Origin of the sequence: Streptomyces sp. NPDC005803, from assembly GCF_040630435.1 — a bacterium.
Classification (GTDB): Bacteria; Actinomycetota; Actinomycetes; order Streptomycetales; family Streptomycetaceae; genus Streptomyces.
In genome coordinates, this window is the sequence record NZ_JBEXXO010000009.1 from 57,672 (window position 1) to 219,707 (window position 162,036).

Annotated in this window: 138 protein-coding genes, 6 pseudogenes and 1 riboswitch (1 of these 145 cut by a window edge); of the genes and pseudogenes, 55 read left to right on the forward strand and 89 right to left on the reverse strand. The window is 71.0% G+C overall.

Annotated elements, in window-relative coordinates:
• The 4 genes in view from ABZ454_RS14905 to ABZ454_RS14920 are tightly spaced (at most 49 nt apart) and all read left to right on the forward strand, a layout consistent with a single transcriptional unit that may run on beyond the window.
• On the forward strand, window positions 1–886 hold the 3' portion of the coding sequence (locus ABZ454_RS14905; protein ID WP_359538136.1) for a glycosyltransferase family 2 protein. The gene continues 62 nt to the left of window position 1, outside the view; the window shows 886 of its 948 coding nt (coding positions 63–948); its start codon lies beyond the left edge, outside the window; it ends in the stop codon at window positions 884–886.
• Complete coding sequence (locus ABZ454_RS14910; RefSeq protein WP_359538138.1) at window positions 883–2,115, forward strand: polysaccharide pyruvyl transferase family protein; 1,233 nt, start codon at window positions 883–885, stop codon at window positions 2,113–2,115. The genes ABZ454_RS14905 and ABZ454_RS14910 overlap by 4 nt, the downstream gene beginning before the upstream one ends.
• Window positions 2,112–2,663 carry a dTDP-4-dehydrorhamnose 3,5-epimerase gene (gene rfbC / locus ABZ454_RS14915; protein ID WP_359538140.1) on the forward strand — a complete coding sequence of 184 codons (552 nt, stop codon included), beginning with the start codon at window positions 2,112–2,114 and terminating at the stop codon, window positions 2,661–2,663. The genes ABZ454_RS14910 and rfbC overlap by 4 nt, the downstream gene beginning before the upstream one ends.
• 49 nt (window positions 2,664–2,712) lie before the next feature.
• Window positions 2,713–4,047, forward strand: a complete 1,335-nt coding sequence (locus ABZ454_RS14920) for a glutamate-1-semialdehyde 2,1-aminomutase (RefSeq protein ID WP_359538142.1) — start codon at window positions 2,713–2,715, stop codon at window positions 4,045–4,047.
• Between the two features lie 7 nt (window positions 4,048–4,054).
• Here ABZ454_RS14920 and ABZ454_RS14925 read toward each other — a convergent pair whose 3' ends face one another.
• Window positions 4,055–4,735 (reverse strand): phosphatase PAP2 family protein, encoded by a 681-nt coding sequence (locus ABZ454_RS14925; protein WP_359538143.1) that lies wholly within the window; start codon window positions 4,733–4,735, stop codon window positions 4,055–4,057.
• A 574-nt stretch (window positions 4,736–5,309) separates the two neighbouring features.
• Between ABZ454_RS14925 and ABZ454_RS14930 the strand changes: the two genes are divergently transcribed.
• From ABZ454_RS14930 to ABZ454_RS14940, 3 genes are read left to right on the forward strand one after another with little or no spacing between them, the layout of a single operon-like run.
• A complete protein-coding gene (locus tag ABZ454_RS14930; protein ID WP_359538145.1) occupies window positions 5,310–9,059 on the forward strand; it encodes an AAA domain-containing protein in 3,750 nt (1,249 codons plus the stop codon).
• Window positions 9,056–12,397, forward strand: a complete 3,342-nt coding sequence (locus ABZ454_RS14935) for a hypothetical protein (RefSeq protein WP_359538147.1) — start codon at window positions 9,056–9,058, stop codon at window positions 12,395–12,397. The genes ABZ454_RS14930 and ABZ454_RS14935 overlap by 4 nt, the downstream gene beginning before the upstream one ends.
• Window positions 12,394–14,943, forward strand: coding sequence for an ATP-binding protein (locus ABZ454_RS14940; RefSeq protein WP_359538149.1), 2,550 nt, complete (start codon window positions 12,394–12,396; stop codon window positions 14,941–14,943). The genes ABZ454_RS14935 and ABZ454_RS14940 overlap by 4 nt, the downstream gene beginning before the upstream one ends.
• 17 nt (window positions 14,944–14,960) lie before the next feature.
• Here the strand turns inward: ABZ454_RS14940 and ABZ454_RS14945 are convergent, their stop codons facing one another.
• Window positions 14,961–16,178, reverse strand: a complete 1,218-nt coding sequence (locus tag ABZ454_RS14945) for a response regulator (RefSeq protein ID WP_359538150.1) — start codon at window positions 16,176–16,178, stop codon at window positions 14,961–14,963.
• A 184-nt stretch (window positions 16,179–16,362) separates the two neighbouring features.
• Between ABZ454_RS14945 and ABZ454_RS14950 the strand changes: the two genes are divergently transcribed.
• Together ABZ454_RS14950 and ABZ454_RS14955 are read left to right on the forward strand one after the other, a co-directional pair.
• Window positions 16,363–17,709 (forward strand): S1 RNA-binding domain-containing protein, encoded by a 1,347-nt coding sequence (locus tag ABZ454_RS14950; protein ID WP_359538152.1) that lies wholly within the window; start codon window positions 16,363–16,365, stop codon window positions 17,707–17,709.
• Window positions 17,710–17,798: 89 nt separating this feature from the next.
• Complete coding sequence (locus ABZ454_RS14955; RefSeq protein ID WP_359538154.1) at window positions 17,799–18,254, forward strand: hypothetical protein; 456 nt, start codon at window positions 17,799–17,801, stop codon at window positions 18,252–18,254.
• A gap of 194 nt (window positions 18,255–18,448) precedes the next feature.
• Here ABZ454_RS14955 and ABZ454_RS14960 read toward each other — a convergent pair whose 3' ends face one another.
• Window positions 18,449–19,912: a PLP-dependent aminotransferase family protein gene (locus ABZ454_RS14960; RefSeq protein ID WP_359538155.1), complete on the reverse strand. Its 1,464-nt coding sequence runs from the start codon at window positions 19,910–19,912 to the stop codon at window positions 18,449–18,451.
• A 47-nt stretch (window positions 19,913–19,959) separates the two neighbouring features.
• On the opposite strand from ABZ454_RS14960, the gene ABZ454_RS14965 reads away from it, so the two are divergent.
• Both ABZ454_RS14965 and ABZ454_RS14970 read left to right on the forward strand, forming a co-directional pair.
• The gene (locus tag ABZ454_RS14965) at window positions 19,960–20,460 is read left to right on the forward strand and encodes a carboxymuconolactone decarboxylase family protein (protein ID WP_356318379.1); all 501 of its coding nucleotides are present in this window, start codon (window positions 19,960–19,962) and stop codon (window positions 20,458–20,460) included.
• Entirely contained in the window at window positions 20,460–21,920 is a 1,461-nt protein-coding gene (locus ABZ454_RS14970; RefSeq protein WP_359538158.1) for an MFS transporter, read from the forward strand. Before ABZ454_RS14965 ends, ABZ454_RS14970 begins: the two co-directional genes overlap by 1 nt.
• A gap of 83 nt (window positions 21,921–22,003) precedes the next feature.
• Here ABZ454_RS14970 and ABZ454_RS14975 read toward each other — a convergent pair whose 3' ends face one another.
• From ABZ454_RS14975 to ABZ454_RS14995, 5 genes are all read right to left on the reverse strand, one after another.
• Window positions 22,004–22,384, reverse strand: coding sequence for an STAS domain-containing protein (locus ABZ454_RS14975; RefSeq protein ID WP_359538160.1), 381 nt, complete (start codon window positions 22,382–22,384; stop codon window positions 22,004–22,006).
• Window positions 22,381–23,667 carry a SpoIIE family protein phosphatase gene (locus ABZ454_RS14980; RefSeq protein WP_359538361.1) on the reverse strand — a complete coding sequence of 429 codons (1,287 nt, stop codon included), beginning with the start codon at window positions 23,665–23,667 and terminating at the stop codon, window positions 22,381–22,383. The genes ABZ454_RS14975 and ABZ454_RS14980 overlap by 4 nt, the downstream gene beginning before the upstream one ends.
• Window positions 23,667–24,410 (reverse strand): alpha/beta hydrolase, encoded by a 744-nt coding sequence (locus tag ABZ454_RS14985; protein ID WP_359538363.1) that lies wholly within the window; start codon window positions 24,408–24,410, stop codon window positions 23,667–23,669. Before ABZ454_RS14985 ends, ABZ454_RS14980 begins: the two co-directional genes overlap by 1 nt.
• A gap of 434 nt (window positions 24,411–24,844) precedes the next feature.
• A complete protein-coding gene (locus ABZ454_RS14990; protein ID WP_356318370.1) occupies window positions 24,845–25,048 on the reverse strand; it encodes a cold-shock protein in 204 nt (67 codons plus the stop codon).
• A gap of 430 nt (window positions 25,049–25,478) precedes the next feature.
• Complete coding sequence (locus ABZ454_RS14995; protein ID WP_359538161.1) at window positions 25,479–25,817, reverse strand: MerR family transcriptional regulator; 339 nt, start codon at window positions 25,815–25,817, stop codon at window positions 25,479–25,481.
• A gap of 857 nt (window positions 25,818–26,674) precedes the next feature.
• Between ABZ454_RS14995 and ABZ454_RS15000 the strand changes: the two genes are divergently transcribed.
• Window positions 26,675–28,003, forward strand: coding sequence for an APC family permease (locus ABZ454_RS15000; RefSeq protein ID WP_356318366.1), 1,329 nt, complete (start codon window positions 26,675–26,677; stop codon window positions 28,001–28,003).
• 123 nt (window positions 28,004–28,126) lie between these two features.
• Window positions 28,127–29,017 (forward strand): SDR family oxidoreductase, encoded by an 891-nt coding sequence (locus ABZ454_RS15005; RefSeq protein WP_359538163.1) that lies wholly within the window; start codon window positions 28,127–28,129, stop codon window positions 29,015–29,017.
• Between the two features lie 69 nt (window positions 29,018–29,086).
• On the opposite strand, the gene ABZ454_RS15010 is transcribed toward ABZ454_RS15005, so the two are convergent.
• Together ABZ454_RS15010 and ABZ454_RS15015 are read right to left on the reverse strand one after the other, a co-directional pair.
• Window positions 29,087–29,617 carry a metallophosphoesterase gene (locus ABZ454_RS15010; RefSeq protein ID WP_356318361.1) on the reverse strand — a complete coding sequence of 177 codons (531 nt, stop codon included), beginning with the start codon at window positions 29,615–29,617 and terminating at the stop codon, window positions 29,087–29,089.
• 309 nt (window positions 29,618–29,926) lie between these two features.
• Window positions 29,927–31,351: a non-reducing end alpha-L-arabinofuranosidase family hydrolase gene (locus ABZ454_RS15015; RefSeq protein WP_356318359.1), complete on the reverse strand. Its 1,425-nt coding sequence runs from the start codon at window positions 31,349–31,351 to the stop codon at window positions 29,927–29,929.
• A 1,020-nt stretch (window positions 31,352–32,371) separates the two neighbouring features.
• Here ABZ454_RS15015 and ABZ454_RS15020 point away from each other — a divergent pair.
• Window positions 32,372–33,385, forward strand: a complete 1,014-nt coding sequence (locus ABZ454_RS15020) for a glycosyl hydrolase (protein ID WP_359538364.1) — start codon at window positions 32,372–32,374, stop codon at window positions 33,383–33,385.
• A gap of 111 nt (window positions 33,386–33,496) precedes the next feature.
• Here the strand turns inward: ABZ454_RS15020 and ABZ454_RS15025 are convergent, their stop codons facing one another.
• The 7 genes from ABZ454_RS15025 to ABZ454_RS15055 form a co-directional block, all read right to left on the reverse strand.
• Window positions 33,497–34,174: an alpha/beta fold hydrolase gene (locus tag ABZ454_RS15025; RefSeq protein ID WP_359538164.1), complete on the reverse strand. Its 678-nt coding sequence runs from the start codon at window positions 34,172–34,174 to the stop codon at window positions 33,497–33,499.
• 239 nt (window positions 34,175–34,413) lie between these two features.
• The gene (locus ABZ454_RS15030) at window positions 34,414–35,472 is read right to left on the reverse strand and encodes a LacI family DNA-binding transcriptional regulator (RefSeq protein ID WP_359538166.1); all 1,059 of its coding nucleotides are present in this window, start codon (window positions 35,470–35,472) and stop codon (window positions 34,414–34,416) included.
• Window positions 35,465–37,939: a glycoside hydrolase family 2 protein gene (locus ABZ454_RS15035; RefSeq protein ID WP_359538168.1), complete on the reverse strand. Its 2,475-nt coding sequence runs from the start codon at window positions 37,937–37,939 to the stop codon at window positions 35,465–35,467. Before ABZ454_RS15035 ends, ABZ454_RS15030 begins: the two co-directional genes overlap by 8 nt.
• 44 nt (window positions 37,940–37,983) lie before the next feature.
• Window positions 37,984–38,850, reverse strand: a complete 867-nt coding sequence (locus tag ABZ454_RS15040; protein WP_359538366.1) for a carbohydrate ABC transporter permease — start codon at window positions 38,848–38,850, stop codon at window positions 37,984–37,986.
• 8 nt (window positions 38,851–38,858) lie between these two features.
• On the reverse strand, window positions 38,859–39,824 hold the full coding sequence (locus tag ABZ454_RS15045) for a sugar ABC transporter permease (protein ID WP_359538169.1): 966 nt from the start codon (window positions 39,822–39,824) through the stop codon (window positions 38,859–38,861).
• A 135-nt stretch (window positions 39,825–39,959) separates the two neighbouring features.
• Complete coding sequence (locus ABZ454_RS15050; RefSeq protein ID WP_359538170.1) at window positions 39,960–41,273, reverse strand: ABC transporter substrate-binding protein; 1,314 nt, start codon at window positions 41,271–41,273, stop codon at window positions 39,960–39,962.
• Window positions 41,274–42,153: 880 nt separating this feature from the next.
• Window positions 42,154–43,134, reverse strand: a complete 981-nt coding sequence (locus ABZ454_RS15055; protein WP_359538171.1) for a helix-turn-helix domain-containing protein — start codon at window positions 43,132–43,134, stop codon at window positions 42,154–42,156.
• A gap of 124 nt (window positions 43,135–43,258) precedes the next feature.
• Between ABZ454_RS15055 and ABZ454_RS15060 the strand changes: the two genes are divergently transcribed.
• Window positions 43,259–44,221: an NADP-dependent oxidoreductase gene (locus ABZ454_RS15060; RefSeq protein WP_359538173.1), complete on the forward strand. Its 963-nt coding sequence runs from the start codon at window positions 43,259–43,261 to the stop codon at window positions 44,219–44,221.
• Window positions 44,222–44,417: 196 nt separating this feature from the next.
• On the opposite strand, the gene ABZ454_RS15065 is transcribed toward ABZ454_RS15060, so the two are convergent.
• Window positions 44,418–45,539, reverse strand: coding sequence for a Gfo/Idh/MocA family oxidoreductase (locus ABZ454_RS15065; protein WP_359538175.1), 1,122 nt, complete (start codon window positions 45,537–45,539; stop codon window positions 44,418–44,420).
• A gap of 331 nt (window positions 45,540–45,870) precedes the next feature.
• Window positions 45,871–46,902 carry an aldo/keto reductase gene (locus ABZ454_RS15070; RefSeq protein ID WP_359538177.1) on the reverse strand — a complete coding sequence of 344 codons (1,032 nt, stop codon included), beginning with the start codon at window positions 46,900–46,902 and terminating at the stop codon, window positions 45,871–45,873.
• Between the two features lie 104 nt (window positions 46,903–47,006).
• Between ABZ454_RS15070 and ABZ454_RS15075 the strand changes: the two genes are divergently transcribed.
• Window positions 47,007–47,465, forward strand: coding sequence for a MarR family winged helix-turn-helix transcriptional regulator (locus ABZ454_RS15075; RefSeq protein ID WP_359538179.1), 459 nt, complete (start codon window positions 47,007–47,009; stop codon window positions 47,463–47,465).
• Window positions 47,466–47,679: 214 nt separating this feature from the next.
• Here ABZ454_RS15075 and ABZ454_RS15080 read toward each other — a convergent pair whose 3' ends face one another.
• Window positions 47,680–48,072 (reverse strand): Fic family protein, encoded by a 393-nt coding sequence (locus ABZ454_RS15080; RefSeq protein WP_359538181.1) that lies wholly within the window; start codon window positions 48,070–48,072, stop codon window positions 47,680–47,682.
• Window positions 48,069–48,251 carry a hypothetical protein gene (locus ABZ454_RS15085; RefSeq protein ID WP_359538369.1) on the reverse strand — a complete coding sequence of 61 codons (183 nt, stop codon included), beginning with the start codon at window positions 48,249–48,251 and terminating at the stop codon, window positions 48,069–48,071. Before ABZ454_RS15085 ends, ABZ454_RS15080 begins: the two co-directional genes overlap by 4 nt.
• Window position 48,252: 1 nt before the next feature.
• Between ABZ454_RS15085 and ABZ454_RS15090 the strand changes: the two are divergent.
• A pseudogene (locus tag ABZ454_RS15090) lies at window positions 48,253–48,410 on the forward strand (transposase family protein); the annotation flags it as partial.
• A gap of 107 nt (window positions 48,411–48,517) precedes the next feature.
• On the opposite strand, the gene ABZ454_RS15095 reads toward ABZ454_RS15090, so the two are convergent.
• The 5 genes from ABZ454_RS15095 to ABZ454_RS15115 form a co-directional block, all read right to left on the reverse strand.
• Window positions 48,518–48,715, reverse strand: coding sequence for a transposase (locus ABZ454_RS15095; RefSeq protein WP_359538182.1), 198 nt, complete (start codon window positions 48,713–48,715; stop codon window positions 48,518–48,520).
• A gap of 102 nt (window positions 48,716–48,817) precedes the next feature.
• Entirely contained in the window at window positions 48,818–49,360 is a 543-nt protein-coding gene (locus ABZ454_RS15100) for a gluconokinase (RefSeq protein WP_359538184.1), read from the reverse strand.
• A 25-nt stretch (window positions 49,361–49,385) separates the two neighbouring features.
• Window positions 49,386–50,819 carry a glucose-6-phosphate dehydrogenase gene (locus ABZ454_RS15105; protein ID WP_359538186.1) on the reverse strand — a complete coding sequence of 478 codons (1,434 nt, stop codon included), beginning with the start codon at window positions 50,817–50,819 and terminating at the stop codon, window positions 49,386–49,388.
• The gene (locus ABZ454_RS15110; protein ID WP_359538188.1) at window positions 50,816–52,645 is read right to left on the reverse strand and encodes a glycoside hydrolase family 15 protein; all 1,830 of its coding nucleotides are present in this window, start codon (window positions 52,643–52,645) and stop codon (window positions 50,816–50,818) included. Before ABZ454_RS15110 ends, ABZ454_RS15105 begins: the two co-directional genes overlap by 4 nt.
• Window positions 52,646–52,695: 50 nt before the next feature.
• A complete protein-coding gene (locus ABZ454_RS15115; protein ID WP_359538190.1) occupies window positions 52,696–53,745 on the reverse strand; it encodes an NAD(P)-dependent alcohol dehydrogenase in 1,050 nt (349 codons plus the stop codon).
• Window positions 53,746–54,177: 432 nt separating this feature from the next.
• Here ABZ454_RS15115 and ABZ454_RS15120 point away from each other — a divergent pair, with 432 nt between their 5' ends.
• Entirely contained in the window at window positions 54,178–55,227 is a 1,050-nt protein-coding gene (locus ABZ454_RS15120) for a lactonase family protein (protein WP_359538192.1), read from the forward strand.
• A 46-nt stretch (window positions 55,228–55,273) separates the two neighbouring features.
• On the opposite strand, the gene ABZ454_RS15125 is transcribed toward ABZ454_RS15120, so the two are convergent.
• Window positions 55,274–56,083, reverse strand: a complete 810-nt coding sequence (locus tag ABZ454_RS15125; protein WP_359538193.1) for a universal stress protein — start codon at window positions 56,081–56,083, stop codon at window positions 55,274–55,276.
• 607 nt (window positions 56,084–56,690) lie between these two features.
• Here ABZ454_RS15125 and ABZ454_RS15130 point away from each other — a divergent pair.
• The 3 genes and pseudogenes from ABZ454_RS15130 to ABZ454_RS15140 all read left to right on the forward strand — a co-directional run.
• Window positions 56,691–56,813: a hypothetical protein gene (locus tag ABZ454_RS15130; protein WP_359538195.1), complete on the forward strand. Its 123-nt coding sequence runs from the start codon at window positions 56,691–56,693 to the stop codon at window positions 56,811–56,813.
• Window positions 56,814–56,888: 75 nt separating this feature from the next.
• Window positions 56,889–57,158: a hypothetical protein gene (locus ABZ454_RS15135; protein WP_359538197.1), complete on the forward strand. Its 270-nt coding sequence runs from the start codon at window positions 56,889–56,891 to the stop codon at window positions 57,156–57,158.
• Window positions 57,159–57,188: 30 nt separating this feature from the next.
• Window positions 57,189–57,695 (forward strand): annotated as a pseudogene (locus tag ABZ454_RS15140) (transposase); the annotation flags it as partial.
• Between the two features lie 689 nt (window positions 57,696–58,384).
• Here ABZ454_RS15140 and ABZ454_RS15145 read toward each other — a convergent pair.
• Entirely contained in the window at window positions 58,385–58,882 is a 498-nt protein-coding gene (locus ABZ454_RS15145) for a PaaI family thioesterase (protein WP_359538371.1), read from the reverse strand.
• A pseudogene (locus ABZ454_RS15150) lies at window positions 58,871–59,152 on the reverse strand (SDR family NAD(P)-dependent oxidoreductase); the annotation flags it as partial. The pseudogene ABZ454_RS15150 and the gene ABZ454_RS15145, both read right to left, overlap by 12 nt.
• Here ABZ454_RS15150 and ABZ454_RS15155 point away from each other — a divergent pair.
• On the forward strand, window positions 59,085–59,663 hold the full coding sequence (locus ABZ454_RS15155; RefSeq protein WP_359538381.1) for a hypothetical protein: 579 nt from the start codon (window positions 59,085–59,087) through the stop codon (window positions 59,661–59,663). The pseudogene ABZ454_RS15150 and the gene ABZ454_RS15155 overlap by 68 nt on opposite strands.
• A 160-nt stretch (window positions 59,664–59,823) precedes the next feature.
• Here ABZ454_RS15155 and ABZ454_RS15160 read toward each other — a convergent pair whose 3' ends face one another.
• From ABZ454_RS15160 to ABZ454_RS15170, 3 genes and pseudogenes are all read right to left on the reverse strand, one after another.
• The gene (locus ABZ454_RS15160; RefSeq protein ID WP_359538199.1) at window positions 59,824–60,588 is read right to left on the reverse strand and encodes an MFS transporter; all 765 of its coding nucleotides are present in this window, start codon (window positions 60,586–60,588) and stop codon (window positions 59,824–59,826) included.
• A gap of 43 nt (window positions 60,589–60,631) precedes the next feature.
• Window positions 60,632–61,096: pseudogene (locus tag ABZ454_RS15165) on the reverse strand (MFS transporter); the annotation flags it as partial.
• Between the two features lie 11 nt (window positions 61,097–61,107).
• Window positions 61,108–61,518, reverse strand: a complete 411-nt coding sequence (locus ABZ454_RS15170; protein ID WP_359538201.1) for a MerR family transcriptional regulator — start codon at window positions 61,516–61,518, stop codon at window positions 61,108–61,110.
• 298 nt (window positions 61,519–61,816) lie between these two features.
• Here ABZ454_RS15170 and ABZ454_RS15175 point away from each other — a divergent pair, with 298 nt between their 5' ends.
• Both ABZ454_RS15175 and ABZ454_RS15180 read left to right on the forward strand, forming a co-directional pair.
• Complete coding sequence (locus ABZ454_RS15175) at window positions 61,817–62,128, forward strand: helix-turn-helix transcriptional regulator (RefSeq protein WP_359538203.1); 312 nt, start codon at window positions 61,817–61,819, stop codon at window positions 62,126–62,128.
• A gap of 263 nt (window positions 62,129–62,391) precedes the next feature.
• Complete coding sequence (locus ABZ454_RS15180; RefSeq protein ID WP_359538205.1) at window positions 62,392–62,718, forward strand: TfoX/Sxy family protein; 327 nt, start codon at window positions 62,392–62,394, stop codon at window positions 62,716–62,718.
• Window positions 62,719–62,826: 108 nt separating this feature from the next.
• Here the strand turns inward: ABZ454_RS15180 and ABZ454_RS15185 are convergent, their stop codons facing one another.
• Complete coding sequence (locus tag ABZ454_RS15185; protein WP_359538373.1) at window positions 62,827–63,501, reverse strand: substrate-binding domain-containing protein; 675 nt, start codon at window positions 63,499–63,501, stop codon at window positions 62,827–62,829.
• Between ABZ454_RS15185 and ABZ454_RS15190 the strand changes: the two genes are divergently transcribed.
• Window positions 63,496–65,028, forward strand: coding sequence for a hypothetical protein (locus tag ABZ454_RS15190; RefSeq protein ID WP_359538382.1), 1,533 nt, complete (start codon window positions 63,496–63,498; stop codon window positions 65,026–65,028). The genes ABZ454_RS15185 and ABZ454_RS15190 overlap by 6 nt on opposite strands.
• Before the next feature lie 157 nt (window positions 65,029–65,185).
• Here ABZ454_RS15190 and trxB read toward each other — a convergent pair whose 3' ends face one another.
• Complete coding sequence (gene trxB, locus ABZ454_RS15195) at window positions 65,186–66,160, reverse strand: thioredoxin-disulfide reductase (RefSeq protein WP_359538206.1); 975 nt, start codon at window positions 66,158–66,160, stop codon at window positions 65,186–65,188.
• The gene (locus tag ABZ454_RS15200; RefSeq protein WP_359538374.1) at window positions 66,157–66,579 is read right to left on the reverse strand and encodes an arsenate reductase ArsC; all 423 of its coding nucleotides are present in this window, start codon (window positions 66,577–66,579) and stop codon (window positions 66,157–66,159) included. The genes trxB and ABZ454_RS15200 overlap by 4 nt, the downstream gene beginning before the upstream one ends.
• 95 nt (window positions 66,580–66,674) lie before the next feature.
• Between ABZ454_RS15200 and ABZ454_RS15205 the strand changes: the two genes are divergently transcribed.
• From ABZ454_RS15205 to ABZ454_RS15215, 3 genes are read left to right on the forward strand one after another with little or no spacing between them, the layout of a single operon-like run.
• On the forward strand, window positions 66,675–66,983 hold the full coding sequence (locus ABZ454_RS15205) for a metalloregulator ArsR/SmtB family transcription factor (RefSeq protein WP_359538208.1): 309 nt from the start codon (window positions 66,675–66,677) through the stop codon (window positions 66,981–66,983).
• Window positions 66,980–68,095, forward strand: a complete 1,116-nt coding sequence (gene arsB / locus ABZ454_RS15210; RefSeq protein ID WP_359538210.1) for an ACR3 family arsenite efflux transporter — start codon at window positions 66,980–66,982, stop codon at window positions 68,093–68,095. The genes ABZ454_RS15205 and arsB overlap by 4 nt, the downstream gene beginning before the upstream one ends.
• Window positions 68,092–69,150: an ArsO family NAD(P)H-dependent flavin-containing monooxygenase gene (locus tag ABZ454_RS15215; protein ID WP_359538212.1), complete on the forward strand. Its 1,059-nt coding sequence runs from the start codon at window positions 68,092–68,094 to the stop codon at window positions 69,148–69,150. The genes arsB and ABZ454_RS15215 overlap by 4 nt, the downstream gene beginning before the upstream one ends.
• Before the next feature lie 85 nt (window positions 69,151–69,235).
• Here ABZ454_RS15215 and ABZ454_RS15220 read toward each other — a convergent pair whose 3' ends face one another.
• The 3 genes and pseudogenes from ABZ454_RS15220 to ABZ454_RS15230 all read right to left on the reverse strand — a co-directional run.
• Complete coding sequence (locus tag ABZ454_RS15220) at window positions 69,236–69,610, reverse strand: metalloregulator ArsR/SmtB family transcription factor (RefSeq protein ID WP_359538214.1); 375 nt, start codon at window positions 69,608–69,610, stop codon at window positions 69,236–69,238.
• 42 nt (window positions 69,611–69,652) lie between these two features.
• Window positions 69,653–70,381: an NAD(P)-binding domain-containing protein gene (locus tag ABZ454_RS15225; protein ID WP_359538215.1), complete on the reverse strand. Its 729-nt coding sequence runs from the start codon at window positions 70,379–70,381 to the stop codon at window positions 69,653–69,655.
• Between the two features lie 13 nt (window positions 70,382–70,394).
• Window positions 70,395–70,910, reverse strand: a pseudogene (locus ABZ454_RS15230) (FAD-dependent oxidoreductase); the annotation flags it as partial.
• On the opposite strand from ABZ454_RS15230, the gene ABZ454_RS15235 reads away from it, so the two are divergent.
• The 8 genes and pseudogenes from ABZ454_RS15235 (at window position 70,816) to ABZ454_RS15270 (ending at window position 78,967) form a co-directional block, all read left to right on the forward strand.
• The gene (locus tag ABZ454_RS15235) at window positions 70,816–72,219 is read left to right on the forward strand and encodes an NAD(P)-binding domain-containing protein (protein ID WP_359538216.1); all 1,404 of its coding nucleotides are present in this window, start codon (window positions 70,816–70,818) and stop codon (window positions 72,217–72,219) included. The pseudogene ABZ454_RS15230 and the gene ABZ454_RS15235 overlap by 95 nt on opposite strands.
• Window positions 72,216–73,523, forward strand: a complete 1,308-nt coding sequence (locus ABZ454_RS15240; protein ID WP_359538217.1) for an MFS transporter — start codon at window positions 72,216–72,218, stop codon at window positions 73,521–73,523. The genes ABZ454_RS15235 and ABZ454_RS15240 overlap by 4 nt, the downstream gene beginning before the upstream one ends.
• Before the next feature lie 106 nt (window positions 73,524–73,629).
• On the forward strand, window positions 73,630–73,965 hold the full coding sequence (locus ABZ454_RS15245) for a metalloregulator ArsR/SmtB family transcription factor (RefSeq protein WP_359538218.1): 336 nt from the start codon (window positions 73,630–73,632) through the stop codon (window positions 73,963–73,965).
• Window positions 73,966–73,967: 2 nt separating this feature from the next.
• Window positions 73,968–74,696, forward strand: a complete 729-nt coding sequence (locus ABZ454_RS15250) for a cation transporter (RefSeq protein WP_359538219.1) — start codon at window positions 73,968–73,970, stop codon at window positions 74,694–74,696.
• 79 nt (window positions 74,697–74,775) lie between these two features.
• On the forward strand, window positions 74,776–75,567 hold the full coding sequence (locus ABZ454_RS15255) for a sulfite exporter TauE/SafE family protein (RefSeq protein ID WP_359538221.1): 792 nt from the start codon (window positions 74,776–74,778) through the stop codon (window positions 75,565–75,567).
• A gap of 198 nt (window positions 75,568–75,765) precedes the next feature.
• Window positions 75,766–75,960 (forward strand): annotated as a pseudogene (locus ABZ454_RS15260) (hypothetical protein); the annotation flags it as partial.
• A 120-nt stretch (window positions 75,961–76,080) separates the two neighbouring features.
• Window positions 76,081–77,340, forward strand: a complete 1,260-nt coding sequence (locus tag ABZ454_RS15265) for a hypothetical protein (RefSeq protein ID WP_359538223.1) — start codon at window positions 76,081–76,083, stop codon at window positions 77,338–77,340.
• A gap of 220 nt (window positions 77,341–77,560) precedes the next feature.
• Window positions 77,561–78,967 (forward strand): hypothetical protein, encoded by a 1,407-nt coding sequence (locus tag ABZ454_RS15270; protein WP_359538224.1) that lies wholly within the window; start codon window positions 77,561–77,563, stop codon window positions 78,965–78,967.
• Window positions 78,968–79,192: 225 nt separating this feature from the next.
• Here the strand turns inward: ABZ454_RS15270 and ABZ454_RS15275 are convergent, their stop codons facing one another.
• Window positions 79,193–80,566 carry a TRAM domain-containing protein gene (locus ABZ454_RS15275; RefSeq protein ID WP_359538225.1) on the reverse strand — a complete coding sequence of 458 codons (1,374 nt, stop codon included), beginning with the start codon at window positions 80,564–80,566 and terminating at the stop codon, window positions 79,193–79,195.
• 160 nt (window positions 80,567–80,726) lie between these two features.
• Window positions 80,727–82,775 carry an APC family permease gene (locus ABZ454_RS15280; RefSeq protein ID WP_356318320.1) on the reverse strand — a complete coding sequence of 683 codons (2,049 nt, stop codon included), beginning with the start codon at window positions 82,773–82,775 and terminating at the stop codon, window positions 80,727–80,729.
• A gap of 352 nt (window positions 82,776–83,127) precedes the next feature.
• Between ABZ454_RS15280 and ABZ454_RS15285 the strand changes: the two genes are divergently transcribed.
• Complete coding sequence (locus ABZ454_RS15285; RefSeq protein WP_018105404.1) at window positions 83,128–83,796, forward strand: TrkA family potassium uptake protein; 669 nt, start codon at window positions 83,128–83,130, stop codon at window positions 83,794–83,796.
• Window positions 83,796–84,473 (forward strand): TrkA family potassium uptake protein, encoded by a 678-nt coding sequence (locus ABZ454_RS15290; RefSeq protein WP_356318318.1) that lies wholly within the window; start codon window positions 83,796–83,798, stop codon window positions 84,471–84,473. The genes ABZ454_RS15285 and ABZ454_RS15290 overlap by 1 nt, the downstream gene beginning before the upstream one ends.
• 68 nt (window positions 84,474–84,541) lie before the next feature.
• Here the strand turns inward: ABZ454_RS15290 and ABZ454_RS15295 are convergent, their stop codons facing one another.
• The 12 genes from ABZ454_RS15295 to ABZ454_RS15350 all read right to left on the reverse strand — a co-directional run bounded on the left by ABZ454_RS15295 (window position 84,542) and on the right by ABZ454_RS15350 (window position 96,879).
• A complete protein-coding gene (locus tag ABZ454_RS15295) occupies window positions 84,542–85,297 on the reverse strand; it encodes a DUF3159 domain-containing protein (protein ID WP_356318316.1) in 756 nt (251 codons plus the stop codon).
• A 3-nt stretch (window positions 85,298–85,300) separates the two neighbouring features.
• Window positions 85,301–85,717, reverse strand: a complete 417-nt coding sequence (locus tag ABZ454_RS15300) for an OB-fold nucleic acid binding domain-containing protein (RefSeq protein WP_356318314.1) — start codon at window positions 85,715–85,717, stop codon at window positions 85,301–85,303.
• Between the two features lie 86 nt (window positions 85,718–85,803).
• On the reverse strand, window positions 85,804–86,496 hold the full coding sequence (locus ABZ454_RS15305) for a response regulator (RefSeq protein ID WP_359538227.1): 693 nt from the start codon (window positions 86,494–86,496) through the stop codon (window positions 85,804–85,806).
• 70 nt (window positions 86,497–86,566) lie between these two features.
• The gene (locus ABZ454_RS15310) at window positions 86,567–89,110 is read right to left on the reverse strand and encodes a sensor histidine kinase KdpD (protein ID WP_356318310.1); all 2,544 of its coding nucleotides are present in this window, start codon (window positions 89,108–89,110) and stop codon (window positions 86,567–86,569) included.
• Between the two features lie 171 nt (window positions 89,111–89,281).
• The gene (locus ABZ454_RS15315; RefSeq protein ID WP_359538228.1) at window positions 89,282–90,016 is read right to left on the reverse strand and encodes an ABC transporter ATP-binding protein; all 735 of its coding nucleotides are present in this window, start codon (window positions 90,014–90,016) and stop codon (window positions 89,282–89,284) included.
• A 108-nt stretch (window positions 90,017–90,124) separates the two neighbouring features.
• A complete protein-coding gene (locus ABZ454_RS15320; RefSeq protein ID WP_359538229.1) occupies window positions 90,125–90,802 on the reverse strand; it encodes a potassium-transporting ATPase subunit C in 678 nt (225 codons plus the stop codon).
• Window positions 90,803–90,808: 6 nt separating this feature from the next.
• A complete protein-coding gene (gene kdpB, locus ABZ454_RS15325; RefSeq protein WP_359538230.1) occupies window positions 90,809–92,935 on the reverse strand; it encodes a potassium-transporting ATPase subunit KdpB in 2,127 nt (708 codons plus the stop codon).
• The gene (gene kdpA, locus ABZ454_RS15330; protein WP_359538232.1) at window positions 92,932–94,596 is read right to left on the reverse strand and encodes a potassium-transporting ATPase subunit KdpA; all 1,665 of its coding nucleotides are present in this window, start codon (window positions 94,594–94,596) and stop codon (window positions 92,932–92,934) included. Before kdpA ends, kdpB begins: the two co-directional genes overlap by 4 nt.
• 7 nt (window positions 94,597–94,603) lie before the next feature.
• A complete protein-coding gene (kdpF, locus tag ABZ454_RS15335) occupies window positions 94,604–94,693 on the reverse strand; it encodes a K(+)-transporting ATPase subunit F (RefSeq protein WP_356318299.1) in 90 nt (29 codons plus the stop codon).
• Window positions 94,694–94,995: 302 nt separating this feature from the next.
• Window positions 94,996–95,760: a DUF3710 domain-containing protein gene (locus ABZ454_RS15340; protein ID WP_356318297.1), complete on the reverse strand. Its 765-nt coding sequence runs from the start codon at window positions 95,758–95,760 to the stop codon at window positions 94,996–94,998.
• 1 nt (window position 95,761) lies between these two features.
• Window positions 95,762–96,295, reverse strand: coding sequence for a dUTP diphosphatase (gene dut / locus ABZ454_RS15345; protein WP_356318295.1), 534 nt, complete (start codon window positions 96,293–96,295; stop codon window positions 95,762–95,764).
• Window positions 96,295–96,879, reverse strand: coding sequence for a PaaI family thioesterase (locus ABZ454_RS15350; RefSeq protein ID WP_359538236.1), 585 nt, complete (start codon window positions 96,877–96,879; stop codon window positions 96,295–96,297). The genes dut and ABZ454_RS15350 overlap by 1 nt, the downstream gene beginning before the upstream one ends.
• Before the next feature lie 58 nt (window positions 96,880–96,937).
• On the opposite strand from ABZ454_RS15350, the gene ABZ454_RS15355 reads away from it, so the two are divergent.
• Window positions 96,938–97,399: a DUF3093 domain-containing protein gene (locus tag ABZ454_RS15355; protein WP_356318291.1), complete on the forward strand. Its 462-nt coding sequence runs from the start codon at window positions 96,938–96,940 to the stop codon at window positions 97,397–97,399.
• Between the two features lie 282 nt (window positions 97,400–97,681).
• On the opposite strand, the gene ABZ454_RS15360 is transcribed toward ABZ454_RS15355, so the two are convergent.
• The 4 genes from ABZ454_RS15360 to ABZ454_RS15375 all read right to left on the reverse strand — a co-directional run bounded on the left by ABZ454_RS15360 (window position 97,682) and on the right by ABZ454_RS15375 (window position 101,263).
• Window positions 97,682–98,659: a hypothetical protein gene (locus tag ABZ454_RS15360; RefSeq protein ID WP_359538238.1), complete on the reverse strand. Its 978-nt coding sequence runs from the start codon at window positions 98,657–98,659 to the stop codon at window positions 97,682–97,684.
• A 13-nt stretch (window positions 98,660–98,672) separates the two neighbouring features.
• The gene (locus ABZ454_RS15365; protein ID WP_003965732.1) at window positions 98,673–98,969 is read right to left on the reverse strand and encodes a DUF4193 domain-containing protein; all 297 of its coding nucleotides are present in this window, start codon (window positions 98,967–98,969) and stop codon (window positions 98,673–98,675) included.
• Between the two features lie 405 nt (window positions 98,970–99,374).
• Window positions 99,375–100,604: an ATP-binding protein gene (locus tag ABZ454_RS15370; protein WP_356318287.1), complete on the reverse strand. Its 1,230-nt coding sequence runs from the start codon at window positions 100,602–100,604 to the stop codon at window positions 99,375–99,377.
• Between the two features lie 5 nt (window positions 100,605–100,609).
• Window positions 100,610–101,263 carry a response regulator transcription factor gene (locus tag ABZ454_RS15375; protein ID WP_018551468.1) on the reverse strand — a complete coding sequence of 218 codons (654 nt, stop codon included), beginning with the start codon at window positions 101,261–101,263 and terminating at the stop codon, window positions 100,610–100,612.
• A gap of 453 nt (window positions 101,264–101,716) precedes the next feature.
• Between ABZ454_RS15375 and ABZ454_RS15380 the strand changes: the two genes are divergently transcribed.
• Window positions 101,717–101,890 (forward strand): hypothetical protein, encoded by a 174-nt coding sequence (locus ABZ454_RS15380; RefSeq protein ID WP_168713644.1) that lies wholly within the window; start codon window positions 101,717–101,719, stop codon window positions 101,888–101,890.
• A gap of 117 nt (window positions 101,891–102,007) precedes the next feature.
• Here ABZ454_RS15380 and ABZ454_RS15385 read toward each other — a convergent pair whose 3' ends face one another.
• Together ABZ454_RS15385 and ABZ454_RS15390 are read right to left on the reverse strand one after the other, a co-directional pair.
• Window positions 102,008–102,832, reverse strand: coding sequence for an inositol monophosphatase family protein (locus ABZ454_RS15385; RefSeq protein ID WP_359538240.1), 825 nt, complete (start codon window positions 102,830–102,832; stop codon window positions 102,008–102,010).
• 48 nt (window positions 102,833–102,880) lie between these two features.
• Window positions 102,881–104,008, reverse strand: coding sequence for a ferrochelatase (locus ABZ454_RS15390; RefSeq protein WP_359538241.1), 1,128 nt, complete (start codon window positions 104,006–104,008; stop codon window positions 102,881–102,883).
• Between the two features lie 203 nt (window positions 104,009–104,211).
• Between ABZ454_RS15390 and ABZ454_RS15395 the strand changes: the two genes are divergently transcribed.
• Window positions 104,212–105,459: an MFS transporter gene (locus tag ABZ454_RS15395; RefSeq protein WP_359538243.1), complete on the forward strand. Its 1,248-nt coding sequence runs from the start codon at window positions 104,212–104,214 to the stop codon at window positions 105,457–105,459.
• A complete protein-coding gene (locus tag ABZ454_RS15400) occupies window positions 105,416–106,738 on the forward strand; it encodes a D-arabinono-1,4-lactone oxidase (protein ID WP_356318277.1) in 1,323 nt (440 codons plus the stop codon). Before ABZ454_RS15395 ends, ABZ454_RS15400 begins: the two co-directional genes overlap by 44 nt.
• Before the next feature lie 87 nt (window positions 106,739–106,825).
• Here the strand turns inward: ABZ454_RS15400 and ABZ454_RS15405 are convergent, their stop codons facing one another.
• On the reverse strand, window positions 106,826–107,926 hold the full coding sequence (locus ABZ454_RS15405; RefSeq protein ID WP_359538244.1) for a hypothetical protein: 1,101 nt from the start codon (window positions 107,924–107,926) through the stop codon (window positions 106,826–106,828).
• 497 nt (window positions 107,927–108,423) lie between these two features.
• Here ABZ454_RS15405 and sepH point away from each other — a divergent pair, with 497 nt between their 5' ends.
• Complete coding sequence (gene sepH, locus ABZ454_RS15410) at window positions 108,424–109,488, forward strand: septation protein SepH (protein WP_356318272.1); 1,065 nt, start codon at window positions 108,424–108,426, stop codon at window positions 109,486–109,488.
• 108 nt (window positions 109,489–109,596) lie between these two features.
• Here sepH and ABZ454_RS15415 read toward each other — a convergent pair whose 3' ends face one another.
• Window positions 109,597–110,427 (reverse strand): sulfurtransferase, encoded by an 831-nt coding sequence (locus ABZ454_RS15415; protein ID WP_359538246.1) that lies wholly within the window; start codon window positions 110,425–110,427, stop codon window positions 109,597–109,599.
• Between the two features lie 232 nt (window positions 110,428–110,659).
• On the opposite strand from ABZ454_RS15415, the gene ABZ454_RS15420 reads away from it, so the two are divergent.
• Window positions 110,660–111,436, forward strand: coding sequence for a VOC family protein (locus ABZ454_RS15420; RefSeq protein WP_359538247.1), 777 nt, complete (start codon window positions 110,660–110,662; stop codon window positions 111,434–111,436).
• Window positions 111,437–111,518: 82 nt separating this feature from the next.
• Here the strand turns inward: ABZ454_RS15420 and ABZ454_RS15425 are convergent, their stop codons facing one another.
• From ABZ454_RS15425 to ABZ454_RS15440, 4 genes are all read right to left on the reverse strand, one after another.
• On the reverse strand, window positions 111,519–112,169 hold the full coding sequence (locus ABZ454_RS15425; protein ID WP_359538248.1) for a thymidine kinase: 651 nt from the start codon (window positions 112,167–112,169) through the stop codon (window positions 111,519–111,521).
• Window positions 112,170–112,236: 67 nt separating this feature from the next.
• Entirely contained in the window at window positions 112,237–113,424 is a 1,188-nt protein-coding gene (locus ABZ454_RS15430; RefSeq protein WP_359538250.1) for a nucleotide pyrophosphatase/phosphodiesterase family protein, read from the reverse strand.
• Window positions 113,424–114,017 carry a DUF5998 family protein gene (locus tag ABZ454_RS15435; protein ID WP_359538252.1) on the reverse strand — a complete coding sequence of 198 codons (594 nt, stop codon included), beginning with the start codon at window positions 114,015–114,017 and terminating at the stop codon, window positions 113,424–113,426. The genes ABZ454_RS15430 and ABZ454_RS15435 overlap by 1 nt, the downstream gene beginning before the upstream one ends.
• 82 nt (window positions 114,018–114,099) lie before the next feature.
• Complete coding sequence (locus tag ABZ454_RS15440) at window positions 114,100–117,024, reverse strand: GNAT family N-acetyltransferase (RefSeq protein ID WP_359538254.1); 2,925 nt, start codon at window positions 117,022–117,024, stop codon at window positions 114,100–114,102.
• Window positions 117,025–117,197: 173 nt separating this feature from the next.
• Here ABZ454_RS15440 and ABZ454_RS15445 point away from each other — a divergent pair, with 173 nt between their 5' ends.
• Window positions 117,198–117,479, forward strand: a complete 282-nt coding sequence (locus tag ABZ454_RS15445) for an HPr family phosphocarrier protein (RefSeq protein ID WP_356318256.1) — start codon at window positions 117,198–117,200, stop codon at window positions 117,477–117,479.
• Window positions 117,480–117,698: 219 nt separating this feature from the next.
• Here ABZ454_RS15445 and ABZ454_RS15450 read toward each other — a convergent pair whose 3' ends face one another.
• The 4 genes from ABZ454_RS15450 to ABZ454_RS15465 all read right to left on the reverse strand — a co-directional run bounded on the left by ABZ454_RS15450 (window position 117,699) and on the right by ABZ454_RS15465 (window position 122,602).
• A complete protein-coding gene (locus ABZ454_RS15450; RefSeq protein ID WP_356318254.1) occupies window positions 117,699–118,406 on the reverse strand; it encodes a GntR family transcriptional regulator in 708 nt (235 codons plus the stop codon).
• Between the two features lie 220 nt (window positions 118,407–118,626).
• Complete coding sequence (locus ABZ454_RS15455) at window positions 118,627–119,430, reverse strand: M23 family metallopeptidase (RefSeq protein ID WP_359538257.1); 804 nt, start codon at window positions 119,428–119,430, stop codon at window positions 118,627–118,629.
• Window positions 119,431–119,443: 13 nt separating this feature from the next.
• Window positions 119,444–119,611: riboswitch (cyclic di-AMP (ydaO/yuaA leader) on the reverse strand.
• A gap of 211 nt (window positions 119,612–119,822) precedes the next feature.
• Entirely contained in the window at window positions 119,823–121,205 is a 1,383-nt protein-coding gene (locus tag ABZ454_RS15460; protein WP_356318399.1) for a pitrilysin family protein, read from the reverse strand.
• 26 nt (window positions 121,206–121,231) lie between these two features.
• Window positions 121,232–122,602: a pitrilysin family protein gene (locus tag ABZ454_RS15465; RefSeq protein ID WP_356318250.1), complete on the reverse strand. Its 1,371-nt coding sequence runs from the start codon at window positions 122,600–122,602 to the stop codon at window positions 121,232–121,234.
• Between the two features lie 247 nt (window positions 122,603–122,849).
• Here ABZ454_RS15465 and ABZ454_RS15470 point away from each other — a divergent pair, with 247 nt between their 5' ends.
• On the forward strand, window positions 122,850–125,300 hold the full coding sequence (locus ABZ454_RS15470) for a DNA topoisomerase IV subunit A (RefSeq protein ID WP_359538259.1): 2,451 nt from the start codon (window positions 122,850–122,852) through the stop codon (window positions 125,298–125,300).
• Window positions 125,301–125,325: 25 nt separating this feature from the next.
• Here the strand turns inward: ABZ454_RS15470 and ABZ454_RS15475 are convergent, their stop codons facing one another.
• Both ABZ454_RS15475 and ABZ454_RS15480 read right to left on the reverse strand, forming a co-directional pair.
• Complete coding sequence (locus tag ABZ454_RS15475; RefSeq protein ID WP_359538260.1) at window positions 125,326–126,417, reverse strand: GTP-binding protein; 1,092 nt, start codon at window positions 126,415–126,417, stop codon at window positions 125,326–125,328.
• Window positions 126,418–126,436: 19 nt separating this feature from the next.
• Window positions 126,437–127,597 (reverse strand): citrate synthase, encoded by a 1,161-nt coding sequence (locus tag ABZ454_RS15480; RefSeq protein ID WP_359538261.1) that lies wholly within the window; start codon window positions 127,595–127,597, stop codon window positions 126,437–126,439.
• A 106-nt stretch (window positions 127,598–127,703) separates the two neighbouring features.
• Here ABZ454_RS15480 and ABZ454_RS15485 point away from each other — a divergent pair, with 106 nt between their 5' ends.
• Window positions 127,704–128,990: a citrate synthase gene (locus ABZ454_RS15485; RefSeq protein ID WP_359538263.1), complete on the forward strand. Its 1,287-nt coding sequence runs from the start codon at window positions 127,704–127,706 to the stop codon at window positions 128,988–128,990.
• A 29-nt stretch (window positions 128,991–129,019) separates the two neighbouring features.
• On the opposite strand, the gene ABZ454_RS15490 is transcribed toward ABZ454_RS15485, so the two are convergent.
• Window positions 129,020–130,039: a LacI family DNA-binding transcriptional regulator gene (locus ABZ454_RS15490; RefSeq protein WP_356318240.1), complete on the reverse strand. Its 1,020-nt coding sequence runs from the start codon at window positions 130,037–130,039 to the stop codon at window positions 129,020–129,022.
• Window positions 130,040–130,136: 97 nt separating this feature from the next.
• Between ABZ454_RS15490 and ABZ454_RS15495 the strand changes: the two genes are divergently transcribed.
• Window positions 130,137–131,783 carry a sensor histidine kinase gene (locus ABZ454_RS15495; RefSeq protein ID WP_356318238.1) on the forward strand — a complete coding sequence of 549 codons (1,647 nt, stop codon included), beginning with the start codon at window positions 130,137–130,139 and terminating at the stop codon, window positions 131,781–131,783.
• Window positions 131,780–132,460, forward strand: a complete 681-nt coding sequence (locus tag ABZ454_RS15500; protein ID WP_359538265.1) for a response regulator — start codon at window positions 131,780–131,782, stop codon at window positions 132,458–132,460. The genes ABZ454_RS15495 and ABZ454_RS15500 overlap by 4 nt, the downstream gene beginning before the upstream one ends.
• Before the next feature lie 16 nt (window positions 132,461–132,476).
• Here the strand turns inward: ABZ454_RS15500 and ABZ454_RS15505 are convergent, their stop codons facing one another.
• Complete coding sequence (locus ABZ454_RS15505) at window positions 132,477–132,860, reverse strand: helix-turn-helix domain-containing protein (protein WP_356318234.1); 384 nt, start codon at window positions 132,858–132,860, stop codon at window positions 132,477–132,479.
• 105 nt (window positions 132,861–132,965) lie between these two features.
• Between ABZ454_RS15505 and ABZ454_RS15510 the strand changes: the two genes are divergently transcribed.
• Window positions 132,966–133,328, forward strand: coding sequence for a DoxX family protein (locus ABZ454_RS15510; protein WP_356318232.1), 363 nt, complete (start codon window positions 132,966–132,968; stop codon window positions 133,326–133,328).
• 61 nt (window positions 133,329–133,389) lie between these two features.
• Here the strand turns inward: ABZ454_RS15510 and ABZ454_RS15515 are convergent, their stop codons facing one another.
• The 6 genes from ABZ454_RS15515 to ABZ454_RS15540 form a co-directional block, all read right to left on the reverse strand.
• Window positions 133,390–134,982: a cation acetate symporter gene (locus tag ABZ454_RS15515; protein WP_359538268.1), complete on the reverse strand. Its 1,593-nt coding sequence runs from the start codon at window positions 134,980–134,982 to the stop codon at window positions 133,390–133,392.
• Complete coding sequence (locus ABZ454_RS15520) at window positions 134,979–135,422, reverse strand: DUF485 domain-containing protein (RefSeq protein ID WP_356318397.1); 444 nt, start codon at window positions 135,420–135,422, stop codon at window positions 134,979–134,981. The genes ABZ454_RS15515 and ABZ454_RS15520 overlap by 4 nt, the downstream gene beginning before the upstream one ends.
• 131 nt (window positions 135,423–135,553) lie before the next feature.
• Complete coding sequence (locus tag ABZ454_RS15525; RefSeq protein WP_359538270.1) at window positions 135,554–136,231, reverse strand: response regulator transcription factor; 678 nt, start codon at window positions 136,229–136,231, stop codon at window positions 135,554–135,556.
• On the reverse strand, window positions 136,228–137,391 hold the full coding sequence (locus ABZ454_RS15530) for a histidine kinase (protein WP_359538272.1): 1,164 nt from the start codon (window positions 137,389–137,391) through the stop codon (window positions 136,228–136,230). The genes ABZ454_RS15525 and ABZ454_RS15530 overlap by 4 nt, the downstream gene beginning before the upstream one ends.
• Complete coding sequence (locus tag ABZ454_RS15535; protein WP_359538274.1) at window positions 137,388–137,906, reverse strand: DUF1453 domain-containing protein; 519 nt, start codon at window positions 137,904–137,906, stop codon at window positions 137,388–137,390. The genes ABZ454_RS15530 and ABZ454_RS15535 overlap by 4 nt, the downstream gene beginning before the upstream one ends.
• A gap of 173 nt (window positions 137,907–138,079) precedes the next feature.
• Entirely contained in the window at window positions 138,080–140,200 is a 2,121-nt protein-coding gene (locus ABZ454_RS15540) for a DNA topoisomerase IV subunit B (RefSeq protein WP_359538275.1), read from the reverse strand.
• A 433-nt stretch (window positions 140,201–140,633) separates the two neighbouring features.
• Between ABZ454_RS15540 and ABZ454_RS15545 the strand changes: the two genes are divergently transcribed.
• Window positions 140,634–140,864 (forward strand): hypothetical protein, encoded by a 231-nt coding sequence (locus ABZ454_RS15545; RefSeq protein ID WP_018105354.1) that lies wholly within the window; start codon window positions 140,634–140,636, stop codon window positions 140,862–140,864.
• Between the two features lie 100 nt (window positions 140,865–140,964).
• Here ABZ454_RS15545 and ABZ454_RS15550 read toward each other — a convergent pair whose 3' ends face one another.
• The 6 genes from ABZ454_RS15550 to ABZ454_RS15575 form a co-directional block, all read right to left on the reverse strand.
• Window positions 140,965–141,795 carry a serine protease gene (locus ABZ454_RS15550; protein WP_359538277.1) on the reverse strand — a complete coding sequence of 277 codons (831 nt, stop codon included), beginning with the start codon at window positions 141,793–141,795 and terminating at the stop codon, window positions 140,965–140,967.
• A 169-nt stretch (window positions 141,796–141,964) separates the two neighbouring features.
• Window positions 141,965–143,515, reverse strand: coding sequence for an RNA polymerase sigma factor (locus tag ABZ454_RS15555; protein WP_356318215.1), 1,551 nt, complete (start codon window positions 143,513–143,515; stop codon window positions 141,965–141,967).
• 322 nt (window positions 143,516–143,837) lie between these two features.
• Complete coding sequence (locus ABZ454_RS15560; protein ID WP_359538375.1) at window positions 143,838–144,704, reverse strand: FadR/GntR family transcriptional regulator; 867 nt, start codon at window positions 144,702–144,704, stop codon at window positions 143,838–143,840.
• Between the two features lie 181 nt (window positions 144,705–144,885).
• A complete protein-coding gene (locus ABZ454_RS15565; RefSeq protein WP_359538279.1) occupies window positions 144,886–146,805 on the reverse strand; it encodes an ATP-binding cassette domain-containing protein in 1,920 nt (639 codons plus the stop codon).
• 585 nt (window positions 146,806–147,390) lie between these two features.
• Window positions 147,391–148,155 carry an NUDIX domain-containing protein gene (locus ABZ454_RS15570; RefSeq protein WP_356318211.1) on the reverse strand — a complete coding sequence of 255 codons (765 nt, stop codon included), beginning with the start codon at window positions 148,153–148,155 and terminating at the stop codon, window positions 147,391–147,393.
• Between the two features lie 114 nt (window positions 148,156–148,269).
• Window positions 148,270–149,571, reverse strand: a complete 1,302-nt coding sequence (locus ABZ454_RS15575; RefSeq protein WP_359538281.1) for a DUF4192 domain-containing protein — start codon at window positions 149,569–149,571, stop codon at window positions 148,270–148,272.
• A 198-nt stretch (window positions 149,572–149,769) separates the two neighbouring features.
• On the opposite strand from ABZ454_RS15575, the gene ABZ454_RS15580 reads away from it, so the two are divergent.
• Both ABZ454_RS15580 and ABZ454_RS15585 read left to right on the forward strand, forming a co-directional pair.
• Entirely contained in the window at window positions 149,770–150,531 is a 762-nt protein-coding gene (locus ABZ454_RS15580; protein ID WP_356318207.1) for a ZIP family zinc transporter, read from the forward strand.
• Between the two features lie 315 nt (window positions 150,532–150,846).
• Entirely contained in the window at window positions 150,847–152,004 is a 1,158-nt protein-coding gene (locus ABZ454_RS15585) for an aromatic acid exporter family protein (RefSeq protein ID WP_356318205.1), read from the forward strand.
• A 286-nt stretch (window positions 152,005–152,290) separates the two neighbouring features.
• Here ABZ454_RS15585 and ABZ454_RS15590 read toward each other — a convergent pair whose 3' ends face one another.
• A complete protein-coding gene (locus ABZ454_RS15590; RefSeq protein WP_356318203.1) occupies window positions 152,291–154,450 on the reverse strand; it encodes a RecQ family ATP-dependent DNA helicase in 2,160 nt (719 codons plus the stop codon).
• A 655-nt stretch (window positions 154,451–155,105) separates the two neighbouring features.
• On the opposite strand from ABZ454_RS15590, the gene ABZ454_RS15595 reads away from it, so the two are divergent.
• Window positions 155,106–155,735, forward strand: a complete 630-nt coding sequence (locus ABZ454_RS15595) for a hypothetical protein (protein WP_356318202.1) — start codon at window positions 155,106–155,108, stop codon at window positions 155,733–155,735.
• A 237-nt stretch (window positions 155,736–155,972) separates the two neighbouring features.
• Here ABZ454_RS15595 and ABZ454_RS15600 read toward each other — a convergent pair whose 3' ends face one another.
• The 3 genes from ABZ454_RS15600 to ABZ454_RS15610 all read right to left on the reverse strand — a co-directional run bounded on the left by ABZ454_RS15600 (window position 155,973) and on the right by ABZ454_RS15610 (window position 158,219).
• Entirely contained in the window at window positions 155,973–156,593 is a 621-nt protein-coding gene (locus tag ABZ454_RS15600; RefSeq protein ID WP_359538284.1) for a hypothetical protein, read from the reverse strand.
• Window positions 156,594–156,653: 60 nt separating this feature from the next.
• A complete protein-coding gene (locus ABZ454_RS15605) occupies window positions 156,654–157,364 on the reverse strand; it encodes a ribonuclease HII (RefSeq protein WP_359538286.1) in 711 nt (236 codons plus the stop codon).
• A 228-nt stretch (window positions 157,365–157,592) separates the two neighbouring features.
• Window positions 157,593–158,219, reverse strand: a complete 627-nt coding sequence (locus ABZ454_RS15610; protein WP_356324574.1) for a TetR/AcrR family transcriptional regulator — start codon at window positions 158,217–158,219, stop codon at window positions 157,593–157,595.
• A gap of 253 nt (window positions 158,220–158,472) precedes the next feature.
• Here ABZ454_RS15610 and ABZ454_RS15615 point away from each other — a divergent pair, with 253 nt between their 5' ends.
• On the forward strand, window positions 158,473–160,026 hold the full coding sequence (locus tag ABZ454_RS15615) for an MFS transporter (protein WP_356324576.1): 1,554 nt from the start codon (window positions 158,473–158,475) through the stop codon (window positions 160,024–160,026).
• 199 nt (window positions 160,027–160,225) lie between these two features.
• On the opposite strand, the gene ABZ454_RS15620 is transcribed toward ABZ454_RS15615, so the two are convergent.
• Complete coding sequence (locus ABZ454_RS15620) at window positions 160,226–161,704, reverse strand: DUF4153 domain-containing protein (protein WP_359538376.1); 1,479 nt, start codon at window positions 161,702–161,704, stop codon at window positions 160,226–160,228.
• Window positions 161,705–162,036: the final 332 nt, after the last annotated feature.

The window sequence follows — 162,036 nt, forward strand, 5'->3', positions numbered from 1 at the left end:
CGAGGCGCTCGACGCCCTGCTCGGCCAGACCTACGAGGACTTCGAGCTGGTCATCTCCGACAACGCCTCGACCGACGGGACCCAGGACATCTGCCGCCGGTACGCCGCGCGGGACGCGCGCATCCGCTACATCCGGCTGCCCCGGAACATCGGCGCCGCGCCCAACCACAACTACGTGTTCACCGAGTGCCGGGGCGAGCTGTTCAAGTGGGCCTCGCACGACGACCTGTACGCCCGGGACCTGCTGCGGCGCTGCGTGTCGGCGCTCGACGAGCGGCCGGACGTGATCCTCGCGCACAGCGGCCAGGCGGTCATCGACGGCGACGGCCGGGTGAAGGTCCCGTACGCGTACGGGCTCTCCACCGACTCGCCGCACGCGCCGGAGCGCTTTCGCAGTCTGCTGTTCGAGCCCGGTGGCGACGACTTCTACGGGGTGATGCGGGCCGACGTGCTGCGCCGGGTGAAGCCGCACGACAGCTACCACCACGCGGACCGCACCTTCGTCGCCGAGATCACCCTGCACGGCCCGTTCCACCAGGTGCCGGAGCTGCTGTACTTCCGCCGTGACCACCCCACCCGCGCCGAGCGGGCGAATCCGTCCAAGCGCTCCCGGTGCGTCAATCTGGACCCGCGCCGGGCGGGCCCGCTGCACCCGACGCCCCGGCTGCTCGCGGAGTACGTCTGGGGCTTCGTCGCCGCGGTCCGGCGGGCGCCGCTGTCCCCGGCCGACCGGCGCGCGTGCTACCGCCACCTGGCCGGGTGGATGACCAGCCGGGCCCGCCCGGGCGCCGGTGAGCGGGTCGAGGACCGCGCCCCGGTCGGCCCGGGCGGGTCCACCGTCTCCGTCGACGCCCTCGTCGCCGGCCGTGAGGGGAGGCAGGCATGACGTCCTCGTACGGGACCCCGGTGCGCGTCGGGGTGTTCGGCCTGCTCGGCGCGGGCAACGTCGGCAACGACGGGTCGCTCGAAGCCGTGCTCGGGTACCTGCGCGCCGAGCACCCGAAGGCGGTCGTGGACGCGCTGTGCGGCGGACCCGAGGTCGTCCGGACCCGGTACGGGATCCCCGCGACCCGGCTGAACTGGTACCGCGGGGAGTACCGGACCGCGTCCCGGGCGGGCGCGATCGCGGGCAAGGGCCTGGGCAAGCTCGTCGACGTCGTCCGCACCGCCGCCTGGGTGCGCCGGCACGACGTGGTGATCGTGCCGGGCACGGGCGTTTTGGAGACCACGCTGCCCCTGCGGCCGTGGGGCTTCCCGTACTCGCTGTTCCTGCTCTGCGCGATGGGCCGGGTGTTCGGCGCCCGCGTCGCGCTCGTCAGCGTCGGCGCCGCCGCGATCGGCAACCGGCCGACCCGGGTCCTGACGCGCTGGTCGACGCGGCTGGCCGCGTACCGGTCGTACCGGGACGACCAGTCCCGCGACGCGATGCGGGCGATGGGCGTGGACACCGCCCGCGACGAGGTCTACACGGACCTCGTGTTCGCCCTGCCGGCGCCGCCGGCGAGCGCGCCGTCGGGCTCGCCTGGCCTGGTCTGCGTCGGCGTCATGGATTTCCACGGCAGCAACGACGAGCGGGCCAGGGCCGAGGAGATCCACCGGCGCTACCTCGACGGGACGACCCGTTTCGTCCGCGCGCTGGTCGAGGACGGCAGGCCCGTCCGGCTCCTCACCGGCGACGAGCTCGACCGGCCGGTGGTCGACGCCGTCCTCGAAGCGGTGGACTCGCCGCTGGTAACCGCCGCCGAGACGGCCTCCCTGGCCGACCTGATGAAGGAGATGGCGGCTGCCGACACGGTCGTGGCGACCCGCTACCACAACCTGGTCTGCGCGCTGAAGGCCGGCACGCCGACGCTCGCACTCAGCTACTCGGCGAAGAGCGACGTCCTCATGGCGGAGATGGGTCTCGACGCGTACTGCCACGCGGCCCGCGAGGTCGACGCCGACCGGCTGCTGGAGCAGTTCCGGTCGCTGGAGCGGCGGTCGCAGGAGCTGAGGCGGACCCTCTCCGAGCGGAACCTGGTCATCACGCGCCGCGTCCAGCAGCAGTTCGCCGCCTTGACCGAGGCGCTGTTCCCCACGCCCGACCACGCCCCCACCCGGCAGGAGACTCCATGAAAGCGACCGAAGTCCCGGAGATCGCCGGCGCGTACCTGTTCGAGCCGACACCGTACGCCGACGAGCGCGGCTTCTTCTGCCGCACCTTCGACGCCGACGTGGTCCGCTCGGTGGGCCTCGACCCGGACGCCTTCGTCCAGGACAGCCTGTCCCGCTCGGTCCGGGGCGTGCTGCGCGGCCTGCACCTGCGTTCCGGCGCCGGCGAGGCCAAGCTGGTGCGGTGTTCGTACGGGCAGATCTTCGACGTCGTCGTGGACCTGCGGGCGGACTCGCCGACGTACCTCGAACGCGCCTTCTTCGAGCTGTCCGACGAGACGCAGGCGACCCTCTACATCCCGGCGGGGTGCGCGCACGGCTTCCAGGCGCTGTCCGAGACCGCCGACACCTCGTACCGCATCGACCGCCCGCACGATCCGGCCGAGGACGTGACGATCGCCTTCGACGACCCGGAACTCGCCATCCCGTGGCCGCTCCCGGTCACCTCGGCCTCCGCCCGGGACCACAAGGCCCCGAGTCTCGCCGAGGTCCTGCGACAGAGGAAGGGCTGAGGCCGGCGTGGACACGAAAGAGCCCGGAGCGTACGCAGGTGAGCCCGGCGTGGACACCGCAGAGCCCGAAGAGTACGTCCTGCCCCGGTCGCGGCTGGCGAACGAGCGGCTGCACGCCCTGATCCCCGGGGGTGCGCACACCTACGCCAAGGGTGACGACCAGTACCCCGAGAACCTGGCCCCGGTCATCAGCCACGGCCGCGGGGCCCACGTGTGGGACGTCGACGGCAACCGTTACGTCGAGTACGGCTCCGGCCTGCGCTCGGTCAGCCTCGGCCACGCCCATCCCCGTGTGATCGAGGCGGTGCGGCGGGAGCTCGGCCGCGGCAGCAACTTCGTCCGGCCGTCCATCGTCGAGGTCGAAGCGGCGGAACGCTTCCTGGCCACGGTGCCGACCGCCGAGATGGTGAAGTTCGCCAAGAACGGCTCCGACGCGACCACCGCCGCGGTGCGCCTGGCCCGCGCCGCCACCGGGCGGGCGCGGGTGGCCGTCTGCGCCGACCATCCGTTCTTCTCCGTCGACGACTGGTTCATCGGCACCACGCCGATGTCCGCCGGCATCCCGGCGGCGGCCACCGAGCTCACCGTGGCGTTCCCGTACGGAGACCTGGCCGCCACGGAGGAGCTGCTCACCCGGTACGCGGACGAGGTCGCCTGCCTGATCCTGGAACCCGCCACCCACACCGAGCCGCCGCCCGGCTACCTCGCCGGCCTGCGCGAGCTGGCCGACCGGCACGGCTGCGTTCTGATCTTCGATGAGATGATCACCGGTTTCCGCTGGTCCGAGGCGGGCGCCCAGGGCCTGTACGGAGTCGTGCCCGACCTCTCCACGTTCGGCAAGGCGCTGGGCAACGGGTTCGCCGTCGCCGCGCTGGCCGGGCGCCGCGCTCTGATGGAGCGGGGCGGGCTGCGTCATCCCGGCGACCGGGTGTTCCTGCTGTCCACCACGCACGGTGCGGAGACGCACTCCCTGGCAGCCGCGATGGCCGTGCTCACCACCTACGTCGAAGAGGGCGTCACCGCACGGCTGCACACCCTCGGCGAGCGGCTGGCCGCCGGTGTCCGCGCGGCCGCGGCCGACGCGGGCGTCGGTGACCACATCGTCGTCCGGGGCCGGGCCAGCAACCTGGTCTACGCCACCCTCGACGAGAACCGGCAGCCGTCGCAGCCGTACCGCACCCTGTTCCTGCACCAACTCCTCGCGGGCGGGGTGCTGGCCCCGTCGTTCGTGGTGAGCAGTGCGCTCGGCGACGCCGACATCGATCACACCGTCGACGTGGTGGCCCAGGCGTGTGCGGTGTACCGGAAGGCGCTGGACGCCGCCGACCCCACCCCTTGGCTGACCGGACGCCCGGTGAGACCCGTGTTCCGCCGTCGCGCCTGACGCAGGGTCAGACACGTTGCCGGCGGCCGGGGTCGGCCGTGCGGCCGGGCAGCCGGCCGGCCGTCCGGTCGACCAGCCACGCGGTCGTCGGCACCACCGCCAGCGCGGTGCACCAGCCGCCCAGGACATCGGTCGGGTAGTGCGCGCCCAGGAGGACCTGCGCCCAGCCCATGGCGGCGCCGGCCACCAGCGACGCGCCGAGCACGAGCGCCGTACCCGCCGCTCTGCCGAGGCCGAGGCGGCCGGTCGCGAGCAGCGCCGCCACGAGCGCGAGCCCGGTGGCGAAGGCGGTGTGCCCGCTGGGGTAGGACAGGTTCCCGTCGTGGATGGTGCGTCCCACCACGTGCTTGAGCAGCGTCGTCGTCCCCACGGGGACGCCGACGCCGGCGACGACGAGCACCGCCGCGCGAGGACGCCGAAGCAGCAGGCAGGCCGTCACGGCGGCCACGACCAGCGTCGCCGCTCCCGCGGGCTCCCCCAGGAAGTCCGTGGCGAGGGCGGCGTACCGCCATGGCTGCCCGGCACCGTCCACCGCCGCCCCGATCCGCGCGTCCACCACGCCGGGCTCGCTGTCGTGGGCGTGGAGCACCCCGAGCACGGCGACGACGAGCGCGGCGAGCGCGGCGATCAGAGCGAGCCGTACACGCAGCGACGGGGGCAGCACCTCGGGCGCCGGCCGGCCGGTCACAGGGCCCCCGCGTCCGCTCGGCGTACCCCGGCTCCCGCCGGCGGGCCAGAGACGGCCTCCTCGCGTCCGCCGCCGCCCGGGCCGGTGCGCGTACGCACCGCCCACCGCCCACGAGCGCAGTCCATCCGGCGGATACGACGCACCTCCCCCATCCCCCACACCCATCCGTCGGAGCGGACGCCGTGTCACCTGGCGCTCCCGCGATCCGGCGACGCCGTGAACCGGCCGCTGGTCACGGCCGGGCCGGAAGTGCCGGCCGTACGGGCCGCGCGCTGCCGCAGCCATCGGCGCGTACGGGCCCCAACTCGTCTGCCGGCAGCCGCCCTTGCCCGCCACCCTAACCAACAACGCGCCGCGCCACACCGCCGTCGGAAGTCCGCGCGCCCACGAGGGAGGAAGCCCTGCCGCGCTCCTGAGCCCGCGGACGGCGACCGGTTCCGTCGTCAGCACCGCATCGGACGAGCAGCGCGCCGTCCGGAAGCATGACGGGATGGCGACATCCCTCACCGACACCGCCCATTTGCCCCATACTTGCGGCAACGCGTGTGCTGCCGGCGCAAGGGGGGCGAGGGCTGTGGCGTTCGGGGCGGAGCAAGTCGTCGGACTGATCGAGTACTTCTGCTGCGACGCGGCGACCGCCCGCTGCGGACCGTACGAGGCCATGGTCCCGGACGAGCCGATCGGCCTCCGGGAACTCTTGCCGGGGCATCTGTACCAGACACGGGAGCTGTTCGACGCGGAGGCGAACCGGCAGGTCGACGTCTCGGTCTACCTCGGGCTGACGAAGCTGGGCGGCCTGCTGTGGGACCAGCAGGTGCGGGCGCTGACCCGGCTGTCGGGGCTGGAACACCCCTGTCTGCCGGTGCTGCTGGGCGGCGGCTACCTGGACGCCGTCACGGCGAACGACGCGGAGCTGAGGACGGAGTCGGGCGAGGGGGTCGAGGCGGCGTTCATCGCGACGGTGGGGGCGGACAACCAGCTCTCCCCGGCGGACGGCGAGAACCTGCGCGCGAATCCGACGGGGGCGCTGAGGCAGTTCGAGCTGCTGGCGGACGCGCTGGCGATCGTGCACGACCTGGGCCTGACGCACCGCAGGCTCTCCCCCGCCGCGCTGGACGTGGTCGTCGGGTCCGACGGCGAGTACCGGCTGCGGCTGGCCCGGTTCGAGCTGAGCTCCTTCGTGGCGGGGCTGCTGAGCGGCGCGTCCGCGGACTCCTCGGCGGCCGCGCAGCTGCGGGAGCTGGTGCTGGCTGAGGGGCCGGAGCCGCTGCCGTACCTGGCGCCGGAGCGGCTGGCGTACCTGCTGCCCCGGCCGGGCGAGCCGGACCAGGTCGTGGAGAGCGCCAAGGGTGACGTGTACGGGCTGGCGGCGGTCGCCTGGGAGTGGTTCGTCGAGCCGCTGCCGCGGGAGCTGGTACCGGGGCGCGTGCCCCGTGAGGCGGCGGAGGTGGTGGCCGAGCGGGACCGGCTGGAGCGCCTGGGCGAGCATCTGCGGGACCGGCTGCGGCAGGTCCGGCTGCCGGCCGCGCTGCGTGACCTGCTGCGGCGGATGCTGGACCCGCAGCCGCGGAACCGGCCCACCGCGGACGAGGTCGCGGGCTACCTCAACGAGCACCATGAGGCGAACATGACCGAGTTCGGCGGCGCGGTGAGCAGCCTGCCGCATCTGCTGGCCTTCATGCCGGAGCGGGGCGAGGAGACCCTGGGCAAGTGGGGGTGGCTGGAGCACCCGGCGGACAGTGAGGCAGGCGTCCGGGAGACGGCCGAGCTGCTCCGTACCGACCTGCGCCGCGGCGAGGTGCTCTGGTCCCCGGACGGCGCCGATCCGTTCGTCAACGGCGGGATGACGGAGAGCAAACGGGAGGCCACCGTGGTCCTGGCGGGTGCCCGTGCCCTGTGGTTCTGCCAGCTGCTCCGGCCGCAGCAGGGTCTGAGCCTGGGGGCTCCGATGCCCGAGGTGCTGGTCGTGAAGTACGTGGCGCGGCGGGACGCGTACGGGGTGCAGAACAAGCTGGAGGATCTGCGGGCGTCCTCGCTGAAGCGGCCCATGCCGGAGATGAAGGCGCTGAGTTACCGCACCCCGGCGGCGCGGCTCAACGCGATGCGCCGCAACCGGCCGAGCTGGGAGCAGTTCACCGAAGCGCTCCGCCCGGCCGTCGCGAAGTCCACGGCACAGCTGGACTACGAGCGCGCCATCAACTGGCTGCTGGAGTTCCAGGGCGTCGAACTGCGCGCCCGCCGCTACCCGTACGAGACGGTGGCGCTCGCACCGGGCGACGGCACGCTGGTGCGCTGGGACCAGAAGCGGGACCAGGAGCGGGTCCACAGTCACGCCCTGCTCACCAAGTACGCGGGCAACCCCGAACTGCGGCCACCGTTCGGTGAGTTCTTCGGCCGGCTGGAGAACGAGGAGAGCGGCAGCGCCGACGTCGAGGTGTACGCCGGGGACCACGACCGCAAGAGGGGGAACGTACGGGGCGTGCACGCGCAGGTGGTGAGGGTCGAGGGCGGCGACCGGATCGTGCTGAGGCCCAAACCGGGGCAGCCGAAGATTCCGCCGAGGGGCTGGATCCGGCCGGCCGACGACATAGGCTCGGAGACGGTGCTGCACCGGCAGGCGGACGCCCGCTGGGAGTTGTTCGCCCTGAAGTCGCTGGTCAGCCAGTTACGCAGGCCGTTCTCCCTGCCCACGCTGCCACAGCGCTGGGCGGACGCCGGCCAGGGGCTGCTGAAGGGCGGCCGGCAGGCGGTACGGGACATCCTGGTGCACCAGCCGTTCTTCGCCCTGCAGGGGCCGCCCGGGACGGGGAAGACGACGGTCACCGCGCGCGCCGTCGCCGCCTATCTCGAGCAGGAGCCCACCCATCGCATCCTGGTCTCCGCCCAGTCCAACTTCACGCTGGACAACCTCGCGGCGCGCATCCTGAGGGACATCGGCGCCCGCAACGACGAGGGGCCGACGGACGCGGACGCCGACGTGCCCATCGCGTTGCGCGTGGTGTCCCAGCGTGGCAACCCGGACGAGCAGATCCGCCCCTGGCTCCGCAGCGAGCTGGTGCTGCGCCGGGCCCGGCAGATGCGGCAGGGCATCGACGAGCAGCTGGCCGCCGGGGTGGACCCCGACGTGCGGCCGGTGCTCGAACGGTGGCGCGACATGCTGGACCCCGGTGCCCGGGAGCCGGTCCTGCCGGAGCTGGCGGACCGGCTGCAGCGCGGCGCGAACATCATCTTCGCCACCTGCGCCACCGCCACACCGCGCAACCTGGGGACCACCGGCGGGGCCTCGTCGTTCGACTGGGTGATCGTGGAGGAGGCGGCCAAGGCGTGGCCGACGGAGCTGGCGATACCGCTGGTCCGGGGCACCCGCTGGACGCTGATCGGGGACCACTTCCAACTGCCGGCGCACCGGCGGGACGAGGTGGTGCGGTTCCTCGACTCGTGCGTCAACGACCCCAGCACCGCGATCGCCGCCGCGGGCACCAACCGCGAGACGTACCTGAAAGCGTTCGACCTGTTCGGCAGCCTCTTCCCGGAGCCGGAACCCGCGGACGGGAACAGCGGCGCCGGCACGGGGCCGGACGCCGACGCGGAGTCGCTCACCTGGCGCAACCGGCCCACGGCGCGGCTGTCCACCCAGTTCCGGATGCGTGAGCCGATCGCGCAGGTGATCAGCCGGGTGTTCTACCCGCGCCCGCCGCGCCCGGGGGAGCGCCCGCCCACGGACGGGATGCCGCTGGGCGGGCTGGCCACCCGCCACCCGGAGACCCCGGCTCCGCTGGAGGCGCCGGGCTGGCTGCGCGGCCGGCCCCTGGTGTGGCTGGACACCGCGGGGCTGCCGAACTGCCAGGAGCAGCCGTACTGGAAGAACGAGGGCGAGGCGGACATCGTGCACCGCCTGGTGTCGGCCATGCGCCCGGCCCCGGTCCCGGGCCGCGACGGATTCAGCGCCGAGCCGCTGGCGGTGCTCACCCCCTACCGCCGGCAGGCCGAGGTCCTGCACCGCTACGGCGACCTGTCGCGGTTCGTGCAGACCGTGCACGCCTTCCAGGGCCGGGAGGCGGACATCGTGGTGGTCTCGCTGGTGCGGAACAAGCGGCGTGGCTCGGGCAGCGCGGCCGAGAGCTTCGGGCACCTGTCCCGCCGGGACCTGATCAACGTGCTGTTCTCCCGGGCCCGGCAGTTGCTGGTGGTGGTCGGCGAGTACGCGCACTACGCCGGGTTCGACAACGGCGGCGACACGTTCTGGCAGACCGTCTGCCAGGCGGTGGACCACTACGGCGTCGTGCTGAACGCCGCCGACGTCCTGTCCTTGGAGGCGAGGTGAGCGTCGCGGTCGTCTACGTGCCGTGCGAGACGGTGGAACTGCAGGTCCGGCTCGGCTACGGCGGCGCGCTGTCGCCCATGGAGCTGGTGCTGCTGGACGCGGTGCGCGCCGGGCTCAACGACGTGGGGCAGCTCACCGGGCACCTGCAGCTGGGCCGCCGGATCGTCCACGACCTGGTCTACGACCTGTGGCGGGCGGGGCTGCTGACGATGGACCGCTCGCTGAGCCGGATCGTCGTGCCGCCGGAGGTCGCCGACCAGCTGGACCGGGGCGTTCCGGTGCCCGGTGCGGAGTACGTGCGGGAGAAGCGGGAGCTGATGATCGACCAGATCACCCGCCGGGTGCTGCCCGCCCGCGGCCCGCTGTCGCCGCCCGACCCGAGGCTCGCCCTGCCGGTGGGCGACGACCCGGTGGGCCTGGACAGAGTGCCGCAGTCGGCTGTGCTGCGGGCGCTCGACGAGTCGATGAAGGCCGATGAGCGGCAGCCGCCGGCCGACAGGTCCCACCAGTCGGTGGACTCCGGGCGCCGGCGCAAGGTGCTGTCCTACCGACTGCCGCCGCCCGGTCTGGAACGGCCGCGCACCCGCCGGTGGATCGAGCTGAAGGTGGAGCCGCGCTGGGACGTGCACAGCCAGCAGCTGACGATGACCGTGGTCGACGACCGGGTGCCGGCCGAGCTGCGGGAGAGTGCCTCGGAACGGCTCACCCAGCTCGCCGCGGAGGGGCCCGGCAGCAAGCCCTTCAGCGAGCTGCGCGAGGTCGCGGTGGGCTCGCTGAGCGAACCGCCCTCCCCCGCCGGCGCGTTGGCACGCCTGGCGGACCGGGTGGAGACGGCACGCGGGGTCCCGGCCGGGCAGCGCCACACCTGGCACCGTGAACTGGCCGACGACGCGCGCCAGTTGGAGGGGCTGCTGCGGGAGCGCACGGACCGGGAGATGCGGGTGAGGCCGGTGACGGCCGACGAGCACGAGCGGCTGGTGGGACAGCTGATCGCCCAGGCCACCGACCAGCTGGTGATCTGCAGTCCGCGCATCCACTACCAGTCGCTGCGCCGGCACCTCCCGGCGCTCGAGGACGCGGTGCGGCGTGACGTACGGCTGGTGCTGCTGTGGGGGGCGGCCGACCGGGACCGGGACGAGGAGTTCGACGACCGGACCCGTAACGCCCTGGAGGGCCTGCAACGGCTGGGCGGGAAAGCCGGGGCGAAGCAGGTGGTGCTGCCGGTGACCAGTGCCCGGACGCACGCCAAGCTGGTGGTGGCCGACCGCGCGGCGGCCCTGGTCACCAGCGCGGCCCCGCTGTCGGGGGCCGGGGAGCGGCCCTGCGTCGGGCTGCTGCTGGAACAGCCCGGTGACGACAGCCCGGTGATCACGGAGCTGCTGGACTGGGTACGGGCCTCGGTGCCGTCGTACGAGCACAGCCGGCTGCTGCGGGTACGGGCCGCGGACTTCCGGACCGCGGACGCCGGGACGGCGGCCGAACCGGCGCGTGAGCGTGAGGAGTTGCCGGAGCCGGCGGTGGAGGCGCCGGCCGAGGACCCGAGCGTCGAGGCGTCGGCGCTGGAGCTGTGGGTCAGCGGCTGGACCGCGTACCTGCGGCAGGCGCGGGACCGGCTGGCGGCCCGTCGGCTGCCCGCCGTCCGCCTGGTGACGGACGCGACGCACCGCACGCTGTTCCGGGTCGCCCTGAACCGGGCACGCCGCAGACTGGTGATCGCCTCCGACGGCCTGGCCGCCGAGATCGTCGACACCGGGCTGGTGGGCGCCCTGCGCGCCCGGCTGGAGGAGGGCGTCGAGGTCACCCTGATCCTGCCGGACGCCACCCATCCGGTCGGCGACCGCCGTCAGTACGGCGAGGCCCGGCAGCGGCTGACGGATCTGCTGGCGAGCTTCCCCGGGCGGCTGCGCCTGGTGGAGGGCGGCACCCGGGCGGCGCTGCTGGTCTGGGACGACGAGGCCGTCGTCGGAAGCTTCAACTACCTCGCCTTCGACGGGCGTTACGGACGCCACCGGATGGCGTCGGAGCTGAGCGTCCGGGTCAGCGGGGCCGCCGCGGCGGACGCCGTGGCCCGGGCGGCGGGCGCCGTCGGGATGCCCGCCGCACCGGAGACCGGACCGGAGGCCGACGCCGGGGCCGGGCCGCCGGCCGGGCCCGGTTCCGCCGCGGCCCTGCCGTCGGCCGGCGCCGCCCACGCCCCGGCCCAGCGACTGCTGCACGCCTACGCGGAGCGGGGCGCCGCCGACCCGCGCCTGGTGGCCGAGGTGCTGGGCGCGACGGAGAATCCCTGGCACCTGCTGGAGCTGCTCGGCGGGTCGGGGCCCGAGGACCTGGTCGCGGTGGTCGCCGCCCGCTGCCTGGCCGACCACCGGGACGGCGGGCAGGACGACCGGGCGGGGCACTGGCAACGGTGGCTGATCCGGCACTGCTGGAACACCGGGCAGTTCGTCGAGGCCGCGGTGCTCCGCCTCGGCCTGCCCGACGCCGGCTTCCGCCCCCGGGCCCGTACGGCGGTGCTGGGCGCCGCACGCGCCGCGCACCACCCCGGAGCCGTGGCGGCGGTCCTGGAGGAACTGGTCCTCGAGGAACTCGTCCTCGACGAGGGGCTGTCCGTCGGGGAGCGGGTGGTGGCGGCCCTCGGGGCCTGCTCCCTGCTGCTGCTCGCGGGGGACGCCTCCGGCCACGAGGCGCTGGAGGTCGTACGGCCCCATCTGTACGCGTCGTGGCGGGAGCTCGTGGACCGGGTCGGCTCCTACTGGCGGGCGGCGTACCTGCCGATGCCCCTGGAGCTCATCCGGATGAGCCTGGACGGCTCGCGGCGGGAACACGAACGGGCCAGGTTCTGGGAAGAGCTGGAGCAGCGGCTCGCGCACGCCCGGGCCATGACCTTCGCCAGCCCCGTCAGCACCCGCACCCACCATGCCCTGTTCAACACCCCGTCCGGGGCTTTCGCCGAGCTGAGCCGGATCGTCGCCGGACGCGGCGACGGCGAACTGCGGGAGTGGCGCGAGGGGCGCGGCGCCCTTCCAGCCGAGCAACTGGTGCTGGCCGCCGGCCGGGGCGCCTCCCAGCACGGGACCCTGATGTTCGGCGGCCACCTCAAGCGCTACCTGCAGCGCCTGAACCCGGTACTGGCCGCGGTGGACGACCTCATCGGCACGGCGGGGTCGGCCGCCGCGACGGGCGCCGCCCCGCCGGGCGCCGAGGAACTGGGCAGCTGGCTGGCCGGCCACTGGACGGAACTCACCGAAGCGGTGTCCGTGATGGAAGGGCCGGAGGGCGTGCTGGCCCGGCACTTCCTCGGCGACCTGGAACCCCTCGCCCGCTGGAGGGCCTCATGACCGTACCCGCGGACTCCCCCGACCAGGCCGGGCCGGTGCTCGACACGGTGCTGCGCGACTGGGCGGGCCGCAGTCGCCACCCCCTGCTCGCCGTCGCCCTGGCCGACGGCCGGACGCTCGGGCCCGGCGAGGCGGCCGCCCTGGTGCTGCGGGGCCTGGCCGAACCGATGACCACCGCGCAGGGGCTGCACCACCTGGTCGACGAGGGCGAGCTGGCCGTGGCCGCCGACCTCCTGGACACCACCGGGTCCCCCGCCGGCCCCGCGCTGCCGCGGGACGTACGCGCCGCCCTCGACGCCCGGCTCGACGCCGCCCAGCAGGAGGCCCTCGCCACGGTACGGTCCCGGGTCACCCTGCTGCGCCGGCGCGCCTCCCGCAGCTCGGCCACCCTCCCGGACGATCTGGCTCAGCGGGCCGAGGAGGCCGCACTGCGCCGGCGCGCCGAGGCGACGGCCCGGCTCGACGAGGCCGAGGCCGCCGTGCACCGCACCGAGCAGCGCCAGCAGCAGGAACTGCGCGCGGAACTCGGCGCCGCGGAGCTGTCGGAGGCCCTCGCCGCAGCGGTCCTGGCCTGCCTGGACGCCAACGAGTTCGAGGCGGCCCGCAGGCTGCTGACGGCGGAGGGCGACGACATGAACGGCAGCGGCCCCGCCCTGGTGCCCCGGCCGCCCCGCTGGGACCCCGCGCTCGGCCGCGGCCTCGCGGAGGTCCTCAGCCACTACCCGCCCCAGTCCGTGCCACCGCGGCACGACTATCTGACCCGCTACGTCCGCCTCGGCGCGTCCGACGTCCCGCTGCTGCAGTCGCTGCGCGCCCTCGCCGCGGACCGCCACGAGACCTCCGTCGCCGACTTCGCCTCCTGCCTGAGCGCGATGCTCGGCGAGGACGTGCGCAAGCCCGTGACCTTCCGGGACGACGGCTACCACACCCTGCTGACCGGTCTGGACGACGCCCGGCTGCCGCACCTGCCGATCACCGACCCCGCCGGCGTCGGCCTGTGGGTCTCCGCCACCGACGCACCGCCGCCCCCCGGACTGCCGCGGCCACTGGTCTGGTTCGCGCCCACGGCCGGTCCCGGCCCGGCCACGCCGGCCGGGGTGGCCGCGCTGACCGCCGTGGAACTGCTGCGGGTGCTCGCCCCGCCGCCGGCCGGTCTGCTGTCGGCGCCCGCCCACCGGCGGATCAACCTGCTGCGCCTGCTGGTCCCCCGGCTGGGCCCGTGCGCCCTGGCGTTCCCCGGCGAGGGCGTCGTCCTCGACGGCGGCACCCCGCGCGAGGCGCTGGCCTGGCTCCTCGACCTGCACGCCGTCGTCCCCGACGCGGCCGTGGTGCACGCCCTGGACTACGAGTCCGAGGGCCATCCGCTGGTCATGCGGATGCTGCTGGAGGAGGTGCTGCCGCAGCGGTCCGCCGACGGCCGGCTCGGCCACACCGCACTGGCCCTGGTGCGCACCCCCGAGTTCCGGGCACGGGTGCGCTCCGAGGTGACCGACGGGCTCCCCGCCGAGGAACGGGCGGCTCTGGGCCTGGCGTACGCGCTGCACCCCGAGGAGCCGTTCCGGTCCGATGACATCCTGGCCGACCTCCCGCTGGCCGGCCTGCCCGACGACTTCCCCCGGCGCTCCGGGCAGCTCTTCGACGCCGAGGACGTCCTGGAACGGCTCTGCGGGCAGGGCCTCCTGCGGCGCAAGGCGCTTGCTGACGGCACCGGCGGCTACCGCACCCTGCGGGCCGGCCTGGGCGCCCTGCTCTCCGAGGGCGCGACCGAGCAGGCCGCCGCGGCCGTGGAGGTCCTGCTGCAGCGCCTGGAGGAGACCAGGGCCTTCACCCGCGCCGCGCGCACCGAGAAGGCGGTACGCCACCACGCGCACCAGGCGGACAACGACCTGGCGGTCATCCTGGAGAGCCTCGGCGCACTCGGCCGGAACCTCGAAGGCGCCGCCGCTGCCGAGGTGGACCGGGTCATGCGGATGCTGCCCCGGCTCGGCGGGGAGCAGATCCGCACGGCGGTCTCCGGGCACCAGGCGCCGCCGGCCGTGCACGACCTGGGCGACCTGCTGCGCAAGGTCACCCGGGACGTCGAGTTCAACGAGGGCGTACGCATCACCTTCCGCGACGAGCCGGGCGGCGAGGTGACCGGCGGAGCGCCGGTACTGGCCGTACGCATCGGCCTGGAGACCGCGTTCGAGAACCTGATCCGCAACGCGGCCCAGGCGGTGCGCTCCCTGCGGGCGGCCGGTTCGGCGGACGCGGTCCGCGGCGGCCCGGACGTCGTGGTGCGGCTCCGGCGGCCCGACGAAGAGGACGGCGCCGCCGCAACCGGCAGGTGGTTCGAGGTGGACATCGAGGACGCGGGGCCCGGACTCACCGAGGACGAGCGGGAGTTGCTGCGCACCGGCGAGCACCTGTCCCGGCACGGCACCGGCGGCACCGGGATGTCGGCCACCCGGGGGCTGGTCCAGGAGGCCGGCGGGCGGCTCGACATCCTGGACCGCTCCCCGCTCGGCGGCGCGCACCTGCGCGTCCGGCTGCCCGTCGCGCGCTGACGGCGGCTGCCCGGTCCTCAGCCCGGGTACTGCTGGAGGAAGGCGCGCATCTGGCGTTCCGCCTCCTCCACCGTGCCGTTGCGCAGGGTCGCGCGCACCCGGTCGGCGGCCTGGCGGCACCGCTGGAGCCCCGCGTTCCGGCCGCTGCCCCCGGCGTCCAGCTTCTCGTCGGCGCGCAGCGCCGCCCACTCCAGCCAGGTCTCGGCCCGCCGTCTGCGGCACTTGGGCTCCTCGGACACCAGGGCCTCGGCGGCCGTCCTGATGACCGTCAGGTCGACCGGGGGCGGGCCCTTGTGGATGATGCCGACCAGACGGTAACGGGCCCGCTGTACGAGGGTGTTGTCGTAGAGGTCACCCGACGGCGGGGCCATGGTCATCACCGAGGCCGGCACCTCGGTGTGGCGGGCCAGCCACTCCACGACCTCCAGGCCCCACCGGTCGTCCAGCCCCGGGGTCAGGTGCAGGTCCACCAGTGCCCCGGCGAGCTGCCTGACCTCGGCCTCCCGAGAGCGCTGCAGCTGCCACCACTCCTCCAGCGAGCGGACGGTGAGGCAGGAGAACCCGAAGCCCTCGAGCGCGCGCTCGATCACGTCGGCCATCTGGTCCTCCACCACCAGGATGCGCCGCCGCTCGCCGGCCCGCAGCCGCTCCCGGACCGGATCGCACAGGCGGTCACCGGGGAAGAAGTCCAGGAACCCCTCCAGGCCGTCGAGTTGGTCCAGCAGCTCCGGTTCGGCGTCGCCGAGGACCTTCAGCAGCCGGTCGCGTCCCGCGAACACACCCTTCCACCGGTCGGGGTCGACCTGTGGGTGGCAGACGCGCGGGTCGCCGTGCCACAGGCCGATCAGCGGGGCGAGTTCCGCCGGTCCCGGCGGGCCGGGCAGATCCCGCAACCTCCCCACGCCCGCGATGAATTCCTCGGCGTCGACCCGGACCGCCTGCCGGCCGACGGTGTACGGGCGCCCCTTGGTCCGCTTGGGCACCGGCAGTCCGACCTGGCGCAGGGTGGTGAAGTGCTGGGCCACCGCCCCCTCGGAGGCGATCGCGGGCCGCCCGGCGCCGTCCCGGACCCACGCCATCACGTCCTGCTCCCGCACGCCGTACCGTAACCGCAGCGCCAGGACCACCAGCACCGCACCGGCGAGGCCGCCGGGCGGGTCCACCGGTGTCCCGTCCCGCTCGACGGCGAGGTCACCCAGTACCCGGATGCGCCACTGCTCCCCCATGTCTGTCATGGGTCAATTGTGCAGCGGTCAACCCGCGCGTGGGAGGCGTACGTTGAGGTCGCTTTGAGCTCGCGCCCGGGGGCGGTGGAGGAGGGTCGCGGAAGCTCAGCGAACGGAGCGGGGAAAAGCCGGTGGCGTCCGTGAGTCTCGTAGGGACGGGCGCAGCAGGCGCCCCCTCCGGAAGGCAACCGCCGTGCATGACATCCGACTCACCCGCGACGAGCAGACCGTTCCCGGCAACGTGCTCGTCATCACGCCCATGGGCAAGAAGGTTCTCCGCAACGACGACGAGTTCGACTTCGACTGGCACTTCCAGGACGTCATCAGCCCGGTCGTCACGGAGACCGGCATGACCCCGGTCCGCGCCGACAGCGTCTACGGCCCGGCCAACGTGCTGGACGTGGTGTGGCGCGGCATCCAGCAGGCCGAGGTCTGCATCGTCGACTTCTCCTGCCGGACGCCCAACGTGGCCATGGAGTACATGGCCGCCAAGCTGATCGGCAAGCGCATGATCTACCTCGCGCAGCACGCGGACGACATCCCCAGTGACGTCCGCGGGCTGCGCCACATCCCGTACACCCCGCTGTACGCCGACATGGCCCGCATGCGGGCGGAGCTGCGGCAACAGCTGGAGGCGGTGCGCCTGGAGCCCGGCCAGGAGATGGCGCTGATCCCGCTGGTGACCGGCGGGGTCACCCCGGCCCGCGCCCAGGTGGTCAGCGTCTCCGCGGAGTTCGCGGTGGTACGGGCCGTCGACGGCACCCTGGGGGTGCTCAGCGGCGAGGATGTCGACTGGTCCCGGATCGTCACCGACATGGCCCGGTTCTGCACGGTCGGCGAATGGCTGGACGGCGCCTTCGAGATGCTCCCGGCGGGCGGCACCAAGTACACGCTGCTCAGCGGCCAGCAGAACCCCTGGCGCCGGCTGGAGGCCACCCAGCCGGCGGGGCACACCTTCACCGGCACGGTGCACAGCGTGCGGCAGGCGGGGGTGTTCGTCCGCGTCTCCGGTCCGGTCAACGGCCTGGTGCCGCGCAGCTCGCTGCCGCCCGGGACGGAACTCACCCCGGGGAGCCAGGTGGAGGTGACGGTGCTGTCCGTGGAGAGCCGCCGGCGCCGGGTCACCCTGGCCCTCGTCCAGGGGGGTGCGCGGGGACGGGGCCGGCCTGTGGTCCCCCTTCCGTCCACCGGAGCCACGTCGGCCGGAGGGCCGGCCGGGGCCGCGACGGCCGGGGTGACGCTGCACGAGCGCCTGGAGGGCGAGGTGGTGAAGATCGCCCCGGAGGGCCAGGGCGGCTATGTGCTGCTGCGGGTCCCCGGCCGTGAGCGCCCGGTGTTCCTGCACTGCCTCGCGATGAGCGGGCAGCTGCGGCACGACCTCAACCACGACGGGATCGAGCTCGGCGAGATTCTCGACGTCGAGGTGAGCAGCATCGACCTCCGGCAGAACAAGGTCTGCGTCCGGGACGTCGAGCCGGAGGACGAGGACACGGTCGCACCCGAGGAGGACGGGGCGCAGGGCCTCCCGCAGGCCGCCTGACCCCTCTCCTCCCGCCCCGGGGCGCCGTCTCACGACGGCGCCCCGGGGCCCGGCACCACCAGGAACCCGACCCCGAAGGAGAACCCCCCGTGCCGATCAACACCTCCCCGAGCGTGTCCACCGACGAGACCCTGCTGGACCTGTACAAGCTGGTGGTCGAGATGGCCGACCGCATCTCGGTGCGCCGCGGCAAGGCGAACGCCTACTTCCTCGCCGTGCAGACCACTCTGGCGACGGTCGCCGCCGCGCTCCCGGCCACCCCGCTCGCCGCGGTCGCCGAACTCGTCCTCGCTCTGCTGCTGTCCACGCTCTGGTGGCTGCAACTGCGCTCCTACCGTGACCTCAACCGGGCGAAGTTCCGCACCCTCCTCACCCTGGAGACCCACCTCCCGGCGGCCCTCTACACCGACGAACAGGCGGCCCTGCCGCCCCGGTTCCTCGAACTCGGGCGCACCGAACGCCTGGTCCCGTGGGCCTTCGCGGCGCTGCACTGCGTTGTGTTCGCCGCCCAGGCCGCCCAGGGTCTGCCGGGCGTTCCGGGCTGACGGATGCCGCGCTCGTGCGGGCGTCAGATCGCTGCCGGGTGTACCCCGTGGGCCCCGGCCCACGGGGTCACCGCGTTCGTCACCGGGCGCGGGGGCGGCCGGCGCCGGTCCGGCTGTCCGCCCGCACGCTGCGGAGCGAGGGGGTGCCGGTCACCGTGCGCAGGGCGAGGAGGCCGGGCTCGCGGGGACGCCGGTCACCTGGAAGGGACGTCGAAGGCGGCGTCGGAGGGTGGCAGGGCCCGGACCAGCGCTTCGACCGCCGCCCCGTACGCGTGTTCCGCCGGCGTCGAGTACCCGATGACCAGGCCGTCCCCGGCCGACGTCGCGGCCCGCGGGTGCCGGAACGCGGCGAGGCCGTCCAGCGCGATCCCCTGCCAGGACGCGGCCTTGACCACCGACGCCTCCGTGCCGGGCGGCAGCCGAAGGACCGCGTGCAGTCCCGCCGCGATGCCGGTGGCGGTGATGTGCGGAGCCCGTTCGGCGAGGGTGGTGACGAGCTGGTCGCGGCGGCGCCGGTAGCGCTGCCGCATCCGGCGGATGTGACGGTCGTACTGCCCGGAGGCGATGAAGTCGGCGAGCGTGAGCTGGTCGAGGATGCTCGCCCACGCCTCCCGCTCGCCCTTGGCGGCGAGCACCCCGTCGACGAGGGGCTCGGGCAGCACCATCCAGCCGATGCGCACCGCCGGGGACAGGCTCTTGCTGACCGAGCCGAGGTAGACGACCCGTTCGGGGTCCAGGCCCTGCACGGCGCCGACGGGCTCACGGTCGTAGCGGAACTCCCCGTCGTAGTCGTCCTCGATGACCAGGCCGCCGCTGGTGCGGGCCCAGTCGACGACCGCGGCGCGCCGGGCCGGGTGCAGCGGACCGCCGGTGGGGAACTGGTGCGCGGGCGTGAGCAGTACGCCGCGTACCCGGGGCCCCTCGGTCAACTGCCCGATCATGGCTCCCTGTTCGTCCAGATCCAGCGGCACCGTCCGGACGCCGGAGCCCTCCAGGATCTCGCGGTGGAAGCCGAGCCCGTACGACTCCACACCGAACGGGCCGCGCAGCACCCCGCCGCCCGCGCCGCGCGAGCCGTCGAACAGCAGCCGCAGCGCGTGCGCGAAGCCGGAGCACACCACGATCCGCTCGGGGGCGACGCGCACCCCGCGGGCGCGGGCCAGATAGTCGGTGAGCGCGCGGCGCAGCTCGATGCGGCCGCGCGGATCGCCGGGCCCGAAGGCATCGTCGGGAGCGGCGCCCCACGCGCGGCGTGCGGCCGCGAGCCAGGCCGTACGGGGAAAGGAAGCGGCCTCCGGAGCTCCCTGGCGCAGGTTGTACGCGGGGGCGGCGGGCCTGGCCGGAGCGGGTTTCGGCTGCCGGGTGCGCCTGGGCGGCGCGGCGCGTTCCGCCACCCAGGTCCCGGAGCCCTGGCGCGCGGTCAGCCAGCCCTCGGCGACCAGTTCGGCGTAGGCGTCGGCGACCGTGTTGCGGGCCAGGCCCAGGTCGGCGGCGAGGGAGCGGTAGGGAGGCAGACGGGTGCCCGGTGCGAGCCGCTCCTCGCGCACGGCGTCCCGCAGCGCGCGGATGAGGACGGCGCGGCGGCTGCCGGGGTCGGACAGGTCCACGTGCAGGTCACTGCCAACGCGCTCGGCCAGATTGACCCATGATTCCGGCATGGAAGTGCACCTTACCCGAGGTCTTTCAGCACCCTAGATTCGTGGTCATGACGAACAACGCGCACACCACCGCCCCCGCTCACCACCACGCTCCCCGCATCAACTTCGCCAAGGCCGCTCCCAAGGCCTTCAAGGCCCTCATCGGCTTCGACGCCGCCGCCCGCGAGGGCCTCGACCCGGCCCTGGTCGAGCTGATCCAGATCCGCGCCTCGCTCCTCAACGGATGCGCCTACTGCCTCCACATGCACACCTCCGACGCCCGCAAGGCCGGCGAGGACGAGGCCCGGCTGCACATGATCGGCGTCTGGCGCGAGGCCCGTAACTTCTTCACGGAGAAGGAGCAGGCCGCCCTCGCCCTGACCGAGGCCGTCACCCTCGTCTCCCAGGGCGGCGGCGTCCCCGACGACGTCTACGCCCGGGCGGCCCAGCAGTTCGACGAGTCGGAACTGGCCCACGTCCTCGCCCTGGTCTTCACCATCAACACCTGGAACCGCATCGCCCTGAGCACCGGGAAGACCGCGGGCGAGGACGAGAGGGCGGCCCGCTGATGGCGCCCCCGGGAACAGCGGCGGCCCCGCGCCCGGCGCCCACGGCCCTCGCACGGCGCGGGAGGACGAGCGCCGCGCCCCTCACACGGCGCGGGAGGACGAGCGCCGCGCCCCTCGCCCTCCTCGCCTTCGCCCAGCTGATCATCTCCGTCGACTACAACATCGTGTACGTGGCGCTGCCCCGGATCGGCAGCGGGCTGGGGTTCTCCGCGCAGCACCTGCAATGGGTGATCAGCGCGTACGCCGTCGCCTTCGGCGGCTTCCTGCTCCTCGGCGGCCGCGCCTGCGACCTGTTCGGCCCGCGCCGCATGTTCGTGCTCGGGCTGGGCCTGTACGGCGTCTCGTCGCTGGCGGGGGGCCTCGCCACAGGGCCCGGCCCGCTGATCGCGGCCCGCGCCGTGCAGGGCGTCGGCGGCGCGTTCCTCTTCCCGGCCACACTCACCCTCATCGGCACGCTCTTCGCACAGGGGCGCGAGCGCCGGCGTGCCTACTCGGTGTGGGGCGCGGCGGGCGGCAGCGGACTCGTCGTGGGCGCGTTGCTCGGGGGCGTACTGACCCAACTCCTCGGCTGGCGCTCGGTGCTGTACGTCAATGTGCCGCCGGCTCTGATCGCGGGCGTGGCGGCCTTCCGCCTCATGGCCCCGGACACCGCCCGGCGGGCGGGCCGCCGGATCGACCTGCCCGGCGCCCTGACCTCCACGCTAGGGTTCACGGCTCTGGTCGTCGCCCTGGTCCAGGGCCCGGACTCGGGCTGGCTGTCGCCGACGGTCGTGCTCTCCGCGGCGGGGGGCGGGACCCTGCTGGCCGCCTTCGTCGTCATCGAGGCCCGCACCCACGACCCCCTGATGCCCCTGCGGCTGCTCCGCGGCCGCGGCCTGCGCACCGGCATGGCCGTGACGTTCCTCTTCATGGCGACGATCGGCAGCCTCGCCTACTTCCTCACCGTCTACTTCCAGAGCGTGCTCGGCTACGACGCCCTGCACACCGGCCTCGCCTACCTCGTCCCGATGCTGGCGATCACCGCGGGCTCGCTCCTCGCGGGCCGGATCAGCGCCCGGCTCGGCACCCGCACCGCGATGACCGGCGCCCTGGCATCGGGCGCGGCGGGCACGGCGATGGTGGCTCTGGCGATGTCGGCCGACGGCTCCTACGCCGCCCTGGTCCCCGGCTTCCTGATCCTCGGCCTCGGCCAGGGAGCGGGTTACACCCTGATGTTCGGTGCGGCGTCGGCCGGCATCGCGGGCCACGAGCAGGGCATCGCCTCGGGCATGGCGTCCACGGCCCAGCAGGTGGGCGGCGCGGTGGGCCTGGCGGTGCTGGTCGGCGTCGCGGGCCTCGGCGAGCACACGTCGGCGGCAGCCACGGTGGACGGCACGCGCACCGCCCTCTTCGTGGCGACCGCGGGCATCGCCCTGACCGCCGCGGTGGCCCTCGGCTTCCCCCGCAAGGCCGGCCGATGACACGACATGCGGTGGCGGCCGGCTCCCGCGGGGAATTGCGCGCGGGAGCCGGCCGCCACCGCACGGGTGCGGGCGGGCCCGGTTCAGTGCCGGGTGCCGCTTTCCCGGTGATCAGCGGATTGCGGAGCCGAGCGGGTGGCTGTCGCTGTGTCGGGGTGGATGGTGAAGACCCGGTCCAGGCCGACGATGCGCAGGATCCGGGCGGTGTTGGCGGGGACCGCGGCCAGCGCTATGTCGGCGCCTCTCTCCGCGGTCAGGTTGCGTGCCACCAGCAGGGCGGTGATGCCGCTGGAGTCGCAGAATTTCAGGTCGGCCAGATCCAGGACCAGCAGTTGCCCACGTGTCTGGGTGAGGCTGTCCACGACTCTGCGAAGTTCGGGTGCCGTCGCGTGATCGAGGTCACCGGCGATCTCCAGTACGGTACCGGTGGCCGAGGCGTGGGCGGTGATGGTCAGCCGGCTCATGTCAGTTCTTCACTCGGGGTGGGAATCGTGGCGGGCACGCCGAAGGCGAGCAGCGCGGTGTCGTCGTCGAGTCCGTCGCCGAACCCGGCGAGCAGACCGGTCAGGGCGCTGATCAGGGCCTGGGGTCCTTCGGCGGGCTGTTCGGCGGCGAAGGCGCGCAGGGCGTCGTCGCCGTAGAGCTCACCCTTGGCCCCGGTGCGGGCCTCGGTCAACCCGTCGGTGTAGAGCAGCAGGGTGTCGCCGGGGAGCAGCTGGGTGCGGGTGGCCGTGAACTCCGCCTGGGGCAGGACGCCGATGAGCATGCCGCCGGGGGTGGGCAGGTACTGGGCGGTGCTGTCGGCGCGCTGGATCAGCGCGGAGGGGTGGCCGCCGGAGGCCAGGTGAACGCCGACGTGGCCGCTGCCGGGTTGCAGGACGCCGAAGACGGCGGTGCAGTAGCGGGCGTCGCCGCTCCGGTACCGCTCGTGCAGCACGGTGTTCAGGGTGGTCAGCACGGCGACGGGGTCCGGGTCGTGCAGGGCGGCCGCTCGCAGCGTGTACCGGGTGAGGGAGGTGACGGCGGCGGCCTGGGGCCCTTTGCCGCACACGTCACCGAGGAAGAACGCCCACCGGTCCGCACCGAGGGGGAACAGGTCGTAGAAGTCTCCGCCGAGCAGATCCGGAGAGGCGGTGTGGTAGTAGGCGTCCGCCTCCAGGCCCGGAACGTTGGGCAACTCGGCGGGGATCAGGCTCTGTTGGAGGACGGCGAGAGCTTCCTGGAGCCGCTGGCGGTCCGCCTCGGCCTGCCGGCGCGCTTCGTCGGCCGCCTGGCGCGCGCGCAGCAGCTCGGTCTCGTAGGCGCGTCGGTCACGGGCGTCGAAGACGGTGGTGCGGACGAGCATCGGCTCGCCGTCCTCGCTGGTCTTCACCTTCGAGGTGACGAGCACCGGCATCCGTTGCCCGTCGGCCGTCTTGATGTCCAGGGCGATGCCGCCGACCTCGCCCTTCATCTGCAACAGCGGGGCATAGTGCGTCTCGTGGTAGAGCTTGCCGCCCACCGTGAGCAGGTCGGTGAACCGCATCCGTCCCGCGACCTCCTGCCGGGGCAGGCCGAGCCATTCCAGCAGAGTGGTGTTGACCTTCGCGATGGTGCCGTCCATCAGAGTCGACAGGTAGCCGCACGGGGCCTGCTCGTACAGCTCGTCCGCGCTGTCCTCCAGCAGATCGGTGAACGCCACACTCATGGCGTCCGGGCCCTGCCCGTGCTCGCGCTCCCGGTCCGGGTCCTCATCGGTACGGCACATCATCGGGCCAGTTCTATGAATTCGATGATCGCCTCAGCGGTGGCCTGCGGTGCGCTCAGCTGCGGGCAGTGCCCCGTCGCGTCCAGGGTGACCAGGCGGCTGCCGGCGATCGCGGCGTGGACGTAGGCGCCGACCTCGCGGGGGGCGATCACGTCCTGCCTGCATTCCAGCACCAGCGTCGGCACGGCGACACTCTTGAGGTCGTTGCGGCTGTCGGACAGGAAGGTCGTACGGGCGAAGACCCGGGCCATGTCAGGGTCGGTCGCGCAGAAGGACGCCGCCAGTTCCTCGCCCAGTTCCGGCCGGTCATCATTACCCATGATCACCGGGCCCATCGCCGCCGACCAGCCCAGGTAGTTCGACTCCAGCGACTCCAGCAACTCACCGATGTCGTCCGCGCTGAACCCGCCCCGGTACCCGTCTTCGTCGATGTAGCGAGGCGACGGAGCCACCATCACCAGCTGGGAGATCCGTCGGGGCGCCTGGGCCGCCGCGAGAACCCCGACCACGGCGCTGACCGAGTGCCCCACGAAGATCACTTCCCGGAGATCGAGCTCCTCGCAGACCTCCACCACGTCCAGGGCGTAGCCGTCCAGTGAGCTGTAGCGCTGCTCACTCCACGCGGAAAGGTCCGAGCGGCCGGAGCCCACGTAATCGAAGAGCACCAGTCGGAACTTCTCAGCCAGCATGGGGACCACCAGGCGCCACATGTTCTGGTCGCAGCCGAACCCGTGCGCCAGCATGAGGACCGGCCCGTCCTCCCGGCCGGTGACCGTGACGTTGTTCCTGCGACGGATGTCCGTGCTCGCCGGTTTCCCGTCGACCGTGGCGGACGCGCCGAAGCGGCCGGTGCGGACCGCATCGGCGCCCGAGCCCGGAGCGGGGGCGCCGGGCCGGCTGTTGGAGGAGTGATCGTCCGTAGGCGTGGGGTTCATACAGAGCCTTCCTCGATAAGACACGCTCAGGCGATTTCGCCGCCGGGGAGACGTGCCGGTCCGCGGGAACGAGCCGATTGGATTGCGATTCTTTTCCGGCCCGCGGTGAAGCGGATACGAATGAATGCATAAAATAGAGAAACTGACGCGAAAGGGAAATCGGCCTCACTTCAGGGGGAGCGAAATTTCCGCATATCATCCCCGGGGCGAGGCGTCAGGCGTCAGGCGTCAGGCGTCAGGCGTCAGGCGGGAACGATGTTCTCGGCCATGGGGCCCTTCGGGCCGGACGCGATGTCGAAGGTGACCTTCTGACCTTCGAGCAGCTCACGGAAGCCCTGGGCGGCGATGTTCGAGAAGTGGGCGAACACGTCGGCGCCGCCCCCCTCCTGCTCGATGAAGCCGAAACCCTTTGCCGCGTTGAACCACTTCACAGTGCCGGACGCCATGTCATATCTCCTCTGGGGCAGTACGCCGGGACCCGCTGGCACGGATGCCGAGTCGCCGGGATGACGCCCGTCCGGAATGACCGGAAATACAAAAGCGCTCCCGACGGCTGAAGTGCCGCTGGAGGCGCTTGAAATATGGGAACCAAGACCGCAACTAACAACGACAGTAGCATGTCATAGTGGCCGGTGTGTGCTATGCAAATCCATTCTGCTTGGTGCGGTAAGAACACTCCGAGCGCGGTGCGGTAAACCCTCATTTCGCGGCCGTAGCTATCGGTCCACCCGGAGGGCAACGTTTCGGTGCGGGTGGCCGCTGTTCGCGAACGCGGCAGCGGCGCCATGATCCTCACGCTTCCTGGCCGGGCGTGACGACCCACGCGCCACTCGCCGCCCGACGGGCGCGGGTCCCCCGGGACCCGCCCGCCCCGCCTCAGCCCGTGGGCGGCGAGTCCGCCGACGCGGCGGCGCGACGGTATTCGGCGTTGATGCGCTGTGCCTCTTCGAGCTGGTCCTCAAGGATGACGATGCGGCAGGCGGCCTCGATGGGGGTCCCCTGGTCGACTATTTCCCGGGCGCGGGCGGCGATGCGCAGCTGGTAGCGGGAGTAGCGGCGGTGGCCGCCCGCGGAGCGCAGCGGGGTGATGAGGCGGGCTTCACCGAGGGCACGGAGGAAGCCCTGGGTCGTGCCGAGCATCTCGGCGGCCCGGCCCATCGTGTAGGCGGGGTAGTCGTCGTCATCGAGACGGCCGAACGAATCATCTGCTGTCATTGCACCTCTTCCATGGCACGCGTGGAGGGGCCCTGGCGCCGTTCGCGCCAGGGCCCCGAAGGAACTGCTACACCATCTGCCGACATGAGTACCGCGTCGGCCTTCTGTGTCCGCGGACCCGACCTGAAGACGGCCGGAACTGCGGGGATCGCGGTTGCTTGACCGGAGACCACCTCACTATCGATGTCCTGCGGTACCCGAGCTCTGTCATTCCGCCCGGGCGATCCTGATGGCGCTCAACTCCTCCGCTCTTCCCTCTTGAGCAACTTCTTACCGAACGGAGTACTGCGTACTGCTGGTGGCCTCACCCAGCGCCACCCTTCTCCCGGCACGCGCGTCCGCAGCCGACGCCTTTACCGAGGTACCGCTCCTACGTGAACTGCGGTCCTGCTCATGGCGGCCCCTGATCACCGCGGGCCACCCGGTCCGGTCGTCAGCCCCGTCGCCGTCCTGCGACAACCCTGGCTTCGAAGCTCCACCACCGCACCGTCCTGCACACTGCAACTGCGGGTACTTCTGCCCGGCAGTTCATCCCTGCCGGGCCTTGCTCGATCTCGGCTACGAGAGAAACCATAGCCACCACAGCACCCAATGCCTACTACCGCCGCCATAGATTTCCCTGCGCCGACCAGAGAGATAGTCGCTCCGTACCGTCGGCCGCGGGTGGACGGCGGCCCGCCCCCGCCAGGACACGCGCTCCGAGCGGCTCTGTGCACCGCCCCGACACGGCGCACACCGGCCGAGGGGCCCGTACCGGGCGGCCCGAAGCGTGTACGCGAGGCCGGCGCCGCCCCGTCTTCGCAGGCAACCGAGGGGCTGGCCGCCTGCTCGGCTCTCGGACGGGTATACGGGACCGAGTGAAACCTCTCTCCTCCCTGAAAACCCGGACGCCGGACTCCCCGCCCACGCTCAAGAAGGCCCTGACCACGTCACTGCTGTACTTCTTCATCCTGGGAGACGTCCTCGGAGCGGGCGTATACGTGTTGGTGGGCCAGGTCGCCGCCGAGTCCGGCGGTGCCGTGTGGGCACCCCTGCTCGCGGCTCTGTGCCTGGCTCTGCTGACAGCCGCCTCCTACGCGGAGCTGGTCACCAAATATCCGCGCGCGGGTGGCGCTTCGCATTACGCCACCCTGGCGTACGGGCCCTTCCTCGGGTTCCTCGCCGGGTTCTGCATGCTCGCCGCCGGCGTCGTGTCGGTGGCCGCCCTCGCTCGCGGTTTCGGCGGCGACTACCTGTCCGAGTTCGTCACGCTCCCCGTGGTGCTGGTGACGATCCTCTTCCTCACCGCCCTGGCGCTGCTGAACGCGCGCGGCATCAGGGAGTCGACCCGGGCCAACGTCGTCGCCACGGTCATCGAGGTCAGCGGGCTGCTCCTGGTGATCGGACTCGGCGCCTGGGTCGTGCTGCGCGGTGACGGAGACACGGCACGGCTCACCGACCTGGGCACCTCGCACGAGGGCCCCGTGGCAGCGCTGCTGAGCGGCGCGGTGCTCGCCTACTACTCCTTCGTCGGCTTCGAGACCTCCGTCAACGTGGCCGAGGAGACCCGCGACCCCCGTCGCTCGTACCCCCGGGCGCTCTTCGGCGCACTGATCACCGCCGGCGCGGTGTACGTGCTGGTCGGCATGGCCGCGTCGGCGGCGGTACCGACGGGCAAGCTGACGGAGTCCAGCGGGCCGCTCCTCGAAGTCGTCCGGGCGGCGGGAGGGGTCCCCACAGAGCTCTTCAGCGCCATCGCCCTGGTGGCCGTCGCGAACGGAGCCCTGCTGACGGGCATCATGTCCTCCCGGCTCGCCTACGGCATGGCACGGGACGGTCTCCTGCCCCGCTTCCTGACCAGGGTCCTTCCCGGCCGGCGCACCCCGTGGGCCGCCATCGCCACGACCACGGCGCTCTCGCTGCTCCTCGCGCTGACCGGAGACGTGTCCACCCTCGCCTCCACGTTGGTCCTCCTGCTTCTGGTGGTCTTCTTCCTGGTCAACACCGCGCTTCTCGTCCTGCGCCGCGACGCGGCCCCTCGGGAGCACTTCCGGGCGCCGACCCTCGTCCCGGTCCTGGGAGCGCTGTCCTGCGTCGTGCTCGCCACCCAGATCGAACGCGAGGTCTGGCTACGGGGTCTGCTCGTCCTGGCCGTCGGCGCGGTGCTGGGCGCCATCGCCGCGGTACGGTCGCGGCGGACCTCGTGACCGGCCGGTCGGGCACCAGGCCGTGCCGCCGTCCCGAATGGCCCACGGGACGCCACCACCCGGATTCGGCTCCTCCGTTTGGGGAACAGGTATGTCCTCCCCCACCGGATCAGGAGGCACAGCATGGCGCATGACGAACAGCCCGCACGGAACCCCGTGACCAAGCACCCGCAACCCGACTTTCCGCAGCAGGAGCAGTCCGTTCCCGGCTGGACCGGAGCGATGGACCCGCCGCCGGACCACGGCGAGGAGGCCTATCGGGGCCACGGCCTTCTCACCGACCGGAAGGCTCTGGTGACCGGTGGGGATTCCGGCATCGGACGTGCCGTGGCGCTGGCTTACGCGCGGGAGGGCGCCGATGTGCTCTTCAGCCACCTCGAGTCCGAGGAGGAGGACGCACGCGAAACGGTCCGGCTCGTCGAGGACGCGGGACGCCGGGCCGTACCGGTCGTCTGCGACATCCGTGACGAGGATCAGTGCCGGGGTCTCGTCGAACGCGCGGTCGCGGAGTTCGGCCGCATCGACATCCTCGTCAACAATGCCGCGTACCAGATGTCCCAGCCCGACGGCATCAGCGCCATCTCCACCGAGCAGTTCGACCGGGTGGTCCGGACGAATCTCTACGGCATGTTCTGGCTGTCGAAGATGAGTCTGCCCCACATGCCCAAGGGTGGGTGCATCATCAACTCCGCCTCGGTCCAGGCGTACAAGCCGAGCCCGCACCTGCTGGACTACGCCATGACCAAGGGCGCGATCGTCACGTTCACCCAGGGCCTGGCGCAGATGGTGGCACCGGACGGCATCCGGGTCAACGCGGTGGCGCCCGGCCCCGTCTGGACCCCTCTGATCCCCGCGACCATGCCCGACACGGTGGAGTTCGGCAAACAGTCCCCCCTGGGACGACCTGCCCAGCCTGCGGAGATGGCTCCTTGCTATGTCTTCCTGGCCTCGCCGCAAGCGAGTTACATCACCGCCGAGGTCCTCAACGCCACGGGCGGCACCCCCCTGCCGTAACGTCCGCCGGCCGGCCCCGCCCAGGCTGGTCACCGGATCGGTCCCGAGCACCGGGGAGCCCTGCCGATGTCAGCGTTTCGGCAATCGGTGCAGCGTGACCTCGTCCAGCACCCCGTCCGTGACGACGAGGGTCATGTAGGTGCAGTGGGGCTGCCGTCTGCGGTCCGTCGGTGACCCCGGGTTGAGGAGCCGCAGGCCGCCCGGCGCCTCCGTGTCCCAGGGAATATGGCTGTGGCCGAAGACCAGGACGTCCAGATCGGGAAAGCGGTCGGCGCACCGGGCCTCTCTCCCCCGCGCGCTCCCGGTCTCGTGGACGACGCCGAACCGCAGGCCGCCCAGCTTCGCGCGGGCCACCTCGGGCAGCCGCTCCCTCAGCTCGGGGCCGTCGTTGTTGCCGAACACGCCGATCAGCCGCCGCGCCCGCTCCTCCAGCAGGTCGAGCGTGGCGGTGTCGACCCAGTCCCCGGCATGGATCACGACGTCGGCCGCCTCCGCCGCCCGCAGGAGTTCTGCGGGGAGGCGCTTGGCTCGTACCGGCAGGTGAGTGTCGGAGACGAGGAGCAACCGCGAGGAAGGACCCGCCGGCGCGTGCTTGATCATGGGAGCGATGTACCCCACGCTGTCCGATTCGACGCATCCGTGGTCCACCACGGGCAGACGGCGTGAACGGCCTGAGGCGGGATCGAGGAGCCGCCGAGGGACAGGTACGGCCGCCCCCCCCCTCGCATGGTCAGGCCGCTCCCGGTCGCTCTCGGGTGGGAACGCCTCGTCGAGGGGCCCCGGCCGTGCGCGGCCGGGGCCCCTCCATGCGGTGCGTGTCGGTCAGCGGGTGGAGGCACCCACGCCGTGCACCGCTCGCTCACATGCCTGCGGACCGCACTTCCTCACGGTCGCCGTACACCGAAGAGATCAGCGCTGCAGAGTGAGGACACCCGGCCGCCACGGCAGTTGGTTGTAGTCACCTCCCGCGGCGGGGGACTTGCCCTGGTAGAGGAACTGCAGGTTGCAGGGGTCGATGGTCATGGTCTGGTCGGGGTTGTTCCGGACCAGGTCACCGTGGCTGATGTCGTTGGTCCAGCCGGCACCGCTGTTGGCCTTGCCCGCGAAGGGGTTGCTCTCGGAGGTGGCCTGCGGGGTCCACGAGCCGCTCAGGCTGGAGGCCGTGAAGGAACGGAAGTAGCGCCCGTTCGCGCCCATCGCCTCGACGATCATGAGGTACTGGTTCTGGCCCTGCACCTTGTAGACCTGTACGGCCTCGAACAGATTGGCCTTCGTGTCGCTCATGACCGTCGTGGACGACGAGCCGAAGTTGCCCGGGAAGTTCCCGATCGGCATGCTCGCCCGGTAGATCTTGCCGTTGTCGCCGGCGAAGAACAGGTACATGTTCTGGCCGTCGGCGATCAGGGTCTGGTCGATCGGTCCGGTGTCGGAGCCGGAGATGCTCCCGGTGAACAGTGGCTGCGGAGAGGACCAGCCATTGGGGTTGGTGGGGTCACTCGACGTGCGGTAGATGAAGGCCGACGCACCCCACTGGTAGGCCAGCACCCAGATGCTCTTGGGCGCGAAGTAGAACAGGGTGGGCGCCACCGCGGCCTGGCTCATCCCGGTCTGGCCGGTCGACGCCATGTCCGACCAGTTCGTGAAGGGACTGAACATCATCGAGCCGTACGACGATCCCGACACGTTCGACGCGTAGACCAGGTGCTTGCCGTTGTAGGTCACGGTGGTGAAGTCCTTCACCGCGGCCCACCCGTTCGCAGGCTGCGCCAGCACACCCGTCGACGCCCACCGGTAGGTCGACGGAAGAGCACACGTGCCGCCCGTCGGCGGCGTTCCGGTCAGACCGGTCCACTTCTGGTTGCTGCCGCCGTTGCACGTCCAGAGCTGAACCGCCGTGCCGTTGGCCGTAGCGGTGCCCGTAGCCTCCAGGCACAGCCCGGACTCCACGCCGACGACCGTGCCGTCGGAGTTCATCCGCCACTGCTGGTTCGTGCCGCCGGAACAGCTCCAGATCTGCACCCGGGTGCCGGCCGTGGTGGCGTGGCCCGGAACATCCAGGCACTTGTTTCCGTACACCGTCAACTGGTTGGCGTCCGTCAACGTCCACTGCTGGTTGGTCCCGTCCCAGCAGTCGTAGATCTGGAGGGACGTGCCGTCGGTCTGGCCGGCGCCCGCCACATCGAGACACCGGCCCGAACCGACTCCGCGCAAGGCGCCACTGGTGGCCGCCTGAGCCGGGGTGGCGACGAGCATGGCCGCCAACGCGGCCAGGGCCGCGACCGCGGCGGCGAGCACCGCGGACAGATGCCTGCGGGAGAGACTTCCTCTATGCATGGGAACTTCCCAAACCTTGAGTGAGCGATTCCGGTGGACCTCGTCAGAGGTCGTCCGGACTGTCGGTGCAGTGCGGCTTGTTGCGGTCCGTGAGCACCACGGCTGACCACTCGTGACGTCACGAATGGGACGACGGGGCGCGTTCCAGGGCCTTGCGACCGAGGCCGGCGCGCAACGACGAAAACCGACTTGATGGGTGCATGACATATACACACCCCCCACGCCTTGTGGCCCGGAAGATGGGTGCAACCGGGGACGTCCTGCCGTACGGGGGAGCTACCCCGAGACGTTCGGTATATCGAACGCCAGTCGAAGTATCGAGCAACTTGAATGATAGGGAGCCGATGAACGACGTCAACCCCTCTCGCATGTATCGCCATAAGCGTCGAAATATTTCGCAGACCCCCTACGGGGAAAAGCGCACGTCACCCCGTCAAGTGTCCTGCGGTAGACATCGCTTGACGACGGAACGGCGCGATTTCACGGGCGACGCCGACACCTGGCCGACCATGTCCCCCGGCATCCTTGAGCGCCGATTCCCGAATGACGTCAGAAATTTCGACCCCTCGGCCTGCTGTTCAGGTGATCGGTCGAAGGACGACTACTCCGTCTCCGCCGGCCCTTGGCGACCACCTTGCCGACGGCCGGGACGGGCCGGGCCGCGAACGACAGCCTCGCCCCTGGATGCGGACGCCGGCTCCCAGGTGGCCCGCCGCCTGCCTGCACCGTCGGCCGAGCGGCGCGAAACCTGCGTCGGAAGGGGAACACCGGAGTGGTTCCCGGCGCGCCGTCCCGCACGGCGTCCGGTCCGCGAGTGCGGCACCGGATTCACGGAGCGGCACGAGCCGTGAATTGAAGTCCACATTGGGGACATGTGGAGAGAACCGCACCATGTTTAGGAAACGTTAAGTAAATTATGTTGTGCGCCGGCAACGAGAGGCTACGTGGGCCATTGACGGGCACCAGAGATTCCGCCACCTTCATGGCGTCAAGCATTTCCACTCCAGCGCGAAAGCAGGAATGCCCGTGAGAAGAAATCAACGCTTCGCCATGTCCGCCCTGACTGCTGCAGCCGTCTTCTCAGCAGTATTCGCTTTCCCGGCGACTGAATCCGCGCAAGCGTTCCCCGCGACCCCCAAGCAGACGGTGGTGAACTATCTGCGCTCCATCTCCGGCACCAGCATCGTCTCCGGGCAGCACAACAAGGAGCCCGCTTCGGCTCCCGGGCAGTACACGCAGCAGGTCAAGGACGTCACCGGGCAGTACCCGGGCCTGTGGGGCGGCGACCTGATGTTCGCCGCCCCGGACGTGGCCGATCGCCAACGGGTGGTGGACCAGGCGAAGACCGAGTGGGCCAACGGGTCGCTGGTGGCACTGACCTGGCATGTCTGTCCGCCCACCGGAGGAAGCAGCTGCGCGTTCGAGGGCGGCGTGAAGTCGAACATGTCCGACGCGCAGTTCTCCCAGATCCTCACCGACGGCAGCACGCTGAACAAGGCGTGGAAGCAGCGTCTCGACGAGGCCGTTCCCTACCTGCAACAGCTGAAGAACGCCGGAGTCCCCGTTCTCTTCCGCCCGTTCCACGAGATGAACGAATCGTGGAACTGGTGGGGAAACCGGCCGGGTGCGAACGGAAGTGCACGGCTCTTCCAGATCACGCGTGACTACCTCGCGGGAACGAAGGGGCTGGACAATCTCATCTGGGTGTGGAACGTGCAGGACAACCCAGCCGGCGGGTGGAGCAATTACTACCCGGGAAATCAGTACGCCGATGTCGTGTCACTGGACGTCTGGTACAAGAGTCACCCGAGTTCCGCCGATTACCAGCAAATGAGGAACATCGCCGGAACAAAGCCCATGGCCATCGGGGAGATCGGCAAGATGCCGACCGCCGCGCTGCTGCAGAGCCAGCCGCAATGGGCGTGGTTCATGATGTGGTCCGAGCATCTGCGCGGGAACAACACCAACGCCGAGATCCAGGCGGCGTACTTCCACCCCCGCGTCCTGAACCAGGGCGAGGTCCACCTGCCCTGAGGGCCCCTGCCGCCATGACCCCGGCGGACGCGCGGCTTCCGGAATCCGGGTCGGGCCGGAGGAGACCGGCGGCTGTTCGTCCCCGTCCTGACGGCAAGCGGTCGGGTGTGGTCACAGCCATCCGGACAGCCCGTCGAGGAAACCCACCGGATCGTCGCGGTGGACGGTGTGCCCCGCACCGTCCACCGTCCGCGTGTCATAGCCCCGGCGCCGCAGGGTCACCGCCGAGGCCGGTGAGATCCGCTCGCTGGGGTCGGCGAGCAGCACCAGAGAGGGTGCGACCGAAGCGGCGGGGAGGCCGGGCAGATGCACCAGGGCGGACACCGAACTCGGGTCCCAGGTCGCCAGGGCTCGATGCTCGGCGGTGATGTCGTCGTCGTGCCAGCGCGGGTGCGCGGCCCGCAACTCCTGCCAGGTGGCGTGCTTCCCGGCACGCAGGGCGGCCAGGTCCCGGGGCCGGCTCACCCACGCGGGGTCGCAGTGGACGGCGCGGGCACAGCGCAATCGGGGCATGGCGAGCAGCAGTGCGGCCGAGCCGAGTGAGTGGCTGATGGCGAGGTCGGGGGCCGGAGGCAGCGTTTCGAGCAGGTCTGCGGCCATGAGGTCGGGAGTGTAGGTCTCGCCGTGGTCACTTGCGCCGTGGCCGCGCAGGTCGACGGCGACGACCCGGTAGCCGTGGTCGGCGACGGCGGGTGCGACGCGGTTCCAGGTGCGTGAGTCCGTCATGATGCCGTGTACCAGCACGGCTGTGCGGCGGCCGTTCCCCCACGCTCTGGTGGCGAGCCTCATGAGGCGGCTCGCCGCACGAAGGTGCCCGCGCTCCGGCTCGGCGGATCGCTGGTCGCCGGGGGCGGCGCGGCGGTGGCGGGAGTACCGACCGGTGGGAGGGCGGCCAGGGCTCCTCGGCGGTACCGGGGCATGGCGCACCTGCCTTTCGACGCGAGGGGACGGGTGGAAGGGAAACGGCAGAAGGGCGGCCCGCTCCGGAGTGCCGCCTCCGGCCCGGGACGCCGCCGCGGCCGTCGCCGTCAGTCGGCGGGTTCGCGCGGGGGTGCGCTGCTGCCGCGGGGCACCAGCACGGGGGGCGCCGCCGGGCCGGACGACAGGTCGCGGCGGTGGACGACGTCGAACAGCCGACGGGTGACGTCGGCGCCGAAGCCGAACACGTCATGGCTCATGGCGGAGAGGGTCGGGTGCGTGAGCTGGCACAACTGGGAGTCGTCCCAGGCGATCAGGCTCACGTCCCTCGGTACGCTCAAGCCCATCTCGGCGGCCACGGACAGGCCCGCGACCGCCATGATGTCGTTGTCGTAGACGATGGCCGTGGGGCGGCGGGGTGAGGCCAGCAGTGATCGCGTCGCCCGGGCTCCCTGCTCGCCCGAATAGTCGGTGGTGACGCTACGGGCCGGCTCCAGCCCGAGTTCCGCCACGATCGTGTTCAGCGCGGCGGTCCGGATGATGGTGTGGCCGAGTGACGGATGGCCGCCCACCCGGGCGATCCGTCTGTGCCCGAGGGCGGCGAGGTAGCGCACCGCCTCGTGCACGGCAGCCTCGTCATCGGTCCACACCGATGTGAACCCGCCGGTCAGGGACGGGTGGCCGACCGCGACGGCCGGCAGCCCGATCGCCGCCAGTTCGGTGACCCGGGGGTCGTTCTGCTGGATGTCGACCAGGATGGAACCGGCGATCCGGCGCGACTGCCACCACTCGCGGTGGACGGCTATCTCCTGGACGGCATCGCGCACCAGGTGCAGGAGCAGGGAGCACCGGCGCTCCTCCAGGACGGACTCGACCCCGGAGATGAACTCCATGTAGAAGGGTTCGAGCCCCAACTGCCGCGCCGGCCGGGCGATGACCAGACCGACGGTGTCCGCGGCTCCGGTCGCGGATCCGGACAGCTTGATCGCGTTCTGGCTCGGCACCCAGCCCAGCTCGGTGACCGCCGCCATGATGCGCGCACGCGTGGCTTCCGAGACACCGGGCCGGTTGTTGAACGCCAGGGACACCGCCCCTCGGGACACCCCGGCCCGGGCGGCCACATCATTGATGGTGACGCGCCCGGACCGGCGTACAGGGGCCTCACTCACGGCCGGACGCACCGTTGACGCAGAACAGTGCGCCGTCCGCGGCCTCCGCGCTGGGCTGCTCCCAGCCGGTGACCCGCCAGGTGAAGCTCTCGCCGGGCAGCAGGGTGACCCGTCCGTGGTCGGCGCGGGCGTCCGGGGCCAGCCGGTCGGCCTGGAGCACCAGGTCCCGTACGAGGCCGGCGGCGGTGACCGTGACCACCACGCCACGCTCTCCGTCCTCGCTCACCCGGACGTCGTAGGAGGCGGCCGGGTAGGCGAACTCCCGGTCCGCGCGGGCGAAGTGCACCGCGCGCGAGCCGTCCGCGTCAGCTACCAGGAACTCCCGGTGCGCGTCGCCGAACTCGGTGACCGAACGGGGCAGCGCCTGAAGAGCCACGCTGCGTGCTGCGGCCTTGAGCGTGACCTCGGCGCTCGCCAGCACGGTTCCGTCCGCGCCGACGCGACGGACCGTGACGGTGGTGTCCCAGGTGACGGCACTCTGGTTGCAGCCCGCGATCATCAGGGCGCCGTCCCGGTCCTGGACCGTCAGCAGCCGGTCGGCGTACAGGCGGCGCATCTCGAAGTACAGCGGCTTGAGCCGGGCGTCACCGTCGATCGCCGCCCAGGAGGTCACCGGCCAGCAGTCGTTGAGCTGCCACAGCACCGTACCGGCACACCGGGGCCAGTGGGAGCGCCAGTGCTCCACCCCGGTGGCGACCGCGCGCGCCTGGTTCAGTTGGGTCAGGTAGTGCCAGGTGTCGAAGTCGGCCGGCGGGGCGAAGTGGTGGCCGAGCCCACGGTTCAGCTTGCCGTTGCCGTCCTCCGCCTTCTGGTGGTGCAGCATGCCGGGGGAATCGGCGGTCAGCGGCCGTTCGGACAGCGCGCGTTCCAGGGTGGCGTGGGCCGGCGGGGCCTGCCAGCCGAACTCCGCGACGAAGCGGGGCACCGTGGTGAGGTAGTCGCTGTAGTCGCGGCGGTTCCACACCTCCCACGAGTGTGCGGTGCCGTGGTCGGGGTCGTTCGGAGCGTGGTTCCACGACCCGGACCAGGGGCTGCCCGCCCAGTAGGGCCGTGTCGGGTCCGTCTGCGCCACGATGCGGGGCAGCAGACCCAGGTAGTACCCCTCCCCCCAGGACTCTCCGGCGAGTTCCCGCTCCCACTCCCAGTCGGCGAATCCCCACAGGTTCTCGTTGTTGCCGTTCCACAGCACCAACGACGGGTGGGGCATCAGCCGGGCCACGTTCTCCCGCGCCTCGGCCTCGATCTCGGAGCGCAGCGGCTGCTCCTCCGGGTAGGCGGCGCAGGCGAAGAGGAAGTCCTGCCAGACCATCAGGCCCAGCTCGTCGCAGACGTCGTAGAAGGCCCGGTCCTCGTAGATCCCCCCGCCCCACACGCGTACCAGGTCCACACCCGCTTCGGCGGCCTGGGTGAGACGGGTCCGGTAGCGGTCAGCGGTGACGCGTGTGGGGAAGACGTCGTCGGGTATCCAGTTCACTCCCCGGGCGAAGACCGGGGTGCCGTTGACGACCAGGGTGAAGGCACTTCCGTGCACGTCCTCGGAGGTGTCGAGTGCGATCGTACGGAAGCCGACGCGTCGCTCCCACGCGTCCAGAAGGTGGCCGTCGTTGTCGTCCTCGAGCACGACGGTGCACGCGTAGAGTGCCTGGTCGCCGTAGCCGCGCGGCCACCACAGGGCCACATCCGGAACCCGTACGGTCACCGTCGCGGTCGTGGCTCCGGGCGCGACGGTGATCTCCGAGGAGGCGTCGCCGGCCGTAGCCACCAGACGCAGCGGCCGGTTCTGACCGCTCGTCGTGCGGTCCAGTCCGACGGTGATCTCGACGATGCCGCTCCCGTCGCCGGCGACGGTGACCTGGGGACGGACCTCAGCCAGTCGGGCCGTGGACCACTGCTCGACGCGCGCCTCGCGCCACACGCCGGCCGTCACCAGCGTGGGGCCCCAGTCCCATCCGAACGAACAGGCCATCTTGCGTATGTAGTTGAACGGCTGGGGATAGGAGTTGGGCCGTTGTCCCAGCGCCGTCCGGACCGCCTCGGCCTCGGTGTAGGCGGAGGTGAAGGCGATGTCGAGCGGTGCCGGGCCGTCGGCCAGCAGGCCGGTGACGTCGAACCGGTAGGAACGGTGCATGTTCCGGGTACGCCCCAGCAGCCGGCCGGCGACGTGGACGGCGGCGACCGTGTCCAGCCCGTCGAAGACCAGGTCGGCCCGCTCGAAGGTGCTGTCGCGCCGGGGCAGTTCGGTCGCGTAGGTCCAGTCGGCGCGGCCCACCCACGCCGCCTCCGACTCGTTGCGGTCCAGGTACGGGTCGGCCAGCAGGTCCGCCGCCATCAGGTCGGTGTGGACGCAGCCGGGCACCTGTGCCGGTACGGCGGTTCTGGCCAGCTGCGGGGGCGCGCCTTCGGGGGTGCCGCGGTCGGTGTTCAGGCGCAGCGTCCAGCCCTGGGACAGCGGTGTGCGGACCTTCATGCGTACTCCTTGAGAGGTAGTGCGGGGCGCGGTGGGCGGGCGGGTCACTTGGTGGAGCCGGCCGCGAATCCGCTGTAGATGAAGCGCTGGAGCGCCAGGAAGACGATCAGGGTGGGCACGATCACCACGATCGTGCCGGCGGAGATGGTCTCCCAATGGGCGCCGAAGGGGCCTTTGAACCGGAACAGGGCGGTGGAGATGGTGCCGAGTTCAGGGTCCGGCATGTAGAGGAAGGGCACGTAGAAGTCGTTGTAGATCGCGATGCCCTTGACGATGACGACCGTGGCGATGGCCGGTCGCAGCATCGGGAGGATGATCTTCCGGTAGATCGTCCAGGAGTTGGCGCCGTCGATGCGCGCGGCCTCGTCCAGGGAGACGGGGATGGACCGGATGAACTGCAGGAAGATGTAGATCGAGACGATGTCGGTGCCGGTGTACAGCAGGATCGGCGCCCACCGGCTGTTGAAGGCCCCGAGATCGTCGATCACCTGGAACGTCGCGACCTGTGTGGTCACGCTGGGCACCAGCGTCGCCAGCAGGAAGAGGCCCATCACCAGCTTCTTGAGGCGGAACTGGAAGCGGTCGATGGCATAGGCGGTCATCGAGCCGATCAGCACCGTCCCCGCGGTGGAGACCACGAGGATCAGCGTCGTGTTGCCGAACGCCCGCAGCATCGCCCCCTGCTCGATGGCGGTCGCGTAGTTGGCGAAGTTGAACCAGTCGCCGGGCAGCGCCAGCGGCCCGGTGTTCGCCACCTCCGACTCGGTCTTGAGCGAGGTCAGCAGAACGACGACGAGAGGAACGAGGACCACGGCCGAAGCCAGGAGCAGGGAAAGGTACGTGAGGACGCCGGGAAGACCGGCCGGGCCGGGGCGGCCGCCGCGGACCGTGCGCCGGGGCGGGGCGGACATGTCGGTGGTCACGAGAGCTCCACCCTCTCCTCGGGAAACAGCCGGCGCTGGACCCAGGTGATCAGCAGGATCAGGATCAGCAGGACGACGGCCGACGCCGAGGCCAGGCCGACCTTGTCGAACTGGAAGGCCAGCTTGACCGTCTGGATGACGAACGTCTCCGTTCCGTTGGCGCCCCCGGTCATGATGTAGGGGATCTCGAAGACGGCCAGGGAACCGGAAACGGCGAGTATGAAACTCAGGCTGATGATCGGCTTGATGCTGGGCGCGATGATGTGGCGGAACTGCTGCCAGCGGTTCGCCCCGTCCAGCTCCGCAGCCTCGTACAGGTGCGGCGGAATGGACTGGATCGCACCGAGGAACAGCACCATGTTCAGGCCCATGAAGCGCCACACCGACACCCCCGCGAGCGAGGGGTTGGCCAGGTCCGGATCGCCGAGCCACAGGTGCTTGTCCTGTGCCCCGACCAGGCGCAGCAGCGTGTCGAGGGTGCCGTCGGGCTGGAAGAAGTACAGGAACACGAAGGCGACGGCCACCCCGTTGATCAGGTAGGGAAAGAACAGCAGGCCCTTGAACAGGTTGCGGAACCGGGTGTTGAAGCTGAGGATCGTGGCGAAGTACAGGGCCAGCGCGATCTGGAGGAACGACGCCGCCAGGTAGAACCCGCTGACGAGGAACACCTCGAACCGCGCGGGCTGTGTCACCAGGTCGGTGTAGTTCTCCCCGCCCACGGAGGAGCGCGTGGGGCTGATGCCGTCCCAGTCGGTGAAGCTGTAACCGATCATGTCGGCCACCGGCAGGAACGTGAACATCAGCAGCAGCGCCAGGGGCGCGGCCAGGAAGAGCCAGGGGGTCAGGGCCGCGGTGCGGCGCCGCCTGCCGGCGCGTGGCCGGCCGGGTGCGTACTGCGGCGGCGGTGCGCTTCGCCGGCCGGCGGCCGGCCCCCCGGCACGGGTCGTGTGGGCAACGGTCATCTCATGGTTCCTCGTCGTGGGTTCCCTGTCGGGCGGATTCCGGGGCGGCGGCACGGCGAGCAGTGCGCGCGTGGCCCTGCCCGGGCGGGGAGGCGCACGCCTGTCCTGGTCGGGGTCTCACCGTGCCGCGCGGGGTCAGCCGCCGAGGGTCTGCTGAGCCTCGGCCCACTTGCCGTTCAGCTCGCCGAAGTAGCTGTCCATGTCCCCGTCGGCCGCGCCCCGGGCGACGTCGACCAGCTTCTGCCGGTAGCCCTGTGCGGTGATGCCGATCTCGGACGCTTTGTCGATCTTGTTGACGTCGACGATGCGCTCCTGGTCCTGAGGAATCATCATGACATCGTTGTCGGAGAACGCCTTGAGCGTGTCCGGCAGCGGAGCGCCCTTGACCGAGGAGATGGACCCTTCACCGGCGGCCTGGCCCGACTTGGTGATGTACCAGTCGATCCACGCCCGGGCCGCCTCCTTGTTGTCGGAGTGCGCGTTGACCGCGTACTGGTAGTCGGGGCGCAGCACGGAGCAGTACGCCCCGTCGTGCTGGGCCGGGAACGGCATGAACGCGATGTCGTCGGGGTTCTTCCCGGCGGCCTCCGCGCCCGCCCGCATCTGGGAGATCGCCCAGGACCCCAGCCACATCGTCGCGACCTTGCCGGCTCCGATCTGCGCCTTCGAGTCTTCCCAGTTGGTCGTGGTCGGGTCGGGCTCGGCCAGCTTCTTCTCGACGATCGTGTAGAGGAGCTTGTCGATCGCGTACAGGTCCGATCCGCTGCTCCAGGGCTCCTTGGTCTTCGCCAGGGAGTCGTAGGCCCCGGAGTCGCAGGAGGGCGACCCGATGGCGTTGGTCCAGTTGGTGAGGGGCCAGCCGTCCTTGTAGTTCGTGTAGTAGGGGACGGCGGCGGTCTTCGCCTTCACCGTCTCCAGGTCCGCGATGAACTCCTCGGGCGTGGCGGGCCAGTCCTTGATGCCGGCCTTCTGCCAGACCGCCTTGTTGTAGACGAACCCGTTCGCCACCCCGATGTTGGCCAGACCGTAGACCTTGCCGTCCACTGTGGCGTGGTCGGTGTAGTCGAACTTGTCCGACAGGGCGATGCTGTTGCCGAGCGGCGCGAAGAAGTGGGGGTACTGCTCGACGGAGAGGGAGTTGGGGATCAGGAGGACGTCACCGTAGTTCTCGGTGTTCATCCGGATCTTGGTCTCGCCCTCGTAGTCGGTCAGGCCCTCGAACTTGACCTTCACGCCCGGGTAGATCTTGTTGAACTCGGCCGCGTACTTCTTCAACGAGCCGTCGGCGATCTGGTCCGTCCTGTTGGTCAGGACCGTGATGCCGCCCGAGACCTTCGCGGGATCGCTCGGTGGAGCCGCGGTCTCGCCACTCGTCGCATCCCCCTGACCGCTACACGCTGTGGCAGCGACCATCGTCACGGCCACCAAGGCCACACACGCTCTGCGCATTTCCTCCACCCCTCACTGCACGACTTCCGGCACCACGCCCGGAGGGATGCCACGTCGACTCCCGCTGTCCCGGCCTGATGAGCGCTCAACCTAGACGTAACGCGGCGGCCATGTCCATAGACCGGTCCACCCCCATTTCCAGCTGATTTAAAGCCCTGATCAGCTCATTTACTAAACCTTGACTAAATCGATCGAAACTTGAACGCATCAATCCGAGGGAGTGGACACCGCACTGGACAACGTTGTCAGACCATGGTCCTATGTGGTGCCCCCAGCGGACCCGCATGCCACTCCTCCTCGAAGGAGCGTGACCTTGAGTAGTCATCGGTCGGTCGCCTCACCCCCGGGCAGTGACGCGATCGCCGCTTTTCGTAGCGGCGGAAGGGGGACGCAGCCAGAGCGCCGACAGCGGACGCGGCGCGGGTCGCGGCATCGGCTCGAGCGGGTGACACGGCCGCTCCCGCCGGGTTCGATCGCGCAGCCCGCGCATGGGCGGCCGGCATCACCGCCACGGCGGCATTGATCGAGGTCGGCATCGCCGTGGCCGGGGGTGGTGTCGTGCCCGCCCTGGGGAGCGGGCTCGGCTGAACGCTGGCGGGTGCTCCTCGCCGGGGGCGTCGAGGATCTAGTCGTTCAGCGGGCGCAACGTGGGGCCCGGTGCGCAGGCCTCGGAAACAGGCCACTACGTACTCAAGGACCGGGCACGCCGAAGGGAACGCAGCTCATGGGCGCCTGGCGGCGGTCAATTCCAGCGCCCGACGCCGCCCGAAGGCGCCCGAAGTCGGTCAGTTCCGCCGCCGCCCGACGCCGCCCGAAGTCGGTCAGCTCCACCGCCCGACGCAGCCCGACGGCGAAGGCCGGCCCACGCTTCCGTGGGCGCTCATCGTGCCATCGCCGCCTCCGGCGCGTTGTGCGCCCGGCGGTAGGCCACCGGAGACAGTCCCACGTAGGTGTGGAACTGCTTGCGCAGCGCGACCGGGTCGCCGAAGCCACAGGCGGTGGCGATGCGGGCGACGGGCAGGGCCGTGGACTCCAACAGCAGGCGGGCGTGGGCCAGACGGCGCTGGGCCAGCCATTTGAGTGGGCTGATGCCCGCCTCCGCGCGGAAACGACGGGTGAAGGTGCGCACACTCATGTGCGCGTGCTGCGCCATGTCCTCCAGGGTGATCGGTTCGGCCAGCCGTTCCAGTGCCCACTGCCGGGTCGCCGAGGTCGAACGGTCGGTGTCCTGAGGCACCAGGTGCTCGATGAACTGCGCCTGTCCGCCCTCGCGCCACGGCGCTGCGACGCACCGGCGCGCCGCGGCCGCCGCGACCGTCGCCCCGTGGTCCACCCGAACCAGGTGAAGGCACAGGTCGATGCCGGCCGCGGCGCCGGCGGACGTCAGGATGCGGCCGTTGTCGATGAACAGCACGTTCGGATCGACCTCGACGTCGGGGAACAGCCCCGCGAACGCGTCACACAGCGCCCAGTGAGTGGTGGCCCGCCGGCCGTCGAGCAGTCCGGCCGCCGCGAGCAGGAAGGCCGAGGTGCACAGACTCACGATGCGGGTCTGCGGCCGGATCGCATCCAGTACCGCGGCGATGTCGCTCGGCAGCGCCCCCGTCGCGAGCAGGTCGGCGCTGGGCTCCAGGGTGGCGATCACCACCGTGTCCGCGGTCCGCAGCAGCGACTCGTCATGGTCCACGACGAGCCGGAAGTCCTCGTGCGTACGGACCGGCCGGCCCCCGATCGAGAAGGTCCTCACCGAATAGAGGCGAGTCCCGTCCGGGGTGCACGCTTCGTTGAACACCCGGGCCGGGATGCCCAGATCCAGGGGCAGGACTCCGTCGAGAGCAAGAACGGCAACGTTGTGCGGCATGGCCGGAATGGTACGACAGGTGTCCCTCAGGCCACTCACCCGCCGTCGTCTCAGCACCTCAGAGTGGATCTCGCCGGGCTCGGCCCGACGAGAGAACACAGGAACCGGACATGAGCGAGGAAGCATGAGCGAGCACACCATGCGTGCCGTCACGATCAAGGAATTCGGCGGCTACGAGGTTCTGACCGCCGAGCGGGTGGCCCGCCCCGAACCGCTGCCGACCGAGGTGCTGGTGCGCGTCCACGCCGCCGGGATAAACCCGGTGGACTGGAAGACCCGCGCGGGTCAGGGCATGGCGGGATTGCAGACGATGCCGCTGATCCTGGGGTGGGACGTCTCCGGCGTGGTGGAGGAGGTCGGCTTCGGCGTCACCACTCTCGCACCGGGAGACGAGGTCTACGCCATGCCCTGGTTCCCGCGGCCCGCGGGTGCGTACGCCGAGTACGTCACGGCTCCCTCCCGCCACTTCGCCCGCAAACCGGCCTCGATCGGTCACGTCGAGGCCGCCGCCCTGCCCTTGGCGGCGCTCACCGCGTGGCAGGCCCTGGTCGACACCGCCGACGTGCGGCCCGGGCAGCGCGTACTCGTGCACGCGGCGGCCGGCGGCGTCGGGCACTTGGCCGTGCAGTTCGCCAAGCACCTCGGCGCCGAGGTCGTGGCGACCGCCCGCGAGCCCCGGCACGCCTGGCTCGAGGAACTGGGCGCGGACCAGACGATCGACTACACGCGGAAGCGGTTCGAGGAGGTCACGGGCGACATCGACGTCGTCATCGACCTGCTCGGGGACCAGGACGACAACGCGGCGCGTTCGGTGTCGGTGACCCGTCCCGGCGGCCTCGTCATCGCGATTCCCGGCGGCGTCTCGGAGCGCCTCGCCACCGTGGCCGGACGGGCCGGGGTGCGCAGCAGTCCGTTCCTGGTGGAGCCGGACTCCCCGGCCCTGACCACGATCGCCGGCCTGGTCGATTCCGGCGCGGTCCGCGTCGAGGTGGAGCGCTCCTTCGCGCTGGAGGAGGCCGCCGAGGCCCATCGTCTCGGCGAGACCAACCGCACCCGCGGCAAGCTCGTCCTCACCGTGACCGACTGACTCCTGCGCCCTCCGGAGCCCGCCGTGTACTCCGCACCCTCTGACCACAGGTCAGGCGTGTGTGAACGAGTGACACGTCCACCCCGCCCCTTCCACGGCGCGAAACGGGGCCGGCGCGCCGCCCGAGCCACAGGGCCGCAGGTCGGTCGTCCTTGTTCACCGGCTCGGCTCATCCGCCCGAGGCCCCCACATCCGGTCACGCTGCCGTAGTGGCGGATGCGATGCTGCGGTGCCGGGCGACGCCGTGTGCGAAATCGGGCACGCGTGACGTGCCCTCACGCAGGTCGTCCAGGAACTGCCGGTAGACGTGGGCGACCGCGTAAGCCGGCGCGTCGGCTCGGGGGTCCAGCCGCGGGACGCGAACGTACGAGTGCGGCACCGTCATGGGAGCCAGCGCGGTGGACGTTCCGCGGCCGCCTTCGAGGGTGACCGGACTGAGCTGGGGGTGGCCGATGGGGGCGGTGAGGACGAGGTCGCCCTCGGTGCCGTTGATCTCCCAGCGGAAGTTGGTTCCTCGGGACATGCCTCCGCGGTAGTGGAACGTGGCTACCGCTCCGCCCGGCAGCCGTCCCGAGGCCAGCACCTGGTCCGCGGCGGTCATCGGCACGGGCAGTCCGCTCTCGGTGTCCAGGGCCGACGTACGCCGCGACACCAGTTGGATCCGCAATTCCTCCGGCTCTCCCAGGACCGACGAGAGTCCGTCGAGAGCGTGGCTGAAGGGAACGGTCAGCAGCGTCGCCCCGTTCGCGGCGTCGAGCACATAGTGATCGCCGGGGCCGACGGTGGCGCCCCAGGCGCCGCCGGAGCCGACGACCGTCGTGGACAGCACCTCCCCCACGTAGCCCTCGGCCACGAGGTCCCGTGCGTAGGCGAGGGCCGGGTGCGACCGCGCCTGGAGTCCGACGACGGTCGGCACAGCATGGCCGCGTGCTTGCCGCGCCATGTCCTCGGCCTCCGCGAGCCCGTTGCCCAGCGGCCACTCGCACAGCACGCTCTTGCCCGCGCTCAGCGCCGTCCGCACCAGTTCCCGGTGGTGCGGCACCTTCACCGCCACGACCACCAGGTCCACCTCGTCGCAGGCAACCAGCTCGGCCGCCGTCCCGAAGGTACGGGGCACACCGTGCTTCTGCCCGGCGCGCTCCGCCGACTGTCGCGAACTCGCGCTCAGAGCCCTCAGCTCATAACCCGGGACGGCGCGCAGGGCAGGCAGGTGAGAGCGCTCGGCCCAGCTGCCGTGTGCCCCGAGTCCTATGATCCCTACTCCGATCGGCTTCTCGGTCCGGGCCAGATCGGCAAGCAGTGACTCAGATGTGTTCATGCTTCGTCCCCTGTTCTTTGTGTTTTGCGTGGAGGGCACGAACGTCACTCGCAGCGGCATGGAACACGTACGGAAGTGACCCTCGCGTGCCCGCTTGATGAGAGGTGGAGCCGCGTGTCGAGCAGGCGTCTGATGAGAGGTGGAGCCGCGTGTCGAGCAGGCGTCGGCGCACGTAGTTCACGCCCGGTGGTACCGAGGTGAGCGGGTGATGCCGTGGAGGGGCGAGCAGCTCACGATGCCGCTGTGGGTATCGCGCTCCTTCCGGCTCGGCTCACGAGGAGACTGACGGAGGCCGTGCCGCGAGAAGCCGCGACGCATACCTGACCACCGGTCAATTCCCCCTAAGCCCAGACGACTTCGGGTCACGCTCGCTGTCCAGCAGAGCCATGAGGGCGGCGGCGTAACGGGTGCCGGCCGCCGCGCCGGCCGGGACGGCCTTGTCGATCCCGCCGAGGTCAGCCTCGGTCAGGGTGACGTCGGCCGCCGCCAGGGCCTCCTCGATGCGGTGCGGTCGGCGGGCACCCAGGACGGCGACGACGGTGCCGCGCTCGCGGCCCTGGGCGATGACCCAGGCGGTGGCGAGCTGCGCGACGCTGACGCCGTGTGCGTCGGCGAACGGTCGCAGCCGGTCGACGAGGGCGAGGTTCGTGGCGAGGTTGTCGGGGTGGAAACGGGGCAGCCAATCGGTGCGTGGGTCACCTCCGGCCGGCTGTCGGTAGGAACCGGTGAGCAGACCGTGCGCGAGAACCCCGTAAGCGGTGACGCCGATCCCCAGTTCGCGGCAGGTGTCCAGGATGCCGTTGGTCTCGGGACCACGGCTGAACAGGGAGTACTCGATCTGTAGGTCGCAGACCGGGTGCACGGCGTGGGCACGGCGGATGGTCTCCGGCCCTACCTCGGAGAGTCCGATGTGGCGCACGTATCCGGCCTTGACCAGTTCGGAGACGGCGCCGATCGTGTCCTCGATCGGGGTGTCGGGGGCGAGGCGGGAAGGCCGGTAGATGTCGACGTGGTCGGTGCCGAGGCGGCGCAGCGAGTAGGCGAGCGCGTTCTTCACATGGGCGGGCCGGCCCTCGATGCCGACGAAGGCTCCGTCGGGGCCGCGCAGGCCGCCGAACTTGACGCTCAGGAGCGCCTTTTCGCGCCGGCCGTCGCGGAGGGCGCGGCGGATGAGGTCCTCGTTGTGGCCCATGCCGTAGAAGTCGGCGGTGTCGAGGAGACTGACGCCGGCCGCGAGGGCCGCGTGGATCGTGGCGATGGCGTCGGCCTCGTCAGCGGGGGCGGTGTGGTCGGACATGCCCGCGCAGCCCAGCGCAAGAGGGGCGACCTGCGGGCCGGCGGTTCCAAGGGTTCGGGTTCGCATGGACCCTCCTGCGGGGTGGGAGAAGTGGGCGCGACAGACGGAGGCCGATACGGGGCGGCCACCTGTTAGCGTTGACATTTCAACACTAGGAAGAGGTTGTTGATATGTCAACGCCACCGAAGGGCGGAGCTCCCGAGCCGGACGAGCCCGTGGGCAGGACCGCCCCGGATCCCGTTGACCTCTGGTCCGCCTTCAAGCGCGCCCACGAAGTCGTCCGCGCCCGCGTGATCGCGGATACGGCCGAGGCGGCGGGCCTGTCCGAGCCGGACCTGACGATCCTCGTCAGCCTCAGCAAGGCGGGAGGTTTCCTGCGCCAGAGTGAGCTCGCCGCGTCGCTCGGCTGGGACCGCACCCGCATCTCCCATCAGCTCACCCGCATGGAAAAGCGCGGACTGGTCACCCGCGAACGCGCCGGTGGTGTCACCGTCGCCCTCACCGACACCGGACGCCAGGCCATCTCCGCCGTACACCCCGGCCTGGACGCCGCGGTACGCCGGCACTTCACCGACAAGCTCTCCGCGCAGGAGATCGAAACGCTGAGCTCTGTCCTGCGCCGGCTGTAGCCGCGTGAACGGAGGCCCACCCACCGCAGGAACACGGCCACCGGCCCCGCCCCGGTCGACGCCGCCCCCTCTGCTCGACTTGGTACACGTCAGCGAGGACGCGCGAGCCCGCCCGCGTGCACCCCGGGCACCGGCTCCCCCACCGTGCCGCGCACGACTCCTCCGGCCGGTATGGCGCCGGGTACCTGAGTCCCGGCCCTCACGTCGTCGTGCCTCAGGAAACGGGGAACCAGGCCGAGAGGCGCTTGGCGATGACCGGGACGTCGATGCGGTCCTGCGCGACGTCCTCTACGAACGGTCCGGCAACGGAGACAGGCGGGGGGACAGTACCGGCGCTGACGCCGTTGAGCCGCAGGAAGACGCGCATGGCAAGCCAGGCGGTGCGTTGGTTGCCGTCGATCAGCGCATGATTCCGGGCAACGGAGTGCAGCAGTGCGGCCGCCTTCTCGTGCAGCGTGGAATACAGCTCGGACCCGAACAGGTCGGTCCGCGGCCGTTCGATCGCTGACACCAAAAGCCCCATGTCACGCACACTGTGCTCCGTGCCAGTGACCGCGCGGGCGATGGCCAGGATCTCGTCGATCTGGAGGTAGCGCACCTCGGTCACTTCAGGTGGTCCAGGATCTCCGCATCGCTGTCCATGAGTTCGGTCAGGACGTCATCGACCTTCAGCTCGGCGCGATTCTGGGCTTCACGGATGGCCTCGATGGCGAGCTCCTGCTTGCTGCGGCGCTCGCGACGGGCACGCTCGGTGAGCTTCGCGTCGAGGTCGTCGGGGAGTCGCAGCTGGCGTCGCCTGTGTCCTGCGGCCGGCAGGCCCTGCTCGTCCTGGCCCACCTGCGCTGCGGCGACACCTATGCTCGCCTTGCCGCGGGCTTCCGCATCGGGATCGCCACGGCCTACTGCTACATACGCGAGGCCGTCGACCTTCTGGCTGCCCTCGCGCGTCTCCTTCACGAAGAAAGCTGTGGCTCGCTTGAGGACGTCGACATCCTCGCGCAAGCGACGGTTCTCCCGCCGCAACGCGGCCAACTCCTCGCGCTCGCTGCTGGTCAGCCCCTTGAGCTCGCCCGCGTCGATCCCTGCCTGTTCACCCAGTCCCGCACCGCGGTCTCGGTCAGTTCGAAGTCCTTGGCCACTTGACCGACCGAGCGGTCACCCCGTCGGCGCAGCCCGACGATCTCGGCCTTGAACTCCGGCGTGAACGAACGGCGAGGGCGGCGAGGCCTCTTCTTCCCCATGCTCTCCATGACGGACATCCTCTCGGGGCTGAACCCCTGATCTCGGATGTCCGTCAAAGCGGATCGAGCCCAATCGGCACCTACCTCGCCTTCGCCGTCCGACCGCCAAGGTCATCGGTTTGGCAGCAACTCCAAGGCCATCTCGGCGACGGCGTCGGGAGTTGGCCCCGTTTCCACTGAGCCTCCGCGCTCGTCCGGCTCCAGCGGTTCCAGCGTCGCCTCCTGCGAATCCAGCAGCGCTGTTGGCATGAAATGATCGGCGCGCTCGCTCAGGCGCCTCTCCAGGAGATCATGGCCGGCCGTCAGATGCACGAAGAAGGCGGTCGGGCATGTGGTGCGCAAGACGTCTCGGTAGCGGCGCCGCAGTGCTGAGCAGGCCACCACGCCTCCGGTGCCTGCCACGTCGCGCTCGTGCAGCCAGCGGCCGATGGAGTCCAGCCAGGACTCTCGGTCGGCATCATCGAGCGGGACGCCGGTTGACATCTTGGCGATGTTGGCAGGCGAATGGAAATCGTCGGCCTCGGCGAAAGGGATGTCCAGTCTCTGGGCAAGGATCCGGGAGACCGTGCTCTTGCCCACCCCAGACACCCCTATCACGACAACACACGGTAGGCGGTGCCCGGCCCTTTTGGCCTCGGGGTGCTCACTTTCCATGGCAGACAGCTTCCGGGTCGTCGAATCAGGCGTCGTCCTGCAGGGCCGTTTCCTCATGGAGCGGGTCGTCCCGCCGCGCAGGGCCAGGGCCGTACGGTTGCCGAGCGGGCGGCCCGTCCGAGCCTGCCGGGTAGTCCTGCAGCGGAACGAGATCCCTCTCCCACGCCGAAATGACGGGTTCGAGTACGCGCCATGCTTCCTCTGCCTCGTCGCCGCGGATCGACAGGGCCGGGTCTCCTTTGAGGACGTCCAGGAGCAGCGTGGCGTAGGCGGGCAGGTCAGGCGGTTCCATCCCAGCGGCGAGCTTGAGGGGGGTGAGGTGGCCGGTTTGGGCGCCTGTGCCCATCAGATCCAGGGTCAGGCCCTCCGGTTCGAGTCCGAAGCGCAGCACGTTGGGCAGGACTTCCCCGCTGTGGCCGAAGGGCAGGTGGGGAACGGAACGGAAACGCACCGCGACCTCTTTGCGGTCCGTTCCGAGTGCTTTGCCGCTGCGGAGCCGGAACGTCGTTCCTGCCCAGCGCCAGCTGTCCAGCTCCAGTTCCACCTCGGCGAAGGTCTCGGTGCGGCGCTGCGGGTCCACGCCTTCCTCGTCGGCGTAGGACGGGAGGGCGTGGTCGCCGGTTCGGCCGGACGAGTAGCGGGCGCGGCGCGTGCGGTGCACCACGTCGTGGTCGGTCAGCGGCCGCACGGATCGCAGAACGTCGACCTTACGGTCGCGCAGGTCCCGTTCCCCCAGCGTGATGGGGGGTTCCATGGCGACGAGGCAGAGTACTTGCAGCAGGTGGTTTTGCACCATGTCCTTCAGTGCGCCCACGTGGTCGTAGTAGCCGGCCCTGCCTTCCAGTGCGAGGGTCTCGTCCCAGACGATCTCCACCTCGGCGATGTGGGTGCTGTTCCACAGGGGTTCGAGCACGCGGTTGGCGAGCCTGCTGCCGAGCACGTTCTGGACGGTCGTCATGGCCAGGAAGTGGTCGACCCGGAACACGGCCTGCTCCGGTACCAGATCGGCGAGCAGCCGGTTCAGTTCCTGTGCGCTGTCCAGGTCTTCGCCGAATGGTTTTTCCAGCACGATCCGGCTGCCCGATGGCAGGCCCGCCTGGTGCAGAGCGCCGACCACGCGGGGGAAGAGTGAGGGGGGCAGCGCGAGGTAGACCGCGACGGGTTCGTCACCGGCGACGGCCGCTCTGACGTCGGCGGCGTCGGTGACATCGGCCCTTTGGTAGCGGGCCGAGGCTGCGATCGCCTGGTGGGCGTCGGCCGGGCAGGATCCGCCGTGCCGGCCGAGCTGACGGGTGATCCACTCCTGGTACTGCTCGGTGCTCCAGTCCTCCCGGCTCGCGCAGGTCATGCGGAACCGGTCGCCGAGGTGTCCTGCCGCCTGCAGGGCGGCCATGGCCGGCAGGAGGTATCGGGCGCTGAGGTCGCCTGTCGCGCCGAAAATGACGAGTCGGTTGATCATGTGTTGGCGTCTGCTTTCGCTCGGGCGAGGTTCACGCCGCTGGCGATGATTCCGATGTGGCTGAATGCCTGAGGGAAGTTGCCCATGAACTCTCCTGTGGCCGGGTTGATCTGCTCCGACAGCAGTCCCAGTGGGCTCGCGCGGGCACACAGCGAGGCGTACAGCTCCTCGGCCGCCTCGATGCGTCCTTGGCCGATGAGGTTGTCGACCAGCCAGAAGCTGCACAGCACGAAGGCGCCCTCGTCGCCGGCCAGGCCATCGGGGGACTCGTCGTGCAGGTAGCGGTAGAGCAGGCCGTCACCGGCCGACAGGCGCTCGGCGATGGCCGTGGTGGTGGCCACCATCCGTGGGTGATCGGCCGGGACGACCTGGCGCAGCGGAAGCGCGAGCAGGCTGGCGTCCAAAGCGCCGCCGCCGTCGAGATGTGCGCTCAGGGTCTGCGCCTTCTCGTCCCAGGACTCTTCCAGGATGAGCCGGCGCAGCTGGTCGGCCGAGGTTCGCCACTCGGCGATCCGCCCGGGGAGGCCGAGCCGTTCACCGATGGCTGCGGCCCGGTCCAGGGCCACCTGGCACATCCCGGCCGAGTACGTGAACACCCGGCCCTCGTTGCGGACCTCCCAGATGCCCTGGTCCGGCTGGCGCCACGCCTGCCCTGCGGCGTCGGCCAGCCCGGCCAGGCTGGCCCACAGCGCGGACTGGATCTGTCCGCCGGAGCGAAGCCACTGGTCGGCGCAGTCCATGATCTCGCCGTAGACGTCGTGCTGGCGCTGGTCGGCCGCGCCGTTGCCCCATCGCACCGGGGCGGAGCGCCGGTAGCCTTCCAGCTCGCTGTCCTCGACCTCGTCCGGTACCGGGCTGCCGCCCACGGTGTACATGATCCGGGGTCGCTTGCCGTACTCGAAGGCGTCCAGGACCCATCCGAGGAAGGCGTCGGCCTCGCCGGCGAAGCCGATGCGACGCTGGGCGAAGACGGCGTAGGCCGCGTCCCGGATCCAGGCGTAGCGGTAATCCCAGTTGCGGATCCCGCCGATCGGTGCGGGCAGAGACGAGGTGGGGGCCGCGACGAGCGATCCGTTGGTCCAGTCGTCGCACAGTTTCAGTGTGATCGCGGCGCGTCGTACCAAGGGTTCCTCGGGGCCGCTGTAGGTGAAGTGCTTCATCCAGCGGCGCCACGCGTCGGCGGTTGCCTGCAGCATCGTGTCGGCGTCGAACCGGTGGTGGCGGTGGAAGCGGCCCCAGGACAGTACGAGATCGAGGCGCTCGCCTTGCTGCAGGTCGTGTGTGCTGTGCAGGCCGGTGAGGGGGCGGGTGGAGCGCAGGTGCAGCCGCAGGTCGGACCGTCGGGACGGTCGTACTTCCAGCCCGCTGAACAGCGGTCGCGCCTGGCCGCCGCCGCGCGGCTCCAGGTCCATCCGCAGGCGGACTTTGCCCTCCAGGACCAGAGCTGAACGTACGAGTTCGGCCCGGTCCCCCGGGGCGTCGTCGGTCAGGTCGGTGCCGGAGCGCACAACGAGGGCGTCGGTGACGCGGACCACGCCGGTGGGGCTGCGCATTTCGGTGGCCAGAATGCCGGTGTCGGGTTCATAGCGCTGTCGCGCCTCGACGAGGTCTTCCGGGGCCAGCGTGAAGTGCCCTCCGTGTGCGTGATCGAGCAGGCCGCAGAACAGCGGTTCGGAGTCGAACCGGGGCAGGCACATCCAGGGAATGGAACCGTCCAGGCCGACCAGCGCGGCCGTCGCACCGTCACCGATGAGGCCGAGATCCTCCAGCGGCAGGTAGCCCTCCCTCTGGCGAATCGGCCGGAAGGGGGGATCGGGATCGTGCATGCCGCCTCTCCTCCACAGGTTCAAACAATCGCGCGACCCAATGGGGGCACCTAGAAGGTGATCATTACCTTTACGACGTCCTCGAGTTTCTTGTCCGACACCTCGAAGGCGCGCTCCATGTCATCGAAGCGGAACTCATGGGTCGTCATGTGCGCGGGATCGACGCGCTTGGTCTGCAGTACCCGCAGCAGTCGCTCCATGCGCAGCCGGCCTCCGGGGCAGAGGCCCGTGGCGATCGTCTGGTCGGCCATACCGACGCCCCATTCGACGCGGGGAATGCGTACGAACTCCCCTTCGCCGAAATAGCCGATGTTGGAGACAGTGCCTCCGGGCTTGGTGATTTTGACCGCCGTCTGGAAGGTCACGTCCGCGCCGAGTGCCTCGATGGCCGTGTCGACGCCCTGACCCTGTGTCAGTTCATGGATCCGTTCGACGACATCCTCGCTGGTGAAATCCACGATCTCGTCCGCGCCGTAGGTACGCGCGAGTTTCTGCCGCTCGGGAACTGATTCGACCCCGATAACGAGGCCGGCACCGCGGAGCCGGGCCCCCACGGTTGCCATCAGGCCCACCGGCCCCTGAGCGAGCACGGCCACGGTCCCGCCGATGGGAATATTGCCCTTTTCCGCGCCCATGAAGCCGGTCGACAGCATGTCAGCGCAGTAGACCGCGGCTTCATCACTGATGGCGTCGGGGATCTTCGCGAGATTGGCGTCTGCATCGTTCACATGGAAGTATTCGGCGAAGACCCCGTCCTTGGAGTTCGCGAACTTAAAGCCTCCGAGCGGTCCTCCGGACTGTGATGGGTATCCGTTCTGAGAGGCCGGGTCACCCCAGTCGGGGGTGATGGCCCCGACCAGCACACGGTCGCCGGGCCGGAAGTCCTTCACCTCGCTGCCCACAGCATGCACAATCCCCACCGCTTCGTGGCCCAGCGTCAGGTTCTCCCGAGGACCGATGCCTCCTTGAACGGTGTGGGAGTCGGACGTGCAGATCAGGGCCCGGGTGGTCTGAACGACAGCATCGCTCGGCCCCGGCTGCGGAACGGGCTTCTCCAGGAAACCCACACGCCCGATCTCCTTCATCACGAACGCCTTCACTCGTCTTTCCTTCTTCCTGGCACACCGCCCCCGTAGCAACGGGGTGCCGATGAATTGGCCCTGGCATCCGGCGGCCGGATGCGCCGCTCGTTCTCTCACTGTCGCAAGGGCAGATCCTGCTCGCGACTCGACCGCGCCGACGGCAGAGCCACTGTGGTGAAGCGGACCGGCCGGCGCTCACGCCGTCACGGCCGGTGCAAGCAGTTCTCGTGATGCTCCGGTCGGTGACGAAAAGCGGCGTCGTTCACAGCCCAGACGTCGGCAAAGCAGAATCTCCACCGCCAGGACGGCCGCCCCCCGCGCGCCGGGATCGTGAGAGCCGGTGCCCACGGCCATCCTGCTGAATCCGCCCGCACGCAGGCATTGCCTGACGCAGCGGGGGAGACACCTCTGCTAGCGTCGCGTTTCGCATGAGCAAGGGTGGAGGACGCTGTGGGTGAGAAGGGCACAGGGCGGGCTTTCATCGGGTCGTTCACCTCAGCGGGCGGGCGCGGAATCCTAGTGGCCGCCGTGGATCCGGCATCCGGAGCGCTGACCGAAACCGGCGTCGTTGACGGCGTACCCGACCCGTCGTATCTCGCCGTCCAGCACACCGGGGCTGGCCCGGTCCTCTACGCAGTCTCCGAGACGGCACAGGGTGCGGTTGCCGCCTGGGACATCGCCGGTCCAGTGCCCCGCTCGATCTGCGCACCGGTGGCCGTGCACGGGGAGGCACCCACGCATCTCGCAGTCGTTCACGATCACCTGCTGACCGCCAACTACGACTCCGGCAGCGTCACCGTACTGCCGCTCGCCGCCGACGGCACCCCGCAGGCCGCCAGCGACGTCCTCTGCCACGAGGGCAGAGGGCCGGACCACGCCCGCCAGTTGGGCCCGCACGCGCACCAGGTGCTTCCCGATCCATCGGGACGCTGGGTGCTCAGCGTCGACCTCGGCACCGACTCGGTGCGGATCTGCTCCTTGGACGCACGATCCGGGAAGCTGACGCTGCACAGGGAGACAGCGCTTCGGCCCGGCACCGGCCCGCGTCACCTCGCCTTCCACCCGGCCGGACGTCACGTGTACGTTCTCGGAGAACTTGATCCCACCATCACCGTGTACCGCTGGGACGCTGCTACCGGGGTGCTCGAGCCGGTGGGGGCGACGTCGCTGTTCCCGGACGGTATCGACGGTGCCGTCTCTCCATCGGCGCCGGTCGTCTCACACGACGGTCGCCACTTGTGGGCGGCCGTGCGTGGCACCGATACCATCGCCGTCCTGGCCCTCGATGCGATCGGTGAGCAGGCGGACCTGATCGCGTCGGTGCCGTGCGGGGGTCGGTGGCCGCGCGATCTGGTCCTGGACCCGTCGGGCACGCACCTGTACGTGGCCAACGAGCATTCAGGCGACGTCACGTGGCTGGACGTCGACTCAGCCACGGGCATCCCGCTCCGCGCAGGTTCCCTGGCGGTCCCGGCGGCCTCCAACGTCGTCTTTGCCTGACGGCCGAGAGCTTCATGCGACAGGATCCCTCACCGCGCCGGTCAGGTCATGCCTGGCCTCGGACCACGGTGACGGGGCAGTGCGCGTGGTGCAACAGCGCCTGGCTCACCGAACCCAAGAGCAGTCCGGCGAAACCGCCCCGCCCCCTGGCTCCGACAACCAAGAGCTGCGCAGTCCTGCTCGCCTCGATCAATACCTCGCGGGTTTCACCGCCCACCACGTCATGTCTGACCGCGACGTCCGGATACCTCTCCGTACGGCCGGCGAGTGCGTGGGCCAGCAGACGCTCCGCGCTCTCGGGGCCCGCACCGAGCGGCGCATAGCCCGGCGGCGACGCGTGCACGGCGACGACCTCAGCCTCGCGCAGCGCTGCCTCGGAGAAAGCGAAATCGACCGCCTTTTCACCGGCCGAAGAGCCGTCAACAGCCAGCACGATCGGCCCGCCGCCAGCCGGTTCCTCGCGGACCACCATCACCGGGCACTGACTGTGGGCGGCCAGGGACACTGCCGTTGATCCCAGCAGCATCCCGATGACGCCCCCGATACCCCGGGAGCCGACTACTACCAGGCTGGCGGCTCGTGACTCAGCCTCCAGAACCGCCACGGCGTCGCCAGTCACCACGGCCTCGGTGACCTCCACCTCAGGTGCCACGCTCCGGGCATGCTGCGCCGCCTCGTGCACCAAGCGATTGAGCGGCGATGGGTCCAGCGGCGTATACATGGGCCTGACAGGCCAACTGAAGGCGTGTACCACCCGCAGCTCCGCACGGCGCCGCTGGGCTTCCACCGAAGCCGCTTCCACTGCGGCAAGACTCGAAGACGAGCCATCCACTCCCACCACGACCAGATTGCCCACCGCTCCTCCAACGCTCGCTCCGGCTTCCCATCCTCACTCCGGCGATGCGTTGCTGCCATCGCAGCAGGCAGCGGAGATCGCATTTCATCAGCCGCATGTCTGCGCCATGCGGGTTCGACTACCCACTGACAACAGCGAAACTGGTGCGCGTGCGGCAGTCGGCGGCCGCCCAGGAGTCCGGGCCTTTCGCCACCTCCATCGAGTCGGTGTGCGCTGCGGGCCTCGCCGCCTCTCCAGCCCGGCCAACAGCGCGCTGAACTCCCACACGAGTGGCGTCACTTGCTGCGGCTACGCGGCGCGGGGCTGACCATGGACCGCGGCGGGGGTTCCCGAACGCACCTGTCCTGCCCTGCGCCCAAACCTCCTGGCCAGGGCCCGGACTGCCCCAGGGGGGGGCCGGAACTGGCGTCCCGCCATATGGTCACAGCGGTCCGGCCCAGAGGGCCGAGAGTCCGCGGTCCGTGCTGAGGCATTGCAATCGCGGGCCCGAAAGAACCAGTGCAGGCTGTCAAGCGAGCGTGGCATTCCTCGCTGGTCGGTGTGCGGTGGTGACCGCGCAGGATCAGGAAGGCGACGGCCATGGCAGCGGAAGCCTGACAACAGCGAAATGATCAGCGGCGCATCGCTGTCCGCCGGGGCGATGCTCACGCTGAGTGGCCCGCTCAGCATTCTTCTCGGTGTCACCGGCATCGCACACGACACCCTGTTCTCCTCACCTCAATACGCCTAACGGTTCGACCTAACCGCCTGGGGCTGGCTTCACCTCGTCATCGGACTGGCCCTGGTCATTGCCGGCGTGTGAATTTTGGCCGGCAAGAGCTGGGGGCGGGCGGCCGGCACCGCGCTGGCAGGGGTCAGTCTGATCACTCAGTTCATGTTCATCCCGTACTACCCGGTGTGGTCCATCATCGTGATGACCCTGGACCTCGTTATCGTGTGGCTGCTGAGCAGGCTCCATCCCGGATCCGTCAGCGGTCAGCCCCGAACCTTCACGTGGTGGGGCGTCCGGTACGTGATCGGAAACGCGAAGAGTGCTCCCGACCTGCAACGTCCGTCCAGGTCCACGATCACCTGACCTGCGGCGTCCGGCGACGACGTCCCGCATGGCGCTTGGGTGGCAGAGCTGGACGGCGACTGCCTCAAGGGCTGACGGAAGGGGATGCGGTGATCGTCCGCAAGGAATGCCCCCACCCCGGCGCACAGTTGCGGTTCACCGACGCCGACGGACTTCGGCTCACCGCGTTCGCCACCAACACCCCGATCGCCGCGCTCGAACTGCGGCACCGCCAGCGAGCCCGAGCAGAGGACCGCATCCGAAACGCGCGCCACCGGCCTGCGGAACCTGCCCCTACATGAGACAGCTCAGAACTGGATCCGGCTGGAGATGGTCCAGCTCGCGCTCGACCTGCTGGCCTGGCTGCCCATGCTTGCCCTGACCGGCAAACCGAGAATCTGGGAGCCCCGCCGCCTGCGGCTGCGATTGTTCTCCGCCGCGGCCCAGCTGGTCACCACCGCACGCCGCCGGCACCTTAGATTCACCCGCCACTGGCCCTGGACCGCCATCATCACCAACGCGATCCAGCGGATCGACGCCCTCCCGAACCCTGGCTGACGACCAGCAGCCACCCGCCCCGACAAGTAGCACCACCCATCGCCGGAGTCGTGGAACCCAGCGCCAACCCGACGCGACAGCCGGGCCATCGGCCTACCCGTCACCGACCCTACAAGCAGAAGCGGGCTACCCCGAGACCTAACGAACCATCACGAAAGATCGAGGCTAACGCGCTACTCGACGGGTTGAGCCCGAAAAAGTCGATTGCCCCCCGCCATCTGGTCCCAGGACGACCACCTCACACTCCGTCAGAAACAGCGTCGAACGAGCGTCAAGCCATCTCCCGAACCCGTCTCTGACGGAGTTGAGCAGAGCGTCCTGGACGCACGCTCCCGCTGCGAAACCGCAGGTGAGCCGCGTGGCGGCTACCTACAACAGGCCCCACGCGGTGAACTCCGGGAAACAGGTCGAGCACCACTGACCGCCTCTGGAAAACACGATAAAGCCGCAGGTCAGAGCCCCTTTGCAGCAGGCTCCAGGATCGCCACGCACTCCACGTGATGCGTCATCGCGAAACATGTGGAACACAAACGTGTGGAAGGAGTCGCAGGTCAGCGACTCACGCAGGCGCAATGGGGCAAATCGGCCGTGTGCGTTGTGTGCGCTACGGGCACTACGTGCGCGAGTCTGACGCACGCCGACCACGGCGTCCAACGAGCCGCACCCTTCTCATGAAGAGAGTGGGGCGGTCATCCTTGTTTCGCCCCCGAAAACAGGGCGCCTGCGCGTTCGGGGTCCGGTGCGACGAAAGTGCCGTCCGCGCTGACCAACAACTCTGCCGAATCTGTTGCGTTGTTGATCGAGCCGTCCACGAAGACCTTCCGGCCCTCGATCCGTGTCACATGGGCAGACAGGCGCAGGGGTGTCTCCACGGGGATGGGGCGGTGGTAGCTCACCTGGAGGGCAATGGTCATGGCAGGCATCCCGGCCTCCGCGCAGGCCCGACCCATCAGTTCGTCGAGGAGCATGGCGCTCATGCCGCCGTGTGCGTAACCGGGCGGGCCTTCGTGGGCGATACCGAGGGTGCAATGCCCGACGACACCGTCACCGTCCTCCCTCACCGATACGGGTGGGGCGAGCGGACTGCCCGGTCCTGTGACGGGGCTGTACATACGTACTCCGCCGGGGAGCTCGTCGACGTCCGGGATCTCAGCCCGTACGCGGCGTCGGCCCGCGAACGACCCCATGCCGCTCGACACGTTGACGATGCCCGGGTTCGCGGACTTGCGCAGCATCGGCAGGAACGCGTGCGTCACCCGGTCGATCCCCACGACATTGACGTCGAACACCGCGCTCGCGTCGGCGACCTTGATCCGGTCGGCGGGCCTATGCGTCCCGAAGACTCCGGCGTTGTTGATCAGGACGTCGATGCCGCCCTCGTGAGCCGCGATGTCGGCGGCGGCTGCGTCGACCGACGCGTCGTCGGCCACGTCGATCTGGACGAAACGGGCCAGCAATCCAACCGCCGGTCTCAACGCACCGGCCAGCACCAACCTCCCGCGTCCCCTGTCCAGCGACCGTCTGGCCGGGATTCTGGACCGCCTCGACGGGCCCCGCGCCCGCCTCCTCGTCGGCCTGGTCGCCATCCACGCCATCCACGCCACGGAGGCGGCCCGGCTCCTGCTGACCGACGTGAACCTGAAGAACCGGACGATCGCGGTACGGCGGGGCCTGCATGTCCACGTCGTCTACCTCGACGACCTGAGCACCCGGCTGGTGGCCGACTGGCTGCGCGAACGCCGCATCCGATGGCCTCACGCCACCGATTCGCACCTACTTGTCACTCTCCAGACCTACCGGCATCCGGCGTCGCCGCAGATCAGCTACACCGGCATGCGCTCTGCCTTCGACCAGATCGGGCTTCTGCCCCGCCAGTTGTGGGCCGACCGCGTTCTCGATGAAGCCCGTGAGACGGCAGACCCGGTTCGTCTCGTGCGGCTCTTCGGTATCCCCCCGGGGTCGCCGTGAAGTACGTGCACACGGCGCATCCCGACAAGGCACTTCCCCGAATCCGCTGACCAGCCCCTGAGGCTCCTGCCGCCATCTCGCGTGCGTCATGCCCCTTGCGGCGGAGACGGAGTTCGAACTCGAGGGCGCGGTACCCGGGGTCGCATACAGCAACGCGATCTCAGGCGCTCGCAGCGTTCGAGCCGATCGTTTGCCCTGTCGAGTCCTGGGCCCGCGGCACTGATGGAGAGAGGAGAAAGGCCGGAAGCATAAGGACGGTGGCGGCCAGGGGGACGGAGGGGATGCCGAGCGTGCCGATGAGGGCTCCTCCAACGGCAGCGGCGACGCCTGTGCCGAGGTAGAGGCCGGAGATGTTCAGCGACAGGGCGGTCATCGCGGCGGCGGGGCCTGCGGCGGCCAGGATGCTGCCCTGTACGGGCGGGGTGAGCGCCCAGGCGAAGACGGCCCAGCAGGCGATGACCGCAGCCAGGACGTACCGGTTGTCGATGCCGCTGAAGATGAGACCGGCGGCGAGGGCCAGCATGAGTGCGTGTCCGGCAAGGACGCGGCGCAGGCTGCGCAGCGGGCCCCAGAGGTCTGTCGCGCGCCCGGACAGCAGCGCTCCGATGAGGCCGGCGGCGCCGACCAGGAACAGCGCGAACGACAGCAGACCGTATGAACCTCCCGCTACCTCGGCCGTGTAGGTGCCGAGGTAGGTGTAGAACATCAGCCCGCCGCTCGCGGCCAGGAACGTCACCGTCACCAGGCGGAGCACGGCGAGCTCCCGCAGCGGCGCGAGGCGTTCGCGCAGCGGTGCGGGGGCGCTGCCGGGTACGGCCGGGGCGGTGGCCAGCAGACCCGCTGCGGCGACCGCTCCGACGGCGGCGATCGTCCAGAACGTGGCCCGCCATCCGAAGGCTCCGCCCAGCCAGGAGCCCAGCGGCACCCCCGCTGAAGAGCGCGGCGGTCATCCCGGCGCTCACCACTCCCAGATACCGGCCCTGTGCGCCGTCGGGGGCCCCGGCTCCTGCGGTGGCGAACGCCGCGGAGGCCACCATTGCCGCGCAGAGAGCTGCCGCCACCCGGGCACCCATCAAGAACCAGTATCCGGGTGCGAGGGCTGCTGCCACGTTGGCCAGGACGAATAGCAGGAGGCCGGTGACCAGGACGGTCCGCTTCGCGAACCGTTCGCAGAGTACGGAGAGGGTGGGCGCGCCGACCGCGTAGACCACGGCGAACACCGTCACCAACTGCCCGGCGGCGGCGACGCTGACCTCCAGGTCGTTGGCGAGGGCGGGCAGCACGCCGGCGATGACGAACTCGTCGGTGGCCGTGGCCAGCAGGGTAAGAAACAAGACGTACAGCCAGCCCGGCAGGGCGGTGCTTTTCACTGGTCGACTACCTCCGTTTAAACCGCGGACGCGCGGCGTCCGTGGCACGCTAGGTAGTGACACCGGTGTCAGGATCAAGCGCCGGAGCGCAGCAGCTCCGCAAAGCTCTCGGTGTCGGTCGCGCTGGCGCGCAGGCGGGCGATGTGCTGCACGAGTTCGGCCCGGTGCCGCTGCAGCTCCGCGGCTTTGGCCTCTACGACGGCCAGACGCTGCTCGTACATGGCCAGCAGCCCGTCCGGGCCGCTGTCACAGGCCAGGAATTCCTCGGTCTTCATGTCCAGGCACGGGGTGACCGCCTTGATGTCCTCCGCGGTAAGGCCGGCCCCGAGAAGCTCCCGCACGTTCAAGACCCGGTTCACCGCGTGCTCGTCGTACTCCCGCCAGCCCTTCCTGGTCCGCGCCGCTTCCAGCAGCCCCTGCTGCTCGTAGTAACGAATCGAGCGGCGGCTCGCCCCCGTCAGCTCCGACAGCTCCCCGATCTGCATGACCCCGCCTCGTGAATTCAGCGACCACGGTACGCGGCTGGCGCGTACCGCAGTCCTACGTCCGGCATCCGCATGCCCCGGCAACGCAATGGGAGCGGGGTGGCTCCGTGGGATCAGAGAGTCATGAACGGCGAGTGCTCGATGAGCAGGATCCTGCGCAGGGCAGCGCGCATGCGCGAGAGAACTCGGCCGCGTGAGGCGGTAGATGCAGACATGGGGCCCCCAGGGGTAAGGTACGCCATGTGGCGTACCTCCAGAAAGGTACGCGTGCATGCGTACCTTGTCGAGGGGTGGAGCAGTGGCAGCAGGCGAGTTGACGCACCCGCAGGTCGACGACTTGGAGGTAGGGGCGGTCCTTCTGGCGCTTGCCGACGAGAACCGGCGCCGGGTCGTGGCCGAACTGGCCGAACGACCCGATGAGGAACGACTCTGTGCTTCCTTCGATTTGCCCGTGGGCAAGTCGAGCCGCACACGTCACTGGCGGGTGCTGCGCGAGGCGGGCCTGGTCCATCAACGCGACGCCGGGAACGGGCTCTACATGCGCCTGCGCAAGGACGACCTGGAGCGCAGATTCCCGGGCCTGATCCAGGCCGTCATCGCTGCGGACTAGGGTGCGTCCCAAAACGCACTGGTCACAGCTACGCGATGACGACGGTGATGCCTTGGCGGGCCGTTTCGCCGACAGCACTGCATCGCGATGTCAGAGGGGTCAATTACTGATCCGTTCGGGATGTTGTCGGGATGGGTGACGGGTAGTGATCCCTGCGGTAGTCCAGTGGTATGCGCTACGCACAGGGCGGCGGGCTGACCGCCGAGCGACGGAGCTTCAGGGAAAGGCCGCGAGCACAACGGATGACCCTATGCTGCTCGGCTATGGCCTATGACGAGGTACTGGCGCAGCGGGTGCGTGAGCGGCTGGAGAATGAGAACGGCGTGGCCGAGAAACGCATGTTTGGCGGGCTGTCCTTCCTCGCCCACGGGAATCTCGTAGTCGCGGTGAGCGGTGATGATCTGCTCGTGCGGGTCGGCCCTGAGGGCACGCACGACGCACTTGCCCGCCCCGGTGCGCGGCCCGCCGTGATGGGCTCGCGCACGATGCGCGGTTGGGTGCGCGCCGCCGGGGAAAGCCTTGACGACAGCGCGCTGGACCACTGGATCGCAACCGCGCTGGCTTACACCGCAACGCTGCCGGCCACATGACCGATTGGCGTCGGCTCGTAGCCGGCCCACGGCCGTCAGCGCGGACCGCGTGTATTCCTACCGCGCCATCTGCCGACACACTGACACCCTGCTCAATGACTCGATGCATCAGACCTGCGTGAGGGCATACAGGAGGGTTCGTACCGGCTCGGCTTCGCTGCGGGATTCTCGCCCGACGAGCCGTAGCTGAAGCGGGGGCGTGGGGGTGTCGAGGGCCTGGAGCCGTCCCCGATCGAGATCGTCGCGGACGACGAAGTCGGGAAGGACTGCAACTCCCCGCCCGGCCGCTACCCATTCACGAACCTGGGCGAGTCCGCCGACAGCGGTCAGGTCGGTGCCCTGGCCGAGCCAGCGTCGGGTGGCTATCCAGAACGAGCAGCGGGATTCCTGGCCGATGAGGATGGCGCCGTCGCGAACCTCCCGCGGAGAGACCGGTCGTCCAAGGAGGGCGTGGTTGGGGTCTGCAACGGTGAGCATGGGCACCTCGCGTAGGTCGAGGTGTTTCAGCTCGACGTCGGGGACGGGGTAGCCGAGGTCGCCGACCTCGGACCCGGTGTCGAGCAGGACAAGGCGGCGGCGGCCGAGCTCCTGGACACGGTCGGGCTCTTGGAGCCGCGGGCGGCTCCGCCCCCTGCGTTGTGGCCGACCAGGTCGTGCGCGGACTGTGGCAGCTGGGGCATCACAACAACGCGCTGCCGTGGGTGCGGCACCTGGCGGAACGTGCCCGAGCGGTACCCGCCGGGCCGATGTCCACGCTGCCAACGCGACGGCCTGCCCGTGCATGCGGAAGGACTGTGTCGCGGGTGCCTGGTCTACGTCCGCGAGCACGACCCCGTAACCGCCGACGAGTCCTTCACCCAGCTCTCCTTCGCCGGGCCGCTCTCCCACCAGCTCAAGCGCAGACCAGGAGAGTTGGGATTCGTCGTGCACGGCCGGTCCGGGCCGCTGAGGCGGGCCCGTGCTCGGACCCGGACGGCACGCGTACAACGTCCGACGGAGTGGGTGCCGGGTGTTTCAGGGCAGCTCTCCCTGTTCGCGATGGCCCGCCGGTGGCAGCGTCGGCACCTCGTCACCACGGCGTCGGACATGCCGGCTTCGGAAGCGGCTCTGCTGGACTCGTTCTTCGCCGCCCATCCCAAGGTGTGGCTCGCTGACCCGCGCACGATGCAGGGCGCCGCCGCCGTCGTCCTGCGCACGCTGCTGACCTGGATGGGCGGAAATGAGCCGATCCCCGAACGGGATGTGCGCTCCCTCGCAGCCACGGCCTCAGCAGGCGGCGCCGTGACCCACAGCGTGGTCACCTTCCTCGACCAGCACGGTCTACTCGATCCCGACGAACTACACGAGATGCCAGATCAGTTGCTCACCGACGTCCAGTGCCGAATCCCGGACGGTGTCGCAAGCCTGAGCGTCGACCGCCGTGACCGACACGACGCTCACGAGCTGCGCAAGCAGATCGCCCGACTGCCCGAGCCGATGGCCCAGCAGATGCACGCCTGGGTCGAGGTCATGCGCGGCGGCGGCTGTTATGAGCACTCACCCGCCTACCAGCTGATCCGCCGCTATCTGCGCATGGCTTCACCCGCCCTGGCCGCGTGGGCGACCGCGGGCAAAGACTTGCGGCAGATCACGCGCGAGGACGTCCAGACCCAGCTCGACCGGTACCAGGGGAACGTGTACCGGGGGCTGCTCAGCGTGCTGCGGAGCATCTTCCGGGCACTGAAACAGGAACGGCTGATCTTCAGCAACCCCACTGCCGGACTGAAGGCACCGGGCAGCGCTGACCTCCCGCGTTCGCTGTCCAGCGACCGTCTGGCCGGGATTCTGGACCGACTCGACGGGCCGCGCGACCGCCTTATCGTCGGCCTGGTCGCCATCCACGCCATCCACGCGATGGAGGTGGCCCGGCTCCTGCTGACCGACGTGAACCTGAAGAACCGGACGATTGCGGTACGGCGGGGCCTGCACCTTCACATCGTCTCCCTCGACGACCTGAGCACCCGGCTGGTGGCCGACTGGCTGCGCGAACGCCGCACCCGCTGGCCCCGGGCCACCAATCCCCATCTGGTCGTCACACCCTGGACCTACCGGCACCCGGCATCGCCGCAGATCAGCTACACCGGGATGCGTTCCGCCTTCGACCAGATCGGGCTCCTGCCCCGCCAGCTGTGGACCGACCGTGTCCTGGACGAAGCCCGCGAGACGGCAGACCCGGTCAGTCTCGTACGGCTCTTCGGTATCCACCCCAGGATCGCTGTGAAGTACGTGCACACGGCGCACCCCGACAAGGCCCTGCCGCGAATTCGCTGAAGCTGGTGCGCCAGTTCGGCATCAAGCAAAGTCCGCCATGCACTATGCCGGTGGGCCGATTCGTTGAGGAGCTCCCAGCTTCCCGGTGACGGCCGCTACAGATCGACAGCAACGGGGCCGCCCGGAACTTCCGGACGACCCCGCTCGCGAATGCTGCTCAGCCCGCGACGGCAATGGCGGCCCGCTCGGGCTCTGCCGCGCCACGGGCGGCGAGGTAGCGCTCGGCGTCCAGGGCTGCGGCGGCGCCGGTGCCGGCGGCGGTGATGGCCTGACGGTAGGTGTGGTCGACGACGTCGCCGGCCGCGAACACCCCGGGCAGGCTCGTCACCGTGCTCGGGGCGGCCACGGTGATGTAGCCCTCGCCATCGAGATCGAGCTGGCCGGTGAACAGATCGGTGCGCGGGTCGTGGCCGATCGCGATGAACAGCCCCGTCACGTCCACGTCGCGGGTGGCGCCGGTGAAGACGTCACGCAGAACGACGCCGCCGAGCATGCCGTTCGTCTCGTTGATCTCGGCGATCTCGCTGTCGAAGGCGAAGGAGATCTTGTCGTCGGCGAACGCCCGGTCCTGCATGACCTTCGAGGCCCGCAGCGTGGAGCGGCGGTGGACGACGGTGACCGAGCGGGCGAAGCGGGTGAGGAAGGTGGCTTCCTCCATGGCGGTATCGCCACCGCCGACCACGACGATGTCACGGCCCCTGAAGAAGAATCCGTCGCAGGTCGCACACCAGGACACCCCGCGACCGGACAGCTCATCCTCGCCTCGCAGGCCGAGCTTGCGGTAGCCCGAGCCGGTCGCGATGATCACCGTCTTCGCGCGGTGCACGGCCCCCGCAGAGTCGGTGAGCAGCTTGATGTCGCCGGTCAGATCCACTTCCACGATGTCGTCGTCGATCATCTCGGCGCCGAACCTCTCGGCCTGGGTCCGCATGTTCTCCATGAGGACCGGGCCGTCGACGCCGTCGGGGAAGCCGGGGAAGTTCTCCACCTCGGTGGTGGTCGTGAGCGAGCCGCCGACGAAGATGCTGCTGCCGAACAGCAGGGGCCTGAGCTGGGCGCGGGCGGTGTAGAGGGCGGCGGTGTAACCGGCGGGGCCCGAGCCGATGATGACGACGTCGCGTATCTCGCTCACGCCGTCGCCCCCGGCTTGGCCGGGGCGATCTCGGCGATCAGGTCCTCGATGCGGGTCTTGATCTCGTCGCGGATCGGGCGGACGGCCTCGACACCCTGGCCGGCCGGGTCCTCGAGCTTCCAGTCCAGGTAGCGCTTGCCGGGGAAGACGGGGCAGGTGTCGCCGCAGCCCATGGTGATGCAGACGTCCGAGGCGCGGACGGCGTCGACGGTGAGGATCTTCGGTGTCTCGGCGGAGATGTCGATGCCGACCTCGGCCATGGCCGCGACGGCGGCCGGGTTGACCTGGTCGCCGGGGTTGGAGCCGGCGGAGCGGACCTCGACGCGGTCTCCGGCCAGGTGGGTCAGCCAGGCGGCGGCCATCTGGGAGCGGCCGGCGTTGTGGACGCAGACGAACAGGACGGACGGCTTGTCGGCCATGGTGATCGTTCTCTCTCGTCGCATGGCGGAACCCGGCCGCCGATGACTTCAGCCCCCGCTGGTATCAGCGGGCAATGATGTGAGAGTATCAGTGCATGCTGACTTCAGTCGATCCTGATGTGATCCGGGTGCTGGGCGATCCGCTCCGCCTGAAAATCGTGTCCCTGCTGGCGCGCGAGACGCTCTGTACGACGCACCTGGTCGAGGAGACCGGAGCCAGGCAGACCAATCTGTCCAACCACATGAAGGTGCTGCGCGAGGCCAAGATGGTGGAGACCGAGCCGTGCGGCCGCTTCACGTACTACAAGCTCAAGCCCGAGGTCCTGTCCGGGCTCTCCGAGCAGTTCGCCGCGCTGGCCGCCTCCGCCCGCACCGCCGCCGAGAACAAGAGGGCTTGCCCGTGACCTCCACCGAGCCCACCACCTCTACCCAGGGCGCCGGCCCGGCCGGGGACGACTCGATCGTCCAGAAGCTCTCCACCCTCGACCGTTATCTTGCGGTGTGGATCCTGCTGGCCATGGCCGTCGGGCTGGGCCTGGGCCGTCTCATCCCGGGGATGAACGACGCGCTCGCGAAGATCGAGATCGGCGGGATCTCCCTGCCGATCGCGCTCGGCCTGCTGGTCATGATGTACCCGGTCCTGGCCAAGGTCCGTTACGACAAGCTGGAGCGCGTCACCGGCGACAAGACGCTGATGGCGTCCTCGCTGGTCATTAACTGGATCGTCGGCCCGGCGGTGATGTTCGCCCTGGCGTGGATCTTCCTGCCGGACCTGCCCGAGTACCGCACCGGCCTGATCATCGTCGGCCTGGCCCGCTGCATCGCCATGGTCATCATCTGGAACGATCTGGCCTGCGGCGACCGTGAGGCCGCCGCCGTTCTCGTCGCCCTGAACTCGGTGTTCCAGGTCTTCGCGTTCGGTCTGCTGGGCTGGTTCTACCTCGACCTGCTGCCGCGCTGGATGAACCTCGGCGACGGTCAGGGCCTGGACGTGTCGGTGTGGCACATCGCCCTGAACGTGATCATCTTCCTCGGCATCCCGCTGCTGGCCGGGTTCCTCACCCGCCGCATCGGCGAGCAGAGGATGGGCCGCGAGAACTATGAGAATAAGTTCCTGCCGAAGATCGGCCCGTGGGCGCTGTACGGGCTGCTGTTCACGATCGTCATCCTCTTCGCCCTGCAGGGGAAGACCATCACCTCGCAGCCGCTGGACGTCGTACGGATTGCACTGCCCCTGCTGGTGTACTTCGCGATCATGTTCTTCGGTACGTTCGTGCTCGGCAAGGGCCTGGGCCTGGCCTACGACCGCACGGCGACGCTGGCGTTCACGGCGGCGGGCAACAACTTCGAGTTGGCCATCGCGGTCGCCATCGCCACCTTCGGTGTCACCTCCGGCCAGGCCCTGTCCGGCGTCGTCGGCCCGCTTATCGAAGTGCCGGTCCTCATCGGCCTGGTCTACGTCGCGCTCGCCTGGCGGAAGAAGTTCGCCGCCGACGCGGTGACCACGGCTCCATGACGCAGCACACGGATGTGGTGGTGGTCGGCGGCGGCCAGGCTGGGCTCGCCGCCGGCTACCACCTGCGCCGCCGCGGCCTCGACTTCGTGATCCTGGACGCCGATCCGGCGCCGGGCGGGTCCTGGCAGCACATGTGGGACTCGCTGCACCTGTTCTCCCCCGCCGAGCACTCCTCGCTGCCCGGACGGCTCATGCCGGCCCAGGCACGCGCGATCTATCCCGGCGCGGGGCACGTGGTGGACTACCTCGCCGACTACGAGAAGCGCTACGAGCTACCCGTCCAGCACGGCACCCGCGTTGACGCAGTGCGCCGCGACGGCGACCAGCTCCTGGTCGAGGCGGACTCCGGCACCTGGCAGGGGAAGGCGGTCATCAGCGCCACCGGAACGTGGTCGCGTCCCTTCCTGCCCGCCGTGCCCGGCCGGAGCGTCTTCACTGGACAACAGCTGCACACAGTCACCTACCGTTCCCCGGCAGACTTCACAGACCAGCGCGTCCTCGTGGTCGGCGGCGGGAACTCCGGCGCCCAGATCGCCGCCGACCTCACCCTCGGCGGACAGGCTGAGGTGACGTGGGTTACCCAACGTCCGCCGCGCTTCCTGCCGGACGACATTGACGGCCGTGCCCTGTTCGACGTCGCGACCTCACGCCGCCGCGCCCTCGAAGAAGGCCGTACCGACACGGGCGGGGTAGCCTCGCTCGGCGACATCGTCGCCGTACCCCCGGTCCGCGCCGCCCGCGACGCCGGACTCCTGACCGCGAAGCCGATGTTCTCCCGGCTCACCACCAATGGTGTCCAATGGGCCGACGGCAGCCACAGCGGCGCGGATGCGGTGATCTGGTGCACTGGCTTCCGCCCGGCGCTGGCCCATCTCGCCCCGCTGAGCCTGCGCGGCCCTCGCGGGCACATCCCCACCGATGGCACGCGCTCGCTCGGCGAGCCGCGGCTGCATCTGCTTGGCTACGGCGACTGGACCGGCCCGGCCTCGGCCACCCTCATCGGCGTCGGCCGTCCGGCCCGTGACGCCGCCCGCGCGATCGCACAGCTCCTGTAACCGTCGGGTGGCGGCGGGACTGGCGCTGGCACACCTCCGCGTACACGTCCCGCTCACCGCTCTTTCCCTGCCGTCCGTCCAGGCGTCAGGCGGCGGCCGGCAGGGCCAGCAGCTTGCCCATGGCGGCGAGCACCGCCGGCTCGACCCGGTAGTAGACCCAGGTGCCGCGCCGCTCGGAAGTCAGCAGCCCGGCCTCCTTGAGCTTCTTCAGGTGGTGGGACACCGTGGGCTGGGAGACGCCGACGTCGGAGATGTCGCACACGCACGCCTCCCCACCCTCGTGCGAGGCCACCGCGGAGAACAGCCGCAGCCGCACCGGGTCACCAAGCGCCTTGAACATCCGCGCGGCCCTCTCGGCCTCCTCGGCGGTCATCGGGCGTTCGGTCAGCGGCGGGCAGCACGGCGCCACACCCTGACCGTCGGCGGGTTCGAGCAGCGGCAGCACCTTCGCATTCGACATGCGTCTATGTTGACACACGTCGAACCAGCGGGGCGAGGGGCGTCACCGGCGCGCGAGGCGGGAGGCCAGGCGCCGGGCGATCCGCTGCGCGTCCCGGCCCGCGCCGCGCAATGAGTTCGACGACAGGCTGCGCTGCCACTCCAGCCCGACGAACGCTAGCCCCGGCACCCCGGTGGCGAGGCCCTCGCGGTGCCGGGGGCTCCCGTCGGCGTCCAGGGCACCGTCGAGATGAGCGAGGTAGGGCAGGTTGGGGCGGTATCCGGTGGCGAGCACGATTGCGTCGACCTCCTCCCGCTGTCCGTCCGGCCAGATGAGCTTGGCCCCGTCGGTGCCGGTGAACATGGGGCGCCGGTCGGGCTGCCCGGCGGCCAGGGCGGCCCGGTAGCGGCCGTTGTCGATGACCGGCTGCGCCGGCGGGTGCGACAGGAGACGGCCGAGGGGCGCGGTGTCCAGGCCGGTGCGCTTGGTCCAGAAGGGCAGGTCGCGGCCGAGGATGTGCTGCGCCGCGAACTTGACCGGCCCGCGGGTGGCGAGCGTGACGCGTGCGGTCCTGGCGAGTTCGGCGACGATCTGCACCGCGGAGTTCCCGGCTCCGACCACGATCACGCGGCGGCCCGCGAGCGGGGCTGGATTGCGGTAGTCGGCGGCGTGCAGCACCTGGCCGGTGTACTCCTTGATGCCCGGCAGCGCTGGCCGGTACGGGCGCCCGAACGTCCCCGACGGCCCGCGCGGACAGCCGGTCGCCGCCCTCCAGTTCCACTTCGAAGGCATCCCCGGTGCGGTGGACCGTGCTGACACGGCAGTTGGTGCGGATGTCGGCGTTCAGGCGGTCGGTGTAGGCGGTGAGGTAGGCGACGACCTCGTCGCGGTGCGGATACCGCTCTCGGTCGGCGCCCGGGAACGGCATCCCGGGCAGCGAGCTGTACCGGGCGGGCGAGAACAAGGTGAGGCTGTCGTAGTAGCGCGGCCACGACCCGAGCGCCCGACCGGATGCCTCCAGCACCACCGGCCGCAGCCCGCGCCGGAGCAGCGCGTGGGCGGTGGCGAGTCCGGACTGGCCCCCGCCGATCACGGCGACGTCGATGTGCTCCATCAGCAGATCTCCCCTCAGGTTCGATGAATGTCTATGTTGACGCTTATCAATACAGGTGTCATGCTGGGCCGCGCAAGCCATCGACAGATGTCGAAACACGCAAGGAGTCGCCGTGAACGCGCCCGCCACCACCGAGCTGCCCGTCGTCGTGATCGGAGCCGGCCCCGCCGGTCTGGCCGCCGCCGCCCACCTGATCGACCAGGGCATCGAGCCCCTGGTCCTGGAAGCCGGTCCCACGGCCGGCGCCGCGGTGCGCGAGTGGGCGCACGTGCGCCTGTTCTCCACCTGGGGTGAGGTCGTCGACCCGGCCGCCGAAAAGCTCCTGGCTCCCACCGGCTGGACCCGCCCCGACCCGGCGACCTACCCCTCCGGCGGCGACTGGGCCGACCTCTACCTGCAGCCGCTCGCCGATGCCCTCGGCGACCGTGTCCGCACCGGCGCCACCGTCACCGGCGTCTCGCGCACCGGCCGGGACCGCATCGTGGACGCCGATCGCGAGACCCAGCCGTTCGTTGTGCACAGCGCCCACGCCGACGGCCGCCAGGAGCGCGTCTTCGCCCGCGCGGTCATCGACGCCTCCGGCACCTGGGCCACGCCCAGCCCGGCCGGCGGCAGCGGCCTTGCCGCCCTCGGCGAGAGGGCCGCCGCCGACCGGATCACCTACCGTGTCCCGGACCTGAAGGACCCGGCCGTCCGCGCACGGTATGCGGGCAAGCGCACCGCCGTGATCGGCTCCGGCGCCTCCGCCTTCACCGCGCTCGCCTACCTCGCCGACCTCGCCAAGTCCGACGACGGCGCGGGGACGAAGGGGGTGTGGATCCTGCGCAGGGGCATCTCCGGCTCCACCTTCGGCGGTGGCGAAGCCGACCAGCTCCCCGCCCGCGGCGCCCTCGGGCTGGCGGCCAAGGCCGCCGTCGACGCCGGTCACGCGGACGCGGTCACCGGCTTCCGCACCGAGGCCATCGAACGGGACGACGAGGGCCGCCTGGTCCTGGTCGGCGAGGACGGGCACGGCCTGGACGCGGTCGACGAGGTGATCGTGCTGACCGGTTTCCGCCCCGACCTCACCTTCCTTGACGAGCTGCGCCTGGGCCTGGACGAGCGGCTTCAGGCGCCGGTCGAGCTGGCTCCGCTGATCGACCCCAACCAGCACTCCTGCGGCACCGTCTACCCCCACGGCCACCGCGAGCTCTCCCACCCGGAGCAGGGCGTGTACCTGGTCGGGATGAAGTCCTACGGCCGCGCACCGACCTTCCTGGCGATGACCGGCTACGAGCAGGTCCGCTCCGTCGCCGCCGCCATCGCCGGCGACCTCGCCTCCGCCGACCGGGTTGAACTCACCCTGCCCGAGACCGGAGTCTGCGGCGGCGCCGGTCTCTTCGACACCCCTGACACCCAGGAAACCGACGGCGGGGGCTGCTGCGCGCCCACCCCGCAGCTCGTCCAGCTCGGCGCCCCCGCCACGGTCGGGGCGGGAGCCGAGCAGGACCCGGCGGGCGGCTGCTGCGGCTCGTGACCGGCCTGGGCACCCCCGCGCGCGGGGCCGCGACCGGAACAGGGGACCGGTCGCGGCCCCGCGCCGCCCTGCCCGCCCTGTGCGCCACGCAGATCGTGAGCTGGGGCATCGTCTACTACGCCTTCCCCGTCCTCAACCCGCAGATCACCGCCGCGACCGGCTGGCCGACCGGGGCGACCACCGCGGCGTTCTCCCTGGGTCTCGTCGTCTCCGCCCTCGCCGGGATCCGCGTCGGGCGCATCCTCGACCGGCGCGGCCCGCGCACCGTCATGACCGTCGGCTCCGTGCTCGGCGTGGTCAGCCTGCTGATCGTGGCAGCCGCCCCGAACATTCCAATCTTCGTGGCCGGTTGGGCGTTGGCCGGGCTCGCGATGGCATCCACCTTCTACCAGCCCGCGTTCGCCGCCCTCACCCGCTGGCGGGCCCCCGACCACGTGCGCGCACTGACCGTCCTCACCCTCGCCGGCGGGCTCGCCTCCACCGTCTTCGCGCCCCTGACCGCGGCCCTCTCCGACCACCTGGGCTGGCGCCACACCTACCTCGTGCTCGCCGGCATCCTCGCCCTCATCACCATCCCCGCCCACGCCCTGGCGCTGCGCGCGCCCTGGCCCGACGCTCCAACAGGCTCCCCGCACGCGGCCGAAGGCGCTGCCGGGATCGGGCGCAGCCGGCCGTTCCTTCTGCTCGCCGCCGCGTTCACCCTCTCGGGCTTCGCGATGTACGCCGTCGTCGTCGCCCTCGTCCCGCTTCTCCTGGAACGGGGGTACACCACCAGTCAGGCCGCCTGGGCCCTCGGTATCGGCGGCGCCGGACAGACCCTGGGCCGCACCCTGTACGCCGCGCTCGCCCGCCGCACCACCGCCACGGCCCGTACGACGATCCTGATCGCGCTTGGCGGGCTGGCCACCGCCGCGTTCGCCGCCGTGCCCGGCCCCTACGCCCTGCTCGTCACGGCGTCGGTTGTGGCCGGCATGGTCCGCGGCAACCTCACCCTGCTCCAGGCCACCGCCATCACCGACCGCTGGGGTACCACGCACTACGGCCGCCTCTCCGGGCTCCTCGCAGCCCCGGCAACCGCAGCAGCAGCCTGCGCGCCATTCGCCGGTGCGGCCCTGGCCGTGCCGCTCGGCGGCTACGGACCGCTCTTCTGCCTCCTGGCCGTCGTCTCTGCGGCTGCCGCGCTCATCGCTCCATGGACAGCCGCCTGCTCCGCACGCCGCCGATCCCCACATGGCTCTGTCCATGCGAACGGACAGCACTTCGACACCGGTTCGTCAGGCGCCAGGCCGCGGGAGCCGGGGTGAATTGTTCACGAAGTTCGACAGCGCCGCCCCAGAGCGTGATGCGGGACTCCACGCCCGGGATCGATCCACGATTTCCTGAATTCAGGGATTGCTGTACTCTCGTGGAGTGCTGACTGTTGCCTCTGACATCGAGGTGCTGGCCCGGTTCGGCCGCGCGCTCGCCGACCCGATCCGCTGCCGCATCCTGCTCGCCCTCCGCGACGCCCCGGCCTACCCGGCCGCCCTCGCCGACGTCCTCAGCGTCTCGCGGACCCGGCTGTCAAACCACCTCGCGTGCCTGCGCGACTGCGGCCTGGTCGTCACCACCCCCGACGGCCGCCGCACCCGCTACGAACTCGCCGACGAGCGCCTCGGCCACGCACTCGACGACCTGCGTAGCGCCGTGGTCGCCGTCGCAACCGACCGGATCTGCACGGACGCCGACGAGAAGGGGTGCTGCTGACCATGACCGCGGAGATCTCCATATCCCTGGGCCCCACCCCTGCCCGGCGCGACGCGCTCGCCAAGCGGATACGACTGCTGGTCGCCGCGACCATCACCTACAACGTCATCGAGGCGATCGTCGCCATCACTGCCGGGACGATCGCCTCCTCCACGGCCTTGGTCGGCTTCGGTCTCGACTCGGTCATCGAGGTGTCCTCCGCCGCCGCGGTCGCCTGGCAGTTCTCCGCCCGCGAGCACGCCGTGCGTGAAGCCCGGGAGAAGACCACCCTGCGGATCATCGCCGTGTCGTTCTTCGCGCTCGCCGCGTACGTTGCGATCGATGCCGCCCGCGCACTGGCCGGGACCGGTGAGGCAGATCGGTCAATCCCCGGCATCGTCATCGCGGCACTGTCGCTGGCGATCATGCCGTTCCTGTCCGCCGCCCAGCGCAAGGCCGGCCGTGAACTCGGCTCCGCCAGCGCGGTCGCCGACTCCAAGCAGACGCTGCTGTGCACCTACCTGTCCGCCGTGCTGCTCGTCGGCCTGGTGCTCAACGCGACCCTCGGTTGGTCCTGGGCCGACCCGATCGCGGCGATCGTCATCGCCGCCATCGCGGTCAGGGAAGGCCGCGATGCGTGGCGAGGCAAGGGCTGTTGCGCTCCCACCGCCCACACTCCGGTCCTCACCGGGCCCGCCGTAGCCGTGACGGACACGTGCGGCTGCGAGCCGGGCTGCACCTGCTGCTCGTGAACATCTCGTTGCAGATCCACTCCCGCCTGCTCCGATCCACCGATACTGACCCGGCGATCGAGACAGGGCGGGGGCAGCGGTGGAGTGGACGATCTGGGCCGGGTTCGCAGCCGGCCTGCTGATCTCGACGGTGACCGTACCGGTCGGCGTGTCCGGAGCGGTCTTCCTCCTGCCGATCCAGCTCAGCGTCCTCGGCGTGCCGAGTCCCGCTGTCACGCCGACGAACCTGCTGTTCAATGTGGTGGCCGGACCAGGCGCACTGTGGCGCTACCGCCGCGACGGCGCTCTGCGCGGCGGACTGACCCGGCGCCTGGTCATCTGGACGCTGCCCGGTGTCATCGCCGGCGCCGCCCTCCGCGTCTTCGCCCTCCCCGGCCCCGGCGTATTCCGCCTCCTGGTCGCCGCCTTCCTGCTGCCTCTGGGCGCCTGGCTGTGCCTGCGCACCCTGCGCCCGGCCCGCCACCACACGGGCCTCCAAACAGGCGAGCCGCCCTCGCCCGCGCTCGCCGCGCTGGCCCTGAGCGTCGGGCTGGTGGGCGGGATCTACGGAATCGGCGGGGGCTCCCTGCTCGGCCCCATCCTCGCCGCACGCGGCATACCCATGGCCCGTCTCGCACCGGCCACACTCGCCGCGACCTTCACCACCTCGCTCACCGGAGCCACCGCGTACGCCGTGTTGGCCGCGGTGAGCTCCGGGCCCGTCGCCCCCGATTGGTGGCTCGGCGTGGCCTGCGGCCTCGGAGGTCTGATCGGCGGCTACCTCGGCGCCCGGCTCCAGCCGCACCTTCCCGAGACCGCGCTCCGTCTCCTCCTCGGCACACTCGCCGCCGCTCTCGGCTCGCTGTACGCCGCCCAGGCCCTCGTGAGGTGAGCGGCGCGGCCGGTCAGTTGATACACGCGGCGTACGCGGCAAGGAGGCGCCTGAAGTTGTCGTCCGGCTTAAAGGTGGCCGCCAACTCCTACGGGGCGACGATCAAGCCGAACCTGCACGCTCACGGACACCAAGGAAACGTTCGCAATCCGGTTCGGACCTCACTGCGTCCCAGAATCCATGAACCTGCGCGCTTCCGACTGCGACGTGCTCACCGTCCCCGGCTGCGATGTCCGCCTCGTCGTCTACACGGTGGCCGCTGGCTCCGCCGACGCGGAGAAACTGGAGTTCCTGCGCGTCACCAACGGAGTCCCCGCCGACGGCTCCTCACTGGCCATCCGGCGGGCCAGCAAGGGCCAGACCTCGCCGACCACGCGGGTAATCACAGAATGATCCACACCGAACCAGCAGGCCAGCACGTCGTGATGGTGTCCCCCTATCCGAGCAGGGTCATGGCCGTAGCGATTTCGCGATCTGGTGCATTGTCAGTGCCCGTTCATACCCTGATGAGTTATGGCGAACGGCGTGTGGCACACCGGCTATCACATCAAGATCGAGTTAACGCATGCGGATCTCGGACACCCGGACCGTCCCGGTCTGCTCGACGAGATCGCCGTGCCGATCGAGCGGCGCGACCGTGAGCTGCTGCAGTGTTTGCAGCATCACGACACCGGCATCTGCCGAGCCGAAGAAGAGGACCGGTCCCCCTGGATGACGATCCGTCGGCGCACCGTCGACGGGGTCACGACCCTGGTGGCCGCGCATTTGCCGGTACGCACGAAACCGACAGCTGATGAGACCGACAAGCACAAGGCTCTCAAGGAGCGGATCGCGCGTGCCGCGCACCGCCAGGGCCTCTCAGCGCAGATTGAGGCCCGCAGCACGGACGGGAAGGTACGCAACGACGTCCTGGTGTCGGGCAGTGCAGGGCGCGTCGGATGGGAGGTGCAGTACTCGCCGATCACAGCATCGACAGTTCGACGGCGTTCAACTGCCGCCGCGGACCGCGGGATCATGCCCTTATGGGTGACCAACGATGACCGGGCGGCGCTGATCGACCGGGCACCCTGGGTGCGGGTCGATGATTGGCCCTGGCGCGACATCGCCTCCGAACGCACGATGCTCGTACGCGGCGGAGTACGGCATCTACAGGACTGGGCCTGCACACCAGCCGCCCAAAGACCCTGCCCCCTCAACGGCACTTCGTGCGGGGGCCTGCACGTAGCCTGGACCCTGCCGGCCCTATGCCTGCCGCCCAAGCCACACACCCAAGTCGACGCCCTCGTCGCGGCCAGCGCCGAGGGCGACTACGTGCCCATGAAGATCCCCGCCCAGCACTACCCCCGGGCTTCGACACGACTGTGGGCACCGACAGCCGACCGGGACCGCTGGCGCAACATCATCGGCGAGGACGAACCACTGCCCGACGCCGACCCCCCGGCGGAAGCAGGTCTGACGTTCACCGAAGAGGACCTCGACTCCACCTGCCGCTACGGCGAGGACACCCGCGTCTTCGACGACCGACGACCACGCCGCGATCACGCGGACGCATCCGGCCTGCACACCTTCCCCGAAGTACCCCAGCGGATATTCCGCATCCCCCGACAACCTCAGCGCCTCAACGTCGGCCCCGAGCAGCGCGCCGAGGCAGCACAGCGCTACGGCTGTCCCATCTGGCACGTCGGTCCGTGCGCCGGTTGCGGTGCACCCATTCATCGCTACGGACCGGGCTCAGCGCACGCCTGCGCCGCCTGCTCACAGCGCGTGCGCTAGGCGGTGGTGCCTCATCAGCGTGTGGTCGCCTCGGGCCCCGGCAGGAGTCCTCCCGATGTCCGTCACAGCGGACCAGTGGCGGCCGGAGGGCGCTGTTCCGTAGACGGGCCACGCAACACGTCTCGTCCGAACGAACGTCCTCTCCGGGCGCTCGGAATTGCCGTGGAAGTTAAGGGCATTGTCTCCGGGGCAACACACCCGGGAACCGAGGGAGGTCCACATGCACCAGACCCTCAACGAGCGGCAGCAGGCCGTGCTCGACTGGGTGGGCCAAGGGTCTCCCGACGGAGTCTGGTCGGACAGCGCATACAAGGTCAGCGCTCAGGCCCTGCAGAACCGCGGGCTGATCAAAATCTCCAAACGCGGCGGACGTTGGAGTGCCCACCTCACCGACAAAGGCCGACAGGATCTCACCGGCCGCGGCATCCGCCCTACGGAGCGCAACGCCGAGCCGACGCAGCGGCCCGGCCGAAAACCGCCACCGCCACCGCCACCGCCCCCGCCCCCGCCGAAGACAGTGCCGAAGGCCCGTACGAACTACGCGGACCAACTCCTCGAAGAACTGGCCGCGAACGATGGTTGCCTCATCAAGCCCCTCGAATCCGGCCCGCACACCGTGAATTGGGCGTCACGGGTCAGCGCCGCCCGCAAGTCCGGCAAGATCCCCCACACACAGGAGCTCTACGGATACCGCACGCACCGCGGCTATGAAATCAAGCTCGTCGACATCCCCGCCTGGCGGCTTGCCGAACTCACTCCACTTCTCGTTCCGGCCAGACTCACCAAACCCCACTCCGTCGTGGCCGCTCTCCAAAAACAGCCGCAGCCCATGGGCCTGACAAAACTCGTTCAAGGCCGAGCCTTGCGCATCATCCAAGCCCTCATCACCGCCACCGAAACACAAGGCCACAAGGCAGCGCTCGGCACCACCCAGGGCACTCCCCCACCCCATCGGCGCCGCAAAGCACCAGGGCACTTCACCATCACCGCCCAAGGCGAAAGCGTCGGATTCCTCGTCCTCCAGGAACAGGACCGCAGCGAACACGTCCCCACCGACAAGGAACTCGCCGAAGCCAAGAAGTACTCCTGGATGCGCATCGCCCGCTTCGACTACACGCCCTCGAACCGTCTTCGCTTCATCCTCCGCGGCGGCTCCCCGCACCGCGCCAGTGAATGGGCTGATCTCCCCGACCGACCATTGGAAGACCAACTCGCCGAGATCGCGCAGGAAATCGGCCTTCGTGGCGAAGCCGCGGAACGCAAACGCCGAGCGGATCAGCTAGCCCGAGAGGCGGAGCAACGGCGCTGGGAAGCCGCCATGCAAGAAGCCCGCGCCGCGTACGCCCATAGCTATCGCGTCAAACACCTCGGAGAACAGGCGGACGCCTGGCACGAGACCAAGCGGCTGACCGAATACGTCACAGCAGTGCGCGACCAAGCCACATCGCTGCCGCCTGGGCAGGAAAAGACCGAGATCGAGGCGTGGCTCGCCTTCGCGGATGCCCGCCTGCAACACCTCACCGCGACCGCCGCAGCGCCGAAGCTGCCCTCCCCACCGAAGCCCAGCAGCGACGACCTCAAGCCGTTCCTCGGCCATTGGAGCCCTTACGGACCCCGCTCCCACTGAGCCCCAAACCAGACAATAAAGGACAGCCCTTCACCAAGGGGCGGCAAAGAAGGGCCCCAACAAACCTCACCCGACGCACCGCCACCTGCACTAACGGCGGCCTGACGGGCCATCAGAACGTGCGTCAAACGTGCGTCAGAAGGGCCTCACGTGCGTCGAACATGCGTCAAGATATCGCCCGTAACGCACACAACGCACATAATGCACACGCGCTAAAACAGCAGGTCAGCGGCCTTTTTCAGCAGGCTCAAGGATGGCGACGCATTCGACATGATGGGTCATCGGGAACAAATCGAACGCCCGCAGCGTCCGCACCTTGTACCCGCCCTCCGCGAAGTACGCCAGGTCCCGCGCCAGCGCCGCCGGGTCGCAGGCCACGTACGCGATCTTGCGTGCCCCAAGCCCCGTCAGGCGCTTGACGACCTGCTTGCCGGCACCCGCGCGCGGCGGGTCCAGGACGATCAGGTCGCATTCCGTGATGCCGGTGCGCGGCAGGATCTGGTCGACCTTGCCGTGCTCGATGCGGACCCGGTCCAGGTCCTTGAGGTTGTGGCGGGCGTCCTCGACCGCGCGCTTGCCGGACTCGATGCCGAGCACCGCGCCCTTCTCGCCGATGCGCTGGCCGATCGCGCCGGCGAACAGGCCGACGCCGCAGTAGAGGTCGAGCGCCATGTCGTTCTTGCGGGGCAGCAGGCCCTGCATGACCGCGCGGACCAGGGTGTCGGCCGCCTGCGGGTGGACCTGCCAGAAGCCGCCGGAGCCGACGCGGTAGGTGCGGTCGTCGGCGCGCTCGCGGACGAAGCCGCGGCCGTGGACGCGGTGCACACCGCCGTCGCGCTCGTCGACGCGCAGGACCGAGACGGGCTTGTCGAGCTCGACCAGCGGAAGGCGGCCGCCCTCGCGGGGGGTGAGGATGACCTGGCGGTCGTGGGAGCCGGTGGCGGCGATGGCCTCCACCGTGGCCATCTGGGGCCAGTCCTGCTTCTCGATGCCGAGCTCGGTCACGCCGGGCGCGGCGATCATGCACTGGTCGATGATCTCGATGTCGTGCGAGCGGTGCTTGCGCAGGCCGACGCGGCCGTCCTCGTCGATGGCGTACTGGACGCGGGTGCGCCAGGCGGGCACCTCGCCCGGCGGGAGCTTGTCGCCCTCGGCCGGCATGACGGTGCCGTCCCAGCCCGCCTCTTCGGGGGTCAGGCCCGCGAGGCGCTGGAGCTGTTCGGCGATCACCTCGCCCTTGAGCCGGCGCTGGGCGCCCGGCTTGGCGTGCTGCCAGTCGCAGCCGCCGCACTTGCCGGGGCCGGCGAAGGGGCACGGGGCCTTCACCCGGTCCTTGGACTCCTCGATGATCCGTACCGCGTCGGCGCGCAGGAAGCGGGAGTCGGTGGCGCCGTCGGTCACCCGGGCGACGACCTTCTCGCCGGGCAGCGTGTGGCGTACGAACAGGACCTGGCCACCGGAGGTGCGGGCGATGCAGTGGCCGCCGTGGGCGACCGGGCCGACCTCCACCTCGTACTCCTGGCCGACCAGGGACTCCCCCGCCTGCGTCTCCTCTGCCTGCGATTCCCCGGTCTGCGGCGAAGTGGATTCGTTCTGCATGAGGGGGTGGCTCCAGAGATCAAAGGGAAACGGGAAACGGGACGCGGGGCGCCGAGGCGGCGCGCGCGAAGGTGAGCGGCCGGACAACAACCTACGAGTCTACGTGGGTGTCGTCCGGCCGCTTACCAGGAACGGATACCGCAGGAGCGGCTACCGCGCGTCAGCCTTTGTGCGTCGGCTCCTTGTGCTTGCGCTCCACGGGGCCGCGGCGCACCGAACCGGGGGCGATCCAGTCCGCGCGCCTGCGGGCCCGCTTCTTGGCCGCTTCGGAGGACTCCAGCTGGTACGGGACGGAGGTGACCATCACACCGGGGGTGAAGAGCAGGCGGCCCTTGAGCCTGAGGGCGCTCTGGTTGTGGAGCAGGTGCTCGTACCAGTGGCCGACGACGTACTCCGGGATGTAGACGCTCACGACGTCGCGCGGGCTCTCCCGGCGCAGGCTCTTGACGTAGTCGATGACCGGGCGGGTCACCTCTCGGTACGGGGAGTCGAGGATCTTCAGCGGGACGTTGATGCCGCGCCGCTCCCAGTCCTCCTTGAGCGCCTTCGTCTCGGCCGGGTCGACGCTGATGGAGAGCGCCTCCAGGTGGTCCGTGCGGATCAGCTTCGCGTACGCGAGCGCGCGCAGGGTGGGGCGGTGGAGTTTGGAGACCAGGACGATCGAGTGGACCCGGGAGGGCCGGATGGTCTCGTCCGAGGGGGTCTCGTCGGCGGCGATCTCCGCGGCGACCCGGTCGTAGTGCTTACGGATCGCGGTCATCGTGCCGTAGAAGATCACCATGCCGAGCAGCGCGACCCAGGCGCCGTGGGTGAACTTGGTGGCGAGGACGACGACGAGCACCAGGCCGGTGAAGAAGGCGCCGAAGGTGTTGATCGCGCGGGAGCGGATCATGTGGCGGCGCTTGACCGGGTCCTTCTCCGCGCGCAGGTGCCGGTTCCAGTGCCGCACCATGCCGGTCTGGCTGAGCGTGAAGGAGACGAACACCCCGACGATGTAGAGCTGGATCAGCCGGGTCGAGTCGGCCCCGTAGATCCAGACCAGCAGGATCGCGGCGCCGGCCAGCAGCACGATGCCGTTGGAGAAGGCGAGCCGGTCGCCGCGGGTGTGCAGCTGGCGGGGGAGGTAGCGGTCCTGGGCCAGGATCGAGCCCAGCAGCGGGAAGCCGTTGTACGCCGTGTTGGCGGCCAGGAAGAGGACGAGGGCGGTGGCCGCGGCGAGGATCACGAAGAAGAACGTGCCGTCACCGAAGACGGCGGCCGCGACCTGGGAGATCACCGGGTCCTGGACGAAGCCCGCACCGACCGGGGAGCCGTTGTTGATGAGGTCCTTCGCCGGGTTCTCGGCCATCTTGACGTCGGTGGCCATGGCCAGCCCGATGATGCCGCAGAACATGGTGACGGCCAGCAGGCCCATCATCGCGAGGGTGGTGGCGGCGTTCTTGCTCTTGGGCTTGCGGAACGCCGGGACGCCGTTGCTGATGGCCTCGACACCGGTCAGGGCCGCACAGCCGGAGGAGAACGCGCGCAGCAGCAGGAAGACCAGGGCGAAGCCCGCCAGGCCCTGGTGCTCGGCCTTGATCGTGTAGCCGGAGGTCGGGGCGTGCATGGTGTCGCCCAGGACCAGTCCGCGGAAGGCGCCCCACGCGATCATGATGAAGACGCCGGCCACGAACAGGTAGGTGGGGATGGCGAAGAGCTTGCCGGACTCCTTGACGCCGCGCAGGTTCATCAGCGTCAGCAGCACGATGGCGGCGATGGCGCACGCCGTCTTGTGTTCGACGACGAACGGGATCGCGGAGCCGAGGTTCTCCACCCCGGAGGCGATGGACACGGCGACGGTCAGGACGTAGTCGACCAGCAGTGCGCTGGCCACGGTCAGTCCGGCCTTCGGTCCGAGGTTGGTGGTGGCGACCTCGTAGTCGCCGCCGCCGCTCGGGTACGCGTGCACGTTCTGCCGGTAGGAGGCGACGACCGTGAACATCAGGACCACGACGGCGACCGCGATCCACGGGCTGAAGTGGTACGCCGACACGCCCGCGATGGACAGCACCAGGAGGACTTCTCCGGGTGCGTACGCCACCGAGGACAGCGGGTCGGATGCGAAGACGGGAAGGGCGATGCGCTTGGGGAGGAGCGTCTCCCCCAGTTTGTCGCTGCGCAGGGCCCGGCCGATCAGGATCCGTTTGGGCACGTCGGTCAGTTTGGACACGCTGAGGATCGTAAGGGTTCCGCGTGGGAGCGGCCCACGCACCACCCCCATGGCCCCGCAATCTCCTGCACTCGGCGGGAAAAGCCACGGAATCCTTAACGGAATCCTTGCACCGCGACCCTCGGATGCGGCGCGCATGCCCGTTGCGGCACTTCGGGGAACGCCGCCTTTGCCACAGTGCCCCCGCGATGAGCACACTCGAATGAGGCAACGCACCCGGCGCCGCTTAAGCTCATCCTGGGCAACGGGACGAACCGTTGCCCCATTGTTTGCCCGGCCAGCCGAGGAATGAGTGTGAGCAGGGTGTTTTCGCAGGTCAGCCGGACGACCAGGACTGCGAGGTAGGCGCAAGGTGCACATCGTCATCATGGGCTGCGGGCGAGTGGGGGCCGCTCTCGCGCAGACCCTGGAGCAGCAGGGGCACACGGTCGCCGTCATCGACCAGGACCCCACGGCGTTCCGGCGCCTCGGATCCGGCTTCGGCGGCCGTCGCGTCACGGGTGTCGGCTTCGACCAGGACACTCTTCGCGAGTCGGGGATCGAGGAAGCCGGCGCGTTCGCCGCGGTGAGCAGCGGCGACAACTCGAACATCATCGCGGCCCGCGTGGCGCGCGAGATGTTCGGCATCGAGAACGTCGCGGCCAGGATCTACGACCCCCGGCGTGCCGAGGTGTACCAGCGCCTCGGCATCCCCACGGTCGCCACCGTGCGCTGGACCGCGGACCAGATGCTGCGCCGGCTGCTGCCTTCGGGCGCCGAGCCGCTGTGGCGGGATCCGAGCGGCGGTGTGCAGCTCGCCGAGGTGCACACCACACCGTCGTGGATCGGCCACAAGATCAGCACCCTGCAGGAGGAGACGGGCGTGCGTGTGGCCTTCCTCACCCGGTTGGGCGAAGCCATACTGCCGTCCTCGCAGACGGTGCTGCAGGAGGGCGACCTCGTCCACGTGATGATGCGTACGGACGAGATCGCGAAGGTCGAGGCGGCCTTCGCCGAGGGCCCTGAGGAGGGCGGTCACTGATGCGTGTCGCGATTGCCGGGGCCGGCGCGGTGGGCCGTTCCATCGCGGCTGAGCTGCTGGAGAACGGGCACGAGGTGCTGCTCGTCGACAAGGCGCCGACCGCCATCTCGGTGGAGCGGGTGCCGATGGCCGAGTGGCTGCTCGCGGACGCCTGCGAGATCACCTCCCTGGACGAGGCGGCGCTGCAGCGGTGCAACGTCGTGATCGCGGCGACCGGCGACGACAAGGTGAACCTGGTCGTCTCGCTGCTCGCCAAGACGGAGTACGGCGTGCCGCGCGTCGTCGCCCGGGTGAACAACCCGAAGAACGAGTGGCTGTTCAACGAGTCCTGGGGCGTCGACGTGGCGGTCTCCACGCCGCGTCTGATGTCGGCACTCGTCGAGGAGGCGGTGAGCGTCGGCGATCTGGTCCGGCTGCTGCGCTTCAGCCACGGCGACGCGAACCTGGTCGAGCTGACGCTGCCACCTGAGTCGGCGCTGGCGGGCACCCAGGTCGGGGAGGTCGCCTGGCCGGAGGACACCTCGCTGGTCACGATCATCCGCGGGCAACGCGTACTGACGCCGAGCTCCGAGGAGTCCCTGGAGGCCGGGGACGAGTTGCTGTTCGTCGCGGCCCAGGCACGCGAGGAGCAGCTGGAGGACCTGCTGTCGGTGCGCCGGGGCGACCCGGAGAACTGACGGACGTGGGAGGGGCCCGGGACCGCCGATGGCGGTGCCGGGCCCCTCCCCTGTGGTGTGCCGGTTCCTCAGTACTCCTGGCCGCGGGCCGCTTCGGCGGCGGCCGCCTTACGGGCCTTCTCGGCCTGCTCCTCGGCCTCCATCTCGGCGAAGACGTCGATGGGCGGCGGCGCCTTGGCGAGGAAGACCCAGGTGAGATAGACCGCCAGCAGGAACGGCGGGATCTTCAGGGCGATCAGGACCCAGCCGAACTGGGTGGTGTCGGCCCACCAGTACAGCGGGAAGAGGATCGCGCACTTGGCGAGCAGGATCAGTCCCCAGGCGTAGCTGGCCTTGGCGTAGGCCTTCTTGCGGCCGGGGTTCCGGGTGCGCCAGGAGAGGTTCTCCTTGAACACCGGGCCCAGGATGAGTCCGATCAGCGGAAGGCCCGCGAGCGTGGTGACCAGGTAGGCGAGCGCCAGCCCGAGCGTGTAGATCATGCCCGGGAGGTAGAAGTCCTTGGCGTTGCCCGTCATCTTCGCGAAGACGACGCCGAAGGCCACACCGAAGACACCGCTGAAGGCGTGCTTGACGGTGTCCTTGCGGATCAGCCGGACGGCCACGAGCACCAGCGACACCGCGACGGCCGCGATGGCCGAATTGGTGAGGTTCTTGTCGATGGTGAAGATGGTGACGAAGAGCAGTCCGGGAAGGACCGTCTCCACCATGCCCCGGATGCCGCCGAAGGCCTCGAAGAGCGCGGCCTCGGTGACCGCCTTCGCGTCGGCCTCCTGCTGGTCGGTGGTGCGGTCCGTGTCGGACGTCGGCTTGTCGAGAGACGTCACCGGCTACTCCTTGCCGAGCGGTCGGAGTTCGTATTTGGGATTGAACAGCACCCGGCGCCCGTGGCTCATGGAGATGCGGCCGGAGGCGATGAGCTTGCGGCCCGGCTCGATGCCCACGATGGAGCGGCGGCCGAGCCAGACCACGTCCAGCGGCGCGGTGCCGTCGAAGAGCTCCGCCTCGAGGGCGGGCACTCCGGCGCGCGGTCGCAGGGTGACCGTCCGCAAGGTACCAGTGACCTTCACGATCTGGCGGTCGGTGCACTCGGAGATCCGGGTGCATCCCGACGCCTGTGAGTCCTCCTCCAGCTCCTCGCACTCCAGGTCCTCCTGGGAGCTGGAGAGCCGGTCGAGCATGCGCCGGAAGCGCCCGGAGGGCCGCTCGGCCTTCTGGGACTTCTCGGATCGGGGAACAGCACTCATACCCGAAGGGTACCGGTCTCCCGGAGTCCTGAAGGGTGGCCGCCATCTCACTCGAACGGGTTACGCGGGACCCGGCCGCCGGGCCCTCAGGCGCGCTCGAAGCGGTAGCCCATCCCGGGTTCGGTGACGAAGTGCCGGGGGTGCGAGGGGTCGGCCTCCAGCTTGCGCCTCAGCTGGGCCATGTAGACCCGCAGGTAGTTGGTCTCGGTGCCGTACGAGGGCCCCCAGACCTCCTGGAGCAGCTGTTTCTGGCTGACCAGCCGGCCGCTGTTGCGGACCAGGACCTCCAGCAGGTGCCACTCGGTGGGGGTGAGCCGTACGTCGCGCCCGTCGCGGTGGACCTTCTTGGCGGCGAGGTCGACGGTGAAGCCCTCGGTCTCGACGAGCCCGAGCTCGTCGCCGCCGTCCTGGCCGACGGGCTCGGCGCGTCGCACCGAGGCGCGCAGCCGGGCCAGCAGTTCGTCCATGCCGAACGGTTTGGTGACGTAGTCGTCGGCCCCGGCGTCCAGTGCCTCGACCTTCTCGTCGGAGGTGTGCCGGGCGGAGAGCACCAGGATCGGCACCCGGGTCCAGCCGCGCAGGCCCCTGATCACCTCGACGCCGTCCATGTCCGGAAGCCCCAGGTCCAGGATGACGACGTCGGGGTGGCGGGCGGCGGCCAGCTGGAGCGCGGTGGCCCCGTCGGGCGCCGCGTCCACCTCGTACTTGCGCGCCTTCAGGTTGATCACGAGGGCGCGTACGATCTGCGGCTCGTCGTCGACCACAAGCACCCGGGTCATCGCGGTCCTGCCTTTCTGCTGTACGTGGATCGGAACGTCTGTGCTGTCCGGGGGCGGAGGAGCCCGCCGCTCATGAGGTGACCCGTTCGGGCAGGCCGGGGCCGGCCGGTGCGTGTCCGGCGGCCGCCTTGAGGGTCAGGACCATGGTGAGGCCTCCGCCGGGGGTGTCCTCGGCGTCCAGCGTGCCGCCCATGGACTCGACGAAGCCGCGGGCCACGGCGAGGCCCAGGCCCACTCCCGCGCCGCGTGGGGCGTCCCCGTAGCGCTGGAAGGGCTCGAAGATGCGTTCCTTGGCCTCGTCGGGGACGCCTCGGCCGCCGTCGGCCACGCGGAGCTCGACCCGGGCGCCGAGGGCGCTGGCGGCCACGGTGACCCGGTCGCCGTCGGGGCTGTACTTGACGGCGTTCTCCACGATGTTGGCGACGGCCCGCTCCAGCAGCCCGGGGTCGACGGCGACCATGGGCAGCGTTTCGGGGATGTCCAGCTCGACGCTGTCCTCGGGGACGCCGCCGAGGGCCATGGGCACGACCTCGTCGAGGTCGATCTCGCGGATCAGCGGCGTGACGGTGCCGGTCTGCAGCCGGGACATGTCGAGGAGGTTGCCGACGAGGTGGTCGAGGCGGTCGGCGCCGTTCTCGATGCCTTCGAGGAGTTCGGCCTCGTCGTCGTCGGACCAGGCGACGTCGTCGGAGCGCAGCGAGCTGACGGCGGCCTTGATGGCAGCCAGCGGGGTCCGCAGGTCGTGGCTGACGGCGGCCAGCAGCGCGGTCCTGATCCTGTTGCCCTCGGCGAGCCTGCGGGCCTCCTCGGCCTCGCCCACGAGGCGCTGGCGGTCCAGGACGACGGCGGCCTGGGCGGCGAACGCGCCGAGCACGCGGCGGTCCTCGGCGGGCAGCACCCGGCCGGAGAGGGCCAGGGCCATGTGGTCGCCGACGGGCATGTCCACATCGGCGTCCTCGGGCCGGGCGACCGGTGCCGGGCCGACGCTGCCCGCGCACGTCCACGGGTCGACGTCGCTCCGCCGCTCCAGCAGGGCGACGGACTCCATCGCGAACGTCTCGCGGACGCGGTCCAGGAGCGCCGCCAGCGTGGTCTCGCCGCGGAGCACGCTGCCGGCCAGGAAGGAGAGGATTTCGGACTCGGCGCGCAGTCGGGCGGCCTGATGGGTGCGGCGGGCCGCGAGGTCGACGACGGAGGCCACCGCGACCGCGACCGCGAAGAAGATCACGATGGCGACGAAGTTCTCGGGGTCCTGCACGGTCAGAGTGTGGGTGGGCGGGGTGAACCAGTAGTTCAGCAGGAAGGAGCCCACGGCGGCGGACGCGAGCGCGGGCCGCAGTCCGCCGAGCAGGGCCGCGGCGACGGTCATGAAGAGGAAGAGCAGGACGTCGTTGGCGAGCCCGGGGCCGTTCTCCATGCCCATGAGGAGCAGGGAGAGGAGTGCCGGTCCGCCCACGCCGGCGAGCCAGCCCCAGATGATGCGGGCGCGGCCGAGCCGGGCGCCGCGGGCGATGGGCAGGCCCCGGCCCTTGGCGACCTCGTCGTGGGTGACGATGTGGACGTCGAGATCGGTGCCGGACTCGCGGGCGACGGTGGCGCCGACGCCCGGTCCGTAGATGTACTGCCAGGCCTTGCGGCGGCTGGAGCCGAGGACGATCTGGGTGGCGTTGACGCCCCGGGCGAACTCGAGGAGCGCGGAGGGTATGTCGTCGCCGATGACGTGGTGGAACGTGCCGCCGAGGTCCTCGACGAGCGTGCGCTGGACGGTCAGCTCCTTGGGCGAGGCCGACGTCAGTCCGTCGCTGCGGGCGATGTAGACGGCGAGGATCTCGCTGCCGGAGCCCTTGGCCGCCATCCGGGAGGCGCGGCGGATCAGGGTGCGGCCCTCGGGGCCGCCGGTGAGTCCGACGACGATGCGTTCGCGGGCCTGCCAGGTGGTGCGGATGTTGTGCTCGCCCCGGTACTGCTGGAGGTACTCGTCGACCCGGTCGGCGACCCAGAGGAGGGCCAGCTCGCGCAGGGCGGTGAGGTTGCCGGGGCGGAAGTAGTTGGAGAGCGAGGCGTCGATCCGGTCCGGCTTGTAGATGTTGCCGTGGGCCATCCGCCGGCGCAGGGCCTGGGGTGACATGTCGACCAGTTCGAGCTGGTCGGCGCGGCGGACCACTTCGTCGGGCACGGTCTCGCGCTGGCGTACGCCGGTTATGGACTCGACGACGTCCCCGAGGGACTCCAGGTGCTGGATGTTGACGGTGGACACCACGTCGATGCCGGCCTGGAGGAGCTCTTCGACGTCCTGCCAGCGCTTGGCGTTGCGGGAGCCCGGCACATTGGTGTGCGCGAGTTCGTCCACGAGGGCGACGGCCGGGGCCCGCTCCAGGACGGCGTCGACGTCCATCTCGGTGAAGACGGCGGAGCGGTACTCGATCTCGCGGCGCCGGATCTGCTCCAGGCCGTGCAGCATGACCTCGGTGCGGGGCCGGTCATGGTGCTCGACGAAGCCGACGACGCAGTCGGTGCCCCGCTCCACCCGGCGGTGCGCCTCGGAGAGCATCGCGTACGTCTTGCCGACGCCGGGTGCCGCACCGAGGTAGATCCGAAGTTTGCCGCGCGCCATGGCCCCATCGTCTTTCCGAAGCCGGCTGCCTTCGCTGAGACCGGCGGCGGCCGGTGCGGCTGCCACCGTCGAAACTACCTCGCGGATTTCCGGCATATCGGGCGGGGGGGTGCGGGTGTGGTCCGTATTGACGTTTTTCTGATGCCCTGGCCGCGGGCCTCGGATGCCTGGTCAGTGCTCGATGATGTGCCCGTCGCTGAGTTCCAGCACCCGGTCGGCGAGCCCGAGCAGCTGGGCGTCGTGGGTGGCGACGAGTGCGGTGACGCCCTCGCTGTGGACGACGGCCCGCAGCAGCCGCATCACCGCGAGGCCGGTCTCCGCGTCCAGCTGTCCGGTGGGCTCGTCCGCGATCAGCAGGGCGGGCCGGTTGGCGAGCGCGCGGGCGATCGCCACGCGCTGCTGCTGGCCGCCGGAGAGCTCGCCGGGGCGCTGGGCGGCATGGTCGGCGAGGCCGACCAGGGACAGGAGCAGCGACACGCGCTCCTCGCGCTCGTGCGGGTCGGCCTTGCGCAGCCGCATGGGCACGCCGACGTTCTCCGCCGCGGTCAGGATCGGGATCAGGCCGAACGACTGGAAGATGAAGCCGACGCGGTCGCGGCGCAGCTCCAGGAGCCCGTTCTCGCCGAGCGAGGACAGGTCAGTGCCGTCCACGGTGATCCGGCCGCTGTCGGGGCTGTCGAGGCCGCCGACCAGGTTGAGCAGGGTCGTCTTGCCGGAGCCGGACCGCCCCTTGAGGGCGACGAGCTCACCGCGGGGCACCTCGAAGGACACGCCGCGCAGCGCGTGCACGGCTCCGGCGCCGGAGCCGTAGGAGCGGTGCAGGTCCTCGATCCGGACCATCGGCCGGTCGGCGACGGCCGTGCCGTTCTCCCCGCCGGTGTCCGTGGCGGCGGTGCTCTCGGTCATGTCGCTCCCCGTGTGTCGGTCCTGTCGGCCGCCAGTATGTGCACGCGGCCGGGGACCCGGCAATGCCCGGGTCCGGCTGTGGTGGCCTGACCCGGGCGTCCGGTGCGTTCAGCGCGGTCCGGCGTCGTTCGCGAGCTCGCGCAGCGCGATGTTGAGCTGGAGGACGTTGACGCGCGGTTCGCCGGCGAAGCCGAGGACGCGGCCGTCGGTGTGCTGGTCGACGAGCTCCGCGACCTGGGCGGCATCGAGGTGGTTGCGCGCGGCCACGCGGTTGACCTGGAGCTGGGCGTAGGCCGGGGAGATGTCCGGGTCGAGGCCCGATCCGGAGGAGGTGACGGCGTCGGCCGGTACCTGGGAGGGGCTGACGGGGTGGCCGGGGACGGAGTTGTCCTTGACGACGGCGGCCTTGGCGGCGGTGATCCGGTCGATGAGTTCGTCGTTGTCGCCGGAGCGGTTGGTCGCGCCGGAGAGGATGAGCGAGTACTGGGTGTTGACGCTGTTGGCGCCGAGGCCGTCGGAGGGGCGGGGCTGGAACCACCTGAGGTCGGGGGCCGCGCTCGTGCGGCCCTTCTCCAGGGGCAGGTCGTAGCGCTGGCCGATGAGGGCGGAGCCGACGACCTCGCCGTCCGCCGTGACCTCGGAGCCGTTGGCGCGGCCGGGCATGAGTCCCTGGGCGATGCCGGTGACGGCGAGCGGGTAGACGACGCCGCAGACCAGGGTCAGGACGAGCAGGGCGCGCAGTCCCGCCCAGAGCGGCCGGGCGGAGTTTCCTACGAAGTTGTTCATGGCAGGTCAGCCGATTCCGGGGATGAGGGAGATGATCAGGTCGATGATCTTGATGCCGATGAAGGGGGCGACCAGGCCGCCGAGCCCGTAGACGCCGAGGTTGCGCCGGAGCATCGAGTCGGCGCCGCTGGGCCGGTAGCGGACGCCCCTCAGGGCGAGCGGCACCAGCGCGACGATGATCAGCGCGTTGAAGATCACGGCGGCGAGGATCGCGGACCGCGGCGAGGACAGGTCCATGATGTTGAGCTTGTCCAGGCCCGGGTAGACCGCGGCGAACATCGCGGGAATGATCGCGAAGTACTTCGCGACGTCGTTGGCGAGGGAGAACGTCGTCAGTGCGCCCCGGGTGATCAGCAGCTGTTTGCCGATCTCCACGATCTCGATCAGCTTGGTCGGGTCGGAGTCCAGGTCCACCATGTTCCCGGCCTCCTTGGCGGCCGAGGTTCCGGTGTTCATGGCCACGCCGACATCGGCCTGGGCGAGCGCCGGGGCGTCGTTCGTGCCGTCGCCGGTCATCGCGACGAGCTTGCCGCCCGCCTGCTCCCGCCTGATGAGGGCCATCTTGTCCTCGGGCGTGGCCTCGGCGAGGAAGTCGTCGACGCCGGCCTCCTCGGCGATGGCCTGGGCGGTGAGCGGGTTGTCGCCGGTGATCATGACCGTACGGATGCCCATCCGGCGCAGTTCGCCGAACCGCGCCCGCATGCCCTCCTTGACGACGTCCTTGAGGTGGACGACACCCAGGACCCGGGCGCCGTCCGCGTCCTGGCGGGCCACCAGCAACGGGGTGCCGCCGGCCGCGGAGACGCGGTCGGTGAGGGCGCGGGCGTCCGCGGAGACGCTGCCGCCCCGGTCCTGCACCCAGGCGACGACCGATCCGCTCGCGCCCTTGCGGATCCGGTGTCCGTCGGTGTCCACGCCCGACATACGGGTCTGGGCGGTGAAGGCGATCCATTCGGCGTGCGCGAGCTCGCCCGGGTGCCGCTCGCGCAGGCCGTACTTCTCCTTGGCGAGGATCACCACGGACCGGCCCTCGGGCGTCTCGTCGGCCAGCGAGGAGAGCTGGGCGGCGTCCGCCAGTTCGGCCTCCGTCACGCCGGCGACCGGCAGGAACTCCGCCGCCTGGCGGTTGCCGAGGGTGATGGTGCCGGTCTTGTCGAGCAGCAGCGTCGACACGTCACCGGCGGCCTCGACGGCCCGGCCGGACAGGGCGAGCACGTTGCGCTGGACGAGGCGGTCCATGCCGGCGATGCCGATCGCGGAGAGCAGCGCGCCGATGGTGGTCGGGATCAGACAGACCAGCAGAGCGGCCAGCACGATCATGGACTGCTCGCCGCCGGCGTAGATCGCGAACGGCTGCAGGGTGACCACGACGAGCAGGAAGACGACGGTGAGGGACGCCAGGAGGATGTTCAGCGCGATCTCGTTGGGTGTCTTCTGCCGGGCCGCGCCCTCGACCAGGGCGATCATCCGGTCGATGAAGGTCTCTCCGGGCTTGGTGGTGATCTTGACGACGACACGGTCGGAGAGCACCTTCGTACCGCCGGTGACGGCACTGCGGTCGCCGCCGGACTCCCGGATGACCGGCGCCGACTCTCCGGTGATCGCGGACTCGTCGACGCTGGCGACGCCCTCGACGACGTCCCCGTCGCCCGGGACGATGTCGCCGGCCTCGCAGACGACCAGATCGCCGATGCGCAGCTCGGTACCGGAGACGAGCTCCTCGTCCGGGCCGGCGATCCGGCGGGCGACGGTCTCGGTCCTGGCCTTGCGCAGGGTGTCGGCCTGGGCCTTGCCGCGGCCTTCGGCGACCGCCTCCGCCAGGTTGGCGAAAATCGTCGTCAGCCACAGCCACAGCGCGATCGCCCAGCCGAACCAGTCGGTCGGGTCCAGCGCCGCGAGCACGGTGGTGAGCACCGCGCCGACCAGCACCACGAACATGACCGGCGCCTTCACCATCACCCGGGGGTCGAGCTTGCGTAGCGCGTCGGGGAAGGAGGCGAGCAGCATCCGGGGATCGAACAGCCCGGCGCCGACGCGCCCCTGGGGAGCGGGCCCGGCCGGGGCGTCCTGGTGCGGTGCGCGGGCCGGAGTGAGTGTGGACATCGCGTCCTCTTGCTTCGTACGGACGGTCATGACGCCAGCCCCTCGGCCAGCGGACCCAGGGCGAGGGCCGGGAAGTAGGTCAGACCGGCGATGATCATGATGGTGGCGACCAGCAGCCCGCTGAAGAGCGGCTTGTGGGTGCCGAGGGTGCCGACGGTCGCCGGCAGGGGCCGCTGCTCGGCGAGCGAGCCGGCCAGGGCCAGGACGAACACCATGGGCAGGAACCGGCCGAGCAGCATCGCGAGCCCGATCGTGGTGTTGAACCACGGGGTGTCGGCGTTGAGCCCGGCGAACGCCGAACCGTTGTTGTTGGCGCCGGATGTGTAGGCGTAGAGGATCTCCGAGAAGCCGTGCGCGCCCGAGTTGGTCATCGAGTCGCCCGGTGTGGGCAGGGCCATCGCGACGGCGGTGAAGCTGAGCACGAGCGCCGGGGTGATCAGGATGAAACAGGCGGCGAGCTTGATCTCGCGGGTGCCGATCTTCTTCCCCAGGTACTCCGGCGTACGGCCGACCATGAGGCCGGCGAGGAACACCGCGATGACCGCCATGATCAGCATCCCGTAGAGGCCGGAGCCGGTGCCGCCGGGCGCGATCTCGCCGAGCTGCATGCCGAGCATCGTGATGCCGCCGCCGAGTCCGGTGAACGAGGAGTGGAACGAGTTGACCGCACCGGTCGAGGTGAGGGTGGTGGCCACCGCGAAGATCGACGAGCCGCCGACACCGAACCGGTTCTCCTTGCCCTCCATCGCCCCGCCCGCGATGTCGAACGCGGGCCCGTGAGGGGCGAACTCGGTCCACATCATCAGCGCGGTGAACCCGAGCCAGATGACGCCCATGGTGGCGAGGATCGCGTACCCCTGCTTGAGCGAGCCGACCATGCGGCCGAAGGTGCGCGTCAGGGCGAACGGGATGACCAGGATCAGGAAGATCTCGAAGAGGTTGGAGAGCCCGTCGGGATTTTCGAAGGGGTGGGCCGAGTTGGCGTTGAAGTAGCCGCCGCCGTTCGTCCCCAGCTCCTTGATGGCCTCCTGGGAGGCGACGGCGCCGCCGTTCCACTGCTGCGCGCCGCCCGAGAACTGGCCGACCTCGTGGATGCCGGAGAAGTTCTGGATCGCTCCGCAGGCGACCAGCACGAGCGCGCCGATCACCGCGATCGGCAGCAGGATCCGCACCGTGCCGCGCACCAGGTCGGCCCAGAAGTTGCCGAGTTCACCGCCTCGGGTGGCGGCGAACCCGCGGACGAGGGCCACCGCGACGGCGATGCCGACGGCGGCCGAGACGAAGTTCTGCACGGCGAGACCGCCGGTCTGCACGACGTGGCCCATGGCCTGCTCGCCGTAGTACGACTGCCAGTTGGTGTTCGCGACGAACGAGACGGCCGTGTTGAACGCCTGGTCGGGGTCGATCGAGGAGAAGCCGAGCGAACCGGGCAGGGAGCCCTGGAGCCGCTGCAGCAGATACAGGAAGAGGACGCTCACGGCGGAGAAGGCGAGAACACCGCGCAGATAGGCGGGCCAGCGCATCTGCGTGTTCGGATCGGCGCCGACGGCCTTGTACATCCACGTCTCCACCCGCAGATGGCGGGGGGAGGTGTAGACGCGGGCCATGTGGTCACCGAGCGGGCGGTACGCCAGACCCAGCGCCACGACGAGCGCGAGTACCTGGAGCACGCCGGCGAGGACGGGGCTCATGACGGGCTCAGAACCTCTCCGGGTACAGAAGGGCGAGGACGAGGTAGCCCAGCAGGGCTGCGGCCACGACGAGGCCGGCCACGTTTTCCGCGGTCACAGCTTCGCCACCCCCTTGGCGATGAGTGCCACCAGCGCGAAGGCCGCGATCGTGGTGACGACGAAGGCCATGTCGGCCATCGGGTGCTCCTGGATGAGGTGCGGATGTCTCGGACCTCATGAGCAAACCTCCCGTCAGCACCCCTGTGACCTGCGTTGATGCCTTCCTTACGGGGACGGGCGCGGCCTTGACGGCGCCTGTACGTGCCCGATACGCGCCCCATACGGCGCCCACGCGAAAGCCGGTGGCCCGCACCCCCGTCAAGGGGTGCGGGCCACCGGCCGGTGCTTACGGGGTGCGGGTCAGCGCACCTCGGTGATCTCGGGGCCGCGCTGGAGGCCCGCCATGCCACCGGAGAACTTCGAGCCCTCCTGCTCCTCCTGCTGGACGCCCTCGGGAACCATCTGGGCGTCGTTGGGGAGCTTGAGGACGATCGGGTCGCGCGGGGCCATCGGGCCCTCGCCGCGGACGACCACGGTGTCCCGGAAGACCGTCTCCAGGAGACCTGCTGCCTCCGGCTGCACGGCGCCCTGGCCGGAGATCACTCCGCGCAGGAACCAGCGAGGTCCGTCGACCCCGACGAAGCGGACCATCTGGACGCCGTTCGTCCCGTCCGGGAGCTGTACGGGGACCTGCGCGCGCAGCTCCCAGCCCAGCGGGCCCTCGACCTCGTCGATGATGCCGCCCTGCTGGGTGATGCCGGAGGCGATCTCCTCGCGGACCTCGCCCCAGATGCCCTCCTTCTTGGGGGCGGCGAAGGCCTGCAGCTGGATCGCGCTGTCGCGCAGCACGACCGTGGCGGCGACGATCGCGTCACCGGCGACCTCTACGCGCAGCTCCATGCCCTCGACACCGGGCACGAAGATGCCGCCCAGGTCGACCCGGCCCTCGCCGGGCTGGGAGACCTCTTCGATGTCCCACGGCCCGTCGGGCCGGGGGGCCGGCGGAAGGTTCGTCCGGCGCGATCCGCTCCCCGCGTCATCGAGCTCGTCGACGACCTGCTCGGCCTCGCGCGCTTCGTCCGCCGTGTCATCGGCGGAACCACTGTTCTTGCGACGTCCGAACACGTCACTTTCCTTCCCGGTCGGATTCGACCGAAGCGTAGCCGTTCCCGCCCTGGGGAACCCCGCCCCGGACGCCATCAACATCAACGGCGGCATGGCCGCCGGTGGACCCGAAGCCCCCTTCGGCCCGCGCCGAACCGGGAAGCTCCGACACTTCGTGGAAGCGCACCTTCTCGACCTGCTGCACGACCAGTTGGGCAATCCGGTCGAACCGCTCGAACCGCACGGACTCGCGCGGGTCGAGATTGACGACGATCACCTTGATCTCTCCACGGTACCCGGCATCCACCGTCCCCGGGGCATTCACGAGGGCGACTCCGCAGCGTGCGGCAAGGCCGGATCGCGGGTGCACGAACGCGGCGTACCCGTCCGGCAGGGCGATCGAAACCCCGGTCGGCAGCACGGCCCGCTCGCCGGGCGCCAGCTCGGCGGCCTCGGTGGTGACCAGATCGGCTCCGGCGTCGCCCGGGTGTCCGTACGCCGGAATCGGCACGTCCGGGTCGACCCGGCGGATCAGGACGTCGACGGGGTGGCGCATCAGGGGTTCACCTCGAAGGCGCGGGCCCGCTTGACCTGGTCGGGGTCGGCCATCGCCGCCTTGATCTCGGCCGGGCGGCCGTTGTCGATGAAGTGATCGACCTTGACCTCGATGAACAGGGCCTCGGCGCGGACCGCGACGGGCCCGTCCGGCCCGCCGATCCGGCCGGTCGCCCGGGAGTAGATCTTGCGGCCGTGCACGGCGGTGATCTCGGCGTCCAGGAACAGCACGGTGTCCACCGGCACGGGGCGGACGAAGTCGGTCTCCAGCCGTCCGGTCACCGCGATCACGCGCAGCAGCCAGTTCAGCGAGCCGAGCGTCTCGTCCAGCGCGGTGGCCAGCACCCCGCCGTGGGCGAGCCCCGGGGCACCCTGGTGGGCGGCCTGCACGGTGAACTCGGCGGTGACGCCGACGCCCTCGCCGGCCCGCGCCTGGAGGTGCAGCCCGTGCGGCTGTCCGCCACCGCAGCCGAAACAGTGTTCGTAGTGCGCGCCGAGCAGCTCGCCGGGTGCCGGGGCGTCGGGATGCCGGACCGGTTTCACCGCGTCGGCCGGCGGCTTCAGGGCCGCAGATGTTCCACTCACAGGCGCAGACCTTACCCGCGCGGCTACCCGCGGGTCGCGCCGTGCCAAGCTTGGGTTCATGCAGCCTTCCACCCCGCCGTTCGACGAACGTCTCACCGCACCCCGTTCGTGGTGGCTGATCGCCGCCCTGGTCGGCGTCGCCTGCGCGCTGATGCTCCTGCCGCTGGGCACCCTGCCGCTGCTCGCCGGCCTGGCGGGCGGCACCGTCCTGTCCGCGGTGGCGGTGAGCTCGTACGGCTCCGCGCGGATCCGGGTGGTGGCCGGCGCCCTCGTCGCGGGCGACGCGCGGATCCCCGTGTCGGCGCTCGGGGAGGCCGAGGTGCTGGACGCCGAGGAGGCGCGCGCCTGGCGCTCGCACAAGGCGGACACCCGGGCCTTCATGCTGCTGCGCAGCTACATCCCCACGGCGCTGCGCGTGGAGGTCACGGATCCCGAGGACCCGACTCCGTACGTCTATCTGTCGACGCGTGAGCCGCAGGCGCTGGCCGCGGCCCTCAAGGCCGCGGCCCCGGCGGCCTGACGTCCGGGACTCCGGCCGGTCCGCGGGGGGCGTGGAGCGGTTCTGGAGCCCCCTGCCGCCGCAGGAGGCCCTGGGGTCCTTCGTTCGGGTGAGCCCAGCACGGTCCGGCGGAAGCCGCCCTAAGGGCTTCCCGTCATCCCTGGTGGATCAGCGCGCGGCGTCAGATGCGGTGCATCGCAAGGCGGAGGAGCGTCCGCATACTGGATGTATTCGGGCGTTCCGACAACGCGGCGAGGTGCCGTAGCTGTCGTCGTGCGCCCGCCAGGGATGACGGGACAGCCCTTAGCCGTTCGGCTCCTCGGGCGGCACCGGATACGGCAGCTCGGGGCGGTCGGGCGGCGGCGGCAGCTCCGCCAGGCGGTCCCAGGGGATCTGCCGCTTGCGCAGGTCCTTCCTGACCCGTTCGGCGAGCTTCCTGGTGTCGCGCCGGTTCATCACCGCGCCGACGGCCGCGCCGATCATGAACGGGGCGAGGTTGGGCAGATCCCGCATGGTGCGCTTCATGATCTGCTGGCGCAGCTCACGCTTCATCTGGCCGCCGAGCGCCGCGTTGACCGTGGCGGGGTGTGCGACGTCGATACCGCGCTCCTCCGTCCAGGACGTGAGGTAGGCGGTGGAGCGCTGGCCGAGGTTGCCCGGCGGGCGCAGTCCGTAGATTTCGTGCAGCTCCGCGACGAGCTTCATCTCTATCGCGGCCACACCGGTGATCTCCGCGGCCAGCTCGGCGAGCATGGCGGGCGGGACGGGCATCATGGCCGCCGCGCCGATTCCGGCGCCGACGGTCGCGGTCGCCCTGCTCGCGCCGGCGATGAGCCGGTCGGCGATCTCCTCGGACTCCAGGCCCGGGAACTGCCTGCGCAGGGTGGCGAGGTCGCGCACGGGGACGCGGGGAGCGATGTCGATGATCAGATCGGCGATATGACCGATCGCCGCCTTGACGCTCTCCCCGCCCTTGCGTACGCCCCGTTTCACTGATTTCAGACGGCCTGCCCCGGTCACGGGCTCCGTCCTGCCGACCTGTCCGGCCCTGTCGGCCGCGTCGACCTCCGCGGCCGCCTCGATGGCCGCGACAGCCGCTTCGACTGCTTCGAGCGAGGCCGAACGGCCTCGCTCGTCGTCCTGTTCGCCCGGCTCGGGTGGCAGGGCGGACCGCTCGGCAGGAGCTGCTACGCCCTCTGCCGCGCCTGTACCGCCCTGTTGCGCCTCCAGCCCTTTCTTGCGCCGGGAGCGCCGCTTCCGGAACGGTGAGTCCCCTGCCACGGCCGACCGGACCTCAGTCGCAGTCGCGGCAGATCGGCTGGCCGTTCTTCTCGCGGGCCAGCTGACTGCGGTGGTGCACGAGGAAGCAGCTCATGCACGTGAACTCGTCGGCCTGCTTGGGCAGGACCCTCACGGCCAGTTCTTCGTTGGACAGGTCTGCGCCGGGCAGCTCCAGTCCTTCGGCCGCGTCGAATTCGTCGACGTCGACGGCGGACGCCGTCTTGTCGCTCCGGCGAGCCTTGAGCTCTTCAAGGCTGTCCTGATCGACGTCGTCGTCGGTCTTGCGTGGGGTGTCGTAATCCGTTGCCATTGTCGCTCTCCCCCTCTGGGTGTCTGCGGTGTCTCAGCGCACGTAACGCGTGAGAGGCCGGACTTGTGCCCGACCCGAGGCGGAGATTTTGCCTCACATCAAGGTCTGTTACTCAATCGACACCCAAAAGGACCGCTCGGGAGCGATCGGCTTGGGTGGCGATGGGGACCGTACACGGTCCCGGCGGCACCTTTTACCAGTGCCACCCCGTGTACTTCCCGTGATATCGGCCCCCGAAAACCCGACTTTTGCCGGTTTTCCGACGGGATCCCTGATCACGGAGCGTGGACGGGCGAAAAATCGCTCCTGTGATCGATCACACACGGCCTCTCCGGGAGTAAGCCCCGAAAATTCCGCTCAAAGCGAACAAAAATAATCCGTTCGCCTCGCGCTCCGCCCGACCTCTCAGACGGGCAGTGAGACGCGCATCACAAGACCACCCCCTTCGCGGGGCTCCGCGATGATACGGCCTCCGTGAGCGCGCGCGACGGAGCGCGCGATCGACAGACCGAGGCCCACCCCCTTGTCGCTGCCCGTTCGCTCCGTACGCAGCCGCCTGAAGGGCTCGAAGAGGTTGTCGATCTCGTAGGCCGGCACCACCGGTCCGGTGTTCGTGACGACCATCAGGGCCTGCCCGTGCAACAGCTCGGTGCTCACCTCGACCCAGCCGCCGTCCGGCACGTTGTAGCGCACCGCGTTCTGTACGAGATTGAGCGCGATCCGCTCCAGCAGGACGCCGTTGCCTTGGACGACGGCCGGAGCCAGCTCGGCGCGCGTCTCCACGCCCTTCGCCTCCGCCTCGCCCCGGGCCTGGTCCAGCGCGCGCGAGGCCACCTCGGCCAGGTCGACGGGCTTGCGCTCGACGATCTGGTTGTCGCTGCGGGCGAGCAGCAGCAGGCCCTCCACGAGCTGCTCACTGCGTTCGTTGGTGGCCAGCAGCGTCTTTCCGAGCTGCTGGAGCTCCGGGGGCGCCTGCGGGTCGGAGAGATGGACCTCCAGCAGCGTGCGGTTGATGGCCAGCGGGGTGCGCAGCTCGTGCGACGCGTTCCCGACGAACCGCTGCTGCGCGGTGAAGGCCCGCTCCAGCCGGTCCAGCATGTCGTCGAAGGTGTCGGCGAGCTCCTTGAGCTCGTCGTCCGGCCCGTCCAGTTCGATGCGGCGGGACAGATCCGTTCCGGCCACCCTGCGGGCGATGCGGGTGATCCGGCCCAGGGGCGACAGCACCCGCCCCGCCATGGCGTAGCCGAAGGCGAAGGCGATGACGCTGAGGCCCACGAGGGCCAGCAGCGAACGGTTGAGGAGCGTGTCGAGCGCCTGCTGGCGCTGATGGTTGACGCAGGCGTTCACCGCGGCGTTGAAGTTGTCCGGGGACGCCTTCTCGGGCAGGTTGCAGACCTCGCTGGTCACCTGCCCGTTGACGATCTTGAACGGCAGCTCGCTGCCCACGTGCAGGGCCTGCGCGGCCAGCATGTAGATGATCGACAGCAGCAGGATGCCGGCGATCAGGAACATGCCTCCGTACAGCAGGGTGAGCCGTATCCGGATGGTCGGACGCAGCCAGGTGTACGGGGGCTCCTGCTGCTTGGGCTCCCAGGTGGGCTTGGGGGGCGCCGCGGGCGGCGGGACGGTGGGCACCGGCCTCAGATCCGGTAGCCGGAGCCGGGCACCGTGACGATCACAGGCGGCTCTCCGAGCTTGCGCCGCAGGGTCATGACGGTCACCCGGACGACGTTGGTGAACGGGTCGGTGTTCTCGTCCCAGGCCTTCTCCAGGAGCTGCTCGGCCGAGACGACGGCGCCCTCGCTGCGCATCAGCACCTCCAGCACGGCGAACTCCTTGGGAGCGAGCTGCACCTCCTGATCGCCACGGAAGACCTCGCGGCGGTTGGGGTCGAGCTTGATCCCCGCGCGCTCCAGGACGGGCGGCAGGGCCACCGTCGTCCGGCGGCCGAGGGCCCGGACCCGCGCGGTCAGCTCACTGAAGGCGAAGGGCTTGGGCAGATAGTCGTCCGCGCCGAGCTCCAGGCCCTCCACCCGGTCGCTGACGTCCCCGGAGGCGGTGAGCATGAGCACCCGGGTCGGCATGCCCAGTTCGACGATCCGGCGGCAGACGTCGTCTCCGTGCACCAGGGGCAGGTCCCGGTCGAGGACCACGACGTCGTAGTCGTTGACCTCGATGCGCTCCAGGGCCGCGGCGCCGTCGTACACGACATCGACGGCCATGGCCTCCCGGCGCAATCCGGTGGCCACCGCATCGGCGAGCAGCTGCTCGTCCTCCACGACGAGTACGCGCACGGCGCTTCCTTCCTTCGAACTTCCCAGCGGAACTTCACAGCACAACTTCACAGCACAACTTCACAGCGGACCGCACGGGACCCTCGCGGCAGGACGTCACCGCGTTCCCAGCAGACCGGCAAAACCTCCGGACGGACCCCCGGTCCATGATCCGGACCGCGTCACGGCACGGCCTGTGCGGCTCCATCCTGCCCGTAACACGCATAAACCGGCGGTAAGGCGGCGCGGCCCGACCTGCGGCTTCCGGGAATCCGGAGGATTCCCGGGCCAGTTGAGGTTTCTCTGAGGGTTGGGCTGGGGAGTACGAATTCACACCCGCGATCACGTCTTGTATGTGGCGCGCCACAGGCTCCTCCGTCCCCCGGAGAGTGCGTGATCACCCGCCCTACCGCTTCGGCGGAGGGAAACCCGGGCACACCCCCGTGCCACCGACCCACGATGAGGGGGCGCTTCATGGACGCTTTCACCGCAGGTCTGCTGCAACGCATCCAGACCACCGAGTCCGACCTCACGAAGGCCCGCGAGACGGGCGACGACTTCCTCGCGGACGTCGAGCAGGGCGAGCTGGACGATCTACTCCGCCTCGCTGCCGAGCACGGTGTGCACATCGGCGCCACAAGCGTCTGAGCCGTCACGAGAAGGCCCCGCGGTGCCGCATGCGCACCCGCGGGGCCTTGTCGGTTCCGGCGACGCCCACGACCCGCTCAGCGGCTCTCACGAGCCCTGTCGGGTACGGGGGCGGGCTCAGTCGTGCCAGGCGCCCAGTTCTTCGAGCAGGGCCTGGAGGGGCTCGAAGACCCCCGGCGGCGCTGCCACCGTCAGCCCGCCGTCGGCGGGCAGGCCGGGGCGGCCGCCGGTCAGCGCGCCCGCCTCCCGGGCGATCAGGTCACCGGCCGCGAGGTCCCACGGGTGGAGACCGCGTTCGTAGTAGCCGTCGAGGCGGCCGGCGGCGACGTCGCAGAGATCGATCGCCGCGGAGCCGCCGCGCCGGATGTCCCGCAGTCGCGGGATCAGGACGCGCACCACGTCCGCCTGGTGCGCGCGGACGTCGGCGACGTAGTTGAAACCGGTCGACACGAGCGCCTGGTCGAGCGGCGGCGCGGGCCGGCAGCGCAGCCGGGCGCCTTCGCCGTACGCCCCGCCCTTTGCGTACGCACCGCCACCGAGGACCGCGTGATAGGTCTCCCCGCGCATCGGTACCTCCACCACGCCGACGATCCGCTCCCCGTCGCGTTCGGCGGCCACGGAGACGGCCCAGGTGGGCAGGCCGTAGAGGTAGTTCACGGTGCCGTCGAGCGGATCGATCACCCAGCGGATGCCGCTGCTGCCCTCGGAACTGGCGCCCTCCTCGCCGAGGAAGCCGTCCTGCGGGCGCCGCTCGGACAGGAAGCCGGTGATCAGCTTCTCGGCGGCGATGTCCATCTCGGTGACGACGTCCACCGGGCTGGACTTGGTCGCGGCCACCCCCAGGTCGGCGGGGCGGCCGTCGCGCAGCAGCGCGCCGGCGCGGTGGGCGACGTCCAGGGCGAGGTCGAGCAGTTCGGCCGGCAGGGGGTCGAGGTCGGTCACGGCGCTCCCAAGGGGTGAGGGGTAACGGGTCAGGTCGGTGGCCGGATGTCAGGCGTACGGACTGTCGGCGCCCGCGGCGGCCGGCTTGAGCACCCGGGCCGGGCAGCAGCCGACCGGGCAGAGGTCATGGCTCGCCCCGAGCGTTCCGAGCGCACACCGCTGCGGGCCGAGGCCCTGCTCGGTGGCGGCGCGCTCCAGCACCAGGTCGCGCACGGCCGCCGCGAACCGCGGGTCGGCGCCCACCGTCGCCGACCGGCGCACCGGGAGCCCGAGCTCGGCCGCCTTCGCGGTGGCCTCGGTGTCCAGGTCGTAGAGGACCTCCATGTGGTCCGATACGAAGCCGATGGGCGCCATGACCACGGCGGGGACTCCGTCGCCGTGCAGCGACTCCAGGTGGTCGCAGATGTCGGGCTCCAGCCACGGGATGTGCGGGGCGCCGCTGCGCGACTGGTAGACGAGCTGCCAGGGGTACTCGACGCCGGTCCGTTCGGCCACGGCGGCCACGATCAGCCGTGCCACCTCCAGGTGCTCGGCGACGTACGCGCCGCCGTCACCGTGCGCCTCCCGCGGGCCCGAGGTGTCCGCGGCCGAGGTGGGGATGGAGTGCGTGGTGAAGGCCAGATGCGCGCCGGCCCGTTCGTCCGCGGACAGCTCGGCCAGCGAGGCGACGACCCCGTCCACCATCGGCTCCACGAACCCGGGGTGGTTGAAGTAGTGCCGCAGCTTGTCGACGCGCGGCACGGGCAGGCCCTCGGCCTCCAGGACGGCCAGCGACTCGGCGAGGTTCTCGCGGTACTGCCGGCAGCCGGAGTACGAGGCGTAGGCGCTGGTCGCCAGGACGGCGATGCGGCGGTGCCCCTCCCGTGCCATCTCGCGCAGGGTGTCGGTCAGGTAGGGCGCCCAGTTGCGGTTGCCCCAGTACACCGGCAGGTCGAGGCCGTTCTCCGCGAAGTCCTTGCGCAGGGCGTCGAGCAGCGCCCGGTTCTGGGCGTTGATCGGGCTCACGCCCCCGAAAAGGAAGTAGTGCTTGCCGACTTCCTTCAGCCGCTCCTCGGGGATTCCCCGGCCGCGGGTCACGTTCGCCAGGAACGGAACCACCTCGTCCGGGCCTTCGGGGCCTCCGAAGGAGAGCAGCAGCAGGGCGTCATAGGGAGCGGGATCGCGCAGATCGGACATGCCCTCGATCCTCCCACCCGCCCGCCTCCCGGTTCCCACCGACACCTGCCGACCGCCACGGCCGCTCGCGGAGGGCGGCCGCGGGCGCGGCGGCGGTCGCGCCCGCCCGATTCCGGCTGCCGGACACTCCCGCACGCCCGTAAGCTGTATCGGCCACGTTCACCCCTGACACCGCGTGGGACCACGCCGTATCGGAGCCCCTCTTGCCCAGTCCCTACCGCGCGATCTTCGCCGCCCCCGGCACCAAGGGGTTCTCCTCGGCCGGCTTCTTCGGCCGGATGCCGCTGTCCATGATGGGCATCGGGGTGGTGACCATGGTCTCCCAGCTGACCGGCCGCTACGGGCTGGCGGGCGCGCTCTCCGCGACGCTGGCGATGTCGGCCGCGGTGGTCGGACCCCAGGTGTCCAGGCTGGTGGACCGGCACGGGCAGCGCCGGGTGCTGCGTCCGGTGACGCTCGTCGCGCTGGCCGCCGTGACCGGGCTGCTGGTCTGCGCGCAGCAACGGCTGCCCGACTGGACCCTGTTCGTCTTCGCCGCGGGGGCGGGCTGCGTGCCCAGTGTCGGGTCGATGGTCCGGGCCCGCTGGGCGGAGATCTACCGGGGCTCGGCCCAGCAGCTGCACACCGCGTACGCGTGGGAGTCGATCGTCGACGAGGTCTGCTTCATCTTCGGTCCGATCATCTCCATCGGGCTCTCCACCGCCTGGTTCCCGGAGGCGGGCCCGCTGCTCGCCGCCGGGTTCCTGCTGGTCGGAGTCTTCTGGCTGACCGCCCAGCGGGCCACCGAACCGGTGCCGCACCCGCACGCCCGGCACACCACCGGCTCCGCTCTGGGCTCCCGGGGGCTGCAGGTGCTCGTGGTCACCTTCGTGGCGACCGGGGCGATCTTCGGAGCGGTCGACGTGGTGACCGTGGCGTTCGCCGAGGAGCAGGGCCACAAGGCCGCGGCGAGCCTGGTGCTGGCGGTGTACGCGCTGGGGTCCTGTCTGGCCGGCGCGGTGTTCGGACTGCTGCGTCCCAAGGGCGGGCCGTCCACCCGATGGCTGGTGGGAGTGTGTGCGATGGCCGTGAGTATGATCCCCCTCCAACTGGCCGGGAACCTGCCGTTCCTGGCCGTGACGCTCTTTGTCGCGGGCCTCGCCATCGCACCGACGATGGTCACCACCATGGCCCTCGTCGAACAGCACGTACCGCGCACCCGACTGACCGAGGGCATGACCTGGACCAGCACCGGGCTCGCCGTAGGCGTGGCGCTCGGCTCCTCGGCCGCCGGCTGGGTGGTCGACGCGTCCGGGGCGGAGGCGGGGTACGCGGTGCCCGCCGTGGCGGGAGCGCTCGCGGCCGCGGTGGCGTTCCTGGGGTACCGCCGGCTCACCGAGCCGGTACCTACCGAAGGGCGCGGGGAAGATGACCGACACCTACGCACGGACGACGACGAGCGCGTGGCGTAACTGGGCGGGGAACGTCACCGCCCGCCCGGTACGGGCCGTGTCCCCCGCCTCCGTGGACGAACTCGCCGAGGCGCTGCGCCGGGCGTCCGAGGACGGGCTGAAGGTGAAGCCGGTCGGCACCGGCCACTCGTTCACCGCGACCGCGGCCACCGACGGGCTGCTGATACGCCCCGATCTGCTCACCGGCATCCGGGAGATCGACCGCGCGGCGATGACGGTGACCGTCGAGGCCGGCACCCCGCTGAAGCGGCTCAACACCGCGCTGGCCCGCGAGGGCCTCTCGCTCACGAACATGGGCGACATCATGGAGCAGACGGTCGCCGGGGCGACCTCGACCGGCACCCACGGCACCGGCCGCGACTCGGCGTCGATATCCGCGCAGATACGCGCCCTGGAGCTGGTCACGGCGGACGGCACGGTGCTGACCTGTTCCGAGGCCGAGAACCCCGAGATATTCGCCGTCGCCCGGATCGGGCTCGGCGCCCTCGGCGTCATCACGGCGATCACGTTCGCCGTGGAGCCGGTCTTCCTGCTGAGGGCGCGCGAGGAGCCGATGACCTTCGACGAGGTCACTGCGGACTTCGACCAGCTGGTGACCGAGAACGAGCACTTCGAGTTCTACTGGTTCCCGCACACGGGGAACTGCAACACCAAGCGCAACAACCGGAGCGCGGGCCCGGCGGCGCCGCCCGGAAGGGTCAGCGGCTGGGTCGAGGACGAGTTCCTCTCCAACGGCGTCTTCCAGGTGGCCTGCTCGCTGGGCAGGGCGGTCCCCGCCACGATCCCCTCGATCGCCAAGCTCTCCAGCCGGGCCCTGTCGGCGCGTACGTACACCGACATCCCCTACAAGGTGTTCACCAGCCCGCGCCGGGTGCGGTTCGTGGAGATGGAGTACGCCCTGCCGCGCGAGGCAGCCGTGGAGGCGCTGCGCGAGGTCAAGGCGATGGTGGACCGTTCCCCGCTGCGGATCAGCTTCCCCGTGGAGGTGCGCACCGCCCCCGCGGACGACATCGCGCTCTCCACGGCCTCGGGCCGGGAGAGCGCCTACATCGCCGTCCATCTGTACCGGGGCACGCCCTACCAGGCGTACTTCACGGCGGTCGAGCGGATCATGACCGCGCACAGCGGCCGTCCGCACTGGGGCAAGGTCAACACCCGTGACGCCGAGTACCTCGCCGGGGTGTACCCGCGCTTCGGCGAGTTCACCGCCGTACGGGACCGGCTGGACCCGGACCGGCTCTTCGCCAACGACTACCTGCGCCGGGTGCTGGGCGACTGATCCCGGCGACAGCGCTACGCGGCCGGCCTCCGCCCGGGACAGGGGCGGAGGCCGGCCGCGTGGGGGCCGCGGAGCGGCCGCGTCCGTTCACTCGCCGGTGTCGGTGCCGGCAGTGGGGCCGTCCTCCTGCGCGGGGGTACCGGCCGTCGCCGTCGGGTCGGGTGCGGAGCCGTCGCCGGTGGCCGACGGGCTGGGCACGGGCTCCGGAGCCGTACCGTTCCCGGCGGTTTCGGACGGGGTGGGTGCGGGCGTCGGGTCGGCGCTGGAGGTGCCGTCCCGGTCCGGATCCGGGTTCGTGCCCCGCCCGTCCTGCGGGCCGGCTCCGGGGTCCGTGCCCTTGTCCTCGCCGGGCGCCGTGGCGTCCTGCTCCGGGCCGGTGCTCGGGGAGGGGGCCGGGTCGGAGGAACCCGAGCGGTGCTCGCCTCGCACGACGGAGCCGACGGTGGTCCCCTGACCGCCGCTCAGGTCGTTGCCGGAGACCAGCTCGAACGTGGTGATCCCGAGCATCGAGACGACGAACACGACGGCCGCGCCGAGAGCCGAGCGCTTCCAGCCCCGGATCCGGGTGCCGTGCGTGGTGGCCCGCGAGAACGCTTCGTCCGGCTCCGGTGCGCCCGTGAGCCGCCGGGTTCCGTCGGGGGCCTCGATCAACCGCGTACGGTCCGGATCGGCGGTCACCTTGCGCAGGACGGTCGTGGCGTCCACCGGCCGCAGGACGGCTGTGGCGTCGGCGTCCTGTGCGGCCCTGGCCCTCACTCCATCGGCGGGGCCCACCTGCCGCAGGACGGTCGTGGCGTCCTGCGGGTGCGGCGTCGCGGTGGCGTCGGCGGAACCGGCGGCCTGACGCAGGGCGGTCCGCGTCCCGGAATCCGCCCAGGGCGCGTCCGGGTCCCCGCCCTCGCGCGTCTGACGCGTATGGACCGTCACCTCGCGGCCAGGGTGCTTCACCTGGACCGTCACCTCACGGATCTGTTCACCCGTGCGGCGGAAGAAGTGCTGGAAGACCGAGCCGCCACAGGTGGCCACGACGCTCATCACGCCGGCGCCGAGAATCGTCCCGTACACACCCAATTGGGAGGCCGCCACCGCCGCCGCGACCGCCGCCATCGCACTGCCCGCCACCTGGGGCAGGCTCAGATCTATCCGCTTCTCTCCGGGTTCTCTGCCATTTTCTGGCTTCTGCACCATTTCCAGCCCTTGATTGACATCTCTCCCACCATGCAACAACTAGGGACATGTGAGCGAAGCGGATAGTTCCGTTTGCGGTGATTCTGTGAAGCACGACACGCAGGGGGGGCATTCCACCCCCAACTGGGTACTTCAACTCCCGCGCCTCGCGAGAACTTCGGCGGCGCGGCGGTCCACCCCCATGGCCCGAATGGAGTACTGTGGCGAGCCCTGGGGCCGGACTCCCGCGTGGAAGTCCGGAACCTTCGGGAGGGGGCCGAAGGAGGCACTCGATCCGGCGGCGCCGCGGCATCGCACGGAGGCCAGCTACGCGGAGTGACCGTCGGTTACTTTGTGTTGCGCAAGTGGTCACCGTGTCATACCGGCGAACAAGGGCTCACGCCCGACACGCCGGGCAACACGGCAATGTTGTGGCAGGCTGCACCCGGGCAGGCCACACTCGACTAGCGGAAGCAGCGACGCACGTGACGTCGGCAGGCACCACCCGGGAGGTCCCCATGCCCGAACTGCGTGTCGTGGCCGTCTCCAACGACGGCACACGACTGGTGCTCAAGGCTGCGGACAGCACGGAGTACACGCTTCCGATCGACGAGCGGCTGCGAGCCGCCGTGCGCAACGACCGCGCGCGGCTCGGCCAGATCGAGATCGAGGTGGAGAGCCATCTCCGCCCCCGCGACATCCAGGCGCGGATACGAGCCGGCGCCTCCGCGGAGGAGGTCGCTCAGTTCGCCGGAATCCCGGTCGACCGTGTCCGCCGCTTCGAGGGCCCCGTGCTCGCGGAGCGCGCCTTCATGGCCGAGCGGGCCCGCAAGACTCCTGTGCGCCGTCCCGGCGAGAACACCGGCCCCCAGCTCGGCGAGGCGGTGCAGGAGCGCCTCCTGCTGCGCGGGGCCGACAAGGAAACCGTCCAGTGGGACTCGTGGCGCCGCGACGACGGCACCTGGGAGGTCCTCCTGGTCTACCGGGTCGCGGGCGAGCCCCACTCGGCGAGCTGGACCTACGACCCGCCGCGCCGGCTGGTCCAGGCCGTCGACGACGAGGCCCGCTCGCTGATCGGCGAGACCGACGACGTCGCCGCGCCCGAGCCCAGCTTCCCGTTCGTCCCCCGGATCGCCCGGCTGCCGCGCGACCGGCCGCTGGACCGCGCGCTCGACCGGCAGATGGAGCGCCCCGCCCCGCCTCCGCCCCCGGAGCCGGAGGAGCGCATCGGCGGGGTCACCGCGAGCGAGCGGGACTCGCTCACCAGCCTTCTGGAGGCGGTCCCGAGCTTCCGCGGCGACATGGTCGTACCGGAACGCCCGTCGCCGCCCGAGCCGCCCGCTCTCGAACCCGCCGCGCAGGAGCCCGAGGCCGAGGAGCCGCCGGCCCCGGCGGCCTCGGCGGGCGCGGGTTCGGCCTACGCGGACGTGCTGATGCCGCGTGCGGTCGCAGGTCACCGCGACCGGCTCACCGGTACGACGGACCGGCAGGCCGAGGCGGACGGCGTCCGGCCCGGCCGGCGGGCCGCGGTGCCGAGCTGGGACGAGATCGTCTTCGGCACCCGCCGCAAGAAGCAGGACTGAGAGAGCCCGGGTGACAGCGGCATGACGAGGGCCCGTACGCGGTGGCGTACGGGCCCTCGTGCGCTGCTCCGGCGGTATCCGCGCCCCCGGCGCCGCCCGGTGGCTCCCCTACTGAGGGTCGGGGCCCGTGGCGACCGGGCGGGACTCGTCGCGCGTCCACTCCGACCAGGAACCCGCGTAGAGGGCGCTCGGGACGCCGGCGATCTCCAGCGCCAGCACCTGGTGGGCGCCGGAGACGCCCGAACCGCAGTACACACCGACGTCCCCGGCCCCGCCGGTGGTGCCCAGGCCGGAGAAGCGGGCGGCCAGCCGCTCGGCGGGCAGGAACAGCCCGTCCGGCCCGGTGTTCTCCGCGGTCGGGGCCGAGACCGCGCCGGGAATGTGTCCGCCCACCCGGTCCATCGGCTCCACATCGCCCCGATAGCGCTCGGCGGCCCGCGCGTCGAGCAGCAGGCCCGAGCGGGCGAGGGCCGCCGCACCGTCCGCGTCCAGCAGGGGCAGCGCCCCGGGCGCGGGAACGAAGTCCCCCTCCGCGGGGCTCGGGACCTCCTTCGACAGCTCACCGGTCCAGGCTGCGAGACCCCCGTCCAGCACCCGGACGTCCCGGTGCCCCGTCCAGCGCAGCAGCCACCAGGCACGGGCCGCCGCCCAGCCCTGGCCACCGTCGTACACGATCACCGAGCTGTCCCGGCCGACCCCGGCACGGCGCATCACCGCACCGAATTCCTCCGGGTCGGGCAGGGGATGGCGGCCGCCGTCACCGGCCGGACCGGCGAGCTCCGCGTCCAGATCGACGAAGACCGCGCCGGGCAGATGCCCGGCCTCGTAGTCGAGCCGGCCGTGAGGGCCGCCCAGCTGCCAACGTACGTCCAGGAGCACCGGCGGACGTGGCCCCGCCAGCTCGCTCGCACATGCGGATGCGGAAATGATGGGCTTCATACGTGCCATCTTCACGCAGAGACCGGACTGCCCGGAACAAAGCCGTGGCGGACGTACCACAACAAACCGGACCTCGTCCGTCGAGATCACGGAAAACGCGGCGCGGCCGGGACGCATCACGGGCCGGGTGGTGCAAGCATCTGCTGGGGGCGTACACATCCCGTACCGCACAACGGCGCACCGGCCCGTTCCCCCCGTACGGCCACCACGATGGTCCGAGGAGAGAGTGACGATGACCGAGGCTGCCGCTCGGCGTACACCCGGAACACCTTGCTGGGTGAGCCTGATCGTGCACGGCCTGCACGCGACCCAGAAGTTCTACGCCGAACTCTTCGGCTGGGAGTTCGTCCCGGGCCCGGACCAGCTCGGCCCGTACGTCCGGGCGCTGATCGACGGGAAGGAGGTCGCGGGCATCGGGCAACTGCCGCCCGACCGGCACCTTCCGGTCGCCTGGACGACCTATCTCGCGACCGATGACGCCGATCGCACCGCGGAGACGATCCGGGCCTGCGGCGGCACGGTCGGTGTCGGACCGCTCGACGCCGGGGAGGCCGGCCGGATGGCCATCGCCTCCGACCCGAGCGGTGCCGTGTTCGGGATCTGGCAGGCGGCCGCGCACGTCGGCACCACACTGGCCGGCACACCCGGCACCCCGGTCTGGAACGAACTGGTGACCAGGGAGACCTCGTCGGTCGCCGCGTTCTACCAGGCGGTCTTCGGGTACGACACCGAGGCGGTCGTCTCGGCCGACTTCGACTACCAGACCCTCCACCTGGACAGCCGCCCGGTGGCCTCGCTGCACGGCGTCGGCCACGCCCTGCCGCGCGACCGGGGCCCGCACTGGATGACGCATTTCGAGGTCGCCGACACGGACGAGGCGGCGCGGCGCGTGGTGGAACTCGGCGGACACGTCCTGCAGCCCGCGAAGGAGGGGGCCAGCGGCAGAGTGGCGACGGTCGCCGACCCGGAGGGCGCCGTGTTCACGATCGTGCGGTCGGCGGGGCGCTGAGCCGTACCCGGCCCGCACGGCCCCGGCTGCACCCGCGGGAGACACAAGAGGCCTGCCCGGCCGCCCGCGGAAGCCCGGCCGCTCAGGCGGAGTTGACCGGCAGGACGTCCGGCGACAGGGCGCCCGCGTGGGCGGAGGAGCTGGTCATGCGGCGGCGGTGGTGGCTGCGGCAGAGGACCTCGTACCCCACGTCCTTCGCCGGACGGTCGACGTCGCCGACGACGACCTGGGCGCCCTCGACGACCATCTCCCCGCCCACGGTACGGGCGTTGTGGGTGGCGCGGGCGCCGCACCAGCACAGCGCCTCCACCTGGAGGGCCTCTATGCGGTCGGCCAGTTCGATCAGCCGCTGGGAGCCGGGGAAGAGTCTGGTGCGGAAGTCCGTGGTGATGCCGAAGGCGAAGACGTCCAGCCCCAGGTCGTCCACGACGCGGGCCAGCTGGTCGATCTGTTCCGGGGCGAGGAACTGCGCCTCGTCGACGATCACGTAGTCCGCCTTGCCACCCTGGGAGAGCTGGCCGACGAGGTACGCGTACAGATCCATGCCCTCGGCGGCCTCGACCGCCTCCGTGACCAGGCCCAGCCGGGAGGACAGCTTCCCCTGGCCCGCCCTGTCGTCACGGGTGAAGATCACGCCCTGGAGACCACGGGCCGACCTGTTGTGCCCGATCTGGAGGGCCAGCGTGCTCTTTCCGCAGTCCATCGTTCCGGAGAAGAACACAAGCTCGGGCATGAGGGGTTGAGCACCTTTCGGGACGGGCGGGGAGGAGTGGGCGAGGGACGGCGGAGTACGGGGGCGCCTACGTGCGGACTTCGAGGAGCGGGACGAGCTGCTCGACGGGCGTCATCGAGCCGTGCATGCCGACCATCGCGGACTCGTGCGGCTCGTTGACGGAGGCGGTGATCACCACGTCGTCGTGAGCCGCCGCGACCACGTCGCCGATCCTGCCGAGCACCCGCTCGTCGATGCGCGGACCGAACCAGCCCGCCTCGACGGCCTCGTCACGGCTCGCCACCCAGAACTGCTCGCCGAGCACCTCGCGCCAGACGGTCAGCACATCGGCCTCGGCGCCGGGGACGGCGTAGACATGGCGGGCGCGGCCCTCGCCGCCGAGCTGTGCGACACCCGCGCGCAGCTCCCAGTCCTCGTCGAAGTCGATCCTGGACTGTTCGTCGAACGGTATGTCGATCATTCCGTGATCGGCGGTGATGTACAGCGCCGAGCGCGGCGGGAGCTGCTCGGCCAGGCGGCGGGCCAGCCCGTCGACGTACATCAGCTGACCGCGCCAGGCGTCGGAGTCGATGCCGAAGCGGTGCCCCTTGCCGTCGACCTCGCTGTAGTACGTGTAGACCAGGGACCGGTCGCCGGCGGCCAGCCGCTCGGCGGCCACGTCCATCCGCTCCTCCCCGGTGAGCCGGCCGAGGAACGAGCCGCCGCTGAGCGCGACCTTGGTCAGCGGGGTCTGCTCGAAGGCGGGGGCGGAGACCTGGGCGGTACGCACTCCGGCCGCGTCGGCCAGCTGGAAGACGGTCGGGTACGGCTGCCACACCTTCGGCGGTGTCCACGGCTTCCAGCGGAGCTGGTTCATCAGCGCGCCGGTCTCCGGGTCGCGGACCGTGTAGCCGGGCAGGCCGTGCTCGCCCGGCGGGAGTCCGGTGCCGACCGAGGCGAGGGAGGTCGCGGTGGTGGCGGGGAAACCCGCGGTGACCGGGCGGCCCGTGCCGCCGCGCGAGGTGGGCAGGAGGGAGTGCAGGAACGGCGCCTCGTCCGGGTGCGCCTTGATCTGCTCCCAGCCGAGGCCGTCGATGAGGAAGACGCAGTTGCGGTCGGCGGGGGTGAGCTCGGGGATCGCCGCGGTGAAACCGGGAACGCCCTGCCCCGCGACGAGCGTGGGGAGCAGATCGGCGAGCGAGCCGCTGCCGTACTCCGGCACGGGGGCGGAATCGAGGGGCAGCAGTACCGGGTCCTGCCAGGCCGGCTGGGCCATCAGCGGCCGGCCGCCGCGGTCGCGGTGGCCTCGGAGAGCGCCTGGGCGAACGCGAGGGTCTGGCGCACGGTGTCGGGGCCGTCGCCGGCCTCGCTGACCCGCAGGCTCAGGTCGTCGGCGGTGGAACTGCCGGTGTAACCGTGGTCGGCCTCGCAGTTGGCGTCGCCGCAGGCGGCGGGCTCCAGGTCGATCCGGGAGACGGCGCCCCAGCCGATGGTCAGGACGACCTCGCGGGGCAGCGTGCCCGGGACGTACTTCTCCGGATTGGCCACGACCCGGCTGACCACGACCGAGGAGATGCGGTCGAGCTTCACCGACTCGGTGGAGGTCGTCGCGTACGGCGTCGGGGAGCTGGTGTCGGCGTTCTGCTCGTCGGTGTGGCTGACGATGAAGCGGGTGTCCGTGAGCACCAGCACCGTGACGTGCCTGCGCACCTCGTTGGAGTCGAAGGTCGTCTCCTGGTGCACCAGGTACGAAGCGACCGGCTCACCGCCCACGGCGGCCTCCACCGCCTCGGCCACGAGGGCCGGGTAGTAGCCGCTGCGCTCGATCGCCGCGCGCAGCCCCTGGGTCGTCGTACCGCTCTTAGCCATACGCACCATCCTACGGGGGGCTGATGGCTGCCGGGGACGTGTGGCCCCGCCCCTGCCCGGCAGCGGCGGGAAGAGGCGCGGGTCAGTAGTTGGACAGGCGGCGAGGGCCGAGGTCGGTCCGGGCGGGAGGCGGCGAGAGCCGGACGCTCGCCCCGAGGACGGTCAGCCCGTGGGGGGCGACCACGACCGGTTCCAGGGCGATGGAGACCACCTCGGGGTGGTCGTCGACCAGTCGCGAGACGCGCAGCAGCAGTTCCTCCAGGGCGGCGGTGTCCACGGGCGCCGAGCCGCGCCAGCCGAAGAGGACCGGGGCCGCCCGGATGGACCGGATCAGTTCGGCGGCGTCGCGGTCGGTGGCGGGGACCAGGCGGTGCGCGGTGTCGCCGAGGAGTTCGGAGGGGGCGCCTGCGAGACCGAAGGAGAGGACGGCGCCGGCCGCGGGGTCGATGGTGGCCCGCACGACGGTGTCGACGCCGCGCGGGGCCATGGACTGCACGACGGGCCGGAGTTCGGCCGGCTTGCCGAGCAGGTCGGTCAGTTCGCCGTACGCCCGGCGCAGTGCGGTGGGGCCGTCGAGGTCCAGGCGGACTCCGCCGAGGTCGGCCCGGTGACGCAGATGGGGTGCGGTCGTCTTCAGCGCCACCGGGTAGCCGAGCCGCTCCGCCGCGGCCACGGCCTCCTCCGGGCCGGGGGCCGGCAGCGTGGGCCGGACGGTGATGCCGTAGCGGGCCAGGAGTTCGCGGGCCTCGTCGGGTGCCAGGGGCTTGCCGCGCGGATCGGGGTCCTGGCCGAGCAGGGTGTCGATGAGGGCGGCCGCGGCCGGCTCGTCGATGGTGTCGTCGAGGAAGCCGGGCACCTTGCCGGGTACGGCGGCCTGGCGGCGCCACTGGGCGTACCGCACGGCCTCGGCGAGCGCCCGGACCGCGCGCTCGGCGGCGGGGTAGGCGGGGATCCGGCCGACGGCACGGGGGCCTTCGGGGCCGGGGTCGCCGGTCACCGCGACGCCGGGGCCCGTGCCGGGGGCGGGGACCGGGCCGGGCGCCGCTCCGGCCGGGCGGGGGCCGGACGAGGTCCCGACGGGGCGTGCCGGCACCGCGACGCCCGGCGGCGCCGAGGCCGGACGCTGCTGCGCCACCGTGCTGGTCGCGGCGGCCAGGGCCTCCGCGAGGCCGCCGATCTCGACGTGGACCACGGCCACCGGCTTGGCGGGGCCGTGGGCGGCCGCCGCGTGCAGGGCCGTGGCCAGGACCTCGCCGTCGCCCGACTCCGCCTCGCCGTTCTCCCCGACCCACGGGATGGCCGTCACGACGACCGCGTCGCAGCCCCCGTCGGCCAGCGCCTCGGCCAGCGCGTCCCGGAAGTCCTGCGGGGTGGCGGCCGTGGTGAGGTCGAGGGGCGGCCGCGGGCGCAGCCCCTCCGCCAGACAGGCGTCATAGGTGAGCAGCCCGAGCGACTCCGAGTTGCCGAGAATCGCGACCCGCCCGCCGGCGGGGAGCGGCTGGTCCGCCAGGAGCAGGCCCACATCGACCATCTCCGTCACCGTGTCGACGCGGATCACGCCCGCCTGCCGCATCAGCGCGGAGACCGTCGCGTCCGGGATCCGGCTGACGGGGACCGCGTGGCCGGGCGGGGTGGAGCCGCTGTGCCGGGCGCCCTTCACCACGACCACCGGCTTCACGGCCGCGGTCCGCCGGGCGAGGCGGGTGAACTTGCGGGGGTTGCCGAGGGACTCCAGGTACAGCAGGGCGACGTCGGTGTCCGGGTCCTCGTACCAGTACTGGAGGAAGTCGTTCCCGGAGATGTCGGCCCGGTTGCCGGCCGAGATGAAGGTGGAGAGCCCCGCGCCGCGCCGGTAGAGCCCGGAGAGGAGGGCGATGCCGATCGCGCCGGACTGGGTGAACAGCCCGATGCGCCCGGAGGCGGGGCGTTCGGGCGCGAGGGAGGCGTTGAGCCGGACCGCCTCGGAGTTGTTGATGACGCCGAAGGCGTTCGGGCCGATGATCCGCATGCCGTACGAGCGGGCCTGGCGCACCAGTTCGCGCTGGCGTTCGCGGCCCTCGGCGCCCCACTCGGCATAACCGGCGGACAGGACGACGAGCCCCTGGACGCCGTGCTCCCCGCAGTCCGCGACGGCCTCGGGCACCCGGTCGGCCGGTACGGCGACCACGGCGAGGTCGACCGGTTCGCCGATCTCGCCGAGGGACCGGTGGGCGGGCACGCCGTCGATCGTGTCCTGACCGGCGGCGAACGCACGGTTCACGGCGTAGGCGCGGCCGGTGAAGCCGGCGCCCAGGAGGTTGCGCAGGACCGTGCGGCCGACGCCGCCGGGGGTGCGGCCCGCGCCGATGACGGCGACGGAGCCCGGGGCGAGGAGCCGCTGCACGGAGCGGGCCTCGGCCCGCTGTTCCCGGGCGCGCTGGACGGCGAGGGACTCGGCGGTCGGTTCGAGGTCCAGAGTGAGGTGGACGGAGCCGTCCTCGAAGCTGCGCTGCTGGGTGTACCCGGCGTCCCGGAACACCTTGATCATTTTGTTGTTGGCGGGCAGCACCTCGGCCGCGAAGCGCCGGATGCCGCGCTCGCGGGCGACGGCCGCGATGTGTTCGAGCAGGGCCGAGGCGACGCCGCGGCCCTGATGCGCGTCCTGGACCAGGAAGGCGACCTCGGCCTCGTCGGCGGGTGCGGAGGCCGGCCTGCCCTGCGCGTTGATCCGGTCGTAGCGGACGGTGGCGATGAACTCGCCGCCCACCATGACGGCCAGGCCCACCCGGTCGACGTAGTCGTGATGGGTGAAGCGGTGGACGTCCTTGGCGGAGAGCCGGGGATAGGGAGCGAAGAAGCGGTAGTACTTCGACTCGTCGGAGACCTGCTCGTAGAAGCTGACCAGCCGCTCGGCGTCGTCCGTGGTGATGGGCCGGATGCGTGCGGTGCCGCCGTCGCGGAGCACCACGTCCGCCTCCCAGTGAGCGGGGTAGGTGTGATGCGGACTCTGCTCCGGAGAGGGGTGCATGGGCAAAGCCTACGGCTCGGTCAGCGGTCGCGTGAGGGCTGGGGCCGGGGCAGTCTGAGGGGGGCCGGACGACGGCGGGGCGCGGGTGGAGAGCGGTCCGCGGGTCGGCCGGAGCACCGCGCACTGCATGAGAGACTGGTCTAGACAACCATTGATTCGTGAAGGGCAGAACCATGGCTGAGCGCCGCGTCAACGTCGGTTGGGCCGAGGGCCTGCACGCCCGCCCCGCTTCCATCTTCGTCCGTGCCGCGACGGCTTCCGGCGTCCCCGTCACCATCGCCAAGGCCGACGGCAACCCGGTGAACGCGGCCTCCATGCTCGCGGTGCTCGGCCTGGGTGCGCAGGGCGGCGAGGAGATCGTGCTCGCGTCCGACGCGGACAACGCCGAAGCCGCTCTGGACCGTCTGGCCAAGCTGGTCACCGAGGGGCTCGAGGAGCTTCCGGAGACCGTCTGACCCTTCGGTCACGACCGCTGGAACGCACGCGCGAGAGCCGCGGCACCCTTGACCCGGGGCCGCGGCTCTTTCGTCTGCGCGCACACCTTTACGCACGTGCGCTCACTTCTCCGCATAAAGGGGCCCGGGCAGTCCGGCGACGCGCACGCTCCCCCAGCCAATTCGGGCAGCGGAAAGAAAGCCCCGCGGAATTCTTATTCTTTGTATACGGCGCAATTGTTAATGCCGGCCACTCGGGGTGTTTACGGCATGTTGCGAACTCCTCACCCGGCCGGTGCGGACAGCGGCGGCATCCGGCCGGCCGGGGCGGCGCAGCCGGTGCGCGGCGGTGGCCCGCTCGGCATGGTGGGCGGTCAGGGTTCTCGCCCTCTCCGCGTCGCCCCGCGCCACGGCGTCCACGATCGCCCCGTGCTCGGCCCAGGTGTCGCCCGGACGGGCCGGGTGCTCGACCTCGTACATCCACGCGGTCTTGTGCCGGAGTTGCGTGAGCAGCGCGATCAGGCCGGGACTGCCCGAGGCCTGCGCGAGCGTCTCGTGGAACCACCCGCCCAGGGAGCGCAGATCCTCGCCCTCCCCCCGGCGGGCGCGCTCCTGACCGAGCCTGACCAGGCCGCGCAACACCTTGAGGTGCGCGTCCGTACGGCGGTGGGCGGCACGGGCCGCGCCGAGCGGCTCCAGCAGCATCCGGACCTCCAGGAGGTCGGCCGCCTCCTGCTCGGTGGGCTCGGCGACACACGCTCCGGCGTGTCTGCGGGTGACCACGAACCCCTCGGACTCCAGGGTGCGCAGCGCTTCCCTCACCGGAACGCGGGAAACCCCGTATCGACGTGCGAGCACCTCCTCGGTGAGCCGGCTACCGCGTTCGAAGACGCCCGAGACGATGTCGTCACGGATTGCCGTGCATACCGAATGCGCCGGAATGCGCATGTCCGAACCTCCGCCTTAATCCCCGCAGCGCGCGGCCGATCGACGCCTGTCCTGCGACTCTATTGCAATGCGGTCGCATTTCCGACGGCGGGTGGAAATTCATGAATATCTTTTGGTCGCCGGCCGTTCGCGGACGGCCGGCAAAGACCGGTGCGGTACGCCGACACGGCGAAGGCCCCGGCGTGTCGCCGGGGCCTTCGCCGTGGGGTCTTCGGGGCGGTCAGACGGAGACGCCGTGGGCGCGCAGGTAGGCGACCGGGTCCATGTCGGAGCCGTACGAGGGCGTGGTGCGGGCCTCGAAGTGGAGGTGCGGGCCGGTCGAGTTGCCGGTGGAACCGGAGAGGCCGATCTGCTGGCCGCCGCCGACGCTCTGGCCGACGGACACGCCGATCGAGGAGAGGTGGCCGTACTGGGTGTACGTGCCGTCCGTCATCCGCAGCACGATGTTGTTGCCGTACGCCCCGCCCCAGCCGGCCTCGACGACCGTGCCGGCGCCGACGGCGACGACGGAACTGCCGGACGCGGCGTGGAAGTCGATGCCTGAGTGGCTGCCGGAGGACCAGAGCGAGCCGCTGGACTTGTAGCCGGTGCTCACGTACGAACCGGCGACCGGGAGCTGGAAGGAGCCGAGCCGGGCGCGCTCGGCCGAGCGGGCGGCGCGGGAGGCGCTCTCGCGGGCCTCCTTGGCGCGGGCGGCGGCCTTCGCCTTCGCCTCCGCCTCGGCCTTCTTCTTCGCTTCGGCCTTCTTCGCCGCTTCGGCCTTCTCCTCGGCGACGTCGGCCTGGTGCTGCTGCGCGTCGGCCTGTGCGTCGATCCGGTCGGCGAGGTCGTCCTCGATGGCGATGACCTGGGTGAGGCCGGTGTCGACGACGGAGGGGGTCTCGGTGTCCGCGGCGAGGGCCGGGGAGGCCAGCCCGCCGATGACGCCGGTGGTGGCCAGGGTCGCGATGCCGACGGCCCTCGCGCCGTTGCGCGTCAGACGGCCCGGGGCACGGTGCTTCCCGGTGGCACGGGTGAACGCCATGAAGTGGCTGGTCCTTTCCTTCCTTCTCGCCTACCGGGTTAGCTGACGGGTTCGGAGCAGGAAGGTCTCCTACGGATCCCCCGGCCTCGGACGAGGCACGGGCATCCGATTCACCCCAGGGACTGCGTGGGTCCCCGGCTCCCCAGGCTCGCGCCTGACGGGGACTCGGCGATGGCTGCCCGGTACGTCGCGGATGCGGCATACGAGTGACGGACAGCGGAGACGACGCTAAACGGGGGCACTTCCCCCCACCAAACGGACAGGGCGTTTTGTAGCGCATCCCACAGGGCAGACGGGCAACCTCTCCCGCAAAGCGGGCAAATGGAAAGACCCTGGCGGGGTTCACCCCGCCAGGGTCTTCCCCTTCGCCCCGGTATCAGGCGAAAGGACCGTCAGCCGGTGACGACCGACACCTCACCGATGCCCAGCGCCCTGACGGGCTCCGCGATCTGCGAGGCGTCGCCGACCAGGACCGTGACCAGCCGGTCTTCCGGGAAGGCGCTGACCACGGCCGCGGTCGCCTCGACCGTGCCGGTCTCCGCGAGGCGCGCGTACAACTGCGCCTGGTAGTCGTCCGGGAGGTGCTGCTCCACCTGGTCGGCGAGGGTGCCCGCGACGGAGGCCGCCGTCTCGAACTTCAGCGGGGCGACCCCCACGAGGTTCTGCACGGCCGTCTCCCGCTCGGCGTCCGTCAGCCCTTCGGCCGCCAGCGTGCGCAGGACCTTCCACAGGTCCTCCAGCGCCGGACCGGTGGACTCCGTGTCCACGGAGCCGCTGATGGCGAGCATCGCGGCGCCCGTCGCACCGGAGGCGGAGCCCGGGGCCGAGGAGCGCAGCACCTGGGCGAAGGCCCGCACGCCGTAGGTGTAGCCCTTCTCCTCGCGCAGCACCCGGTCGAGCCGGGAGGTGAGCGTGCCGCCGAGGCAGTAGGTGCCGAGCACCTGGGCCGGCCAGACGCTGTCGTGCCGGTCGGCGCCGATCCGGCCGATCAGCAGCTGCGTCTGCACCGCGCCGGGGCGGTCCACGATCACCACACGGCCCGCGTCGTCGGCGGTGATCGGGGGGACGGGCCGCGGCTGGGCGGTGTTGCCCGACCAGTCGCCGACGGTCTCGGCGAGCAGCGCGTCCAGGTCGATGCCCGTGAGGTCGCCGACCACCACCGCGGTCGCGGTGGACGGGCGGACGTGGGCGTCGTAGAAGGCGCGCACGGCCGCGGAGTCGATCCGGGCCACGGTCTCCTCGGTGCCCTGGCGCGGGCGCGACATGCGGGCCGTGGCCGGGAAGAGCTCCTTGGAGAGCTGCTTCGCGGCGCGCCGGGCCGGGTTGGCCTGCTCGTGCGGGATCTCGTCCAGCCGGTTGCCCACCAGCCGCTCGATCTCGCTGTCGGCGAAGGCCGGCGCCCGCAGCGCCTCGGCCACGAGCCCGAGGGCCTTGGCCAGCCGGGAGGCCGGAACCTCCAGGGAGACCCGGACGCCGGGGTGGTCGGCGTGGGCGTCCAGGGTGGCGCCGCACCGCTCCAGTTCGGCGGCGAACTCCTCGGCGCTCTGCTTGTCGGTGCCCTCGGACAGGGCACGCGACATGATCGTGGCGACCCCGTCCAGACCCTCGGGCTCGGCGTCCAGCGGGGCGTCGAGGAAGATCTCGACGGCGACGACCTGCTGGCCGGGGCGGTGGCAGCGCAGGACCGTGAGGCCGTTGGGCAGGGAGCCGCGCTCGGGCGCGGGGAAGGCCCAGGGCCTGGCCACACCCGGGGCGGGCTGCGGGTGGTACTCCATCGAAACTCCCGTCGCGGCAGCGTCGGTCACTTGTCCGCTCCTTCGTGCGCGTCGGTGTCGGTGGCGGCGTCCGCCTCTTCGGCGGCCTCGGCGGGCTCGACCGGCTCGTAGACCAGCACCGCCCGGTTGTCGGGCCGCAGCTGGGCCCTGGCGGCCGCCTTGACCTCCTCCGCGGTCACGTCGAGCACCCGGTGCACGGCGGTCAGCGCGAGCTGCGGGTCACCGAACAGCACGGCGAACCGGCACAGTTCGTCGGCGCGGCCCGCGACCGTACCGAGGCGGTCCAGCCACTCGCGCTCCAACTGTGCCTGCGCGCGCTCCATTTCCTCGGGGGTGGGGCCCTCCTCGGCGAACCGGGCCAGCTCCTCGTCGACCGCGGTCTCGATCTGCGCGACCTCGACCCCGCCGGACGTCTTGACGTCCAGCCAGCCGAGCGAGGGCGCGCCCGCGAGCCGCAGCAGCCCGAATCCGGCCGCGACGGCCGTCCGGTCGCGGCGGACCAGGCGGTTGTGCAGCCGGGACGACTCGCCGCCGCCCAGCACGGTCAGCGCGAGGTCCGCGGCGTCGCACTCACGCGTGCCGTCGTGCGGCAGCCGGTAGGCGGCCATCAGCGCACGCGCCGGTACCTCCTCACGGACCTCCTCGCGCAGCTGGCCGCCCATGATCTCGGGCAGCGCGCCGTCGCGCGGCGGCTGCTTGCCGTCGTGCGAGGGGATGGTGCCGAAGTACTTCTCGATCCAGGCGAGCGTCTGCTCGGGGTCGATGTCGCCGACGACGGAGAGCACCGCGTTGTTGGGCGCGTAGTACGTGCGGAAGAAGGTCCGCGCGTCTTCGAGTGTCGCGGCGTCCAGGTCGGCCATCGAGCCGATCGGGGTGTGGTGGTACGGGTGGCCCTCCGGGTAGGCGAGCGCCGTCAGCCTCTCGAACGCGGTGCCGTAGGGGACGTTGTCGTACCGCTGGCGGCGCTCGTTCTTGACGACGTCGCGCTGGTTCTCCATGGACTCCTCGTCGAGCGCGGCGAGCAGCGAGCCCATCCGGTCGGCCTCGAGCCACAGGGCCAGCTCCAGCTGGTGCGTCGGCATCGTCTCGAAGTAGTTGGTCCGCTCGAAGCTGGTGGTGCCGTTGAGGGACCCGCCGGCGCCCTGCACCAGTTCGAAGTGACCGTTCCCCTTGACCTGGCCGGAGCCCTGGAACATCAGGTGCTCGAAGAGGTGAGCCAGACCGGTGCGTCCCTTGACCTCGTGGCGCGAACCGACGTCGTACCAGAGGCACACCGCGGCGACCGGGGTCAGATGGTCCTCGGAGAGCACCACGCGCAGGCCGTTGGCCAGACGGTGCTCGGTCGCTGTCAAGCCGCCGGAGCCGGCCTGGGCTGTGGCCGTGTGACCCATGGGCATGTACGTCCCTTCGATCGCGATACTGGATGTGGTGCGAGACCTGCCACTGTAAGCAAGCGCACCGACACCTGGCGAAGTTCCCGTGCCGCGAAAGTTCGCGGGAAAGAGCGTCCTGACCGCTTCGGGACGGGTGGAGAACGCCCTTTGGGACGGGTCGAGGTCCGGGTTGTCAGTGGGGCGGTCCACAATGGTGCGCGTCAGAACCTGAGGTTGCCCGAACAGAATCCGTGAAGGAGTCGCAGCCGCGATGGCCCGCCGCAGCACCAAGACCCCGCCGCCGGTCGACTTCGAGGAGAACATCCTCGACATCGACGTCGTCGACGAAATGCAGGGCTCCTTCCTCGAGTACGCGTACTCGGTGATCTACTCACGGGCCCTGCCGGACGCCCGTGACGGCATGAAGCCGGTGCACCGCCGCATCGTGTACCAGATGAACGAGATGGGCCTGCGCCCGGACCGCGGCTTCGTGAAGTGCGCCCGCGTGGTCGGCGAGGTCATGGGCAAGTTGCACCCGCACGGTGACGCGTCGATCTACGACGCGCTGGTGCGGATGGCGCAGCCGTTCTCCATGCGGCTCCCCCTCGTGGACGGGCACGGTAACTTCGGCTCGCTCGGCAACGACGACCCGCCGGCCGCCATGCGGTACACCGAGTGCCGGATGGCCGACGCGACGTCGCTGATGACGGAGTCGATCGACGAGGACACCGTCGCCTTCCAGTCGAACTACGACGGCCAGGAGCAGGAGCCGGTCGTTCTCCCGGCCGCGTATCCGAACCTCCTGGTCAACGGGGCGACCGGGATCGCCGTCGGCATGGCCACGAACATGCCGCCGCACAACCTGGGCGAGGTGATCGCCGCCGCCCGGCACCTGATCAAGCATCCGGGCGCGGACCTGGAGACCCTGATGCGGTTCGTCCCGGGCCCCGACCTGCCGACCGGCGGCCGGATCGTGGGCCTCGGCGGCATCAAGGATGCCTACGCGGCCGGGCGCGGTTCGTTCAAGATCCGCTCCACCGTCGCTGTCGAGAACGTCACGGCGCGCCGCAAGGGCCTGGTCGTCACGGAACTGCCCTTCACCGTCGGCCCGGAGAAGGTGATCGGCAAGATCAAGGACCTGGTCTCGGCGAAGAAGCTCCAGGGCATCGCCGACGTCAAGGACCTCACCGACCGTTCGCACGGACTGCGTCTGGTCATCGAGATCAAGAACGGCTTCGTCCCCGAGGCCGTGCTGGAGCAGCTCTACAAGCTGACGCCGATGGAGGAGTCCTTCGGCATCAACAACGTGGCGCTGGTCGACGGACAGCCGCTCACGCTGGGCCTCAAGGAGCTCCTGGAGGTCTACCTCGACCACCGCTTCGACGTGGTGCGCCGGCGCAGCGAGTTCCGCCGGACCAAGCGCCGCAACCGGCTTCACCTGGTCGAAGGCCTCCTCGTCGCCCTGGTCGACATCGACGAGGTCATCCGGCTGATCCGGTCGAGCGACAATTCGGCCCAGGCGAAGGAGCGGCTCATGGAGCGCTTCTCGCTGAGCGAGATCCAGACGCAGTACATCCTGGACACCCCGCTGCGCCGGCTGACCCGGTTCGACCGGATCGAGCTGGAGAGCGAGCGCGACCGCCTCGACGCCGAGATCGCCGAGCTGACCGCGATCCTCGAATCGGACACCGAACTGCGCAAGCTCGTCTCCACGGAACTGGCGGTGGTCGCGAAGAAGTTCGGCACCGACCGGCGCACGGTGCTGCTGGAGTCGGCCGGTTCGCAGGTCGCCTCGGTGCCGCTGGAGGTGGCGGACGACCCGTGCCGGGTCCTGCTGTCCTCGACCGGTCTGCTGGCGCGTACGGCCAACGACGACCCGATCGTCTTCGCCGAGGACGCCAAGCGGGCCAAGCATGACGTGATCGTGTCGGCGGTGCCCGCCACGGCGCGCGGCGACATCGGCGTGGTGACGTCCACCGGGCGGCTGTTGCGGCTCGCGGTGATCGACCTGCCCCAGCTGCCGGACACCCATGCGGCGCCCAACCTGTCGGGCGGGGCGATGGTCGGAGAGTTCCTCACGCTGGAGGCGGACGAGGAGGTCGTCTGCCTCACCACGCTCGACGAGTCCTCGCCGGGGCTGGCGATCGGCACCCTGCAGGGAGTCGTGAAGCGCGTGGTGCCCGATTACCCGGCCAACAAGGACGAGCTGGAGGTCATCACCCTCAAGGCCGGTGACCGGATCGTCGGCGCTGCGGAGCTGCGCACCGGTGAGGAGGACCTGGTCTTCATCACCTCGGACGCGCAGCTGCTGCGCTACCCGGCCGCCCAGGTGCGCCCGCAGGGGCGTCCGGCCGGCGGTATGGCGGGCGTCAAGCTCGCGGACGGGGCGGAGGTGCTCTCGTTCGCCGCGGTGGACCCTGCGGTGGACGCCATGGTGTTCACGGTCGCGGGTTCGCACGGCACGCTGGACGATTCGGTGCTGACGTGCAAGCTCACGCCGTTCGACCAGTACCCGCGCAAGGGCAGGGCCACCGGCGGGGTGCGCTGTCAGCGGTTCCTGAAGGGCGAGGACGTGCTGGTGTTCGCCTGGGCCGGTGCGACGCCGGCCAGGGCGGCGCAGAAGAACGGCACCCCGGCCTCGCTGCCCGAGCCCGATCCGCGACGCGACGGTTCGGGCACACCGCTGGAGAGCCCGGTCGCGGTGATCGCCGGCCCCGTGTAGGCCGCAGGCCCGGCGCCGGCGCGCCCTATGCGTCGTCGCCGGGCTCCCGCACGTACCGCAGGACGCCCCACATGGACCGCTCGTGTGCGGCGTCCTGCGCCGTTTTCGGCCCCGGGGCGCGGCAGGCTTCCAGCTCCTTGCCGAGGGCCTCGGCGTCGATGCCGGAACCGATCAGCACGAGCTGGGTCAGGCGCGGCTCGCCGCGTGTCCAGGGCCTGGGGGCGAACCGCAGGAACCTGCCGACGGCGTGCACCGCGTACGCGTGTTCCGGGTCGCCCGCACCGAAGTCGACAAAGCCCTTGATCCGGTAGAGGCCACGGGGCCGGGAGTCGAGGAACTCCATCAGCCGACGGGGGTCCATCGGCACCTCGGAGGTGAAGTCGACGCTCTCGTAGACGGTGTGCAGATGGGCCCCGTGCTCCTCGCCGGCCTCCTGCGCGCGCTCCTCCAGGTACAGGTCCTCGAAAGTGAGCTGACGCGCCTTCTCCTCGGCGTCGGGCCGCAACGCCGGATCGAAGAGCAGCTCCGGGTCGACGCGTCCGTACGTGGCGGTGACGACCGCCGCCCCGCTGCCGGTCGCCGCGACGGCCTCCCGGATGCGTGCCTGCTCCTCCTCACCGGCCCGGTCCGTCTTGTTCAGCACGACGAGGTCGGCGACGGCGAGATGCCGGTCGATCTCCGGGTGACGCTCCCGGGTGGCCGCGAACTCGGCGGCGTCGACCACCTCGACCAGTCCCCCGTACACGATGTGCGGGTTGTCGCTGGCCAGGAGCATCCGTACGAGTTCCTGGGGTTCCGCGAGCCCGCTCGCCTCGATGACGATCACGTCGAGGCGGGCGGAGGGCCGGGTCAGGGTCTCCAAGTACGTGTCCAGTTCGCTCGCGTCGACCGCGCAGCAGAGGCAGCCGCCGCCCAGCGAGACGGTCGAGCCGACCTGCCCGGAGACGGTCATGGCGTCGATCTCGATGGCCCCGAAGTCGTTGACGATCACCCCGATGCGGTTTCCCGCGCGGTGCCGCAGGAGGTGGTTGAGCAGCGTCGTCTTGCCCGATCCGAGGAAGCCCGCGAGGACGATGACGGGGATCTGCCGGCTGCGGGGCGGGGGCGACGCGTTCAACGGGGGCCTTCCTGCGGTGTCAGACTGCCGGGACCGGCTGCGGCGGGGGCGGACCGACGTAGCGGGCCGCCGGACGGATGATCTTCGAGTCCTCCGCCTGCTCCAGGATATTGGCGCTCCAGCCGACGACCCGCGCCGCGCAGAAGGTCGGGGTGAACATCTCGCGCGGCAGCCCGCACAGCTCCATGACGACCCCGGCGTAGAACTCCACGTTGGTGTGCAGTTCGCGCCCCGGCTTGAGCTCGGCGAGGATCGCCTCGACCTGCCGTTCGACCTCCACGGCGAAGTCCACGAGCGGGCCGCCGAAGCCCTGGGCGATCGACCTCAGCATGTGTGAACGCGGGTCCTCGGTGCGGTAGACCGGGTGACCGAAGCCCATGATCCGGTCACCGGCGAGCACCCGCTCGCGGATCCAGCCGTCGATGCGCTCGGGGGTGCCGATGGCGTCCAGGGTGTCGAGGGCGCGGCTGGGCGCACCGCCGTGCAGCGGGCCGGAGAGCGCGCCGACCGCCGCGACCAGGCAGGCGGCGACGTCCGCGCCGGTGGAGGCGACGACACGGCCGGTGAAGGTCGAGGCGTTGAAGCCGTGGTCGACGGTGGAGATGAGGTACTGCTCGACGGCCCTGACCCGGCCGGCGTCCGGTACCGAGCCCGTCAGCATGTAGAGGTAGTTGGCCGCGTACGGCAGGTCGTCGCGCGGCTCCACCGGTTCGAGCCCCTTGCCGAGCCGGTGCAGGGCGGTCAGCACGGTGGGGACGGCTGCGCAGGCGGTCAGGGCGTCATCGCGGCGCCGGTCGGCGTCGATGTCGTACACCGGGCGGAACCCGGCCGAGGCGCCGAGCAGGGAGAGCGCCGTGCGCAGCCCCGCGAGCGGGCCGGCCGCGGCGCCCGCCCGGGCTATGGCGGGCAGGGCGTCGCGCACCTCGGCGGGCAGGCGTCGCAGTGCGGCGGTTCGGGTGGCGAAGTCCGCTCGGGCGGCGGGGCCGGGCAGCTCGCCCTCGGTCATCAGGTACCAGACGTCCTCGAAGCTGCGGGTCCGCGCCAGTTCGATCGCCGAGTACTGCCGGTAGTGGTAGAAGCCCTCGCGGCCCCGGACGTCACCGAGGGCGGTATCGGTGACGACGACTCCTGCCAGGCCCCGGGGGACGTCGAGCGGTGTTGTGGGAGTGGTGGTCGTCATTGCTTCCTCCAAGGACATTCGGTGACGGGAGACATTGATTCGACTGTCCATGCTTGACTTGAGTTCTGTCAATGTTGATTGGATCAATATGGATACGGTGGGGAACATGACGGATCAAGCAGACGCGGCCGACCCTCCCCAGCCGTCGGCACGGCGGCTCACCACCCGGGAGACGGCGGAGCGGCTGGGCGTGAAGCCCGAGACGGTGTACGCGTACGTCAGCCGGGGCCAGCTCAGCAGCAACCGCGCGGCGGGCGGACGGGGGAGCACGTTCGACGCCGCGGAGGTCGACGCCCTCGCGCGGCGCACGGGGCGCCGGGAATCCACCGCACCGGCCGGCGCGCTGTCCTTCCCCACCGGCATCACCCTCATCGAAGGCGACCGGTACTTCTTCCGGGGCGTGGACGCCACGGAGCTGGCCCGGCGCCATGCGTACGAGGAGGTCGCGGAGTGGCTGTGGACCGGGGAGCTCCGGCCCGGGATCCGTTTCACCGCGCCGGCCGATGCACTCGCCGCGGCCCGCCGCGCCGTCGGCGCGCTGCCGTCGCACTGCGGTTCCACGGACCGGCTGCGGGTGGCGGTCGTCGCGGCGGCGGCGGCCGATCCGCTCCGCTTCGACCTGTCGCGCGAGGCGGTGCTGGGCGGCGCACGGAGCCTGATCCCGACCCTGGTGGCCGCGCTGCCCGCGGTCACGGAGGGCGGCGGGGCCACACCTCCCGGCCTGGCCCGTCAACTCTGGCCGAAACTCACCGGGCACCCGGCGGACGAGGCCTCACTGGCGGTGCTGAACACGGCGCTGGGGCTGCTGATCGACCACGATCTGGCCGCCTCCACCCTCGCGGCCCGGGTCGCCGCCTCCGCCCGCGCCCACCCGTACGCCGTGGTCTCGGCGGGGCTCGGGGTGCTGGAGGGTCCCCTGCACGGAGCCGCGAGCGGGCTGGCACACCGAATGCTGTCCGAGGTCCTGGAGCGGGGCGGGGCGGCCCCGGTGGTCGCCGACCATCTGCGCGGCGGACGCCGGGTACCAGGCCTCGGTCACCGGCTCTACACCGGCGAGGACCCACGGGCCCGCGTCCTGTTCGAACTGCTCGCGGAGGTCCCACGGGCCGCACCGGCCCTGGCAGCCGCCCGTGACGTCGCCGCCACGGCCGCCCGGCACACGCCCCTGCACGCCAATGTGGATCTGGCGCTCGCCGTTCTGTCCGTCTCGTCGGGCATGGCCGCGGAGGCGGGCGAGACGTTGTTCGCGATCTCCCGTACGGCGGGCTGGATCGCGCACGCGCTGGAGGAGTACGAGGAGCGCCCGCTGCGGATGCGCCCCAGCGGGCAGTACACCGGCCCGCAGCCGCCCCAGCCACTGCCCACCGCCGGCACGGCCGCCGTTCCGCAATAGACGGCGACCACGGCGTAAATTCGCGACGGTCAGCGGGAAGCGCTGCGCGGGGGCTGGGCCGTCGAGCCCCGCACCACCAGTTCGGGCTCGAAGAGCAGTTCGTCGGACGGCACCGCGCGGCCGCCGATCTGTACGGACAGCAGCTCGACGGCGGCCCGGCCCATGGCCTCGATCGGCTGTCGGACCGTGGTGAGCGGCGGCTCGGTGCAGTTCATGAACGCCGAGTCGTCGTAGCCCACGACGGAGACGTCCTCTGGCACGGACAGGCCCCGGCGGCGCGCCGCCCGGACCGCTCCCAGGGCGAGCGGGTCGCTGGCGCAGATGAATCCGGTGACCCCCTGGTCCAGCAGCCGCATGGCGGCCGCCTGCCCGCCCTCCAGCGAGAACATCGCCCTGGCCACCCACTCGTCCGGGACGGTCGCGCCGGACGCCTCGGCGAGCGTCCGGGCGGCGGCCAGCTTGCGCTGCGAGGGCATGTGGTCCGAGGGGCCGAGCACCAGACCGATGCGCTCGTGCCCCAGAGAGACCAGGTGACGCCACGCCTGCTCGACGGCCACGGAGTCGTCGCAGGAGACGCAGGGGAAACCGAGATGCGCGATGGCCGCGTTGATCAGGACGACGGGGATCTTGCGGTCGGCCAAGACCTTGTAGTGGTCGTGCGGGGCGTCGGCCTGGGCGTAGAGACCGCCGGCGAAGACGACGCCCGAGACCTGCTGCTGCAGAAGCAGCTCCACGTAGTCCGCCTCGGAGACCCCGCCCTTGGTCTGGGTGCACAGCACCGGGGTGAGGCCCTGCTGCGCGAGCGCGCCGCCGACCACCTCGGCGAAGGCGGGGAAGATCGGGTTCTGCAGCTCGGGCAGGACCAGTCCCACCAGGCGCGCCCGTTCGCCGCGCAGCTGGGTCGGGCGCTCGTAGCCGAGGACGTCCAGCGCGGACAGGACGGCCTGCCGCGTGGCGTCGGAGACGCCCGGCTTACCGTTGAGTACCCGGCTGACCGTGGCCTCGCTGACTCCAACCTTCTGTGCCACCTGAGCAAGTCGTCGCGTCATGTGCGCAAGATTAGCGCAAGAAACGCAAGCCGATTGCGTGAGGCGGAAAACGAGACGAATTTCGGAAAGCACCGGAATGCCCTCTACCGTCTCTACGATGAGCGCCCCACCGCCCACGGCCAGAAGGCCGCGCCGACTCGGCTGGCCCCAGCGCGTCTTCTCGCAGGTGCTGCTGATGCAGCTGGCCATCGCCACCGGCGTCACCGTACTCGCCACCGGCCTCTTCCTGGCACCCCTCAGCGCACAACTCGACGACCAGGCGATGCGCCGCGCCCTGTCCATCGCGCAGAGCACGGCCGCCCAGCCGCAGATCGCCGAGGCGCTGCTCACCACGGCCCCGGCGCCCCGGGGCCCCGTCCAGACCGCCGCGGAGCGGATCAGGCGGGCCACGGGCGCCGAGTACGTCGTCGTGATGGACCGCCACGGGGTGCGCTGGTCGCATCCCGACCGTTCCCGGATCGGAGGCGTCGTCTCCACCGACCCCGGCAGGGCGCTGGCGGGCCAGGACGTGCGGGAGATCGACAGCGGCACGCTCGGACGCTCGGCCCGGGGCAAGGTTCCGTTGCGGGACGGGGCCGGGCACATCGCCGGTGCGGTCTCCGTCGGCATCGCGTACGACAACGTCCGCGCCAGGCTCCTCGCGGCGATCCCCGGGCTCCTCGCGTACGCGGGCGGGGCGCTGGCCGTGGGAGCGCTGGCCGCCTATCTGATCTCGCGGCGCCTGCAACGGCAGACCCATGACCTCGCCTTCTCCGACATCGCCGCTCTGCTGACGGAGCGCGAGGCGATGCTGCACAGCATCCGGGAAGGGGTGGTCGCGCTCGACAAAGGCGGCCGCATCCGCCTTCTGAACGACGAGGCGCAACGGCTGCTGGGGGTCGGGCCAGAGGCGTCGGGCCGCCCGCTGGCCGAGGTGTTCGGTACCGGGCGGACCGCCGACGTACTGGCGGGCGATGTCGCGGGCGAGGACCTGCTGACCGTGCGCGGCAGCCGGGTGCTGCTCGCCAACCGCATGCCGACGGCCGACGGCGGAGCCGTCGTCACCCTGCGCGACCGCACCGAGCTCGAACACCTCGGCCGCGAGCTCGACTCCACCCGCGGGCTGATCGACGCCCTGCGCGCCCAGGACCACGAGCACGCCAACCGGCTGCACACGCTCCTCGGCCTGCTGGAGCTGGAGCTGCACGAGGATGCGAGGGAGTTCGTCACGGAGGTCGTCGGCGTCCACCGGGCCACCGCGGAACAGATCACCGAGAAGGTCCGTGACCCGCTCCTCGCCGCACTGCTGGTCGGCAAGGCGACGGTCGCCGCGGAGCGCGGCGTCGCCCTGCGCGTGGCGCCCGGCACCCTGCTCCCGGACCGGCTCGTCGACCCCCGCGGGCTGGTGACCATCGTCGGCAACCTGGTCGACAACGCGTTGGACGCGGCCGCCGGAGCGGACAGCGCCCTCATCGAGGTGGGCCTGCGCGCCGAGGGCCGTACGGTGGTGCTGAGGGTCCGCGACAACGGCCCCGGAGTTCCGCCCGGACAGCGTGCATCGATCTTCACCGAGGGCTGGTCGACCAAGGAGCCTCCGGCGCACGGCAAGCGCGGCCTCGGGCTCGCGCTGGTGCGGCGGCTGGCCGAGCGGCAGGGCGGCAGCGTGGCGGTGGACGCGGCGGACGAGGGCGGGGCGGCGTTCACCGTCGTACTCCCCGAGGCCATGACCGAAGCGGAATCCGACAAGGCGGGAGCGGTGCGGTGATCGAGGTCCTGGTCGTCGACGACGACGTCCGTGTCGCGCGGATCAACGCGGCCTACGTCACGAAGGTGCCCGGCTTCCGGGTGGCCGCGCAGGCGCACTGCGCCGCCGACGCGCTCGCCGCGGTCGAGAAGGGCCCGGTGGATTTGATCCTGCTGGACCACTACATGCCCGACCGCAGCGGGCTGGACGTGGTGCGGGAGCTGCGCCGCCTCGGCCACCGCACCGACGTGATCATGGTGACGGCGGCGCGCGACGTCGCCACCGTCCAGGAGGCCATGCGTCAGGGCGCCCTCCAGTACCTCGTGAAGCCCTTCACGTATGCGGGCCTGCGGACCAAACTGGAGGCCTACGCGGCGCTGCGCCGCACGTTGGAGAACGGCGGCGACGCCGAGCAGGGCGAGGTGGACCGGCTCTTCGGCGCCCTGTGGGCGGCGGGCGAGCCCGATCTGCCCAAGGGACACTCGGCCACGACGGCCGAACTGGTCCGCAAGGCGCTCCGCGGCGCCGCCGGCCCGCTCTCCGCCCAGGAGATCGCGGAGAACGCCGGAATGAGCCGGCAGACGGCCCAGCGCTACCTGAAGCTGCTGGAACGGTCCGGGCGCGTCCAGCTGACCCTGCGGTACGGCGAGACGGGGCGGCCCGAACACCGCTATGCCTGGGTCACCGGCGGCCGATGACCGTGGCACCCGGCCGCTACGCCTGCGGGTGCTGCGCGTCGTAGGCGCTCTGGCTCCGCTCGATGCCGGGATTGTTGTCGACGGCCCACTCGGCCAGCTTCACAGCGGGCTCGATCAGGGTGCGCCCGGTCGCGGTGAGTTCGTATTCGACCCGTGGCGGAACCTCGGCGAACACCGTGCGGGACACCAGGCCGTCGCGCTCCAGATGCCGGACCGTGCGGGTCAGCATGCGCTGCGAGATGCCGGGGATGCGCTGCTGGAGCTCGGTGAAGCGCATGCGTTCGCCGTCGAGGGTGGCGACCACCAGGAGGGTCCACTTGTCACCGATGCGGTCCAGGATGCCGCGGATCGCCCGGCCTCCGTCGCCGCGGATGAGGCAGCTGTGGCGGTACTTCGACATCGGCGTCCCCTGTTCGCCACGCACACCCGTGTGCCTTTTGTAAGCGTTTCGATACTCACCGATCATGTGGCTACTTACAAGTCGTCACCATGACGGAGGACGAAGATGGAGATCGCCTACTGGATCGTCGCCGGGCTTCTGGCCGCCTTCTACCTGTACGCGGGGGGCAAGAAGGCCGCCCAGAGCAAGGAGCGATTGGCTCCCATGATGGGCTGGGTGGACACGGTGCCGATGCGGCTGGTCCGCGTCATCGGAGTCGTCGAGATCCTTGGCGCTGCCGGTCTGGTGCTGCCGCCGCTGACGGGGATCGCGCCCGCCCTCGCGACGGCGGCGGCAGTGGGCCTGCTCGTACTCCAGGTGCTGGCGGCGGCCCTGCACCTGTCCCGGGGCGAGGTCAGGGAGACCGGCCTCAACGCCGCCCTCGTCGTGCTCGCCGCGGTGGCGGCCTGGCTCGCCACCACGTGGTGAGACGCACGCGGAGGCCATGAGCGCCGGTCACCCGGCGCAGGCTCGGGCACAGAGTCTCCGGTCACACCGCGCCGGCACCGGTCAGCGCACGCACCTCGGTCTCCGCGTGCCTGGCCTCGTCGGGCGGCTCGGCAGAGGTGACCGTGCCGATCCAGCCGACCAGGAAGCCCAGCGGGATCGAGACCAGGCCCGGGTTCTCCAGCGGGAAGAGCTGGACGTCCACCCCGGGGAACAGCGAGGTGGGGCTGCCCGAGACGACCGGGGAGAGCAGGACGAGCAGAACCGCGGGAACCAGACCGCCGTAGACCGACCAGACCGCCCCGCGCGTGGTGAACTTCCGCCAGAAGAGCGAGAAGAGCAACACCGGCAGGTTCGCCGACGCGGCGACCGCGAAGGCCAGGCCCACCAGGAAGGCCACGTTGAGGTCCTGGGCGAGCAGCCCCAGCCCGATGGCGGCCACCCCGATCCCCGCCGCGGCCACCCGCGCCACGGCGACCTCGCTGTACGGCCGGGAGCCCGGTCGTTTGAGCGAGGCGTAGAGGTCGTGCGCCACGGACGCGGACGAGGCGAGGGTGATACCGGCGACGACGGCGAGGATGGTCGCGAAGGCCACGGCGGCGACCACGGCGAACAGAATCGTTCCCCCCGTCGAACCCTCCCCGCCGCCGAGGACCAGGGCGAGCAGCGGAACGGCCGTGTTGCCGGCCGGGTTCGACTCCCGTACCTCGGCCGATCCGACGAGTGCCGCCGCGCCGAACCCGAGCACGATCGTCATCAGGTAGAAGCTCCCGATGAGACCGATGGACCAGACGACCGACCGGCGGGCGGCGCGGGCCGTCGGCACGGTGTAGAAGCGCGAGAGGATGTGCGGGAGGCCTGCCGTCCCGAGCACCAGGGCCAGCCCCAGGCTGATGAAGTCGATCCGCGCCGTCCAGCTCCCGCCGTACCGCAGACCGGGCGAGAGGAACTCCTTGCCATGCCCGCTGCGGTCGGCGGCGGAGTTGAGCAGCTCGTTGACGTTTCCATGGAAGTGGACCAGAACCAGCACGGTGAGCACCACGGTGCCCGCCATCAGCAGTACGGCCTTGACGATCTGGATCCAGGTGGTGGCACGCATTCCGCCGAGTGACACGTAGACCACCATCAGCGCCCCGACCCCGATGACCGTCCAGGACCGTGCGGCGCCGCTCGTTCCGCCGAGGAGCAGGGCGACGAGGCTGCCCGCACCGACCATCTGCGCCACCAGGTAGAGGACGGAGACGGTGACGGAGGAGGTCCCCGCGGCGATCCTGACCGGGCGCTCCGCCATGCGCGCCGCCACCACGTCGGCGAGGGTGAACCGCCCGCAGTTGCGCACGAGTTCCGCCACGAGCAGCAGAACGACGAGCCAGGCGACCAGGAAGCCGACCGAGTAGAGCATGCCGTCGTAGCCGAAGAGGGCGATCACTCCGGAGATGCCGAGGAAGGAGGCGGCCGACATGTAGTCGCCGGCGATGGCGAAACCGTTCTCCATGGGGGAGAACAGCCGCCCGCCCGCGTAGAACTCCTCGGCCGATCCTTGCCGGTTGCGGCTCACCCAGGTCGTGATGCCGAGAGTGACGGCGATGAAGGCGCTGAACAGCAGGAGCGCCAGGGTCTGGTGGTTGCCGCTCAACGCCCGATCCCCCGCGTCATCTCCTGGGTGTCCCAGCGCAGATCGAGCGCGGCCCGGTCTCTTCGCAGCCGCGCGTGCCGTGCGTACGCACCGGTGAGCAGGAAGGTGGTGAGGAACTGCCCCAGTCCAGCGACCATCGCGACGTTGACCGCCCCGGCCACCGGACGCGCCATCAGGCCGGGCGCGGTGACCGCCGTGACGACATAGGCGAGGTACCAGACGAGAAAGGCCAGGGAGGCGGGGACGACGAACCGCCGGTAGCGACGACGCACTTCTTGGAAGGCCTCGCTGCGCCGCACCTCCAGATAGATCTCCGCCGCGCTGCGGCCGCGCCCGGGTGCGGCGGGGCCGGGCGCGGCGGCGGGGGCGAAGCCGCCCGTACCGTCCAGTTCCCCCCATCCGGAGGCCAGTGCGTCGTACCACGGGTCGTCGAGCCGCATTCCTGCGGCTTCGCGCCCTGCTTCCTTCTCCACCGAAGAACTCCCCTTGTCCACGGACCACTTCGGCCGCGTACCCAAGAATGGGCAGATCGGGAAGTTCCCGGGCACTTCATTCCCGGGACTTCACCTCTTCAGGTGAAGGTTGTCCCGTGCGGCAGTGCGAGCCCTCGAACGTACGCATAGCGGACCGCCTGGGCCCGGTCGCGAAGCCCAGCCTTGGCGAACAGGTTGTTGATGTGGCTCTTCACCGTGGCCTGCGAGATGTGGAGGCTGCGAGCGATCTCCGCGTTGGACATTCCCTCGGCGATCAGGACGAGCACCTCGGCCTCACGGGGGGTCATTCCGTCGGGCAGCTCCGGCTCACCGCTCCCCGCCTGGGACAGCGGCCCGGCGGTGACCTGCTCCAGCAGACGGCGCTGGATGGCGGGCGAGAGCCCCGCCTCGCCCGAGCGCACGGCCTGGACGGCCCTCACGATCTCGTCACCCCCGGCGTCCTTCGTCAGGTAGCCGCGGGCCCCCGCCCGGAGCGCGGGGAAGAGTGAATCGTCATCGGCGAAGGTCGTCAGCACCACGACCTGCGTGCCGGGGAAGTCCTTACGGATGCGGCGCGTTGCCTCCACCCCGTCGCAGCGTGGCATCCGCAGGTCCATCAGGACAACGTCCGGGGCGAGCTCGGCCACCAGAGCGACGGCCTCCTCCCCGTCCTTCGCCGATCCGACCACCTCGATCCCGGGCAGCAGCCCCAGCAGCATCACGATTCCCTCACGCACCACCGCCTGGTCGTCGGCGACCACCACCCGCGCGCTCACGCGGGCACCCGCAGACTCACCACGAAGCCCTCCTCTCCGGGGCCGGCCTCCAGCGTGCCCCCCAGCAGTTCGGCGCGTTCCCTCATCCCCAGCAGACCGTAGCCGGAGCCACTGACAGCGAGCTCTCCCCCCGCGCCGTCTCCACCCGTATCGCTGATTTCCAAGGCGATCGCGTCCGGTCGGTACTCCAGCCTGATCAGCACCCTCGCCCCCGGGGCGTGCTTGCTGACATTGGTGAGCGCCTCCTGCGCCACGCGCCGGACCGCCTGCGAGGCCTCGGCGGTCAGTGTCCGCGGCCTCCCCTCCACCCGGACCTCGACCGGCTCCACCGCCACCAGCTGCCGCAGGAACTCCTCCACGGGGGACACCTCGCCGCGCAGGGCGGAGAGCGCCTGGCGGGTCTCGACAAGCCCCTCCCGGGCCATGGAACGGGCCGCGACCACCCGCTGCAGGACCTGGTCCCGGAATTCCCCCGAGGGCTCCCTCTCGATCAGCAGCCGCGCCGCCTCCAGATGCACCATCTGCGCCGAGAGGCTGTGCGCGAGCACGTCATGGATCTCCCGGGCGATCCTGGACCGCTCGTCCAGCGCGGCTGTCTCCGCCTCCGCCACCCGGGCCGCCCGCTCCTGGGCCAGGAGCCGCTGCCCGCTCCCCCGGGCCTCGGCGTCCAGACGCAGCACATATCCCGCGAGGCAGAGCCCAGCCGTGGTCACGGCCGTGGTCATCCAGTCGTCGGTGTCCACCACGACGTACGCGCCGAGGGCCACGGCGGTGGACGGAACACCGGCCGAGAGGGGCAGCCGCTCCAGCGCGGTGACGGCGCAGCCGCACCAAAGCACCACCGCGGGAACGTCGGCCCCCGCCCGCTCCGCCCCGAACGCCGCGAGCATGAGCAGGAACAGCAGGCCGAGCGAGGGCCGGAGACGGTTTTCCCGAGTGGTCCGGAAGAAGGCCACGGCGGCCGCCCCGCATCCGGCGACTCCGGCCAGACCGACCACGATCTCCCACGGACCGAACCGACCGCCCGCGAAGGTCCCCCAGAGCATGAGAGTGAGCAGCGCGGCTCTCACGGAACACCCGATCACAGCACGTGCACGGGTCCGGGTCTCCCATGAGAGCGCCTCCCTCGACGGCCAGCTGGTCCAGGCGGCGGGTGTCACACACGGTCCTTCCAGGCCGGCCGCGGCGGCGTGGCCTCGGCAGGGGCGCGGCACGGCTGCGGTATCTCGGCGGCCCGCCACGCCAGCACACCGCTGCGCACCACCGGAGTGGCCGCCAGAGCCGTCATCAGGGCCGGGACGCCCTGATGTATGCCCCTGACCGCGGCAAGCCCGTACAGGGCCGCTCGCAGCGTCAGCCCTCCGGTCCGGACGCAGACGGTCGCCCGGGTGCCCTTGCCCCACAGGGCCCGGTCCTCCGCACGCCAGAGCCGGGTGGTCCACGCCCAGCCGGCGCCGGTGATCACGCCCACGGCCACTTCTGCGCCCAGGACGCCGACGGACTGTGCCTGGTGACGCGGATCCACGGGTCCGGGCTCGCGCAGAGCCATGACGAGCAGCACGCCGGGCAGGACCCACCACCGACGGTCGCCCGAGACCCGCTGCGGCGGGCACTGGCGGACGACGACGAGAGCGATGACCGCGATGATCACCAGGACATTGAGGAATCCGGGCATGGGCGCCTCCGAGCTGCGGAAAGTTTGTGCACTCCGACGCTACGGAAACGGCCCTGCCCGGCGGATCGGCTCAGGGGTGGACAGGGGGTGGAGCCGTTGTCTCCACCCCCGGGTGGAGACGCCCCGGGGGAGACAACGGCCCGGCCCGGCGAGCTGCCGGACGGAACACGGGCTCAGACGTCGATGCGCGAACGGTCCAGTGTGGCCGCCGAGCTGGTGATGAACTCCTTGCGGGGGGCCACTTCGTTGCCCATCAGCAGGTCGAAGACCTTCTCCGACGATTCCAGATCGCCGATGTTGATCCGCCGCAGTGTGCGGTGGCGCGGGTCCATCGTCGTCTCCGCCAGCTGGTCGGCGTCCATCTCCCCGAGGCCCTTGTACCGCTGGATCGAGTCCTTGTACCGGACGTTCTTCCGCTGGAGCTCCAGGAGCCGCTGGCGCAGTTCGTTGTCCGAGTACGTGTAGATGTACTTGTCCTGCCCCTTCTTCGGCTGGACCAGCTCGATCCGGTGCAGGGGCGGCACGGCGGCGAAGACGCGGCCGGCTTCGACCATGGGACGCATGTACCGCTGGAACAGCGTCAGCAGCAGGATGCGGATGTGGGCGCCGTCCACGTCGGCGTCGACCAGCAGCACGATCTTGCCGTAACGGGCGGCGTCGATGTCGAAGGTCCGACCGGACCCGGCTCCTATGACCTGGATGATCGCGCCGCACTCGGCGTTCTTCAGCATGTCGGAGACGGATGCCTTCTGAACGTTGAGGATCTTGCCGCGGATCGGCAGCAGCGCCTGGAACTCGCTGTTCCGTGCCAGCTTGGCGGTGCCGAGCGCGGAGTCGCCCTCCACGATGAACAGCTCGCTGCGCTCCACGTCGTCGCTGCGGCAGTCGGCGAGCTTCGCCGGCAGGGAGGAGGACTCCAGAGCCGTCTTGCGACGCTGCGCGTCCTTGTGCTGACGGGCGGCGATCCGGGTCCGGGCAGCTGCCACCGCCTTCTCCAGGACGGCTCTGGCCTGGGCCTTCGCGTCCCGCTTGGTGGAGGTCAGGAACGCCTTGAGCTCCTTGGCCACGACGTTGGCGACGATGCGGTTGGCCGCCGAGGTGCCCAGCACCTCCTTGGTCTGCCCCTCGAACTGCGGCTCCGCCAGCCGTACGGTCACGACGGCGGTGAGGCCCTCCAGCGCGTCGTCCTTGACGATGTCGTCCTCGGCGACGCGCAGCATCTTCGCGGAACGGAGGACCTCGTTGACCGTCTTGGTCACAGCACGTTCGAAACCGGTCACATGCGTGCCGCCCTTGGGGGTGGCGATGATGTTGACGAACGACTTCAGATTGGTGTCGTACCCCGTGCCCCAGCGCATGGCGATGTCGACCACCAGCTCCCGGGTGACCTCGGTCGCCGTCATGTGGCCGCGCTCGTCGAGCACGGGAACGGTTTCCTTGAACGTGCCCTGCCCGGTCAGGCGCAGGACGTCGCAGACCGCCTTGTCCTGGGCGAGGTACTCACAGAACTCGCTGATCCCGCCGTCGTAGCGGAACGTCTCCTCCGTCTTGCCCTCTCCCTCCAGACCGCGCTCGTCGCGCACGACGATGGTGAGGCCGGGGACGAGGAAGGCCGTCTGACGGGCCCGCTGGTAGAGCGTCTCGAGGTTGAGTTTCGCGTCCTTGAGGAAGATCTGCCGGTCGGCCCAGTACCGCACGCGGGTGCCCGTGCGCGTCTTGGGGACCCGCTTGCCCTTGAGGAGCCCGTTGGCCGGGTCGAACGGGCTGTCCGGCCCCTGCTCGGTGAACATCCCCGGCACCCCGCGCCGGAAGCTGATCGAGTGGGTCGCGCTGTTGCGGTCGACCTCGACGTCGAGCCGGGCGGAGAGGGCGTTGACGACGGAGGCGCCGACGCCGTGCAGACCGCCGGACGCGGCGTAGGAGCCACCGCCGAACTTGCCTCCGGCGTGCAGCTTGGTCATCACGACCTCGACGCCGGACAGGCCGGTCTTGGGCTCCACGTCGATGGGGATGCCCCGGCCGTTGTCCCGGACCTCGACGGAGTTGTCGTCGTGGAGGATGACCTCGATGTGGTCGCAGTATCCGCCGAGGGCCTCGTCGACGGAATTGTCGATGATCTCCCAGAGGCAGTGCATGAGGCCGCGGCTGTCGGTGGACCCGATGTACATGCCGGGGCGCTTGCGAACCGCTTCGAGCCCTTCGAGTACGAGCAGGTGCCGCGCGGTGTAGTTGGAACCGTCTCGGTCTGCTCCGGTCAGCAGCGCAGTGGACGGCACGGACGTATCGGCGGTCACGCGGTTCGCTCCTCGCTGAATTTCATTTGGGGCCCCGTGGGTAACGGGCTCGGCTTCGGTCGCCGCTGAGAGGGTACCGAGGCCTGGTAGAGCGGGTGTAACGCCACCCACGGAGAACCCTCACACTAGTCCAGCCTCGCATGCGCGTTCGATACCTCCTTCGAGTGACATGCACATCACGTTCCCTTCCAGGCATGAACCATTTAGGCTCCGGGCACGTCCTCATGAACAACCGGCAAGCCAGCCGGCGGGACCGACCCAGACAAGCAACGCGAAACCGTAGCGCCACGCAATACGGCACATTCGCCGCGAACCAGCAACAGACAGCCATCTTGAGAAGAAGTTTCGAAGAAATGCCACGAGCGGGAACGTTTTCGGCCTGGTTGGATGTTGACCCTGGTACGACAGCTCGTCGAGCTAGAGAAGAGGCGACGTGACTACTGTTCTGACCCCCGCGAGCCCGCTGACCGCAGCAGACCGCTGTGACCGTTGCGGCGCCCAGGCCTACCTGCGCGTCGTCCTGATCAGCGGCGGTGAACTGCTCTTCTGTGCCCACCACGGGCGCAAGTTCGAGCCGGAACTCAAGAAGATCGCCGCGGAAATACAGGATGAGACGGACCGGCTGACGGCCGTGCAGGCCCAAGCCGCCGAAGAGGAACACTGACACCTCGCATCCACGACGAGCCAGGGGCCGGTCCCACATCGGCCGACGGGCGGCTCCCCGCACAAGGGGAGCCGCCCGTTCTCGTATGCGTGCGGGCCGGTCAGCCGGTGCCGGCCATCCACTCGATGGCGGCGGAGACCCGCGTGTAGACGCCGGGGCTGTCCGCACGCCCGCACCCGTTCCCCCAGGACACGAGGCCCACGAGCTTCCCCTGGGCCACCAGAGGCCCTCCGCTGTCCCCCTGGCAGGCGTCGTACCCGCCCTGGGGTTCGCCCGCGCAGAGCATCGCCGAGGCCTCGTACGTGCCGCTGCCGCCTCCCGGGTAGGCCTCTTCGCACGAGCTGTCCGGCAGCACGGTCACCTCGGCGGACCGGAGTGACGTCACGTAGTCGCCGTTGCCGGTCGTGTCACCCCACCCGTAGACCGTCGCGGCCGTACCCGCCTGGTACGCGGAGTCACCGGCTGCGGCCATGGGGATCACGCTCTGTTCGGGCAGTGCGTCGGCGAGGGTGAGAACCGCGACGTCCCCGCTGTTGGTGATGGCGTCGAAACCGGGGTTGACCCACGTCCCGCTCACCGCGATCTCCTTGCCGTCGGTGCCGTTCAGCTCGTCCCGGCCCGAGATGATCCGCAGATCACGCACCTGGCCGACATCGACACCGAGCGCCTCCCGGCTCAGGCAGTGCGCGGCAGTCAACGCCTTCTTCGGCCCGACCACGACGGCTCCGCAGAACTGGCCGGCCCGGGTACCACCGAACCGGTCACGGCTGGAGAGGGCCACCACCCATGGGCTGTCCTTGACGTGAGCGGGCTGGCCGCCGATGACGATGCCGTCCGCGACCGCCGAGGCGGGCGACGCGAGCGGTATCAGGGCCGTTGCGGCAGCGAGGGCGAGCGCCCCGGTCATGGTGGGGATGACAGTGCGGGACATACGTACTCCTGACTCAGTGATGGACCATGCCCACCCAGAGTCATCGGACCGGCTGCGGCTCGCACCCGCAGCGAACCGGCCGGAACCGGCGCGGACCCGGCCCCGCACAGCACAGACCGAGGGCCCGGATCCCATGGGATCCGGGCCCTCGGCCGAGGTGCCTCTGCGACTAGTCGAGATAGTCGCGCAGGACCTGCGAGCGCGACGGGTGACGCAGCTTGGACATCGTCTTGGACTCGATCTGACGGATGCGCTCACGCGTCACGCCGTAGACCTTGCCGATCTCGTCCAGCGTCTTCGGCTGTCCGTCGGTGAGACCGAAGCGCATGGAGACCACGCCCGCCTCACGCTCGGACAGGGTGTCGAGCACCGAGTGCAGCTGCTCCTGGAGGAGCGTGAAGCTGACCGCGTCGGCCGGAACGACCGCCTCGGAGTCCTCGATCAGGTCACCGAACTCGCTGTCCCCGTCCTCACCCAGCGGGGTGTGGAGGGAAATCGGCTCACGGCCGTACTTCTGGACCTCGATGACCTTCTCGGGGGTCATGTCGAGTTCCTTGGCCAGCTCCTCCGGGGTGGGCTCACGGCCCAGGTCCTGGAGCATCTGGCGCTGCACGCGCGCGAGCTTGTTGATGACCTCGACCATGTGCACCGGGATACGGATGGTGCGGGCCTGGTCGGCCATGGCGCGGGTGATCGCCTGACGGATCCACCAGGTGGCGTACGTGGAGAACTTGTAGCCCTTGGTGTAGTCGAACTTCTCGACGGCGCGGATCAGACCGAGGTTGCCCTCCTGGATCAGGTCCAGGAAGAGCATGCCGCGGCCGGTGTAACGCTTGGCCAGCGAGACCACGAGACGGAGGTTGGCCTCCAGCAGGTGGTTCTTGGCGCGGCGCCCGTCCTCGGCGATGATCTCCAGCTCGCGCTTGAGCTTGGGCGCGAGCTTGTCGGCGTTCGCCAGCTTGTCCTCGGCGAACAGACCCGCCTCGATGCGCTTGGCGAGCTCGACCTCCTGCTCGGCGTTGAGGAGCGGGACCTTGCCGATCTGCTTCAGGTAGTCCTTGACCGGGTCGGCCGTGGCGCCGGCGACGGCGACCTGCTGCGCGGGTGCGTCGTCCTCGTCGTCGTCGGAGAGGACGAAGCCCTTGTTCTCGCCCTCGCCCTCCTCTTCCTCACCCTTGCCGGCCTTGACTTCCTCGGCCGCGTCGTCGCCGTCGAGGATCTCGTCGTCCTGCTTGCCGGCCTTCTTGGACGCGGTCTTCTTCGCCGCCGTCTTCTTCACGGCGGTCTTCTTGGCGGCCGTCTTCTTGGCTGCCGCCTTCTTCGCGGGCGCGGCCGCGGCGGCGTCGTCGGACACCGCGTCCACGGTCTCCGCCGACGGGGCGGCGGGGGCCGCGACGGTCCGTGTCACGGTCGTCTTGGCCGCGACGGTCTTGGTGGCGGTGCGCTTGACCGGGCTCTTCGCTGCGACGCTGCTCTTGCGGGCGCGCTTCGACGGCTCCGCGGCACTGACCATCAGCGTCACACCCTCTTCCTCGAGGATCTGGTTGAGGCTGCGCAGAACGTTCTTCCACTGGGTTGGCGGAATCTGGTCAGCCTCGAAGGCCCGACGCACGTCGTCGCCGGCGATCTGCCCATCAGCCTTTCCCCGCTCGATGAGCGCCATGACAGATTCGGACTCGGCGATCTCCGGCGGGAGCGTACGGGATGTGCTGGCCGACACGAACAACCTCTCGGAACGATGGAAACGGCTTCCGGCCCGGCCCTGAGAGGGCTGGAACCGACGACCGTCGGGCTGGGAATGTACCGACGGCGCGGGCTGGGCCTCAGAACTGGACAGCGCACTGAACGGCTGCTGTATTCCTTCCTCGGCGGTCACCTCTTAAGTCATCGCGCTGTTTCGAGGAGTGTTACGCCCAATCCGCGTGGCCCGAGTCACACCTCATTTGCGACGAACGAGACCAGGAGTGACATCCCTCCACAATTGTGCCGCCGGACCATGGGGGTCCGACGACACGTGGCTCGTACACCTGACCGCGCCGCGGTCAGTGCTCGCGCGGCGCCGGCACCACTCGCTCCACCTCGGGGTGGGCCACGAGCAGCTGGCGCATGGCCGCCTCGGCACCCGCGGAGTCGCCGGCCGCCAGGGCGTCGACGATGCGGGCGTGGTGGCCGAGAGACGCCTCGCTGGGCCGGTCGCAACCGGTGACCGGCCCGCCCGAGACCTGAAGAGCGGCTGAGACGATGCCGGAGAGATGTTCCAGCATGCGGTTGCCCGCGGCCTGGATGAGCAGGGCATGGAACTCCGCGTCGGCACGGGCGCAGGTGATCGCGTCGCCCTGCCCGAGCGCGTGGCCCATGATCTCGACCATGTCCCCGAGCCGCTGCTGCAGATCCTCACGCTTGTGACCGGCGGCCAGCCGGGCCGCGAGAGGTTCGATCGTCCATCGGAGCTCCCCCAGCTCGCGGCGCTGGTCGTCGCGCTGCGGGCCGAACGCACGCCATTCGATGATGTCGGGATCGAGCAGATTCCAGTCGCTGACCGGCCGGACCCGGGTGCCCACGTTGGGCCGGGCGCTGACCAGGCCCTTGGCCTCCAGTACGCGCAGCGACTCCCGGACAACGGTGCGGGAGACCTCGAATCGCTGACCGATCTCCTCCGGCACCAGAGGCCGGTCGGCGCCGAGGTCGCCGGAAACGATCATCTGACCCAGCTGCTGAACAAGTTGGCCGTGCAGACCGCGGCCCCGGCTGGCGGATCCCCGTCGGCCCACCCGGCCGAGTTCGGTATCAGGGCCGTCCCAGGCCCGGCCGGCTGCACGTTCGCCGGCCGGCGCGTCCGGATAGGTGTAACGGTCGAGTTCGCCCGGGCCGGGGAGGCCGGTGTCGGCGGTGCGGGCGGCGGTCATCATGGTGTGCGCAAGGGTACTCACGCATCCTTTGTCGGCGCGGCTCAGCGACCCCTTGAGGTCTTTGGTGAAAAGCACACGAAAGGGTGATCGGCACCCGCCAGCCAATTGACGCCTTATGGGCACAGAACGGGCATTTTCAATGGAGTTGTGAGTCTCAGCGGGGGCGGATTCCGCTCCACGATCACCAACGCACTCTGCTGCGAAGGCTCGTGAACAGATACGCGCAGAGAAGAACCGACAACGACAGGGTCAGCGCCGCGCCCACAGGATGCGTCACGACCCGCACCGCGGGGGCCACCCACCGGTCCGCCTCGTGCGGCCACTGCAACCAGGCCAGTTCCCTCAGCCGGCCTGGAAGTCCGCGCATCGAACGAGCGGTCGGCGCCTTCGGCATCACCTGGATGAACGGAACGATCAGCACGGGCACGGCGAGCACGGCGGCGACTCCCGCCGCCGTCACGCGGAAGATCCCGGCGGCCAGCAGTCCGGCCCAGGCGCAGCCGACCGTCAGGCCCGCCCAACTCACGGCCAGCGATACCGCGTTCGAAGGGGCCCGGACCAAGTCACCGCCGTACACGAGGCGAAGTGTTTCCGCCGAGGCCAGCACGACGAGCAGCGCCAGCAGCAGCGCGACGCCCGCCGACACGGCCAGCTTGGCGAGGAGAAGGCCGAGCCGACGGGGGACGGCCCCGCGGCCGGCGGCGAGCGCCGGGTAGCGGAACTCGTCGCCGAAGGAAAGGGCGCCGAGCAGCCCGGCGCCGAGCGCGGCGGGGGGCAGCGGCAACAGCGAAGGCCAGGCCGCCAGTACGTTCGGCAGCGGGGTGCGACCGTTGCGGGCGAGCAGGACGGAGAGAGCGGTCGAGGCGACCAGGGCGACGGCGACGATCAGGGTCGTGGTCCTGACGCCGAAGAGGCGCCGGAGTTCGTACCGCACCGGGCGCAGCGGTCCGCGGGCCGAGCGCCGCCTGATCGGTGGCGGCAACGGTGCCCTGGCGGCATTCACGGGCATGCGAACGGCGGCCTTCGTGCCGTCTGCGGCGGCCTCCGGTGCGGCGCCGCTCTTCTCGGCGGCGCTCGCAGCGCAAGGAGCGCCCACGTGTGCGGCGCCGCCACGGGCGTCCCTGGGGAGACGGTCCCCGGGGCGGCCGGGGGCCGCGACGGAATCGGCGGGGTGGGCGGGGTCGGCGGAACGAACGGTGCCGGCGGGGCGGGCAGGGCGGGCGGGGCCTGTGTCGCCGACCTCGTCGGCGAGCTGATGCACGGGAAGCCCGTGGCGGAACGCCGTGTCACCGATCTCCGCGCAGCTGCTTCCGTAGACGGAGAGGTGGTTGCTGCTCGCCTCGGTGACGACCTCGACGGAGCGCCGGGCGGCTCGCGCCTCGCGCCGGACGATGGCGGCGAGGCGGGCGGCGTGCGGGGAACGGACCGCGACGCGAGGACGCAGACGCGTGCGGGAGAAGTCCCTGCCCTCCTGGTCCGCGACAAGGCGCCCGGCGTCGATGGTCACCACATGACCGGCCGTCCGGGCGGCCTCCTTGGGATCCTCCGTGGTGTAGAGGACGGTGCCGCCCCGATCGGCATGGTCTCTGAGCATGCCGTGCAGCCAGTCCGCCTCGGGTGCGCTGAGGCCTTCGGCGGGTTCGTCGAGGATCAGCGTGTGCGGGTCGGCGAGCAGTGCGGAAGCGAGTGCCAGTCTGCGGTCCATGCCGAGGGAGAGCGTGCCGATGCGCTGGTCCCCCAGCCCGGCGAGGCCCACGGCGTCGAGCAGGTCGTCGGCTCTGGACGCAGACACCCCGGCTGCGGCGCAGAGCATGCGCAGCTGTCCCCTGGCGGTGCGGGAGGGGTGCCCCGGCACGTCTCCGAGCAGCACGCCCACCTCCCGGGCCGGCTGGGCGACGCGATGCAGGGGCCTGCCACGGAAGTAGGTGATGCCACGTCCCGGCTCGAGTTCGAGCATCAGCCGCAGAGCCGAGGTCTTGCCGGAACCGGCTGGGCCCAGCAGTGCGGTCACGCAGCCGGATCCTGCTTCGAACGTGAGGTCGTTCACCGCGGGCGGTCGTCCGCGGTGGCGGGTGCTGGTGAGTCCGATGGCCTGGAGCATCGCTTCTCTCGCAGAAGGTGAGGCCGCTCGACGGCAGAAGGTACCGCAGCAAGATAACCCGACATATCGGGCTTTTTGCGCAAGGTCGTCTCCACGGCGTTCCGGCTGGCATGGGCGAACGGGGCCTGCAGGGCACTGCCTCAAGGCCAGACTCCGGGCGTCGGCCTGACAGGGCCGAGTTCCGGACGGGCCGACCCTGCGCTGAGCCGCCCGGCCTGAGCCGCCCGGCCTGAGCTGTCGGATCTGAGCTGCTAGGCCGGAGCTGTCGGACCTCAGCTGCCGGGCCTGAGCTGTCGGGCCTGAGCTGTCGGGCCTGAGCTGTCGGGCCTGAGCTGTCGGATCTCGCGGCTGAGACCTCAGACTTCAGCCGCGAGCGCCCGCCGACGGGGCAGAGCCCGGGCGGTCAGGCGTCGACAGTCAGGCCTCGGTGGTCAGACGTCGGAGGCCGAGCCCCGGCGGTCAGGCCTCAACGGTCGAACAACGGAAACCGGGCGTCGGCGACCAGACCCCGGCGGTCGGACCCCGGCGGTCAGGCCCGGCGGCCAGGCCGCCGGCGGTCGGACCTCGGACTCCAGTCCACCGCGGTCAGACCTCGGGCCGCAGCATCGGCGGATTCAGCACAGTGGCCGAACCCGATCGGAACAACTGGGCAGGGCGGCCACCCTGCCTGGTGGTCGTGCCGCCGGCGGGCACCAGGAAGCCGGGCGTACCCGTCACCTTGCGATGGAAGTTCCTCGGATCGAGCACGACGCCCCACACCGCCTCGTACACCCGGCGCAGCTCGCCGACCGTGAACGCGGGCGGGCAGAACGCGGTGGCCAGGGAGGAGTACTCGATCTTGGAGCGGGCCCGCTCCACACCGTCGGCGAGGATCCGGGCGTGGTCGAAGGCCAACGGCGCCTGTTGTTCACCGTCCCGCCCATAGCTCCCCTCCGGCCCGAGCAGGTCCTCGACGGGTGCCCACCGCGCACTGTTCGCGTCCCCGCCCGCCCGCGGAGCGGGCAGATCAGGCGCCAACGCGAGATGGGCGACGCTGACCACCCTCATGCGCGGGTCGCGCGCGGGGTCCCCGTACGTGGCGAGTTGTTCGAGGTGCGCTCCGTTGCCGACCGCCGGGGCCGCCGGGTCGTGTGCACACAACCCGGTCTCCTCCACGAGCTCGCGCGCCGCCGCGGCACCGAGGTCCTCATCGGCCCTGACGAAACCGCCGGGCAGCGCCCACCTGCCCTGGAACGGTGTCTCACCCCGGCGTACCACCAGAGCGCAGAGCGCGTGACGGCGCACCGTGAGCACGACCAGGTCGACGGTGACAGCGAAGGGCGGGAAGGTCGACGGGTCGTAGGGCGGCATGCCGTGATCATAGTCGTCTGCCTGACGATAAACACTCCCTTCGCGCTGCTGTTCGTCGGTCACTGCACTCGACGAGACCGATGGCGCGGTGCCGCGAACCGGCACCGCACGCTCTCATCGCCCGGTCCTCGTGCCCCGTCGGTCCTGAGTGCGCGGCTGTCCGGGCCGGCGTCGGCCCGGCCCCGAGCCAGGACGGGTCGCGCCGGGCCGCGCCCGGCGCTGCCTGGCCAGTTGGGCCCGAACGGAACGGGCCCCCGCGACCCGTCCCGTAGCGTGACCCCGCCGCGCCGTCCGGCTGCCGCGCTCACCGCGCAGGCAGCGTCGCAGCGTCTCCGGATCGAGCCCCTGGTTGCAGGCCTCGTGCAACAGCTGGGCGAAGGTGTAGCCGGGGTCCAGTCGCAGCGCCAGGCCCAGAGCCACCCTCGCCGCCGGCTCGTCACCCGTGGACCACGAGACCCAGCCCGCCAGGGTGAGCGGCGCCGCCGCATGCTCCTGGTACGGCGGGACACAACGGCGCGCCAGCGCCCGCCACAACCGCAGTGCGGACTCCGCCTCGGGCCCTTCCATCCACTCTGCGGCCCTGTCCCGGGTCTCCCGGTCCTGGAGCCCCAGAATCACCTCGGCCGCCTCCTCGTGGCTGATCAGCCGGTCGTCGTTGAGGTCGGACAGTGACGGCGTTGCCGCAGGGGCCCGTTCGAGGCGCTTCATGAGCCGTCGGGCAAGCTTCAGGGTCGTGCCGCCGACCTCCCTGCGGCTCTCCTGGTCGAGGAGTTTCGGCACCAGCGCCGCCCCGGCCGAGTCCAGAGCCCGTTGCTGCTCGCGGCCTCCCGCAGCCGACTGCGGCGCCAGCCTGGCCTCCATCTCGCGCAGCGACCCCCGCACCTGAATGCCGGCGTAGGTCGCTGCCGCAGCCATCACGGAGGTGCCGGGCATGGTCAGCTGATTTCCCTCGGCCGGGCAGCAGCGGGCGTCGGGGCAGACGTACGACCAGAACCTGCCGTCGGAGATGCAGAGCGCTTCGAGCACCGGCACGTCCAGCGCCCCACAGGCGGTCCGCAGCCGCTGGGCGAAGGGCCGCAGCCGTTCCATGGTCTGATGGCCCGTTTCCCCTTCGGCCGGATCCTGGCAGAGGAAGATCACGATCGCGTCGGGTCGCCCGCCGCGCCGCTCGCTCCCCTTGATCAGGCACTCGGCCAGCTGCTCGGCCACCGATGGCCACTCGTGCGCGGCCTGCGGGATACCCAGCCTCAAGCGCCCGCCGAAACGGCCTCGGCCGCCGTGCAGGGCGACCATGACCACGCTGTCGTTCGGATGGAATCCCATGAGGTACGGGAGGGCGTCGGCCAGCTCGGCGGGCCCTCGCAGGGTGATCTGCTGCTCGTCGGACGGTCCGGTGGATTCGTGGTGCGTGTTCATGGGACGACCGTCTCCCGTCGGGACACATTCCGCTACCCCCTGTGGATAACTTATCCACAGGGAGTGACCAGTCGTTGGCGTTTTACCGTGCGCGTCGGGTTGCATGGGGGTATGCCACACGCGCCCACAGTCGCCTGTGGCGTCGGCCCGGTTTCGCCACCCCGTTGATCCACATCCATAGTGGGTAGGCGAGGCGGCATGGCTGAAGTGGTAGAGGCTGGGCTGTGGGGGCTGGTGGCGGGTTCGGCGCTGCTGGTCGGTGCTGCGCTGGGATACGGGCTGCGGGTGCCGCCCAAGGTGATCGCGACCGTGATGGCCTTCGGGGCCGGAGTGCTGATCTCAGCGGTGTCCTTCGAGCTGGTCGGGGAGGCGTACGAGCAGGCGGGACTTGCTCCTGCGGTCGTCGGCACCCTCATCGGCGCCCTGGCCTACACCGGGGGCAACGTGTGGCTCGCCGGCCGGGGTGCCCGGCACCGCAAGCGCTCCGGTCACGAGCGGGGGCAGGCGCAGCCCTCGGAGGTGGAGCAGGGTGGGTCCGGAACGGCGCTCGCGCTCGGGGCTCTGCTCGACGGGGTGCCGGAGTCCGCCGTGATCGGGGTCAGCCTTCTCCATGGCGGCGCGGTCAGCCTGGTGACGGTGGCTGCGGTGTTCATCAGCAACGTGCCCGAGGGACTGTCCAGTTCGGCGGGGATGAAGAAGGCGGGGCGCACCAAGGGATATGTCTTCGGTGTCTGGGCGGCGATCGCGGCAGCCAGCACGGTGTCGGCCGTCCTCGGATACACGGTGGTCGGGTCCTTCTCTCCGTCCGTGATCGCCGCGGTGACCGCGGTAGCGGCGGGGGCGATTCTCGCCATGATCGCCGACACGATGATTCCCGAAGCGTTCGAGGACGCTCACCTGGCCATCGGACTGATCACGGTGTGCGGCTTCCTGGTCTCCTTCGCCCTCTCCCACGCTTGACCGCTGGGATGAGGGAAGCGCGTGGACCGTCCAGAGGCGCCGCGCGGGACAGGCGGGGCACAGGGACGACGCCACCGGGCCGACGCCAGGGGGAACGCTGCTGGGAACGAGCTGGCAGAAAGACGATCACGGCGCCGCGCAAGCCCGGGACTTCACTCGGCGCCACAGCCCGCGGCTGGACCGAGACGGCGTGTGGGGCGGGTCAGCGTCTGGGGCCGGGTCGGCAGCTGGTCCTGTGTCGTCGGCCCTGGTCGATGGCCGTGAGGGCGCCCACAACGGCGCATCTGTTTGTTCTGGTGGGGCAGTTGCTGTGCCATGGAGTGGACGGGTTGGGCGACAGGGGTGGTCCGTCGTCATGGCGGGGCTGCTGTGCGGGCGGTCCGGCGGGCGTGGACGGAGCCGGGCCGTGAACGCGATCTGACGGTACAGGTCGGCAAGGCGGCGCTGGCCGCCTGTGTGGCGTGGGCGGTGGCGGGCTGGTGGCTGCAGGCTCCGATGGCGTTCGTCGCTCCGTGGGTGGCGGTGGTGCTGGTGGAGTCGACGGTGTACCGGTCGCTCGCGCACGGTCTGCAGCAGGTCGCGGCGATCGCCGTGGGCACGGCGGTCGCGACGGGCGTCGCGCTGGTGCTGGACAGCACGATGGTGACGATGGCCGTGGTGCTTCCGGCGGTGTTGCTGCTGGGCCAGTGGCGGCGCCTGGGGAGCCAGGGCATCTACGCCGCCACTGGCGCGCTGTTCGTCCTGACCGGCGGACAGGTCTCCCTGGCCACGTCCGGGGCGCGCATCGCGGAGGCGGTCTTCGGAGCGGTGGTCGGCATCGCGGTCAACGCGCTGGTCCGGCCTCCCCTGTATCTGCGTGACACCCGCGCCGCCCTGCAGGACGCGGCGTGCGAGGCGCAGGACATCCTGGAAGCGGTGGCGAAGGGGCTGGACGTCGGTGAGTGGGACAGTCCCGCGGCCGCGGAGTGGCATGAACGGGCGCTGCGGCTGGGACGCCTGGTCGAGCAGGCCCGTTCCGCGATCGGCTGGAGCCGCGAGAGCATGCGGGGCAACCACCGCGGGCGCCGTACGGGTGCCGTCTTCCCGCCCGGCAAGGCGTACGACGACGCGCTGACCGTACTGGACCATGTCGCCGTGCACACCGCAGGCGTGACACGCACCGTGCTGGAGACCGCGAGCCACGCCGACGAAGCAGCCCACCACGGCCCGCGGAGCACCGGCCCCTACGCCGACTTCCTGCACCACACCGCCCGTGCGATCGGCCTCTACGGCGAGACCCGGTTCGCAGGTACCGGCACGTCGCAGCCCGCCGACGGGCTCCTGCACGAGGCCGTCGAGGACCTCGACCGAAGCCTCGACGAACTCCATCGGAAGCTGCCCGGCATCGTGCAGGACGATCCCGAGGCACTGGCGACCCACGGCGCGCTACTGGCACAGGCCCGCCGCCTTGCCGACCAACTCGTCCAGCACTGAACGTCCGCGCGGGCGGCGTCGGCAGGGGGGTCGCCTCACCACCGACGCCCGACGCCCGACGCCCGGCGCCCGGCGCCCGGCGACCGACGACCGGCGACCGGCGACCGACGCCGTATCCCGGCGTTCACAGCCAACCGTTGCGCTGAGAGCCCCTGCCGTCGTCCAGAGCAGGACAGGAAAGGACAGGAAAGGACAGAGCCCACCGGCCGGCGCATCCTGACCGCCAAGGGTCCCCCTCAAGCGCCCCGGCAGTCCACGCCAGCCTTCGACGGGGACCCGTCGCGGCCTATCCCGCCAGCGCGAGAACGAGCGGTAGCACTTGATCGGCTCCGGCCTGGCGCAGCAGGCGTGCACCCACCGCGAGGGTCCAGCCGGAGTCGGTGTAGTCGTCGACGAGCAGGACCGGGCCGGGGGTGTCGGCCAGGGCGGCGGCGAGTTCGTCAGGCACGGTGAACGAGTCGGCCAGGGCGCGCAGACGCTGGGCGGAGTTGCTGCGGTGGGCGGCGTGCTCGTCGGCGTGCGGCGTATAGGCCAGGCTGCCCAGCAGCGGGAGCCTGCCCACACGGGCCACTCCCTGGGCCAGGGAGGTGACCAGCTGGGGGCGGGTGCGTGAGGGCATGGCGACGATCCCCACGGGGCGCGCCGGCGCGTCCGGCGCACCGCCGGCCCAGCCGTCCGACGAGCGGGCCCAGTCGGCCAGCACGGTCACCACGGCGTTCAGCACGTCGTCCGGGACGAGCCCGTCCGCCGCCTGGACCGACAGCAGGGGGCGCAGGCGATTGCCCCAGCCGATGTCCGACAGCCGACCCAGCGCACGCCCGGTCACCGCCTGCTGCCCTGCGGGGATACGGCCCTTGAGGTCCATGCCGACTGCGGCAAGGCCGGTCGGCCACATCTTGCGCGGCTCGACCTCCACCCCCGGCCGGTCCAGCTCACCCGTCGCCGCCGCGAGCGCCGCAGGAGAAACAGCCGCGTCCAGCCAGGGTCCGGCGCAGGTGTCGCAGCGACCGCACGGAACCGCTTTCTCGTCATCGAGCTGCCGCTGCAGGAACTCCATCCGGCACCCCGTGGTCGCCACGTAGTCCCGCATGGCCTGCTGCTCCGCCGCGCGCTGCTTCGCGACCCAGGCGTATCGCTCCGCGTCGTACGCCCACGGCTGCCCTGTCGCGGTCCAGCCGCCCTTCACGCGCTTGACCGCCCCGTCCACGTCCAGAACCTTCAGCATGGTCTCCAGGCGCGAGCGCCGAAGATCCACCAACGGCTCCAGCGCGGGCAGCGACAACGGACGGCCCGCCTGGCCCAGCACGTCGAGCGTGCGCCGCACCTGCTCCTCGGGCGGGAAGCCCACCGAGGCGAAATACGCCCAGATCGCCTCGTCCTCCTTGCCGGGCAGCAGCAGCACATCGGCGTGGTCCACGCCACGCCCCGCGCGCCCCACCTGCTGGTAGTACGCGATCGGCGACGACGGCGACCCCAGGTGCACCACGAAACCGAGGTCCGGCTTGTCGAAACCCATCCCGAGGGCGGAGGTCGCGACCAGGGCCTTCACCCGGTTCGCCAGCAGGTCCTCCTCCGCCTGCAACCGCTCGGCGTTCTCCGTCTTCCCCGTGTAGGAAGCCACCGGATATCCGCGTTGCCGCAAGAACGCGGCGACCTCCTCAGCCGCCGCCACTGTCAGCGTGTAGATGATCCCCGACCCCGGCAGATCACCCAGCCGCTCCCCCAGCCATGCCAGCCGATGGGCCGCGTTCGGCAGCTCCAGCACCCCTAGCCGAAGGCTCTCCCGGTCCAGGGGCCCCCGCAGTACCAGCGCGTCGCCGCCCCCCGTGCCCAGTTGCTCCGCCACGTCCGCCGTCACCCGGGCGTTCGCCGTCGCCGTCGTGGCCAGCACCGGAACTCCCGCCGGCAACTCCGCGAGCATGGTGCGCAGCCGCCGGTAGTCGGGGCGGAAGTCGTGGCCCCAGTCGGAAATACAGTGCGCCTCATCGACCACCAGCAGACCGGTCGTGGCCGCGAGCTTCGGCAGCACCTGATCACGGAAGTCCACGGAATTGAGACGTTCCGGACTCACGAGGAGGACATCGGTCTCACCGCGCTCCACCTCCCCGTAGATCGTCTCCCACTCCTCCGGGTTGGCCGAGTTGATCGTGCGCGCCTGGATACCCGCCCGCGCCGCCGACTCCACCTGGTTGCGCATCAACGCCAACAGCGGGGAGATGATCACCGTCGGACCCGCCCCACGCCGACGCAACAGCGCGGTGGCCACGAAGTACACGGCCGACTTGCCCCAGCCGGTCCGCTGCACGACCAGCGCGCGACGGCGCTCCTCGACCAGGGCCGCCACCGCCTGCCACTGGTCCTCCCGCAGTCGCGCCGGACCCCCGGGGGCACCGACCAGCTCAGCGAGAACGGCATCGGCTTCAGTGCGCAGCTCCAAGGTGTCCATACCCCCATGCAACCCGATGGCACTGACAATCAGCGAATCCACCCGCCGTGGCGGACGGGCTCACGAAGAGTGCGTCCGCACCACCGGAAACGAGGGCGTCCCGGGCCCATCACCTGGCCCTGACACCCTCCAAATCGGCGCGTTTCAGCAGGTCAGGCCCGCATGGCAGCCTGGTGTCAGTCCCCCAGGCGTTCCCGGCCCCGCCACCCCCGACCCCGTCGACGCGACCGTCCGCGTGACCGCGCTCGCCCCTCCTCTCCCCCGCCCACCACGGCTCGTCCAGGGACCAGAGCCGGCCGAGGCCCTCAGCGGCGACGGGGCCGCCCTGCTCGTGGACGATCTCTCGGACACCGGCCGGGCCCTGCGGTGGCGGCTGGGCCCTGCGGCGGGCCGGGTCGGATGGCGTGTTTCCGCTGGTCCTCGTCGTTCAGGCGTGACAGGGGCGTCATCCGGTGCCGGACTGGGCAGGGATATCCGTGTCATACCGGCTGATTACCGTCAGCTCCGCCAATTGCTCGTTGCCGCCTGCCGATACGCCAGGAAGAATTGGACTCGCTCCCCGCACGGTCTTCTTCGCGGGCCCGGAAGGGCTGTGCCGCGGCGCGCCCTCACCCGACCCTGCCCGCATCGTGGGCGCGTATGCGAAGGGAGGACCGTGACCTTCGGATTCGCTCCGTCCGCAGCCACTTCGATGTCGCCAGTCGCCGACCCCACCAACCGCCTTGCCAGAATCCTCGAACCGGCCGAGTGGGCGGCGGCGGGCATACCGCTGCTGCGCAGCCCGCGCGAGGTGGTCAGTGGGCTGCACGCACGGCACCGGCCGGCCCCGCAGACCGCAGTCGTCGCCGTGCTCGACCACGAGGAACGCCTCACGGCCAGTGCCTCGTTCGCCCGTCGTTCGGTGACGGCGGACGGCTGGGAGTTCCGCAACGCACTGCTGGCGCACCTGCGCCGGGTCATCCCGCACGATCTCCGCCGCCGTACCCCTGTCCGTACCGCGGTACTGCTCTACGCCCGCGAGGGGGACGAGCGTTGGACGGAGGAGGACGGGGCGTGGATGTGGGGGCTACGGGACGCGTGCACCCTGCACGGGCTGCGGTGCGGCGCGTACATCACGCTGACCCGCGGCGGCTGGCAGGTGCTCGGGGAGGGCCGCGGAGGCCGTCGCCCGAACTCCACGTCACCGCCGTCCGCCCTCGCCGACACCGCGCTGGACCCGGAAGCCGGGCCTCTGCGCACGGGAGGCGGCGCGGTCCAGGCGTTGCACCGCACCGCGGCGCGCTGAGCTGGGCCACCGCCCCGGTCTGTGGTGACCCGGCCGCCCACGAGAGCGGCCGGGTCACCACGGCCCGGCGGCGCAGCCCTCCCACAGCCGGGCCGCGCGCAGGATCGGTTCACCGCTGCGCCGAGCACGCCGAGCGCGTCATCGACGCCTGCGGCGCACCTGCCCACGCCGAGCGGATCATCGATCCGCTGCGGCCCGGACATCCGCACCGAGTCGCGCCGTCGGATCGTCTCCGGCTCAGACGCCCGCGCCGAGCACGGCGTTGATCCGCTGCGGGTCGCCGCAGACGATCAGCAGGGCTCCGGCGCGACCCCGCGCCGCCGACAGCGCACGCGTGGCGGCGGCGTCGTCGGCGTCGTTGACCGCGACGATCACCACCGGCCGTGCGGCCACCCGGTCCGCGGCCGCGGCACCGGCGAAGAACACGTCGTCGCCCGCTTCCTGCTGGGCCCAGTAAGCGGCCTCGCCGAAGGAGAGCTCGTGCGTCGCCCACGGGTGCTGTTCGCCGCTGGTGAGCACCAGGATGTCGCCGGGCGCGCGGCCGGAGTCGAGCAGCAGGTCCACCGCCTCGTCGGCCGCGTCGAGCGCGCCGTCGGGGACGGCGGGGATCACCTGGAGCTGGGGTGCGGAACGATTCTCCGGCGGGGCCGCCTGGGGCCGGCCGGAGGTGGAGTGCGGGCGCGGCGCCGGGGGCGCGGGCCTCGCGGGGCCGGGACCCGGACGACCGGGGCGCGGCATGGCCGCGGTACGCGGACCGGGTACGGGACGAGGGGTCGACGCGGGGCGGCCGATGGCCGGCGTGGCGCGGGGACCCTGGGCGCTCTCGTGAATCTGAGGCTCCTCGGGGATGAGAGGCATGGGTGGTTGTCTATCAAACGCCGACGCACGCGGCGTCAGCGGGTGGGTACATGTGCGCGATCAGAAGTCGAAGCCGAGCTGGCCCCCGCTTTCCAGTGCGGCCGCCTCGGCGGAGAAGCGGACCTTCTTGAGGTGCTGCCACCTGGGCAGCGCGTCGAGGTAGGACCACGAGAGGCGGTGGTGGGCCGTGGGGCCCCGCTCCTCAAGTGCGGCCCTGTGCACGGGGGACGGGTAGCCGGCGTTCGCGTCGAAGGCGAAGTCCGCGTACTCACCGCTGTCCGCGCCGAGTTCGGCCATCACGGCGTCCCTGCGGACCTTCGCGATCACCGAGGCAGCGGCGACCGCGACGCAGGACTGGTCGCCCTTGATGACCGTACGCACCTGCCAGGGCCGGCCCAGGTAGTCGTGCTTGCCGTCCAGGATCACCGCGTCGGGGCGCACCGGCAGCGCTTCCAGGGCTCGCACGGCGGCGAGCCGGAGCGCGGCGGTCATTCCGAGGTCGTCGATCTCCTGCGGTGAGGCGTCGCCGAGGGCGTACGCGGTGACCCAGCGCTCCAGCAACGGCGCGAGCTCCGCGCGGCGCTTGGGGCTGATCAGCTTGGAGTCGGTGAGACCGGCGGGAGGCTTGCGGAGGCCGGTGATCGCGGCACACACGGTGACCGGTCCCGCCCACGCTCCGCGTCCGACCTCGTCGACACCGGCGACGATCTTGGCACCGGTGGTGGCGCGCAGTGAGCGCTCGACGGTGTGCGTGGGTGGTTCGTACGGCATGGCGCCAGTCAGCCTACGCCGATGGGCGCGCCGAGAACACCCCGGGGCGCGCCCGGGTCACCGCCGCCCCGTCCCGGGGTGTCCTGAGGCAGCGCAGCCGGGTCGCCTCCGCCCCCACCGGCGCGTCCGTGGGCGGCGCACCCCGGTCGTCTCCGCGCCGCACCAGGACGCCGGAGAGGCCGTGCGGGGCGCCCCGCACGTGCGGGCGCAGCTGGGCGGGGCGGGAACTCAGCGGGGGCCGGCGCGGAAGAACGGCACCGCGACCTGGTCGATCAGATCGGCGATGTCCCCGTCGGTCCATTCGCTGCCGCACACCTTGGCGCGATACATCATCATCGCCGGGATGACGTCGAAGGCCAGTCCGCGCAGCGCGTCGGCGCGCACCTCACCGCGGCCGACCCCCCTGCTCACCACTTCCCTGATGAGGGCGGTCGTCGGCCCGATCACACCGCTGAGGATCACCGACTGGAACCGCTCAGCCGTGTCCGCATCGCATTCGTGAAGGACCGCACGCAGCGCGGAGCCCGACTTGGAGAGCATGGCGTCCCGGAGCCGGCAGCACAGCTGGTAGAGGTCCTCACGGATGTTCCCGTGGTCCGGCGCGTTACCGATCGTCGGCAGGGCGCTGCGCAGCGCGTCCGCGACCAGGTCCTCCTTGGAGGGCCATCGCCGGTAGATCGCGGCCTTGCCGGTCTGGGCGCCGGCCGCGACCCCCTCCATCGTCAGCCCGCTCCAGCCGACCGTACTCAGCCGCTCCAGTGCGGCATCGAGGATCGCGCGTTCCAGCACGGGTCCCCGGCGGCGCAGGGACACCACCGGCTGCCGGGCGGCGGCGGCCGATCGCGAAGTTGCCATGAGCTTCTCTCCATCGGAACAGGTCGGTACGCCCGCGCCGGCCGGCCGGTGCTCGGGACCGGGCGGGCAGTGGCGGGAGGGGCGCCTCAACGGGTCGGCACGGGACTGAGCAGGACCCGGCCGGGACGGTGGATCCGGGCACGGTGCGACGACGAAGAATTCAGTGAACGCTTGCGTTCACTGAAGGGGACTCACTAACGTTGACGCAACAGTGAACGGATCCGTTCACTAATTCACGTGTGGGGGACCCATAGTGACAACCTCTCAGTTAGAAAAACGCGGCGCACCGGGCGCGGCACGCCGGCAGGGACGCCCGGGGATCGCCCTGACCGTCATCGCCGCCTGTCAGTTGATGGTTGTGCTCGACTCGACAATCGTCAACATCGCCCTCCCGCACATCCAGCACGCGCTCAGCTTCTCGACCACCGATCTGTCCTGGGTCCTCAGCGCCTACACGCTCACCTTCGGGGGTCTGCTGCTGCTCGGGGGCAGGGCCGGTGACATCCTGGGCCGCCGCCGGGTCTTCATGACAGGCATCCTGGTCTTCACCCTGGCCTCGCTGCTCGGGGGATTCGCCCAGGAACCGTGGCAGTTGCTGGCAGCTCGCGCGCTCCAGGGCATCGGCGGCGCCATCGCCTCACCGACGTCGCTGGCCCTGATCACCACCACGTTCCCGGAAGGCCCCGAGCGCAACCGCGCCTTCGGCGTCTTCGCCGCGGTGTCCGCGGGCGGCGGGGCGATAGGCCTGCTGGCCGGCGGTCTGCTCACCGAATGGCTCGACTGGCGCTGGGTCTTCTTCGTCAACGTGCCGATCGGTGTGCTGATCGCCGTGCTGGCACCGCTGTACATCAACGAGTCCGAGAAGCACCCGGGCCGCTTCGACATCTCGGGCGCCCTGACCTCGACCCTCGGCATGGCCTCGCTCGTGTACGGATTCATCCGGGCCTCGGAGGAGGGCTGGCGGGACTCGCTGACCCTCGGCTCGTTCGGCGCGGCCGTGATCCTCCTGGCGTCGTTCGTCCTCATCGAGATGCGGGCCAGGGAACCGATCACTCCGCTGCGGATGTTCGCCGACCGCAACCGTTCCGGCACGTACGTGATCATGCTCAGCCTGGCCGCGGCCATGTTCGGCATGTTCTTCTTCATCGTGCTGTTCGTGCAGAACGTGCTGGAGTACAGCCCCATCGAGTCGGGGCTGGCGTTCCTGCCCGTGACCGTCGCCATCATCGTGGGCGCGGCACTGTCGCAGCGGTTCCTTCCGGTGCTCGGACCGAAACCGTTCATGGTCACGGGATCGGCGTTCACCGGAGTGGGCCTGGTCTGGCTCACGTTCATCTCGCCGGACAGCTCCTACCTGTCCGGGGTGCTGGGTCCGATGCTCGTGTTCGGCTTCGGCATGGGGCTGAACTTCGTGACGCTGACGCTGACGGCGGTCTCCGGAGTCGCCCAGCACGAGGCCGGGGCGGCCTCCAGCCTGCTCAACGCGAGCCAGCAGGTGGGCGGTTCCCTGGGACTCTCCATCCTGGTCACGGTCTTCGGAACGGCGAGCCGCACCGAAGCGGAGAAGCAGGTGCCCCAGTTCCTGGCGCAGGCGTCCCCGGAACAGAAGGCGGAGTTCGCCAAGACGCAGGAACTGCCCGGGGGCTGGGGCCACGCCGTGCTCGCCCAGGGCATCTCGACCGCGTTCCTCGCCGCGGTGGCCATGGCGGCCCTCGCCCTGCTGACCGCGCTGCTGGTGGTCCGGGTGCGCAAGAGCGATCTGGAGGCGCTGAGCGGAAAGGCGTCGGCGGGAGGACCGGTCGCGTAGCGTGCGGCCGCCGCACGGACGCCGGCCGACGGACGCGGCAGCGACGGAAGCCGCACCCACGGAAACGGGCCGCCCTCGAGGGCGGCCCGCAACCGGTGGTTCGATACGGAGTCCCGGGGCGCGATACGAAGACCCCCCGGCGGCGCAATGCGGGGGCTCCAGGGCGCGATACGGAGACACCGGTGGTGCGCTACGGGGATCAGTACGGGTCGTAAGGGTCGTACGGTTCGTCCACGTCGCCGCGTTCGCTGCCGTTCTCCCCCGAGCCCAGCCCTTCGCAGTCGCGGGTGCGGTAGCCGGGATCCCAGTCCCCGAGGATGTCCCGGGCCCTCGCCTCGCCCCAACTCGTGGCGTACCACGGCTCGTCGGAGCTCCGCAGCGTTCGCTGGATCTCTTCCAGGGCGCAGGAGCGCAGAGGTTCGGGGAGGGTGTCGAGGGCGGGTACGGCGTCGGCCGAGAGGCCGCGCAGGTACTCGATGTCGATCGAGTGGTCGCTGCGGTAGCGCTGGACGTTCTGTTCCGCGATCAGGCCGTCGGGCGAGGCCAGCCCGAACGCCAGGACGCCGACGGCCGCGCTCGCCGCGACGGCTCGCGGCAGCAACGCCGCGCCGAACGCGCCGGCCGCCATGATCAGCACGAGAACCACGCCCAGCCACAGTTCGACCGCTGCCACGGAGATCCTCAGCCTGGTCAGGCCGTAGGCATCGACGTAGAGGTCCATGCGTCGCAGTGCGGAGGCGACGACGACGAGCGTGAGCAGGCACAGAGTTCCGAGGACGGCGCGTACGAGCGTACGGTCGCGTGCTCCACCGCGCGGCGCCCAGCGCAGCGCGAGCGCGATGACCAGCAGGGTGAGCAGCGTGGCCCAGAGCAGCTGCCAGAACCCCTCGCGGGCGTACTGGGAGTAGCTGAGACGGGTCTCGGCCATCACCTTGTCGTATCCGCCGAGCAGCACCGTGAGCTGAATGGCGAGGAAGGCGGCGAAGAGCAGGTTCAGGACGACCAGCGGCAGGGCCCACTCCAGGCGTCCGCGCGCCCGGCCCGGGCGTACCGTCAGACCGTCCCAGCGCACGGGGGCGGCGGCCGTGTACGCGGCGGCGAGCGCACCGGCCACGCCGAGCACGGCCAGGAGCAACCGCCACGGGCCGTCACCGACGGACACGTCGGGGATCAGGCTGCCCAGTACGTCGGCGAAGGCGGCGTCCGCGCTCGCGAAGAGCGCCCCGAACACGAGGAGCAGAACGACCGCCACGGCCGAGGACCGGAAGAGCACACCCCAGCGGCCCCGGGAGTCCGACATCCGGGCGCGTACGCCGCGGGCACCCCAGCCCAGCGATTCCGCGACGGAGGTGAGCAGGCCCAGCGAGCCGAAGAAGATGCCGAGCCAGCTGCGGCTGCCGTGCAGCGCGAGGGAGCCGAGGGCGAACGCGGACACGATGGCGAGGAAGCTCGGCCAGCCGGCGTCACGGAGCGCCGGGACGACCAGCAGGGCCAGCCCGCCCCCGGCCCAGACAGCGGTCCAGGGGCGCAGCCGGCGGCCGGCCGCCCGGGCGGTGAAGTACGCCGCGAGTGATGCGGGGACCGCCACGACGAGCAGGTTCAGGCCGATGCCCTCGCCGAGCAGCAGGGCACTGAGCAGTCCGGTCGCGAGTACGGCCCACAGCGTGGCGCCGGGGATGCTTCCCGGCCTGACCGGGCGGAGCCGCGAGAGCTCCGAGGGCGCCTGCTTGTTCTGTCCCCGCGGGCCGGGCTGCGGCGACCGAGCCTGCTGCGCGTAGGCGGGGACCGTCGGGGGCTGCGGGACCTCAGGTGCCGGACGCCGCGTTTCCGTGCCGCGGGGCTGCGGGACCCCAGCCGTCACGGGCACCTGCGCGTCCCCGTCCGACCGCGAGACCCCAGCCGTCACGGGCGTCCGCGCGTCCCCGTCCGACCGCGAGACCCCAGCCGTCACGGGCGTCCGCGCGTCCCCGTCCGACCGCGAGACCCCAGCCGTCACGGGCGTCCGCGCGG

Coding starts and splice junctions, on each gene's coding strand:
- ABZ454_RS15290 (WP_356318318.1), top strand. CDS start 83,796: ATGCGTGTCGCGATTGCCGGGGCCGGCGCGGTGGGCCGTTCCATCGCG.
- ABZ454_RS15265 (WP_359538223.1), top strand. CDS start 76,081: ATGGCGAACGGCGTGTGGCACACCGGCTATCACATCAAGATCGAGTTA.
- ABZ454_RS15380 (WP_168713644.1), top strand. CDS start 101,717: ATGGACGCTTTCACCGCAGGTCTGCTGCAACGCATCCAGACCACCGAG.
- ABZ454_RS15600 (WP_359538284.1), bottom strand. CDS start 156,593: ATGCCTCTCATCCCCGAGGAGCCTCAGATTCACGAGAGCGCCCAGGGT.
- ABZ454_RS15015 (WP_356318359.1), bottom strand. CDS start 31,351: ATGCATAGAGGAAGTCTCTCCCGCAGGCATCTGTCCGCGGTGCTCGCC.
- ABZ454_RS15275 (WP_359538225.1), bottom strand. CDS start 80,566: ATGCAGAACGAATCCACTTCGCCGCAGACCGGGGAATCGCAGGCAGAG.
- ABZ454_RS15425 (WP_359538248.1), bottom strand. CDS start 112,169: ATGCCCGAGCTTGTGTTCTTCTCCGGAACGATGGACTGCGGAAAGAGC.
- ABZ454_RS15470 (WP_359538259.1), top strand. CDS start 122,850: ATGGCCCGCCGCAGCACCAAGACCCCGCCGCCGGTCGACTTCGAGGAG.
- ABZ454_RS15460 (WP_356318399.1), bottom strand. CDS start 121,205: ATGGAGTACCACCCGCAGCCCGCCCCGGGTGTGGCCAGGCCCTGGGCC.
- ABZ454_RS15490 (WP_356318240.1), bottom strand. CDS start 130,039: ATGACGCGACGACTTGCTCAGGTGGCACAGAAGGTTGGAGTCAGCGAG.
- ABZ454_RS15535 (WP_359538274.1), bottom strand. CDS start 137,906: ATGCCCGGATTCCTCAATGTCCTGGTGATCATCGCGGTCATCGCTCTC.
- ABZ454_RS15455 (WP_359538257.1), bottom strand. CDS start 119,430: ATGGCGTTCACCCGTGCCACCGGGAAGCACCGTGCCCCGGGCCGTCTG.
- ABZ454_RS15145 (WP_359538371.1), bottom strand. CDS start 58,882: ATGGGGTCGTTCGCGGGCCGACGCCGCGTACGGGCTGAGATCCCGGAC.
- ABZ454_RS15225 (WP_359538215.1), bottom strand. CDS start 70,381: ATGCCTTCGAAGTGGAACTGGAGGGCGGCGACCGGCTGTCCGCGCGGG.
- ABZ454_RS14965 (WP_356318379.1), top strand. CDS start 19,960: ATGACGAACAACGCGCACACCACCGCCCCCGCTCACCACCACGCTCCC.
- ABZ454_RS14940 (WP_359538149.1), top strand. CDS start 12,394: ATGACCGTACCCGCGGACTCCCCCGACCAGGCCGGGCCGGTGCTCGAC.
- ABZ454_RS15040 (WP_359538366.1), bottom strand. CDS start 38,850: ATGTCCGCCCCGCCCCGGCGCACGGTCCGCGGCGGCCGCCCCGGCCCG.
- ABZ454_RS15550 (WP_359538277.1), bottom strand. CDS start 141,795: ATGTCCCGCACTGTCATCCCCACCATGACCGGGGCGCTCGCCCTCGCT.
- ABZ454_RS15415 (WP_359538246.1), bottom strand. CDS start 110,427: ATGAAGCCCATCATTTCCGCATCCGCATGTGCGAGCGAGCTGGCGGGG.
- ABZ454_RS15010 (WP_356318361.1), bottom strand. CDS start 29,617: ATGATCAAGCACGCGCCGGCGGGTCCTTCCTCGCGGTTGCTCCTCGTC.
- ABZ454_RS15070 (WP_359538177.1), bottom strand. CDS start 46,902: ATGCGAACCCGAACCCTTGGAACCGCCGGCCCGCAGGTCGCCCCTCTT.
- ABZ454_RS15315 (WP_359538228.1), bottom strand. CDS start 90,016: ATGACCGAGAGCACCGCCGCCACGGACACCGGCGGGGAGAACGGCACG.
- ABZ454_RS15105 (WP_359538186.1), bottom strand. CDS start 50,819: ATGATCAACCGACTCGTCATTTTCGGCGCGACAGGCGACCTCAGCGCC.
- ABZ454_RS15020 (WP_359538364.1), top strand. CDS start 32,372: ATGCCCGTGAGAAGAAATCAACGCTTCGCCATGTCCGCCCTGACTGCT.
- ABZ454_RS14980 (WP_359538361.1), bottom strand. CDS start 23,667: ATGTGCCGTACCGATGAGGACCCGGACCGGGAGCGCGAGCACGGGCAG.
- ABZ454_RS15435 (WP_359538252.1), bottom strand. CDS start 114,017: ATGGCTAAGAGCGGTACGACGACCCAGGGGCTGCGCGCGGCGATCGAG.
- ABZ454_RS15050 (WP_359538170.1), bottom strand. CDS start 41,273: ATGCGCAGAGCGTGTGTGGCCTTGGTGGCCGTGACGATGGTCGCTGCC.
- ABZ454_RS15155 (WP_359538381.1), top strand. CDS start 59,085: ATGTCGGCGGCGGCTGCGTCGACCGACGCGTCGTCGGCCACGTCGATC.
- ABZ454_RS15310 (WP_356318310.1), bottom strand. CDS start 89,110: ATGGCGCGCGGCAAACTTCGGATCTACCTCGGTGCGGCACCCGGCGTC.
- ABZ454_RS15445 (WP_356318256.1), top strand. CDS start 117,198: ATGGCTGAGCGCCGCGTCAACGTCGGTTGGGCCGAGGGCCTGCACGCC.
- ABZ454_RS15585 (WP_356318205.1), top strand. CDS start 150,847: ATGGAGTGGACGGGTTGGGCGACAGGGGTGGTCCGTCGTCATGGCGGG.
- ABZ454_RS15185 (WP_359538373.1), bottom strand. CDS start 63,501: ATGCACGGGCAGGCCGTCGCGTTGGCAGCGTGGACATCGGCCCGGCGG.
- ABZ454_RS15480 (WP_359538261.1), bottom strand. CDS start 127,597: ATGACGACCACCACTCCCACAACACCGCTCGACGTCCCCCGGGGCCTG.
- ABZ454_RS15270 (WP_359538224.1), top strand. CDS start 77,561: ATGCACCAGACCCTCAACGAGCGGCAGCAGGCCGTGCTCGACTGGGTG.
- ABZ454_RS15495 (WP_356318238.1), top strand. CDS start 130,137: ATGAGCGCCCCACCGCCCACGGCCAGAAGGCCGCGCCGACTCGGCTGG.
- ABZ454_RS15045 (WP_359538169.1), bottom strand. CDS start 39,824: ATGACCGTTGCCCACACGACCCGTGCCGGGGGGCCGGCCGCCGGCCGG.
- ABZ454_RS15570 (WP_356318211.1), bottom strand. CDS start 148,155: ATGCCGCCCTACGACCCGTCGACCTTCCCGCCCTTCGCTGTCACCGTC.
- ABZ454_RS15565 (WP_359538279.1), bottom strand. CDS start 146,805: ATGCTCCAGGCCATCGGACTCACCAGCACCCGCCACCGCGGACGACCG.
- ABZ454_RS15365 (WP_003965732.1), bottom strand. CDS start 98,969: ATGGCAACGGATTACGACACCCCACGCAAGACCGACGACGACGTCGAT.
- ABZ454_RS14985 (WP_359538363.1), bottom strand. CDS start 24,410: ATGCTGGCGCACGGGTTCGGCTGCGACCAGAACATGTGGCGCCTGGTG.
- ABZ454_RS15005 (WP_359538163.1), top strand. CDS start 28,127: ATGGCGCATGACGAACAGCCCGCACGGAACCCCGTGACCAAGCACCCG.
- dut (WP_356318295.1), bottom strand. CDS start 96,295: ATGCGCCACCCCGTCGACGTCCTGATCCGCCGGGTCGACCCGGACGTG.
- ABZ454_RS15560 (WP_359538375.1), bottom strand. CDS start 144,704: ATGATGACCGCCGCCCGCACCGCCGACACCGGCCTCCCCGGCCCGGGC.
- kdpB (WP_359538230.1), bottom strand. CDS start 92,935: ATGACCGTCCGTACGAAGCAAGAGGACGCGATGTCCACACTCACTCCG.
- ABZ454_RS15205 (WP_359538208.1), top strand. CDS start 66,675: ATGCTGACTTCAGTCGATCCTGATGTGATCCGGGTGCTGGGCGATCCG.
- ABZ454_RS15095 (WP_359538182.1), bottom strand. CDS start 48,715: ATGGAGAGCATGGGGAAGAAGAGGCCTCGCCGCCCTCGCCGTTCGTTC.
- ABZ454_RS14960 (WP_359538155.1), bottom strand. CDS start 19,912: ATGCCGGAATCATGGGTCAATCTGGCCGAGCGCGTTGGCAGTGACCTG.
- ABZ454_RS14910 (WP_359538138.1), top strand. CDS start 883: ATGACGTCCTCGTACGGGACCCCGGTGCGCGTCGGGGTGTTCGGCCTG.
- ABZ454_RS15430 (WP_359538250.1), bottom strand. CDS start 113,424: ATGGCCCAGCCGGCCTGGCAGGACCCGGTACTGCTGCCCCTCGATTCC.
- ABZ454_RS15180 (WP_359538205.1), top strand. CDS start 62,392: ATGGCCTATGACGAGGTACTGGCGCAGCGGGTGCGTGAGCGGCTGGAG.
- ABZ454_RS15100 (WP_359538184.1), bottom strand. CDS start 49,360: ATGGAAAGTGAGCACCCCGAGGCCAAAAGGGCCGGGCACCGCCTACCG.
- ABZ454_RS15590 (WP_356318203.1), bottom strand. CDS start 154,450: ATGGACACCTTGGAGCTGCGCACTGAAGCCGATGCCGTTCTCGCTGAG.
- ABZ454_RS15320 (WP_359538229.1), bottom strand. CDS start 90,802: ATGAACAACTTCGTAGGAAACTCCGCCCGGCCGCTCTGGGCGGGACTG.
- ABZ454_RS15405 (WP_359538244.1), bottom strand. CDS start 107,926: ATGGTGCAGAAGCCAGAAAATGGCAGAGAACCCGGAGAGAAGCGGATA.
- ABZ454_RS15520 (WP_356318397.1), bottom strand. CDS start 135,422: ATGCGGCTCGACGACCCGTGGTACGACGCACTGGCCTCCGGATGGGGG.
- ABZ454_RS15610 (WP_356324574.1), bottom strand. CDS start 158,219: ATGGCAACTTCGCGATCGGCCGCCGCCGCCCGGCAGCCGGTGGTGTCC.
- ABZ454_RS15220 (WP_359538214.1), bottom strand. CDS start 69,610: ATGTCGAATGCGAAGGTGCTGCCGCTGCTCGAACCCGCCGACGGTCAG.
- ABZ454_RS15305 (WP_359538227.1), bottom strand. CDS start 86,496: ATGACCCGGGTGCTTGTGGTCGACGACGAGCCGCAGATCGTACGCGCC.
- ABZ454_RS15200 (WP_359538374.1), bottom strand. CDS start 66,579: ATGGCCGACAAGCCGTCCGTCCTGTTCGTCTGCGTCCACAACGCCGGC.
- ABZ454_RS14975 (WP_359538160.1), bottom strand. CDS start 22,384: ATGAGCCGGCTGACCATCACCGCCCACGCCTCGGCCACCGGTACCGTA.
- ABZ454_RS15355 (WP_356318291.1), top strand. CDS start 96,938: ATGCAGCCTTCCACCCCGCCGTTCGACGAACGTCTCACCGCACCCCGT.
- ABZ454_RS15075 (WP_359538179.1), top strand. CDS start 47,007: ATGTCAACGCCACCGAAGGGCGGAGCTCCCGAGCCGGACGAGCCCGTG.
- ABZ454_RS15170 (WP_359538201.1), bottom strand. CDS start 61,518: ATGCAGATCGGGGAGCTGTCGGAGCTGACGGGGGCGAGCCGCCGCTCG.
- ABZ454_RS15300 (WP_356318314.1), bottom strand. CDS start 85,717: ATGAGTGCTGTTCCCCGATCCGAGAAGTCCCAGAAGGCCGAGCGGCCC.
- rfbC (WP_359538140.1), top strand. CDS start 2,112: ATGAAAGCGACCGAAGTCCCGGAGATCGCCGGCGCGTACCTGTTCGAG.
- ABZ454_RS15420 (WP_359538247.1), top strand. CDS start 110,660: ATGACCGAGGCTGCCGCTCGGCGTACACCCGGAACACCTTGCTGGGTG.
- ABZ454_RS15390 (WP_359538241.1), bottom strand. CDS start 104,008: ATGTCCGATCTGCGCGATCCCGCTCCCTATGACGCCCTGCTGCTGCTC.
- ABZ454_RS15440 (WP_359538254.1), bottom strand. CDS start 117,024: ATGCACCCCTCTCCGGAGCAGAGTCCGCATCACACCTACCCCGCTCAC.
- ABZ454_RS14970 (WP_359538158.1), top strand. CDS start 20,460: ATGGCGCCCCCGGGAACAGCGGCGGCCCCGCGCCCGGCGCCCACGGCC.
- ABZ454_RS15215 (WP_359538212.1), top strand. CDS start 68,092: ATGACGCAGCACACGGATGTGGTGGTGGTCGGCGGCGGCCAGGCTGGG.
- ABZ454_RS14995 (WP_359538161.1), bottom strand. CDS start 25,817: ATGACAGCAGATGATTCGTTCGGCCGTCTCGATGACGACGACTACCCC.
- ABZ454_RS15110 (WP_359538188.1), bottom strand. CDS start 52,645: ATGCACGATCCCGATCCCCCCTTCCGGCCGATTCGCCAGAGGGAGGGC.
- ABZ454_RS14945 (WP_359538150.1), bottom strand. CDS start 16,178: ATGACAGACATGGGGGAGCAGTGGCGCATCCGGGTACTGGGTGACCTC.
- ABZ454_RS15065 (WP_359538175.1), bottom strand. CDS start 45,539: ATGAACACATCTGAGTCACTGCTTGCCGATCTGGCCCGGACCGAGAAG.
- ABZ454_RS15465 (WP_356318250.1), bottom strand. CDS start 122,602: ATGCCCATGGGTCACACGGCCACAGCCCAGGCCGGCTCCGGCGGCTTG.
- ABZ454_RS15025 (WP_359538164.1), bottom strand. CDS start 34,174: ATGAGGCTCGCCACCAGAGCGTGGGGGAACGGCCGCCGCACAGCCGTG.
- ABZ454_RS15575 (WP_359538281.1), bottom strand. CDS start 149,571: ATGAACACGCACCACGAATCCACCGGACCGTCCGACGAGCAGCAGATC.
- kdpA (WP_359538232.1), bottom strand. CDS start 94,596: ATGAGCCCCGTCCTCGCCGGCGTGCTCCAGGTACTCGCGCTCGTCGTG.
- ABZ454_RS15580 (WP_356318207.1), top strand. CDS start 149,770: ATGGCTGAAGTGGTAGAGGCTGGGCTGTGGGGGCTGGTGGCGGGTTCG.
- ABZ454_RS15060 (WP_359538173.1), top strand. CDS start 43,259: ATGAGCGAGCACACCATGCGTGCCGTCACGATCAAGGAATTCGGCGGC.
- ABZ454_RS15605 (WP_359538286.1), bottom strand. CDS start 157,364: ATGCCGTACGAACCACCCACGCACACCGTCGAGCGCTCACTGCGCGCC.
- ABZ454_RS15510 (WP_356318232.1), top strand. CDS start 132,966: ATGGAGATCGCCTACTGGATCGTCGCCGGGCTTCTGGCCGCCTTCTAC.
- ABZ454_RS15400 (WP_356318277.1), top strand. CDS start 105,416: ATGACCGACACCTACGCACGGACGACGACGAGCGCGTGGCGTAACTGG.
- ABZ454_RS15130 (WP_359538195.1), top strand. CDS start 56,691: ATGATCAGCGGCGCATCGCTGTCCGCCGGGGCGATGCTCACGCTGAGT.
- ABZ454_RS15505 (WP_356318234.1), bottom strand. CDS start 132,860: ATGTCGAAGTACCGCCACAGCTGCCTCATCCGCGGCGACGGAGGCCGG.
- ABZ454_RS15485 (WP_359538263.1), top strand. CDS start 127,704: ATGACGGATCAAGCAGACGCGGCCGACCCTCCCCAGCCGTCGGCACGG.
- ABZ454_RS15450 (WP_356318254.1), bottom strand. CDS start 118,406: ATGCGCATTCCGGCGCATTCGGTATGCACGGCAATCCGTGACGACATC.
- sepH (WP_356318272.1), top strand. CDS start 108,424: ATGCCCGAACTGCGTGTCGTGGCCGTCTCCAACGACGGCACACGACTG.
- ABZ454_RS15035 (WP_359538168.1), bottom strand. CDS start 37,939: ATGAAGGTCCGCACACCGCTGTCCCAGGGCTGGACGCTGCGCCTGAAC.
- ABZ454_RS15055 (WP_359538171.1), bottom strand. CDS start 43,134: ATGCCGCACAACGTTGCCGTTCTTGCTCTCGACGGAGTCCTGCCCCTG.
- ABZ454_RS14990 (WP_356318370.1), bottom strand. CDS start 25,048: ATGGCGTCCGGCACTGTGAAGTGGTTCAACGCGGCAAAGGGTTTCGGC.
- ABZ454_RS15250 (WP_359538219.1), top strand. CDS start 73,968: ATGACCGCGGAGATCTCCATATCCCTGGGCCCCACCCCTGCCCGGCGC.